Genomic DNA, 227,028 nt, shown 5'->3' with positions numbered 1-227,028 from the left:
GAGGAGCACCTCTTCGACCCCGAGACGGTCTTCCGCCTGCAGCACGCGACCCGCACGGGGCGGATGGACATCTTCCGCCAGTACACGCGGCGCGTGGACGAGCAGTCCCGCCGGCTCATGACGCTGCGCGGCCTGCTGCGGTTCACCCCGGACCGCGAGCCGGTCCCGATCGACGAGGTCGAGCCCGTCGAGGAGATCGTCAAGCGGTTCAACACCGGCGCGATGTCGTACGGGTCGATCTCCGCCGAGGCGCACGAGACCCTCGCGATCGCCATGAACCGCCTCGGCGGACGGTCCAACACCGGTGAGGGCGGCGAGGACCCGGAGCGCCTGTACGACCCGGAGCGTCGCTCGCGGGTCAAGCAGATCGCGTCGGGCCGCTTCGGCGTGACGAGCGAGTACCTCACGAACGCCGACGACATCCAGATCAAGCTGGCCCAGGGCGCCAAGCCGGGCGAGGGCGGGCAGCTGCCCGGGCCCAAGGTGTACCCGTGGGTCGCGAAGACCCGGCACTCGACGCCCGGCGTGGGGCTCATCTCGCCGCCGCCGCACCACGACATCTACTCGATCGAGGACCTGGCGCAGCTCATCCACGACGCCAAGAACGCCAACCCGGCCGCGCGCGTGCACGTCAAGCTCGTGTCCGAGTTCGGCGTCGGCACCGTGGCGACGGGCGTGTCCAAGGCGCACGCGGACGTCGTGCTCATCTCCGGTCACGACGGCGGCACGGGCGCGAGCCCGCTGACGTCGCTCAAGCACGCGGGCACGCCGTGGGAGATCGGCCTGGCCGAGACGCAGCAGACGCTCGTGCTGAACAACCTGCGCGACCGCATCGTGGTGCAGGTCGACGGGCAGATGAAGACCGGTCGCGACGTCGTCGTGGCCGCGCTGCTCGGGGCCGAGGAGTTCGGCTTCGCGACGGCGCCGATGGTCGTCTCGGGCTGCGTCATGATGCGTGTCTGCCACCTGGACACCTGTCCCGTCGGCGTGGCGACGCAGAACCCGGAGCTGCGCAAGCGGTTCACGGGGAAGCCGGAGTTCGTCGTGAACTTCTTCGAGTTCATCGCGCAGGAGGTGCGCGAGCACCTCGCCTCGCTCGGCTTCCGGTCGCTCGAGGAGGCCGTCGGGCACGTCGAGGCGCTCGACACGCGCAAGGCGGTCGACCACTGGAAGGCGCAAGGTCTCGACCTCGCGCCGGTGCTCGCGGCCCCCGAGCCGGCGCCGGGCACCACGCTGCACCAGGTCGCCACCCAGGACCACGGCCTGGCCAAGGCGCTCGACAACCAGCTGATCGAGAAGGCGCGTCCCGCGCTCGAGGACGCGCTCCCGGTGCGGATCGAGCTGCCGGTGCGCAACGTCAACCGCACCGTGGGCACGATGCTCGGTCACGAGGTGACCAAGCGGTACCGCGGCGAGGGGCTGCCCGACGACACGATCGACGTCACCCTCACGGGCTCCGCCGGTCAGTCGCTCGGGGCGTTCCTGCCCCGCGGCGTCACGCTGCGGCTGTACGGCGACGCCAACGACTACGTCGGCAAGGGGCTGTCGGGCGGGCGGATCGTCGTCCGCCCCGATCGCTCTGCGGTGCTCGAGGGCGCAGCGAACGTCGTGGCGGGCAACGTCATCGGCTACGGCGCGACGTCGGGCGAGATCCTGCTGCGGGGCCGGGTGGGCGAGCGCTTCGCCGTGCGCAACTCCGGGGCGACGCTCGTCACCGAGGGCGTGGGCGACCACGGCTGCGAGTACATGACGGGCGGCACCGTGCTGGTGCTCGGCCCGACCGGCCGCAACTTCGGCGCGGGCATGTCGGGCGGCGTCGCGTACGTGCTCAACCTGCGCGACGTCGCGATGAACATCCAGGCCGTCTCGAGCGGTGAGCTCGAGGTGGGCCCCCTGGAGGACGCCGACTGGGACCGCGTCCGCGGCCTCCTGGAGCGGCACCTGGAGGAGACGGGGTCGCCGCTGGCGGCCGAGCTCCTCGAGGACGACGGTGCCCGGGCGCGGTTCTCGCGCGTCCTGCCCGCGGGCTGGGCCCGCGTGCGTGCCGCGCTGGCCGACGCCGAGGCCGCCGGGAAGACCCTGGGCGAGGGCGACGACTTCGACCCGGCGATGTGGGAGCAGATCATGGAGGTGGCGCGTGGCTGACCCCCGCGGATTCCTGAAGGTGCGGGAGCGTGAGCTCCCGCCGAACCGTCCCGTCGAGGTGCGGCTGCGTGACTGGAAGGACACGCACGCCCACCGCGAGGAGGGCCAGCCGTTCCTCAAGGAGCAGGCGGGCCGCTGCATGGACTGCGGCATCCCGTTCTGCCACCAGGGCTGCCCGCTCGGGAACCTCATCCCCGAGTGGAACGACCTGGTGTGGCGCGACCAGTGGGCCGACGCGATCGAGCGCCTGCACGCGACCAACAACTTCCCGGAGTTCACGGGGCGCGTCTGCCCGGCTCCCTGCGAGACGAGCTGCGTGCTGGGCATCAACCAGCCCGCGGTGACGATCAAGAACGTCGAGGTCTCGATCATCGACGAGGCGTTCGAGCGTGGCCTGGTCACGCCGCAGGTGCCCCAGCGGCTCACCGGCTCGACCGTGGCCGTGGTCGGCTCCGGGCCGGCGGGTCTCGCGGCCGCCCAGCAGCTCACCCGCGCCGGCCACACGGTCGTCGTGTACGAGCGGGACGACGCGATCGGCGGGCTGCTGCGCTACGGCATCCCCGACTTCAAGCTCGAGAAGCTGCACATCGACCGCCGCCTCGAGCAGATGGAGGCCGAGGGCACCCGCTTCCGCCCCGGCGTCGCGATCGGCCGCGACATCACCTGGGACGCGCTGCGCCGCCGGTTCGACGCCGTGGTCCTGGCCACCGGCGCCACCGTGCCGCGCGAGCTCGGGCTGCCGGGCCGCGAGCTCGGGGGCGTGCACTTCGCGATGGACTTCCTCACCCCGGCCAACAAGGCCGCGGCGGGGAACCCCGTCGAGGGCGCGCCGTCGGCCGCGGGCAAGCACGTCGTGATCATCGGCGGCGGCGACACGGGCTCGGACTGCCTCGGCACGTCGCTGCGGCAGGGCGCGGCGAGCGTCACCACCCTGGCGATCGGCAAGAAGCCGCCGCTCGAGCGTCCCGCGAACCAGCCGTGGCCGACCGACCCGATCGTCTTCGAGGTCTCGACCTCCCACGAGGAGGGCGGGGAGCGCAGCTACCTGGCCTCGACGGTAGAATTCGTGGGCGGCGAGGACGGGAACGTCCGGGCCCTCAAGGTCGCCGAGACCGAGTACCTGCCGGACGGCCGGCGGGTGCCGAAGGCGGGCACCGAGCGGGAGATCCCGGCGGACCTGGTCCTCATCGCGATGGGGTTCACCGGTCCCGAGACCGACGAGCTGGTGGCCCAGACCGGCGCGGAGCTCACGACGCGCGGGCTGGTGCGGCGCGGCGACGACTACGCCACCAGCCTGCCCGGCGTCTACGCGACGGGTGACGCGGGCCGGGGGCAGTCGCTGATCGTCTGGGCGATCGCCGAGGGCCGCGCGACGGCGGCCGCCGTGGACGCCTACCTGCAGGGCAGCTCCGAGCTGCCCGCGCCGGTGGGCCCGCGGACGGTCGCGCTGCGAGGATAAGAAGGACAACGACGAAGCAGTACCCGGGTGCCGTTCGGGCGCCCGGGCGCCGCCCCGGCTCGCGCCGGGGCGGATCGACGACGAGGCTGGAGACATGCGCAGAGCGAAGATCGTGTGCACCATCGGACCCGCGACCGCGTCCCCGACCAAGCTCCGTGAGCTGGTCGACGCGGGCATGGACGTGGCCCGGATCAACCGGAGCCACGGGGAGCAGGCGGAGCACGAGGCCGTCTACCGCGGTGTCCGAGAGGCGGCGAAGGAGTCCGGCCGCAACGTCGCAGTCCTCGTCGACCTGCAGGGTCCGAAGATCCGGCTCGGCCGGTTCGCGGGCGACCAGAAGCACGTCCTCAACGAGGGTGACACGTTCACCATCACCACCGAGGACGTGGAGGGCACCAAGGAGCTCGTCTCGACGACCCACAAGGGCCTGGCGGGCGACGCCCGCGTCGGCGACCCGCTCCTCATCGACGACGGCAAGGTGCGCGTGCGCGTCACCGCCGTCGAGGGCCCGCGGGTCGTGACGACCGTCGAGGTCGGCGGCCCGGTGTCCAACAACAAGGGCATCAACCTGCCCGGCGTCGCGGTCTCCGTGCCCGCGCTGTCGGAGAAGGACACCGACGACCTGCGCTGGGCGCTGCGCATGGGCGCGGACCTCATCGCGCTGTCGTTCGTGCGGTCCGCCAAGGACTACGACGACGTCGCGGCGATCATGGCGGAGGAGGGGCGCACCGTCCCCGTCATCGCCAAGATCGAGAAGCCGCAGGCCGTGGAGAACCTGGAGGAGGTCGTCGCAGCCTTCGACGGCTTCATGGTGGCTCGTGGCGACCTCGCCGTCGAGATGCCGCTGGAGCAGGTGCCGCTGGTGCAGAAGCGCATCGTGGAGCTGGCCCGCCGCAACGCCAAGCCGGTGATCGTCGCGACGCAGGTGCTGGAGTCGATGACCACCAGCCCGACGCCGACGCGCGCCGAGGCGTCGGACTGCGCCAACGCGGTGCTCGACGGCGCGGACGCGGTCATGCTGTCCGGCGAGACCAGCGTGGGCGACTACCCGATCATCACGGTCCAGACGATGGCCCGGATCATCACGGCTACCGAGGAGATGGGTCGCGAGCGCATCGCGCCGCTGGGCTCCTCGCCGCACACTCGCGGCGGTGTCATCACCCGCGCCGCCGCCGAGATCGGCGACTCGCTCGGCGTGAAGTACCTGGTGACGTTCACCCAGTCGGGCGACTCGGCGAAGCGCATGTCGCGCCTGCGCTCGGGCATCCCGCTGCTGGCGTTCACGCCGGAGGAGAGCGTGCGCAACGTCCTCGCCCTCACCTGGGGCACCACGACCTACCAGGTGCCGAAGGTCGAGAGCGTCGACGCGATGGTCGGCCAGGTGGACTCCACCCTGCGGGCGAACGGCCTCGCCGAGCCCGGCGACCGCGTCGTGATCGTCTCGGGCGCCCCCGTGGGCGTGCCCGGCACGACGAACTCGATCCTCGTGCACCAGGTGGGCAGCCACTCGGACGTCTGACGTCCCGGCGGCGTCCGCCGACGCACGACGGCCCGCATCCCCGGTGATCATGCCGGTGGGTGCGGGCCGTCGTCGTGCGGTCGTGGGGTGCCCCGGGTGGGATTCGAACCCACACTGGATCGGGTTTGAGCCGATTGCCTCTGCCGGTTGGGCTACCGGGGCGCCGGGCCCCATCGAACCACACGCGCAGGTCAGGCACCGAACCCGTCTCGCTGCGTCGGGGGACGCGACGAGGGCGCGCCGGCGCGGTGCCCCGCCGGCCCGGCCGGGGTGTGCGGGGGGTGCGTCGTATGCGTCACACCGGCCACGGGACGCGGCGCCCCGTGGCGACCACTAGGATGGACGGGTGACCGACGAGAAGCCCCACGACGCGAAGCCCGAGGCGACGGTGCCGCTCGACCTGCCGCCCCTGATCGACCAGGAGCCCGAGGCCCCGAAGACGCCGGAGCGACCCGCGCGTCGCGCGGTCGTCGTCGAGGACGAGGCCCTCATCCGGATGGACGTCGTCGAGACGCTCCGCGAGGCGGGGTTCGACGTCGTCGGCGAGGCGGGCGACGGCGAGACCGCCGTGCGGCTCGCCACCGAGCTCAAGCCCGACGTCGTCGTGATGGACGTCAAGATGCCCGAGCTGGACGGCATCTCGGCGGCCGAGCGCATCGGCAAGGCGCACGCCGCCCCGGTGGTCCTGCTGACCGCCTTCTCCCAGACGGAGCTGGTCGAGCGGGCGCGTGACGCCGGCGCGATGGCCTACGTGGTCAAGCCGTTCACCCCGGCGGACCTGCTCCCGGCGGTGGAGATCGCGATCTCCCGCTACCAGCAGATCGGCGCGCTCGAGGCCGAGGTCGCCGACCTCACCGAGCGCTTCGAGACCCGCAAGCGCGTGGACCGCGCGAAGGGTCTGCTCATGACCAAGATGGGTCTGAGCGAGCCGGAGTCCTTCCGCTGGATCCAGAAGACGTCGATGGACCGCCGCCTCACGATGCGCGAGGTCGCGGACGCCGTCATCGAGCAGGTCGGCGGAGCCTGATCCGCACCACGGTGGCCCGGTCGCAGGAGGAGTCCTGCGGCCGGGCCACCGCCCATTGTGCGCGGGCGACGGGGTCGCTATCGTCGCCTGGGTGTCGTGACCAATCTGTGATATTCATGCTTCAACGACCGTGACCCCGGGATGCCCCGGGTGGGCCCGGAGGACCCGGTGGGAAGGTGCCACCGCGGCCCGGGCGGGCGGTCGATCGTCGAGGAGGTGCCCATGCGTGCAGCGGTCGAGGTCCGGCCGGTCGAGCAGGACGACATGGTCGACGTCGCGCGCCTGGCGGAGCGTGCCGTCGAGGAGTCCCCGTCGGCCGCGCAGGGCACCCCTGCGGACGCCTCGCGCCTCCTGGAGCACCTGAGCGTGCTGCTGGGCGCGGGCGGGCAGGTGCTCGTCGCGAGCCACGAGGGCGAGATCTGCGGCTTCGCCGTGGTGCGTGTGATCGACCCGCTGCTGTTCGCGACGACGACGAGCCTGTACGTCGACGCCGTCTTCGTCAGCCCTTCGGCCCGCCGGCGGGGCGTCGGGCACGCCCTCCTCGCCGCCGCGGCCGCCGTGGCGGGGGAGCGCGGCGCGGAGAACGTCTACTGCGCGCCCGCCCCGGGCGCCCGCGGGATGCACCGCTTCCTCGCCCGGCTGGGCTTCGCGCCCACGTCGGGCCACCGCGTGGTGGCCACGGCGACGCTGCAGCGCCGCCTCGTCCAGGAGGACCCTCGCGCCACCCGCACGGCGGCCCGCGCAGGACGCCGCGAGGCGACCCGCGCGGCGATCGAGGACCTCGTCGCCCGCCGTCGGAGGGCACGGGCCGCCGGCCTCCCGACCGGACCGGTCGACCTGCGCGCCTTCCAGGCAGAGCGTGACGCCGCGCTCCGCGAGGCCGCCGAGCGGGCGGCAGAGCGCGGCGAGGACGTGGACGGGGCCGACGGCGTGACGCCGCTGGGTGCCGTGCCGCGCCGGAGCGCCGCGAGCGAGTCCGTCCCGTCCTGACCCGTCGTGACCCGTCCCGGCGTCAGCGGGCGTCGAGGATCATGCAGGTGAGCCGCGCGGTGCAGACGCGGCGGCCGTCGTCGTCGGTGACCGTGATCTCGTAGGCGGCGGTCGACCGGCCCAGGTGCAGGGCCGTGGCCACGCCGTGCACCGTCCCGGCGCGCACGCCGCGGTGGTGGGTCGCGTTGAGCTCCAGCCCGACCGCGGCCCGGCCCGGCCCGGCGTGCTCCTGTGCGGCGACGGAGGCGAGGGTCTCGGCGAGCGACGCCGTCGCGCCACCGTGCAGCAGGCCGGCGGGCTGCGTGTTGCCGGACACCGGCATGCTGCCGGCCGTGCGCTCGCCGCCCACCTCCGTGAGCCGGATCCCGAGCCGGTCGATCAGCGTGCCGTGCGCGGCGGCCGTCCACTCCTCGATGGTGCGGGGGAACCGGGGCGCGTCGGCGGTGGTGTCAGACATGGGCGATAGGTTGGCACCCGTGACGACCTCCGCGCGAACCGGGACCCGCCCACGCCTCCTGCTGATCGACGGCCACTCCATGGCGTACCGCGCGTTCTACGCGCTGCCGGACACGCTGGTCACGTCCAGCGGCCAGGTGACGAACGCCGTCTACGGGTTCACCTCGATGCTGACGAACCTGCTGCGCGACGAGCAGCCGACCCACGCCGCCGTCGCGTTCGACGCCGGGCGCGTGACGTTCCGCACCGAGCGGTTCCCCGAGTACAAGGGCAACCGCGACGCGACCCCCGAGGTGTTCCGCGGTCAGGTGCCGCTCATCAGGGAGGTCCTCGAGGCGCTGCGCATCCCGGCGCTGCAGCGCGAGGGCATCGAGGCGGACGACATCCTGGCCACCCTCGCGCGCGAGGGCCGCGAGGCGGGCTTCGACGTCCTGGTCTGCTCCGGCGACCGGGACTCGCTGCAGCTCGTCACCGAGGACGTCACCGTCCTGTACCCGAAGCGTGGCGTGTCGGAGCTGGCGCGGATGACCCCCGAGGCCGTCGCCGAGAAGTACGGCGTCCCGCCGGAGCAGTACCCCGACCTCGCGGCCCTCGTGGGGGAGTCGAGCGACAACCTGCCGGGGGTGCCGGGCGTCGGACCCAAGACGGCGGCCAAGTGGGTCACCACGTACGGGGGCCTGGAGCCGCTGCTCGAGCACGTCGACGAGCTCAAGGGCAAGGCGGCGGGGAACCTCCGCGAGGCCGTCGAGCAGGTCCGCCTCAACCGCGAGCTGAACCGGCTGCTGGACCAGGTGGAGCTGCCGCTCGCCGTCGGCGACCTCGGGCTCGCCGGATTCGACCGGGAGGCCGTCCACAGGGTCTCCGACACGCTGCAGTTCGGGGCGCTGCGCGACCGGCTGCTCGCCGCGGACCCGTCCGCGGAGCCGGTGCAGGCGGCCGAGGTCGCGGGCGTGCAGGTCGCGCTGGCGGCGCTCGAGCCGGGCGGCCTCGGCGCCTGGCTGGCCGCGCGGTCCGGCCGCCGGCTCGGGCTCGAGGTCACGGGGACACCGACGCCCGGGGCGGGAGACGCGTGGGACGTCGCGCTCGCCGACCACCACGACGGGGAGACCGCCGCGGCCGTCGTCGACCTGGCCGACGTGACGCCGGAGGACGAGCGCGCGCTGGCGACCTGGCTCGCCGACCCGGCGGCGGCGAAGATCGTGCACGGCGCCAAGGCGGCGTGGCACGAGCTCGCGGGGCGTGGTCTCGACCTGCGAGGCGTCGCCTTCGACACCGAGCTCGCGGCCTACCTCTGCTACCCCGACCAGCGCGGCTACGACCTCGCGGACCTCACGGTCCGCCTGCTCGGGCGGGAGCTGTCCGCGGGCGAGGCGCCCGACGCCGCAGGGCAGGGCGCCCTCGACCTCGCCCTCGACGGGGGCGACGACGACCCGCGGGCACGGCAGGCCGCCGTACGCGCGGCGGCGGTCGTCGACCTCGCGGAGGCGCTGGCCGGTCAGCTCGAGGACCGGGGTGCCGCGGGGCTGCTGACCGACCTGGAGCTGCCGCTGACGGTGGTGCTGGGGCGGATGGAGGCGACGGGGATCGCGGCGGACGTCGAGTACCTCACGGAGCTCGAGCGGCAGTTCGCGTCCATGGTCGCGGACGCCGCCGCGGACGCGTACGACGTGATCGGCCGGCAGGTGAACCTCGGCAGCCCGAAGCAGCTCCAGGAGGTTCTGTTCGACCAGCTGGGGATGCCCAAGACCAAGAAGATCAAGACGGGCTACACCACGGACGCCGCGTCCCTGCAGGACCTCTACGTCAAGACGGAGCACCCGTTCCTCGAGCACCTCCTGGCGCACCGTGACGCGACCCGGCTGCGCTCCACGGTCGAGGGGCTGCTCAAGTCCGTCGCGCCGGACGGGCGGATCCACACCACGTTCCAGCAGACGATCGCGGCGACGGGCCGGCTGAGCTCCACCGACCCGAACCTCCAGAACATCCCGATCCGCACGGAGGAGGGCCGCCGCATCCGGCGCGCCTTCCGGGTGGGCGAGGGGTACGAGACGCTCCTGACGGCGGACTACAGCCAGATCGAGATGCGCATCATGGCCCACCTGTCCGGCGACGAGGGCCTGATCGAGGCCTTCCGCTCCGGCGAGGACCTGCACCGGTACGTGGGTTCCCGGGTGTTCGAGGTGGCCCCCGAGGCCGTCACCCCGGAGATGCGCTCGAAGATCAAGGCGATGAGCTACGGCCTCGCGTACGGCCTGAGCGCCTTCGGGCTGTCGCAGCAGCTGACGATCCCGACCGGGGAGGCGCAGTCGCTGATGGACGACTACTTCACGCGGTTCGGCGGCGTGCGCGACTACCTCACCGGGGTGGTCGAGGAGGCACGGGCGACCGGGTACACCGCCACGATCCTCGGCCGTCGCCGTTACCTGCCCGACCTCACGAGCGACAACCGGCAGCGGCGCCAGATGGCGGAGCGGATGGCGCTCAACGCGCCGATCCAGGGCAGCGCGGCCGACATCATCAAGGTCGCGATGCTCGGCGTGCAGCGGGAGCTGGACGAGCGTGGCCTCGCCTCGCGGCTGCTCCTGCAGGTGCACGACGAGCTCGTCGTCGAGGTGGCCCCGGGGGAGCGCGAGGCCGCGGAGGACGTGCTGCGCTCGCAGATGGGTGCGGCCGTGGAGCTGGACGTGCCCCTGGACGTCTCCGTCGGCGCCGGGGCGACCTGGCACGACGCGGGGCACTGACGGGCAGCGGGCGCTGACGGCGCGACGGGGGAAGCGGATGGGGCAGTGCGAGGGGGCGGCGGCGCCGGTCGGGCCCGTCCGTGTGGTCGCCGACCACGAGATCCCGTCCCGGGCGCCGGTGCGCGTCGCGCCGGGGGACGAGGTGCGCGTCGGTGACCGCGACGACACCTGGCCCGCGTTCGTCTTCGTCACGACGCAGGAAGGCAGCGGGTGGGTGCCCGAGCGGCACCTGGACGACGGGCGCCCGGTGGCGGTGGTCCGCACGGCGTACGACACCCAGGAGCTCGCGGTGACGGCGGGCGAGACCGTGGAGATGGCTGCCGACGACCCGGGGTCCGGGTGGAGCTGGTGCGTCGCCGGGGACGGTCGCGCGGGCTGGGTGCCGCACCGGGCGCTGGGCCGCGACTGAGCCGTTCCGCGGGCGGGCTCGGGGCGGTCCGCGAGGGGTCAGTCCTTGGTGGTGACGAAGATCGCGGTGCCCGGGAGCACGGCGCCGCGCTCCGGGCTCCAGCCGCCCCAGGTGGCGGTGTTCCAGCGGGGCCACTCGGGCTCGACGACGTCGCGCAGGCGCAGCCCGGCGGCGGCGACGTCGCGCACGTGGTCGCCGACGGTGCGGTGGTACTCGGCGTAGCGCACCTCCCCGAGGTCGTCGGTCTCGACGTAGGGGCGGCGGTCGAAGTACGAACGGTGCGCGGTGAGGCCGCGTGCGGTCGGGTCGTCGGGGAACGCCCAGCGCACGGGATGCGTCACGGAGAACACCCACCGGCCGCCGGGCCGCAGCACGCGGGCGGCCTCGGCATGCACCCGGGCCGCGTCCGCCACGAACGGGATGGCCCCGTACGAGGTGAACAGGACGTCGGCGCTGGCGGAGGCGAACGGGAGCGAGCGGGCGTCGGCCTGCACCAGCGGCACCTGCGTGCCGGTGGCGGTGTTGAGCCGGGCCGCGCCGGCGAGCATGCGTGCCGAGACGTCGGTGGCCACGACCCGGGCGCCCCGGCCGGCCAGCCAGCGCGAGCAGTGCGCCGCCCCGGCGCCGAGCTCGACGACCCGGGCGCCGTCGACGTCGCCGAGGAGGCCCGCCTCCGCCTCGGTGAGGCCCTCGGGACCCCACCGGAAGCCCGCGTCGCCGAGGAACTCCCCGTGCTCGGCGAGGTACTCGTCGGCGTTCTCGTCCCACCACCCGCGGGCGGCCGCGTTGCCGGCGTCGTCGGGGACGTCGTCGTACCCTGCGTGCGTGACGGGACGCGCCGCGGGAGGTTGATCGCTCACCCGGTCATGGTGGCACGGGGGCCGCGTTGACCCTTCGCCGGGGCGTCGATAAGATTGTCCGCGGTGCAGTGCGCCCGGGAACGTCCTGACGGTCGAGCCGCGTCGAGCGGATCGACCGTGGTGATGTCCGGTGCCCGCACCGCAGACCCTGTCCGCACTACGTCCTGTCCGCATCGGAGCATCTACTCAATGACCATCTCCACCACGAAGTCCGCCCCGCAGGTTGCCGTCAACGACATCGGCACCGAAGAGGACTTCCTTGCCGCCGTCGACGCCACCATCAAGTACTTCAACGATGGTGACATCGTGGAAGGCACGATCGTCAAGGTCGACCGCGACGAGGTCCTCCTCGACATCGGTTACAAGACGGAGGGCGTGATCCCGTCCCGGGAGCTCTCCATCAAGCACGACGTGGACCCGGGCGAGGTCGTCGCCGTGGGCGACGCCGTCGAGGCTCTCGTCCTCCAGAAGGAGGACAAGGAGGGTCGCCTGATCCTGTCGAAGAAGCGCGCCCAGTACGAGCGCGCCTGGGGCACGATCGAGAAGATCAAGGAGGAGGACGGCGTCGTCACCGGCACCGTCATCGAGGTCGTCAAGGGCGGCCTCATCCTCGACATCGGTCTTCGTGGCTTCCTCCCCGCCTCCCTCGTGGAGATGCGTCGCGTCCGCGACCTCGCGCCGTACGTCGGCAAGGAGATCGAGGCCAAGATCATCGAGCTCGACAAGAACCGCAACAACGTGGTCCTGTCGCGCCGTGCCTGGCTCGAGCAGACGCAGTCCGAGGTCCGCTCCACCTTCCTGCAGACGCTGCAGAAGGGCCAGGTGCGCCCCGGTGTCGTCTCCTCGATCGTCAACTTCGGTGCGTTCGTGGACCTCGGCGGCGTCGACGGTCTCGTGCACGTCTCGGAGCTGTCCTGGAAGCACATCGACCACCCGTCCGAGGTCGTCGAGGTGGGCCAGGAGGTCACCGTCGAGGTGCTCGACGTCGACCACGACCGCGAGCGTGTCTCCCTGTCGCTGAAGGCGACGCAGGAGGACCCGTGGCAGACCTTCGCCCGCACGCACGCCATCGGCCAGGTCGTGCCCGGCAAGGTCACGAAGCTCGTGCCGTTCGGTGCGTTCGTCCGCGTCGAGGACGGCATCGAGGGCCTGGTGCACATCTCCGAGCTGGCCGTCCGCCACGTCGAGCTGCCCGAGCAGGTCGTCAGCGTCGGTGCCGAGGTGTTCGTCAAGGTCATCGACATCGACCTCGAGCGTCGCCGCATCTCGCTGTCGCTCAAGCAGGCCAACGAGGGCATGGACCCGGAGTCCGAGGACTTCGACCCTGCGCTCTACGGCATGGCCGCCGAGTACGACGAGAACGGCGAGTACAAGTACCCCGAGGGCTTCGACCCGGAGACCAACGAGTGGCTCGAGGGCTTCGAGACGCAGCGCGAGGCCTGGGAGGCGGAGTACGCCAAGGCGCACGCCCGCTGGGAGTCGCACCGCGAGCAGGTCCGTGCGGCCATCGCGGCGGACGCCGACGCGGCCGTGAACGACGCGGTCCCCGGCGGCAGCTCCAGCAGCTCGTCGTCCTCCTCCTCCTACTCGTCGGCCCCGCCGGCGCAGGAGGCCGCGGGCACGCTCGCCTCGGACGAGGCGCTCGCCGCGCTCCGCGAGAAGCTCACCGGCAACTGATCGGCGACTGATCCGGCGGGTCGTCCACGACCCGCCGGGAGCCCACGGCGGCCCGTCACCCCTCGGGGTGGCGGGCCGCCGTCGTGCGTGCGGGTACCCCGGCGGGCAGCGCGTGGGGCACGGCGCGACCGACGACGGGACCGCGGCCGGCCCCGGTCCCGCCGCCAGGATCCGGGCCGGCCGCTACTCGGGCGCCGTCGTCCGGGCGTCCGCGAACTGCGTCGCGTAGAGCTCGGCGTACAGGCCGCCGGCGGCGAGCAGCTCGGCGTGCGTGCCGGTCTGCACGACGCGACCCTCGGCAAGGACGACGATCGCGTCCGCGGCACGGACGGTCGACAGGCGGTGGGCGATCACGAGGGACGTGCGCCCGGCGAGCGCCTGGTCGAGCGCGGCCTGCACGGCGGCCTCGGACTCGGAGTCGAGGTGCGCGGTCGCCTCGTCGAGGACAACGACGTCCGGCGCCTTGAGCAGCAGGCGTGCGATGGCGAGCCGCTGGCGCTCCCCGCCGGACAACCGGTAGCCGCGGTCGCCCACGACGGTCTCGACGCCCTCGGGCAGCCGGGCCACGAGGTCCCAGATCCGCGCCTGGCGCAGCGCCCTCTCGAGGTCGTCGTCCGACGCGTCGGGGCGGGCGAAGCGGAGGTTGGCGGCGACCGTGTCGTGGAACAGGTGCGCCTCCTGGGCGACGACGCCGACGGTGCCCCGCAGGGACGCCGAGGTGACGTCGCGGAGGTCCTGCCCGGCGATGCGGACGGTGCCCGACGTGGGGTCGTACAGCCGCGAGACGAGCTGGGACACGGTGGTCTTGCCCGCCCCGGACGGCCCGACCAGCGCGACCATGGCCCCGGCGGGCACGGAGAACGACACGTCGCGCAGGGTGTCGTCCGTCGGGTCGGACCGCAGGGTCGCGACCGACTCGAGCGAGGCGAGGGAGACCTCGTCGGCGCGGGGATAGCGGAACGTCACGTGGTCGAAGTCGACCGACGCGCCCCGGGAGGCCACGGCGGCCCGCAGGTCGGCGGCGCCGGGCTTCTCGGCGAGGGCCGGCTCCAGGTCGAGCACCTCGAGGACGCGCTCGAAGCTGACGAGCGCGGTCATCACGTCGACCTGCACGTTCGCCATGGCCGACAGCGGGCCGTAGAGCCGGCCGAGGTAGGCGGTGAGCGCCACGACGGTGCCGACGGTGAGCTCGCCCGCGATCGCCTGCAGCCCGCCCAGCCCGTAGACGAGCGCGATGGCGACGGACGCCAGGGTCGTCAGCCCGACGCGGAACCAGGTGCCGAGCAGCGCCGTGCGGACGCCGAGGTCACGCAGCCGGTGCACCTGGGCCGCGTACCGGGCACTCTCGGTCGCGGGGTCCCCGAACACCTTGACCAGGTGGGCGCCGGCCACGTTGAAGCGCTCGTTCATCATCTGCCCGGCGTCGGCGTTGAGGTCGTAGCCGGTGCGCGCCAGGGCGGCCAGACGGCGGCCGAACCACCGTGCCGGGAGGACGAACGCGGGCAGGAGCACGAGGGACACGAGCGTGAGCCGCCAGGACATGGCGAACATGGCGGCGAGGGTGAAGACGATCGTCAGGCTGTTGGACACCACCGTCTGCAGCGTGGAGGTGAACGCCTGCTGCGCGCCGAGGACGTCGCCGTTGAGACGCTGCACCAGGGCACCGGTGCGCGCCCGCGCGAAGAACGCGAGCGGCATCCGCTGGACGTGGTCGAACACGGCGGTCCGCAGGTCGAGGATGAGCCCCTCGCCGACGCGGGCCGACAACCACCGCTCCGCGACCGCCAGCACCGCGGAGGCCAGGGCGATGGCGACGGCCGCCACCGCCATCGACACGACCAGGGCACGGTCGTCGTGCGCGATGCCGTCGTCGATGAGCCGGCGGAACAGCAGCGGTGTCACGGCGCCCGCGCCCGCGCTGAGCATCAGCAGCCCGACGAACCCGGCGAGCTGGGCCCGGTACGGCCGGGCGAACGCGAGGATCCGCCGGAGGGTCGGCCCCGTCAGGCGCCGGTCGGTGACGGACGAGTCCTTCAGGTACGAGCGCATCATGCCGCCGCCCGCCATGCCATCTCCCCCTCGGACCGCGGTCGCGCGCCGCGGACGCTCATGGCGGGCAGCCTACGCCGGGGGCAGGATGGGCCCATGCTTCGCATCGGTCTCACGGGCGGCATCGCCGCAGGCAAGTCCGTCGTCGCGCGCCGCCTCGCCGAGCTGGGCGCCGTCGTGATCGACCACGACCTCCTCGCCCGGGAGGTCGTGGAACCCGGGACGGTCGGCCTCGACGAGGTCGTCGCGGCCTTCGGCGACGGCGTGCTCGCCGCCGACGGCTCGCTCGACCGGCCCGCGCTCGGGCGCCTCGTCTTCGACGACGCCGCCGCCCGGGAGCGGCTCGAGGGCATCCTGCACCCGGAGATCCGCCGCCTCGCGGCCGAGCGGGAGGCGCTCGCGGGGGCCGCGGACGACCGGGCCGTCGTCGTGCACGACATCCCGTTGCTGGTCGAGACCGGCCAGGCCGACCGGTTCCACCTGCTCGTGGTGGTCCACGCGCCGGCCGAGCAGCGGGTCGGCCGCCTCCTCGGGGGTCGGGGCCTCGACGACGCCTCCGCCCGCGCCCGGGTCGCGGCACAGGCGACGGACGACGAGCGGGCCGCCGTCGCGGACGTGGTGCTGGACGGCACGGGCACGGAGGACGGGCTGCGCGAGCAGGTCGACGCCCTCTGGGAGCGTCTGTGCGCGGAGGTCGACCAGGAGTCCGAGGCCGCGGCCGAGGCCTGACGGGGGCTCGCCCGTCGGGCGGGGGCCGACCGCAGGACGCGGGCCGGGTGCCGCCGCGAGACGCCCGGGCGGTGCGGTGTCGGGGGCGCGCCGTACGGTGGTGCCATGCGACCCGTGACCGACCTGCAGCGTGCGGTGGCCCCCTTCGAGGTGGTGTCCGAGTACCAGCCCTCCGGGGACCAGCCGACCGCCATCGCGGACCTCGCGTCCCGCGTGCAGGCGGGGGAGAAGGACGTGGTGCTGCTGGGCGCCACCGGGACGGGCAAGAGCGCGACGACCGCCTGGCTCATCGAGAAGCTGCAGCGTCCCACCCTCGTCATGGCGCCGAACAAGACCCTCGCGGCGCAGCTCGCCACCGAGTTCCGCGAGCTGCTGCCGAACAACGCCGTCGAGTACTTCGTCTCGTACTACGACTACTACCAGCCCGAGGCGTACATCGCGCAGACGGACACGTACATCGAGAAGGACTCGTCGATCAACGACGAGGTCGAGCGGCTGCGGCACTCGGCGACGTCGTCCTTGCTGACCCGTCGGGACGTCGTCGTGGTGGCGTCCGTGTCGTGCATCTACGGCCTGGGCACCCCGCAGGAGTACGTGGACCGCATGGTGCGCCTCGACGTCGGGGACGTGGTGGACCGCGACGACATGCTGCGGCGGTTCGTCCAGATGCAGTACACGCGCAACGACATGGCGTTCACGCGCGGCACCTTCCGGGTGCGCGGTGACACGGTGGAGATCATCCCCGTGTACGAGGAGCTGGCCGTGCGCATCGAGATGTTCGGCGACGAGATCGAGTCGATCCAGACGCTGCACCCGCTCACCGGCGAGGTGATCCGCAACGAGCAGAGCGTCTACCTGTTCCCGGCCACCCACTACGTGGCGGGGCCGGAGCGCATGGAGCGCGCGATCGCCGGGATCGAGACGGAGCTGGCGGACCGGCTCGCCGAGCTCGAGCGGCAGAACAAGCTGCTCGAGGCGCAGCGGCTGCGCATGCGCACCACGTACGACATCGAGATGATGCGCCAGATCGGCACCTGCAGCGGCATCGAGAACTACTCGCGGCACATCGACGGCCGCGAGCAGGGCTCCCCGCCGAACACCCTGCTCGACTACTTCCCCGAGGACTTCCTGCTCGTCATCGACGAGTCGCACCAGACCGTGCCGCAGATCGGCGCGATGTTCGAGGGCGACATGTCGCGCAAGCGGTCGCTGGTCGAGCACGGGTTCCGGCTGCCGAGCGCGATGGACAACCGGCCGCTGCGCTGGGAGGAGTTCGTCGAGCGGATCGGGCAGACGGTCTACCTCTCCGCCACGCCGGGCGACTACGAGCTGTCCATGTCGGACGGCGTGGTCGAGCAGGTCATCCGCCCGACGGGCCTCGTCGACCCGGAGGTGATCGTGAAGCCGACCACCGGCCAGATCGACGACCTCCTGCACGAGATCCGCGAGCGGGTCGACCGCGACGAGCGTGTGCTCGTCACGACCCTCACCAAGAAGATGGCCGAGGACCTCACCGACTACTTCCTCGAGAAGGACGTGCGGGTGCGCTACCTGCACTCCGAGGTCGACACGCTGCGGCGCGTCGAGCTGCTGCGCGAGCTGCGGCTGGGGGAGTACGACGTCCTGGTCGGCATCAACCTGCTGCGCGAGGGCCTCGACCTGCCCGAGGTGTCGCTCGTGGCGATCCTCGACGCCGACAAGGAGGGCTTCCTGCGCTCCGAGCGGTCGCTCATCCAGACGATCGGGCGCGCGGCCCGCAACGTCACCGGCCAGGTGCACATGTACGCGGACAAGATCACGCCCGCCATGCGGTACGCCCTCGACGAGACGGACCGGCGCCGGGCCAAGCAGGTCGCGTACAACACCGAGCACGGCATCGACCCGCAGCCGCTGCGCAAGAAGATCGCCGACGTCACCGACATGCTCGCCCGCGAGGACATCGACACGCAGGAGCTGCTGTCGGGCGGCTACCGCAAGGCGCCGTCGTCGGCCCAGGGCAAGGGGCGCGCCCCCGTGCCGGGCGGGCCGAAGGAGGGCGCCACCACGGGCAACCGTCTCGCCGGTGCCGCGGCGGGCGAGCTCGCGGAGCTGATCCAGGAGCTCAGCGACCAGATGCACGCGGCCGCGGCCGAGCTGCAGTTCGAGGTCGCCGCCCGGTTGCGCGACGAGATCGGCGGGCTGAAGAAGGAGCTGCGGCAGATGCAGGCCGCGACGGCCTGAGCGGCGCGGGGGGCCGTTCGGGCGCGTCTCCCGCGGGCGCGCCAGCCGGTCTGACACGTGCGGACGGCGGGCCCGGGGTCTCATGTAAGGTGTGCGGGTTGGAGGGGAGTACCCCGCCCACGGTGAGGTCGTCATCACGTCCGGCGCAGACGCCGGACCGGCCTCGTCGGCCCGGACATCAGGCTCGCAGCCGCTCCGGGTGGGGAAGACCTCCGGTGCTCAGTGCTACGTACCGGAGGTTTCCGCATGAACGTGCCCTTGTGGGTCTGGATCGTCACGATCGTCGTCATCCTCGCGATGCTCGCGGTCGACTACGTCGGCCACGTGCGCACCCCCCACGCCCCGACGCTGCGCGAGTCGGCGACCTGGTCGATCGTCTACGTGGCGATCGCCCTCGTCTTCGGCGTCATCGTCTGGATGGTGTGGGGCGGCACCTACGGCGGGGAGTACTTCGCCGGCTACATCACCGAGAAGAGTCTCTCGGTGGACAACCTGTTCGTCTTCGTCCTCATCATGACGAGCTTCCGGGTGCCCCGGGAGTACCAGCAGCGCGTGCTGCTCATCGGGATCACCATGGCGCTCGTGCTGCGCACCGTGTTCATCATGGCCGGCGCGGCGATCATCGCGAACTTCGCCTGGGTGTTCTACCTCTTCGGCGCGTTCCTCATCTGGACGGCGATCGCCCAGGCCCGCTCCGGCACGGAGCACGACGAGGAGTGGAACGAGAACGGGGTCCTGCGGCTGACCCGCCGCATCTTCCCGACCACGGACTCGTACGTCGGCGACCGCATGACCACGAAGATCGACGGCAAGCGCTACATCACGCCGATGCTCATCGTCATGGTCGCCATCGGCAGCGCCGACCTCCTCTTCGCGGTCGACTCGATCCCCGCCATCTTCGGCCTCACCCAGGAGACGTACCTCGTCTTCGCGGCCAACGCCTTCTCGCTGCTCGGTCTGCGCCAGCTGTACTTCCTGGTGGACGGGCTGCTCGACCGCCTCGTCTACCTCAACTACGGGCTCGCCGCGATCCTCGGTTTCATCGGTGTCAAGCTGCTCATCCACGCCCTGCACACCAACGAGCTGCCGTTCATCAACGGCGGCGAGCACGTGGAGCTCATCCCCGAGATCCCGACGTCCCTGTCGCTCGGCTTTATCGTGGTGACCCTGGCGGTCACCACCGTCCTGTCCCTCCTGCGCGACCGGCGCGACAAGCGCGTGCAGGCGGGGGCACTCACCGAGTCCCGTGAAGGAGACGTCGAGGCATGATCCACGAGCTGCCGGCCTGGTTCGAGTGGGCGTCGCTCGCGGCGCTGATCGTCCTGCTCGCGGTCGACCTGGCCATCGTCGGCAGACGGCCCCACGTGCCGAGCATGCGCGAGAGCGGCCTGTGGGTCGGCTTCTACGTGGCCCTGGCGCTGGTGTTCGGGCTGATCGTGCTCGCCGTGGGCGGCTCGGCCCCCGCGGGTGAGTTCTACGCCGGCTGGCTCACCGAGTACTCCCTGAGCGTCGACAACCTGTTCGTCTTCGTCATCATCATGTCGCGCTTCGCGGTGCCGAAGCGGCACCAGCAGATGGTGCTGATGGTCGGCATCATCATCGCGCTGGTGCTGCGTGGCGCGTTCATCCTCGCGGGCGCGGCGATCCTCGAGCAGTTCGTGTGGGTGTTCTACCTCTTCGGGGCGTTCCTCATCTACACGGCCGTGAAGCTGGTCGCGGGCGGTGACGAGGAGGAGGAGTTCAAGGAGAACGTCGCGATCCGTCTGCTGCGCCGCGTCCTGCCGGTGAGCAAGGAGTACGACGGCGCGAAGGTGCGCACGGTGGTCGACGGCAAGAAGCTGTTCACGCCGATGCTCGTGGTGTTCGTCGCGATCGGCTCGACCGACCTGCTGTTCGCGCTCGACTCGATCCCCGCGATCTTCGGGCTGACGAAGGACCCCTTCATCGTCTTCACCGCGAACATCTTCGCCCTCATGGGCCTGCGGCAGCTCTACTTCCTGCTCGGCGGGCTGCTGGAGCGGCTGGTGTACCTGCCGATCGCCCTGGCCGTCATCCTCGGGTTCATCGGCGTCAAGCTCATCCTCGAGGCGCTGCACACCAACACGCTCCCGTTCATCAACGGGGGCGAGCACGTCGCCTGGGCGCCGGAGATCCCGATCTGGCTCTCCCTGACCGTGATCCTCGGCTCGATCGCGATCGCGACCGTCGCGAGCCTGGCGAAGACGCGGCGCACGGCCGCCGTGGCCTCGAAGGAGCCGGCGTCCGACGACACGGTGGGGCCGACCTCCTCGGCAGCGTCCTCGGCGACGTCGCAGCCGCCGGCGCCGGAGGCGCACGACGGGGCTCCGGGGTCCGCTCCCACGTCCGCCGCGTCCGGGCCGGAAGCCCCCGGGCGCTGACGCCTCCGCGGGCCCGGGCGGTGTGCCGCCCGGGCCCGCGCTCGTCGGTACCGTCAGGCGGCGAAGCCGCCGATCACGGGGACGAACTCGCGCGCCGCGCGGTGCGCGACCAGGCCCTCGCGGCGCATGGGGTCGGCCGCGAGGAGCTCGAGCGCCGCGGTCGCGTCGTCGGCCTCGACGACGAGGAGCGCGCCTCCCGGCTCGCCGTCGGGCGTGGCGGGCAGCGGGCCGGAGACCCGCAGCGCGCCGTCCTCGTGCAGGCCGCGGAGGAACTCCCGGTGCTCGGGGCGGACCTCGGCGAGGCGGTCGGGGTCGGTGACGTAGACGTACGTGACGGCGTAGACGGACATGGCCGTATCCAAGCACCCGTCAGCGGCGGGGGACGCGGGCGTCCAGGGTGGCGGCGACGGCCCCCGGGTGTGACCGGTCAGGCACCGGAAAGCGCATAGAACGCCTGTACGAATGTCGGCGCGCCGACGTAGGATGCCCGGGTGAGCAACCGCCTCGTCATCTCCGGCGCCCGCGAGCACAACCTGCGCAACATCGAGCTCGATCTCCCGCGCGACGAGCTGATCGTCTTCACCGGCCTCTCCGGCTCGGGGAAGTCCTCCCTGGCGTTCGACACGATCTTCGCCGAGGGGCAGCGCCGCTACGTGGAGTCGCTCTCCGCGTACGCGCGCCAGTTCCTGGGCCAGATGGACAAGCCCGACGTCGACTTCATCGAGGGCCTCTCGCCCGCCGTGTCGATCGACCAGAAGTCCACCAACCGCAACCCCCGCTCGACCGTCGGCACGATCACCGAGGTCTACGACTACCTGCGCCTGCTGTTCGCACGCGCGGGGACGCAGCACTGCCCCGTGTGCGGGGAGCCGGTGCGCTCGCAGACGCCGCAGCAGATCGTCGACAAGCTCCTCGAGCTCCCGGAGGGCACGCGCTACCAGGTGCTCGCCCCGGTCGTGCGCGGGCGCAAGGGCGAGTACGCCGACCTGTTCGCCGAGCTGCAGACGCAGGGCTTCGCCCGCGCGCGGGTCGACGGCGAGGTGGTGCAGCTGACCAGCCCGCCCACGCTCGAGAAGAAGCTCAAGCACGACATCGAGGTGGTCGTCGACCGTCTCGTGTCGCGCGACGGCGTCCAGCGGCGCCTCACCGACTCCGTGGAGACCGCTCTGCGGCTCGCGGGCGGTCTGGTGATGGTCGAGCTGGTCGACGCCGACATCGACGACCTCGACCGGGTGCGCAAGTTCTCCGAGAAGCGGGCGTGCCCCAACGACCACCCGCTCGCGCTCGACGAGATCGAGCCGCGCACGTTCTCCTTCAACGCGCCGTACGGCGCGTGCCCGGAGTGCACGGGCATCGGCTTCCGGCTCGAGGTCGACCCCGACCTCGTGGTGCCGGACGAGGAGAAGACCCTGCGCGACGGCGCCGTGGTGCCGTGGGCGCTGACGTCGTCCGAGTACTTCGAGCGGGTGCTCTCCGCGCTGGCGGACGAGATGAGCTTCTCCATGGACGTGCCGTGGCGCGCGCTGCCGCAGCGCGCCCGGGACGCGATCCTGTTCGGCCGCAACCACCAGGTGCACGTGCGGTACAAGAACCGGTGGGGCCGCGAGCGGCAGTACTCGACGGGGTTCGAGGGTGCGGTGACTTTCCTGGAGCGCCGGCACCGGGAGACGGAGTCCGACTGGTCGAAGGAGAAGTACGAGGCGTACATGCGGGAGGTGCCGTGCCCGGTGTGCTCCGGGGCGCGCCTCAAGCCCGAGGTGCTCGCGGTCACCGTCGGCGGCAGGTCGATCTGGGACGTGTGCCGGCTGCCGATCGACGAGGCCAAGCACTTCCTCGACGGCCTCGAGCTGGGGGAGCGCGAGCGGGCCATCGCCGCCGAGGTGCTCAAGGAGATCCACGCCCGCCTGGGCTTCCTGGTGGACGTGGGCCTGCACTACCTGTCGCTCGAGCGCCCGGCGGGCACCCTGTCGGGCGGGGAGGCACAGCGCATCCGGCTCGCGACGCAGATCGGCTCCGGGCTGGTCGGCGTGCTGTACGTGCTCGACGAGCCGTCGATCGGGCTGCACCAGCGCGACAACCGTCGCCTCATCGAGACGCTGACCCGCCTGCGGGACCTCGGCAACACGCTGATCGTCGTCGAGCACGACGAGGACACCATCCGGGCCGCGGACTGGATCGTCGACGTCGGTCCCGGGGCCGGCGAGCACGGGGGCCGCGTCGTGCACTCCGGCGACTACGCCGGGCTGCTCGAGGCCGAGGGGTCCATGACCGGTGCCTACCTCTCGGGCCGACGCAGCATCGCGCTCCCGGCGGAGCGCCGCGCGACCGACCCGGCCCGCAAGGTTACGGTCGTCGGCGCCCGCGAGAACAACCTGCGGGGGATCGACGTGTCCTTCCCCCTCGGGGTGCTCACGGCCGTCACCGGGGTCTCGGGGTCGGGCAAGTCGACGCTCGTCAACTCGATCCTGCACACGGTGCTCGCCAACGAGCTCAACGGCGCGCGCCAGGTCGCGGGCCGGCACACCCGGGTCACCGGCGTGGACCAGCTCGACAAGGTGGTGCACGTCGACCAGGGGCCGATCGGGCGCACGCCGCGGTCGAACCCGGCCACGTACACGGGCGTCTGGGACCGGATCCGCAAGATCTTCGCGGAGACCGAGGAGGCCAAGGTCCGTGGCTACGGGCCGGGGCGGTTCTCCTTCAACGTCAAGGGCGGCCGCTGCGAGGCGTGCGCGGGCGACGGCACGCTGAAGATCGAGATGAACTTCCTGCCCGACGTCTACGTGCCGTGCGAGGTCTGCCACGGCGCGCGGTACAACCGCGAGACCCTCGAGGTGCACTTCAAGGGCAAGACGGTCGCGGACGTCCTGGACATGCCGATCGAGGAGGCCGCGGAGTTCTTCGCCGCGTTCCCGGCGATCTCGCGCTACCTCACCACGCTGGTCGAGGTGGGCCTCGGCTACGTCCGCCTCGGGCAGCCCGCGCCGACGCTCTCGGGCGGTGAGGCGCAGCGGGTCAAGCTCGCGAGCGAGCTGCAGAAGCGGTCGACCGGCCGCACGATCTACGTGCTCGACGAGCCGACCACCGGCCTGCACTTCGAGGACATCCGCAAGCTGCTCGGCGTCCTGCAGTCCCTGGTCGACAAGGGCAACACCGTGCTGGTGATCGAGCACAACCTCGACGTGATCAAGAGCGCGGACTGGATCGTCGACATGGGTCCGGAGGGCGGTTCCGGCGGCGGGACCGTCGTGGCCGAGGGCACGCCCGAGGTGGTCGCGCAGGTCGAGGCGAGCCACACGGGACGGTTCCTGGCGCCGATCCTCCAGGAGCACCCGGCCGTGCCCGTCGCGGCCTCGACGGCGCCGGCGCGGTCCGCCGCCGCGACCTCGGCGTCGTCGGCGCCCCGTACGCGGAGCTCGGCCAAGGGGTCGACGAAGGGGTCCACGAAGGGTTCCGGGAAGTCGGCGACGCCGGCGAAGGGCACGTCGAAGCGTTCTGGTAAGCGCAGCGCCGCCTGACGCCCTAGCGTGTGGCCATGGGTGCGCACCACAACTACGCCGTGACCGTCGCCTGGCCCGATGCCGCCGGGGCCGCCGCCGGCTCCGAGGCGCCGGGCACGACGTCCTACACGTCGTACTCCCGGAACCATACGGTCGCCGTCACGGGCAAGCCGCCGCTGCTCGGCAGCGCCGACCCCGCGTTCCGGGGCGACCCGGCGCGGCACAACCCCGAGGAGCTGTTCGTCGCGAGCCTGGCGCAGTGCCACATGCTGTGGTTCCTGCACCTGGCCGCCGAGCACGGTCTCGTGGTCCGCGAGTACACCGACGAGACGACCGGCACGATGCGGGTGGAGTCCCGGGGCGAGGGGCAGTTCACCGACGTCACGCTGCGGCCGCGGGTGACCGTCGACGCCGGCCCGGAGGCGACGGACGAGGCGGTGGCGGAGCTGCACCGCCGCGCGCACGCCCTGTGCTTCATCGCGCGGTCGGTCAACTTCTCCGTGCTCGTGGAGCCCGCGCCCGTACGGCTCGCGACCCCCGCCACGTAGGGTCCGCCCCGCCCCGGGGGCGATGTTCTGTACCAGTCCGGTCACACTGTCGTGTCGGCAGTTGACGTGGCGTCCGCACGTGAATATTTTCCACTCCATCCCTGTGGTGGATGGGAGATATTTCCGTGAGCGGTGCGGAACCCGCCGCAACGGCTCACCGTGGCGCGAGACGAGGAGGTCGGCGCAGGGATCGAGCGGGCAGAGCAGCACGGTTGACGGGGCGTCTCCCGACGCACCCTGACACGAAGGGCATCAACGACGATGACCAGCAACTTCACCACTGACCAGAGCAACATCACCCCCCAGCCCTCCCGCCGGTCGGTGCTCCGCGCCGTGATGTACACGGCCGCCGCCGTCCCGTTCGGCCTCCCTCTCGCGGCGTGCGCGACGGGCGGGGGAGGGGGCGAGGAGACGACCAGCGCCGCCCCGGGCGGGGAGAAGGACGCGAAGAACCCGTTCGGCATGGCGGAGAACACCACGGTCGACGCCGTGATCTTCGACGGCGGCTACGGCGTCGACTACGTCGAGTTCGCCGGCACGGTGCTCGCCGGGCTGCACTCCGGCTCGACCGTGAAGGTCTCGCCCTCGACCCAGATCGCCACCGAGCTGCAGCCGCGGTTCGTCGGCGGCAACCCGCCCGACCTCGTGGACAACTCGGGTGCCCAGTCGATCGGGTTCAACACGATCCTCGACCAGCTCGAGGACCTCACGGACATCATCGACGCCCCGAACGTCGAGGGCACGACCATCCGCGACACGCTGTACGAGGGCGTTCTCGCGCCCGGGACCTACGGGGACAAGTTCGCGGCCCTCAACTACGTGCTCACGGTCTACGGCGTCTGGTACTCGGGCAGCCTCTTCGAGAAGAACGGCTGGACGCCGCCGGCCACGTGGGAGGAGGCCAAGGCCCTCGGCGCGGAGGCGAAGCAGGCCGGCAAGTACCTGTTCCTGTGGGGGACCGAGGCCGCGACCTACTACCAGACCCTCGCGATCGAGTCGGCCATCAAGGAGGGGGGCGACGAGGTCCGGCTGGCGCTCGAGAACCTCAAGCCCGACTGCTGGTCCAACGACTCCCTGCAGGCCACCTTCACGATCATGAAGGAGATCATCGACGCCGGGTACTTCAAGCCCGGCGGGTCGGGCACGCAGTTCACCGCGGCACAGGCGCAGTGGAGCAACAAGCAGGAGGCGCTGCTGTACCCGTCGGGGTCCTGGATCGAGAACGAGATGAAGGACCAGACGGCGCCGGACTTCCAGATGAAGGGCGTCCCGAGCTTCTCGGTCACGTCGAGCCCGGCGATGCCGCCGACCGCGCTGCACTCGACGGCCGGCGAACCGTTCATCGTGCCCTCCCAGGCCAAGAGCGTCGCCGGTGGCAAGGAGCTCCTGCGGGTCATGCTCTCGAAGGAGGCCGCGACGAACTTCTCCAAGACGAAGCTCGCCCCGACCATCGTGAAGGACATCGTCCCCGCCGACGGGTTCGGGTCGACGGCGCTCGTGTCCCAGACGGAGATGCTCGGCGCGGCCGGGACCGACATCTTCACGTTCAACTTCGTCAACACGTACGGCATGAACCAGGAGCAGCTCCCGATCTGGAACTCCTTCCTCGACGGGAAGAAGTCGGTCGCGGACCTGACCAAGGAGCTGCAGGCGATCACGGACCGCATCGCGAACGACGACACGATCGACAAGATCGAGGTGTCATGACCGCCATCCCCGGCGCCGGGCAGATCCTGCCCTCCGGCGAGGGGGCTGCCGCGGGGCCCGGTGACGGGCCCCGCCGGCGGCGGGCCGGCGGGTGGTCGTTCGACACCGTGAGCTTCTTCGTCGTCTGCCTCGGGCTCCCGCTGGCGCTGTTCCTGGTCTTCGTGATCTGGCCGTTCGTCCAGGCCGCGTTCTACGCGCTCACGAACTGGTCGGGCTTCACCACCGAGTTCGACGTCGTGGGACTGGCCAACTTCACGACGCTGCTGCAGGACCCGCGGTTCGTCAACGCCGTCGGCAACAGCGTGATGTTCGGCCTGTTCATCCCGCTGGTCACCATCGCCATCGCGCTGACCTTCGCCATCCTCATCACGGTGGGCGGCTCGGCCAAGGGCCAGGTCCGGGGTGTGCGCGGGTCGGGCTTCTACCGGGTGGTGTCCCTGTTCCCCTACGTGATCCCCGCCATCGCCGTGGGCATCATGTGGCGCCTGATCCTCGACCCGAGCAACGGTCTGGTCAACGGGATCCTCACCGGGCTCGGGCTCGACCGGTTCCAGTCGTTCGCCTGGCTCGGGAACGTGGGCACCGCCATGCCCGTGACGATGTTCGTCGTCGTGTGGGGCTTCGTCGGCTTCTACATGCTGCTCTTCATCGCGGCGATCAAGGGCGTCCCGTCGGAGATCTACGAGGCCGCGCGGATCGACGGTGCCGGCCGGTGGCGGACGTCGTGGTCCATCACGCTGCCGCTCATCCGGGACAACGTGCAGACCGCCTACATCTACCTCGGGATCATCGCCCTCGACCTGTTCGTCTACGTGCAGGCGCTCAATCCGCAGGGCGGTCCCGACAACTCGACGCTCGTCATGTCCCAGCAGCTGTTCCGCACGGCCTTCACCGAGGGGAAGTTCGGCTACGCCAGCGCCATGGGCGTGGCGATGGCCGTCGTGACCCTGGTCTTCGCGGCGCTGGTGTTCACCGTGAACCGCCTCACCGGAGGCCGGAACGAGAGGGGTCGGGGATGACCGCCCACGCCCAGGCGATGCCCCGCTCGGCGCGCACCGTCGCGCGCACCGGGACCGTGCGCGCGGCCGGCCGCGGCGACCGCGTCGCGGCCGGGGTCTCCCACACCGTCCTCGTGATCTGGTGCATCCTCGTCATCGCACCGATGATCTGGGTGTTCATCGGCTCGTTCAAGACGAGCGCCGAGATCTTCGCGTCGCCGTTCTCGCTGCCGGCGCACTGGTCGTTCACCAACTACGAGAACGCGTGGGTCGACGCCCAGATCGGGCGGGCCTTCGTCAACACGATCATCGTGGTCGGGACCGCGCTGGTGCTCGTCATGCTCCTCGGGGCGATGTGCGCGTACGTGCTGGCCCGCTTCGAGTTCCCGGGGCGCCGGGCCATCTACTACCTGATGCTGGCCGGGCTGACGTTCCCGGTCTTCCTCGCGATCGTGCCACTGTTCTTCGTGCTCCAGAACGCGGGTCTGCTCGGCACGCTCCCGGGCCTGATCGTGGTCTACGTCGCGTTCGCGCTGCCGTTCACGGTGTTCTTCCTGTACGCGTTCTTCCGCGGGCTGCCCGACGACATCGCCGAGGCCGCGGCGATCGACGGCGCCGGCCACTGGCGGACGTTCTTCCAGGTGATGCTGCCGATGGCGACCCCGGGCATGGCGTCGGTGGCGATCTTCAACTTCCTGGGCCTGTGGAACCAGTTCATCCTGCCGATCGCGCTCAACCCGGACCAGCAGAACTACGTGCTGTCGCAGCGGTTGGCGGCGTTCGTGTCGTCGGCGGGGTACGCGGTGGACTTCGGCGCGATGTTCGCGGCCGTGGTGGTGACGATCGTGCCGGTGCTGATCGCCTACCTGATCTTCCAGCGCCAGCTCCAGGGGTCGGTCACGGCGGGCACGATGAAGTAGCTTCCGGACGCCGCACGGACCTGCGGCCGGGCGGCGTGGAGCGTCGGTGGCCTGACCTAGGCTGACGGACATGGCCGACCCAGCGACCTACCGCCCGAAGCCGGGGGAGATCCCCACGTCGCCCGGCGTCTACCGGTTCCGCGACGCGCACGGCCGCGTGATCTACGTGGGCAAGGCGAAGAACCTGCGGGCGCGGCTGTCGAACTACTTCCAGGACGTGGCGCACCTGCACCACCGCACGCAGAGCATGGTCACGACGGCGGCTTCGGTCGAGTGGACGGTCGTGGGCACCGAGGTCGAAGCGCTGGCGCTCGAGTACTCGTGGATCAAGGAGTACGACCCGCGGTTCAACGTGAAGTACCGCGACGACAAGTCGTACCCGTACCTCGCGGTGACGATGGCCGACGAGGTGCCGCGCGCCCAGGTGATGCGCGGCGCCAAGCGGCCCGGCACCCGGTACTTCGGGCCGTACGGCCACGCCTGGGCCATCCGCGAGACGCTCGACCTCCTGCTGCGCGTCTTCCCCGTCCGCACCTGCTCGGCCGGCGTCTACCGCCGCGCGCACCAGACCGGCCGTCCGTGCCTGCTGGGCTACATCGACAAGTGCTCCGCCCCGTGCGTCGGCCGGATCGGGATCGACGAGCACAAGCAGCTCGCCCAGGACTTCTGCGACTTCATGGCAGGCGACACGCAGCGGTTCGAGCGGCGGCTGACGGCGCGGATGAACGAGGCGGCGGCGTCCATGGAGTACGAGCAGGCCGCCCGCCTGCGCGACGACATCCAGGCGCTGCGCCGCGCCACGGAGAAGAACGCCGTCGTGCTCCCCGACGCGACCGACGCCGACGTCTTCGCGCTCGCGGGCGACGAGCTCGAGGCCGCCGTCCAGGTGTTCCACGTGCGCGGAGGGCGCATCCGCGGTCAGCGCGGCTGGGTCGTCGAGAAGGTCGAGGACGTCACCGACGCCGAGCTCGTCGAGCACCTGCTGCAGCAGGTGTACGGGGCCGTCGAGGACGCCCGTGCGGCGGCGGCCGAGGCCGACCTCGACACCGAGGGGCGCGCCGCGTCCCGCCGTGAGGTGCGCGACGCCGTCCCGCGCGAGGTGCTGGTGCCCGTGCTGCCCCCGGACCCCGAGCAGATGACGGCCTGGCTGACGGGCCTGCGGGGAGCGCGGGTCGAGCTGCGGGTGCCGCAGCGCGGCGACAAGCGCGAGCTCGCCGCCACCGTGAAGGCGAACGCCGAGCACGCGCTCGCGCTGCACCGCACGCGCCGTGCAGGTGACCTCACCACGCGCAGCCAGGCGCTCCGCGAGATCCAGGAGGCGCTGGCGCTGGAGTCGGCGCCGCTGCGCATCGAGTGCTACGACATCTCGCACACGCAGGGCACCTACCAGTCCGCGTCGATGGTGGTGTTCGAGGACGGGCTGCCGCGCAAGAGCGAGTACCGCACGTTCTCGGTCCGTGGCCCCGAGGGCGACGGCGCGCGCGACGACACCGCGGCCATGCACGAGGTGATCACGCGCCGGTTCCGTCGCTATCTGAGCGACCGGCTGGCCTCCGGCGACGTCGAGCTCGACGACAGCGACGACGGTGACGACGGTGACCACAGCGGGGGCCGCCCGCCGCGCGCGCCCGCCGGCCCGCGCTCCGGCGAGGTCCCCGCCGAGGAGCCGGGGGAGCGCAAGCGCTTCGCGTACCCGCCCAACCTCGTCGTGGTCGACGGCGGCCCGCCGCAGGTGGCCGCGGCGCAGCGCGCTCTCGACGAGCTCGGCGTCACCGACGTGGCGCTGTGCGGGCTCGCCAAGCGGCTCGAGGAGGTGTGGGTCCCGGGCGACGACTACCCGGTGATCCTGCAGCGCTCGTCCGAGGGGCTGTACCTGCTCCAGCGAGTCCGTGACGAGGCGCACCGGTTCGCCATCACGCAGCACCGGCGACGCCGGAGCAAGGGCATGGTGACGTCCGTCCTGGACGACGTGCCGGGCCTCGGGCCGGCGCGCCGCAAGGCGCTCCTGAGCACCTTCGGCTCGGTCAAGAAGCTGCGTGCGGCGAGCGTGGACGAGATCGCCCAGGTGCGTGGCATGGGCCGCCGCACCGCCGAGGCCGTCGTCGCCGCGCTCCGGAGCGACGCCCCGGCCCACGCCACCCCGGCCGACGACAACCCGGCCGACGACACCCCGGCGACCGCCGACCCTCGCACCACCGACGCGAACAGCGCGCCGACCAGCCAGGACGCCGCGCGCCCTGGCATGCTGGGCGCATGAGCGAGCCGGACCCCATCACCGTCCCGCAGGGCATCCCCGAGATCGAGGCCACCACGCCCGCCCCCGAGCAGGTCGAGCCCGAGGTGCTGATCATCACGGGCATGTCGGGCGCCGGCCGGTCGCGGGCCGCGGGCGTGCTGGAGGACCTCGACTGGTTCGTGGTCGACAACCTGCCGCCGATGATGATCGTGCCGCTCGTCGACCTCATGACCCGTGCGGGCTCCTCGGTCGAGCGCCTCGCCGTGGTGGTCGACGTGCGCGGCCGGGAGTACTTCGCCGAGCTCGCCCGGGTGCTCCAGCACCTGCGCGAGGCGGGCGTGAGCTACCGGATCCTGTTCCTCGACGCGCGCGACGACACGCTGGTGCGCCGGTACGAGAGCGTCCGCCGCCCGCACCCGCTGCAGGGCGAGGGGCGGATCCTCGACGGCATCGCCGAGGAGCGCCGCGCGCTCGCGTCGATCTCCGAGCGTGCGGACGTCGTCATCGACACCTCCGAGCTGTCCGTCCACGACCTCGCGCGGGAGGTGCGCGCGGCGGTCGCGGACGGTGCCCCCGACGCGCTGCGGGTGAACGTGCTGGCCTTCGGCTTCAAGTACGGGATCCCGCTCGACGCCGACCACGTCGTGGACGTCCGCTTCCTGGCGAACCCGTACTGGATCACCGAGCTGCGCCACCTCACGGGCCGGGACGCCCCGGTGCGGGAGTACGTCCTCGCCCGGCCCGGGGCGCGGGAGTTCGTGGACCGGTACGTCGCGGCGCTCGAGCCCGTCCTGGCCGGCTACCTGGCCGAGGAGAAGCGGTACGTGACGATCGCGGTCGGGTGCACCGGGGGCAAGCACCGCTCGGTCGCGATCGCGGGCGAGATCGCCAAGCGGCTGCGGGACGCGGGCCAGCGGGTCTCCCTCACGGCGCGCGACCTGGGGAAGGAGTGACGACGCCGGTCTCGAGCCCGGGGGCGCCGGCGGTGACGGCGCTCGGGGGAGGGCACGGCCTGTTCGCGAGCCTGTCCGCGCTGCGCCTGATGTCCGACCGGCTGACCGCCGTCGTGACCGTCGCGGACGACGGCGGGTCCTCGGGGCGGCTGCGCGACGAGCTCGACGTCCTCCCGCCCGGCGACCTGCGCATGGCGCTCGCGGCCCTGTGCGACGACTCGGAGTGGGGCCGCACCTGGAGCGACCTGCTGCAGCACCGGTTCGTCTCGGGCGGCAGCCTGGACAAGCACGCGATGGGCAACCTCATGATCGTCGCGCTGTGGGAGCTGCTCGGCGACACCGTGACCGGGCTCGACTGGGTCGGCAAGCTGCTCGGGGCGCGCGGTCGGGTGCTGCCGATGGCGTCCGTGCCCCTGGTCGTGGAGGCGGACGTGCGCGGCGACGGCCCGTCCCTGGAGACCGTCGTCGGGCAGAGCCGGGTCGCGCTGACCGAGGGCCGGATCGAGCAGCTGCGGCTGGTGCCTCCGGACCCGCCGGCGTGCCCGGAGGCGGTGGAGGCGGTGCGCGCCGCCGACTGGGTGGTGCTCGGCCCCGGCTCCTGGTACTCCTCGGTCCTCGTGCACCTGCTGGTGCCGGAGCTCGCCCGGGCGCTCCACGAGACCGACGCGCGGGTGTGCGTGACGCTGAACCTGGCGGCCGAGCGCGGGGAGACCCAGGGCCTCACGGCCACCGACCACCTCGAGGCGCTCTACCGGCACGCTCCGGGCCTGCGCGTCGACGCGGTGCTTGCCGACCCGTCCGCCGTCGAGGACGTGGACGAGCTCGCGACGGCCGCCGGAGCCGTGGGTGCCCGGCTCCTCATGCGCCAGGTCCGTCGCGGCGACGGGACGGCGCGGCACGACCCGCTGCGTCTCGCGGCGGCGTACCGGGACGTGTTCGAGGGCGTCTACGGGGACGTCTGACGGGGCGCCGCCCGCGTCGGGGGTGCTTGCCGCGCGTGGCAGGATGACGCCATGGCGCTGACGGCAGAGGTGAAGGACGAGCTCGCGCGGATCAAGGTGACCCGGACGTCGTGCCGCAAGGCGGAGGTCTCGGCGACGCTGCGCTTCTCCGGCGGGCTGCACATCATCTCGGGCCGCGTGGTGATCGAGGCGGAGCTGGACGACGAGGCGGCCGCGGCGCGGCTGCGACAGGCGATCACGGAGCTCTACGGGCACACGAGCGACCTGATCGTGGTGCAGGCCGGTGGGCTGCGCAAGAACAACCGGTACGTGGTGCGCGTGGTGCGCGACGGCGAGTCGCTCGCCCGCCAGACCGGGCTGCTGGACTCCCGGGGGCGGCCCGTGCGCGGGCTGGCCCCCGAGGTGGTCTCGGCGGGGGTCGCGGAGGCCGAGGCGGTGTGGCGCGGGGCGTTCCTCGCGCACGGCTCGCTCACGGAGCCGGGCCGGTCGATGGCCCTGGAGGTCACGTGCCCGGGGCCCGAGGCGGCGCTCGCGCTCGTCGGGGCCGCCCGGCGCCTCGGCGTGCAGGCGAAGTCGCGCGAGGTGCGCGGCGTGGACCGTGTCGTGGTGCGCGACGGCGAGGCGATCGGCGAGATCCTGCGGCGGATGGGCGCGGTGCGCACCCGCGAGGTCTGGGAGGAGCGGCGGGCGCGCCGGGAGGTGCGCGGCACGGCCAACCGGCTCGCGAACTTCGACGACGCGAACCTGCGCCGGTCGGCGCGGGCCGCCGTCGCGGCGGGCGCCCGGGTGCAGCGCGCCTTCGAGATCCTGGGGGAGGACGTGCCGGAGCACCTGCGCCAGGCGGGGGAGCTGCGCCTGGCGCACAAGCAGGCGTCGCTGGAGGAGCTCGGTCAGCTGGCCGAGCCGCCGCTGTCCAAGGACGCCGTCGCCGGCCGGATCCGCCGGCTCCTGTCCACCGCCGACAAGCGTGCCCTGGAGGTCGGCGTCCCGGACACGGAGTCCGGCCTCAGCCCGGACCTCCTCGACCTCTGACCCGCCCTGTCCGTATGGTCAGACCACATGTCTCACGGGGTCGCCGAGGGTCAGCGGCACGGCCGATTCGGGTATAGGCTCATTCCGTCAGGTGACGACGACGTGACCCGAGGCTGACCGCCCGGTGGAAGAACGTCGGGTGGTTCCGGGGTCACGACGTGAATCATCAGCACGCCCTTCACGGCGTGCGGAAGTCGGCATCAACCGTGTGCGCCGGGATCTCACCGGCGCGCCCTGAGGAGGGCAATCGTGACCATCCGCGTCGGGATCAACGGCTTCGGTCGGATCGGACGGAACTTCTACCGCGCTCTCGTGGAGTCGGGTGCGGACATCGAGGTCGTCGGCGTCAACGACCTGACCGACAACAAGACTCTGGCCCACCTGCTGAAGTACGACACGGTGCTGGGCCGCTTCCCGAAGTCGGTCGACTTCGACGACGACAACATCATCGTCGACGGCCAGAAGATCCGTGCGCTCGCCGAGCGCGACCCCGCGAACCTCCCCTGGGGCGAGCTGGGCGCGGACATCGTCATCGAGTCCACCGGTTTCTTCACCGACGCCACCAAGGCCAAGGCGCACATCGACGCCGGCGCCAAGAAGGTCATCATCTCCGCTCCGGCGAAGAACGAGGACGCGACCTTCGTGATGGGTGTGAACAACGACCAGTACGACCCGGCCGCGCACCACATCATCTCGAACGCGTCCTGCACGACGAACTGCCTCGCGCCGCTCGCCAAGGCCCTCAACGACTCGATCGGCATCGAGCGCGGCCTCATGACGACGATCCACGCGTACACCGGCGACCAGAACCTGCAGGACGGCCCCCACAAGGACCTCCGCCGCGCCCGCGCCGCCGCGCAGAACATCGTGCCGACCACCACGGGTGCCGCCAAGGCCGTCGCGCTGGTCCTCCCGGAGCTGAAGGGCAAGCTGGACGGCTACGCCCTGCGCGTCCCGGTCATCACCGGCTCGGCCACGGACCTCACCTTCGAGGCTCCGAAGGAGGTCACGGTCGAGGAGGTCAACGCCGCGGTCAAGGCCGCCGCCGAGGGCCCGCTCAAGGGTGTGCTCGAGTACGTCGAGGACGACATCGTCTCCACGGACATCGTCACCAACCCGCACCAGAGCATCTACGACGCGAAGCTCACCAAGGTGATCGGCAACCAGGTCAAGGTCGTCTCCTGGTACGACAACGAGTGGGGCTACTCCAACTCCCTCGTGTCGCTGACGGTCTTCGTCGGCGAGAAGCTCTGACGACTCCGGCGCCCGACACCGCTCGAGCGTGAGTCACGACGTCCGCGTGCGCGCCGAACTCCGGCCGCGCACGCGGACGTCGTCATGTACGGACCAGACCACCCCGGCCCGGCTGGTCGCGGACGCCTCACGGCCGTGCCGCACGCACCGGGCCCTGACGGACAGGTGTGCCCCATGAAGACCATCGACACCCTGGGCGAGCTGCGCGGCAAGCGCGTCCTCGTCCGCTCGGACTTCAACGTGCCGCTCGACGGCACCACCATCACGGACGACGGCCGGATCAAGGCCGCGCTGCCCACGCTGAAGCGCCTCACGGACGCCGGTGCGCGCGTCGTCGTGACGGCCCACCTCGGCCGCCCCAAGGGCGAGCCGAACCCCGACTACTCCCTCGCGCCCGTGGCCGCACGCCTCGGCGAGCTGCTGGGCCAGGACGTCGCCCTGGCCGGCGACGTGACGGGCCCGTCGGCCCAGGAGACCGTCGCCGCGCTGGCCGACGGCCAGGTGGCCCTCCTGGAGAACGTGCGCTTCGACGCCCGCGAGACCTCGAAGGTCGACGCCGAGCGCGAGGAGCTGGCGGGCGAGCTGGCCGCGCTGGCCGACGCCTTCGTGTCCGACGGCTTCGGCGTCGTGCACCGCAAGCAGGCGTCCGTCTACGACGTCGCGAAGCTGCTCCCCGCGGCAGCGGGCGACCTGGTCCTCAAGGAGGTCGAGGCGCTCTCGCGTGCGACCACCGACCCGCAGCGGCCGTACGCCGTCGTGCTGGGCGGCTCGAAGGTCTCCGACAAGCTCGGGGTCATCGAGAATCTCCTGACGAAGGCCGACCGGCTGCTCATCGGCGGTGGCATGGTCTTCACCTTCCTCGCGGCGCAGGGCCACTCCGTGGGCTCGTCGCTGCTCGAGTCCGACCAGGTGGACACCGTGAAGGGCTACCTCGCCCGGGCCGCCGAGTCGGGCGTGGAGATCGTCCTGCCGACCGACATCGTCGCCGCCGACTCGTTCGCCGCCGACGCGCCGCACCGCACGGTGCCGGCCGACCAGATCCCCGACGGCACGATGGGCCTCGACATCGGCCCCGAGTCCGGGGCACTGTTCGCCGCCCGGCTCGCCGACGCGAGGACCGTCGTGTGGAACGGCCCGATGGGTGTGTTCGAGTTCGACGCGTTCGCGGCGGGCACCCGCGCCGTCGCGCAGGGCATCGTCGACGCGACCGCGGCGGGCGCGTTCTCGATCGTGGGCGGCGGCGACTCGGCCGCGGCCGTGCGCGTGCTCGGGTTCGACGAGGCCGGCTTCAGCCACATCTCCACGGGCGGCGGCGCCAGCCTGGAGCTGCTCGAGGGCAAGGACCTCCCGGGCCTCGCCGTCCTCGCCGACTGACGCCGACCGACCGTCGACCGACCCTTCCCACCCAGCACGAGAGAACGGGAGCCCATCGTGGCCACCACCCGCACGCCCCTGATGGCGGGCAACTGGAAGATGAACCTGGACCACACCGAGGCGCTCGCCGCGGTGCAGAAGCTCGCGTGGACCCTCAAGGACGCGAAGCACGACTACGCGGCCGTCGAGGTGGCGGTGCTGCCGCCCTTCACGGACCTGCGGTCCGTGCAGACCCTGGTCGAGGCGGACAAGCTCGAGATCCGCTACGGCGCGCAGGACCTGTCCCGGCACGAGTCCGGTGCGTTCACCGGCGAGGTCTCGGGTGCGATGCTCGCCCGTCTCGGCGCCACGTACGTGGCGGTGGGCCACTCGGAGCGCCGCGAGTACCACGCGGAGAACGACGACCTGGTCAACGCCAAGGTCCGTGCCGCCTTCGCGCACGGGCTCGTCCCGATCCTGTGCGTGGGGGAGGGTCTCGACGTCCGCAAGGCCGGCGAGCAGGTGCCCTACACCCTCGCGCAGGTCGAGGCCGCGCTCGTGGACGTCCCGCGCGAGCAGGCTCTGCAGGTCGTCATCGCCTACGAGCCCGTCTGGGCGATCGGCACGGGCGAGGTCGCGACCCCGGAGGACGCGCAGGAGGTGTGCGGCGCCATCCGTCGCGTGCTGGCGGACGTCTACGACGCGGAGGTCGCCGACGCGGTGCGCGTGCTGTACGGCGGCTCCGTGAAGTCGGGCAACGTCGCGCAGATCATGGCGCAGCCCGACGTCGACGGCGCCCTCGTGGGCGGCGCGAGCCTCGACCCCGTCGAGTTCGCGAAGATCGCGCGCTACCAGTCGCACGTCGCCTGACGCGACACCCCACGGCGGGCCCGGGCCCGCACGACGGACGCCTCCTGGGATCGTCACCGGATGGAAACATCGGTGTTCGCCTCGGGAGGCGTCCGTCACTTACTCTTGACCCGGCCGGGACGACGTCCTGGTCGGGTGACGAACAGATGCCCGCCCCGCGGGCGGACGACGAACGAGGACAGCCGAGGACACCGTGGACGTTTTGCAGATCATCCTTCAGGTTCTCCTGGTGATCACCAGCGCCTTCCTGACCCTGCTCATCCTGATGCACAAGGGCAAGGGCGGCGGGCTGTCCGACATGTTCGGCGGGGGGATCTCGAGCGCGGCGGGCAGCTCCGGCGTCGCCGAGCGCAACCTCAACCGGATCACGGTGAGCTTTGCGCTCGTCTGGTTCGTCGTGATCGTGCTGCTCGGTCTCATCACGAAGGTGAGCTGAGCGAGCACGAGCACGACCATCACCGGCTCGGGCCCAGGCTCGGCCGGTGCGGGGGCACACGGGCCGGGCGCCAGCCGGGCCCGACGGTTCACGAAGATCGTCCGTGGGTGGCACACCCACTGAATCGAAGGTGAGGACGACAGGACGTGGCTACAGCCGGTCATGCGATCCGGGGCTCGCGCGTGGGTGCGGGTCCGCTGGGAGAGTCCGAGCGCGGCGAGGCGGCACCCCGGGTGCGGGTCTCCTACTGGTGCGCGAACGGGCACGAGACGACACCGAGCTTCTCGGCGAACGAGGACGTCGAGCCTCCGGAGTTCTGGGACTGTCCGCGCTGCGGCTTCCCCGCCGGGCTCGACGCGGCCAACCCGCCGTCGCCGGTGCGGAACGAGCCGTACAAGACGCACCTGGCGTACGTGAAGGAACGCCGCTCCGAGGAGGACGGTGCCGCCCTCCTCGAGGAGGCCCTCGCGACGTTGCGGGCGCGCCGGACGGGGCTGCGGCGGGCGAGCTGACGCCGCCCGCTCCCCGAGGACCCTGCTGCCGGACGTCCACCTGTCGAGACGGTGGCGCCGGGCGTAGTCTGGCCGCATGTTCGAGGAAGGTCAGCTCTACGCCCCCGTCACCGAGGACGAGCACGGCGTCACGGTGCACCTCACGGACGACCACCCCGGCGCGAACGACCCGGAGTACCGGCGCCGGCGCGAGGCCATCGCGGGCCCCGCGCTGCGCTGGTCGCCGGGCGACCCCGTGCCCCGCGTCGAGTACACGGACGCGGAGAACGAGATCTGGCGCACGGTGTGCACGGAGCTCGCCCCGAAGCACGAGCGACTGGCGATCCGCGGCTACCTCGAGGGCAAGGAAGCCCTCGGCCTGCCGACCGAGCGGGTGCCGCAGCTCGACGAGGTGAGCGCCGGCCTGGAGCCGCTCAGCGGGTTCCGGCTGCACCCGGCCGCGGGGCTCGTGCCGCTGGACCAGTTCTACGGCTCGCTCGCCGACGGCGTCTTCCACTCCACGCAGTACCTGCGCCACGGGTCGCAGCCCCTGTACACGCCCGAGCCGGACATCATCCACGAGGTCGTGGGCCACGGGAACCTGCTCGCGAACCCCGCGATCGCCGACGTGAAGCGCCGGGCGGGCGAGGCGGCGCGCCGGTGCGAGACCGCCGAGGGGCTCCAGTTCGTGGCGGACGTCTTCTGGTTCACGATCGAGTTCGGCGTGATGTACGAGGACGGGGAGCTGCGCGCCTACGGCGCCGGCCTGCTGTCCTCGTACGGCGAGATCGAGGAGTTCCGCGGCGCCACCATCCTGCCCCTCGACTTCTACTCGATGGGCACCGTGGAGTACGACATCTCGCACTACCAGCCCACCCTGTTCGCGTGCGACGGGATGAGCGAGCTCACCGAGCGCGTGGGGGAGTTCTTCGCGGAGTTCGACGACGAGACGCCCGCCCGGCTGCTCGCGGACCGCCACCGGTCGGCGAGCTAGCGCACGCACGCCTTCCGCGTGCCCGTGCGCCGTACGCACGCGAGGACGCGCCCGCGGTGAACCGGATGTTCACGCGGTGTTGGCCTGTCGGCCCGGAGCCGCCGCGATACTGTCCGCCAAGCGATGTCGTCCCCGCCCCCGTCGGTCGTGCCGGCGGCGTGCACCCGTGGAGGTCTCCCGTGCGCGTACTCCTGCGACGCCTGGCGCGCGGCGTCCCTCCCTCTCCTCGCCAGCGCCTCCGGCCGGGTGTCGCGCTTCCGCTCCCCGTCGACGTGGTCGACGGGGCGGTGCTGCTCGTCGGTCCGCACGACGAGCAGCCGCGACGCGCCATGATCGTCACCGACCCGGCGTCGGGCGGAATGGCGGCGACGGAGGCGCTCGCCTCGCGCCTCGAGGGGTTCGACGTGACCGTCGTGCGGGTGGGCGTCTCTCCGGAGCGTGACCGGGACCCCGCGCACGACTCCGTCACCGTGGTCGACGTCCCGGACCTTGCGGCCTGGGCCAGCGTGACTCGGCGGCTTCCTGCTCCCGACCTCGTGATCGACCTCACCGAGGACGGCAAGGACGTGCACGCCCGCGTGTGGCGCCGCGGCTTCCTGAACCTGCGGCAGGGCGGTGTCCACCTGGTGCGTCACCGCGCCGGCGCCGGGCCGTTGGAGGACTCGTGCGCCCGCGTGGTGCACAGGGCCGTCGGGGCTGTGGGCCGGGGGGTGGCGGAGAAGCTGCCGGACCCGCGCGACCGGGCCCTCGCGGCGTCGGTCGAGACGCTGACCCTCGCCCCCACCCACACGGTGGTGGTCAAGCGGGGCGTCCACCACCTCAAGGTGCGCGAGTCCGAGGTGGGGAAGGTCGTCGCAGGCCGGTCGAGCGACGTCACCGCACAGGTGGTGGCACGGCGTGCGGCGGGCACGCTCCGATCACCGACCCGGGTGCACGGTGCGCTCCCGCGGGACGGGGAGCTCGCCACGTCGGTGGCCTATCCGGCGGCGACGGTCCGGGTGTACGAGGGACCGGTGACCGTCGCGCCGCGAGGGCTCGTGCACGCTGCCGGGATGATCCTGCCGGAGTCGTTCAGGTACCCGTACGCCACGACGCTGACGAGCCCTGGGGCGGACGACGTCGACGCCGCCTTCGCACGGGTCCCCGCACGCCATCGCGCGGTCAGGCACCTGCCGGGCACGTACTTCCACCTGGACCCGTTCCTCGCCTCGCACTTCGGCCACCTCATGGTCGAGACCGTCCCCCGGCTGTGGGGCTGGGGACACGTGCGGGCGCTCTACCCCGACGCCAAGGTCATCCTCCAGGCGCGTACCCCCGGCGACCGGGTCAGCACCCTCGACCGTCGGCTGCTCGGCGCGTACGGGATCGACGCCGAGGACGTCGTCGTGGTCGACGGGCCGGTGCGCGTGGACCGGCTGGCGGGTGCCAGCCCGCTGCTGCACTACGCGGAGCCCTACTCGATCCATCCGTCGTTGGTGTCGACCTGGGACCGCCTCGCCGACACGCTCGTGCGGCCGGAGATCGAGGGCCACGGAGAGCGGATCTTCGTCTCGCGCCCGGCGGGCCGGATGAAGCGCGACTGCCGGAACACCGACGAGGTCGAGGAGATCTTCCGAGGCTTCGGGTTCACCGTCGTCCACCCCGAGGTGCTCTCGCTGCAGGAGCAGGCGTCCGCCTTCGCGCGGGCGAAGGTGATCGCAGGCTTCGGTGGCTCGGGGATGCTCAGCCTGATCTATGCCCGTCAGGTCGAGACCGTGATCGTGCTGAACCAGGAGGGGTACACCGCGCGCAACGAGTACGTCGTCTCCCTGCTGCTCGACTGCGACGTGCACTTCCTGTGGAGCGCCGGCGACGTGCCGCAGCCCGACGAGGGCTGGTCGAGCGAGGCGTTCTTCTCGGCGTGGGACTTCGACGTCGAACGGAACATCGACGAGCTCCGGGGGCTGCTCGGGTCGTCGTGACGTCCGGTGAGCGACCCGGTCGACCTCGCCGTCAGGCGGGCGTCGCCGCCGCGACGTCCAGCAGCCACAGCGTCCGCTCGGTGCCGCGGGCCCCGGCCGCCGGGACGTCGGTGACCGCCCCGCCGGCCAGGGCCGCAGCGGCCTGCTCCGCCTTCTCGGCTCCGGCAGCGACGACCCACACCTCGCGTGCGCGGCGGAGGGCGTCGAAGGTGAGGGAGACGCGCTCCGGCGGCGGCTTGGGCGAACCGTGCACCCCCACGGTCGCGCCGCCGGCCGCCAGGCCCTCGTGGCCGGGGAACAGCGACGCGACGTGCCCGTCCGGTCCCATGCCGAGCAGCAGCACGTCGAACTCCGGCACGGCCGGGCCCTCCGACGCGGAGGCGGGCTCCGCCGCCGCGGCGAGCTCGGCCGCGTAGGCCGCGGCCGACTGCTCGGGCGTCTCCACGGTGACGCCTTCGACGACGGCGCCGAGCGCCGGCATCGCGTGGACCTGTCCGGCGGGCAGACCGGAGTCAGCGACGAGCGCGTCCACCAGGGCGGCGCGGGCCTGGGTCTCGTTGCGGTCCGGGTAGCCGTCGGGCAGGAACCGCTCGTCGCCCCACCACAGGTGCACCCCAGACCAGTCCACGGCCGGTCGCAGCGGGCTCGCGGCCACGGCCTCGAGCGTCCTGATCCCCACGGTCCCGCCCGTGAGGACGGCGTGCACCGGGGTGCGGACCGACTGCGCGTCGAGCAGGCGGGTGAGCAGCCGGGCCGCGGCGGCCTCCGCGAGGACCGTGGCGTCGGGGTGGACGACGACGAGCGGCGCGCTCACGCCTTGGCCTTCGCCTTCGCCCGGACGGTCTCGACGCGCGTGAGGCCCTTGGTGAGCACCTCGCCGTAGAGCTCGTCGGGGTCGAGGCGCCGCAGCTCCTCGATGAGGGCCTCGCTCAGCGCGCGGATGGGCAGCGCCATCCGGCGCTCCGGCTTCTCGGGCTGCGTGATCGTCACGACGCGCCCGTCGGGGCGGTCGAGCACGATGGGCCCGCTCTTGCGCTCGAGCGTCACGCGGGTGATGGCGTCGTCGCTGTCCGTCCGCACGACCGTGGCGGGGCAGCGCAGGCGCTGACCGAGCCAGGCGGCCAGCAGGTCGAGGGACGTGTGCTGCTCCTGGCCCTCGACCGTCACCGCCGTGACGGGCTCGAACGGAGGCTGCTCCACCGCGGCCGCGATGAGCCCCCGCCACAGGGTGACGCGCGCCCACGCCAGGTCGGTGTCGCCCGGGCTGAACGTTCCCGCCAGGCGGTGCAGCATCGCGACCGGGTCGGCCGCCGTCGTCGTGTCCGTGATGCGGCGCTGGGCCATCGCGCCCATCGGGGACGCCGACGGGTCGTCCGGGCCGCCCGTCGGCCACCACACGACGATCGGGGCGTCGGGCAGCAGCAGGGGCATGACCAGGGTGTCCGGGTGGTCGAGCATCGGCCCGCCGGCGCGCAGCACGACCACCTCGGAGGCGCCCGCGTCGCCGCCGACGCGGATCTCGGCGTCGAGCCGCGGCGCGGAGCGGTCGCGCTGCGCGAGCGGCGCGACCACCACGACCCGGCAGGGGTGCTCGTGGCTGGCCTGGTTCGCGGCGCGGACGGAGTCCTCGATGTCGGCCTCCTCCGCAACGACGACGAGCGTGAGGACCCGGCCGAGCGCCACCGCGCCGCCCTCGTCGCGCAGGTGGGCGAGCCGCTTGCCGACCGCGTTCGTGGTCGTGTCCGGCATGTCGATGATCATCGGGGCTCTCCTGGGTGGATGAGGCTCGGGTGGGGGCGGCTCGCCGCGGCGCGCGCGTCGCCGTACGGGGCGGGGGCGGGCCTCACGGGCGCCGCCACGAGCGGCCGTCGCGGGCCATCATCTTGTCGGCGGACTCCGGGCCCCACGTGCCCGACGCGTACTGCTCCGGCTTGCCCTTGCCCGCCCAGTAGGCGGTCACCGGGTCGAGGATCTTCCAGGAGAGCTCGACCTCCTCGCGGGTCGGGAAGAGCGGCGGGTCGCCCAGGAGCACGTCGAGGATGAGGCGCTCGTAGGCCTCGGGGGAGGACTCGGTGAACGAGTGGCCGTACCCGAAGTCCATCGTGACGTCGCGGACCTCCATGGCGGTGCCGGGGACCTTGGCGCCGAAGCGCAGGGTGACGCCCTCGTCGGGCTGCACCCGGATGACCAGCGCGTTGTTGCCCAGGTCGGACGTGAGCGACGACTCGAAGGGCAGGTGCGGCGCCTTCTTGAAGACGACGGCGACCTCCGTCACGCGGCGGCCGAGGCGCTTGCCGGTGCGCAGGTAGAACGGCACGCCGGCCCAGCGCCGGTTGTCGATCTCGAGCTTCACGGCGGCGAACGTCTCGGTGGTGGAGTCGGGGTTGAAGCCCTCCTCCTCGAGGAACCCGACGACCTTCTCGCCGCCCTGCCACCCGGAGGCGTACTGCCCGCGGGCGGTGTGCCGGCCGAGGTCGCGGGGGAGGCGGACGGAGGACAGCGCCTTGATCTTCTCGGCGCGCAGGGCCTCGGCGTCGAAGTTGACCGGCTCCTCCATGGCGACGAGGGCCAGGAGCTGCAGCAGGTGGTTCTGGATGACGTCGCGGGCGGCGCCGATGCCGTCGTAGTAGCTCGCGCGGCCGCCGATGCCGATGTCCTCGGCCATCGTGATCTGCACGTGGTCGACGTAGTTGCTGTTCCACAGCGGCTCGAACATCTGGTTCGCGAACCGCAGGGCGAGGAGGTTCTGGACCGTCTCCTTGCCGAGGTAGTGGTCGATGCGGAAGACCGACTCCGGGTCGAAGACCTGGGAGACGACGGCGTCGAGCTCGCGCGCGCTCTCGAGGTCGTGCCCGAACGGCTTCTCGATGACGACGCGGCGCCACGCGTCCGGGGAGGACTTGGACAGCCCCGACTCGGACAGCTGCCGGCAGACCTGGGGGAACGCGCTGGGCGGCACGGACAGGTAGAAGGCGTGGTTGCCGCCGGTGCCGCGCTCGGCGTCGAGCTGCTCGACGGTCTGGCGAAGGCGCTCGAACGCCTCGTCGTCGTCGAACGACCCCTGCACGAAACGGATGCCCTCGGCGAGCTGGCGCCAGGTGGCCTCGCGGAAGGGCGTGCGGGCGTGCTCCTTGACGGCGTCGTGCACGACCTGCGCGAAGTCCTCGTCCTCCCAGTCGCGGCGGGCGAAGCCCGTCAGCGCGAACCCGGGCGGCAGCAGGCCGCGGTTGGCCAGGTCGTAGACGGCGGGCATGAGCTTCTTGCGGGACAGGTCGCCCGTGACCCCGAAGATCACGAGGCCGCTGGGCCCGGCGATGCGGGGCAGACGCAGGTCGAGGGGGTCGCGCAGGGGGTTGTGCTCGGCGGTGATCTTGGCCGGTCTCACGAGGTGGGCACCGTTCTTCGTCGTGCGGGCGGGAGGTGGTGCGGACCCGGGGGCGCCGTGGCGCCCCCGGGGGAGAGCTCAGGCGCCCTGGGCCTTCAGCCCGGCGGACGCGGTGTCCAGGAGCTCGGTCCAGGAGTCCTCGAACTTGCGGACGCCGTCCGTCTCGAGGTGGTCGGTGACCTCGGTGAGGGAGACGCCGAGGGCCTCGATGGTCTCGATGGTGCGGCGCGCCGCGCCCGCGGTGCCGCGGACCGTGTCGCCCGTGACGACGCCGTGGTCGGCGAACGCCTGCAGCGTCGGCTCGGGCATCGTGTTCACCACGCCGTCCGTGACCAGCTCGGAGACGTACAGGGTGTCGGAGTACTCCGGGTTCTTCACGCCCGTCGACGCCCACAGCGGCCGCTGCGGGTGCGCGCCGGACGCCGCGAGCGAACGCCACCGGTCCGTGCCCACGAACTGCTCGTAGGCCTCGAAGGCGAGGCGGGCGTTCGCGACGGCGGCCTGGCCGCGCAGGTCGAGGGCCTCGGGGGTGCCGATCTTCTCCAGGGCGGCGTCCACCGAGGAGTCGACCCGCGAGACGAAGAACGACGCCACCGATCCGACCGGGCCGAGGTCGATGCCGTCGGCGCGCGCCTGCTCGAGGCCGATCGCGAACGCCTCCATGACGGCGCGGTACCGCTCGATGGAGAAGATCAGGGTGACGTTGACGCTGATGCCCTGGGCGAGGGTCCGCGAGATCGCGTCCAGACCGGGCACGGTCGCGGGGATCTTGATGAAGACGTTCGGGCGGTCGACGGTGCGCCACAGCCGCTCGGCGACGACGACGGTCTTGTCGGCGTCGTACGCGAGGCGGGGGTCGACCTCGATCGACACGCGGCCGTCCACGCCGTCCGTGGCGTCGTAGACCGGGCGGAGGAGGTCGGCGGCGGCGCGGACGTCGTCGGTGGTGATCGTCTCGACGGCGGAGTCCACGTCGCTGCCGGCGAGCTCGGCCAGCTGCGCGTCGTACGCGTCGCCGCTGGAGAGCGCCTTGGCGAAGATCGTGGGGTTCGTCGTCACGCCGACGACGCCGCGCTCGGCGACGAGGGCCGCGAGGTTGCCGCTGCGCAGGCGCTCCCGCGACAGGTCGTCGAGCCAGATGGACACCCCGGCGCCGGTCAGGTCGGTGATCGGGGCGGGGACGGTGCTCTGCGTCATCGGACGTCCTTCCAGGTCGGAGACCCCCGCCGGCGATGTCTCGACGAGGGCCGGGTGGGGCGCCGCCGGGCGACGCCCCACCCTGGGAATCTACGAGCGCTCAGGCGGCGTCGCCAGCGCCGCGCACGGCGGCGAGCGACTCCCGGGCGGCGGCCGCGACGGCCTCCGCCGTGATCCCGAACTCCCGGTACAGCGTCTGGTAGTCGGCCGACGCTCCGTAATGCTCGAGCGAGACGCTGCGGCCGGCGTCACCGACCACGTCGCGCCAGCCCTGGGCGACGCCCGCCTCGACGGAGACGCGCGCCTTCACCGCGGACGGGAGCACCGACTCGCGGTACGCGGCGTCCTGCTTGTCGAACCACTCGCGGCTCGGCATGGACACGACGCGGGCGGCGATCCCCTCGGCGGCGAGCTGCTCGCGCGCCTGGACGGCGAGCTGCACCTCGGAGCCGGTGCCGACGAGGACGACGTCGGGTGCGCCGGTCTCGTCGTTCGTCGCGTCCAGCAGCGTGTACGCGCCCTTGAGGGTGCCCTCGGCGCCGGCGAAGCCGTCGGTGCCGCGCGGGAACGTCGGGACGTTCTGGCGGGTGAGCACGATGCCGGCGGGGTTGGCCGTGTTCTCGAGGATGCCGCGCCAGGCCCAGGCGGTCTCGTTCGCGTCCGCGGGGCGCACGACGTCGAGGCCGGGGATGGCGCGCAGCGCGGCGAGGTGCTCGACGGGCTGGTGCGTGGGGCCGTCCTCGCCCAGGCCGATGGAGTCGTGGGTCCACACGAACGTCGTCGGGATCTCCATGAGCGCCGCGAGGCGCACCGAGGCGCGCATGTAGTCCGCGAACTGCAGGAAGGTGCCGCCGTACGGGCGGGTGAGACCGTGCAGCACGATGCCGTTGAGGATCGCGCCCATGCCGTGCTCGCGGATGCCGAAGTGCAGGGTGCGCCCGTAGGGGTTGCCCGGGAACTTCTTGGTCGCGTGCTCGACGGGGATGAACGACGGCTCGCCGTCCATCGTGGTGTTGTTCGAGCCGGCGAGGTCGGCGGAGCCGCCCCACAGCTCGGGCAGCACGTCCTTGAGCGCGGTGAGCACCTTGCCGGAGGCGGCGCGGGTGGCGACACCCTTCTCGGAGGCCTCGAAGACGGGCAGCTCGTCGGTCCAGCCGGCGGGCAGCTCGTGCGCGGCGAGGCGGTCGAGCAGGGCGGCGCGCTCCGGGGCGGCGGTGCGCCACGCCTCGTACGAGCGGTCCCAGGCGGCGCGCTGGTCGGCCTGGCGCCCGGCGACGTCGCGGGTGTACTCGAGGACCTCGTCGTCGACCGCGAACGTGGCCTCCGGGTCCAGCCCGAGCGCGACCTTGAGGCCCGCGACCTCGTCGGCGCCCATCGCGGAGCCGTGGATGCCGCCGGTGTTCTGCTTGGTGGGCGACGGCCAGCCGATGATGGTGCGCAGCGCGATGAACGACGGGCGGTCGGTCTCGGCCTTCGCGGCCGCGATGGCCGCGGCGAGCGCGTCGACGTCCTCGGCGTAGCCGGTGCCGCCCTGCGTCCAGTCCACCCGCTGGGTGTGCCAGCCGTACGCGGCGTAGCGCGCGAGGGTGTCCTCGGTGAACGCGATGTCCGTGTCGTCCTCGATGGAGATCTTGTTGTCGTCCCAGATCACCACGAGGTTGCCGAGCTTCTGCGTGCCGGCGAGCGACGACGCCTCGGAGGTGACGCCCTCCTGCAGGTCGCCGTCGGAGGCGATGACGTACACGTGGTGGTCGAACGGCGACTCGCCGGGCGCGGCGTCGGGGTCCAGCAGACCCCGCTCGCGGCGGGCCGCGAACGCCATGCCGACGGCGGAGGCGAGGCCCTGGCCGAGCGGGCCGGTGGTGATCTCGACGCCGGGGGTGTGCCGGTACTCGGGGTGGCCGGGGGTCTGCGAGCCCCAGGTGCGCAGCGCCTCGAGGTCGTCCAGCTCCATGCCGTAGCCGGAGAGGAACAGCTGCAGGTACAGCGTGAGCGAGGAGTGGCCCGCGGAGAGGACGAACCGGTCACGACCGACCCAGTGCGGGTCGGAGGGGTCGTGCCGCATCGTCTTGCCGAACAGCAGGTACGCGGCGGGTGCCAGGGAGATGGCGGTGCCGGGGTGGCCGTTGCCGACCTTCTCGACGGCGTCGGCCGCCAGCGCCTTGATGGTCTTCACCGCGCGGTCGTCGAGCGAGCTCCACTCGAGCGGGGCGACGACGGGGTCGAACGCGTTCACAGATGTGCCTCTTTCCTGCCCGGAGCGAGCCCCGGGTGATTGCTGCTGCTCTGCCGGTACGGGGCGCCGTCGCGTCGGACGCCGCAGGGGGTCCTCGGGGGCGACGGCGGGGCACGGTGGCGCGGGGCCGGCCGGGGTGGACGGCCCGCAGTTCACCGTTGTGCAGCACCACCCTAGCGCCGAGCATTCCCGGCACGCCTGTCCCGGCACGGTTCGTCCCACCAGTTGAGCGGGGCGCCGCGCCCGCCGGAGGATGTCCGGGGAGATGACGCCTGCGCGGGCATTTCTCACAGCGCAGAGGGCGTCGCCCCGGCCGCCGTGACGCTGACCTCGGCGTACGATGAGGCGGCGACCGTCCCACGTCGCCCGAGCTCCCCGGACCCCCAGCCGAGAACGGACAAGCACGCGCGTGAGCACCACGAGCACCACGACGTCCCACCCCCAGGCGCCGACCCGCGCGGCCGTGCGGGCCGAGCGCGAGCGTGCCGATGCGGACCGGGCGGACCGCCGCGACGCGGACCAGGGCGGGGGCGCGCCGGGTGCCGGATGGCGTGACCGGCTCGGGGCGTACGTCGCGCTGACCAAGCCGCGCATCATCGAGCTGCTGCTCGTCACGACGCTGCCGACGATGATCCTGGCCGAGGGCGGTCTGCCGTCGCTGTGGCTGGTGCTGCTGACCCTCGTGGGCGGCACGCTCGCCGCCGCGTCGGCGAACGTCTTCAACTGCTACCTGGACCGCGACATCGACCAGGTGATGAACCGCACCAAGCGACGCCCCCTGGCCACGGGGGAGATCACCCCGCGGGCGGCCCTCGTGTTCGCCACCGTGCTCGGCGTGGTGTCGCTGCTGTGGTTCGCCCTGCTGGTCAACGTCCCGGCGGCGTGGCTCACCTTCGCGGCCATCGCGATCTACGTGGTCGGCTACACGATGATCCTCAAGCGGCGCACGCCCCAGAACATCGTGTGGGGCGGGATCGCGGGCTGCATGCCCGTCTTCATCGGCTGGGCCGCGGTGACGGAGTCGCTCAGCTGGGCCGCCGTGGCGCTCTTCGGCGTGATCTTCTTCTGGACGCCGCCGCACTACTGGCCGCTGTCCGTGAAGTTCAAGAAGGACTACGCCAACGCCGGCGTCCCGATGCTGCCGGTCGTCGCCACGGACCGCCGCGTGGCGGTCGAGATGGTCGCGCACACCGTCGCGATGATCGCCTGCTCGCTCGCGCTGATCCCGCTCGCCGGGATGTCCTGGTTCTACTCAGCGGTCGCGGTGGTGTCGGGCGGCTGGTTCCTCTGGCTCGTCATCGCGATGCTGCGCCGCGCGGACCACCCCGAGCGCGGCAAGCTCGGCGCGATGAAGGTCTTCCACGGCTCGATCACGTACCTCACGGTGCTCTTCATCGCCGTCGCGGTGGACGTCTTCCTGCCGTTCTGAGCCCACGGCGGCCCGCCGTCCCCGCCGGTTCCGCGCCGGCGGCCGCCGGCGTCCCGGGCGCCCGTCGCCGCGCCTCGGGCCCGGGCGTCACCGCCCCGGGGCATGATGTCCCGGTGCCCGACGTGTCGTCCGCCCCGCCCCTCCCGCCCGCCCTGGCGACCGCGCTGCAGGACTACCTGGCGCACCTCGGCGTGGAGCGCGGCCTCTCGGCCAACACCGTGGCGGCCTACCGCCGCGACCTGGGTCGCTACGCCCGGCACCTGCACGCGACCGGGCGCTCGGTGCTCGGCGACGTGGGGGAGCGGGACGTCGAGGAGTACGTGGTGGTGCTCCGCCAGGGGTCGGACGGCGGGGCGCCGCTCTCCCCGTCGTCGACGGCGCGCGCGCTCGCGGCGGTCCGTGGCTGGCACCGGTTCGCTCACGCCGAGGGCACCACGAGCGCCGACCCGGCGTCGCAGGTGCACGCCCCGAGCGCGCTGCGGCGGCTGCCGCACGCGCTGTCGATCGACGAGGTGGCCCGCCTGCTCGACGCGGCGGGCGCCGGGGACGGCCCGGTGCCGCTGCGCGACCGGGCGCTGCTCGAGCTGCTCTACTCCACCGGCGGCCGGATCAGCGAGGTGGTCGGGCTCGACGTCGACGACGTCGACGGTCTCCTCGACGCCGAGGGCGGGCGCGGCGGCGCTCCCGACGACGACGGCGTGCCGCGCGCGGGGTCCGTCCGCCTGCGCGGCAAGGGGGATAAGGAGCGCGTCGTGCCGGTCGGGTCGTACGCGCGCACGGCGCTGGAGGCGTACCTGGTGCGGGCGCGGGCGGCGCTCGCGGCGGCGGGCCGCGGGACCCCGGCGCTGTTCCTCAACACGCGCGGCGCGCGCCTGTCGCGACAGAGCGCCTGGTCGGTGCTGCAGGGCGCGGCGGAGGACGCGGGGCTGACCCAGCACGTGTCGCCGCACACGCTGCGGCACTCGTTCGCCACCCACCTGCTCGCCGGCGGGGCGGACGTGCGCGTGGTGCAGGAGCTGCTGGGGCACGCCTCGGTGACGACCACGCAGATCTACACGATGGTGACGCGCGACGCGCTGCGCGAGGTCTACGCCGCCGCCCACCCCCGAGCCCTCGGCTGAGCCCTTGCGGCGGTCCGGGCGGAAGGGCGGCGCGCCCGGCGTGCCGCCCTGGCCCCGGGAGGCCCTGGGGTAGCGTGACGCAGGTGAGCGAGGGACTCGGGAGCGACACCATGACGCAGACGACCACGAGCGACGCCTCACCGGCCGCGGTCACCGCGACCAGCCCCGTGCCGGGCAGTCCGGCCGGCGGGCCCGAGGAGCCGCGCACCGACGTCGTCGGGCGGCCCCTGCCCGACTTCCGCGACCCCGCGCCGCTGGCGTCCCACGGGCCCGCGCGCATCGTCGCGATGTGCAACCAGAAGGGCGGCGTCGGCAAGACCACCACGACGATCAACCTGGGCGCCGCGCTCGCCGAGTACGGCCGCCGCGTCCTCCTGGTCGACTTCGACCCGCAGGGCGCCGCCTCGGTGGGCGTCGGCGTCAGCCCGCACGACCTCGACCTCAGCGTCTACAACCTGCTCATGGAGCGCGACGTCAGCTACACCGACGTGCTGCAGCCCACGAACATCGAGGGCCTGGACGTGCTGCCCGCGAACATCGACCTGTCGGCCGCCGAGGTGCAGCTGGTCGGCGAGGTGGCCCGCGAGTCGGTGCTCGCCCGCGCGCTGCGCCCGGCCCTCGACGACTACGACGTGATCCTCGTGGACTGCCAGCCGTCGCTCGGCCTGCTCACGGTCAACGCCCTCACGGCCGCGCACGGCGTGCTCATCCCGCTGGAGTGCGAGTTCTTCGCCCTGCGCGGCGTCGCGCTGCTCGTGGAGACGATCGAGAAGGTGCGCGACCGGCTCAACCCCGCGCTGGAGATCGACGGCATCCTGCCGACCATGTACGACTCGCGCACCCTGCACTCGCGCGAGGTCGTGGCCCGCGTGCACGAGGCGTTCGGCGACACGCTGCTGCACACCGTCATCGGCCGCACCGTGAAGTTCCCCGACGCGTCGGTCGCGGCGGAGCCCATCACGAACTACGCCCCGACCCACGCCGGTGCGGCCGCGTACCGGCAGCTCGCGCGGGAGCTCGTCGCCCGTGGCGACGCCGCCTGACGTCGCCCCGGAGCAGGGCCCGGCGGTCGGCCCGGCCGACGGGTCCGAGTCTCGGCCGGGGTTCGAGGTGCACCTCGACAACTTCTCCGGCCCGTTCGACCTGCTGCTCTCCCTGATCGCGAAGCACGAGCTCGACGTCACCGAGGTGGCGCTCGCGGCCGTGACGGACGAGTTCGTCGCGCACATCCGTGCGGCCGACGAGGCCGCGCGCGAGGCGACCGCACGCGGCGAGGAGCACCCGTCGTGGGACCTCGGCACGGCGAGCGAGTTCCTCGTGATCGCGGCCACCCTGCTCGACCTCAAGGCCGCGCGGCTGCTGCCGGGGGTGGTCGAGGAGGACGCCGAGGACCTCGAGCTGCTGGAGGCCCGCGACCTGCTGTTCGCCCGGCTGCTGCAGTACCGGGCGTACAAGGAGGTCTCCCGGCTCTTCGCCGAGCGGCTCGAGACCGAGGGCCGCCGCGTCCCGCGGTCGGTCCCGCTCGAGCCGCATCTCACGGCGCTGCTGCCGGAGCTGGTGTGGACCCTCGACGGCGCGCGCCTCGCCGAGCTGGCGGCCAAGGCCCTGGAGCCCAGGCTTCCGCCCGTGGTCGGGCTCGACCATCTGCACGCCCCCGCGGTGAGCGTGCGGGAGCAGGCGGGCGTGGTGGCGCGCCGCCTGCGGCGCGAGCACGTCGCGACGTTCCGCGCCCTCGTGGCGGGGGAGGAGCGGCTCGTGGCCGTGGCGCGCTTCCTCGCGCTGCTGGAGCTGTTCCGCTCGGGGCGGGTGGCGTTCGAGCAGGCGACCGCCCTCGGTGAGCTCACCGTGCGGTGGACGGCAGGAGCCGGCGGCGACCGCGACGACAGCCGCGACGCCGATCACGACGACCCCGACGTCGAGGACGACGACGCGCTCGCGGCGGGGTTCGAGGAGTTCGACGGGACGCCGCCGGGACAGGACGACGGCGGGGGCGCGTCCCGGGCCGGTGGCGCAGGCGTGACGGAGGTCGTGGCATGACGCAGGGGACGGACGAGCGCGAGGACGCCGTCGAACCGGAGACCGAGACGGAGACCGGGTCGAGGGTCGGGTCGGAGGTCGAGGGCGCGCCGGCCGAGGTCGAGGTGGACGTCGACGACCTCCCGGGCGGGTTGCCGGCGGCGCTGGAGGCGGTGCTCATGGTCGCGGAGTCCCCGGTGCCCGTGGAGCGGCTCGCGGCGGGGGTCTCCCGGCCCGTGCAGGAGGTCGCCGGGGTGCTGGAGGACCTGGCGGCGGAGTACCGGGGCGAGACGGGCGGCCGGCCGCGGGGCTTCGAGCTGCGCGAGGGCGCCGAGGGCTGGCGCGTCTACTCGGCGCGCGCCCAGGCCGACGTCGTGGGCGCCTTCGTGCTCGAGGGGCAGTCGTCCCGCCTCAGCCAGGCGGCGCTGGAGACCCTCGCCGTCATCGCGTACCGCCAGCCCGTGACGCGCGGGCAGGTCTCGGCGGTGCGGGGGGTCAGCGTCGACGGTGTGGTGCGCACCCTGCTGGCGCGTGGCCTCATCGCGGAGACGGGCCAGGACCCGATGACCGGGGCGGTGCTCTTCGGCACGACGGGCGAGTTCCTCGACCGGATGGGCTGGGCGTCGCTCGACGCCCTGCCGCCGCTGGCCCCGCACCTGCCGGACGTGGGGGAGGCGATCGCCCTGGACCCGTCCTCGGCCCTCCGCAGCGGGCTGGCGGAGGACGGGCTCGGCGCCTGACGGTCGGTGGCCCGGCCGTCAGGCGCCCACGGCGGTGCCGACGCGGTGGCCGCCCGGGCCGTCGCTCGGGTCGTCAGGCGATCGTCGCGTCGACCGTGACGTCGACGTTCCCGCGCGTCGCGTTCGAGTACGGGCAGACCTGGTGCGCGGCGGCGACGAGGGCGTCGGCCGTGGCCTGGTCGACGCCGCCGAGCTCGGCGTGCAGGGCGACGGCGAGCCCGAACCCGCCCTCGGGCGTCGGGTGCAGCGAGACCTCGGCCACGACGGCGGAGTCGCTCACGGTGGCCTTCTCCCGCCGCGCGACGAGCTTCAGCGCGGAGTGGAAGCAGGCGGCGTACCCCGCGGCGAAGAGCTGCTCGGGGTTCGTGGCGCCGCCCGCGCCGCCCATCTCCTTGGGGATCGCGAGGTCGACGTCGAGCACCCCGTCGTCGGTCCGGGAGCGTCCGTCCCGACCGTCCCCGGTGGCCGTGGCGACTGCGGTGTAGATCGCGCTCATGATGTGCGCCCTCTCGGTAGAGTTACTAGTTCGTCTACTAGATCACGCGGCGCCCGTCGCCGCAAGCAGGCGCCCGTGGTGCGCCGGACATGAGAGGTTGGGCAGATGGAGACCAGCAGGCCCGAGGAACCGGCGCGCGGACCGGCCGGTCAGCCCCGCGGGCAGGGTCGTGGGCAGGGTCGTGGGCAGGTGCGCGAGCGGATCGTCGAGGCGGGCAGCGCGCTGTTCTACGCCGAGGGGGTCCGCGCGGTGAGCGCGGACAAGGTCATCGCGGCCGCCGGGGTGTCGAAGGTCACCTTCTACCGGCACTTCCCGACGAAGGACGACCTCGTCGTCGCGTACCTGGACGGGCTCGCCGCGACGGAGCGTGCGCGGCTGGAGGAGCTCCGGTCGCAGCACCCGGGCGACGCGGAGGGCACGCTCGAGGCGCTCGCGGGCGCCCTCGGCGAGGTGGCCCGGGGCGACCGGTTCCGCGGGTGCGCGTTCGTCAACGCCGGCGCCGAGTTCGCCGACCCCGCCCACCCCGTCCGCCGTGCGGTGGCCGGCCACCGGGCCTGGTACACGAGCTTCCTGGCGGCCGTCGCGCGCGACGGCGGCGCCGACGACCCGTCGGCGGCGGCCGCCGAGCTGATGATGCTGCGCGACGGGGCGATGGTGTGCGGGGACGTCGACGACGCGAGCGTCGTCGCGCCTCGCCTCGCCGCGGGCTTCGCCGCGGTGCTGGCCGCCCATCGACGGGGATGACCGGCGCGTCGGGCGGTGCACGGGCGGCCGTGTCGAGCAGGTCGGGACGGACCTGAGACAATCGGGCACCATGAGCACCGAACGCCGCGGCGGGAGCCGCCGCACCAGCCGTCCCCAGGGTCCCGCCGCCCAGCGCTCGCAGCGCGCGCGGCAGGCGCCGTCCCGTCGCCCCGCACCCCGCTCCGCCGCGCCGGACCGGGACGTGCACGTCGCCGACGGGGTCCGGCTGCAGAAGGTGCTCGCCCAGGCGGGCCTGGGCTCGCGGCGCAAGTGCGAGGAGCTCATCGCCGAGGGCCACGTCGAGGTGGACGGCGTGCTGGTGACGGAGCTCGGCGTCCGCGTCGACCCGGCGACCGCCGTCGTGCACGTGGACGGCATGCGCGTGCAGCTCGACACCTCGAAGATCACCCTCGCCCTGAACAAGCCCCTGGGCGTGGTCTCGACGATGAGCGACCCGGAGGGCCGCCCCACGCTCGCCGACCTGGTCAAGGACCGGCCGGAGCGGCTGTTCCACGTCGGCCGCCTCGACGCCGACAGCGAGGGCCTGCTGCTGCTCACCAACGACGGCGAGCTGGCGAACCGCCTCGCCCACCCGCGCTACGAGATCCGCAAGACGTACCTGGTCACCGTGTCGGGCGGCGAGTTCTACCCGCGTCACGCCAAGCAGCTCACGGACGGCGTCGAGCTCGAGGACGGCCTCGCGCGTGCCGACAAGGTCCGCGTGGTGGACTCCGTGCCCGGCGAGATCATGCTCGAGGTGGTGCTGCACGAGGGCCGCAACCGGATCGTGCGGCGCATGCTCGACGCCGTCGGTTTCCCGGTCACGCGGCTGGTGCGCACCCGCATCGGCCCCATCGCCCTGGGCGACCTGCGGGCCGGGCGCTCGCGGGTGCTCGGGCGCACCGAGCTCGGCACCCTCATGCGGGACGTCGACCTGTGAGCCCGGCGCTCCCGTTCGCCGCGGCCCCCGCCCGGGCTTAGGGCCCGGGAGCCCAGCAGGAGCCAGCAGTCCAGCAGTAGCCAGCAGTCCAGCAGTCCCGCGCGGCACCCCGCGCGACAACAGAAGGTGAGCACACGTGGTCGTCATCGCCGTCGACGGTCCCTCCGGGTCCGGCAAGTCCAGCGTCTCCAAGGCGGTGGCGTCCCGGCTGGGGCTCGCCTACCTCGACACGGGCGCGATGTACCGGGCCGCGACGCTGTGGTGCGTCGAGGGTGGCACCGACCTTGCCGACCAGGGCGCGGTGGCCGATGCCGTGCGTGCCATGCCGCTCGAGATGGGCGTCGACCCGGCCGCCCCGAGCGTGCACCTCGGCGGTCGCGACGTCGCGGCCGCGATCCGCACGACGGAGGTGTCCACCGCCGTCTCCCAGGTGGCGACCAACCTCGACGTGCGCGCCGAGCTCCGTCGCCGGCAGCGGGAGGCCATCGAGGCCGAGAGCGCCCCGGGCGGCTTCTCGGGCGGCCGGGGCATCGTCGCGGAGGGGCGCGACATCACGACCGTGGTCGCCCCGGACGCGGACGCCCGCGTCCTGCTCACCGCGAGCGAGGAGGCCCGCCTGCGCCGCCGGTCGCTCGAGGTGCACGGTGCGGCCGACGAGTCCGCCGTCGAGGCGACGCGCGACCAGGTGCTGCGCCGTGACCGTGACGACTCCACCGTGAGCCAGTTCCAGGTCGCGGCCGACGGCGTGGTCACGGTCGACTCGTCCGACCTCGACTTCGACCAGACGGTCGACGCCGTCCTCGCGGTCGTCGCGCAGGTCACCGCCTGACACGTCGTCGCGCCCGCCCGCGGACGCGGTGCCGGGGCCGGTGACGCGGGTCTCGTTCGTGACACGCCGCTCGGCCTGGGAGAATGGTGCGCATGACCACTCCCGCCGACGGCTCCGTGCCCGCTGCCGAGCCCACCGACGAGCCCACCGCCCCGCCCGCGCCCGGCGTCGCCGCGGCGCCCGCGGACCATGCGGACACCGAGGGCCGCGACGCCGTGGCGGAGGTCCTCGAGTCCGACGGTGATGACGAGGCGCGCGAGCGCGCGCTGCGTGCCGGGCTGGAGGACTTCGACCTCGACGAGGCCGACCGCGCCCTGCTGGACGCCGAGTGGGACGAGGAGGGCTCCGGACCGGGCGAGGCCCCGCTGCCGGTGCTCGCCGTCGTCGGGCGCCCGAACGTCGGCAAGTCGACGCTCGTCAACCGCATCCTCGGCCGCCGCGAGGCCGTCGTGGAGGACACCCCGGGCGTCACGCGCGACCGGGTGAGCTACTCGGGCGAGTGGTCGGGGCGCGAGTTCACGCTCGTGGACACGGGCGGCTGGGAGGTCGACGTCGCGGGCATCGAGTCGAAGGTCGCCGAGCAGGCGGAGGTCGCCGTCGAGCTGGCCGACGCCGTGATCTTCGTCGTCGACTCCACCGTCGGCGCGACGTCGACGGACGAGCGCGTCGTGGAGCTGCTGCGCCGCTCGGGCAAGCCCGTCGTGCTGTGCGCCAACAAGGTGGACGGCCCGTCGGGCGAGGCGGACGCCGCCTACCTGTGGTCCCTCGGCCTGGGCGAGCCGCACCCCGTCTCCGCGCTGCACGGCCGTGGCACCGGAGACCTCCTGGACGCCGCGATGAAGGTGCTGCCCGAGGTCTCCGAGCACGGTGAGCTGCGGCCCGCGGGCCCGCGCCGCGTCGCTCTCGTGGGTCGCCCCAACGTCGGCAAGTCGTCCCTGCTGAACAAGATCGCCGGCGCCGACCGCGTCGTCGTCGACGAGACCGCGGGCACCACGCGCGACCCGGTCGACGAGCTCGTCGAGATCAAGGGCGTGCCCTACTGGTTCGTCGACACCGCGGGCATCCGCCGCCGCGTGCACCAGACACGGGGCGCGGACTTCTACGCCTCGCTGCGCACGCAGGCGGCGATCGAGAAGGCCGAGGTGGCCGTCGTCCTGGTCGACGCGTCGCAGCCGATGACGGAGCAGGACACGCGGGTGATCTCGCAGGCGGTCGACGCGGGCCGTGCGCTCGTGATCGCGTACAACAAGTGGGACCTCATGGACGACGACCGTCGCCCGTACCTCGAGCGCGAGATCGAGAAGGACCTGGTGCAGGTGCAGTGGGCGCCGCGCGTCAACGTCTCCGCCCGCACCGGCTGGCACACCGACAAGCTGACCCGCGCGCTCGAGACGTCCCTCGAGTCGTGGGACACCCGCATCCCCACCGGCCGGCTGAACGCCTTCCTCGGTGAGCTCGTGGCCGCCCACCCGCACCCCCTGCGGGGCGGCAAGCAGCCGCGCATCCTGTTCGGCACGCAGGCCTCGACCCGCCCGCCGCGCTTCGTCATCTTCGCGACGGGGTTCCTCGAGGCGGGCTACCGCCGCTTCATCGAGCGACGCCTGCGCGAGACCTTCGGTTTCGAGGGGTCGCCCATCGAGATCAGCGTCCGCGTGCGGGAGAAGCGGCGTCGCTGACTCGCCGATGAGCTGCCGATGAGCTGCCGATGAGCTGCCGATGAGCACGGACCCGATGGCCCGTCGTGGTCGCCTGCTGCGCCTCGGCGCGGCGCGCGACACGTCGGCGGTGCGCCACCTGGTGACGTTCCTGGTGGTCGCGGTGGCGACGGTGCTGGTGACGAGGTTCCTGCTCGCCGCGTCCGGCTACCCGCAGGTGGGCGGAGGCGGGCTGCACGTCGCGCACGTGCTGTGGGGCGGGCTCGGCATGGCGCTCGCGGTGGTGGTGCTGCTCTCCTGGGTGGGACCGGCGCCGCGGTCGCTCGGGGCGGTGCTGGGCGGGGTCGGCTTCGGGCTGTTCGTCGACGAGATCGGCAAGTTCGTCACCTCGGACAACGACTACTTCTACGAGCCGACGGCAGCGCTCATCTACGCGGTCGTGGTGGTCCTCGTGCTCCTGGTCGAGGCCTTGCACGGCCGGCGGGCGCACCATCCCGCGGAGTACCTGGCCGTCGCGACCGACCGCGCCGTCGCCGGGGTGGCCGGCGGCTTCACGGACGCGGAGCGCGACGAGGCGCGCTCCCTGGTCGAGCGGGGCCGGGGCGAGCCGGCCGGCGACGAGGTGGCCGCCCTCGTGGAGGCCGTGCCGCGCGACGACGTGACCGTGCCCGACCCGGTGCGCTCCCTGGTCGTGCGGGTGTCGGCGTGGTTCGCCGGCGCCATGGAGCACCGGTGGGCGGCCGCGGTCGTCGTGGTGGCCGTGCTGGGCACCGGCGCGGGCTCGGTCGTCGTGGCGCTGCGGGTGCTGCTCGGGGGCGTCGCCGTCCCGGCCTGGGTGGGCGTGGGCATCCTCGGGGCCGTCGCCGTCACGGTGGCGTGCGTCGTGCGGGCCCTCGTCGTCGGGCCGGGGGACCACCGCGCCGGCGCCGTGTGGGTGCGCCGCGGGGTCCTCGTGAGCCTGCTGGTCACCCAGCTGCTCGCGTTCCGCGCCGTGCAGTGGGTGGCGGTCGCGGGGCTGGTGGTGGACCTCGTCGTGCTCGCCGCCCTCGGCGTCGCTCTCGGGCGGGACGACCAGCGCCGCGCCGCCGGGCCGCGGGCGCACTGACCGGCGCCGGACGACGCTCCCGCCCGTGAGACGTCCGCCACTCGGGCTTGCCAGGCCGACACGCGGCGTGGCACGGTCAGCGATGACGAGCGAATTGCTCGCGTGCTCTGGGGTCGGTGAAATTCCGAGCCGGCGGTGATAGTCCGCGACCCGGTCACAGCCTGTGACCGGTTGATCAGGTGAAACTCCTGGACCGACGGTCAAAGTCCGGATGGGAAGCGCACGCGACGGCTCCCCGTCCGGTCCGTCCCCCGGCCGCCTCGGCCGGCGTCGTCCGTCGTGACGACCCGTGACCGGTCGGCGCGAGCACGTCCGACCCCGCCTTCCTGCCCCGGGGTCCGCGACCGGACGACAGGGGCAGGACGGATGAGTGCCACCACGGCGGAGCGCGCCGCGATGCAGCGTGCGCTGGAGCTGGCCGCGCGGGTGCCGGCCCGCGGGCCCAACCCCCGGGTGGGCTGCGTGCTCCTCGACGCGGACGGTGCGACCGTCGCGGAGGGCTTCCACCGCGGCGCGGGCACGCCGCACGCGGAGGTCGAGGCCCTGCGCGGGGCGACCGAGGCCCGCGGCCCGGGCGGCGCCCGAGGCACCACCGCCGTCGTCACGCTCGAGCCCTGCAACCACCACGGCCGTACCGGCCCCTGCGTGGACGCGCTGCTGTCCGCCGGCGTCGCGCGCGTCGTGCACGCTCAGCACGACCCCAACCCTGCCGCCTCCGGCGGCGCCGCGCGCCTGCGTGCCGCAGGCGTCGAGGTGGTCGGGGGCGTCCTCGCCGACGAGGCCCGCGCCCTCAACGCCACCTGGACGCGCGCTCTGGAGCTCGGCCGCCCCGTCGTGACCTGGAAGGTCGCGAGCACGCTCGACGGGCGTTCCGCGGCCGCCGACGGCACGTCGCGCTGGATCACCGGGCGCGCCGCGCGGCAGGACGTGCACCGCCTGCGTGCCGGCGTGGACGCCGTCCTCGTCGGCACCGGCACGGCGCTCGCCGACGACCCCGACCTCACCGTGCGCCACGCCCCGCTGACGGGCCCGCAGCCCGACCGGGTCGTCGTCGGGCTGCGCGACCTGCCGGCGTCGTCCCGCCTCGCCCGCGCCGCCGCGGCGGGCGAGCCCGTGCTGCACCTGCGCACCCACGACCCCCACGAGGTCCTGGAGGTGCTCTGGTACCGCGAGCACCGCCACGTGCTGCTCGAGGGCGGGCCCGCCCTGGCGGCCGCGTTCTGGCGCGCCGGGCTGGTCGACGACGTCGTCGCGTACGTCGCGCCGGTGCTGCTCGGCGTGGGCGCGGCCGCGGTCGCGGACCTCGGCATCGGCACGATCGCCGACGCCGCGCGCCTCGACCTCCTCGACGTCGCCGTGCTGCCCCGGGACCCCGACGACCCCACCGACACCCCCACCGTGCGGCTCGCCCTGCGGCCGCGGAAGGAGCGCTGAGTCATGTTCACCGGAATCGTGGAGGAGCTCGGCACCGTCGTCGCCGTGCGCGAGCACGCCGACGGCGCCCGCCTCACCGTCGCGGCCACCACCGTGCTGGACGGCGTCCGGCTCGGCGACTCGATCGCCGTCGACGGGTGCTGCCTCACCGTCGCGGAGACCGGCGAGCACGACGGCCGAGCCACCTGGACCGCGGACCTCATGGCCGAGACGCTCGCTCGCACGAGCCTGGGCCTGCGGGAGCCCGGCGACCCCGTCAACCTCGAGCGGGCGCTCGCGGCGGACGGGCGCTTCGGCGGGCACGTCGTGCAGGGGCACGTCGACGGGGCAGGGACGGTGCTCGCGCGCACGCCGGGGACGCAGTGGGAGGTCGTCGAGATCGCGCTGCCCCCGGAGCTGGCGCGATACGTCGTGGCGCAGGGCTCGATCGCCGTCGACGGGGTGAGCCTCACCGTGGTCGACGCGGGGGACGACGCGTTCACCGTGAGCCTCATCCCCGAGACGCGGGCGCGCACGACCCTCGGCTCCCGCGCCGTGGGGGAGCGGGTCAACCTCGAGGTCGACGTGCTGAGCAAGTACGTGGAACGGCACCTCGCGCACGGCCTGGCGGCGGTCGGAGCCGCGTCGTGAGTGCCGTCGAGCGGGTCGAGCGCGCGATCGCGGACGTCGCGGCCGGCCGGCCCGTCGTCGTCGCGGACGACGCGGACCGGGAGAACGAGGGCGACCTCATCCTCGCCGCCGACGCCGCGACGCCGGAGCTCATGGGCTTCGTCGTGCGGCACACGAGCGGCCTCGTGTGCGTGGGGGTGGCGGGGGAGCAGCTCGACCGGCTCGGCCTGCCGCTCATGGTCGAGGCGAACCAGGACGCCTACCGCACGGCGTACACCGTGACGGTCGACGCCGCCACGGGCGTGACCACCGGCATCTCCGGAGCCGACCGGGCCCGGACCGCCCGCCTGCTCGCCGACCCGGCCGCCGCGCCCGCCGACCTCACCCGTCCGGGGCACGTGCTCCCGCTGCGGGCGCGTGCGGGGGGCGTGCTCGAGCGGCGCGGGCACACCGAGGCCGCCGTCGACCTCGCGCGCCTCGCCGGCCGCGGGGAGGCCGGCGTCCTCGCCGAGCTGGTGCACGACGACGGCACGATGATGCGACTGCCCGCGCTGCGGGACTTCGCCGCCGAGCACGGCCTCACCCTCATCAGCGTGGCCGACCTCGTCGCCTACCGGCGCGCCACCGAGTCGCTCGTCGAACGGGTCGCCGTCACGACCCTGCCCACCCGGCACGGCGAGCTCACCGCCGTCGCCTACCGGGACGTCCGCACGGGGAACGAGCACGTGGCACTGGTGGCCGGCGCGCTCGACGCCCTGGCCGACCCCGCCCGGGGGCCGGTGCTGGCGCGCGTGCACTCCGAGTGCCTCACCGGCGACGCGTTCGGCAGCCTGCGGTGCGACTGCGGGCCCCAGCTCGACGAGTCGCTGCGGCGCGTCGTGGCCGCGGGCCGTGGCGTCGTCGTCTACCTGCGCGGTCACGAGGGCCGGGGGATCGGCCTGGCCGCGAAGCTCGCCGCGTACGCGCTGCAGGACCACGGCCGGGACACCGTCGACGCGAACCTCGACCAGGGTCTGCCCGCGGACGCCCGCGACTACACCGCCGCCGCGCACGTGCTGCGCGACCTGGGCGTGCCGGGCGTGCGCCTGCTGACCAACAACCCCGCGAAGGTGGACGGCCTGGCCGCCGGGGGAGCGGTCGTCGCCGAACGCCTGCCCCTCGCGCTGCCCGCCCACCCGCGCACGCTCGGCTACCTGCGCACCAAGCGCGACCGCATGGGCCACGACCTGCCCCACCTGACCGACGTCACCCACGACACCGGAGGAACCACGATGCACGACGACCTCTCCGCCCCCCACGCCGCGACCGCCGCGACGACCGTGGGAGCGGCCCGATGAGCGGCGCCGGTGCGCCGGCCGCGGCGCCGGTCGACTGCTCCGACCTGCGCGTCGCGGTCGTCGCCGCGAGCTGGCACCAGGTCGTGATGGACGGCCTGCTCGACGGCGCGCTGCGCGCCTGCGCGGACCACGCGGTCGCCGACCCGCGCGTCGTGCGCGTCCCCGGGTCGTTCGAGCTGCCCGTCGCCGCGCAGGCGCTCGCGGCCGCCGGGTACGACGCCGTCGTCGCGCTGGGGGTCGTGATCCGCGGCGGCACCCCGCACTTCGACTACGTGTGCGCCGCCGCGACCGACGGCCTGAACCGCGTGGCCCTCGACCACACCGTGCCGGTGGGCTTCGGACTCCTGACGTGCGACGACGAGCAGCAGGCCCTCGACCGCGCCGGGTTGGAGGGCTCGCACGAGGACAAGGGCTACGAGGCCACCGCCGCCGCGCTCGCCACCGCGCGCGTGCTCACCGAGATCCGTGGCCGCCGTCCCGCCGGTGTCGGCGTGGATGCAGGAGCAGTGTCCGACCTGGGGTAGTATTTCGGTCGGCCCTGCGGGGTGGCACTGCGGTGCCACAGGTGGGGTCGACGGGCTGTGGCGCAGCTTGGTAGCGCACTTGACTGGGGGTCAAGGGGTCGCAGGTTCAAATCCTGTCAGCCCGACAATGAAACGCCAGGTCAGACGGTTGTCTGGCCTGGCGTTTCGTCGTTCCTCGGGCGCTGGACAGCCACGCGGACAGCCACGGGTCAGCCGGACAGCCCCAGGTGGGCCGAGAGCAGTTCCACGGCGTCCCGTGACGCTTCCTCTGATACGTGCCCGTAGAGGTCCACGGTCGTGGTGATCGACTCGTGCCCGGCGGTGCGGGAGACGACCGAGAGAGGGACCCCAGCCACTGCCATGGCCGTGAGAGCGGTGTGCCTCAGCGTGTGCAGCGACCCCCCGACGTCGGCCTGGCGGGCGAGCGTTTCGAACGCGCGCGAGACGTTGCGGGGGTCCAACGGTGTGCCGGCCTCAGTCGTGAACACATGGCCGGTGTCGATCCACGACGGCCCGGCGGCCAGCCGCTCGGTGGCCTGCTGGCGGCGCTGAGCCCGCAAAGCCTCAGCGGCCGACGTGGACAGCGGGATCGTGCGCCAGCCGTTGGCGGTCTTGGGAGGCTGCACGACGAGGTGCCCACCCGTGCGCACCAGGGTGCCCCGCACTCGGAGTTCGCGAGCCTCCAGGTCTACGTGCTGCCAGCCAAGCGCCAAGGCCTCGCCTCGCCGTAGACCAGTGGTGACCATGACGCGCCAGAGGGGAGCCAGACGGTGCCCCTCGGCAGCCTGGAGGACGGTGGCGACCTGGGCGGGGGAGTAGTGCGCGGCCTCGGTCCGGGCGACCTTGGGGCGAGTCACGTCGCTGGCGGGATTTGTGGCCATGAGGCCGTCACGCACGGCGCCGTCAAGGACGGCGCGTAACACCGTCAGCGATTGCCGGCGGGTCGAGGCCGACCAACGTCCGGCCTCGTCCAGCGTGACCAGCCACCCCTCGACGTCACTCGGCCGCAGGTCGGCAAGGGCGACCCCGCCCAGATGCGGCAGCACACAGGAGCGCACCAGGGTGCGGTAGGTGTCCACGGTCGTGGCGCGGCGCCCCGATGCGGGCAGGACGGTTGCCGCCCAGTGCTTGGTCCAGGCCTCCAGCGTGACCCGTGAGTCACGCATAGGTGCGCCGGATTCGACCCGACCCTGTAGGGCGCGCATCGCTTCACGGGCCTCGCGCTGGGTACGCCGGACGGCGGTGACCCGGCGGCGCTCGCCGGTGCCGGGGTCGCGCACCGACACGGCCGCCACCCACTTGCCGTCCCGGCTGCGTCGGTACACCGACCCCTCGCCGTCTGCTCTTGCCATCGTCATGCCTCCGTTGCGTCGTGCGCCGCGATTCCGATTTCGCGGGCGAGTTCTCGGCCCACGCGGCGCACCGCGTGGGCCTGGTAGGCGCGCCATGAGGGCGTGCCCGGTTCGGGTGTCTCGGCGGCCTCGCGCACCAGTTCGTCACGCACCAGTGCGACGACGGCGGCGGCGTCGCTGGAGCCGAACCGCGACACCAGGGCCTCAGCCACACGGTCACGAGAGGCGGGAAACGACTCTGTGACCATGGCCGTCAACTGGTCCAGCCGTGCGTCGGCCTCGGCAGGGTCGTGCGCTTCCTCGCCGGGCCGCTGATCGTGGCGGCCCTGGAGCAGCAGTTCACCGACCAGACTTCCGTCGGCCAAGGTCAGGTGCCCGATGGTGAACGGCGGCTCCAGTAGTGCATCCATGGTGACGCCGGGGACCAGTGCGATGAGCGCCAGCAGGCGGTGAACGTCGATGGGCTGCTGGCCCGATTCGATGCGCGCCAGGGTTGCCACCTTGGTGGGCACCCCGGCGGCGGTGAGTCGCTGAGCCCAGGTGGCCTGGGTGGCCCCGGACGACTCGCGGAGCGCCCGCAGACGGGCAGCGATACGGCGTTCCACCGGTGGGGGCGTTGCTTGTTCTTCCGTCACGTTTCGTGACGCTACGCCGTGCATCCGTAAGGGTCAAGAATCCGAAGGCGTCAACTGTGGACGTGCGGAATGCGAAAGCCTAACGTGGCGCCCGAGCACATCGAACGGGACCACACAGAAGGGCACGGACTGATGGACACCACTACGACCCTGACCGACGCACGGCTCATCGAAGCCGACACCGTGGCGGCCCTGCTGCACCGGCACCCCGTGACGGTCCGCAAGAACCTGCGTGAGGGGGTGATCCCCGGTGTGAAGATCGGCGGGCGCTGGTACGTGAGTTCCCGCGTGCTGGACCGCCTGCTGGCGGGGGAGAGCGTCGCTGCCCTCGGGCCGGACAGCGCGGCGTGAGCGCGCGCCCCAGCAGACGGGAGGTTGGCGCCATGACCCGACACAAGATGGCCTCGGGGGCGGGCACCCCCGAGGCCGAGGACCACAGCAGCGACACCAGCCGAGGCGCGAGGCTTGTCCGCGTCCAGGCTAGCGACGCCCCGACCGGTCGCACAGCCCCAGGCGGCGACCACCCCCACGCTGGCAACATGCGCCGCATCGACCTGGAGCGCACCGCGCGCGCGGTGTGCCTCGGCTGCGGCTACGTCATCGACGGCACCGCCGCCACGGGCGCCGGCGCGAGCCACGCCCGGTCCCGGCGCCACGTCGTGCGCGTGGAGTGCGCCGTGACGTTCGTCCTGGTGCCGGCCGAGCATCTGGCCGAGACGCTCGGGGGTGGGCGGCCATGACCACGACGGCCGAACGCATTTGCCCCGACTGTGGGCGGCCGGTGAACGAGTTCACGGTGCGCATCGGGACGCACAAGGATTGCGTCCCCGTCGTCGGCGGCGAGCACCACGGCGACGAGGGCCACCGCGAGGGCGACGCCGGCGCGGGCGGCCCGTTCGCTTCCACCTGGCGCATGTACATGCGCAAGGGCTGGGCGCCGCTGCCCTTGCCGGCCGGTGAGAAGTCCCCACCACCGCCCGGCCTGACCGGCGCGGGCGGGCGCCGGATGCTTGCCGACGAGGCCGAGCGCGCCGCCGAGGATCGGCCGGGGAGAAATGTCGGCCTGTGGCCGCACGGCGAGTGGGTGGGCATCGACGCTGATTCGTACGTCAAGGACGGCGTGGACAAGCGCGGCGTGGAGAACCTGGAGGAACTGCGGGTCCGCAGCGGGTTGCCGCCCCTGCCGGCCACGTATCGATCCTCGGCCCGCACAGGCCTCACGGGCATCAGGTTCTTCCGCGTACCGCCGGGGTGGGAGCCGGCGGGCACCGGCCCATGCGCCGACGTGGAGTGGATACGGCGCGGGCATCGCTACGCCGTGGTGTTCCCCAGCACCAACCCCGAGGCAGCCGGGGCCACCTATCAGTGGTACGACCAGAAAGGGCGCGTGTGCGCCGAGCCTCCGGCGGTGTGGGACCTGCCTGCCCTGCCAGCCGAATGGATCGACCACTTCAGCCCGACCAAGGCCCAGGCTGAGGCGCGAGCCTCCCGTGCCCAGGCACGGGAGGCCGGGGAGGCCGGCATGGTCGGCCGGGAGGCGTGGGCCGCATCGGTCGGCGGCACCGACGAACCACCGTGCCGGAAGGTCATTCGGGTAGGTGAGCGCTACGTCCGCGCGCTGGAGGAAGGCGACGAGGGCTCACGGCACGACCTGACGCTGAGGGGGCTGCACGCGCTGGCCCGTGCAGCCACTGAGGGGCACCAGGGTGCGGCGGGAGCGGTGGAGGCCGTCGTGGAGGCGTACACAGCGGCCGTGGGGCCGGCACGCGCCCATGCGGGCGAGCACACCCCCGGCGGCACCGAGGTTGACCGGATGTTCACCGCGCACGTGTTCGAGCCGCGCCCAGACGGGCTGGACGATCCGTGCGCGGACGACCTGTGGAAGGACGGCCCCGTGACCGACGAGACGGGCGAGGGCGGCGAGTACATCGACGGGGACCTGGAGCGCGGGGCCACTGCCTCGGTCCCCATGGGGCGCCAGTTCGTCGCCAGACGGCTGGCCGGGCGCTACCGGCACGCCCCCGGCCTGGGCTGGCTGCACTACCGCGCCGGCTGCTGGTACCCCATGGGGGCCGACGGTGAGGCCAGGCTGACCGACCAGGCCATGCGGTTCGGCGCACAGGTAGCCAAGAAAGCGGTGGACACCGGAGCCGACTCCGAGACCATCAAGGCGCTGCTGCGGTACCGGGAGGCTGGTCGCGCCCGCGAACTGGTCATCGTGGCCCGCACCGACGTTCGCGTGCACACCAGCGCCGGCGACCTGGACGCCCACCCCCACCTGTTGTGCGTGGCCAACGGCGTGGTGGACCTGCGCACCGGCGAACTGCTGGCCCACGACCCTGGGCTGCTGCTCACCCGCACGACTGGCGTCCGGTACGTCGCCGGTGCCGAGCACCCCCTATGGGCGCGGGCGCTGGAATGTCTCCCCCCAGCCCTCAGGGACTACCTCCAGGCCCGGCTCGGGCAGGGCATCACGGGCGAGCCGCCGGACGACGACGCGCTGGCGATCCTCCACGGCGGTGGGAGCAACGGGAAGTCCACCGTGCTGGACGGCGTGGCCGCTGCTCTCGGGGGGCACTGCACGGTCGTGTCCAAGCGCGTCCTGCTGGCCGGGGCGGGCGAGCACCCGACCGAGCTGATGGCCCTGAGGGGGGCGCGCCTGGCGTTCCTGGAGGAACTGACCGAGACCGGCGGCGGCCGGATCAACGTCGGGCGGCTCAAGGACGTGGCCGGCACCGGGCAGATGACCGCCCGGCTGATCCGTCAGGATTCGGTGACGTGGACCGTCTCGCACACCCTGATAGCGACGACCAACACCCTGCCCACCGTCGTGGAGACCGACGACGGCACGTGGCGGCGGTTGCTGGTCATCCCGTTCCGCGCGCACTACCTCAAGCCCCACGAGCCCGACGAGCCGGGCGGCCTGCGGGGTGACCCCGACGTGAGGCACGCCGTCCGGCACGCCACGGGGGCGCTCGCCGAGGCGATCCTGGCGTGGGTCGTCGCCGGCGCCGTCGATTGGTACAAGGCAGGCCGCCGCCTGCCCGACCCGCCGGCCAACGTCGTGGAGGCCGTCGGCGCCTGGCGGACGACCTCGGATGTCCTACTGGCGTTCGCGGAGGAACGCCTGGCACCCAGCCCCGAGGGGTTCGTGCCGACCACGAACGTGCTCAGGTGGGCCAACGCTTACCTGGAGTCGATGGGGCACCAGCACCTGGCGGCCCGGACGTTCGTCCCCCGGTTCCTCGCTACAGCCTGGGCACGCCGCTACCACATCACCGATGACCGCCGACGGCTAGACGGGAGGCAGGTGCGGGGGTTCGCCGGCCTCATCGGGCAGGCGGAGCCGCCGCCGGCGGTCGAAGACCTGCTCTGACGTTTTCGCAGGTCACAGCATTCTGTGCCACATGTGCCAGGTGGAATCGGTGACGCCTTAGAAATTACCTCCGCGTGAGTTACCGGTTCGACCTGGCACATGTGGCACAGCCCAGCGGGGCAGCCTCGGCGGAATCTCTCTGCACGCCCCCGAGCACGCCGGCCCGTTTCGGGCGGGGTGAAGTTTCTAGCCGAGTCTCGCGCGCACACCTTGGCGGTGCCACCGTCGATCCATGAAGGCACGGGGGCCGATCATCGCCGTGGTCGTCGTTGCGGCGGCCGTCGGCTGGTACTGGTGGGACACCGAGCAGACGAACCGCGAGATTCACGAGCACTTCACGACTGAGTTGCGCGAGGCCTGCGACGCCGTGAGTCAGGTCGGCGGGGGCAGTTACAGCATCGCCGCCAACGTGCTGGTGTTCGGTGACTTTGCCCTGGCCGTCCGAGGGTTCGAGGTGGAGCCCGACCCGAGCGTGGATCGTATGTGGGAGGCCGCCCGGCGTCTGGACGAGTTGTACGTGGAGGTCCAGGAACGCGCGGCGACGGCCGACGAGGCCGCCGAGGCAGATGCGCTCACGGACACCGTGAACGACGACCGAGGCACCGCCGTGGGGCTGTACTGCGACCCTGCAACCCTCATGCCCTAGGCGCCCGCCCGCGCCCGCTTCTCTCCGCACATCCTGGTGCTCCGCCATTCCTTCCAATCCCACGTAGTCCGATGGACACTGTGGGAATAGACCAGGACGCCGCCGCCCCGGCCCCGTGGGCGGTCACAGCCAGGGAGGCCGTATGAGCACCGCCGAACACCAGCCCGACGACGCCAGGCCTCCCGCACCACCGGCACCCCACCCCCTTAACCACGTCGGCCTCAGCGGCGAGGAAGCCGAGGCGCTGGCCGTGCGGGCCGCGACGGTCCACGTCGCTCACGCGCCCTTCCCGGACACTACGACGGCCGAGGCCAGCGCGCACCGAGCGTTCGAGGCTGTGCTGAGGCAGTGCGCCTGCCCTGAATCAGCCGTCCTGGTGCTGCGGCGCCCGAGCGGGCGCGTAGAGGCCCTGGAGCACCACCACACCGACCCCACCTGCCCCGTGGTGCTGGCAGCCGGGCACCCCGAACTGGAGACGACGCCGTGACGGCCACGAAGAAGACCACCAAGCCCAGCACCACGACGACGAGCACGAGGAACGCCCGTCCGCTGACCCCGGCCGAGGCCGCCTACCGCACGCGCGCCGACGAGCCCGACGAGGCCGTGCGCGCCCGAGCCCGTCGCGCGGCCGCCGGCGAGGCCAACCGGGCCGCCCGGTCCCATGACCCCTGGCCGCCCGTGCGCGAGCGCAACGAGGCCGGCGTGGTGCGTACCGAGGCCGTCGGCCGGCTGCTGCCCGGCCAGCAGCGCGGCCAGGTGGACGTGCGGGACGTAGACCGATGAGCACCCGCGCCGAGCAGCCCCAGCATCCCCCGCACCGGCGCACCGTGCTGGCCGAGCCGGCCACCGTCGCCACCAACGCCCCGGCCCGGCACATCGACGTCACGGGCGACCACATCGAACTACTGGCCGTGCCCTGGGGCACGTTCACCGTGGCCGACCGGCTGCCCGGCGACGACACCGCCACGGTCTACCGCGAGACCTGGGACGCCGCCAGCGTCAGGGTCCCGACCAAGCCACTGCGCCTGGCCCTGCACCACGACGTGACTCACCTTGCCGGGGTGCTGACCCGCTGGGAGTCCAGGGCTGACGGGCTGTTCGCCTACGGCCGGTTGTCCGGCTCACGGGAGGACAAGGAACGGGTGCGCGCCTACGTGGCCGACGGGCTGACCCAAGAGGTGTCCGTGGGATTCATCGGCACCGAGGACGACGAGTGGGCACCCCCACCGACCGGGACCCGTAACGGGCTGGCCAGCGTTCGGCGCGTCGGGGTGCCGCTGCGGGAGGTGTCCCTGGTGCACCGGGCGGCGCTGGACGGGGCGCGCGTGCTGCGGCTGACGAGCCAGGACTACGCCGCTGCCCAGGCCGCCGCCGAGGCCTCGGCCCGCCGCACCCAGGTACTAGCTGAAGCCGAGGAAGCCCTACGCGGCCCGGTCGGCAGCCGCCAGCGATTCGCCCACGACACCCGCGACGAGCACCGCGCGGCCCTGGCCCGGCAGGCGGCCGAGCGGCGCGCGGCCATCCTGGCCGATACCGACGCCATCGTGCCCACCGAGGAACTGAGGGCCAGGCTGACCCCGCCACCCCCACCCCCGCCGCCGGCCGAGGTGACCCCCTGGACCGGCGTGCCCGACCACGAGGTGGTGGCCCGCCAGCGCGAGGCCCTGGACATCTTCCAGATGACCGGCGGCCGAGACCTGAGCGCGTGGCACCGCTACACCGACGCCCAGGCCGAGGCGACCCGGCGCGGCCTGGAGTAGCCACCCCTTAGACCACGGCGCCCCTGGCCGGAGCACATCCATCCCATAGCGGGGGCGGCGGCCCGGCCGGGGGCGTCGTGCCACACCCCACCCCCTCGGCAGGCACCCCACCCCCCTGCTGCGATGACCACCCCCTGCCTCAGCAGCGGCGCCCCCGGTTGGACGCACCCCGTACACACGGGAACACCCCGGTCACCTACACCCGGTCAGGCAACCTGCCACTCGGCGTTGTAGCCCGGCCGCCCAGCCAACGGGGCGGCCAGCGCCTTCAACGCGAAGAACAGCCCATCAAGGCGCCCCGAGATGCGCTCAAGGGTCGGAGGGCCGTCCGGGACGGGCGCCTCTGGCACGAGTGCGTTGCCGTAGTGCGGGTGCTCGCGGAAGTCGGCCAGGTCGTCCTCGTAGGCCGTCAGCACCAGCCGCGCCGCCTCGGGGTCGGGGAGCGCGTCCAGGTTGGCGCGTACGAAATCGGGCAGGGCGTCAATGTCTCTAGGTTCCATCGCTCCATGCTGGCGCGTCGCGTGCGCCGCGTCGCCGGTGCCACCGGGTGGTTTTTTGAGCGAGGGGGGCCGGGCAGCCCCGAGCCAGTGGTTTTCTGTCCGCAAGTAATCAAATGGTCAAGGACTTGGGCCGATGCCTGACGAGGCAAGCCAGGGCGGGCCGATGGCCACGGATCGGGGCCGGCGCGGGGTGAATGTCCGGTCTACCTCGGGCCGGAAGGGCACGGCCCTCCTAGCATCCGACGATGGACCGCTACCCCAGCCCGTTCGACCCGACCTCCCATTCCTTCCCGCGCCGGGTCGCAGAGTGGCTCGCCGCCGGCGGAGTCAGCGGACTGCTCGCCCTACTCATCGCGAGGGACGGGGCACCGCCCGCCGCCTGGGTGCTGGCGGGCGCCGTGACGGTCGCGGGGTTCGTGTTCGTCGTCCACGACGATCGGCGGCTCAGGCGGCTGGACGAGCGAGCCTGGGATACCGACCAGTGGCACCTGCTGCGCGACAACGAGTACCGCCGACGGGAGGGGGTCTTCCTCACTCACACCGCCACCCCCGCGCAGGTGCCCGGCGGGAGCGACGACGGGCGACAGTGGTGGACGGTCAGCGTCCAATTGGTCCAGCACAAGGACGGCCCGCTCAGCGCCGGCACGGTCAAGGAGGTCGAATACTCGTTCGGCCGCCAGTTCACGGAAGGTCCGGTGAAGACACAGAGCCCTCGGGATGGCTTCCGCTACGAAACGAGCGCGCACGGCCCCCTGTTGGTGCTGGCGCGGGTGGTGTTCAAGAACCGGCTGAAGCGCCCGTTGATCGTGGAGCGGTACGTGGACCTGCCCTTGGCCGATTTCCGCTAGTCGTTGTGGTCATTGGACAGCCACGTGGACAGCCACGCGGCCCCGTGCGCGCGCTTTCGCGGGATTTCGCGATCCTTCCTCGGGTGTTCGTTAGTGCAGGTCAGGCCCAATATTGCGTTGCGTTCGGCGTCGTCGCGATTCGTGCTCGGAATACCTGGGGGTCAAGGGGTCGCAGGTTCAAATCCTGTCAGCCCGACCAGCACACGACGAGAGGCTCGGACCGCGAGACGGTCCGAGCCTCTCGTCGTCTCCGTCGGACGTGCGCCGCTCGGTGCAGGGTGCGCTCGCGACGACGCCAGTGACGGGTGACGATGGCCGCGAGCGGGACGCGAGCGCTGCCAGGTGCGGGCACGGCACGCGGTACGGGTCCCGGACGAGCCGACGGCGGCGGGAGATCCTCGATGTGCACGGGAATCCGGTTCACTGACGGGGAGGGCAGCGTCTACCTGGCGCGAAACCTCGACTGGACGAGCGGGTACGGCCAGCAGGTGGTGATCACCCCGACGGGATTCGCGCCGAGCTCGCCGTTCGGCGCCGTCCCCGACATCAAGCACGCGACCATCGGCATGGGCATCGTCCAGGAGGCGACGCCGCTCTACTTCGACTGCGGGAACGACGCCGGGCTGGCGGTCGCCGGGCTGAACTTCCCGGGGTATGCGGAGTACGCCCCCGGGCCCGTCGACGGTGCCGTCAACGTGGCGGCGTTCGAGTTCCCGCTGTGGGTGTGCTCGCAGTTCGCGGGCGTGGACGAGGTCGAGGCCGCGCTGCGCGACGTGGTCGTCGTCGACCGGCCGATCAACGACACGTACCCGAGCTCGCTGCTGCACTGGATCATCGCCGACCGTACGCGCGCCGTCGTGGTGGAGCACACGGGCGACGGCATGCACGTCTTCGACGACGACGTCGACGTCCTGACGAACCAGCCCGGCTTCGCCTGGCACCACGAGAACCTGCGCAACTACCTCAACACCTCGCCGGAGTTCCCCCCGGAGGCCACCCTGGGCCGTGCACGGCTCGGCCCGTTCGGCCCGGGGTCGCACATGCGCGGGATCCCCGGCGACTACTACTCCCCGTCCCGGTTCGTGCGTGCGGCCTACGTGAACGCCCACTACCCCGTGAAGGGGAGCGAGGAGGAGAACGTCAGCCGGGCCTTCCACACGCTGCAGCAGGTCGCGATGGTGGACGGCTGTGCGGCCATGGGGTCGGGGGAGTTCGAGATCACCGTGTACACCGGTCTCTTCTCGTCCAGGACGGCGACCTACTACTGGAACACCTACGACGACCCGACGATCCGCAGCGTCGCCATGGCCGCGCACCCGACCGACGGCACCGAGCTCGTCCGCGCGTGAGCCGTGGCAGGGAGGGCTGCCGCACGGTGCGTGGCGCCGCCGATCGCGGCGTGGCGCGTCACGCTGCCGGTCAGGGGTCGCCGTCCACCGTCGTGCTCAGCGGTTCACCGTCCGGGCCGAGCGGTTCGACGAGGGTGACGGCCTCGGAGTCCGGGTCGATCCAGCGCTGATAGCCAGGGCCGGTCCGGGCGGTCTCGAAGCGCACCGCGATGCGGCCGTCGTCGCCGACGCGCACGACCCATCCGCGTCCGTCGCCGGCGGTCTCGACGTCGAGGCCCGGGACGACGGTGGCGGCCGTCGCCCGGACGGGGCCGGTCACCGGTGGCGGCGCGGCCACGGCCTCGCCGCCGTCCGGGTCGTCGGCTTGGCCGGGGCTCTCCGCCACCTCCGGAAGGTCCGGGCCGAGCGGCAGCATGAGCTGCGCGTGCTCGGACAGCCCGTGGAACGCGACGCCGAGGAGGCGGACCGGCTCGGTGACGTCGGCGAGCCGCAGCGCTCGGTGGGCTGCGTCGCGCAGGGCGGCCTCGTCGGTGGTGGGGCGGGACAGGGTGACCGAGCGGGTCAGGGTCGTGAACGAGGCGAGCCGTACCTTGACGACGACGGTGCGCGCCGCTGCGGCGTGCCGGTCGAGGCGCGCGAGCGCGGCGTCGACGACGGGGTCGAGGGCCGCGGCGATCGCGGCGTGGCCGTGCAGGTCGGTGTCGAAGGTGTGCTCCGCGCCGGCGGACTTGCGCTCGCGCACGGTGGTGACGGGGCGGTCGTCCCAGCCGCGCGCGATGCGGAACAGGTTGGTCCCGCCGGCCTCGCCGGCGATCAGGCGCAGCGTGTCGAGCGGCTGGCGGCGCAGGTCGGCGACCGTGCGGACCCCGAGGCCGTCCAGGCGCGCCGCGGAGACCGGGCCCACGCCCCACAGGGCGCGCACGGGCAGGTCGAGCAGGAACGCGTCCTCCTCCTCGGCGTCGACGACCCGGACCCCGCCGGGCTTCGCGGCCTCGGAGGCGAGCTTGGCGACGAGCTTGGAGCGACCGAGGCCGATCGAGACCGGCAGGCCGCTGAGCTCGCGGGCCCGCTCGCGGATCGTGCGCGCGAGCTCGTCGAGGTCGGTCAGCGGCCGGGTGGCGGCGGTGAGGTCGGCGAAGGCCTCGTCGATGCTCACGGGCTCGACGAGGTCGGTGAGCTCGCGCAGCGCGGTCATGATCCGGTCCGAGTAGGCCGCGTACGCGGCGAACCGCGGCACGACGACGATCGTCGAGGCCGGGCACAGCCGTCGTGCCTGCTCCATCGGCATCGCGGAGCGCGCGCCGTACTGCCGGGCCTCGTACGACGCGGTGGCCACGACGCTGCGCGGCCCGACGCCGCCGACCAGCACGGGTCTCCCGCGCAACGACGGTCGTTGGTGCTGCTCGACGGCCGCGAAGAACGCGTCCGCGTCCAGGTGCGCGACCGTCGGACGGGCACGCAGCACCGGAGCGTGCAGCACGCGGTCGGGGATCACCTCCCTACTGTGCCGGAGCCGACCGACACGGCGTGCCCGCCCTCGTGACCGCCGGGGCCGGCACCCCGTCGACGTGTTCAGCGAGGATGCGGCAGAATCTTGACCTCAGGTAGTCGATCAGCTCAGGAGGGCGCGGGGTGGTGACCAGGTCTGCCGCGACGATGCGGGACGTGGCCGGGCGCGCTGGAGTGTCCATCAAGACGGTCTCCAACGTGATCAATGACTTCCCCATGGTCCGGCAGGAGACGCGTGCTCGCGTCGAGGCGGCCATCGCGGAGCTCGGGTACCAGGTGAACATCACCGCCCGGAACCTGCGGCGCGGCCGCACGGGCATGGTGGGCCTGGCGGTGCCGGAGCTCAACGTGCCGTACTTCGCGGAGCTCGCGGACTCGGTGATGAAGGCCGCCGACGCCCACGGCATGAGCGTGCTCATCGAGCAGACCGGCGCCGAGCGGGAGAGGGAGCTGGCGGTGCTCGGGTCGGAGCTGCGCCTGGTCACGGACGGGCTGATGTACTCGCCGCTCGCGCTGGGACAGGAAGACATCGAGCACCTGGACGTCAACTATCCGCTCGTGCTCCTGGGGGAGCGGATGTTCGGCGGGCCCAACGACCACGTGACCATGTCCAACGTGGAGGGCGCGCGCACGGCGACCCGGCACCTGATCGAGCTCGGGCGCCGGCGGATCGCGGTGATCGGCAGCCATCCGGGCGAGGTGGTGGGCTCGGCGGCGCTGCGCCTGGAGGGCTACCGGCTCGCGCTGCAGGACGCGGGCCTGCCGTTCGACCCGGCGCTCCTGGCGGAGGCCGGGCCGTGGCACCTCAAGACCGGCGCGGACGCGATGAACGCCCTGTTCGACTCGGGGGTGCACCTGGACGCGGTGTTCGGGTTCAACGACGCGATGGCGATCGGCGCGCTGCACGTGCTGCACCAGCGCCGGGTCCGGGTGCCCGAGGAGGTCGCGGTCATCGGGTTCGACGCCGTGCAGGAGTCGGAGTACATGTTCCCCCCGCTGTCGACGATCGACCCGGGTCGTGAGGAGATCGCCGAGACCGCGGTCCGCATGCTGAAGGAGCGGATCGGCGGGTACGACGGCGCACCGCGCCTGGTGCTGACACAGCAGCACGTGGTCGCTCGCACCTCGACCATCGGGTGAAACTCCGCCACGGAGGGGCCCGGCGTGGATTCGTCCGCCGGGCCCCGGCCTCGTCCCGCTGACGGCCGGCCCGACGAGCCGCGGAACTTGCATCGTTGCAAGTCAGCGTGCGTTTCGAGGGATCGTCGTCGGCCCGACCCGCCGGCGCGCGCCTCGGTTCGTCGGCATTGATGCAGGTCGTCGCACTATTTGGTGAGCGAATCACGATTCGATCACACCCGTTGTCCCCGGATGTGGCCTGCGTTACATTCCCTTCCATCGTTGTAAGCGACGAGGCGTTCCGCACGGTGGCGGGCGTACCGCACACGGAAGTGCGCCTCGTCGACAGAGACGGAACCGGGACGATCGACCCATTGATCGAGGAGGATCAGATGTACTTTCGTTCACGCAGGTTCATGGCCATCGGAGCGGTCGCGGCCGCGGCCGCGCTGTCACTGAGCGCCTGCTCGGGCGGCTCGGGCTCCGGCGACTCGGACTCGGGCGGGCCCACCGACATCCTGCTGTGGCACGGCTACACCGAGGCCGACGGCAAGGTGCTGGACAAGATCGTCGCCGCGTACAACGAGTCGCAGGACCAGTGCGTCGTGAAGTCCGAGCCCCTCGCCTGGACCTCGATCTCCGAGAAGCTCCTCACGAGCCTCGGCGCCGGCAACGGCCCCAACCTCGTCGTGCAGGGCGTCGACACCGGCCTCGGCTACGCGGACCAGGGCGCGTTCCTCTCGCAGCAGGCGTTCTACGACGACACCGAGACCTACCCCAGCTCGACCGCGTACTACGACGCGATGGCCAGCCAGGTCACGTGGGACGGCGAGACGTACGGCGTGCCGATGGGCGTCACGCCCTTCGCGGTCTACTTCAACCCGGAGCTGTGGAAGGCGGCCGGCCTCACCGAGGCCGACTACCCGACCACCGTCGAGGAGCTGATCGACGTCGCGCACAAGCTGACGATCGACGAGAACGACGACGGGACGCCCGAGCAGTACGGCCTGGCGCTGCAGGACATGGACGCCGGCATGCTCTCGACGATGCTGCACTCCGGCGGCGGCGACTTCATCACCGACGGCAAGCAGTACATCGACTCGCCCGAGAACGTCGCGACCATGACCGAGTGGCAGAAGGTCTGGCAGGACGGCGTCAGCCCGACCGGCCTGGACAACACGGCCGCGATGGAGCTGTTCGGCTCCGGCCGTGCCGCGATGATCTACAACGGCCCGTGGGAGATCACCTCCGCCGACTCGTTCGGCATCGACGTCGGCATGTTCCACTGGCCGAGCGACTGGGTGGCCGGCGTCTACAACTACTGGTACGCCACCTCGATGAACGACACCGACGAGGAGATGGCCTGCTCGTTCGGCTTCGAGGACTTCTGGAACTCGCAGGAGCAGCAGGTCGTGTGGACGGAGTCCTACTACCCGCCGAACCGCAACGACATCCCCGAGGACCAGTTCGCGTACCCGATCATCGCCGACCTGGCGAAGGCCTCGGGCCACTCGTTCTACTACGCCACGGGCATCTCGACCACGGTGACGGACATCACCAAGGAGACGGACGCGATGACGACGCAGATCGCGAAGGGCGGGAACGTCCAGGATCTGCTCACCAGCACCGCCGCGAAGGTGGACGGCTACCTCTCCAACGAGTGACGGGACGGTGGACCGGCCGGGCGCGCCCGGCCGGTCCACCGGGTACCCGTCCGGACCCTCCCCGAAGGAAGGTGTCGTCGCAGTGTCCGAAGAAGTGATCTACAAGTCGTCCAGGTGGTCGATCACCCGGGCGAACGACTCCCGGTCCTCGTCGCCGGTGACCCGACGCAGACCCAAGGCGCAGGGCAGGCGGATGCGCGCCGGGATCGCGTTCCTGCTCCCGGCCCTGGTGATCCTGGCGATCTGGGTTTTCTACCCGACGTTCTACGCGCTGTGGATCTCGTTCACCGACTCCACCGGGCTCAACCAGCCGGAGTTCATCGGGCTCGACAACTACGCCCGGATCTTCACGGACGCCGACACCCGTGGCGCGATCGTCAACACCCTGGTGTACGCGGTGGCCTTCACGCCGCTGGTGATCGCCACGGCGATCGCGATGGCGCTCCTGCTGAACCGCAAGGACCTGGTGATGCGCGGGTTCTTCCGGACCGTGGTGTTCCTGCCGTTCATCATCTCGATGGCGGTGGCCGCGCTGTCGTTCAGCTTCCTGCTCGACGCGAGCACGGGCCTCCTGCCGTACTGGTTCCAGCAGGTGTTCGGCAGGACGATGCCGGACCTCCTGAACTCGACGACCTGGGCGATGCCGACCGTCATCTTCGTGGCCGTGTGGAAGACCTTCGGGTACTTCATGGTCATCTTCATCGCCGGGCTCCAGGGCATCCCCGCGGAGCAGCACGAGGCGGCCCACCTGGACGGCGCAGGGGCGTGGGGCCGGTTCTGGCACGTCACGCTGCCGGGCCTGCGCCCGACGCTGACCTACGTCATCATCCTGGCTGCCAACTTCGGCTTCCAGGCGTTCGACCAGATCTACATCATGACGGGCGGCGGGCCCGAGCGGAGCACCGAGACGATCGTCTACCGCGTCTACACCGAGGGCTTCGCCAGCTTCAAGCAGGGGTACGCGTCCTCGCTGTCGTTCGTCCTCATGGCGATCACGATGATCGTCGGTGTCATCCAGCTGACCATCAACAAGCGTCAGGAAAGGGACATCGCATGAGCGCGATCACCTTCCCCGGGAAGACGGCCCCACAGCGCTCCGTGCGCTGGCGGCCGGCCAGCAGCATCCACCGCAGCACCCTGGCGGGCAGGTTGAGCGCGTTCCTGCTCGCGACCGTCGCGGCCGTCATCTGCGCCTTCCCGCTGCTGATCATCGTCATCACGGCGTTCTCGCCCCAGTCCGAGGTGCTCTCCTACCCGCCGCAGCTGCTGCCGAACAACTGGACGCTCGAGAACTTCCCGGGCGTGTTCGAACGCATCCCCGTCGGGACCCAGCTCTGGAACACCGTCCAGATGTCGGTGATCGTCACCGCCCTGTCGCTGCTGCTGAACTCGCTGGCGGCCTACGCCCTGGCGTGCATCGACTTCAAGGGCCGCGGCCTGATCCTCGGGATCCTCGTGGCGACGATCATGATCCCGTTCCAGTCGCTGCTGATCCCGCTGTACTCGATGCTGTCGGACCTCGGCTGGATCGGCACGATGATCGGCCTGACGATCCCGCGTGCCTCCGACGTCGCCGGGATCTTCCTGCTGAGGCAGTTCTTCGTCTCGATCCCGCGCGACCTCGACAACGCGGCCCGCATCGACGGCGCCTCGGAGTTCCGGATCTACTGGAACATCGTCCTGCCGAACGCGAAGGCCGGGCTGCTCACCCTCGGCATGTTCAACTTCATCGGCAACTGGAACGACATGATCTGGCCGATGACGATGACGAACAGCGCCGAGGACCGGACCCTCACCGCGGGGCTGGCCCTGCTGAACGGCACCGAGCAGGGAATCATCCCCTACGGCGTGTCCATGGCAGGCTCCCTGATCTCCGTGATCCCGCTGATCGTCGTGTTCGCCATCGTCCAGCGGCGCTTCATCGAGGGCGTCGCGTCGTCCGGCATCAAGGGCTGAGCGCCCTCCCGTCGTCACCCCACCATCGCAGTCCGACCGGCGCGCCGCGGGAACCACCCGTCCCGCGGCGCGCTGCCCGGCATGCCGTACGCGCGGCCCGTCCGCCCGTCCACGCGACCTCGAAGGAGGCCAGACATGAGCACGCAGGCGAAGGACGCCCACCCGCCGACACCGCTCCCGCCGTTCGCGGTGGGTGTCGGGATCGAGGACACGTTCGTCGTCGAGCCCGTCGCCGGCCGACGCCCGCTCGACGAGTACGTCCTGACCGACCACGACCGGCGCTGGCGCGAGGACGTCGAGCTGCTGGTGGCGAGCGGCGCCGACCAGATCCGCTGGGGCGTGCCGTGGTACCGGGTGCACCCCGCACCGCACCGGTTCGACTTCTCCTGGACCGACGAGGTGCTCGAGGCCCTGGGGGAGAGCGGCGTCGAGGTGATCCTCGACCTGGTGCACTACGGCACGCCGGGGTGGCTGAAGGGCTCGTTCGCCGACCCCGGCTACCCGGCGGCGCTCGCGGACCTCGCCGTCGCGATGGTGCAGCGCTACCCGCAGGTCACGGTCGTCACCCCCACCAACGAGCCGTCGGTGACGGCGGAGCGGTGCGGCGAGGACGGCCTCTGGCCCCCGCACCTGGAGGGCGACGCCGGCTACCTGCAGGTCCTCCTGGGCGTCGCCCGGGGCGTGGTCGGCGCTCAGCGGGCCGTCGCCGCGGTGCGGCCCGACATCACGTTCTGGCACGTGGAGGCGTCGCGCCGGTTCGTCGTCCCGGGCGACGGGCCGTCCGCCGGCGCGGCGTGGGCGGAGCGCGCCGCGCACCTGCGCGAGCGCGTGTTCCTCCACCAGGACCTCGTCACGGGCCGCGTCGACGACCGGCACCCGCTGGCGGCGCACCTGCGTGCGCACGGCGTCGGCGACGACGACCTCGCCTGGTTCGCCGAGCACGCGGTGCGCCCCGACGTGCTGGGCGTCAACTACTACCCCCACGTCTCGACCGTGGACGTCGGCGGCCACCCGCTCGTCCTGCCCGACGGCGGGCCGCGCCCGTCGTCGTGGCCGGTCACGTACGCGGGGACGGACGCGCTCGAGGACCTGCTGCGCACCTGGCACGCGCGCTACCCCGAGGCGCCGCTCGCGCTCACCGAGACGGGCGACCCCGGCCCGATCGAGCGTCGCGTGGACTGGGTGCACGCGTCGATGGACGTCGTGCAGAAGCTGCGCGCCGAGGGCCTGCCCCTCGTCGGCTGGACGTGGTGGGCGCTGATCGACTTCCTGCTCTGGGACTACCGCGAGGGCAGCGCGCCCCCGCCGGAGTACCTGCTGCAGCACGGCCTGTGGGACCTCGTGCCGGACGGGACCCGGCCGGACGGCCTGCCCTCGTACGCCCGGGTCCGCACCGCCGCGGCCGACGCGTTCGCGGACGTCGCGGCACGGTACGGCCGCGCTGCGGTCGGCGCCGGGACGGCCGGTGACCGGCGATGAGCGCCCCCGACGTCGACATCACCGTCGTCCACTCCGGCAGCGTGGGCGAGGCGGGCGCGATGTACTCGCGCCTGCTGTCCACCGACCCGCAGGGTCCGCACGCGGGCGCGATGCTGCTGACGTGCGAGCTCCGCCTGGGCGTGGCGGACCCGGCGGGGCCCGTCTTCCCCGTGTGGCGCTCGCAGGACGGCGGCAGGACCTGGGGCGAGCACGCCCGCGTGGCTGACCACCTCGGCCGGGGCAACCGCTACCAGCCGGTGGTCTACGAGCTGCCGGGCGACGTCGCCCACCTGCGCCGCGGCGACCTGCTGCTGGCCGGCAACGCGATCCCGGGCGACGGCTCCACCACCACGATCACGCTGTACTCCTCCACGGACGGCGGCGCGACGTGGCAGTTCGAGTCGGTGGTCGACTCGGGCGGTCCCGCCCTGTACGACCCGTCGCGCACGTCGACGACGACGTCGATCTGGGAGCCGGAGCTCGTGCTGGTCGACGGCGTGCTCGCGGTGTACTTCGCCGACGAGCGGGAGAAGCACCGCGGCATGCTCCAGGTGATCTCCCGCCGCACCACGACCGACCTGCGCACCTGGACCGACGTCGAGACCGTGGCGGGCGTGCCCGACCGCTACCGGCGCCCCGGCATGTTCGTCGCCACCGGGCCGCTGCCCGACGGCACCTACCGGGCGGTGGTCGAGTACGTCGGCCCGGCGGAGGTGCCGATCCACCTGCGGTCGTCGCGCGACGGCGTCGACTGGGGGGACCCGGCCGAGGCCGGCCCGCTGCTCGTGTCGCGGGAAGGGGTGGTGCTGTCCGGGACGCCGAACCTGGCGTGGACGCCCGACGGCGCCGGCGGCGCGACGATCGTCGCGACGGCGCGGCACTCCTGGCTCGACGGCACGGAGGCCAACCATGCGCTCGTCAGCGACGACCTCGGCGAGACGTGGAGCGCGATGCGCCTCCCGGTGGACGCCGTGCGGCACGTGCGCGGCGACTCCTCGGGGTACTCGCAGGCCGTGCGCTGGAACGCCGCCGGCGAGCTGGTGCAGGCGACCACGGTCCGCAACGCGGCCGGCAGCCATGACGTCGTCGTCGCGGTGGTGCGGGGCGACTGGCGCGCACGGATCGGCGTCCTGTGACGAGCGGCAACGACGAAGGGAGGGCGCGATGAAGCGTCGATGGACCGAGGACGAGATCTGGGACTGGTACACCGGCCGGGACTGGATCACCGGGATGAACTGGATCCCCAGCGGGGCGATCCACGGTGCGCTGTGGCTGCTGCAGGAGCACGAGCACGACGTCGCCTGGCGTGACGCCGCCCGGGAGATCGCGCTGGCGCACGGGTACGGCATCAACTCCGTCCGCTTCTACCTGCCGTTCGAGGTGTGGCAACACGAGCCGGACGCGTTCTTCGCCCACCTGGACCAGCTGCTCGACCTGCTCGGCTCGTACGGGATGACGATGATGCCGGTGCTGTTCAACGACTGCTCGGTGCCCCGGCACCGGTGGTCGCCCGCCCGGCTCGGGCCGCAGCCCGAGCCCGAGCCCGGCTACTTCGGAGGCTCGTCCGAGTCGCCGTTCGACGACGACGTGCAGGGCGGCGGGATCGTCGGGTACGTGCTGACCGACGAGCCCGAGCTCGAGCCGACGTTCCGCCGCTGGGTCGACGAGCTGGCCGCACGGTACGGCCAGGACGAGCGGATCGTGGTCTGGAACGTCTGGAACGAGATCGGCAACTCGACGCGCGGCGACAGGTCGCTGCCCATGATGGAGAAGGTGTTCGCCTGGCTGCGGGAGGCCGACGTGAGCCAGCCGCTGACGGCGGAGATCTGGGGCGTCGGCGCCGCCGACGCGTACGAGTGGCTGCTCGACCCGTGCCGGCTCCAGCCCGTCGAGGAGCGTGCGATCGAGCTGTCGGACATCGTGTCGTTCCACTACTACGGGGACTACTCGCACGCCAAGGACCTCGTGCGGTTCCTCGAACGGTACGGGCGGCCGCTGCTCAACACCGAGTGGATGCACCGCCCCTACCGCAGCACCATCGAGACGCATCTGCCGCTGTGGAAGCGGGAGGGCGTCGGGAGCTACTTCTTCGGCTTCGTGAACGGCAAGGCGCAGTTCAACCACGTGTGGGAGTTCATCAAGCCGCTGCCCGGCATCGACACGAGGCTGTGGATGCACGACGTCGTGCACTCCGACTTCACGCCCTACGACCCCGACGAGATCGAGGTGCTACGGGCCTGCAACCTCCCACCGTCGCGGCCGGTCAGGCAGGTGCGGCGATGACGCGGCTGGGGATCGAGCACCCGCCGCAGGGGTGGAACAGCTGGGACTGCTTCGGGACCACGGTGACCGAGGACGAGGTCCTCGCGAACGCCGAGGTCATGGCCCGCAGGCTGCTGCCCGTCGGCTACGACACGGTCGTCGTGGACATCGACTGGTACGACCCGACGGCGCGCTCGCACGGGTACCAGGAGGGCGCACCCTTCGAGGTCGACGCGCACGGGTACCCGGCCCCGGCGCCCGGCCGGTTTCCGTCCGCCGCGGGCGGCGCGGGGTTCGCGCCCCTCGCCGACAAGGTGCACGCCCTCGGCCTGCGGTTCGGCGTGCACCTGATGCGCGGCATCCCCCGGCGCGCGGTCGAGCTCGACCTGCCGGTGCTGGGCACGGGGTGGACGGCGGCGCAGATCGCCGACACCTCCTCGACGTGCGCGTGGCACCCCGGCTACTTCGGGCTGGACCACTCGCACCCGGGGGCGCAGGCCTACCTGGACGGCTTCGCCGCCCTGCTCGCGTCGTGGGGGCTGGACTACCTGAAGATCGACGACATGCTGGCGCCGTACCACGCCGACGCCATCGAGGCGTGGCGCACGGCCCTGGACCGGTCCGGACGGCCGGTCGTGCTGTCCCTGTCGCCCGGGACCGCCCTGTCGACGGCGCACCTTCCCCACCTGCGCCGCCACGCGGACCTGTGGCGCATCAGCAACGACCTGTGGGACCGGTGGAGCGACGTCGAGGAGCAGTTCGGCCGCCTCGCGCGGTGGGCGCCCCTGCAGTCGCCGAGCGGCTGGGCGGACGCGGACATGCTCCCGCTGGGGCGGATCGGCCTGCGGGCCGAGCGCGGCGAGCCCCGGGACTCCCTGCTCACGCCCGACGAGCAGCGCACGCTGCTGACGCTGTGGGCCATGGCGCGCTCCCCGTTCATGATCGGCGGCCACCTGCCCGAGACGGACGACGGGACGATCGAGCGGCTGGCCAACCCAGCCGTCGCCCGGGTCCTGCGCGAGTCCGTCGACGGCGCCGAGATGTGGCGCGAGCGCGACGTCGAGCGCGGCGACGGTGACGTCGTCGTGTGGGCCGCCCGGGAGGCGCACGGCCCGGCGCGCTTCGCCGCCGTGTTCTGGACCGGCCCGACCTCCCACCAGGTGACCGTGGCGCTGCAGGACGTCCTCGGGGACGCCGTCGTCGCGCGGGAGGCCGCGTGGACCGCGCACGACCTGTGGGACGCCGGTGTCGTCGGCGTCCGCCCGGACCTCACCCTCGTGCTCGACGTCCCGGCGCACGGTGTGCGCTGGCTCGAGCTCACCCGATCCTGAAGCGCGACGAAGCGAGGAAGCATCATGACCACTGCCCGTCTCACCATCGACCCCGCGTTCCGTGTGGGCCCCGTCCGACGCCGCACCTTCGGCTCCTTCGTCGAGCACCTCGGCCGGTCGGTCTACAGCGGCATCCACGACCCGGAGCACCCGACCGCCGACGCCGACGGCTTCCGCAAGGACGTCGTCGAGATGGTCAAGGAGCTGGGCGTCTCCACGGTGCGCTACCCGGGCGGCAACTTCGTGTCCGGCTACCGCTGGGAGGACGGCGTCGGACCGGTGGAGCAGCGGCCGCGCCGCCTCGACCTGGCGTGGCACTCGACCGAGCCGAACCTCGTCGGCACCGACGAGTTCATGCGCTGGTGCGCCCAGGCCGGCGTCGAGCCAATGATGGCGGTGAACCTGGGCACCCGCGGCGTGCAGGAGGCGCTCGACCTGCTCGAGTACTGCAACGTCCCCGGCGGCACCTACTGGTCCGACCTGCGCCGGGCCAACGGCGCCCCCGAGCCGTACCGCGTCAAGATGTGGTGCCTGGGCAACGAGATGGACGGCCCGTGGCAGACCGGCCACAAGACGCCCGAGGAGTACGGGCGGCTCGCCGCCGAGACCGCGCGGGCGATGCGGCAGATCCAGCCCGACCTCGAGCTGGTCGCATGCGGCTCGTCGCAGTCGTCGATGCCGACGTTCGGCGAGTGGGAGCGGATCGTGCTCACCGAGGCGTACGAGCAGGTCGACTACGTCTCCGCGCACGCCTACTACTGGGAGGAGGACGGCGATCTCGGCTCGTTCCTCGCCTCGGCCGTCGACATGGACCACTTCGTCGCCTCGGTCGCGGCGACCGCCGACGCCGTCCGTGCACGGCTCAAGACGGACAAGCGGATCCACATCTCCTTCGACGAGTGGAACGTCTGGTACCAGAAGCGCGCCGAGTCGAGGCCGCCGTCGGGCGACGACTGGCCGGTGGCGCCCGTGCTGCTGGAGGACCGGTACAACGTCGCCGACGCCGTGGTGGTGGGCAACCTGCTCATCTCGCTGCTGCGGAACTCCGACCGGGTGCACGCCGCGTCGCTGGCACAGCTGGTGAACGTCATCGCCCCGATGATGACCGAGCCGGGCGGGCGGCTGTGGAAGCAGACGACGTTCCACCCGTTCGCGCTGACGTCGAACCACGCCGCGGGGGAGGTCCTGCAGGTCGCGCTCGAGACGCCGACGTACGAGACGGCACGGTTCGGCGACGCGCCCCTCGTGGACGCGGCGGCGACCTGGGACGAGCAGACCGGCGAGCTCGTGGCGTTCGTCGTGAACCGGTCGGTGACCGAGGAGGTCCGCCTCGAGGCCGACCTGCGCTCGGTGCCGGGGCTGCGCGTCGTCGAGGCGGTCACCCTCTCCAACCCGGACGTGTACTGGTCGGCGACGGCCGACGACGACGACTCGGTCGCACCGCGGGCGAACGACACCGCCGCGATCGCCGACGGGCACCTGACCGCCACGCTGCCGGCGGTGTCCTGGTCGATGATCCGGCTCGCCCGATGAGACGCACGCCCCGGCGGGCCGCCGCGACGCTCGCCGGGGCGGTGTCCGTGGTGCTGCTCGCGGCCTGCGGCGCCGACCCGGTCGCGGGGACCGTCGTCCCCGTCGAGGGCGACGTCGAGGTGCACGACCCCTCGCTCGTCGTCGACGGCGAGGACTGGTGGGTCTTCTCCACCGGGAACCTGACCAAGGGCCTCGGCGCGATCCAGGTGCGGCACTCCGTCGACGGCAACGCCTGGACGTACGAGGGCGAGGTGCTCCCGGACGACCGACCGGCGTGGCAGCAGGAGGCGGTTCCCGGCGTCACCAACCTGTGGGCCCCGGAGGTCGTGGAGCACGACGGCACCTGGTACCTCTACTACGCCGCGTCGACGTTCGGGTCGAACACCTCGGCCATCGGCCTCATGACGTCCGACGAGCTGGGGGCCGACGTCGCGTGGCAGGACCGGGGGATCGTCTGGCAGTCGTCGGCGGGCGACGGCTACAACGCGATCGACCCGGCCGTGGTGACCGACGAGGACGGCACCCCGTGGATGGCGTTCGGGTCGTTCTGGGGCGGGATCCAGCTGGTCGAGCTGTCGTGGCCGAGCGGGATGCCGGTCGAGGGCGGCGAGCCGCAGGTGATCGCCAGCCGCGGTGACGCGACGAACGCGATCGAGGCCCCGGCGCTGCTGCACCACGGCGGGTACTGGTACCTCTTCGTCTCCAAGGACTCGTGCTGCCAGGGCACGGACAGCACCTACCACGTCGAGGTCGGCCGCGCGGAGGACATCACGGGCCCGTACGTGGACGCCGAGGGGGACTCGCTGCTCGAGGACGGCGGCACCCCCGTGCTGGACGCCGTCGGCGACATGATCGGCCCGGGCGGCGAGTCGGTCGCCGTCGGCGGCGGCGACGAGCTGCTCGGGTTCCACTTCTACGACGGCGCGGACGGCGGCACGCCCACGCTGGCGATCCGCAGCCTCGCGTGGACGGACGCGGGCTGGCCCGTCGCCATGACCGTCGACGAGCAGGAGAGCCTGACGTCCCGGCCCGGGGCGTGAGCCCCGGCCTCCGGAAAGAGCTGCGCGCGGCGGGCACGGTGTCGGCAGGCTCGGGCATCATGGTCGCGTGCCCGACGACGCCCGTGCCGGACTCCGGGTGACCCCTGCCCTCGTCATCCCCACGCAGGAGCTGACCTGGCGGTTCTCGCGCTCCTCGGGGCCCGGCGGTCAGGGCGTCAACACGGCGGACTCACGCGTCGAGCTGTCCTGGGACGTCGGGGCCTCGGCGGTCCTCTCCGCGGCGCAGCGGGCGCGGGTCCTCGAGCGGCTCGGCCGGCGGGCACCCGGCGGGGTGCTGACCGTGGTGGCGTCCGAGCACCGCGCCCAGCTGCGCAACCGTGACGCCGCACGGGTCCGGCTGGCGGCGCTCGTCGCGGACGCCCTGGCGCCGCCCGGGCCCCGACGTCGCCCGACGCGCCCGACCCGTGGCTCTGTGGAGCGGCGCATCGACGCGAAGAAGCGGCGCTCGGGGGTCAAGCGGATGCGGCGGCCACCCCAGGACTAATCGGCGCCGCGGTCGGGTGCGCCCATGTCGCCGGTGGCGGGCACGCCGTCGGCGAGCCCGTAATGGAGGTACACGGTGCCGCTCGGCCCCGCGGCGGGTGGCTCGAGGAGCGTGAGGTTGGTGGGCACCTCGCCGCCGTCGAACACCTTCTTCCCGACGCCGAGCACGATGGGGTGCACCCACAGGTCGATGCGGTCGAAGAGCTTCTCGTGCAGGAGGGTCTGCACGAGGTCGAGGCTGCCGACCACCCGGACGTGCTCGTGCCGGTCGCGGACCTCCCGCACGGCGGCGGGCAGGTCCGGCCCGAGCTGGGTGGAGCCTGCCCACGAGAGGTCCGGGGTGCCGCGGGAGGCGACGTACTTCGGGATGCTGTTGAACAGGGTCGCGATGTCGCCGTCCTGGCCGCCGCCGCTCTGGTGCGGCCAGTAGGCGGCGAAGATGTCGTACGTGCGCCGCCCCAGCAGGAGGGCGTCCGTGCCCTCGCCGTAGGCGGCGTCGATCTGCTGCCCGGCGACCTCGTCGATCAAGGGGGCCTGCCAGCCGCCGAACGGGAAGCCCTCCGGGTCCTCGTCGGGGCCGCCGGGCGCCTGGGCGACGAGGTCGAGGGTGGCGAACAGCTCGAGGTGGATCAGTCCCATGATGTCCTCCCGGGGTCGTCCGGCCCGGACGGTCGGCCGGCTCAGGGTGCAGACCGGGGTGGTCCCGCGAACTCATCGGAGCAGAAACCTTCCACTGTGAGGTTTTGGGGGTAGGCTCGTCCACGGCTTCCGGCGCGCTGCGACGTACTTCTGTATGGGCATCGACGGAAGTCGGACCGCAGACCACGCGAAGGAGCCCCAGATGCCCATCACGTCCGTGCAGCTGTACTCGCTGCGGGATGCCATCGCCGCCGACCTGGACGCCGCCGTCGCGCGCGTGCGCGAGATCGGGTACGAGCACGTCGAGCCGTACGCGTTCGTCGAGCGCGTCGCCGACTTCGAGCGTGCGTTCGCCGCCACCGGCCTGGCCGCGCCGTCCGGCCACGCCGGCGTCATCGACGCCGCCGAGCCGGACGTCGTCTTCGACGCCGCCGCGCGCCTCGGCATCGGGATCGTCATCGACCCGTTCGTCCCCACCGAGCGGTGGCAGACGGCGGACGACGCGAAGAAGCTCGCCGAGCGCGTCAACGAGCTGACGGTCCGTGCCGCCGGCCACGGCCTGCGCTTCGGCTACCACAACCACCAGTGGGAGTTCACCAACAAGGTCGACGGCCGCGCCGTCTTCGAGATCTTCGCCGAGCACCTCGACCCCGAGGCCGTGCTCGAGGTCGACACCTTCTGGGCCACCGTCGGCGGCGCCGACGCCCCCGCGGTGCTCAAGACGCTCGGCGACCGCGTCGTCGCGATCCACGTCAAGGACGGCGAGGTGTCGGGCGACATCGCCACCGTGCTCCCGTCCAGCGAGAGCGCCCTCGACGTGCCGCCGGCCCTCAAGGCCGCGTACGAGAACCAGGTGCCCGCCGGTCAGGGCGACGTCGACGTGCCGGCGATCCTCTCCGCCGCGCCGCAGGCCATCCGCGTCGTGGAGTTCGACTCCTACGCGGGCGACGTCTTCGAGGGCGTCGCCGCGTCCCTCGCCTGGCTGAAGGAGAACGACAAGTGAGCCGCGTGGGCGTCGGCATCATCGGTGCCGGGAACATCTCCACGCAGTACCTCGAGAACCTCACGCAGTTCGCGGACGTCGAGGTCCGGATGGTGGCCGACGTGCTGCTCGACCGCGCGAGCGCGCAGGCGGAGGCCTACGGGGTCGCGTCGTCGGGCACGGTCGAGGAGCTGCTGGCCCGCGACGACATCGAGATCGTCGTCAACCTGACGATCCCGGCCGTGCACGCCGAGGTCGGGCACCAGATCGTCGCGGCCGGAAAGCACGTGTGGAGCGAGAAGCCGATCGCGACCGACCACGCGTCGGCCGCGGCGCTGCTGGCCGCCGCCGAGGCGAAGGGGCTGCGCGTCGCGTGCGCCCCGGACACCGTGCTCGGCGCGGGCATCCAGTCCGCGCTGCGCGCCATCGCCCGCGGGGACATCGGCGAGCCGCTGACGGCGACCACGATGTTCCACGTGCCCGGCCCGGAGGCGTGGCACCCGGACCCCGACTTCCTGTACGCGACGGGCGCCGGGCCGCTGTTCGACATGGGCCCGTACTACGTGACGACGCTGGTGCACGCGCTCGGCGCGACGTCGCACGTGCAGGCCGTGTCGTCGAAGTCGCTCGAGAAGCGCACGATCGCCTCCGGCCCGCGCGCCGGCGCGACGTTCCCCGTCGAGGTGCCCACCCACCACGCCGCCCTGATCCAGTTCGCGGGCGGGCAGTCGGCGCAGTCGACGTTCTCGTTCCAGCACGCCCTGCCCCGCGCCGGCTTCGTCGAGGTCAACGGCACGACCGGCACGATCGTGCTGCCCGACCCGAACGTCTTCGACGGGGACTCGACCCTGTGGCGGTACGGCCAGGACGAGCCCGAGACGATCGCGGCCACCGGCTCCACCTGGGGCCGCGGCACCGGCGTGGTCGAGCTGGCCCGCGCGATCCGCGAGGGGCGTCCCGAGCGGGCGTCCGGCGCCGTCGCGCTGCACGTGCTCGACGTGCTCCTCGCGATCCGCGACGCCGCAGAGTCCGGCACGGGCGTCGACGTCGCCTCCACGGTCGACGCACCGCCGCCGCTGGCGGAGGACTTCGACCCGGCGGCGTCGACCTTCTGACGCCACCCGGGGCGGGGGGGCCGGGTCCTGCGGGACCCGGCCCCTCGTCGTGTCAGGACGCGGCAGGGGGCGGCGGCACCAGCCGCTCGAGCAGCTCCAGCACCCGCGCACCGTCCACGGCGTCCGGGTCGAGGAGCCACTGCACCTGGATGCCGTCGGAGGCCGCGATCGCGAGCGCGGCCAGGTCGCCGGCGTCGATGCCCGGGTCGATCAGCCCGGCCTCCTGGTCGGCCCGCACGCGCGCGGCGAGCTCGCCGCGGATGCGGGCGAATCGCTCGCGGAAGAACTCGCGCGTCACCGGGTGGCCCTCGCCCGCGGCGTCGCCGGCGAGGGTCGTGTAGAGCTGCACCAGCCCCGGGACCTCGCGGTTGAGCACGGCGCTCTTGCGCATCCCGCCGACCACGGACTCGGGCGGGCCGCCCGTCTCACCGCGCTGGACCTCGTGCTCGTGGTAGACGGCCACGAGCAGGTCGTCCCGCGAGGGGAAGTAGTGCCGCAACGTGGCGTGCGAGACGCCGACCGCGTCGGCGACGGACCGGAGCGAGGACGCGTCGACACCGTGCTCCGCGACCATCCGCAGCACCTGGTCCAGGATCTGCGCCCTCCGGGCCGTTCCCTTCGCGTACCCGCGCCGGGGCGCCGCGTCCTGCCCTGCGTCCTGGGGTGCGCTCACGCGGCCAACCTACCGATATTCGCTGGGGCAGGACGTGGACCCGGTGCTAGGTTCGGCGCCGCCGGCAGGATCTCCCTGCCGTCGCCACCCACCCAGGAGGGTCCCGTGCCCTACGCGTCGAGCGACCGTCAGGCCGACACCGGCCGGCGTCCCGTCGTGCCCGCGCGGTCCCTCCGCGCGGGCACGCTCGGGAACGAGCACAAGCGCCCCGAGGGCGGGAGCACGGCCTGAGCGACACCTGAGTCAGGCCACCCGAGCCGCCCCTGGGACCGTGTCCCGAGGGCGGCTCTCGCCGTTCTGTCGGCGGAAACCCACGACGGTGCCGGTGAGGCGCCGTCCCGACGAATCGCTTCACGCACCCACCAGGAGGGGGTGCTCACCATGACCGAGAACCCGACCGAGACGACCGGGGCGACCACGGCGTCCCACGCCTTTCCCGTCCCGCTGAGCGGCGCGCGTGCCGACACCCTGATGTGGGCCCACGAGCACGACGTCGAGCCCGCGGCGCTCGCCCAGCTGCGCAACATCGCGGCCCTGCCGTGGGTCGAGGGCGTCCGCGTCATGCCCGACGTCCACCTCGGCAAGGGCGCGACCGTCGGGTCCGTCATCGCCATGCGCGACGCCGTCTCGCCGAACGCGGTGGGTGTCGACATCGGTTGCGGCATGATCGGCGTGCGCACCTCGCTGACCGTCGAGGACCTGCCCGACGACCTCGGTCCGATCCGGTCCCGGATCGAGGCCGCCATCCCGGTCGGCTTTCACGCCCACGACCACCCGATCGACCCGCACCGGCTGCGCTCGATCTCCGGCACCGGGCCGGCGGAGGTCGCGCGGGGCGCCGACGCGTTCTGGTCGCGCTTCGACGGCCTGCACGGGCGCGTCTCCGACCTCGAGGGACGGGCGCGCCGCCAGCTCGGAACGCTTGGCGGAGGCAACCATTTTGCGGAGGTCTGCGCCGATACAGCCGGTACGGTCTGGCTCCAGCTCCACTCCGGGTCGCGCAACATCGGCAAGACCCTGGCTGAGCAGCACGTGGCCGTCGCGAAGCGGCTGGAGCACAACCAGGGGCTCGTCGACCGCGAGCTGGCGGTCTTCCTCGGCGGCACGCCCGAGATGGACGCCTACCTCGCCGACCTGTGGTGGGCGCAGGAGTACGCGGCACGGTCGCGGGCGGTGATGATGACCCTGGTCGTGGACGCCGTGCGCGCCTCCTTCCCCGGGCGGGAGATCCGGTTCGACGAGGCCGTGAACGTCCACCACAACTACGTGGCGGTCGAGCGGATCGACGGCCAGGAGCTGGTCGTGACCCGCAAGGGGGCGATCCGGGCCGGCCGGGGCGACCTCGGGCTGATCCCAGGATCGATGGGGACCGGGTCCTACATCGTCCGCGGACTCGGGAACCCGGAGTCGTACTGGTCGGCGTCGCACGGCGCAGGGCGGCGGATGTCGCGGACGCGGGCGAAGCGGACCTTCACCCTGGACGACCTCGCCGCGCAGACGGCAGGGATCGAGTGCCGCAAGGACGCCGGGGTGCTGGACGAGATCCCGGGCGCCTACAAGGACCTCGACGCGGTGATCGCCGCGCAGTCCGACCTCGTCGAGGTCGTCGCCCGGCTCCGCACGCTGCTCTGCGTCAAGGGCTGACGGCACGATCCAGGCACCCGCGCCCGGCCGGCGAGACCTCGTGAGGTCCCGCCGGCCGACGGGGGCGTGCGCGTCAGAAGTCGAAGTCGCCGATGTTGTCCTTGTTGAAGCGGTAGGGGTCGCCGAGCAGCACGGTCGCGTCGGCGTCGACGGTGAAGTCGCCGAGCTTGCCCGCGGTGAAGGAGTCGCCCTCGGCCCCGGTGATGGTGCCCTCGACCAGCGCGTCCGCCGCGAACGCGGCGAGGTAGCCGAGGTCCTCCGGGTTCCACAGCGCGAACTCGGTGACCGTGCCGTCCTCGACGTACTCGCGCATCTGGTTGGGCGTGCCGAGGCCGGTGACGGCGACCTTGCCCTTGGCGTCCGACGTCGAGACGTACCGGGCCGCCGCGGCGATGCCCACGGTGGTGGGCGAGATGATGCCCTTGAGGTCCGGGTGCGACTGCAGCAGCGCCGCCGTCTTGTCGAACGAGGTCTGGTCGTCGTCGTTGCCGTAGACGGTGTCCACCAGGGTGATGTCGGGGTGGTTGTCGGCCAGGTCCTTCTCCATGAGCTCGATCCACGCGTTCTGGTTCGTGGCGTTGGCACTCGCGGAGAGGATCGCGACCTCGCCGGAGTCGCCGATCTGCTCGGCGATCATGTCGACCTGCACCTTGGCGATGCCCTCGGCGGACGCCTGGTTGACGAACAGGTCGCGGCACGCCGGGTCGGTGTCGGAGTCGAAGGTCACGACCTTCGTGCCGGCCGTCCGGGCCTCGTCGAGCGCGTCGCAGATCGCCTTCGGGTCGTTGGCCGACACGATGAGCGCCTTGGTGCCCTGCTGGGCGGCAGTGTTGATGAAGGGCACCTGCGCGTCGGGCGTGGCGGTGTCCGGCCCGACCTCCGAGAAGGAGCCGCCGAACTCCCCGGTGGCGGCCTTCGCGCCCTTGGTGCTGGTGTCGAAGTACGGGTTGCCGAGGTTCTTCGGCAGCATGACGACCGAGACGTCGCCGCCCCCGCCTCCGCTCTCGCCCCCGCCGCCGTCTTCGCCGCCGGACGAGCACCCGGCGAGAGCCAGTGCTGCGGTCATCGCGAGGGCCGCAAGGGCGGCCGACCGCTGGTTCGTGAGCTTCATCGTTCTTCCTTTCCGACGGGCCGCGGGGTGGTCGGGCGCCGGCGCCGGACGAACCAGGCGGTGACGCTCGGGGAGATCACCGACAGCACGAGGAGCGCGCCGATGATGATGTTGATGACGTTGACGGTGACGCTCTCCAGCCGCAGGGCGCTGGAGACGACGCCGATGAGCAGCACGCCGGCGAGCACCCCGTGCAGCGCGCCGCGGCCGCCGAAGATCGACACGCCGCCGAGCAGGACGGCCGCGACCACCTGCAGCTCCATGCCCGTCGCGTTGTCGCCGCGCGCGCTGCCGTAGCGGAGGGTGAAGAACACCCCGGCGAAGGCCGCGACCGTGCCGGTGAGGACGAAGAGCACGAGCTTGGTCCGGGCCACGCCCACGCCGCTGAACCGCGCGGTGTCGGCGCTGAGGCCGATGTCGTAGACCCCGCGGCCGAACGGCGTGAAGTGCAGCAGCACGACGAAGACGGCGGCCAGCACGACGATCGGGACGAGCACGACCGGAAGCTGGGTCTCTCCGACGCGTGCGGTGGCGAGGTCGGTCCATGCCTCGGGGAAGTCCGTGACCGCCTTGGTGCCCAGCAGCCCCACCGCGACGCCGCGGTACAGGGCGAGGGTGCCGATGGTCACGGCGAGCGAAGGCAGCCCGACGAACGCGACGAGGAAGCCGTTGAGGGCGCCGCATGCGAGCCCCACGAGCAGCGCGGCGCCGGCGGCGGCCGGTACCGACCAGCCCGCCTCGACGAGAAGACCGACGGTCACGCTGGAGAGCCCCACCACGGAGGCGACCGACAGGTCGATCTCCCCGGTGATGATCACGAGGGTCATCGGCAGCGCGATGAGCAGGATCGGCGCGGTGTCGAGCACGAGGTAGGGCAGGGTCAGCGGGCCGCGGAAGTTGTCCACGTACTGCAGCGAGAGCGCGACGACGACCACGAGCAGCGCGATGATCCCGACCTCGCGGGTGAGCAGGGCGCGCTGCCACCAGGGGCGTGCGTGGGCGGCGTACGCGCGCCCGGTCCGTTCCGGGCGTTCCGTGGTCGTCATCGGGCATCCCTCGCTCGGACGAGTCGCCGGGCCGTGCGGTTCGCGAGCACCCGGTCCAGCACGATCGCGCCGATGATGAGGACGCCGACCACGGCCTGCTGCCAGAAGTCGGGGATGCCGAGGATCGGCAGGGCGCGGTTGATCGTCACCAGCAGGACGGCGCCGAGCGCGGCGCCCCAGACCGTGCCGCTGCCGCCGAAGATGGCGACCCCGCCGATGACGGCGGCGGCGACGGCCTGCAGCTCGGTGCCGAGGCCGGCGCCAGAGCTGATCGTGCCGTAGCGGGCGGCGAACATGATGCCGGCGAGCCCGGCCAGCGCGCCCGAGAGCACGAACGCGCCGATCACCCGGCGGCGCAGGGGTAGGCCGCACAGCACCGCGGCCTCGGGCTCGGAGCCGATCGCGTACAGCTCGCGCCCGCTGCGGGCGGTGTGGAGGTAGTAGCCCACGGCGGCGAGCACGACGAGCGCGACGACCGTCAGGACGGGCACCGTCAGCACGGTCCTCGTCCCGAGGGCGAGAAAGGTGCCGGGCAGGTCGGACGCGTTGACCCGGTCGCTGCCGGCCCACGTGAGGACGACCCCCCGGTACACGTACAGCGTGCCGAGGGTGATCACGAGCGCGGGGACGCGGCCCAGGCCCACGAGCAGGCCGTTGACGAGCCCGAGGGCCGCCCCTGCCAGCATCGCGACGAGGAATACCACCGGCACGGGCAGGTCAGGGTTCGCGATGAACAGCCGTCCGCTGAGGTAGGCGGTGAGCGCCAGGACCGACCCCACCGACAGGTCGACGTTGCGGGTGATGATGACGACCGCCTGACCCACCGCGAGCACCACCAGCACGGACGGCGTCAGGAGCAGGTCGCGCCAGCTGTTGGGGCTGAGCAGGAAGCTGTCGTTCGCGGCGGTCGCGGCCGCGACCACGGCGAGCAGGACGAGGCCGATGGCGAGCTCGCGGGAGCGGAGCACCGTGCGCCAGGCGCGCCGGGCGGGGGAGAGGCGGCTGGGTTCCACCAGCTGCTCGGTCACGGGCCCGGTCACGGCTGGTGCTCCAGGGTGGCGGTGGCGGCGTGCATCACGGCCTCCGGGGTGGCGTCGGCGCGCGGCAGCTCGGCGGTGACGCGGCCCTCCGCGACGACGAGCACGCGGTCGGCCATGCCGAGGACCTCGGGCAGCTCGGAAGAGATCATGAGGATCGCCATGCCCTGCCCGGCGAGCTCCGACAGCAGCCGGTGCACCTCGGCCTTGGTGCCGACGTCGATGCCGCGGGTGGGCTCGTCGATGATCAGCAGGGTCGGCGTCGTCGCCAGCCACTTGGCGATCACGACCTTCTGCTGGTTCCCGCCGCTCATCGTGCTGCCGTGCATGTCCAGCGCGTTGGTCTTGACCTCGAGCCGCGACGCCCAGGGCGCGGCGGCGTCGGCCTCGCGCCAGGACGTGAGCATCCCGAGCCGGGCGATCCGGGACCGGATCGCGGCGGTGACGTTCCGCGCGACCGTCGAGTCCGTGACCAGGCCCTGCTGGCGGCGGTCCTCCGGCACCAGCGCCATCCCGGCCCGGACCGCCGCGCGCGGGCTGCGGGGCGGCACCGGGCGGCCGTCGAGGCGCACGCTGCCGGCGTCGTAGGGGTCGACACCGAACACGGCCCGGGCGATCTCGCTGCGACCGGCGCCCACGAGCCCGGCGAGGGCGACGATCTCCCCGGCCCGGACGTCGAACGAGACGTCGTGGAAGACGCCGGCGCGCTGCAGCCCTCGCACCTCGAGCCGGACGTCGCCGATCGGCGCGGGGACCTTCGGGTACAGGTCGTCGACGGTGCGTCCGACCATGTGCGTCACCACCTCGCTGACGGAGGTGTCGGCGATCGCCGCGGTGGCGACGTACTCGCCGTCGCGCAGCACCGTGACCGCGTCGCACAGCTCGAAGACCTCGTCGAGGCGGTGCGAGATGAACACCAGGGCCCGGCCCTCGTCGCGCAGGCCGCGGGCCACCTGGAACAACCGGCGCACCTCGTGCCCGGACAGTGCGGCGGTGGGCTCGTCCATGACGAGCACGGTCGCGTCGAGGGACATCGCCTTGGCGATCTCGATGATCTGCTGGTCGGCGATCGACAGTCCTTCCGCGGGGCGCAGGGGATCGAGGGTGACCCCCAGCCGCGCGAAGAGCGCGGCGGCGTGCTCGCGCATCGCCCGGCGGTCGACCCGGCGCCCGCGCCGCAGCGGGTGGCGGCCCATGAAGATGTTCTCCATGACGCTGAGGTCGGGGAACAGGGTGGGTTCCTGGTAGATCACCGCGACGCCCGCCGCCCGCGCCTCGGCGGTGGTCGTGAAGTCGACGTCGAGCCCGTGCAGGCGGAACGTGCCGGTGTCGCGGCGGTACAGGCCGGAGAGGATCTTCACCAGGGTCGACTTGCCGGCGCCGTTCTCGCCGACGAGGGCGTGGATCGTGCCGCCGTCGACGCTCAGCGCGCCGGACCGCAGCGCGGCGACGGGGCCGAACGACTTGCGCACGCCCCGCAGCTCGAGCACGGGCCCTTCCGGTGGGCTCGCCATGGGCCGCTCCCTCCGACGTCGTTGTCGCGAGTGATGCCTAAAAACGATTCAAAGAACCTGTCACAGCACGCTATTCGCCCCCGGCGCGCAGCGTCAACGCGCCGTTCCGGATCGTGTCGATGTCGTGACAGGCGCGTCGTCGTCCCTCGCCTGCGCTCGACGTGCGCCGGGGGCGTGCTCGCGCGGCTCAGACCGTATGAGGTGACCGCTCGTCGGTGAGTGGTTGCGGGCCGCGCGGCAAGGCGTGGACCGGGGCTCACGACCAGTGGTGTGCACCGCGTCCGGTTCGACCTGCCCGGCACCGCCGCGGTGCACCGGCTGTGGTGCCAGCGCGGGATCTCCACCCTCACCGCGTTCGCCCTCGCGGTCGAGATCGGCGACTGGGACCGGTTCACCGGCGCCTCGATCGGATCGTTCCTCGGCCTTGTCCCCACTGAGCACCGCTGGGGCGTCGACGCCGCCCGCGGTAAGAGAGCACACCGTCGCGACCACCGTGATCGCCCGCGAACTCGCCGGCTGGTGCTGGTCCCTGGCCACCCTCGAGCGCACGCCCATGACCTGATCCGACCAACCGTGACGTGCCCTGACGTTCCTGCCGGCGCGCAGCGCGAGGAGCGACCCGCGAAAGGGCTGTGAGCAGCAACCTCGGTTGCCACGCTCGGCCTCAGACACCCAGGCAGCACGCTCCCGTCGGGTCCCGGTCATGCGGTGACCGACCCGCGCATATCAGTCTCGACCACGCGTCGCCAAGACACGCTCGACCGGCATGGGCCCAAGGACAAGACGAGGCTCCACCCGATCAGCTCCCGACCGGGTGGGGCCTCACCATGCCCTTTGACAGAACCTGACCACAGATCAGTCCTCGTCGAGCCAGGCCTGCACCTGGGCGTGGTCGGGCATGCGCGCGTCGCCGATGACGTGCGGGACGACCCGCGAGTAGTAGTCGGTGACCGGGCCGTCGGACTCGCGCACGAGACACCCCGCGGACCGGCCGCCGACGACCCAGGACCCCAGCACCACGCGGTTGCCGTCGAAGTCCGGCAGGCGTGTGTACTGCTGGTACACGAGCGGCTGGTCGCCGTAGGAGCCGTCGTTGACCTGCTCGAGGTCGTCGGCGTGCACGTGCACGTTGTCGCCCTCGCGGCCCCACAGCGGCTTGGCGACCCACTCGGTGAGGTCGCGCGGCTCCCCGAGGTAGGCGGGCAGCAGGTTCGGATGACCGGGGAACAGCTCCCACAGCACGGGCAGGATCGCCTTGGTGGACAGCAGGAGCTTCCATGGGGGCTCGATCCACCGAGTGGGGCGGTGCTCGTGCCCGCCCAGCAGGTGGGCGCCGAACTCCTCGCCCAGCATGTCCTCCCACGGGTAGAGCTTGAACGCGGCGTGCACGGTGAGGTCGTAGTCGTCCACGAACCGCTGCCCGCGGGGGTCGTCGTCCCAGCCGAGCTTCTCGATCGGGTGCCCGTAGGTGGCCAGCCCGGCGCTCGCGGCGGTGTCCCGCAGGTAGGTGACGGTCATCTCCTCCTCGCCGGAGTCGTCGGCGGTGGAGTGCAAGAAGTGCACGCCCTGCGGGTAGCGCCCGGCCTCGGCGGCCTCGCCCCACCACCGCACCAGGCGGTCGTGCACGGAGTTCCACTGGTCGTAGCGGGGGAACACGTCCTCGAGCCAGCGCCACTGCGCGACGGCGGTCTCCACGAGGCCGGTGGGGGTGTCGCCGTTGATCTCGAGCATCTTGGCGGGCGCGGTGCCGTCGTAGGCGAGGTCGAAGCGCGCGTACAGAGACGGGTCGCGCCGGTCGAGCGACTCCCGCGCGAGGGCGAGCGCGCCGGAGGGGAGGGCCAGGTCGGCGTCGGAGTAGCGCCGGAGCATCTCCCGGGCCGCCTCGAGGCACATGCCGTACAGCTCCTCGGTGGCGGCCTCCAGCCGCTCCACCTCGGCCATCGTGAAGTCGTACCAGGCCGACTCGTTCCAGTAGGCGACCTCGCCCTCCTCCCCGTGCAGCCCCGTCGTCGGCGTGACGGGGAAGACGAGACCCTGCGAGACCACCGTCTCGCGCCACCCGGGGCGCGGGGCGATCGGGTGTCGGCGCATCAGGCGATGCTGGCCACGACGACGAGCGCGACGGCGACGATCACGCCCGCGCTCACGCCGGCGAGGGGCACCACCGGCCCGGGCGCGCTGACCTCCTCGCCCAGCGTCCCCGGCGTGACGAGGTCCACCAACCGCCACGCGAGCGACTGGAGCAGCACGCCCAGCACGCTGAACGCCACGGTCCACGCGAGCGCGGCCCCGAACGCCGCGTCGGCGTTGGACCAGATGGCGGTGAAGACGATCGCGCCCTGCGCGACCATCCAGGTCGCGGCGACGAGCGCGGCCGAGTGCGACACGCGCAGGTGCTCGCCCAGCCGGCCCGGGGTCAGCAGGTCCAGCACGAACCAGGAGGCGACGAGCACGAGCGTCCCGACGAGGCAGTAGGCGACGCCGAAGCCCAGGGCGGGCAGGAGTTCGGTCATGGCGGAGGAGGTCTCCTTCGGTGCGGGGCGAGGGGTGAGGGACGAGCCGTGCGGGCGTCAGGAGCCGACGTGGCCGCTGCCGCCGAAGCCGCCGCGGGTGATCGTGCCGCCGTCCGCGTCGACGCCGCCCTTGGCGGAGGTGCCGGACAGCCGGGTGGAGTCGAAGCTGCCGGAGCTCGTGGCGTAGGAGGCGCCGACGGCGGGAGCGCGCCCGCCGGAGCGCAGGTAGTACCAGTAGAAGCCGGACGCCGGTGTGCCGCTGCCGTGGTAGTCGTCGTCCTCGTCGCAGCGGTCGTCGTCGACCCGCAGCTGGGTCTCGGGGTCCACGCAGATCGCGCGGTTGTCCGCCGACTGCGAGCTGCAGCCGGTCAGGGATGCCGCCACGACGGCGGTCACGCCCAGCGTGACCGAGGCGCTGCGCATGCGACGGACGGGGGAAGTCACGGGTGGTCCTCCTGCGGGACGGGACGGGGGCGGGACGAGGCGGGCACGCCCGCGGAACGGACGAGCGGCGCGCCGGCGACGACCGAGACGGCGACGACGAGCAGCGAGACCCCGCTGAGGTCGAGCGCCGACAGCACGAGGACCGTGCCGAAGACCAGGGCCGCGACGGCCGGCACGACGACGCGCCACAGCGGCCGTACGCCGACGCCGTCGGCGTACGGGAAGCGGATCGTGGCGACCGAGGTGGCCAGGTAGTAGGCGGCCACGAGCACCGAGGTCGCGGCGACGGAGTCGGCGAGGACGGCGTCGGACAGCAGGACGAGCAGGACGTAGATCGCCGTGGCGACCGCCGTGAAGACCCACGTGGCGGTGGACGGGGTGCCGAACCGTGGCGACACGTCCGCGAGGCGTGGCGAGCCGACGCCGTCGCGCCCCATGGACAGCATCGTGCGCGTGGTGGGCAGGATGGTGGTCTGCGCGGACGCCAGCGCGGACAGGAGCACGGCGGCCACGAGCACCTTGCCGCCGGTGGTGCCGAGCAGGTCGCCGGCGAGCACGGCGAAGAAGTCGTCGTCGGCGACGGCGGCGAGGCGGTCGGCGCCCGACCAGCTGATCGCGGACCACGTCACGACGACGTACAGGAGCACGAGGACGGCGTTGGCGGCGAGCGCGGCGGCGCCCGGGGTGCGGCGCGGGTCGTCGGACTCCTCGTTCGTGGAGAAGGACGAGTCCCACCCCCAGTAGAGGAAGACGGCGGCGAGGAACGCGGTGGTCCACCCGCCGACGCCGCCCTCCCCGCCCGCCTGGAGGGTGGGCCAGGCGAGGTGGTCGGCCCGTGCCAGCGCGCGGCCCGCGAACCACAGGAGCGCGACGAGCTCGAACCCGACGAGCACCAGCTGCAGCCGGGCGGCCACCTGGACGCCGCGGTAGGCGAGCCAGGCCATCCCGGCGAGGCACGCGGCGCCCGCGACGGCCTGGGCGACGCGCGAGCCCGCGAGGTCGCTCGCGCCCACCAGGTCGAACGCGTAGACGGCGCTCACCTGGGCGAGGTTGGCCATGACCAGCAGGCACGCGGCGATGGTGAGCCACCCGGCCATCGCGCCCGCGCGCGGGCCGAGGGCTCGCTGCACCCAGGCGTACGTGGTGCCGCAGTCGGGCAGCTCGCGGTTGAGCTCGCGGAAGCACAGGGCGACGAGCACGACCGGCACGGCGGAGAGCACCAGGGCCGTGGGGGCGGCCGTGCCGACGGCGGCGACCAGGAGCCCGACGCTCACGGCGAGCGAGTACGCCGGTGAGGTGGAGGCGACGCCGAAGACCGTCGAGCCGAGCCGACCCACCGCCCCCGCCCGGAGGCGTCCCGCCGGGGCGGACGGCCCGAGCGTCGGCGGCCGCTCCCCGCGAACGTCGTCGACGTCGCCGCCGCGACCCACCCGCTGCACCACGTCGGACCCCTTCGCGCCGTACGCCCCTCGGTCGCATCCCTCGGACGAGGGGTCGCAGACGGCGCGGGCGGAAGCATAGGGGGGCCGCGCGCGCCGTGTCGATCCTGTTCAGGAGCGCGGGCGACCGACGCTCGCCGTGCGTGCATCGGCGTGGCGGCGTACCACGGAGCATGCCTTCGACGCAGAGCGGCGCGACGACGCTGAGGACCATCACGACCGACATCCCGGCGCGTCTCGACCGGCTCCCGTGGGCGCGATGGCACTGGATGATCGTGATCGGGCTGGGCACGGTCTGGATCCTCGACGGGCTCGAGGTGACGATCGTCGGCAACCTGTCCGACGCGCTCAAGGGGGAGACCGGCCTCGGCCTCACGAGCGCGGACATCGGGCTGGCCGGCGCGGTCTACGTCACCGGGTCGTGCCTCGGAGCCCTGGTCTTCGGCCAGCTCACCGACCGGTTCGGCCGCAAACGGCTGTTCATCCTCACGCTGCTCGTGTACCTCGTGGGCACGGTGCTCACGGCGTTCTCGATGAACCCCCTGTACTACTTCGCGATGCGGTTCGTCACGGGACTCGGGATCGGCGGGGAGTACGCGGCGGTGAACTCGGCGATCGACGAGCTCATCCCGGCGAAGTACCGCGGGCGGATCGACATCGCGATCAACGGGTCGTACTGGGTGGGCGCGGCGGGCGGCGCGCTCCTGACCATCCCGCTGCTGAACCCGGAGCTGATCCCGGCCTGGCTGGGGTGGCGGCTGTGCTTCGCGCTCGGGGCCGTGCTGGGGCTGTGCGTCCTCTTCGTGCGCCGCAACGTCCCGGAGAGCCCCCGGTGGCTGTTCATCCACGGCCGCGAGCGGGACAGCGAGCGCATCGTGTCCGGCATCGAGGAGCGCGTGGCGCGCGAGGACGGCGTCGAGCTGGCCGAGCCCGAGGGCACCCTCACGGTGAAGCAGCGGCACACCGTGAGCCTCGCGCGCGTCGCCCGCACCGTGTTCACCGAGTACCCGCGGCGGACGGTGCTGTGCCTGGCCCTGTTCGTGGGCCAGGCCTTCCTGTACAACGCGTTCTTCTTCACGTTCGGCGACACCCTGCAGACGTTCCTCGGCGTGGGTCAGACCGGCACGTACATCGCCCTCTTCGCGGTGAGCAACTTCCTGGGAGCCCTCGCCCTGGGGCCGCTCTTCGACAAGGTGGGCCGCGTGCGGATGATCTCCGGCACCTACATCGTCTCCGGCGTCCTGCTCGCGGTCGCCGGCCTGATGCTCGGCGGCCTGACGGCGTGGACGCTGACGTTCTTCGGGATGGCGATCTTCTTCGTCGCGTCGGCGGGCGCGAGCTCGGCCTACCTCACCGCGAGCGAGGTGTTCCCGATGGAGACCCGTGCGCTGTGCATCGCGTTCTTCTACGCCGTCGGCACCGCGGTCGGCGGCATCACGGGGCCGCTGCTCTTCGGCCGCCTGATCGAGTCGGCGAGCCAGGCGCAGGACATCTCCGGCATCGCCGTGGGCTACTACATCGGTGCCGCGCTGATGATCGGCGGCGGGGTGGTGGCGATGTTCCTCGGTGTCGGGGCCGAGCGGAGGTCCCTGGAGGACGTGGCGACGCCGCTGTCCGCGCAGGACGCCGAGCACGATGCCGCGCGCGAGGGGGACGGGTGAGCGCGCCGCAGGAGCCCGCACGTCGCTGACCAGCCGATTGGGACGAGTAATACCCCCCGGGGTATTCTCGTCCCATGATCGACAGCACCGCCACCCCAGCCGCCGCCACGCCCGTGCGCCGACGGATCGTCGTCGTCGGGGGAGTGGCCGGCGGCATGAGCTTCGCCGCCCGCGCCCGGCGTCTCGACGAGACCGCCGAGATCGTCGTGCTCGAGCGCGGCCCGCACGTCTCGTTCGCGAACTGCGGCCTCCCGTACCACGTGGGCGGCGAGATCCCCGACGCCGACCGGCTCCTCGTGCAGACCCCGGCGTCCCTGCGCGCCGCCCTCGCCCTCGACGTCCGCACGGGCCACGACGTGACGGCGCTCGACACCGACCGACGTGTCGTCACCGCGGCCACCGCCGACGGCGTCGTCGAGCTCCCGTACGACGCCCTCGTGCTGTCGCCGGGAGCGCGCGCCGTGCGCCCGCCGATCGACGGGCTCGGTTCCGCACGGGTGCGCACCCTGCGCACCGTGGACGACGCCCGGGCGCTGCGGGAGCGCGTGCAGGGCGGGGCTCGCCGCGCCGTCGTGCTCGGTGCCGGGTTCATCGGCGTCGAGGCCGCCGAGGCGCTCGCGGCCGCCGGCCTCGAGGTCACCCTCGTCGAGCTCGGGCCCCACGTGCTGCCGCCGCTGGAGGACGAGGTCGCGCACCCCGTCACCCAGGAGCTGCGCCGCCTCGGCGTGGCCGTGCGGACCGGGGTCGCCGCCGAGGCCGTCGAGGCCGGGGCCGACGAGGACGTCGTCGTGCTGGGCGACGGCAGCCGGGTGCCGGCCGACGTCGTGGTGCTGTCGGTCGGCGTGCGACCCGACACGGAGGCGTTCGAGGCCGCCGGGCTGGAGTGCGAGCGCGGTGCGATCGTCGTCGACGAGCACGGCCGTACCTCCGCCCCGGGCGTGTGGGCCGTCGGCGACGCGGTCGTGCAGGCCGACGCCGTCACGGGCCTCCGGCGCCCGGTCGCCCTGGCCGGCCCCGCCAACCGTGCCGGTCGGCTGGTCGCCGACGACGTCGTCCGCCCGGGCACGGCCCGCCCCCTGCCCGCACCCCTGGGCACGGCGATCGTGCGGGTCGGCGGGCTGACCGCGGCCACCACCGGGGCCAACCGGGCCGCGCTGACGACCGCCGGGCTCGCCTTCCGCACCCTGCACCTGCACCCGAACCAGCACGCCGGGTACTTCCCGGGCGCGAGCCAGGTGCACCTCGTGCTGCACGTGCGCGAGGACGACGGGCTGCTGCTCGGGGCCCAGGCCGTCGGCCAAGACGGCGTCGACAAGCGGATCGACGTGCTGGCGACCGCGCTGCGCGCGGGCATGGCGGTCGACGACCTGATCGACCTCGACCTCGCGTACGCGCCGCCCTACGGCCAGGCGAAGGACGCCGTCAACCTCGCCGGCATGGTCGGCGCGAACGTGCTCGACGGCACCCTGCGCCTCTGGTACGCCCAGGACCTCGACGACGTCCTGACCGACGCGCTCGTGCTCGACGTGCGGACCCCGCAGGAGGTCGCCACGGGCCACCTGCCCGGGGCGCTGCTCGTGCCGCACACCGAGCTGCGCGGGCGCCTCGACGAGGTCCGGGAGGCCGCCGCCGGGCGGCCCGTGCGCGTCCTGTGCGCCTCCGGCGTGCGGTCGGCGATCGCTCACCGGGTGCTCGCGCAGGCGGGGTTCGACTCCGCCTCCCTGTCCGGCGGCACGCTCACCCTGCGCGCCGTCCTCGGCGACCGCGCCGACGACCTGCTCGTGGTGCCCGCACCGGCCCACGCCTGACCACGCCTGACCTCGCCCCGCCCGCCCGACACGGAGGACTCCGATGCTCACCACCGACACCGACGCCCAGCGCCGCATCGCCAACCGGCTGCGCCGCGCGCGCGGCCAGCTGAACGCCGTCATCGAGGCCGTCGAGGAGGGCCGCTCCTGCCGCGACGTGGTCACCCAGCTCTCCGCCGTCTCGGCGGCGCTGGACCGCGCCGGCTTCGCCGTCATCTCGACGGCGATGAAGGAGTGCCTCGCCGACCCGGACGCCGGCTCCGGCGAGGACGGCCTGACGACGGAGGAGCTGGAGAAGCTCTTCCTCACGCTGGCCTGAGCCGGCGGAGGCGCCGCCTCGCCGTCGCACGACCCCACCGCATCACCCATCGAAGGAGAAGCCCACCGTGTGTTACCCCGTCACCTGCAAGACCTGCGGCAAGACGACCTGGAAGGGCTGCGGCCAGCACGTGGACGACGTGCGCCGTTCCGTGCCCGCCGGCCAGTGGTGCCCCGGCCACGACGACGAGCCGTCGTCGGGTGACCGATCCGGCTTCCTCGCGCGACTGTTCGGCCGCTGACGGCCGCGTCCTCGTGGGCGATGTCGAGAACCGTGAGCCGGCTTCGTCCCGGGGACGAGAGGCGGTGACAAGCACCGCCCGCGAGGACAGGATGAAGCCATGGCCAAGTACCTGCTGCTGAAGCACTACCGCGGCAACCCGGAGCCGGTGCCCGGCACCGACGTGCCGATGGACCGGTGGACGCCCGACGAGGTCACCGCGCACCTGGAGTTCATGGGCCGGATGATCGAGGACCTCAAGGAGCGCGGCGAGTTCGTGGACGCCCAGGCGCTCTCGCCGCGCGGGGACTTCGTCCGGTACGACGGCGAGGGTCGGCCGCCGGTCACGGACGGGCCGTTCGCGGAGACCAAGGACCTCATCGCCGGGTGGATGGCGATCGACGTCGACTCCCAGGACCGGGCGTACGAGGCGGCGGCGCACTTGTCGTCCGCGCCGGGCCCGGGCGGGCGCCCGCTGCACGAGTGGATCGAGGTGCGCCCGTTCCTCACCGACAACGCCGAGGTCACGGGGTGAACCAGCCCTCCCGCCCGGGCACCGGGTGGGACGAGACGCTGAGAGGCCTGGGCCCCCAGGTCCTCGGCGTCCTCGTCCGCCGGGGCGCGGACTTCGCGACGGCCGAGGACGCCGTGCAGGAGGCGCTCCTGGAGGCGGTGCGGCGCTGGGACGCCCCGGGCGCCGCACCGACGGACCCCAAGGGCTGGCTCGTGACCGTCGCGTGGCGCAAGTTCGTCGACGCGCGCCGCTCGGCGGCGTCGCGGGCGCAGCGCGAGATCCGCGTGACGCTCGAGCCGCCGCCCGGCCCGACGGAGCACGAGGACGACACGCTGCTGCTGCTCAGCCGGTGCTGCCACCCGGCGCTCACCCCGGCCTCGTCGGTGGCCCTCACGCTGCGCGCTGTCGGCGGGCTGACGACGGCGCAGATCGCGCGGGCCTTCCTCGTGCCCGAGGCGACGATGGCGCAGCGCATCTCGCGGGCGAAGAAGACGGTGGCAGGGGAGCGGTTCGTCGAGCCCGGGGACGTGCGCGCCGTGCTGCGCGTGCTCTACCTCGTCTTCAACGAGGGCTTCACGGGCAGCCCGGCGGACGGCGTCGATCTCGCGGCCGAGGCGATCCGGCTCACGCGCCAGCTCGTCGCGGCGGTGCCCGAGGACGCCGAGGCCGCAGGGCTGCTGGCGCTCCTGCTGCTCCACCACGCGCGCCGCGACGCCCGCACGACGGCCGCGGGGGAGCTGGTGCCCCTCGACCGGCAGGAACGCACCCGCTGGGACACGGCAGCCATCGCGGAGGGCGTCGCCCTGCTGCAGGGCGCCCTGGCGCGCGACCGGCTCGGGCCCTACCAGGCGCAGGCCGCGATCGCGGCCCTGCACGACGACGCCGCGACCGCGGGCGAGACCGACTGGCCGCAGATCCTCGAGTGGTACGACGAGCTGGTGCGGCTCGAGCCGCGCAACCCCGTGGTGGCGCTCAACCGGGCCGTCGCCGTCGGGCACGTCGACGGGCCGCTCGCCGGCCTGCGTCTCGTGGAGGCGCTCCCCGCCGACCTCCCGCGCCGCGACGCCGCGGCCGCGTACCTGCACGAGCAGGCCGGGAACCTCGACGACGCGGCGCGGCGCTACGCGGTGGCCGCCGACGCGGCCACGAGCTCGGCCGAGCGCACGCACCTGACTTCGCAGGCCGCGCGCGTGCGGCAGGGGGCCCGCTGACCCCTACGGCCCGGTGGGCAGGCCGAGCCGGTACCAGCGCGGCGACGTGCGGTTCATCGGGAAGCCGAGCCCCGCGGTGTCGGCGGCCCGCACGTCGAGCAGGTCCCAGCCGTCGAACGCGGCGGTGACCTCTGCCTCGGACACGCCCTCGACCAGACGCTGCCAGCGCGACGGGCCGAACGCGAGCATGAGCAGCGTCGCGCCGGGGCGGGCGCACGCGGTCACGCCCCGCGCCTCGGCGCCCCGCCGGGCGGCGTCGAGCCCCTGGAAGCAGCCCACGTCGAGGAACAGGTCGAAGGTGCCGAGGCCGGAGGCGTCCAGGGCCGTCACGTCGCCGACCTCGAAGCGCACGCCCGGCGCGCGCCGGCGCGCCTCCTCGATCGCCCGGGGGACCACGTCGACGCCGACGGCGTCCCATCCGCGGCGGGCGAGCTCCGGCGTGTACGTTCCGCGGCCGCAGCCGAGGTCGAGAGCCCGCCCCGGCGGCCGGGGGCGACCCTCCTCCTCGCGGTCGAGCACCGCCGACACGTCGGCCCAGGCCGCGCGCGCGGACCGCTCCCACGGGGTGATGCCGAACCGGTACATGCGCGCGTACCTGCGCGCGGAGGCTCCTGGCGTGGGTCGCGTCCTGGGCATCGGGGCCTCCGTCGGCGTCCGGTCAGTGGCGGCCGGTCAGCCGCACTCGTCGCAGATGCCGGTGCCCGGCAGCGCGGTGAAGCAGGTGGGGCAGATCTTGAGCTCGGGCTCGGGGACCGCAGCCTTGCGGGGCGTGGTGCTCGCCGCCTTCCGCCGCGGGGCGGCCTGCTTGCGCGCGGGAGCCGGCGCCGCCGAGGCGGGCGCCGTGGCGACGAAGCCGTGCTTGCGCAGGATGGCGGCGTCGTCGCACTTGGCGTCGACGAGGTCCTCCGCGCGGGCGGGGAAGCCGGTCGCGTACTTGTGCGCGACGCCGAGCACCGCCTTGGAGTCGTACGTGCGCTCCTCGTGGACGAACGTGTGGGCCGGGGTGGGGGTGAACCCGTAGACGCCGACGAAGGCGTCGGGCCCGCGGTCGTCGTACTCCTCGATCGCCCGGAGGATGTGCTGGCGCGTCACGCTCGAGAAGGTAGCCACGGGATCAGGTTAGCCGTGCCGGAGGCGCCCACCGACCGTCCGGGGGCGACTGTGGCGAGGACCGCACGGGAACGCGCCCGCGCGCCGACCGCGGCCGTCCCCGGGCCCCGGCCACGCCGCGGCCGTGGGACGCCGGGCCCGCCCCGGCGCCCGTCCGCATAGAATCGATTCGTGCGCCGGAAAGCCCTTGCCAGCACGTCCGACCAACCCCTGCTCGACGGCCAGCGGCCGGTGCGGTCGCTGCTGCGCCTGCTCGGCACCCAACCGCGTCGCATGGCGGTCGCGCTGACGGCCTTCGCGGTCAAGGAGACGCCGCTGTGGTTCCTGCCGGTCATCACCGGTGCTGTGATCGACATCGTGGCCGAGGGCGGCACGGTGTCCTCGGTGCTGGTCTGGTTCGCGGTCGCGGTGGTGCTGCTGGCGCAGAACTACCCGAACCATCTCGTGTACACCCGCAACTTCATGACCGTCGTGCGCGGCACCGGCGCCACCCTGCGCAACGCGCTCGTCGAGCGGCTCCAGGCGCTATCCATCGGCTACCACACCCGCGCGAGCTCGGCCGTCGTGCAGAGCAAGGTGGTGCGCGACGTCGAGAACGTGGAGCTGATGCTGCAGCAGGTCACGCACCCGCTGCTGTCGGCCACCATGGTGATGATCGGCGCCGTGACGATGACCGCGATCAAGGTGCCCGAGTTCCTGCCGGTCTACGCCCTGGCCATCCCGACCGCCCTGCTGATCCGGCGCACGATGTCGCGCCGTTCGCAGGCCCGCAACGAGGAGTTCCGGCGCGAGATCGAGGGGTTCTCGTCGCGCGTCGGCGAGATGGCCTCCCTCATCCCCGTGACGCGTGCCCACGGCCTGGAGCGCACGGCGGTCTCGCGGGTGGCCGACGGCGCGGACGAGGTCCGCCGCGCGGCGCTGCGCCTCGACCTGCTCAACGGGCGCGTGGCGTCCGTGTCGTGGGTCGCGATGCAGCTGCTCGGGGTGTGCTGCCTCGTCCTGGCCGCCGTGGTCTCGCTCACCGGGTTCATCCCCGTGACACCCGGCGAGGTCGTGCTGCTGTCCACCTACTTCGGCCTCCTGACCCAGGGCCTGACCCAGGTGCTCAACCTGGTGCCGGTGACGGCGCGGGGCGTGGAGTCGGTGCGGTCGATCGCGGAGGTGCTCGCCGAGCCCGACCTGGAGCGCAACGAGGGACGTCGCCAGGTCGACGAGGTGCGCGGGCACCTGCGGCTCGAGCACGTCTCGCACCGGTACGAGGACGCCGTCGAGGACGCCCTGCACGACGTCGACCTCGAGGTCCGCGAGGGCGAGACGGTCGCCTTCGTCGGGCCGTCCGGCTCGGGCAAGTCCACGCTGCTCAACCTCGTGCTCGGGTTCGTGCGCCCCACCTCCGGCCGCCTCCTGCTCGACGGCGCGGACATGTCCGCGCTCGACCTGCGCACGGTGCGCCGGTTCGTGTCCGTCGTGCCGCAGGAGTCGGTGCTCTTCGAGGGCACCATCCGCGAGAACGTCGCGTACGGGCTCGACACCGGCGGCGAGGACCCGGCGGCGACCGACGAGCGAGTCCGGGCCGCGCTGCGCGACGCCAACGCGCTGGACTTCGTCGAGGCCCAGCCCGACGGGTGGGACACCGTGGTGGGGCAGCGCGGCGCGCGGCTGTCAGGCGGGCAGCGCCAGCGGCTCGCGATCGCCCGCGCGCTGGTGCGCGACCCCCGCATCCTCTTCCTCGACGAGGCCACCAGCGCGCTCGACCCGGAGGCGGAGGCCGTCGTCCGCGACGCCCTCGACCGGCTCATGCGCGACCGCACGACCCTCGTCGTGGCGCACCGGCTGTCCACCGTGCGGGCCGCCGACCGCATCGTCGTGCTCGAGCACGGCCGCGTCGTCGAGGTCGGCGACCACGACGAGCTGCTGCGGCGCGGCGGCCGGTACGCCGCCCTGCACGCCGCGCAGGCGGGTGCGGCCTAGTGGCCCGCTCCGGCGGCGGCACGCAGCGTGGGCAGGGCGGCGACCACCTCGTCGAGCTCGCGCAGCGCGGCAGCGCCCGAGGACAGCACCACCACGAACTCCGTGACGCCCGCGGCGGCGTACCGCTCCACCAGGGCCGGGAGGGCGGCGAGGGGGTGCTCGCGCAGCCGCAGCTGCACCGTGCGCCGGATCTGTGCCGGGTCGCGCCCGACGTCCGCACAGTGGCGCTCGAGCACCTCGCCGAGCGCGGCCACCTGCTCGGGTGTGCTGGACGTGTCGTTCCACGCGTCCGCGTACTGCGCGACCAGCCGCAGGGTGCGCCGCGGCCCGGAACCTCCCACCCAGATCGGGGGGTGCGGGCGCTGCACCGGCTTGGGCTCCGCGACCGCGTCGACCAGGCGGTAGTGCGCGCCGTCGAAGGTGGTGCGGGGCCGCTCCCACAGCGAGGTGAGGACCTGCAGGGCCTCCTCGAGGCGGTCCATCCGGGTCCGCACGCTGCCGAGGTCGAGGCCGTACATGGTGTGCTCGTGCTCGTTCCAGCCGGCGCCGATCCCGAGCTCGAGCCGCCCGCCCGAGAGGTGGTCGACCGTCGTGGCCAGCTTGGCCAGCATCACCGGGTGGCGGTAGGAGTTGCCGGACACCATGCAGCCGATCCGCACCCGCGAGGTGGCCACGGCCATCGCCGCCTGCATGGCCCACGCGTCGAAGATCGGGCGGTCGTCGTCCGCGCCCAAGGAGGCGAGATGGTCCATCACCCACACGTGGTCGAACCCGGCCTGGTCGGCCACCTGCCACACCTGGCGGAAGGTCTCGACGGGGGCGTCCTGCGTGAGCTTCACCCCGAAGCGGAGCGGCTTGCCGGGGTCGGTGCGCGGGTCGGTGCGCGCGTCGGAGCGCGGGGTCATGAGCCCATCCTGCCGGGGGAGGGCGCATGGTGACCATCCACGACGTGGCGCGGCACGTCGGCGTCTCCGCCGCCACCGTCTCCAACTTCCTCAACCGCCCCGAGAAGGTCGCGCCCGCCACGACGGCGCGCATCCGCGCCGCGGTGGAGCAGCTGGGCTTCGTGCCGAGCCTGTCCGCCCGGCAGCTGCGGTGGCAGCGCTCCGGCATCGTGGGCGTGTCGGTGATCAACGCGTCCAACCCGTTCTTCGCCGACGTCGTGACCGCCGTCGAGCGCGTGGTCGCGGGGGCGGACCTCACCCTCGTGACGGGGAGCACGCACGAGTCCCCCGAGCAGCAGGAGCGCCTCGTCGCGCTGTTCGAGCAGCTGCGCTTCGACGGCATGGTCGTGGCGCCGCACGACACCCAGATGGCCGCGCTGACGGCGCGCAAGGAGCGGGGCAGCCCGGTCGTGGTGGTCGACCAGCAGGACCCGACGGGCCGCCTGTCGACCGTCTCCCTGCGGCACCATGAGGGAGGCCGGGTGGCCGCGCAGCACCTCGTGGACGGCGGACGGCGCCGGCTGCTCGCCGCCACCGGCCGGGCGCGGGTGCAGCAGGTGCGGCGCCGGCTCGAGGGCATGCACCAGGTCGTCGACGGCACGCCGGGCGCGACGCTCGAGGTCGTGCACTCTGACGACCTGGGCGTGCCCGAGGGCGCTGAGGTGGGGCGCCGGATCGCCGCCGCGGCGCCGGACGAGCGGCCCGACGCCGTCCTCGCGGGCAACGACATGCACGCGCTCGGCCTGCTGCGCGCGCTCCTGGACGGCGGGGTGCGGGTGCCCGAGGACGTCGCGCTCGTCGGCTACGACGACATCCCGTTCGCCACCACCGGCGCCGTCCCGCTCACCACGGTGCGCCAGCCCGCCGAGGCCATCGGCACCACCGCCGCCGAGATCCTGCTGCGCGAGATCGACGACCCCGCCGCCGCGCCGCAGGAGGTGCTCTACGACCCCGAGCTCGTGGTGCGCGCGAGCAGCTGACGACCGGGCCCGCCGCGGCCCGGGCGTCAGCCCACCGCGGGGTCGCCCTCCAGCAGCGTCAGGTACGGGGCGATCGCCGGGAACACCCACAGGAACAGGGCGGCCACCACGGCGGCGACCAGCACCAGCGACTGCAGCACCCGCCAGAACAGGTTGCCCGGCAGGTGACGGAAGATCCACGCGTACATGTCGTCTCTCGTTCTCGTCGAGGTCTCGTCGACTCTCAGCGGACCTGCTCGGGCGTGCCGTCGGCGCGGTCCATCCAGCCGACGAACGTCGCGTACGTGATCCAGCGGTGGTCGTTGCCGAACTCGCCCAGGGTGAGCGAGTGGCAGGTGGTGAGCGTCAGCATCCGTTCGGTCGGCTTCTGGTCCGGGTGGTGCGGCACCGGCGCCACGACGTCCACCTGGTCGGGCGTGACGATCTCGTGGTCGGTGACCTCGTAGACGTACCAGGTCGTCGCCGTCTCGACGATGATCTGGTCGCCCTCGTCCAGCTTGTCCACGTGCCGGAACGAGTTGCCGTGCGTGCGGCGGTGCCCGGCGAGCGCGAAGTTGCCGACTTCGCCCACCTGCTGCGACGTCTCGTAGTGCCCCGCCATCGCGCGGTCGAGCACGTCCATGCCCGTGCCCTCCGCGATCGGCATGGCGTTGTTCGTCAGCCCGTACCACGCGGGCACGATGAGAGTGCCGATCGTCTCCCCGTACCCCACCGGGTCCGGCACGGGCGGGTCGTCCGTGCGCAGCTCGGCGGGCTCGGGGTTGGCGGGCGGCAGGGTCGCCTCGAACTCCTGCATCACCTGCTGCGCCTGCGCCGTGGCCTCGACGGACGTCCACCACAGCTGCCACACGACGAACAGCCCCAGCACCACCCCGAGGGTGATGAGGATCTCGCCGATGCCGCCCACGACGGCGCTGCCGGCGCCGCGGCTCCGGCGGGGTCGGGCGTGGGTGGGAGTCGTCACGTGCGCGATGCTACGTGGTCACCGCGGTCGTGGGAGCCTGGGCCCATGACCAGCGACGACGGCGCGCTGCAGGAGGCCGGTCAGGGCGGGAGGCCGGCGCGGCTGCGGCGGCGGTGGGACCGCGAGGCGGCGGGGTACGACCGGGCCTTCGCGGCCGCCGAGCGGCGCCTGTTCCCGGGGCTGCGGCGGCACCTGTGCGCGCTGGCAGAGGGACGCACCCTCGAGGTCGCCGTCGGCACCGGCCTCAACCTCGAGCACTACCCGGCCGCGGTCACCCGCCCGGCGGTCGGCACCCGCGCGGGCGGCTTCGTCGGGGTCGACCAGAGCGCCGGCATGCTGGACGTCGCGCGCCGTCGGGCGGAGCGTCTCGGCCTCGGCATCGACCCCGGCTCCGACCTGCGCCAGGGCGACGCGCAGGCCCTCGACCTGCCGGACGCGTCGTTCGACACCGTCGTGTGCACCTTCTCGCTGTGCGGCATCGCCGACGAGCGGGCGGCCCTGGCCGAGATGACGCGCGTGCTGCGCCCCGGCGGCCTGCTGCTCCTCGCCGACCACGTGGTGTCCAGCGCCTGGCCGCTGCGGGCGCTCCAGGCGCTCGCGGACGCGGTGAGCGTGCCCGTGGCCGGGGAGCACTTCCGGCGTCGGCCGATGCGCTGGGTGCTCGAGCGGGGGCTCGCGGTCGAGGAGCACGCGCGCACGCGAGCGGGCGTCGTCGAGCACGTGGCGGCGCGGCTGCCGGTGCCCGGGCCGCACGACGTCAGCCGCTGACGTCGAAAGAGCTGTCCCCGACCGGCGGCACGTCCTCGACGTCCACGGCGGTCACGTGCGCGCCGAGCGGGCCCTGACGCAGGAAGGCGAGCATCGCGTCCACCGCGTCGGGTGAGCCCTCGACCTCCGCCTCGACCGTGCCGTCGGGGAGGTTGCGCACGACGCCGCCGACACCCGCGCGGCGGGCGGCCTCGCGCGTCGCCCAGCGGAAACCCACGCCCTGCACGCGCCCGTGCACCCGCACGCGTCGCCGCACCCTGGTGGTCATCAGTCCTCCCGCGCCCGTCGTGCCGGCGGCGTCAGTCGAAGATGTCGCCGATGTCCCCGATGTCGTCCAGGATGCCGCCCAGCACCATCCCGCCGAGGACGGCGCCGAAGACGTCCGAGCCGCTGCGCCCGCCGGGGCGCCGAGCGCCCTGCCAGCCGTACCCGCGGTCGTACCCACGGTCGTGCCCGCCGGTGTTGTAGCCGCCGTCCCAGCGCTGGCCGTGCCCGGAGCGCGCGATGTCGCGGTGGGCGAGAGTCGCGGCCTCGGCGGCGAGCGCGGCGCCCCGCCGGGCGGCGGCGACCGCACGCTCGGGGTCCTCGGCGCTGCGCGCCTGCGCGACCTCCCGCTCGGCCTCCGCCAGGCGGGTGCGGGCGTCGGGCCCCACGGGGGCGCGGTAGTCGTCGACGACGGAGCGTGCCGCCGCGAGCTGCCGCTCGGCGTCGTCGAGCGCGGGCCCGAGATGGGACGCCGCCCGTCGGGCACGCTCGTCGCGCTCCGCCCGCTCGGCCACGGCGTCGTCGAGGGCGGTGTTGGCCTCACGGACCCGGGTGAGCGATCCGACCGGGTCGCCGGGCTCGCCGGGCGCGGGCAGGGCGGACAGGGCGTCCTCGAGCGCCACGACCGCGCCGTCGATCCGGCCCGCGCGCTGGGCCGCCGGGAGGGCGCGCGCCTCGGCGAGCTCGGCACGGGACTCCGCGACGATCGCGCCGAGCGCGGCCTCCGCGCGCAGCGCCTCGGCCTCGTAGTCGTCGACGGCGCGCAGCAGCCCCTCGGCGCGGCGCACGGCCTCCTCCGCCGCGCGGGCCGCGGCCCCGGCCTCGGCGACCTGCTGCGTCGTGAGGCGCTTGCGGGCCGCCGCGGTGCTGCGGGCGGCGAACTCGAGCAGCCGCTCGGCCTGGTCGGGGTTGTCGGCCACGGGCAGCAGCGCACGCTCGGCGTACTGGCCCCGCAGCCGCTCGAGGTCGCCGCGCGCGGCGGGCACGACCTCGCGCACCCGCGCCAGCTCGGCGTCGACGCGGTCGACCGCGTCGGGGGTCGAGCGGACGGTCTGCCGCAGGGTCGCGAGGCCTCGGTCGAGCTCGTCCAGCGACGCGTCGGCCGACCGGCAGAGGTCGACGACGCGGGCCGACCACTCGCGCCGCTGCTGGTCAGTGTCCGGGACGTGGTCGTGCAGGAGCTGGTTGAGGTGGAACGCCTCGGCGAGGCGCTCGCGGGCCCGGCGGAGGGTGGGCGCGAGCTCGCGCGTCTCCCGGTCACCGAGCTCGGCCTGCGCGAACGCGAGCTCGTCCTCGGCGAGCCGGGCGCGCTCGTCGGCCCGCACCAGGGCGGAGCCGGCCTCCACGCCGAGCCGCTGGAGCTCGGCCTCGAGGTCCTGAGCCCGTCCGCGCGCCGCCTTGCGGCGACGCACCACCCAGAACGCGACTGCCGTGACCAGCACGACCACCACGACCAGGCCCGTCACGATCCCGACGATCTGCCCCGCATCCATGCTCGGCATCGTAGGCGGCCCGGGCCGGGTGCGGGGACGCCCCGACCGTGAGCCGGGCCACCGGGCCCGCGCCTGAGCTGTCAGGGCCAGGGCGGCGTCTACCCGCCGCTGGCCCTGACAGCTCGCCGGATCGCGCGGTGCGTCAGTCGCGGCGACGCGCGAGGCGCAGCGCCACGAGCACCGCCGCGCCCGCGAGCACGACGACGCCGCCCGCGATGCCGAGCACCACGACCAGCTCCGACGCGCCGTCGTCCGACGCCGTGACCGACTCCGTGCCCGACCCGGCGCTCGCGTCGGCACCGCCGTCCGCGTCGGTCGCGCCGGCGTCGCCGCCCGCGGGAGCGGCGCCGCACGGGGTCGCGTCCGCGGCGGGGACCGCAGGCTCGGTCCCGGCCGGCGGGTCGTAGGTGAACGAGAACCCGCCGCTCGTGGGGTGCCCGTCCGCCGACACGATCCGCCAGTCGACGGTGTACTCGCCGCCCTCGCCCAGCGCGACGGGCACGGACACGGTGCGGTCCTGCGTCGTCGGGCACCCGACGGCATGGTCCGTGCCCTCGGCGTCGGTCACCGTGACGACCGTGCTGGAGCCGTCCGCGGACAGCTCGAGCACGACGTCGTCGAACGTCACGTCGACCGACTCCGGCGGCTCGGTCACGGTCGAACCCGTGGCCGGCACCGTGTCGACGACGACGTTGTGGGCGCTCGCGGGCGCCGCCGCGGCGACCGTCCCGGCGGCGGCGAGTCCGAGGGCCAGGGCGAGCGTCCCGCCCGCCGCCAGAGCGCGTCGCGGGGCGCGGTGGCCGCCCCCGGCCGTCACCGCTGCTCCGGGCCGGACGACCCGGCGGTGGCACGGGTGCGCGCCAGGGCGACGACGCCGGTGACGGCGCCCACGAGCCCGAGGCCCAGGCCCGCCGCGCCCAGCGCCAGCGGGAGCGTCGTGGAACCGCCGTCGTCCGCCGCGGCCTGACCGCCCGCGCCGGCACCTGCGGAGCCGGTGGTGGACGACGCCGCACCGTGCCCGTCGTGCCCACCGTCCTCGGTGGCGGGCACGACCTGCAGGACGGGGGCGGGGTGCTCGGGCTCGGCGTCGCCGGACGCCGCCTGGTCCCAGGCGACGACCTCGCCGTCGGAGTAGGTCTGGGTCGCCGGCAGGAGGATCTCCTCGACGCCCTCGGGAACGGCCCCGGCCGACACGCTGAACCGGAGGAACTCGCCCGGCGCGATGCCGGCGTCGGGGTCGTCGGCCGTCCACTCGATGCTTGCCGGGGCCTCGGTGACGGTGGTGCCGTGCACCTCGACCGGCTCGGGCAGCGGAGCCCGGGTGACCTCGGCGGTCCACCCCGGCACGGGCTCGACGGACACGCTGGTGAACGGGGTGTCGGCGGGCAGGTCGATCTGCACGGCGGTCGTCGAGGCCTCGGCGGACTCGTTGGGGACCTTGAAGGTCAGGGTGGCGTACGACCCGGCCTCGGCCGCGTCGGGGGTGACGGTCACGTGCGCCGAGGCCGCGGCCGCGCCGAGGACGAGGGCGGGCAGGCTGAGGGCGGCGGCGCCGGCGAGACGGCGCGCGCGGAGGGCAGGGGTGATCGTGGACATGGGTGCTTCTGCTCCTGGCTGTCAGGGTGCTGTCAGGTCTGGACGTGTCGTGGGACGACGAGGGGCCTGCCCTCGTCCGACGACGGACCAGGGCAGGTTCAGGCGGCGCGCGCGAGGGCGCCCACGGGCGACGGCGGCCCTCGTGGCGGGGTGCGTCGCAGGGCGCGGGCCGGGCGAGGGCGCCAGGCCGGGCGGACGACGACGGTGCGCTCGCGGACGACGAGCGGCACCCCGGCGCTGAGCACCAGGACGGCGACGTGCCGCAGGTGGCCGGCGACGTTGACGGCGGCGCGGTCGCCCGCCGCGATCAGGAGCGCGGTGAGCAGCACCGCGGCGGCGTGCGCGACGAGCATCCAGGAGGTGGTGGCGGCGTCGTCCGCGTGGTGCAGGTGCAGGCCTGTGGCGGGCGGGAGGGAGCCCGGGCCCAGGGCATGCAGGGCGTGACCGTCCAGCGCCGCGGGGGAGCCGCCGGCGTGCGGTGCCGCCGGCCCGGCCGCGCCGAGCACGGACAGCCCGGTGTGCTGCACGAGCTGCAGCGCGACCATCGCGGGCAGCAGACGCCGCAGCGTCAGCCGGCGGCGGGCGGTCCACACCGCGAACGGCGCCGTGAGCGCCAGCACGACGAACCAGGCGAGGGGTGCCCCGGGCAGCGCGCCGCCGGCCAGGAGGTGGGCGGCGGCCGCGATGCTGAGCGTCGTGCCGGCGACGAGGAGCTCGCGCACACGACGGACGACCACGGACACCCCCGCACCCTACCGTGCGGGTGGGCGACGGCCGCGGGAGGTCGGGGCGGAGGTCTGCGCGGGCGACCGGGCGAGGGGGAGAGGGCCCGGCGGCGTCGTCCGGACAAGGTCCCCGGCAGCGTCCCGACGCCGCACCGGCGCCGTCCGGCGCGGCCGGGCGGGCCTCCGGCACGCGAGGGCCGGACGTCCGGCGACGCCCGCGCTGACCTGGGTTACGGTGGGCCGCACGACACGGGGTGCGTCCCGGCCGGTCATCGCTGCGACATCGTCGCGGCCGGCCGGCGGGGCGCTGAGAACACACCCGTCGAACCTGATCTAGCTCGAACTAGCGAAGGGATGTCGACATGCGTGCGCGCGCACCTGAAGACAGCTCCGCCGGCAGCGCCGGCACCACCGTTCCCGCCCCCGCCGCCCCGTCGGTGCCGCCGAGAGGCTCCCGCCCCCGCGTGCTGGCCGTCGCGGGCTCCGACCCCTCCGGGGGTGCGGGGATCCAGGCTGACCTGAAGTCGATCGCGGCCGCGGGCGGCTACGGGATGGCCGCCGTCACGGCGCTGACCGTGCAGAACACCCGCGGGGTGCGGGACGTGCACGTGCCGCCCGCCGCGTTCCTCGCCGCCCAGCTCGACGCCGTCAGCGACGACGTGGCCGTCGACGCGGTGAAGATCGGGATGCTCGCGTCGGCCCCGGTGGCCCGGGCCGTGGCGGCCTGGCTCGACGGCCTCCCGCACGACGCGTCCGGCCCCTCCGGCACGGCAGGGCGCCCCGCCGTCGTGCTCGACCCGGTGATGGTCGCGACCAGCGGCGACCGGCTGCTCGACCCGGCCGCCGAGGACGCGGTGCGGGACCTGCTCGGCCGCGTGGACGTGGTGACGCCGAACCTCCCCGAGCTCGCGGCCCTCGCACAGGAGCCTCCGGCGGCGAGCTGGCCCGCCGTCCTCGACCAGGCGCAGCGGCTGGCGGCCCGGCACGGGATCCTCGTGGTGGCGAAGGGCGGCCACCTGCGCCCCGACGAGGCCGACGGGCCGCCGGCCGGGGCCCCGGACGCCCTCGTCGGGCCGCAGGGCGTGCTCGTCGAGCTGCAGGGACCGCGCGTGCCCAGCTCCTCGACCCACGGCACGGGCTGCTCGCTGTCCAGCGGGCTGGCCGCGCGGTACGCCCGCACGGGCGACTGGGCCGAGGCGCTGCGGGGCACCAAGACGTGGCTCACCGCGGCGATCCGGGCGGGGGAGGGCCTGCGGGTCGGTCGCGGGAACGGCCCCGTGGACCACCTGGTGGGCCTGCGCGCCGGCGCGGTGGAGCAGCCCGCGACGTCGCCCGCGACGGGCGCGGGGACCGCGCCAGGGGACGGCCAGGGGGACGGGCAGGGGGAGGACGTCGTCGCGCGGTGGTGGGACGACGCGGCGGGCGTGCGTGCCGCGATCGACGGCCTGGCCTTCGTCCGGTCGCTGGGCGACGGGACCCTCGACGCCGCGCACTTCCGCGCCTACCTGGAGCAGGACGCGCTCTACCTGCGCGACTACGCCCGCTGCCTGGCCCGGGCGAGCGAGCTCGCGCCGACGCGGGCGGAGCAGGCCTTCTGGGCCGGCGGCGCGCACGGTGCGCTGGTCACCGAGCTCGACCTGCACACGCGCTGGCTGGGCGGGGAGCCGCAGGACGTGCCCACCAGCCCGACGACGGCGGCCTATCTCGACCACCTGCGCGCGGCCGGCGACGACTACGCCACCCTCGTGGCCGCCGTCCTGCCCTGCTACTGGATCTACCAGGACGTGGGGGAGCGCCTGGCCGCACGCAACCGTCCGGACCACCCGTACGCGGCGTGGCTGGGCACCTACGCGGACGACGCCTTCGCCGACGCGACGCGCGAGGCGGTCGCGATCCTGCGCCGGGCCGCCGCGGCGGCCGACGCGCCCACCCGCGACCGGATGGCGGCGGCGTTCCGCGCGGCCTGCGAGCACGAGCTCGCCTTCTTCGACCAGACCGGCCTGCCCCGCGCGGCGAGCGAGGCGGGCGACGCCGCAGGTGCCCCCGCCGGTCCCGGGCGCGTCGTCGGGCGCGTCGCGGTGGCCTGACCGCGGGCCCGTCGGGGTTCCCGCCGTCGCGCACGCTCTCGGGCGCGACGGCGGGATCTCGCGGGGGTAAGCGGTATCCCGAGTTCGCGGCGCACCGCGTGATCCGGGCAAGCGTGTCGGGGGCGAGTGACAGAATGGATGTGATGCCCGACACGAAGCGCACTTCGCGCAGCCGCAGCCGAGGCGCCCGCCGCGCCGATCCCTCCGAAAGTCCCAGGAGGAGCCCCGCCTCCTCCGCCCCCCGACCTCCCGCCGCGCCCGGCACCCCGCCGGGTCGCGCCGAGGGCCCGCCGGGCCGCCCGGGCGACGCCGCCCCCGCGCCTGGCGCCCCCTCGGCCCCCGCCCCTGCGGGCTCCGAGCTCTCCACGTTCGCGTCCGTGCGCCGGCTCTACCCGTACGTCCGGCCCGCGGTGCCGCGCATGGTCGGCGGCCTCTTCTCGGCGCTCGGCGCGAGCCTCGCGGCGCTGGCGATCCCGCGCGTGCTGCAGGCCCTCGTCGAGGGCCCGCTCGCCGAGGGCGCGGCCGCCCACGACCTCGGCGCCCTCGTGGTGCCCGTCCTCCTCGTGCTCGTGCTGGGCGTCGCCGAGGCGGGGTTCGTGCTGCTGCGCCGCAACCTCGTGATGTACCCGGGCACCCGGGTCGAGGCCGAGCTGCGGATGGCGCTGTTCCGCCACCTGCAGGACCTGCCCGTCGCGTTCCACGACCGGTGGCCCGGCGGCCAGCTGCTGAGCCGCATCATGGGCGACCTCGGCCTGCTGCGCCGGTGGCTGGTCTTCGGCCTGCTGCAGCTCGTCGTCAGCATCGTGACGATCGTGGTCGGGGTCGGCATCCTGCTGGCCACCGCCGGTTGGCTGGGACTCGTCTACCTCGCCGGCGCGATCCCCGTGACCGTCATCGCGTTCCGCTTCTCGCGGCGCTACCGCGTCATCGCGCGCCTCTCGCAGGACCAGTCGGGCGACCTGGCCACCACGGTCGAGGAGTCCGTGCACGGCATCCGGGTGCTCAAGGCGTTCGGCCGCGGGCGCGACGCGCTGGACTCGTTCACCGACCAGGCGGAGGAGCTGCGGCGCACGGAGATCCGCAAGGCGGGCAACCAGGCCACGGTCACCACGTCGCTGCAGCTCATCCCCGAGGTCACGCTGGCCGTCTGCCTCGTGCTCGGCACCGTGCTCGCCGCCCAGGGGCAGATCACCGTCGGCAGCCTCGTCGCCTTCTTCCTGACGACCGCCGTCATCAACGGACCGGTCGTCGACCTCGGCATGACGCTCTCGATGACGCTCAACGCCCGCACCGCCGTCGACCGCTTCTTCGAGGTGATGGAGACCCCGAACCCGCTGGCTAACCCCGCCGACCCGGTAGAGCCCGGCCCGGCGCGCGGCCACGTCGAGCTGCGGGACGTGACCTTCCGCTACGAGGACGCGGCGCGCCCGGTGCTCGAGCACGTCGACCTCGAGCTCCCCGTCGGCACGACCACCGCGCTCGTCGGGCTCACAGGCTCGGGCAAGTCCACGCTCGCGATGGTGGTGCCGCGCATCTTCGACGTCACCGGCGGCGAGGTGCTGCTCGACGGCGTGGACGTGCGCCGGCTGCGACGCCACGACGTACGCCGCGCGGTCGCGGTCGCGTTCGAGGACCCCACGCTGTTCTCCGCGTCGGTGCGCGACAACGTGCTGCTCGGCGTCCCCGAGGCCGGCCCCGACGCCGTGCCGGAGGAGGAGCGCGAGCGGCGCCTGCACGAGGCGCTCGAGGTGGCGCAGGCGGGCTTCGTCGCCGACCTGCCGCGCGGCGTCGAGACCCGCATCGGGGAGGAAGGGCTGTCCCTGTCCGGCGGGCAGCGGCAGCGGCTCGCGCTCGCGCGGGCGATCGCGGCGCGCCCCGCCGTGCTCGTGCTCGACGACCCGCTGTCCGCGCTCGACGTCGCCACCGAGGAGGCCGTCACCACGCGCCTGCGCGACGTCCTCGACGGGACGACGAGCCTCGTCATCGCGCACCGTCCGTCCACCGTGGCGCTCGCCGACCGTGTCGCCGTGCTGCAGGACGGCCGGATCACGGCCGTGGGCACGCACCGCGACCTGCTCGCCACCGACGCCCACTACCGGCACGTCATCTCCAGCCTGGAGCAGGACTGGGAGGAGTGCGCCGAGCACGCCGACCAGGAGGAACCTGACCACGACCGGACCGCGCAGGCCCAGACCGCGCAGGCCCAGGCCGCGCAGGACGAGAAGGAGGCACAGCGGTGAGCCGCCCCAGCACGCCGGAACCGTCCCGGCCCACGTCGTCCCCGCCCCAGGACGGCGACCGTCGCCGCCCCACCGACGCGACGTCGGACGACGCCACCCGGCTCGACGCCGAGGCGTCGCGCGCCGTCCGGTCCCGCTCCCTGCGCCTCCTGGGCGGCCTCCTGCGGCCACGGCGTGGCGCCCTCACGCTCGCGGGCCTCCTGGTGGTGGTCTCCACCCTCGGCCAGGTGGCCGGGCCGTGGCTCGTGTCGCTGGCCATCGACTCCGCCGTGCCCGACCTGAGGGCCGGCGACGTCGGCACCCTCGTCCTGGTCGGTGCCACCTACCTGCTCGCCGCGGTCGTCGGCGGGCTGTGCGCCGGCGCGTACGTCCGCCAGGCCGCCCGCATCGCGCAGGGCGTGCTGCTCGACCTGCGCCGGCGCGTCTTCCGGCACACCCAGCTGCTGAGCCTGGAGTTCCACGAGTCGTACACGTCCGGCCGCATCATCAGCCGCCAGACGTCGGACCTCGAGGCGCTGCGCGAGCTGCTCGACGGCGGGCTCACCGGCGTCGTCTCCTCGCTCATGCTGATGATCTTCACCGGTCTGAGCCTGTTCCTGCTGGACTGGCGCTCGGGCCTCGTGCTCGCGGTGGCGCTCGTGCCGGCCTGGCTGCTCACCCGGTGGTTCCAGAAGCGCTCGCAGGTGTTCTACCGCGAGCAGCGCACCACGTCCGCGCGGCTCATCGTGAAGTTCGTCGAGACGATGACCGGGATGCGGGCCGTGCAGGCGTTCCGCCGCGAGTCGACCACGGAGGCCGAGTACGGCCTGCTCAGCGAGCAGTACCGGGACGCCAACCTCAACACCATGGGGCTCAACGGCCGCTACCAGCCGGGCCTGGTGCTCATCGGGAACGTGGCGGTCGCGGTCGCGCTCGCGATCGGCGGCTGGCGCGTCTACTCCGGCGGCCTGGACGTCGGCGTGCTCGTGGCGGCGCTGCTGTACGTGAAGCGGTTCTTCCAGCCGATCCAGCAGCTCGGGAACTTCTACAACTCCTTCCAGTCCGCCACGGCGGCGCTCGAGAAGGTCTCCGGCCTGCTGGCCGAGGAGCCGACCGTCGTCGAACCGCGCCGTCCCGTGGCGCTGCCGCACGCGCGCGGCGCCCTGCGGCTGGACCACGTCACCTTCCGCTACGGCGACGGCCCCGTCGTCCTGCCCGACCTGGACCTCACGATCCCGGCGGGGCAGACGGTGGCGCTGGTCGGCACGACGGGCGCGGGCAAGTCCACGCTCGCCAAGCTCGTGACCCGGTTCTACGACGCGAGCGAGGGGCGCGTGCAGCTCGACGGCGTGGACGTGCGCGACCTGTCGACCACCGACCTGCGGCGCGCCGTGGTCATGGTGACGCAGGAGGCGTACCTGTTCAGCGGGTCGGTGCGGGAGAACATCGCCCTCGGGCGGCCCGGCGCCTCGCAGGCGGACATCGAGGCCGCCGCACGGGCGGTCGGGGCGCACGAGTTCATCCTCGACATGCCCGACGGGTACGACACCGACGTCAACAAGCGCGGTGGCCGCGTCTCGGCCGGGCAGCGGCAGCTGCTGTCGTTCGCGCGGGCCTTCCTGGCGGACCCGGCGGTGCTGGTGCTCGACGAGGCGACCTCGTCCCTCGACATCCCGGGCGAGCGGCTGGTGCAGCACGGCCTGCAGACCCTGCTGGCCGACCGCACGGCCATCATCATCGCCCACCGGCTGTCGACCGTCGCCATCGCCGACCGCGTGCTCGTCATGGAGCACGGGCGCGTGATCGAGGACGGCACGCCCGACGAGCTGGCGGCGGGGGACGGGCACTACGCCGCGCTCAACGCCGCGTGGCAGGACTCGCTCGTGTAGCCGGCGTGGGGCCGAAACCGTCGGTGCGGGACGGGCCGGCCGAGAGGTTCTTCGCGGGGACGCGTTCACGGGCGCCAGGGCGCCCTCCACTTCGGGAGGGATACGTCCCCGCGAAGAACCTCTCGGCCGACCCGTCCGCCCATGACTCGCGGCGGGTGGTCGATCAGGCCGGCGAGGTAGCGCCCGCGCGTGGGCGCGGCGGCCGGCCGGTGTCGTCTCAGCGCCGTCCTCGGCGCGACAGGAGCGCGAGGTCCACCGGGTCGACGATCGTCTCGAGCTCGTCGCGTACCCACCAGTCGCCCGTCCGACGGCGTTCGTCCGGCGTCGTGTACCGGTAGCGGAACAGGCGCATCCGCACCCAGCGGGGGCGCGCGCCGTCGAACGGGTCGCGTCGCAGCAGCCGCAGCGTCGCGGGGTCGGCCTCCAGCAGCCGCAGGCACAGCCGCGGGATCCACGGCCCCGAGGCGCCCAGGGGCACGAACCACAGCACCCAGTCGAGCCGCAGGTGGTACGGCGCGACCTGCGGCGGCCTGCGACCGACGTCGCCCGGCTTGCCGCGGAAGGCGTACTCGCGCCAGTCGCCGGGCCCGGGCCGCTCGGCGAGCGTGCCCTCGACGATCACCTCGTCGCGCCGCCGGGTCACGCTGCCGAACGCGCCGTACGCGTTCACCAGGCGCAGCGGCTCGAAGCTCGCGTTCATCCGCTGGTGCCGGGAGGCGAGGTTCAGCGCGGGGCGGACCGACAGCACCCCCAGGACGACGACGACGGCGCTCGCGGCCACGAGATAGGCGGGCGGGACGCCGGGGGTCGGGGCGGGCGTGGCCGCCGCCGGTCCGAGGGCGCCGAGCAGCGCGCGCCACACGCCGTCGGACACCATCGACGCACCCAGCACGATCGCGGCCCAGTTCAGCCACGCGAAGTTGCCGGTGAGCACGAGCCAGCCCTGGGTCACGACGACGACGCCGCCGGCCACGCTGGGCAGCGGCTGCGGCAGCCACAGCAGCCAGGGCACGAGCAGCTGCGTGACGTGGTTGCCCACCACCTCCGTGCGGTGCCACCAGCGCGGCAGGTGGTGGGCGTGCCAGGAGAGCGGCCCGGGCATCGGCTGCGTCTCGTGGTGGTGGTCGAGGGCGGTGAGGTCGCGCCACGCCCGGTCGCCGCGCCACTTGATCAGGCCGGCGCCGAGCTCCAGCCGGAACAGCAGCCAGCGCGCGGCGAGCACCAGCAGGAACGGCACGGGGACGGCGGGGGAGCCGAACCACGCGGCGAGGAACGCGAGCTCGCACAGCAGCGACTCCCAGCCGAACGCGTAGAACCGCTGCCCGACGGAGACGATCGAGAGGTAGCCCGCCCACAGCACGAGCAGGACCCCGGTCGTGACCCACCACGGCCCGGTCTGCGGCAGCCCCACCAGTACGGCGGCGCCTCCCGCGGTCCCGAGCACCCCCACGACGACCAGCAGGCGGTCGGAGTAGTACAGGTGGAACAACGACGGCGCGTCGCGGAACCGCACCTGTGCGGTGAACCGCCGCACCGGGAGCAGCCCGTGGTCGCCGAGCAGGGGACGGAACTGGCCCAGGGCCTGGAGGAAAGCCAGGCACAGCAGCGCGCCGGTGCCGCGCTGCAGCACCTCGCGGGCGACGTCGTAGTCGACGGTGGCCCACCAGCCGCCGAGCAGGTCCGGCTGCCACGCCAGCTCCTCGGGCACTCCTCCACGCTAGTCGCGGGCGGCGTCGCCCGCCTCGACCAGACGCTGCACGAGGGCGTGGGCCGCCGGGGTCGGCGCGCCGACGGTGAGGGCGAGGACCTCACGGGTGGCGCCGGGCAGGGGGTGCGCCACGACGTCCGGGTTCCGGTGGGCGCGCAGGGCGAGCGAGGGCAGCAGGCTCACGCCGGCCCCGGACGCCACCAGGGCCTGCACGGCCACGTAGTCGTCCGTCTCGAACGCGATGCGCGGTGCGTACCCCGCGGCGGCGCAGCGGGCCACCAGGTCCGCGCGGCACCGCTCGCACCCCGCGATCCAGGCGGCGTCGCGCAGGTCGGCCAGCGACGTCGCACCGTCGCCCTGCCCCGCCCCGGCCCCCGCACCGTCCGCCCGCCGGACCAGGGTGATCGGCTCGGAGTGCACCTCGGTGACCTCGAAACGCGACAGGTCCATCGCGGGCCGGGCGTGCGGGGCATCGGTGTGCCGGAAGACGAGGGCGACGTCGACGTCGCCGGCCTGCAGCGCCGCGACCGCCTCGGGCGGCTCCGCCTCGACGAGCCCGACGCTCAGCCCGGGGTGCGCGGCCCGCAGCCCGGCGACGGCGGCGGGCACGAGCGTCGCCAGCGCGGACGGGAACGCGGCGAGCCGCGCCCGCCCCGCGCGGAGCCCCGCCAGGGCGTCGAGCTCGCGACGGGCGCCCTCCACGCGCCCGAGGATCTCCTCCGCGCGGGCGGCGAGCAGACGGCCCGCCTCCGTGAGGCGGACGCCGCGCCCCGCGCGCTGCAGGAGCGCGATCCCGGCCTCGGCCTCGAGCCGCGCGAGGTGGTGGCTGACCGACGGCTGGGCGTAGTGCAGCTCGCGCGCGGCGGCGGTCACCGAGCCGGTGCGGGCGACGGCTGCCAGGACGCGCAGCCGCGTGAGGTCCAGGTGGGGCGGGGGAGCGGGGTCGACGGACACGGGGTCAGCCTACGACGACGCATCGGCCGTATCGATGCCTGGCAGTCAGAACAGGCATTGGACCTATCGGTCGGCCCCCGGTGATCCTGAGGTGATGACGACGATCCCGCAGCCCGTCCCCGAGGAGCCCGCGCCCCCGACGATGCGCGACGTGCTGGCCGCGGCCCGCCGCGTCGACGGGCTCGTCGTCCGCACGCCCGCCCTGGCGCACCCCGAGCTGGACCGCGCCGTCGCCGCGGCGGGCGCCGTGGGCGCGAGCCTCGTCGTCAAGCACGAGAACCTGCAGCACACGGGCGCGTTCAAGGTGCGCGGCGCGCTCAACCTGCTGCTCGGCCTCGACGACGAGGCGCGCCGGCGCGGCATCGTCGCCTACTCGACCGGGAACCACGCCCAGGCGCTCGCGCACGCCGCCCGGCACACCGGCACCGCCTGCACGATCGTCATGCCGCGCCACCCGAACCCGCTGAAGGAACGAGCCGTGCGCGACCTCGGCGCCGACGTGGTGCTGGACGGCGAGACCTTCGACGATGCCCGGGTGCGTGCCGGCGCGGTGGCCGCGGCCACGGGAGCGCGCCTCGTCGGCGCCGCCAACGAGCCGGTCCTCGTCGCGGGCGTGGCCACCGCGACCCTCGAGCTCCTGGAGCAGGCGCCCGACCTCGACGTCCTCGTCGTCCCGGTGGGCGGCGGCTCGGGGGCCGCGGCCGCCTGTCTCGTCGCGGGCGCGCTCGCCCCCGGCCTGCGCGTGATCGCCGTGCAGGCCGCCGCGTCCCCGGCCGCCCACGACTCGTGGCGCGCGGGGGAGCTGCGCACCGCGGCGAACGCCACGCGCGCCGAAGGGCTCGCCGTCGGCTGCGGCTTCGCCCTCACCCAGGCCGTGCTGCGCGAGCGCCTGACGGACTTCCTGCTCGTCGACGACGACGCCATCACCGCCGCCCAGCGCCTCTACCTCACCGGCGCCCGGACCGTCGCCGAGGGGGCCGGCGCCGCCGCCCTGGGCGCCGTCCTCACGCACCCCGCCGCATTCGCGGGGCGCCGGGTCGGCGTCGTCTGCTCGGGCGGCAACGCCAGCGAGGTCGAGCTGCGCAGGGCGCTCGTCGGCTGAGGGAAGGCCGGACCGCCGCACGCGTCGACAGGTGCGGGCCCATCGCCCGGGGATACGCTGCCGGGCATGGCCCGCTACTTCGACGTCCACCCGGTCGACCCGCAGCCCCGGGCGATGGGGCAGGTCGTCGCGCTGCTGAACGACGGGGGGCTCATCGCCTACCCCACCGACTCCGGGTACGCGCTCGGCTGCCGCGTCGGCCAGCACGACGGCACCGAGCGGATCCGCCAGATCCGCCACCTCGACGCCGGACACCACTTCACCCTGGTGTGCGCCGACTTCGCGCAGCTCGGCCAGCTCGTGCGGCTCGACAACACCGCCTTCCGCGCGATCAAGGCCGCCACCCCCGGGCCGTACACGTTCATCCTCCCCGCCACCCCGGAGGTGCCGCGGCGCCTCGCGCACCCCAAGAAGAAGACCATCGGCGTGCGCATCCCCGACTCGCGGGTCGTGCAGGCGCTGCTGCGCGAGCTCGGCGAGCCCCTGCTGTCGTCCACGCTCATCCTGCCGGGCGCCGAGCAGCCCCTCACCGACGGCTGGCAGGCCAAGGAGGAGCTCGACCACGTCGTCGACGCCGTCGTGGACGCCGGCGAGGTGCTGCCCGAGCCCACCACCGTCGTCGACTGGTCCGAGGGCTACCCCGAGGTCGTCCGCGGCGGAGCCGGGGACCCGTCCCGCTTCGAGTAGAGACCTGCGAGCGGCCGGACGCGCCGACCAGCCGGAGCGCACGCGGTTAGGGTGCTGCTCATGAGCGACCGCGGACTTGCCCTGGCCCGATCCAAGATGCAGGCGGAGGGCGTCGCCCCCGCCGCGATCGAGACCTTCACCCGCTTCTACCACCTGCTCGAGTCCGGCGAGACGGGCCTCGTGCGCGAGGCGGACGTCGAGCCCCTCACCGACCTGCCGCGGCACGCCGACCTCGCGGTCTCCGACGCCGACGCCGAGGCGGCCCTCGCACGCACCGCCATCATCAAGCTCAACGGCGGGCTCGGGACCTCCATGGGGATGGACCGGGCGAAGTCGCTGCTCACGGTGCGCGACGACGCCCCCGCCGACCGCTCCGGCGAGGCGGGCGGTACGGAGTCGCTCACGTTCCTCGACGTCATCGTGCGCCAGGTGCGCGCCGCCCGGGCGGCCACGGGTGCCCGTCTGCCGCTGGTGCTGATGAACTCGTTCCGCACCCGCGACGACACCCTCGCAGCCCTCGCCCCCTACGACGACCTCGCCGTCGACGGCCTGCCGGTGGACTTCCTGCAGAACCGCGAGCCCAAGCTGCGCGCCGACACCCTCGAGCCGGTCGAGTGGCCCGCCGACCCCTCGCTCGAGTGGTGCCCGCCCGGGCACGGCGACCTGTACCCCGCCCTGCACGCGTCCGGCGTCGTGCGGGCGCTCCTGGACGCGGGCTTCAGGTACGCCAGCGTCTCCAACTCCGACAACCTCGGCGCCGCCCCCGACGGGGCGATCGCGGCCTGGTTCGCGGCGTCCGGGGCCCCCTACGCGGCCGAGATGTGCCTCAAGACGCCCGCGGACGTCAAGGGCGGGCAGCTCGTGGTGCGCAAGAGCGACGGCCGCATCGTGCAGCGCGAGACGGCGCAGACGCACCCGGACGACGTCGACATCTCCCTCGACCCGACGGTGCACCGGTACTTCCACACCAACAACCTCTGGTTCGACCTCGAGGCGCTCGCGGCCGAGCTCGACCGCACCGGCGGGGTGCTCGAGCTGCCGCTGATCCGCAACGAGAAGACCGTGGACCCGACCGATCCGTCGTCGCCCGCCGTCGTGCAGATCGAGTCCGCCATGGGCGCGGCCGTGGCCGTGTTCGAGGGCGCGACGGCGATCGAGGTGGGGCGCGAGCGCTTCCTGCCGGTCAAGACGACGAGCGACCTGCTGCTCATGCGGTCCGACGTCTACGAGCTCACCGGCGACTACCGCCTGGTGGCCCAGGTCGACGCCCCGCTGGTGAAGCTCTCGAAGACCTACAAGCAGATCGCGGGCTTCGACGAGCGCTTCGCCCAGGGCGCGCCGTCGCTGCGGGCGGCGTCGTCGCTCACCGTCGACGGCGACTGGACCTTCGGCGCCGGCGTCCGCGCAGAGGGCGACGCGGCGCTGGCGGACGCGGGCGAGCCCGCCACCGTGCCCGACGGCGCGACCGTCACCGCGGACGGCGTCACCTCCTGAGGTGTTGTGAGCGCGATTTCGGGGACAATCCGCGCCCGGATAGTCCCCGAAATCGCGCTCACAACACGTGGGCGGGGAGGTCGACGACGCGGTCGGCGCCGGGAACGGGGGCGAGGGCGCCCGCCGAGGCCGCGGCGAGGTCGTCGCGCAGGCGGGGGAGCGCGGCCGGCGGCACCAGCAGGGCGAGCCGCGCGACGGCGGCGTACGTCGGCTGCTCGAGCACGGCGCCGTGCTGCCCCGCCCAGTCGCGCAGCAGGTGGTCGACGCGGCCGGCGTCGGCGTGCGGCACGTCGATCGTGACCTCGGTGAGCACCTCGCGGCGTCGGAGCACCCCCGCCGACGCCGCGACGTCCAGCGCCTCCGCGACCGCGCCCGAGTAGGCCCGCACCAGGCCGCCGGCGCCGAGGAGGACGCCGCCGAAGTAGCGCGTCACGACCGCCACGACGTCGGTGAGCTCCCGTCGTCGCAGCACCTCCAGCATGGGCACGCCGGCGGTGCCCGAGGGCTCGCCGTCGTCGGAGGAGCGCTGCTGGTCGGCGCGCGTGCCGACCACCAGGGCCACGCAGTGGTGGCGGGCGTCCCAGTGCTCCTTGCGGAGCCGGGCGACGACGGCGTCGGCGGCCTCGACCGAGGGGGCCGGGGCGAGATGAGCGAGAAGCGCGACTTCTTGACGACCAGCTCGTGGTCGACGGGGGCGGCGAGCGTGCCCGGGAGCGCGGGAGGGGAGGGGCTGTCGGGTCGGCTCACCGCACGAGGCTACGACGGCCGTCGACACGCCGAGCGACCTCCGGAGAAAAAGTGTGCCAAGCGCCAGGATGGACCCATGACGCAGAGCAGGAACGGGGCCTCCGCCCCGGAGAGTGACGCCCCTGCTGCGGCGCCCGTCACCCGGTACCCGCGCCCCACGGTCTCGCTGGACGAGGCGGAGTGGGTCTGGCGCGAGCTGTCCGTGGAGGCGCTGCGCCCCGGCGGGAAGCCCGAGGTGGTGCGCCTGGCGGTGATCGCGGGGCTCACCCGGGCGACGGGCGCGCGCTACGGCGACCTGCTGCGGGTGCGGGCGGAGGACCTCGATCTGGGGCCGGAGCCGGCTGCGGCCGCCCGGCGTGGCCGGGTCGGCGGCGCGCGGGACCCGGGGGAGGGGAGGGTCCTGCTGCGCCACGGCAAGCACCGGACGCTGCGCGAGCACCGGCTGCCGCCCGAGGTGGTGCTGCTGCTGCGGCACTGGATGGTCGTGCGGGAGGAGCTCGCCGCCGAGCTGGAGGGCTCGGTGCCGCGCGCGCTGCTGCTCACCGTGCACCACACGCACGACAACGGCACGACGGTCGCGAGCGGGCTGCCGATCACACGGCAGGGGCTGGTGCTCTCGTGGCGGCGCTTCGCCCATCGCACCAACGCGCGCTACGGGGCGGTCCGGGCGCCGCTGCCGACGCGGTTCGAGCAGGTGCGCAGGGCGTGGGTGGACGCGGGCGTGCCGGACCTGGGCCGGGAGCTGGTGCCCCCGGGCGAGGGTGTCGAGCAGGTCGATGAGCAGCCCGGTGAGGACGCGATCTCCATCATCCGCGAAAAATAGTGTGTCACGCGCCTTGAAACACCAGGTATTGCCGCGAACGGCTCACCGACCGGGGCCCAGAGAGCGGGGTCGCCGGCGCGTCTCCTGAGGGCCGACCCGGGACGACGGTCAGGCGGTGGCGGTGGCGGTGGCGATGCCCAGCAACGGCGCCCCGGGGGAGTGCGACGGCAGCTCGTGGAAGCCGTACCGGTCGTAGAACGCCCGCGCCCGGCTGTTGGCCGGGTCCATCCCGAGGTGGACGCCGGGCACCCCGCGCTCGGCGAGCGCGGCGCGCAGCGTGTCCATGAGGCGGCGGCCGAGACCGCGCCCCTGGTTCTCGGGCAGGAGATCGATGTGCAGGTGCGCCGGATACCGGTCGAGCTCCTCGGCGCTGATGCCGCGCACCATGCGGCCCGGGTCCTTGCCGGCGTCGAGCAGGGCGGCCTCGGAGAACGCGGGCTCCCGGCCCGCGGGCGCGGCCCCCGCCCGCGGGTGGCGCTCGGCGAACCCCGGCGCCCAGGCGCGCTCCCACCACGAGACGAAGGCGCGGGTGTCGGCCACGGCGATCACGTACCCGGTCAGGCGGCCGTCGTCGACACGCAGGACGTCGTCGGCCGGGTCGGCGGGCCGAGGGTCCGCGGCGAGCTCGTCGTCCGGCCGGACGACGACGAACGCGAGCTCGGGCGAGTGGTCGACGTAGGGGAGCGCGAACACCTCGGGCATGAGGAGGTCGTCGGAGTAGAGGCCGCGGGCGTCGGCCCCGCCCGCGGCGGTGCGGACGCAGACCTCGGCGACGGCGGCTCGGTCGGTGGCGCGGTAGGGACGGATCACGGCCTCATCATGCCGGAGGGGCGCCGCCCGCCGGTGCGGACGGCGCCCCTCCGGTGCCGGGACGTCGGGCGAGGCCGGGCTACTTCTTCTTCCGAGCCGTCGTGGTCCTGCTCGAGGCGGTCTTCGCGGCGGCGGTCCTGCCCGCGGCGGCCTTCTGCGCGGCGCCCTTCTCGGTGGTGGCCCCTGCGGTCGAGAGATCGCCGCCGGCGCTCTCGAGGTGGGCGCGGACGAACCAGTGGAACAGCTCGAGCTCGTGCAGGTGGCCGATGAGCAGGTCGTTGGTCACGTCGTCGAGGGGCTCGGTGTCCTTCGCGGCCTTGCGGTGCGCGGTGATGACGCCCTCGTAGACCTCGTCCAGGGCTCCGAGGTGCTCGATGGCGGAGGCCCGGCGCAGGGAGTAGTCGTCCCAGGTGCGCGTCGCGACGAGAGCACCCGGCGTGCCGACCGGCGAGACACCGAGGGTCGCGATGCGCTCGGCCACCGCGTCCGTCATGGCGCGGACCGCGTCGACCTGCGGGTCGAGCATCTCGTGCACCGCGATGAAGTGCGGGCCCACCACGTTCCAGTGCACGTGCTTGAGGGTCAGGTGGAGGTCGGTCAGGGAGTTGAGCCGCTCCTGCAGGATGGCGGCCACCTTCGCGCCCTGCTGGGTCGTGAGCGAGGGCACCGTATAGCGCGGGGTGTTGCGGTCAGCCATCGGGGAGTCTCCGTCCTCGTGCGTTCGACGTCGGGTCGGCGCGGCCGTGAGGTCAGCGCGCCTCGCCATCGTCGCGCCGGACGGCGGTCCACGCGAGCGCGGCCAGGGCCGCCACCCCGAGGGCCACGAGCCACGGCACCTCGCGGCCGGCCACCGCCCAGGCCGCGCCCCCGGCCATGAGCGCGACCGCGACGAGGACCCCGTCGCGCGCGAGGCCGTGCCGCAGGGCGGCGATCTCCACGCGCTCCGTCGCGGCGACGTGGGACGCCCACCACCCGAGCCGTGTCACCACGTACGCGAGGGGGGCGAGCCACAGCACGGCCGGGTCGAAAGGTGCCGCGCCGGACCCGAGCAGCTCGAGCGCCGCGGTCACGAGGGCGACGTGCGCGGGCGCGGGACCGGGGCGGACCGCGGCCCACACGGTGACGACCCCGGTGATGAGGACGAGCAGCTCGGTGAGGAGGTGGGCCCGCGTGCCGGCTGCGGCCACGAGCACGGCCACGGCGACGACGAAGGCGGCCCGCAGCGTCCAGCCGGGCACCCGGCGCCCGGTCGTCACGCCGACGACCGGCAGCGGGCGCCCGGTGGCGTACCGCGACCGCCACCAGGCCCGGACCCGGGCGGGCAGGGTGCGGCTCATCGCGCCCCCACGGCGCCGCGCCGGTGCCGTTCGTCGGCGCGGACCAACGCCTCGAGGCGGAGGGCCGCCTCCTGGCGGGCGTCGCCCGCCCAGCGCACGACGGGCACGCCCTCGGCCACCATGCGGTGCAGCCGGTCGTCCCGCTCGGCCCGTGTGACGCGCCACGCGAGGCGCATGTGCTCCTCGCGCGCCCCGCGCACGTCGGGCAGGGTGTCGACCAGGACGACGGGGTGGCCGACGGAGCGCCAGGCGCGCACCAGCGCGAGCGGCTCGTCGTCAAGCACGGTGCTGAACAGGTACACCACGGCGTCGGCGGGCACCTGCGGGGCCCGCAACCGCCGGTCGGGGCTGCCGACCGGGCTGCTCAGCGCGAGCGCGTGCAGCACGCGTCGCAGATGGCGGCGGCCCGCAGCGGGCGGGAGCGGGCGCCGCCGTCGTCCGAGGTCGTCCACCCCGACGCGGTCGCCCGCCGCGACGAGCGCGCCCGCCACGGAGGCCGCGGCGTGCCGCGCGAGGTCGAGGGACGTGGGCTCGTCCACGCGCTGCGGTCCGGTTCCGCGCCAGGTGCGCAGGTCGGGCCCGACGTCGTCGCGCGAGTCGACGACGAGCACGGCGGTCGCCTCGGCCGTGGCGTAGGTCCGGCGCACGTACAGGGTCGACAGGTCCGGGGAGCGCCGCGCGGTGGTGCGCCAGTCGATGCGGCGCAGCCGGTCGCCGGGTGCGAACGGGTGCACGTCGCGCAGCTCGTCGCCGTCGCCGAGGCGGCGGGACGTGTGCGGGCCGGTGAGCCCGCGCAGCCGGCGCGGCACGGGGACCCGCTGGAGCGGCATGGCGGTGGGGAGCACGAGCCGGTCGGGTGCGGCGACGGAGACCGGGTCCTCCGCGACGGTGCCGCCCGCACCGTAGCCCCGCGCGTCGACGTGGAAGGTGCGCTGCGGGCCGGTGCGGACGGTGCTCAGGCTGAGCGGCAGGTCGCGCGGGGTCGCGGCGACGACGACCCCGGCCGTGCGGTGGCCGGGTGCGGAGACGCGGGCGTGGAGGAGCTCGCTCCCGGGCGCGGGGGCGAGGCGCAGCACGGCGGTGAGCTCGCCGGGGGCGGCGGCGCGGGCGGTCGGCTCGATCGTGACCCCGGTGCCGTGCCGCGGCACGGCCGTGCGCCACGCCCCCGGGCGGCCGGCCCACAGCGCGCCGAGGAGCGGGGCGACGCCGAGCAGCGCGACGTCGGCCCGCCCGGTGAGCAGGCCCAGGGCGAGCACGAGGACGCCGGCGCCGAGGCCCGCGGCCGCCTGGGGGCTGCGTCGCCAGGCCGCCGGGGTAGTTCCCGTCGGGCTGTCGGGCATCAGGGCCTCACCCCTGCCGTCCGACCGTGGCGGGCCCCGGCACGGAGGCGAGGAGCTCGGTCACGACGTCCTGGGCGCGGACCGCCGAGGCCCAGGCGGTCGGCGTGAGGGTGAGGCGGTGCGCGAGCACCGGGACGGCCACGCGCTTGACGTCCTCCGGCAGGACGAAGTCGCGACCGTCCAGCACGGCGACCGCGCGGGCCAGGAGCAGGAGGTTCTGCGAGCCGCGGGGCGAGGCCCCGACCTCGAGCGCACCGTGGGTGCGGGTGGCGGCGGCGAGGTCGACGCAGTAGCCGGCGACGTCGGGGTCCACCTCGGTGGTCTCGACCCCGGCCTGCATGCCGCGCACGGTCGCGGCGTCGACGACGGCGCGCACGGGTGCCGCCTCCTGGCGCCGCGCCACCCGGCGCAGCAGCACGTCCTGCTCCTGAGCCCGGTCCGGGTAGCCCACCTCGAGGCGCACCATGAAGCGGTCGAGCTGCGCCTCCGGGAGGGGATACGTGCCCTCGTACTCCACGGGGTTCGACGTGGCCATGACGTGGAACGGGCTCGGCAGCGGCCGGGAGGCTCCGTCGACCGAGACCTGGCGCTCCGCCATCGCCTCGAGGAGCGCGGACTGCGTCTTGGGCGGGGTGCGGTTGACCTCGTCGGCGAGGAAGAGCCCCGTGAACACCGGGCCCGGGCGGAAGACGAACTCACGGCTCACGGGGTCGAACACCGACGAGCCGGTGATGTCGCTGGGCAGCAGGTCGGGGGTGCACTGCAGGCGGGCGAAGTCGAGGCCGAGCGCGGTGGCCAGCGACCGCGCCGCGAGCGTCTTGCCGAGTCCGGGCACGTCCTCGAACAGCACGTGCCCGCCGGCGAGCACGGTGGCGAGCGCGAGCTCGAGCGTGCCGCGCATGCCGACGACCGCGGTGGCGACCTCGTCGAGGACGCGGCGGCCGAGGGCGGCCACCTCGGGGACGGGAAGGGGGTGCGCGGGGTCGTCGGTCATCTCTCGGGCCTTCCTTCGGGACGGGCGGTGGACGGTGCGTCGGACGGTGCGGAGGAGTGCGGGCCGGCCGGCATCGCGTCGAGGGCGTCTAGCCAGCGGTGCACCTCGCCGCGGCTCACGGGACGGCTCGTGGTGAGGCCGTGGACGACGTCGGCCCCCAGGAGGCTCGCGGCGGCAGCAGGTCCGCCCGGTGCGGCGAGGTCCACACCGCGCTCGGCGAGCCGGTCCGCGGCGAGGTCGCGGACGCGGCGCAGCACCCGGTCGCCCACGGCGCCGCTGCGGGTGAACGTGGCCCAGCCGAGCTCGCTGACGTCGTTGCGGGCGCCCTCGCGACGGTCGTGCACGACGTCCGGCCACGGCGTCTCCTCGCCGTCGTCGAGACGTCGCCACAGGGCGACCGTCGTCCCGGCGACGACGACGAGCAGCGCGGCGTGCAGCAGGTCGAGCACCCCGGTGAGGGTGAGTGCCACGCAGGCCGCGAGCGCCGGGAGGCCGACGGTGAGGAGGGCGCGCAGAGGCGGGGTGCGCGGGGTGTGCTTCCGGGTCATGGGTGCGGGGAGGTGTCGAGGGCGCGGGCGATGCGGGAGAGCGCGGTGCGGGCGGCGTGGACGGCGTCGGGAGCCACGGGCCGGTCGGTGAAGCGGGCGTGCTGGTAGAGGCGGCGGAGGGTGTCGACGTCGGTGGCGGGGACGGTGCGTCCGTCGTGGCGGTGGGCGGTGAGCAGGCGTGCGGTGAACTCGGTGGTGGTCTGGGCGGGGTCGCGTCGGGTGCCGTGCTCGGCGGCGGCGTCCTCGAGGGCGACCCAGGCGGCGACGACGGCGTCGTGGGGGGTGGCGGCGGCGTCGATGCGGGCGAGGGCGGTGGTGACGGCGTCCTGGAGCTCGGGGAGGGGAAGGTCGGCGACGGTGGCGGTGGTGGCGTGGCCGGGGGTGAGGTCGTCGGCGTCGTCGTCCTCCTCGGGGGTGGCGAGGGCGCGGACGGCGCGTCGGGCGAGGAGCCACAGGAGGACGGCGACGAGGAGGGCGCCGGCGACGGAGAGGGCGACGACGATCCAGGTGATGACGTCGGTGGACGGGGGTTCCTGGTCGCTGGGGACGAGCTGGCCGGGCCGGCGGTCGACGACGGGGTCGCTGGCGGTGGGGGCGGGGAGTGCCACGTCGGGGAGGCTGAACCGCCAGGGGGTGGCGGTGGCGGCGCCGAGGACGACGAGGAGCGCGAGGGTCGCGGCGGCGAGCGGTGCGAGGGTGCGCCGTGCGGCGGCGCGGCGGGTCCGCGTCGGTGGGGCCATGCGCTGACGCTATCGGCTGGTGGTGTCCTCGTGGGTGAGGTGGGTGGCGTGGATCCCGGCGACGGCGGCGGTGACGAAGGCGGCGGGGTCGCCGTCGAGGGACCGGCCCATGGTGGACAGGCGGGCGGGGGAGCGGCGCAGGGCGTCGAGGAGGGCGGCGTCGGCGGGGACGTCGTGGAGCCGGTGGCGGGCGGGGGCGGCGGTGAGGGTGGTGGCCTGCTCGCGGACCTGGCGGGTGAGGTCTGTTCCCCAGGCGGGGAGTGCCTCGAGGTCGGGGGTCGGCAGGGGGACGGGGACGTCGGCGGCGGCGAGCGCCACGCGGCCGTAGGCGGTGAGGCTGTGGTGGGAGACGCCGCGGTGCCGGTCGCGGGGGTCGGCGCCGGAGACGCGGAGGGAGGCGACGGGCCGGCCGCCGAGGGTGGCGGCGGCGTTGACGGCCTCGCCGGCGGCGACGCCGGAGAACCCCCAACGGGTGCCGGTGCCGAGGTTGCCGGGGCCCTGGGCGAGGACGACGAGGTCGGCGCCGGCGACGTGGCGGGCGGCGAGGAGGCCGGTGTGCACGGTGACGGCCTCGAGGTCGCCGCCGAACGCCTGGCCGACGGTGACGGTGGTGTGGAGCCAGCCGGTGTCGCGCAGGGTGGCGACGGTGCGGGAGAAGGCGGCGGGCAGGGCGCCGCCGTCGGTCATGACGTAGGCGACGCGGGGGTGGGGCCGGCCGGCGAGCTCGGCGGCGTGGCGGGCGCCGGCGACGACGGCGGGGAGCGCGGAGTGCAGGTCGGCGACGACGACGGGCATCCCGGCGAGGTCGTCGGCGTCGCGGAGGGTGTCGTGGTGGTCGGACTCCTGCTCGTCGACGCCGAGGACCATGGCCTGCAGGGGGGTGTAGCGCGCCTTGACGAGGTGCCCGGGGCCGGTCTGCGGGTCGGCGGGCAGGGTGGTGGCGGCGTCGCCGGCGGGGCCGACGACGAGGGCGTACCCGCCGGTGCCGAGGCCGCGGGCGAGGGCGGAGACGTTGACCAGGAGCCGGTCGCCGACGTCGGGGTCGCCGACGAGGGTGGTGTAGGCGAGCCCGCGGACCTCCCAGGGCGCGGTGGTGAGGTCGCGCGACGGCAGGGGGGCGTCGAGGCGGAGGGTGACCTCGCGGGCGCCGGTCCAGGCGGCGCCGCGGGCGGTGACGGTGCCGGTGCGCCAGGTGACGTGCCCGGTGGGGGTGCTGTGCCGGCCGTCGGGCTGGCCGTCGGGCTGGCCGGCGCGGGGCGTGCGGGGCTGGGGCGGGTTCGGCGCTGTCGTCACCCGTGGAAGGCTACCGGCGACTAAGTTGGTGGCGATGCCAGCGAACCCTGCGGTCCCGGCTGCTGCCGAGCCTCCCGATCCCGCGCCGTCGTCGCGGGGCACCCCGCCCGCCGAACGCCTCCTGAACCTCGTCATCGCCCTGGTGAACACGAGCGCGTCGATGACGAAGCAGCAGGTGCGCGGTGGTGTGGCCGGGTACGGTGACGCGCCGTCGACGGAGGCGTTCGAGCGGATGTTCGAGCGGGACAAGGACACGTTGCGGGCGCTGGGGATCCCGATCGTCACGGTGGACGCGGGTGGGCACAGCGACGAGGTCGGGTACCGGATCGACAACGACGCGTACGCGCTGGGCGCGGTGGACCTGACGCCGGCGGAGCTGGGCGTGGTGGCGCTGGCGGCGCAGCTGTGGTCGGACAAGACGCTGCGCACGGACATGTCGCGGGCGATGACGAAGCTGCGGGCGGCGGGGGCCGGGGAGGTCGCGGCGGACGCGGTGGCCGGGCTGGCGCCGCGGGTGCGGGCGGCGGGCGACGCGTACGTGCCGCTGCTGGAGGCGGTCTCGGAGCGCCGGGACGTGTCGTTCCGGTACCGGGCGGCGAGCACGGGTCAGGAGCTGACGCGGCACGTGGAGCCGTGGCGCATCGCGGCGCGCGGCAGCGGCTGGTACCTGGTCGGCTTCGACCGGGCGCGCGGGGCGGCGCGGGTGTTCCGGCTGTCGCGGATCTCGGGCAAGGTGCGCGTGGGGTCGCAGGCGGGGGCGTTCGACGTCCCGCAGGCCGTGGACGTCGACGCGATGCTGGGGGAGCGGGTCGGGGTGCTGCAGCGGGCCGTGCTCGCCGTCGTGCCGGAGCGGGCGCAGGCGCTGCGGGCGCGGGCGCTGCCGGGGGGCGACGGACCCGGGGAGGGCCGGCGGGACGGCCGGGACGTGCTCGAGGTGGAGTTCCGCAGCCTGTCGGCGTTCGCGGACGAGGTGGCGGGGTACGGGCCCGCGGTCGTGGTGCTGCGCCCGGCCCGGCTGCGCGAGGACGTGCTGCGGCGGCTGGCGGCGGCCGCGACGCTCGACGGCACTGACGACGGCGACCCTGACGGTGCTGCGGGTGTGACGGGTGACGAGGGTGACGACGCGGTGAGGGAGGGTTCGCATGGCTGAGCGGGCCGACGACCGGCTGGTGCGGCTGCTCGGGCTGGTCGCGTACCTCGACGGCGCCGGGCCGGTGCGGGTGGAGGAGCTCGCCGACCGGTTCGGGGTCACCCCGCGGCAGGTGCGCGAGGACGTGGACGCCCTGTGGGTGTCGGGCACCCCCGGGTACATGCCCGACGACCTCATCGACTTCGACGCGTTCTCCCTCGAGGACGGCGTCGTGACCCTCACGCAGGCGCGCGGAATGACGCGCCCCCTGCGCCTGGGCACCCGGGAGGCGGTCGCGCTCGTCGCCGCGCTGAGGGCCATGCACGCGTCCCCGGCGGTGCAGGCGGACCGGCGCCGGGCCGCCGTCGTGGCGTCGGCGCTGGACAAGCTGACGGCCGCGACGGGAGAGGCTGCCGGTGCCGTGGACGTGCAGCTCGAGGGCGACGGCGACCCGCAGGTGGTCGCGGCCGTCACGACCGCGCTGGCCGAGGGCCGCCGCCTGCACCTGCGGTACGTCAACGCCGCCGACGTCACGACCGAGCGGGACGTCGACCCGCTGCGGCTGCTCACCCAGGACGGCGCCATGTACCTCGTGGGCTGGTGCCTGCGCGTGGACGGGCGCCGCACCTTCCGGGTCGACCGGATCCTCGACGCCCGCGTCCTGGACGAGCCGGTCGCCGAGCGCGACGCCGCCGTCGCCGGCGACCTGGGCGCCGACGTGTGGGCGTCCGTCGCGCACCGCGGCGCCCCCGCGGCGACGCTGCGGCTCGCGTCCGCGGCCCGCTGGGTCGCGGAGGAGGTGCCCGCCGAGTCCGTGCGCGACCTGCCGGACGGCACGGTCGAGGTGCGCCTGCGCGTGACCAACCCGGCGTGGCTGCGGCGGCTGCTGCTCGCGAACGCGCCCGACGTCGTGGCCGTCGACCCGCCCGACGTCGCCCGCGACGTCGCGCAGTCCGCCCGGGCCGCGCTCGCCGCGTACGCCTCGACCACCGCCGACGAGCCCGGCACCCGGCACGACGGGTCCGGCGACGGGTCCGGCGCACCCCCGGCCGGGGACGACGGGCCCGGCGCCACGAAGACCGTAGGCTGACCCGCATGTGGGGCTGGATCTGGGCCGGGCTCGTCGTCGCGACCCTGGTGGGCGCGTTCTTCCTGGGGCGTCACCTGTGGCGGGCGGGGGTGCGCGCGCTGCGCGAGGCCACCCGTGCCGGGGAGGTGCTCGGGTCCGCCGCCGACCGCATCTCCGCCGCGGTCGCCGAGGCGGAGGCGCACCGCGCCGACACCTCGCCCACCCTCTTCGACGACCCCGTGGTGCTGCGCGAACGCGTGGCCCGGCGTCGCCGGCTCAAGGCCGAGCGGTCCGCGGCACGCCGCGAGCGCCAGGCGGCCACGTGGCGGCGCTGGGGGACCGGGAGCTGGGTGGCCGCCCGCACCGCCGACAAGGCGTCGCACGCGGCCCTGCGGTCCCGCACCCCGGCGCGCAGGAGCTAGTGCCCGCACCCGCCGCGCACGGTCGTCACCTGAACGTCACCGTCACGGACCGGGAGACCCACTAGGGTTGACCCCGACACACCCCCGCCCACGGGCGGACGAGAACGAGGAGCCATTCTCATGGGCATGCTCAAGCCCTGGCACATCATCGTGCTGGTGGTCGTGATCCTGCTGCTGTTCGGGGCGCGCAGGCTCCCTGACCTGGCGCGCAGCGTCGGCCAGTCGCTGAAGATCTTCAAGAAGGAGGTCAAGGACCTCACCGACGACGGCAACCCGGGCGACTCGAACGAGCCGCCGGCCGACACCACGTCGCGGTCCACCGGCACCGCCTCCTCGTCGACGTCGACGTCGGCGAACGCCCCGGCCACGGGCGACGGCGAGCAGATCCCGGGTCTGATCGACCCGAAGCAGCCGCGGGCCTAGTCGGTGCCCGGACAGTCCCGGGACCCCGAGGGGCGCATGCCCCTGCGCGAGCACCTGCTGGAGCTGCGCAAGCGGCTCTTCCTCGCCGCGTGCGGCCTCGTGGTGGGTGCCGCCGCCGGATGGGTCCTGTACGAACCGCTGCTCGCGGCGCTGCAGGCCCCCCTGTCGGCGGCGGCGCAGGAGCAGGGCAAGACGATCGCGCTCAACTTCACGGGCATGGCGTCGGCGCTCGACATGAAGGTCAAGGTCTCCCTCTTCCTCGGCGTCATCGTCACGTGCCCGTGGTGGCTCTACCAGCTGTGGTCCTTCGTGACCCCCGGCCTGACGAAGCGGGAGAAGGGGTACGCCTACGGGTTCCTCGGCGCCGCGGTGCCCCTCTTCCTCGGCGGTGCCGCGCTGGCGTGGTGGGTGCTGCCGCACGCCGTCGACATCCTGGCCGGCTTCGTGCCCGAGGGGGCGGTGAACTTCACCGACGCCCAGGGGTACCTCAGCTTCGTCATGCGCCTGGTGCTGGCGTTCGGCATCGCGTTCGTGTCGCCGGTGTTCCTCGTCGGGCTGAACATGGCCGGCGTGCTGCGGCACGAGACCCTCGCGAAGGGCTGGCGGTGGGCCGTGCTCATCGCCTTCGTGTTCGCGGCGGTGATGACGCCGACGCCGGACGCCCTGACGATGATCTTCGTCGCGCTGCCGATCTGCGTGCTGTACTTCGGCGCCCTCGGCCTGTGCCTGCTGCACGACCGGCGTGCCGACAAGCGCAGGGTCGCCCCCACTGTCTGAGCCCGGCCTGCACGGGGCGGCCCGCCCGCGCCGCCTCGGCGTGGTCGTCAACCCGACGGCGGGCAGGGGGCGCGCCGTGCACGCCGGCGCGGGCGTCCTGGCCGGGCTGCGCCGGGCGGGCCACGACGTCGTCGACCTGTCCGGCCCGGACGCCGACGCGGCTCTCGCCCGGGCACGGGCTGCCGTCGACGGCACGGGCGGCACGGGCGTGGACGCGCTCGTCGTGGTCGGCGGCGACGGCATGGTCCACCTCGGCGCGCAGGCCGTGGCGGGCACGGACGTCCCCCTCGGCATCGTGCCCGTGGGCACGGGCAACGACTTCGCCGCGACGCTCGGGCTGCCCGTGCGCGATCCTGGCGCGGCGGGCGTCGCGCTGTGCCGGGCGCTGGACGCCGGCGCCGCCGGGCGGCGCCCGGTGGACGCGGCCCTGGTCACCGGGCCGGGTCTCGTCAGTCCCGGTTCCGGCGCCGACCAGGGTGCCGGCCGCGCCGACGGCCCGAGGTGGGTGGCGGGCGCGGTCTCCGCGGGGCTCGACGCGGCGGTGAACGCCCGCGCCAACCGGCTGCGGCACCCGCGCGGCAGCGCCCGGTACACCGTGGCCGCCGCGCTCGAGCTGGTGCGCTACCGCCCCTGGTCGTACCGGCTCACGTTCGACGGCGTCGCCGACGGCCCGGCAGGGCTCCGCTCGGGTGCCGGCTCCGCGCTGCACCTGCGTCCCGGGCCCGGGGGCACCGCGACCTGGTCGGGCCGCGCGGCCCTCGTCGCCGCGGCCAACGGGCCGCAGATCGGCGGGGGCATCCGCGTCGCCCCGGCGGCCTCCCTCGACGACGGCCTGCTCGACGTGCTCGTCGCGACCGACCTGTCGCGGGCGGGCGCCCTCGCCGTCTTCCCGAGCATGTTCACCGGCTCTCACGTGCGACGCCGCAAGGTCCACGTCGTGCGGGCGCGCGCCGTGACGATCGAGCCCGGCCCCGACGCCTGGGTCGCGGGCGAGCGGCCCCTGCCGGTCGCGCACGCCGACGGCGAGCGGCTCGGGCCGCTGCCGCTGCGGGTGGAGGTGCGGGCCCGCGCCCTGCAGGTGCTGGTCGCGCCGCGCTGAGCGCGCCCCGGCGTCGACCGGGCGTCACAGCGCTCGCGCGGCGGTCCTCGCGCGTCGGGACCGACGCCTAGGCTGGCGGCATGACCCCCCGTTCCCGTCCCGGCTCCGGCCCGCGCGCCGGCTCGCCCGACGGCACCGAGAACCTCAGCCCCGCCGAGCGGTACGCCGCCTCCCGGGCCCGCAGCAGCCGCGACCGGGCCGACGCCGAGGGCGAGCTCCGGCTGTTCCGCCAGGAGGTCGGGTTCGAGCTCGACCCGTTCCAGGTGGACGCGTGCGTCGCGCTCGAGGAGGGACGCGGGGTGCTGGTCGCCGCCCCCACGGGCGCGGGAAAGACGGTGGTGGGGGAGTTCGCCGTCCACCTCGCGCTCGCCCGCGGCGGCAAGGCGTTCTACACGACGCCGATCAAGGCCCTGAGCAACCAGAAGTACACCGACCTGGTCGCCCGGCACGGGACGGCGAACGTCGGCCTGCTCACGGGGGACACGTCCATCAACGCGGGCGCGCCCGTGGTCGTGATGACCACGGAGGTGCTGCGCAACATGCTGTACGCGGGGTCGTCCGCGCTCGACGGGCTCGCGTACGTCGTCATGGACGAGGTGCACTACCTCGCCGACCGGTTCCGCGGACCGGTGTGGGAGGAGGTCATCATCCACCTGCCCGACCACGTGCAGCTCGTCTCCCTGTCCGCGACGGTGTCCAACGCGGAGGAGTTCGGCGACTGGCTCGCCACCGTGCGCGGCGACACCGCCGTGGTGGTCAGCGAGCGCCGCCCGGTGCCGCTGTGGCAGCACGTGGTCGTCTCGGCGCCGGAGCCGCGCGGCGTGCCGCGCCTCATGGACCTGTACGCCGGGCACGTGGACCCCACCGACCCGGGCACGAACCCGCCGATCAACCCGGACCTGCAGGCGATGTTCCGCACCTCGGCGCGGGCCGAGTCGTCGCACGGGTCGTCGCACGGCAGGCACGGTCACCGCGGGCGGGGCGACCGCGGCTACCGGGGCCGCGGGGGCAACCGCCCGGGCGGCGGCGGGCCGGTCGCGCACCGCCGCACGCCGCCGCGGTTCGCCGTCGTCGACTCCCTGGACGCGGACGCGCTGCTGCCGGCGATCTACTTCATCTTCTCGCGCGCGGGCTGCGACGGGGCGGTGCAGCAGTGCCTGCGCGCGGGGCTGCGCCTCACGGACGCCGCGGAGGAGGCGCAGATCCGGCGGGTGGTGGAGGAGCGCACGGCCACGATCCCGGCCGAGGACCTCGACGTGCTCGGGTACTGGCCGTGGGCGGAGTCCCTCGCCCGCGGGATCGCCGCGCACCACGCGGGCATGCTGCCCGTGTTCAAGGAGACCGTGGAGGAGCTGTTCTCCCGCGGGCTGGTGAAGGTGGTGTTCGCGACCGAGACGCTCGCGCTGGGCATCAACATGCCGGCGCGGTCGGTGGTGCTGGAGAAGCTCGTGAAGTGGGACGGCACCGCCCACCAGCCGGTGACGCCGGGGGAGTACACGCAGCTGACCGGGCGGGCGGGCCGCCGGGGGATCGACGTCGAGGGGCACGCCGTCGTCGTCGACCACACGGGCCTGGACCCGGTGGCGCTGGCCGGCCTGGCGTCCAAGCGCCTGTACCCGCTGCGCTCCAGCTTCCGGCCCACGTACAACATGGCCGTCAACTTGGTGGGCCAGGTGGGGCGCGAGCGGGCCCGCGACGTGCTGGAGACGAGCTTCGCGCAGTTCCAGGCTGACCGCGGCGTGGTGGGTCTGGCGAAGCAGGCGCAGGCGCACGCGGAGGCCATGGAGGGGTATGCCGCGTCGATGGCGTGCGACCGTGGCGACTTCGCGGAGTACATGGGGCTGCGGCGCGCGATCAAGGAGCGGGAGAAGGACCTGTCGCGGGCGGCGTCGGGGGCGCGGCGCGCGGACGCGGTCGCCTCGTTCGAGAGGCTGCGGCGCGGTGACGTGGTCGAGGTGCCGTCGGGTCGGCGTCGCGGGTACGTCGTCGTGCTGGACCCGGGGCGCGACGACCGCGGGTTCGACGGGCCGCGCCCCACCGTCCTGACGCAGGAGAAGCAGGTCAAGAAGCTGACCCTCGCCGACGCCCCCGGCGGCGTGCAGGTGGTCACGACCGTGCGGATCCCGAAGGCGTTCAACCCGCGCCGCCCCGACCAGCGGCGCGACCTGGCCTCGAGCCTGCGCAACGCCCTCGGGGCGTTCTCCGGCGACGGCGGCTCGGGGCGGCACCCGGGCCGGCGCGGCGGCCCGTCGGGCGGGGGGCAGGGCCGGCGCGCGGACGCGGCGTCCGACGCCGAGCTGCGGCGCCTGCGCGCGGCGCTGCGCGCCCACCCGTGCCACGGCTGCCCGGACCGCGACGACCACGCCCGGTGGGCGGAGCGGTGGGAGCGGCTGCGCGCCGAGCACGACCAGCTCGTGCGGCGGGTGGAGGGGCGCACCGGCACGATCGCGCGCACCTTCGACCGCACCTGCGAGGTGCTGACGCGGCTGGGCTACCTGGCGCGCACCGACCACACCGACTCTGGCGCCACGTCGTCGGACCGCGAGGGCACGGCTCCGGGGTCGCTGGCGGTCACCGACGACGGCCGCTGGCTGGGCCGCCTGTACGCGGAGGACGACCTGCTGCTCGCGGAGTGCCTGCGCCGCGGCATCTGGGACGACCTGGACGCGCCGGGGCTGGCGGCGGCCGTGTCGACGGTCGTGTACTCGGGGCGCCGGGAGGAGGCGTCCGAGCCGTTCGTCCCGGGTGGCCCGCACGGGCGGCTCGCCCAGGTGCTGGACGCCACGACGCGGGCCTGGTCCGAGGTGACCGACCTCGAGGCGCAGCACCAGCTGGAGGCGACCGGCCCCCTGGACCTGGGGCTGGTGGCGCCGGTGCACCGGTGGGCGTCCGGCAAGAACCTCGACGCGGTGCTGCGGGGCACGGACGTGGCGGCCGGTGACTTCGTGCGGTGGTGCAAGCAGGTGCTCGACGTGCTCGACCAGCTGGCGAAGGCGGCACCACGCCCGGCCCTGCGCGCCACGGCCCGCAAGGCGCAGACCGCGGTGCTGCGCGGGGTGGTCGCGTACTCCAGCGTCTGACCGGTCGGCCACCACGCGCCCGGATGTGAGGAACCCGTGCCCCCCGTGTGGGGGTGCGGTGGGCGGTCGTGCCCGGCGGTGCCATAGAGTGCAGGCCGTGACGTCCACCCTGTACCGCAACGGAGTCGTCCACTCGCCCGCCGACCCGTTCGCCGAGGCCCTGCTGGTCGACGACGGCGTGGTGACGTGGCTCGGCGCGGAGGACACCGCCGCCGGGCTCGCGGCTCGCGCCGACCGCGTGATCGACCTCGACGGCGCGCTCGTGGCCCCCGGGTTCGTCGACGCGCACGTGCACCTGCTCGAGACGGGCCTCGCGGCCGAGTCGGTCGACCTCACCGCGGCCGGCGGGGTGACGTCGCTCGCCGAGGCGCTCGACGCCCTCGCCCGGGGCGCGCGCGAGCTCGACGCGGCCGACCCCGGCGGCGAGGAGGTGCTGCTGGCGTTCGGGTGGGACGAGCAGGCCTGGCCCGAGCGGCGCGCCCCCACGGCGGACGAGCTGGACGCCGCCTGCGGCGGGCGGCGCGTGTACGCGGCCCGCGTCGACGGGCACTCCGCCGTCGTGTCCGGGTCGTTCGCCCGCACGGTCGGCCTCGACCGGGCCGCGGGCTGGGAGCCGTCCGGGATGGTCACCTCCGACGCCCATCACGCCGCGGCGGCCGCCGTGCGACAGGTGTCGCCCGCGCGCCGCACCCGCGCCTACCGGCGGGCCCTCGCCGACGCCGCCGCGCGCGGCATCGTCGGGGTGCACGAGATGAGCGAGCCGAACATGGACACCCGCGAGGGCCTCGCCGAGCTCGTGGGGCTCACCGCGGACCCGGCGGGCGCCCTGCCGCACGTCGTCGCCTACCGGGGCGAGCTGTGCGCGACGGCGGACGACGCCCGGCAGATGCTCGCCGAGCTGCCGTTCCTCACCGGCATCGCCGGCGACCTGTGCGCGGACGGCTCGATCGGGTCCCGCACGGCGGCGCTGCGCCACCCCTACAGCGACCTGCTGGCCGGCCCGGGCGGCGCCGAGACCTCGGGCCGCCTCTTCCTCACGGGCGAGGACGTCGCCGCGCACCTGGCCGCCTGCTCGGCCGCCGGGACGCAGGGCGGGTTCCACGTCATCGGCGACCGCGCCATGGACGAGGTGGTGCGCGGGCTGGAGCTGGCCGCCACCGAGCACGGGGCGAGCCTGCTGCGCTCCGGCCACCACCGCCTCGAGCACGCCCTGTTCGTGGACGCGTCCGCCCTGGCCGCGCTGCTGCTGTACGGGGTGGCGCTGTCCGTGCAGCCCGCGTTCGACGCCGCCTGGGGCGGCAGCCACGGCATGTACGCGGCCCGGCTGGGCCCCGGCCGCGCGTCGACCCTGTCGCCGTTCGCCGACCTCGCCGGCGCGGGCGTGCCGCTCGCGTTCGGCTCCGACACCCCCGTCACCCCGCTCGACCCGTGGCAGGCGGTGCGCGCCACCCTCACCCACGAGGACGCCATGCAGCGCATCTCCGCGCGCGCGGCGTTCCGCGCGCACACCCGCGGCGGGTGGCGGCTCGCCGGGCTCGACCACACCGGCGCGGGCGAGCTGCGCGTCGGCGCCCCCGCACACCTGGCCGTGTGGCGGGCCGACACCCTGTCCGTACAGGCCCCCGGGGACCGCCTGTCGGCGTGGAACCCCGAGGCTCGCGCCGGGCAGCCGCTGCTGCCCGACCTGTCCGAGGGCGAGCCCGACCCCGTGTGCCTGCAGACCGTGCGCGACGGCGTCGTCCTGCACGACACCTTCGACTGACCCCCGGCCGTCCCGTGCCTCCGAGCAAGCGATCCGTCGCGGGAACGACCGGCTTCCCGCGACGGATCGCCTGCTCGAAGGGTTCCCGGCAGCCCGGCCACGGCGCCGGGTCACGTACCCTGCGGGGGTGTTGCACGTGAGCCCGAGCCCGGTCGAGGAGCCCTCCGGCGCAGGAGCCGGCCCCGACGACGCCGACGGCCGTGACGCCGGACGAGACGGGGTCGCCGCGCCGCGCACGAAGGCGCCCACCGGCCGGTGGGCGAGCCGCCCCGCGACGCTGCTGCTCGCGGTCGCGGCGGGTGCCGCGCTGTGGGCGTCGTTCCCCGACGTCGGTGCGTGGCCGCTAGCGTTCGTGGGCGTGGCGCTGCTGTTCGCCGCCCTGCGCCGCGACGGCCGCCGGGCGGCGGGCTGGAACTTCCTCGTCGGCCTGGTCGCCGGCCTGACGTTCTGGTTGCCGCACATCTGGTGGGCGAACTTCGCCACCGACACCGTCCCGTGGGTGGCGTTGTCGGTGCTGGAGACCCTGTTCCTCGCCGCGTTCGGCTCGCTGTGGACGTGGGCGCGCCGCTGGGGGCGGGTACGGCGCCACCCCGCCGCCCAGGCCGCCGTCTTCGCCGTCGTCTTCGTCGCGGTGGAGCAGTGGCGCTCCGAGATCCCGTTCGGCGGGTTCCCCTGGGGGCGCCTGGCCTGGGCGATGGCCGGCGCGCCGACCGGTCGCGCCGCCTGGCTGGGCGGCACCACCCTGGTGTCCCTGCTCGTGGCCGCGGCGGGCGTGCTGCTCGCGCTCGCGGTCGGGCGCCTGCTGCGTGCCCGGTGGCGCCCCGCCGGGCACGGCACGGGGCACGGCAGCGGGGACGGCACCCCGGGCGTGGCGCGACGTCGTGCGGCCGCGAGCGCCGGTGCGTTCGTCCTGGCCGCGGCGGCGCTGGTGACCGGTCCGCTGCTGCTGCCCCTGGCGCACGACCCGGGCACCCGTGAGGTGACGGACGCCGACGACCCGGGTCACCGGGGCACGGTGGTCGACGCGGGCACGGGGACCGCGCAGGCGGGGGTGCTGCGGGCCGGGGCGGTGCAGGGCAACGTGTCCGAGCCGGGCGAGGGGTCGTTCGCGAACCGGGCGGAGGTGCTGAACAACCACCTGGCGGGCACGTACGCGATCGCGGACGAACAGGCGGCGGGTGCGTTCGGCGACGGTCCGGGTGACGCGGTCGACGTGGTGCTGTGGCCGGAGAACGGCTCGGACCTGGACCCGCAGACGACGCCGGAGGTGGGTGCGGCGATCGACGACGCGGCGCGGGCGGTGGGCGCGCCGATCCTCGTGGGTGCGCAGGAGTGGCCGGACACGGGCGGGCGGTACAACGTGGCCCTGCTGTGGGAGCCCGGGCAGGGGGTCACCCAGCGGTACGCGAAGCAGCACCCGGCGCCGTTCGGCGAGTACATCCCGATCCGGGGCTTCGTGCGCCTGTTCAGCGCCCAGGTGGACCGGGTGACGACGGACATGATCCCCGGCACGGAGCCGGCGGTGGTCGACCTGCCGGTGGACGGTGCGGCGATCGGGCACGGCACGGGGGAGACGACGGTGCCGATGGCGACGGTGATCTGCTTCGAGGTGGCGTACGACGAGATCGTGCGCGACGCCGTGCAGCGCGGCGCGCAGGTGCTCGTGGTGCCGACGAACAACGCGTCGTTCGGGTACACGGCGGAGTCGACGCAGCAGCTCGCGATGACGCGGTTGCAGGCGATCACGACGGGCCGGGCGGCGGTGCAGGTCTCGACGGTGGGGGTGAGCGGCGTCGTCGCCCCGGACGGGACGCTCGTGGCGCGCACGCAGCTGTTCACGCCCGACCACTGGGTGGCGGACCTGCCCCTGCGCACGGAGCTCACGCCGGCGGTGCGGGCGGGCTACTGGCCGGGCTGGGCCGTGGGCGCGGTGGCGGTCGTGCTCGTCGTGGGCGGGATCGTGTCGGCGGTGCGCGCGCGGCGCGGCTGAAACCGCCGGCTGAACCGCCGACAGGGGGGCGGAGACACGCCGAAGGGCGGGCACCCGGTGGGGTGCCCGCCCTTCGGCGTGTGCGTGGGGCCGCGCGTCAGGCGCTGCGGCGCAGCTTGCCGGCCCGCAGCAGCTCGAGGCGCTCGTCGAGGAGCTCCTCCAGCTCGGAGACGGTGCGGCGCTCGAGCAGCATGTCCCAGTGGGTGCGCTGGGGCTTGGTGGCCTTCGGCTCGGGCTTCTCGGCGTCGCGCAGGAGCGCCTCCTCGCCGCACCGGCACTCCCACACCGGCGGCACCTCGGCCTCGGTGGAGAAGGGCAGGATGATGGTGTGGCCGTTGGGGCAGTCGTAGTGCGCCTGGAACCGCGGGGCGAAGTCCACGCCCTCGTCGGACTCCATGCTCTTGCTGCCGATGCTCATGCCGCGCAGGGACCGGTCGGGCATGTCGTCCTCCTGGAGGTCGGTGGGAATGGGCCTGAGGTTCCAACGCGGCCCTGCCGGGGGTTGTTCCGGCGGTCCGTGAAGGTCCCGTGAAGCACGGTCCACTCCGGGTGCCGGAGACACGGCAGGATGTTGTGGACGCGGCGTCGCCAAACCCCAGGGTTGCCAGTCGGCGAGCCGTGCGCAACTTGAGACCGCCCGGCGGGCGTCCTTTGTGCGCGACGTCACCCGTGCCGCCCCGTCGGCGGCGGGAACAACGCGGCGGGGTGCACGGTTCACCGCCATGTACATGCAAACGCATGGACCTAGGATCGGTCCCGGGTCCACCAGCCACCAGGAGCAGGGAGCGCAGCCGTGCAGTTCGGAATCTTCTCCGTCAGCGACGTCACCACCGACCCCACGACGGGCCACACCCCGGACGACACTGAGCGGGTGCGCAACATGCTCACCATCGCCCGGCACGCCGACGAGGCGGGCCTGGACGTCTACGCCACGGGCGAGCACCACAACCCGCCGTTCGTCGCGTCCTCGCCCACGACGATGCTCGGCTACCTCGCCGGCGTCACCAAGAACATCACGCTGTCGACCGCGACCACGCTCATCACGACGAACGACCCGGTGCGCCTCGCCGAGGAGTACGCGATGCTCCAGGTCATCTCCGACGGACGCATGGACCTCATGATGGGCCGCGGCAACACCGGCCCCGTGTACCCGTGGTTCGGGCAGGACATCCGTCAGGGCATCCCGCTCGCCGTCGAGAACTACGCGCTGCTGCGCCGGCTGTGGACCGAGGACGTCGTCGACTGGGAGGGCAAGTTCCGCACCCCGCTGCAGGGCTTCACCTCCACCCCGCGCCCGCTGGACGGCGTGCCGCCGTTCGTGTGGCACGGCTCGATCCGCAGCCCCGAGATCGCCGAGCAGGCCGCGTTCTACGGCGACGGGTTCCTGCACAACAACATCTTCTGGCCGATGCACCACACGCGGCAGATGGTGCGGTTCTACCGTCAGCGCTTCGAGCACTACGGGCACGGGCGCGCCGACCAGGCGATCGTCGGGCTCGGCGGGCAGGTGTTCATGCGCAAGCGGTCCCAGGACGCGTGGAACGAGTTCCGGCCCTACTTCGACGAGGCGCCCGTGTACGGGCACGGCCCGTCGATGGAGGACTTCACGCGCGAGACGCCGCTGACCGTCGGCTCGCCGCAGCAGGTGATCGACCGGTACGCGTCGTTCGTCGACGAGGTGGGCTACTACCAGCGCCAGCTGTTCCTCGTGGACCACGCGGGCCTGCCGCTGAAGACCGTGCTGGAGCAGATCGACCTGCTCGGCGAGGAGGTCGTGCCCGAGCTGCGCAAGATCGCCGAGGCCAAGCGCCCCGCCGAGGACGTGCCCCTGAACCCGCCGACGCACGCGGAGCGGGTCGCCGCCGCCCGCGCGGCGGGCGAGGCCGGCGCCACCCACGTCGGCGACACCGCCGACCCGTACACCGGTACCGTTGCCGAGGGCACCCAGCCCGCCGGCGCCCGCACGACCGGCACCACCCAGCAGGAGGCTCGAGCATGACCACCCCGTTCACCCCGCAGGCCCCCGGCAGCGGGGGCGGCGAGCGCACCCTCGCCGTCGTCTCGGCGGGGCTGTCGCAGCCGTCCTCGACACGGCTGCTGGCGGACCGGCTCGCGGACGCGACGGTGCGCGAGCTCGAGGACGCCGGGCACACGGTGCGGGTGACCACGATCGAGCTGCGCGACCTCGCGCACGCCGTCGTCGACGCGATGCTCACCCGGTTCCCCACCGGCGACCTGGCCCGCGCGCTGGAGACCGTGACGGGCGCCGACGGGCTCATCGCCGTCTCGCCCGTGTTCACCACGAGCTACTCGGGGCTGTTCAAGTCCTTCTGGGACGTCGTCGACCCCGACTCCGTGACGGGCATGCCCGTGCTGCTCGGCGCCACCGGCGGCACCGCCCGCCACTCCCTGGCGCTGGAGTACACGATGCGGCCGCTGTTCACCTACCTGCGCGCCGACGTCGTGCCGACCAGCGTGTTCGCCGCCACCGACGACTGGGCCGCGAGCGCCGACGACCCGGGTGCGGGCCTGCCGAAGCGCATCGGGCGCGCGGGGCGCGAGCTGGCGCAGCGGGTCGCCCGCCGGGAGAACGACGGGCCGGTCGACCCGTTCGCCGCGACGCCGAGCTTCACCGAGCTCCTCGGCGGCAGCTGACCCGACCAGCACGCGCACGGGCCCGGCCCGGGGTGCGGACGCCCGTCCGACGACGGTGCCCGACGCCCTAGGCTGGGCCCATGCGCGTTCTGGTCTCCGGCGGTGCCGGCTACATCGGCTCCCACACGGTCCTGTCCCTCGTGGCCTCCGGGCATGACGTCGTCGTCGTGGACGACTTCTCCAACAGCAAGCCCACGGTGATGGGCCGGGTGGAGTCGCTGTCGGGCGTGCACGTGCCGGTGCACGCGATCGACCTCACGGACGCGGAGAAGACCGAGCGCCTGTTCGCGCACGAGAAGTTCGACGCGGTCGTGCACTTCGCGGGCCTCAAGGCCGTGGGGGAGTCGGTGGCCAAGCCGCTGGAGTACTACCGCAACAACCTCGACTCCACGCTGTCGCTGCTGGAGGCGATGCGCCGCCACGACGTGTCGCGGCTGGTGTTCTCCTCCTCGGCCACCGTGTACGGGGAGAAGGCGCCCGTGCCCTACCGCGAGGACTACGACTTCCTGTCGTCGTCGTCGCCGTACGGGCAGACGAAGGTGATGATCGAGCGGATCATGGCCGACGCCGCGGCGGCCACGGACGGCCTGCGGGTGGCGCTGCTGCGCTACTTCAACCCCGTGGGGGCGCACCCGTCGGGGCAGATCGGGGAGGACCCGCAGGGCATCCCGAACAACCTCATGCCGTTCCTGGCGCAGGTCGCCGTCGGCAAGCGCGACAAGCTGGTCGTGTTCGGGGACGACTACCCGACCACGGACGGCACGTGCGAGCGCGACTACCTGCACGTCGAGGACCTCGCCGCCGGGCACGTGGCCGCGCTGGACCACCTGGAAGCGATGGTCGAGCCCGTGCGCGCGTTCAACCTCGGCACGGGCACGGGCACTTCGGTGCTGCAGATGCTGCACGCCTTCGAGCGGGCCGTGGGCCGCGAGCTGCCGTACGAGGTCGGGCCGCGCCGCGCCGGCGACCTCGCCGCGTTCTGGGCCGACCCCACCCGCGCGCAGACCGAGCTGGGCTGGCGGGCCGTGAAGACCATCGACGACATGTGCGCCGACACCTGGCGCTGGCAGTCGGAGAACCCGCAGGGCTTCCCCGGCGCCTGAGCCGCCCGCCCGGGCGCCCTTGCGCGGCGCGTGCGGCCGCGCCACGATGACCCCATGCCCGCCTCGACCTCCGACGACGCGACGCGGCGCCCCCACCCGCGGTGGGACCCGGGCGCCCGCTACCGGCCGTCGGCGCTCGCGGGCCTGCCGTCGCCGCGGCCCGCTGCCCTCGTGCCGGGCACGGCCCAGGCGACCACCCCTCGAGGAGCGTCGTCGGCAGACGCCTCGGCGCCCCGGCTGACCGGCCGGCTGCGGCGTGGCCCGGCCGCCCGCACGGCCGTGTTCGACCGTGACCTGTGGCGGCCCGTGCAGCACGTGACCACGGGGCTGGTGCGCGTCGTCGGGCGCGCCCTGGGCCGCTGACCGGTCGGCGCGCCACGCGTGTCACGACGTGAGCTGGTCGTGCTCGGCACCGCGAGCATGGTGCCGACCCGCACGCGCAACCACAACGGGTACGTCCTGTTCTTCGACGACGCGGCGATCCTGTTCGACCCCGGCGAAGGCACCCAGCGTCAGATGACCCTGGCGGGCGTCTCCGCGACCGACCTGACCCGCATCGCGATCACCCACCTGCACGGCGACCACTCCCTGGGCCTGGCCGGCGTCGCGCAGCGGCTGTCGGGGGACCAGGTGCGGCACACCGTGCCGGTCTCCTTCCCGGCGTCCGGCGAGCCGTGGGTGCGCCACCTGCTCGACGCGAGCGCCTACGACCACCACGAGCGCGTCGCCCTGCAACCCGTGTCGTTCGCGCCCCAGGGCCGGGACGCCGGCGGCCCCGCGCCCGTCGTGACGCTGCCGCGCGTGGACGGCGAGCGCGGGGCCGGCCTCGGCGCGCCGGTGCTCAGCGCCCGGCCGCTGGACCACCGGATCGACGCGGTCGGCTACCGCCTCGACGAGCCGGACGGCGTGTCCCTGGACCCGGCGGCGCTCGCCGCCGCCGGCGTGCCGCCCGGCCCGCAGGTCGGGCGGCTGCTGCGCGACGGCGTCCTCGTGCTGGACGACGGCCGCACCGTGCACCGCGACGCGGTCTCGGTGCCCCGCCGCGGGCAGTCGGTCGCGTTCGTCATGGACACCCGCCTGTGCGACGCCGTCGGCGAGCTCGCCGACGGCGTCGACCTGCTGGTGATCGAGTCGACGTTCCTGCACCGCGACGCCGAGCTCGCCGCCCGGTGGGCCCACCTCACCTGCCGGCAGGCGGCGATCGTCGCCTCCCGCGCCGGGGTGCGCCACCTCGTGCTCACGCACTTCTCCCAGCGCTACCGGGTGCCCGACGAGCTGCCGGCCGCGTTCGAGCACGAGGCACGCGAGGTGTACGACGGCGGCCTCACCGTCGCGGCCGACCTCGACCGCGTCCCCCTCCCGCCGCGCCACCGATCCTGACGCCCCGGTTGCGGGCGCGATTTCGGGGACAACAGGGCCCGTCATTGTCCCCGAAATCGCGCCCACAACGAGGTGCGGCTAGAGGACGGTGGCGACGTCGACGTGCTCGAGGGAGTGCGCCTCCGCCACGCCGGCGTTGGTGACGCGCCCGTCGTGCACGTTGAGGCCGTGCGCCAGCACGGGGTCGCGGCGCAGCGCCTCGCGCCAGCCGTGGTCCGCGAGCGCCACGGCGTAGGGCAGGGTCACGTTCGTCAGCGCGTACGTGGACGTGCGGGGCACGGCGCCTGGCATGTTCGCCACGCAGTAGAAGACGGTGTCGTGCACGGCGAACGTGGGGTCGGCGTGGGTGGTGGGGCGCGAGTCCTCGAAGCAGCCGCCCTGGTCGATGGCGATGTCCACCAGGACGGCGCCGGGGCGCATGCGTGCCACGAGGTCGTTCGGCACCAGCACGGGCGCCTTGGCGCCGGGGACGAGGACGGCGCCGATCACCAGGTCGGCCTCCAGCACGGCCTCGGCGAGCGTGAGCCGGTTCGAGGCGAGCGTCTGCACCCGTCCGCCGAACTCACGGTCGGCGGACCTGAGCGCGTCGGCGCTGGTGTCCAGGAGGGTGACGCGCGCGCCGAGGCCGACGGCGATGCGGGCGGCGTTCATGCCCGACACCCCCGCCCCGACGATCACCACGTGCCCGGCGGGCACGCCCGGCACCCCGCCGAGCAGCACGCCGCGCCCGCCCGCGGCGCGCAGCAGGGTGGCGGCGCCGACCTGCGGGGCGAGCCGCCCGGCGACCTCCGACATCGGCGCCAGCAGCGGGAGCCGCCCGTCGGGGGTCTGCACCGTCTCGTACGCCACGGCGGTCACGTCGCGTGCCAGCAGCTCCTCGGTGAGCGCCTTGTCCGCCGCGAGGTGCAGGTAGGTGAACAGCGTCAGCCCCGGCCGCAGCCGGTGGTACTCCTGCGCGACGGGCTCCTTGACCTTGAGGACCGTCTGCGCGCTGGCCCACACCTCGTCGGCGTCCGCGACGACGTCGGCACCCGCGGTGCGGTACTCCTCGTCGGTGATCGCGGAGCCGGCCCCGGCGCCCGCCTCCACCACGACGTCGTGCCCGCGGGAGGCGAGCTCGTGCACGCCGGCCGGCGTGATCGCCACCCGGTACTCGTGGTTCTTGACTTCCCTCGGGACGCCGATGCGCATGGTGAGTCCGCCTTCGTGGCTCGGCACCGGCCCTCGGCTCGTGGCCGGGAGACGGCGGGTGCGTGACGCGGGGCGTGTGACCCCGCTCACGTCCCAGTCTGCCGGGCTGATTCGGCACGACGCCATGAATCCGTACATCCTTCGATAGATTCGCAGGATGTCGACGCAACGCCCGGCTCGGCCCGGGGTACGCCAGCCGCGAGCGAAGGACGTTCGATCCGGGGACCAGCGAGGCCGGGACGTCGGTCCGGACCCCTCGTGGGGTCTCGAACGCCGCGGCCCGGCCCCCGCCCGGCTGGACGACGTCGACCAGCGGCTCCTCGCGGCGCTCGCGGCCGACGCCCGCCTCCCGAACAACGCGCTCGCCGCGCGCGCGGGCGTGGCACCCTCCACGGCGCTGACGCGGGTGCGGCAGCTGCGCGAGCGGGGCGTGATCCGCGGCTTCCACGCCGACGTCGACCCCGCGCGCACCGGGCACCCCCTGCAGGCGATGATCGCGGTGCAGATGCGCGGCGCGGCCCGCACCCGCCTCAGCGGCTACCTGCAGCGCCTCGCCGAGCTGCCCGGGGTGCTGAACGTCTTCCTGCTGGGCGGCGCGCACGACTTCTTCGTGCACGTGGCCGCGGCGGACTCCGACGCCCTGAACGAGTTCGTCATCGAGCACCTGTCCACGGACCCGGACGTGGCGCTCACCGAGACCAACCTCATCTTCCAGCACGCGCGGGCGAGCTGGTACTGAACGTCGGCCTGGCGCCGCCGGTCAGCGGCGGGACCCGAGCCAGCGCTCCAGCTCGACGGCGAGCGCGACGGGCGCGTCGAGCTGCACCAGGTGCCCGGCGTCCGGGACCAGCCGCACGTCGGCGTGCGGGATGGCATCCGCCAGCCTGCGCGCCCGGTCCGGCGGGATCCACTGGTCCTGCTCGCCCCACAGCACGCGCACGGGGACGTCGAGGCCGCCCAGCAGCGGCTCGAGCTCGGCGGTGTACCGCTCGTCGGCCTGCGCGACCTGCCGGTAGAACGCCCCCTGCCCGGCCTCGTCCGTCCACGGGGCGACGAGCGCGGCCAGGTGCTCCGCCCGCAGCGGGTGGTGCGCGGCCGTGCGCACGTACGCCTCCAGCGCGCCCCGGTGCACGGCGGCGGGGACGGCCGCGAAGACGTCGGCGTGCTCACGCACCAGCGCGAAGTACGGCGAGCCCCACGGGCGCAGCGCCACCACGTCCACGAGGCACAGCGACGCGTACCGGGCGCCGTGCAGCAGCGCGGCGCGCAGGCTCACCGCGCCGCCGTAGTCGTGCGCGACGACGTGCGGCAGCGGCGGCTCGCCCGAGTCGGCACCGTCAGCACCGTCGGCGCCGTCGCCCGCCCACCCGTCGCGCCAGGACGCCAGCAGGGCAGCGAACGCCTCACCCTGCGTGCCCAGGTCGACGTCGTGCGCGGGCTCCTTCGACGAGGCGCCGTAGCCGGGCATGTCCCACAGGTGCACGGTGAACTCGGCGGCCAGGGCGCGGGCGTACGGCTCCCACAACCACGACGACCACGGCGTGCCGTGGCAGAACACCAGCGGCGGGCCGGAGCCGAACGCCGTCCAGGCGATCTGTCGGCCCCGCCACGGGAACCGTCGCTCCAGCAGCGTCGCCGGCGCGCCCACGGTCGTGGGCGCGCCGGCGGGCGCGCTGGTGGGCGTCGCGGGGGTCGGGGCGGTAGCGGTCATCGCCCGAGGCTAGGCCGCGGGGCCGGCCACCGCCCCCGCGACGCGGGTCGCACCCCGCCCAGCCCCGGCCGTGAGGTCGAGGGTGCGGAACACGCTGCACGGGTCGGGCAGGTAGGAGCCGAACGGCCCGCAGGGCACGAACCCGTGCCGCGCGTACAGGCGCCGCGCGGCCGCGAAGTACTCCTGCGGGCCCGTCTCCAGGCTCACCGCCGCGTACCCGCGCTCGCGGGCCAGCGTCACGAGCCGCTCCAGGACGGCGCCCGCCACGCCGCGCCCCCGCGCGGGACGGGCCGTGCGCATCGACTTCACCTCGCCCTGCCCCGGGCAGACGGCGGTGGTGGGCGTCAGCTCGCTCAGGGCGCCGCATCCCAGCAACGTCCCGTCGGCGTCGCGCGCCGTCAGGAACGTCACCGAGTCGACCAGCAGGCCGCCCAGGTCCAGGGCGTGCACGGACTCCGCGGGGGAGGTGGCGTGCATGTCGGCCAGGTGCTCGTCCAGCAGGGCACGCACGTCGGCGCGGTCGGGGGACTCGGGGGCGATGATCACCCCCGGATTCTCGCCCGCGGGTGTTTCACGCAGATGTCGGTCAGGGGGCGTGGACCGTGGGGTCGTCGCGCAGCACGTCCAGCAGCAGCGCCAGCACCGCGTCCGGCCGTTCCAGCACGGGCAGGTGCCCCGCCCACCCCAGCGCGGACAGCTCCGCGCCCGGCACCTCGTGCGCCACGTGCCGCGCGCACGCCTGCAGGGCGTCCATGTCGTGCCCACCCTCGACGACGAACGTCGGCACCCGGATGCCCGCGAGGTCGACCGCCACCCCGTCCGGGCCGGGCTCCGGCGACCCCGCGGCGCTCGCGGCCGCGTCGGCGGCCAGCTGCACCTCGAACGCCCGGCGCTGCATGGTCGCGAGCGCCTCGCGGGCGGCGTCGTCGGCGTCGGGCCCGAGCCACGTCGTCACGTTGAGCCGCACCGCACCCTCGACGTCACCCGCGGCCAGCAGGCGGGCCTCCTCGGCGTCGAACGCGTCGGACGCCTCGGTGTCGGGCACGCCGGGCGCCGCGGGGCACAGCAGCACGAGCTCGCGCACCCGGCCGGGGTGCGCCGTCGCGAGCTCGAGCGCCACCTTGCCGCCGAACGACGACCCCACCACGGCCGCGTCGGCGACGCCGAGCGTGTCGAGCAGGGCGACGACGTCGCCCGCGTTGGTGTAGCGGTGGCCGTCGGTGGGCAGCGGCGAGTCGCCGAAGCCGCGCAGGTCCGGCCGCAGGACCCGGAACCGGTGCGCCAGCGCGGGGGCCACGGCGTCCCACATGCGCCGGTCCGCCACCCCGGCGTGCAGCAGGACGACGGCGGGGGAGCCGGGGTCACCGGCGACGTCGTGAGCGAGAGTCATGCGCCCAGGCTAGGCGCGCGCCTCACCCAGGCACGAGGTCAGGCACGAGGTTTCGGGCGCCCGCCGCGCGAACCGCCCGCGCCGCGGAGATGACCGCGGAGACGATCGGCGGGACGATCGGGAGGACGCCCCGGGAAGCACCCGGGCCCGCTGGAGGTTGACGACCCCGTGAAGCACCTCGGATTCCTGTCCTTCGGCCACTGGACGCCGCACCCGCAGTCCGCCACCCGCTCGGCGTCCGACGCCCTGCTGCAGTCGATCGACCTCGCCGTGGCGGCCGAGGAGCTCGGCGCCGACGGCGCGTACTTCCGGGTGCACCACTTCGCCCGGCAGCTCGCCTCCCCGTTCCCCCTGCTCGCCGCCGTCGGCGCGCGCACGAGCCGCATCGAGATCGGCACCGCCGTCATCGACATGCGCTACGAGAACCCCCTGTACCTGGCCGAGGACGCCGGCGCCGCCGACCTCATCGCCGGCGGCAGGCTGCAGCTCGGCATCAGCCGCGGGTCACCCGAGCAGGTCGTCGACGGCTTCCGACACTTCGGGCACGAGCCGCGCCCCGGGGAGTCGGACGCCGACATGGCCCGCCGCCACACCGCCCGGTTCCTCGAGGTGCTCGACGGGGCGGGCTTCGCCGAGCCCAACCCGCGCCCCATGTTCCCCAACCCGCCCGGCCTGCTGCGCGTCGAGCCGCACTCCGAGGGCCTGCGCGAACGGATCTGGTGGGGTGCCGGCACGCGCGCCACCGCCGAGTGGACTGCCGCCCAGGGGATGAACCTCATGAGCTCCACGCTCCTGTCCGAGGACACCGGGGTGCCGTTCCACCGCCTGCAGGCCGAACAGATCCGGCGCTTCCGTGACGCCTGGGCCGCCGCCGGTCACGGGTGGGAACCCCGCGTGTCCGTCTCGCGCAGCGTCTTCCCCATCACCGACGAACGCGACCGCACCTACTTCGGCCTCGAGACCGCCAGCACCGACCAGGTCGGCGTCCTCGAGGGCGTCCGCGCCCGCTTCGGCAAGACGTACGCCGGCGAGATCGACCGCGTGGTGGCCGACCTCGCCGAGGACGAGGCCGTCGCCGCGGCCGACACCCTCCTGCTCACCGTGCCCAACCAGCTCGGCGTCGAGTACAACGCCCACGTCATCGAGAACGTCGTCCGGCACGTCGCGCCCGCCCTCGGCTGGCGCTGAGGCTCAGCCCGCCCCGCCCACCAGGTCCTCCACCACCGGGGGAGAGGTGCGGTAGTCGCCCCAGCGCGCCCACCGCACCACCACCCGCACCACCACGATGCCCGGGTCGTCCAACGACGCCGCGAACTGCGGGAACGCCGCCCGGTACGCGGCCGCGCACCGGACCCGGGCGGCTCCCGACGGTTCGTCCGCCACACCCTGCAGCTGGAGCGTCGTGCCGCCCGGGCCGCCCACGACCACCGCCACCCGCGGGTCGCGCCGCAGGTTCGCCACCTTGCGGGACCCCTCCCGCGCGTCGAAGACCAGCTCGCCCCGCGCCGTCACCGCCAACGTCAGGTACGCGGCCTGCGGGCCACCGTCCGGGCCCAGCGTCGACACCACCCCGTCGCCCACCGCCCGCACGTGCTCGACCACCCGCTCCAGCGCAGCACCCGACAGGCCCGACGACGTCATGCGCGCGACCCTAGCGGGCACCACGCACCCCGACAGGCACCGCCGCGTCCACCACCCTCACCAGCGCCGGCACGGCCCGGCCCCGGTCCACCACGTGCACCTCCGACCACCCACCGGCCGCACCGCCACCCGAGACCGCGACCAGCCCCGCACGCTGCGCCGCCCACCGCCGCCAGTGCCGCGCGAACGCCCGCGACCGCACCACCCGGCCCCGCGCCTCCTGCCCCGACAACGCCTCGTCGCGCCCCACGTCGACCATCACCAGCACCGGACGCCACCCCGCCCGCCGCGCCAGGCACGCCCACCACCGCCGCCGCGCCCGCGACGTCGCCGGGTCGTGCACCACCAGCACCCCCGCACCGTCACCTGCACCGACACCCGCACGGCAGCCACCATCCACGCCCTCCCACGGGCCCCTCAGCACCGCCCGCACCACCCCCACCAGGTGACGCACGTGCACCACCGGCCGGTACACCGCGTACGGCACCCCGCGCGGCACCCGACCCCGCAGCTCACGACGCGCCGCCTCGCTGTCCAGCACCCGCACCCCCGGACGCAACCCCGCCACCCACGCGAGCGCCGTGCTCTTGCCCGCCCCCGGCACACCACCCACCAGCACGAACGTCCCCGTCCCGGCGCCCCGCACCGTCACGTCCTCCCGCACCAACGCCGTCATGCGGTGCTCTCACCCCTCCTCGTACCGAACCCTCGTCGCCCGCCACCCGGCGGGGCGCCCAGCGTGCCAGGCCCGCATGAGCGCCAGATGAGACCGCACCCGCCCGGTGGCACGATGCGGAACATGGCCCGCACCACCCTCCTCGGCACCGACCTGCCCCTCGTCGCCGCCCCCATGGCCGGAGGCCCCACCACCCTCGACCTCCTGTCCGCCACCACCGAGGCCGGCGCCCTCGCCTTCCTCGCCGGCGGCTACCAGACCCCCCAGGCCCTCGCCGACCAGATCCGCCACGCCCACCAGCGCACCCACACCTTCGGCGTCAACCTCTTCGTCCCCTCCACGACGCCCGCGCCCGACCCGGCGGCGCTCGCGGCCTACGCCCACCGGATCGCGCCGGACGCCGCGGCGCACGGCGTCGACCTCGACGCCGTGCTGGCCGCCCTGCCCGCGGCCGACGACGACGGCTGGGCGGCGAAGGTCGACCTGCTGCGCCGCGACCCCGTGCCCGTCGTGTCGTTCACGTTCGGACCCCCGCCTGCGGCGGACGTCGCGGCCCTGCGCGCGGCAGGCTCCGTCGTCCTGGTCACGGTCACGACCCCGCAGGAGGCCGCGGCGGCCACGGAGCTGGGCGCGGACGGCCTCGTGGTGCAGGGACCGCGCGCGGGCGGGCACAGCGGCACCTGGGACCCCGCCCGCACCGTCGGCGACGGCACGACCACCGACGTCGTCGCCGCCGTCGTGGCGCGCACCCACCTCCCGGTGATCGCCGCCGGGGGAGTGGACGACGCCCCCGCCGTCGCCGCCCTGCTGCGGGCCGGGGCACAGGCGGTCGCCGTCGGCACCCTCCTGCTGCGCACCGACGAGGCCGGCACCACCCGCACCCACCGGGACGCCCTCGCCGACCCCCGGTTCCCGACGACGGCGATGACCCGCGCGTTCACGGGCCGCCCGGCCCGCGCCCTCGTCAACGGGTTCCTCACCCGCCACGACGCGCACGCCCCGGACGCCTACCCGCAGGTGCACCACCTCACCCGCGAGCTGCGCCGCCGTGCGGCCGCCGCCGGGGACGCCGCCCGGCTGCACCTGTGGGCGGGGACCGGCCACCGCAGCGCAGCCACCGGCCCCGCCGCCGACGTCGTCCGGGCGCTCGCCGCCCGCCTGTGACGGGCGCGCGGCGCCGCCGCGACCCCGCGCCGGTTCGCTAGGTTGCCGTCATGGACGCCACCTGGGACCCGCCGACCGTGCTGCAGGCCGCCGCCGAGTGGTCCTGGGTGCCGCCCGACGCGCAGTGCGTCGTCACGGACGTCACCCTAACCCGCTGGCCGGCCTGGGCGCAGGGTCGCGTCGTCCTCACCGGAATCGCGTCCACCCGGGCCCCTGAGGACGTCCTGCGCGGGGCCGTCGAGCAGGCGCGCGCCTGGGGCAGCGACACCCTCGGCGTCTGGGTCTCGGCCAGCAGCACCCCGGACCTGACCGACCTGCTGCTCGCCCGCGGCGCGCGGCTGGAGGACACCGTGGACGTGCTCGCCCGCGACCTCGACCCCGCGCACCTCGAGCACGACGTGCCGCCCCGGCCCGACAGGCGGCTCGAGGTGCGACGGGTGACCGCCGTGGACGGGCTGCGCGACGCCGACCGCGTCGACACCGCCGTGTGGGACCAGCAGCCCATGGACGACGAGCGCCTCGCCGTCGCCGCGCGCACCCTGCTCGCCGACGACAGCCGCGAGCTCCGCGTCGTCGCCTACCAGGACGGCGAACCCGTGGCCTCCGCCGGCGTCACCCTCGCGGCGGCGCCGCGGCCGGAGCTGGGCGTCGTGGCCCGGCTGTGGGGCGCAGGCACCGTGCCCCACCGTCGTGGGCGTGGCGCGTACCGCGCCGTGCTCGAGGAACGGCTGCGCCTGTCCGTCGCCGCGGGGGCGTCGCTCGCGCTCGTCAAGGGGCGGGTCAGCACCTCCGCCCGCATCCTGCGCAAGGCCGGGTTCGCACGCTACGGCGAGGAGCACTACTACCGGCTCGCGCTCTGACCCGGCGGCGGCACGAAGGCTGCCGCCGCGAGGCTCGCACCGCTCGACGAGGAGGACGGACGTGACAACAGCTTCAGCAGGCAGGTTCGAGGGCCGCGTCGCGCTGGTCACCGGCGGCGCCCACGGGATCGGTGCGGCGACCGTGCGCCGCCTGCACGCCGAGGGCGCCACCGTCGTGGTCGCGGACCTCGACGTCGACGCCGCGCAGCGCGCCGTCGACGCCCTGCCCGACGGGCGCACCGGTACCGCCGCGTCGGCCGTCGCCTGCGACATCACCGACACGGCGTCGGTCGAGCGCGCCGTGTCCACGACGCTCGACCGGCACGACCGCCTGGACGTACTCGTCGGCGTGGCCGGCGGCACCGGCGTGCACCCCGGCCTCCTCGACGGGATGGACGACACCACCTGGGCCGCCGGCGTCGACCTCAACCTGGCCGGCCCGGCCCGCTGCGTCCGCGCCGCGGCCCCACACCTGCCGCGCGGCGGCGCGATCGTGCTGGTCGGATCCGTCAACGGCCTCCAGGCGTTCGGCGACGAGGACTACTCGGCGGCGAAGGCCGGGCTCGTGTCCCTGGCGCAGAACCTGGCGGTGCGCCTCGGCGGACGCGGCGTGCGGATCAACGTCGTCGCCCCCGGTACCGTCCGCACCCGCTCGTGGGACCAGCGCACCGACCCGGACCGGCTCGCGTCGCTGTACCCGCTCGGCCGGATCGGCGAGCCCGACGACGTCGCCGCCGCGATCGCGTTCCTGGCCTCCGACGACGCGGCCTGGATCACCGGCGTCACCCTGCCGGTCGACGGCGGCGTCCTCGCGGGCCCCGTCGCGCGGTTCGAGTCCCTCGGGGGTGGGGGAGAGCGCTGACATCGCTCCGGCCGGCAGACAGGCGTATCGCGTGGACGCTCCCGCGTGATGTCACCGATCGTTGACATCACGTCGAATGTTGCTTAGCGTTGACATTCCTCGGGATGTCGGCGCTCGCTGACATGGCATCGGGGCAGGGGAGGGGAGTCCATGATCGTCGCCAACGCCGAGCAGCTGGGGGCCCTGCTGCGCCAGGCCCGCAAGGACAAGGGCATGACGCAGGCGCAGCTGGCCGCCGCCGTCGACGTGTCCCGGCAGTGGGTCATCGCCGCGGAGGCGGGAGCGCCGACGGCGCGGCTCGACCTCGTGCTCGACGCGCTGCGCGCCGTCGATCTCGTCGTCGACGTCGGACCTGACGAGCCCGACGACGCCCTCGACGCCGTGCTGGGCCGCGCCCGTGGCTGAGCGCAGGACCCGCGCCGCCGCAGGGCGTGCCGCTGACCGGCTCGACGTCTGGCTCGACGGCGCCCACGCGGGCACCCTCGTCCGCGACCGTGGCGGGGACGTCACGTTCGCGTACACGCCGTCCTACCAGGCGCTGCGGTCCGCGCCGTCGCTCTCGGTGAGCATGCCCCGGCACGTCGCCGAGCACGGCGCGGACGTGGCCATGCCCTGGATCGACAACCTCCTGCCGGACAACGACACGGTGCGCGCCCGCTGGGCCGCGCAGTTCGACGAGCGGCGCCCGACGGCGTTCAACCTGCTGCGGCACATGGGGGCCGACTGCGCGGGCGCCGTCCAGGTGGTGCCTGCGGGAGAAGAGCCGCGCGACGGCGCGGGCGCCCGCCCCCTCGGCACCCGGGAGATCGCCGCGCACCTGCGCGAGCTACGGGCGGACGACGCCTCGTGGGCGTTCGAGCACCACGGCGGGCGGTTCTCGCTCGGAGGCCAGCAGGGCAAGTTCGCCCTGGCTCGCGCGGCCGACGGGTCGTGGCACCAGCCCACCGGCCGGGGCGCCAGCACCCACATCTTCAAGATCGGCGTCGACGGCATCGCGCACTCCGCGGCCGCGGAGCTCGTCACCATGCGCGCGGCGCGCGCCCTCGGGCTGCCTGTCGCCGCCGTCGAGTCCGCGTGGTTCGAGGACCAGGCGGCCGTCGTGGTCGAGCGGTTCGACCGGCTGGTGACCCGTGACGGCGGTGCGCGCCGGCTGCACCAGGAGGACATGTGCCAGGCGCTCGGCCTGTGGCGGTCGGCGAAGTACGAGGCCGACGGCGGCCCCGGCGTGCGCGACCTCGCCCGGCTCGTGGCCCGTGCCGTCGACCGCCGCGACCTCGCCCGGTCGCGCGACGACCTCGCGCGCACCGTCGTCTTCAACTGGGTGGCCGCCGGGACCGACGCGCACGCCAAGAACCTCGCGCTGCTGCACGTCGGCGCCCGCACCGCGCTCGCCCCGCTGTACGACCTGGTCAGCGCGAGCCTGCTGTGGCCGGCCGACGAGATCCGGTTCAAGGGGCGCCTCGCCATGAAGCTCGGTGGCGAGTACCGCCTGCGCGCGCTGGGGCCACGGCACGTCGAGCGTGCCGCCACCGACCTCGGGGTCGACGGCGGCTGGCTCGCCGACGTCGCCGCCGCGTACGCCGCGGCCTGGCCGGACGCCGTCAGGGACGCCGTGGCGCACGAGCGCACCCTGGTGCCCGCCGACGTCGCGGGGGAGTTCGTCGACCGGGCCGCCGCGCGCGCCGCGGACGTCGTCCGCGCGCTCGGCGCGAGCGGCGGGGGAGCGGCCCCCGCTCCGGCGCCTGGCGCCACCTGGGTGCCCGCGCACGAGCGGTCCGGTCGCGCCGTCGCCGGCCACTGGCGAGCCCGCCCGGGGCGGTGATCGCGGGGCCTCAGGAATTCGCTGTTCGTCGGTGCCGGCCTCGGAGAGAATCCACCATGCTCACCCTCGAGGAGATCTTTCCGCCGTTCGCCCTGCGCGTCGCCTGCGGGCCCGTCGAGCTGCGCGTCCTGCGCGACGACGACCTGCCCGAGCTCGTCGAGCTGGTGCGCGGCGGCATCGAGGACCCGGACCTGCCCATGCCGTTCCTGCTGGACTGGCACGCGCAGCCGTTCTCCGTCGGCGCGCCGGACGGGTTCCCGACCACGTCGCTGGCGTGGTGGTGGGCGCAGCGGGCGACGTTCACACCCGGGGAGTGGCGGCTCGCGCTGGCGGTGCGGCGTGACGGGGCGCTCGTCGGCATGCAGGACCTGCACGCCAGGTCGTTCGCGCACACCGGCGTCGTCAGCACGGGGTCGTGGTTGGGCCGGGCGCACCACGGGATCGGCACGGGCACGCTGATGCGCCAGCTGGCCGTCGGGTTCGCGTTCGACGAGCTCGGGGCGCAGCGGTGCGAGTCGGGATACGTGGTGGGCAACCACGCCTCGGCGGCCGTCAGCCGCAAGGTCGGGTACGCGGACAACGGGCGGCACCGGATCGTGCAGCGCACCCGCCAGGGCACCCACGGCGTCGACGAGCAGCGTGTGGTCGTGACGCCGGAGACGTTCGTGCGGCCGGGCACCGAGGTCGTCGTGGAGGGTGCGGACGTGCTGCGCCGGTTCCTGGGCATCGAGCGAGGCGCCGAGGAACCCCGGACGAACGGCTAGTGGGGCGGGCCCCGAGGTGCGACCTCCTGGGGGCGCCGCCGGTGGCAGACTGTCGGAGCATGACGCACCTGCGCGCACGCACGACGACCGCGATCGCGGCGGCGGCTCTGGCGGCGGTGGCGGCCGGCTGCTCGAGCGGTGACGCCCCAGGATCGGCTTCCTGCGCCGCGCCAGAGCTGTCATGGGCCCAGCAGGCGGCCTCGCCGGGTGAGCTGGTGACGCTCCAGGGGACGGCGATGGTGGTGGGCTGCGACGATACCGGCGCCGGCGACCCGGAACGCCCGATGCGCATCACGTCGACACAGATGTTCGTCGACGGCGAGGCTCGCCCTGCGCCGAAGGTCGACGACGAGGTCGTCGCCACGGACTCCGGACAGCTCCAGCTGCAGGTCGCGGTGCCCGACGATGCTCCTGACGGCGCCGTGCTGACGGTCGAGGTCACCGAGAGCGAGGGTGCCGTCGTCCGCTCCGGCGAGCTCGCCGTCGCCGGCGAGGGCGCGTAGAGGTCCGGCTAGGGTCGGCCTCGTGACCGACGCCAACCCCGCTGCACTGCGTCCGCACGATCCGCGATGGCTGCCCCGTGCGGCGGCCTGGTTGGACCGGATCGCAGGAGCGTTGGGCGACCTGCCAGGAGGTGGCACGGCGGCGTTCGATCACATCGGCTCGACGTCCGTCCCCGGCCTTGCGGCCAAGCCCTACGTCGACCTACAGGTCCGGATCGACCCGTTGCCGGGGGAGGAGCCGCTGCAGGAGCGGCTTCGACCGCTGGGCCTCGTGCGCTCCCACGGCTCGCGGCGCGACTCACCGGGGGTGTACGCCGACCTGCCGCGCGGCGGGGACAGCCGGGTGCCTGCGGACGTGTGGGAGAAGCGCCTGTACATCCATCCCCAGCAGAACCTGATCCTGCACGTGCGGCGCACGGACTCGTCGTGGGGCCTGTACACGGTCTGGTTCCGCGACTGGCTCCGTGAGCACGCGAGTGCTCGTGCCCGGTACGAGACGACCAAGAGGCGCCTGTCCGCGCAGAACGCCGGCAAGAGCGACTACGACGACTACACGCTCGCCAAGAGTGCGTTCTTCGACGAGGTCGAGCAGGAGTTCGTCTCCTGGGCGAAGTCACGCCCACGCTGACCGTCATCCCGAGGCACGGGGGCTCACACAGTCCGTGCTGTCGGTGAACCGATAATGCACATTATGTCATTACGAGTGAAGGAAGCGGCCCAGCACCCCTCCCTCGTGGACGTCGGACGGCAGCCCCGACGCTCGCCACCGACACACGACTCCAGCGGTCGGCGCACGCTCGACGGCTGTTCGTCGACCGGATCAGGACTCGGCACGGGCGCGCTGGACGATCAGGTCGCGACAGCAGCCACCAGGACCCGTGGTGCGACGTCGTCCAGCGGCCCGGCGGCGTCGCCCAGCCATGACGTCGCGTGACGTCGCGTGATGTCGCCGGCTCGCGCGCCGACCACCGTTACGTCTCGCGTTCCTCGTGCGCCTGGCCGAGCTCTCGCGTGACTCGTCCCACCAGGACGCGTGTCGAACCCGCCCGGCGCCGTGCGAGACCGACCGCCGCGCCCGGCTTCCCCGCGTGATCCGATCCCCCGGGTGGCCCGGCAGGCCGTCCCAGGGCACGCTGTGCGGATCGGGCCACCGGACCACGCCCCGGCCCGGCCCGACCAGAACGAGCTCTCGCCATGCGGGCCGACCCGCGGTAGAGTGATTCGGACATACACCCCAAACCATTGTGTATGACACAACACAGTTGTTTCAGGCAGGTCCCGCCTTCCTGCGCCGTGACACGCACAGGCGCCCTCGAGCCCCCTCCTCCGGCGGCCTCGCCGTGTTCCCTGTCGGACGGCGGACCTACGGTGAGTGTCATGGCCACTCCCCCCGGCGGGCTCGCGTTCTGCGTCTTCCCCACCGCGATCGGGCACTGCGCCCTCGTGTGGCGTGCGCCTGGCGTCGTCGTGGGCACCGCACTCCCCCATGACTCGGCGCAGCAGACCCGCGACGCCATCAGGGGGCGGTACCCGACCGCGCGCGAGGCCGTCCCGGCCTCTGCGCTCGCCGCCGCCGTGGCGGGCGTGGTCAGCCTCCTCGAGACCGGTGGCGGCGACCTGTCCGGCGTCGACCTCGACCTCACCGCCGTCCCGGACTTCGACCGCCGCGTGTACGAGGCGGTGCGCACCATCCCGGCCGGCGAAACCCTCACCTACGGCGAGGTGGCAGCGCGGCTCGGCGCCCCCGGCGCAGCACAGGCGGTGGGCCAGGCCCTGGGACGCAACCCCTTCCCGCCGATCGTGCCGTGCCACCGGGTGCTCGCGGCAGGGCGCCAGGTCGGCGGGTTCTCCGCTCGCGGCGGGCGGCGCACCAAGCTGCGCATGCTCGAGGCCGAGGGCGTGCACCTCGAGCACCCCACCCTCTTCGACGTCTGAGCCCGCCTCTCCCCCACGACGCCGGGCTGCAGGCCTTCCCGTACGCCCCGGCGCGGGACGACGTCACTCGCTCAGCGTGTGGCCATGGGCCGGCCTCCCCCGGAGAGCCATGAGCCCGACAGGGTCGGCCACGGCGTGCGGGTGCATGGCCGCGAGCGCCGCCTGCAGACGGACGCGCACGGCAGACGCAGACGCCGGGGCTCCCGCACCCGTCAATCGGCGTCCCCTGGAGGCGATGCTGGGTCCCCACGTGGCGACGCTCCCTACGTGGGCCTGCGCAGCGAGACCCGGTGGCACGACGCTCGTCCAGGAGGACTCCGTGTGGCGTGTGTGCTGCGGCCCTTTCCGGCAGGGCTCGTGGACGCGATCGATGGCCCGGAGTCGTCCTGGCACGCGGCAGCTCGTTGCGAAACGTCCGCGAGCGCCCTGTCCTCCTCGCTGGCGACGCCGGACACCCGTGCGACCGCCGTCGAGTCTCCCTCCACGCCGGTGGGGGCGCTGGTAGACGCACGCATGTCGCCTGGTGGGCGGGGCGACGAGCTGCCGGCCGACCCCACGGCGCTCGCGGCCGTCCTGGGCTCGGCCCGTCCGCGCCAGCGGGCCGGGGTCGCAGCCTGACGTGCACGGAGGGTCCGGCGGGCGCCGGGAGGGTCGTGTCGGTGCGCCCGCCTAGCCTGGTCCCGTGGTCGCCCCTCCCCGTCTGAACCGCCTCACGGTGGCCGCGGCCGCCGACCGTTATCTCGCGTCGGTGCAGGTGGAGAGCGTGCGCGGGGTCCTGTCCCCCGCCACGGCGCGCAGCTACGAGCGGGACGTGCGGGAGTTCGCCGCGCTGGTCGGCGAGGCCCGCGTGCTGGACGACGTGACCGGCGAGGACGTCGACGACGCGCTGGTGCGCTACCAGGCCAGTCCGGACGGCCGGTACCGGGACCCGGGGCGCAAGGGCGCTCCCGGGCGGTCGGTCGCGACGGTCAACCGGTTCCGCCAGTCGGTGAGCCGGTTCTTCGCGCACGCGGCCCGGCAGTGCTGGGTGCAGGCGGACCCGATGCAGTGGGCCGCCCCGCCGGCGCGTTCCCGGGACCGCCTGCGGGTGGAGCGCACGGCGCTGTCGGCGTCGGCGGCGGGCGCGCTGCTGCAGGCGTCGGCCGTGCCCGACCGGCCCGCACCCGCGCCGGGTGCCGGCGCGCGTTCCTCGCGCTCGGACCAGGCGTTGGCGCTGCGGGACCGGCTGGTGGTCGCGCTGCTCCTCGTGCTGGGCCCTCGGGTGTCGGAGCTGGCGCGGGCCGACGTCGCGGACTTCACGCGAGAGCCGGAGGAGACGCGGTGGCGGATCGTCGGCAAGGGCGGCTCGACCCGGACCGTCGCGTTGTCCGCGCCCCTGGCGGCGGCGCTCGAGGAGTACCTGCACGAGCTGCGGCCGCGGCTCGCCGCCCGGCGGCCTGACGACCCGGACGCGCAGCGCGCCCTGCTGCTCACCTGGCGGGGCCGGCGCGTCGACACACAGGCGGTGCGTGCCCTGCTGGCGCGTGCCGTGGAGCGCATGCCCGCCCCGTACCGGCGGCCGGCGACGCCCCACGCGCTGCGGCACACCACCGCCACGCTGCTGGTGGCCGAGGGCTGGGACGTCAAGGTCGTCGCGGAGCTGCTGGGTCACCGGTCGATCGCCACCACGGGCGTGTACCTGGACCGGATCGAAGGCGAGCTCGCCGCGGCGATCCGGTCGCACCCCCTCTCGGCGGGGCTCGTGGTCCCCGGTGCGACAGCGGCCGAGGCACCGCCGCAGGAGGCTGGAGCGAGCCCGGATGCGGGTGACATCAGCGACGTACCCGACAGTTCGTCGAGCATTGCCGACGCCCCGTGGCTACGGTGAGCCCGTGCCGCCTCGCCTCCCCCGCCTCCGCCAGCCCGTCCGCATCCAGTTCGACTGGCCCGCCCTGCGCCGGTACGCGACCCGGGGCGCCGTCCTGGCCGCCGCGGTCCCCGTCGCTGCGGCGGCGACGGTGATGGGGCTCGAGCGGTTCCGCCGCCACCAGTACCCGCTGGACAAGCCGTTCCCCACGGCGCCCCCGTCGTCCACCGACATCGAGGACACGACCGCGACGCTCTACACGTACGGGGCGGACCTGTACGACGCGATGCTCGAGGCGATCCGCGGCGCGCAGCGGGAGATCTTCCTGGAGACGTACATCTGGAAGGACGACGAGGTCGGGCGCCGGTTCAAGGAGGCCCTGGTGGAGGCGGCCGCGCGCGGGGTGGCGGTCTACGTCGTCTACGACGGCTTCGCGAACCTCGTGATCTCGCGGCGCTTCTACGACCTTCCGGGGGTGCACGTGCTGCGCTTCCCCGCGATGCGTCCGGGTCTGCTGATGCTGGACGTGCGCCGCTCGGGCCGCGACCACCGCAAGATCCTCGTCGTGGACGACGAGACCGCGTTCGTCGGCGGGTACAACATCGGGTCCCTGTACGCGACGCAGTGGCGGGACACGCACCTGCGCCTGACGGGCCCGTCGGCGTGGGAGCTGCGGAACGCCTTCGTCGACTTCTGGAACCGGTGGCGGGGGCCGCGGCTGCCCGTGCTGCAGGACGTCGGGTCCTCGCTGTGGCTGCCCGAGCTGCGCGCGGCGCGCAACGCGCCCTCCGAGCTCGTCTTCCCCATCCGGGGCCTCTACCTCGACGCGATCGACCGCGCCTGCTCGCACGTGTACATCACGCAGGCGTACTTCATCCCGGACGAGGACATCCAGGCGGGGCTCCTGGCCGCGGCGGCGCGCGGAGTGGACGTGCGTGTCCTCGTGCCGGAGCGGTCGAACCACGTGGTGGCCGACTGGCTCGCCCGCGGGCACTACTCGACGCTGCTGCGCGGAGGGGTGCGGATCTTCCTGTACCAGGGGGCGATGATCCACGCGAAGACCGCGACCATCGACGGGCGCTGGACCACCGTCGGCACGGCCAACATCGACCGGCTGAGCCTCACGGGCAACTACGAGATCAACCTCGAGGTCGTGCACGTCGGGCTCGCGGACCAGCTCGAGGACGCCTTCCGCATGGACCAGTCGAACTCCCGCGAGCTGACGCTCGGCGAGTGGCAGCACCGGCACCCGCTGTCGAAGGTGGCCGAGCGGCTCATGTCGCCGCTGCGGCCCCTCCTCTGAGGCGTCCCCGAGCTCGACCGCTCATGGACGGCTCCGGGTTTCGGCCGGGGCAGTACGGGGGGCGGTGGTCAGCCGGCGGAGCGGGCGCGACGCCGGGCGGCGAGCTCGTCGCCCTCGTGCGCGGCGGGCTCCTCGTCCTCCAGGGACTCGGTCGGCATCTCGGACAGCGTGCCCTCGATGTCGCGCCACACGCGGCCGACCGCGATGCCGAAGACGCCCTGGCCGCCCTGGACGAGGTCGACGACCTCGTCGGGGGACGTGCACTCGTAGACGGAGGCGCCGTCGCTCATCAGCGTGATCTGCGCGAGGTCCTCGACGCCGCGCTCACGCAGGTGCGTCACGGCGCTGCGGATCTGGTGCAGGGAGACGCCGGTGTCGAGCAGTCGCTTGACGACCTTGAGGACGAGGATGTCGCGGAAGCTGTACAGGCGGTGCGTGCCGGAGCCCGTCGCGGGCCGGATGGACGGTTCGACGAGGCCGGTGCGCGCCCAGTAGTCGAGCTGGCGGTAGGTGATCCCCGCGACCCGGCACGCCGTGGTGCCGCGGTACCCGGTGGCGGCGTCCTGCTCCGTGAGGTCCTCGCCGAAGAGGAGCCCCTGGGCGCCGTGCGGCACCGAAGCACCCGTGGGGACGCTTGCCTCACCGCTGCTGTTCACTGTGCCTCCTGGTGTTCGACTCCACGCTAGGACGCCCCTGGGGGGTCGTCAACGACGTCGGCGCCGAGCGGGACCGCGTGTCGCGCCGCCCTGCCCCGCCGCCGGGACCTGCGCTCGCCCCTCACCGGCGGTCTTCACTCTCGACCAGCACTTGAGGGTTCGGCACCCCACGGTAGCCGAGTCTGACCGTCAACCGGAGGTCGAGGGTCGGGTCGGGCGTGGCGGACGGCCGCGTCCGGCGCGTCGCTCCTGCCTCCGGGTGTCGCGTCCGGGCTGGTCAGGGTGGCGCGTCGTCCGGCCGGTCCCCGCCGTTCGGGGGCGTGCCGGGCTCGTGCGGCCCGCCGGGCGCGGTGAAGTCGGCGGCCGTCGCGTGGTCGAGGAAGTCGCGGAACTTCTCGACCTCGCGCTGCTGCTCGACGTCCACCACCTCGACGCCGGCGACGGCGACCACCTCGGCCGAGCAGAGCACCGGGCTGCCCGTGCGCACGGCCAGCGCGATCGCGTCGGACGCGCGGGAGTCGAGCCGGGTGCCGTTCGACAGGACCAGCTCGGCGAAGAACACGCCGCCGTCGAGCGCCACGATCTCGACGCGCTCGAGCTCCACCCCCACCGCGCCGAGCAGGTCGCGCAGCAGGTCGTGCGTCATGGGGCGGGGGGTGACGAGCCCGGCCTGCGCCATCGCGATGGCGGACGCCTCGCGCGCCCCGATGACGATGGGGACCGCGAGGTTCGCTGCGGCGTCGAGGAGCAGCACGACGATCTCCTGGTCGTGCTGCTGCTGCCGCACCCCGAGGACCTCCACCGGGACCATCGGTGCGTCGCTCGCGTCGTCGGGTTCCACCGATCCACGGTACGTCCGCGACGTGCCGCACGTCGCCCCGGGAGCGAGCCCGATCTCAGCGAGACGGCCCGGAGCTCGAGGCGCGGGGGCGCTACGTCAGACGAGGTCGCTCGAACCCTGCCGCACCCAGGTCGAGTGCAGGCGGGCGAGGAGCTCGCCCACCTCGGCGGCGAGCTCGGCGCCCTGGGCGCGGGCCGAGGGGGTCTGCTGGCTGCGGTACGGGGCCACGAGCTGGTCGACCAGGCCCACGTGCCGGTCCGCCGACGCGCGCAGCGACCGCAGGTGCCGCGGCTCGATGCCGTGCTCCGCGAGCCGGGCGGCGATCCGCACCACGTCGGGTGCGCCGTCGTCCAGCCGGCTGCCCGACCGGGCCTGCAGCACGCCCCCGGACACGAGCTCCTGGACGAACCCGGCGGACGTGCCGGTCGCCTCGGCGACGCTCTCCACGGTCCAGCGCCGGCGGGAGACCTCGCTCGGCGGGGTCGCCTCGGCGAGCCGTGGCGCGGGTCCGGGGGCGGGCTCCCCCGCGTCCATGTCGGCGAGGCGTTCCTTGATGACCTTCAGCGGCAGGTAGGAGTCCCGCTGCTCGGTGAGGACGAACCGTAGGCGCTCCACGTCGGCCGGGCTGTACTGCCGGTAGCCGGACGGCGTGCGCACGGGGTCGATCAGGCCCTGGTCCTCGAGGAACCGCAGCTTGGAGTGCGAGACGGACGGGAACTCCGGGCCCAGCTGCGCGAGGACGTCGGAGATCCGCATCGTCGCCTGGCGCGAGATCCCCCGCGGCCACGGTTCGGGCGCGCCGGCGGGATCCTCGCCCTGCGCGGCCTGCGCCGCCGTCACGACGCGGGCGCCTGCGGGTCCCGCGGCGCCTGCGGGCTGGCGTGGAACGACATGCGGAACTTGCCGATCTGCACCTCGTCGCCCGTGGTCAGCGGCGTCGCGTCGATACGCTCCCGGTTGACGTACGTGCCGTTGAGGGAGCCGATGTCGCGGACGACGAAGCGGTCACCCTCGCGGGCGAACTCCGCGTGCTTGCGCGACACGGTCACGTCGTCCAGGAAGATGTCCGCCTGCTCGCTGCGGCCCGCGACGGCCCGGTCGGAGTCCAGCAGGAAACGCTCGCCCACCGCGCCGGAGCCGTACTGCACCACCAGGAGCGCCGAGTGCCGGGGCAGTGCCGCGACGGCCGCGGCCTCCTCGGCGGTGAGCGGGATCCGGAACGCCTGCTCCTCCGCGGGCGCGCCCACACGCCCCAGGTGCGCGGTGGTGTCCGCGGCCGCCTGGTGCGGCGGAAGAGAGCGGGGGTCCGTCATCAGTCCTCCTGTGAGGTCGGGCCGGTGGGTCGGGCGACGCTGCCGACCGGGACCGGGATGCGGGCCCCGGGTGGTCGACCGTGCGTCCGACGTGCGCCGTCGTCCGACAAACCTACCCCGAGCGGGGCACGGGCGGGAAGCCCGCCCACCGCGGGCCGGCCACGTCGAGGCAGGTCCGGGCCCTCTCGGGGCCACCTCGGGGCCTGCTCAGGGCTGCGCGGGCACCGCTCCGGGCACCGTCAGTCGCGTGCGCGCTCCGGCTGGGCGTGCTCGGGTTCCTGCGGGGGCGTCACCGCCGTGATCTTTACCTCGTCCTCGCGGGCGGTCGACGCCTCGGCCCCCGCCGTGCGGACCGTCGCGAGGGCGCCGCCCGGGATCTCCAGCGCACGGTCCATCGTCTCGGGGTCGCCGATGACGGTCCACTCGTACGGGGAGGACAGCGCGGTGCCGTCGACGACGATCGCGCCGCCCTCGTCCTCGAACCAGGTCGACGTCACCAGACGCACCCCGTTGAGCTCGACGACCTCCGCGCCCGCGTTGCGCAGCTCCTCCAGCACGTTGAACATCTGGGACGCCTTCAGCGCGCCGGCCGGGTCCTGGACCGTGACACGCACGCCCGGCCCCTGCGCCGGCAGGCGCCCCGACAGGATCCCCTCGGACTCCGCTCGCTGCTCGGCGAGCTCGAGCGCCGAGCGCGCCTGCCCGGTGCCCGACTCCAGCTCGTCGCGCGTCGCCTCCAGACCCGACACCTCGTCGCCCAGCTGCTGCGCGCGGTCCGTGACCTCGTCGAGCAGGCGCACCAGGTCCTCCTGCCGCGCCGAGGACAGCTGGTCCGACGCCGACTGCTGCACCTGCACGACCAGCGCGAAGCCCAGCGCGGCGCACAGCACGCCCGCCAGCACCTGGGAGCGGCTCGCCCGGGGTCGCAGCGCCGCGCCGAGCCGACGCCATCCGCTCGCCGCGGTCTCCTCGCCGTCCGCGGGCGCGTGGTCGGCGCCCGGACCTGACGCCGCGCCCGGGACGGGCACGGTCTCCGTCTCGTGCTCGCCCCCGGGGGTGTGCTCGTGCCCGGGGGCGTCACGAGGCCCGTCCTCAGGACCGCTCCCGGCCGGCGCCTCCGCGGGGGTGGGCGCGGCCGGCACCTCGTCCACGGGGACCTGGTCGACGGGTTCCTCGTCCGCAGGGGGCGCGGGCACCGCGGTGGCGGGGTGTGGTTCGTCAGGGGCGGAGGCCGCGTCGGCAGGTTCGGTCGCCTCCGGGGGCGACTCCGGCGCGGGTTCGCCCTCGTCCTCGTCCGTGCCCTTGTCCTGCGGGACGGCGTCGCCGGGCTCGCTCGCACTGTCGGCCGTCCCGGCGTCGCCGGCCGGCCCGTCGTGGCGCGCCTCGTCGTCCGGCGGGGTGGTGCCGTCACCGGCCGCCTCATCGGGCTCGTCTCCGGGCTCGTCTGCGCGTGTCGACGTCGCAGGCTCCCGGGCGTCCTCAGGCCCGTCGTCCGTCGCAGGCCGGCCGTCGGGCACCACGGCGCTCGCGGAGGCCTCGCCACCCTCGCGGTCCTCGCGCTCGTCGGCGTCGGAGGGCGGCGGCCCGCCGGGCAGGGCGGCGTCCGGGTCGGTCTCGGTGCCGGGGACGTCGGGGGTCTCGGGGCGCTCGCCCCTCGGGTCGCTCATCCGCCGCTCACGCCTTGAACAGGTGGCGGCGGATCGCCGCCGCGTTCGAGAAGATCCGGATGCCCAGCACCACCACGACCGCGGTCGACAGCTGCGCGCCCACGCCCAGCTGGTCGCCGAGGAACACGATGAACGCCGCGACCACGACGTTCGACAGGAACGACACCAGGAACACCTTGTCGTCGAACAGACCGTCGAGCTTGGCCCGCAGGCCCCCGAACAGGGCGTCCAGCGCCGCCACCACCGCGATCGGCAGGTAGGGCTGCAACGCCACCGGCACCGTCGGCTGCAGCACCAGACCGGCGACTACGCCGATCACGAGCCCGATCGCGGCGATCATGAGCGTTCCTCCTCGGTGTCGGACGACGACGTCCCCTGCGACGTCCCCGGCGATGTGCTCTCTCGTGCCCCCTGCGGTGCCCCCTGGGCGTCGTCACCCGGCTGCGACGACTCCCCCGCCCCCACCGGCGACGCGTACCGCAGGGTCTGGTTCCCCACGCCCGGCAGCTCCAGGTCGCTCTGCGGGGTCACGCTCGACCCGATCCCGTAGCGCGACCCCAACAGCTGCAGGTACGCCGGGGCGCCGGAGCGAGCGTACGCGGTCTGCAGGTCGTCGGGGTCACCGATCGCCCGGACCACGTAGGTGGGGCCCGGCAGCGGCACCAGGTCCACCAGGATCGCGTCGCCGGCGTTCCGGATCGCCGACAGCGACGTCAGCCGCTGGTCGTCCACCGAGACCGCCTCGGCGCCCGCCGCCCACAGGGCGTTCACCACCATCTGCACGTCCGCGTCCCGCACCCGGGCGCTCGCGTCCGGGTCGGACTGCGACTGCGCGGCGTCGCCGTCCGACAGGGAGACCACCAGGCCCGGCCCGCTCACCGCGGCCGACCCGCTGACCACCCCGTCGCGGCGCAACGTCTCCAGCAGGCCCGGGTCCTCGCTGGCCAGCGCGGTGTGCTGCAGCTCCTCGATCTCGTCGCTCAACGCCACCGACCGGGACTGCAGGGCCTCGACCTCCGCACGCCGGTCCACGATCTGGTCCTCGAGCACCTCGCGCGCCGCGGCCACCTCGGCCTGCGGCGCCCGCAGCTGCCGCGCCGCCGACACCGTCAGCAGGCCGAGCACCGCCGCGAGCACCAGCAGCAGCACGACCGAGAGCCCACGCCGTCCCGTCGGCCGGCCGGCCCGCGCCGCCGCAGCACGCCGCTCGGCCTCCTCGGCGTACCCCGGGTCCAGAGGCTTCTCCATCACCTCGACCAGCAGGGTCATCGACTCGTCGGGGCGACGTCGCCCCCGGGCACGCTCGGGTGCGGGCGTCGGCGCCGTCACGCCTCACCCTCCGTACCCTCGGCGGCGGGCCCGGCGCTCGCGGACCCCACCAGCGTCCGCGCCTGCCGCACGTACTGCACGCCCGCCACCCAGTAGAGACCCACGCCCCACCACGTGAACGCCCAGCCCACGACGTGCGCGGCCGCGCCGAGCCCACCCGGCGCCGTCGCCAGGAGGAGCAGCGGGAACGCGTACAGGAGCGCGAACGTCCCGGCCTTGCCCACGAAGCTCACCGGCAGGGGCCCGTACCCGTGCCGTGCGAGCACCGGCAGCAGGCACGCGAGCATCAGGTCCCGGGCAACGATCACCACGAGGATCCACAACGGGATCACGTCCCGCCAGGTCAGCCCGATCAGGGTGACGAAGATGAACAGACGGTCCGCCGCCGGGTCGAGCATCTGCCCCAGGCGTGTCACCTGGTGCAGGCGCCGGGCCAGCACGCCGTCGAGCCAGTCCGTGAACCCGGAGAAGGCCAGGACACCCAGGGCCCACACGTCCTCGCCCACCACGATCAGCACCGCGAACACCGGCACCAGCGCCAGACGCAGCAAGCTCACCAGGTTCGGGATCGTGAAGACCCGGCTGCTGATCTCCTGGCCCTCCTGCACGGGCACATCCTACGCACGCGCCCCGCGCCCAGTGGCCGAACTCACCGGCACCCGCCGGACCGCACACGGCCCGGCCCGGTAGACTGGCACGAACTTCGGAGTTCGTCGTGCCTCCCGCGTGTTCGTTGTGCCCCGCTCAGAGCGGGGCTGGTGTGTGTCCGGGACCGAGCGACCGCGCCGCCGCCTCAGGCGGCGCAGGACTCCTCCCCCACCACCCACAGAACGGTGACCGCCTTGAGCACCCCTGACTCCACCCTGCCCACCGGACAGTCCACCGAGCAGGACCCGACCTTCGCCGACCTCGGCCTCCCCGCACCGCTGCAGGCCGCCGTCGACGACCTCGGCTTCACGACGCCGTCGCCCATCCAGGCGCGCGCCATTCCCGAGCTCCTCGCCGGCCGCGACATCACCGGCGTCGCCCAGACCGGCACCGGCAAGACCGCCGCCTTCGGCATCCCGCTGCTCGCCGCCCTCGACCCGCAAGCCTCCGTCGCCGGCGGGCACGTGCAGGCCCTCGTGCTCGCCCCCACCCGTGAGCTCGCGCTCCAGGTCGCCGAGGCCGTCGAGTCGTTCGCCACCCACCTGCCCGGGGTGCGCGTCACCTCCGTGTACGGCGGCTCCCCCTACCAGCCGCAGCAGCGCGCCCTGCGCGACGGCGTGCACGTCGTCGTCGGCACCCCCGGCCGCGTCATGGACCACCTCGAGCGGGGCACCCTCTCCCTCGACGGCGTCAAGTTCCTCGTCCTCGACGAGGCCGACGAGATGCTCCGCATGGGCTTCGCCGAGGACGTCGAGACGATCTTCGGCCAGGCGCCCGCGAAGCGACAGGTCGCCCTGTTCTCCGCGACCATGCCGCCCGCCATCCGCGCCGTCGCCGAGACCCACCTCACCGACCCCGTCGCGATCGCCGTCTCCCGCCAGTCCTCCACCGTGTCGACCGTCGAGCAGACCTACGCCGTCGTGCCCTTCCGGCACAAGATCGGCTCCCTCGTCCGGGTGCTCGCCACCTCCGACGCCGACGCCACCATCGTCTTCACCCGAACCCGCAAGGACGCCGAGGAGGTCGGCGCCGCCCTCGTGGAGCGCGGCACCTCCGCCGCCACCATCTCCGGCGACGTCGCCCAGAAGGAGCGCGAGAAGATCGTCGAGCGCCTCAAGTCCGGCGCCCTCGACGTCCTCGTCGCCACCGACGTCGCCGCCCGCGGCCTCGACGTCGACCGCATCGGCCTCGTCGTCAACTTCGACATCCCCCGCGAGCCCGAGGCCTACGTGCACCGCATCGGGCGCACCGGCCGCGCCGGACGCACCGGCCGCGCCCTGTCGTTCGTCACCCCCCACGAGCGCGGCAAGCTCAAGCACATCGAGCGGACCATCCGCACCACCCTCACCGAGGTGGAGATCCCCTCGCCGCGCGACGTGTCCGAGCACCGGGCCCGCCGCCTCCTCGACGCCGTCGGCACGCGCATCGAGGCCGGCCGCCTCGACCTGTACACGCGGATGCTCCAGGAGCGCGCCGCCACCGCGGCCGCCACGGACACCGCGGACACCGACGGCACGCCGGCTCCTGCGGCGACCGACGACGACGCCCTGCAGGTCGCGGCAGCCCTCCTGGCGCTCGCGGTCGGGGACGACGGCCCGCAGCAGCGCGCCGCGCAGGAGGAGCACGAGCGCGAGCGGGCCGAGGCCAAGGGCGGGCGCACCCGCGAGACGCACCGCGCCGAGCGGACCGAGCGCGACGGCGACCGCACCGGCCGCCACCCCCGCTCCGACCGTGACGACCGGGGCCGCGGCATCCGCCGTCCCGCCGCCGGCACGCGCTACCGCATCTCCGTCGGGCACACGCACGGCGCGCAGCCGCGCGGCATCGTCGGGGCGCTCACGCACGAGGGCGGCCTGTCGGGCAGCGACATCGGCAAGATCGACATCTTCGGCAACTTCTCCCTGGTCGACATCACGCGACCGCTCGACGACGCCGACATGAACCGCATCGGCCGCGCCCACGTGGCCGGCAAGGCGCTCCGCATCTCCGTCGACAAGGGCGCGCCCGAGCGCCGTGCCCCGCGCACCGAGCGGCCCCGCACCGACCGTCGTCCGGCCCGCACGGCCTGACCGGGAGGGGCACGGCCCCACGACACGACGAAGCCCGCGAGCCGCACGGCTCGCGGGCTTCGTCATGCGCCCCGGGCTCCCCGCGACGGGTCAGGTGCGGTCGGGCGCCTCGCCCAGGCTCACGACGAGCGACCGCAGCCTGCGCGCCTCCGCCATCCCCCGCTCGCCGTCGGCGCGCTGGATGCCCATCACGGCGATCGTCCCGCCGTCGGCGAGGTCGAGCCGCACCCACGGATCGTTCGGGCCGAGGCGCACCTCGACGATCTCGGGCCACGCGAGCGTCCGGGAACGGACGAGGTTGCGCACGCGCAGGCCCTGCTCGGACGGCGACGCGTGCACGCCGCCGAGCCGCCACAGCAACCAGGTGACACCGAGCGCGAAGACCACGAACGAGATCTTGTTCACCGCGGCAGCGCCCATCGGGCCGCTCGAGCCGAGGCCCACCACGACGCTCCCGACGGCGGCGACGACCCAGACGAACCACGCCGCGACCTGGCCCCACAGCGGGCGGAACGTGCGGAACCGTGAGGTGCTCATGCGCACCACGCTGCCACCGGGGGTGCCTGCTCGACAGGTCGGCGGGCACCGACCCGGCGGGTCACAGCCGGCTGGCGTGGATGGAGGTCACGATGATGCCGCGCGCCCCCACCTCGTACAGCGCGTCCATGACGCGGTTCGTCTCGGACCGCTTCACCATCGACCGCACGGCCGCCGACTCGCCGTTGTGCAACGGCGACACGGTCGGCGACTCGAACCCGGGGGTCACCGCCACCGCCGCGTCGACCAGCTCCATCGGCACGTCGTAGTCCATGAGCACGTACTCGTGCGCGGTGATCACGCCCTGCAGGCGGCGGGTGAGGACGTCCAGCCCGGCGGGCTCCGCCACGCCGCTGCGGCGGATGAGCAGTGCCTCCGAGCGCAGGATCGGCTCGCCGAAGACCTCCAGCCCGGCGGCTCGCAGCGTGGTGCCCGTCTCGACGACGTCGGCGATGACGTCCGCCACGCCGAGGCGCACGGAGCTCTCCACCGCACCGTCGAGGTGCACCACGGCCGACGGCTCGATCCCCCGCTCGCGCAGGTAGGAGCGGACCAGCGTGTCGTACGACGACGCCACCCGGCGGCCGTTGATCTGCTCGACGTCCGTGATCGTCCCCGCCGGGGCCGCGAAGCGGAACGTCGACGCGGCGAAGCCCAGCGGCAGGTGCTCGACGGCGTCCGCGCCGGAGTCCAGCAGCAGGTCGCGACCGGTGATGCCGACGTCGACGGTGCCGGACCCGACGTACACCGCGACGTCGCGCGGGCGCAGGAAGAAGAACTCGGCGCCGTTGTCGGGGTCGGCGAGCACGAGCTCACGGGTGTCGCGGCGCTGGCGGTAGCCCGCCTCGCGCAGCATGTCGGAGGCCGGGACGGACAGGGAGCCCTTGTTGGGGACGGCGATACGGAGCACTGGGTTACCTCGCTTTGATCAGGTCGGGTCGTGTCGGGCGGCTGGGCGCGCGCGACGGACGACGGGGCCGCACCGTGACGGTGCGGCCCCGGTCCGGGCGCTCACAGATGCGCGTACACGTCCTCGAGCGTCAGCCCCTTGGCCACCATCAGCACCTGCAGGTGGTACAGCAGCTGGGAGATCTCCTCGGCGGCGGCCTCGTCGGTCTCGTGCTCGGCGGCCATCCAGACCTCGGCCGCCTCCTCCACGATCTTCTTCCCGATCGCATGCACGCCGGCGTCCAGCTCGGCGACGGTCCCCGACCCGGCGGGGCGGGTCGCGGCCTTCTCGGTCAGCTCGGCGAACAGGGAGTCGAACGTCTTCACCCGGACAGCCTAGACGGCGGGACCCCTCGCCCAGGCCGGGGTTTCGTTCCTCGGGACGGTGAGCTGCTGCTGTTCAGGACGCTTGGCACACTATTTTTAGACGAACACAGAAGCGACGACCCCGCTCGACGAGACCCCCTCTCCGCGCCGGCGCCGTCAGTGGCCGTGCGCCGACGCGAGCTCCCGCAGCGCCGCGATCTCCGCCGGGACGTCCTCCGCCCCGTACACCGCCGAGCCCGCCACGAAGACGTTCGCCCCCGCGTCGGCCGCGCGGTCGATCGTCTCGCGGGACACTCCGCCGTCCACCTGGATCCAGACGTCCAGCCCCGACTCCCCCACCGCCTGCCGCGCCCGCCGGATCTTCGGCAGCGTGCCGTCGATGAACGACTGGCCGCCGAACCCCGGCTCTACCGTCATGACGAGGATCATGTCGATCTCCGGCAGGAGGTCGAGGAACGGCTCCACGGGCGTGGCCGGCCGCAGCGCGACGCCCGCCCGCGCGCCGAGGCGCCGCAGCTCGCGCGCCAGGCGCACGGGCGCCGTGGCGGCCTCCGCGTGGAACGTCACCGAGGCGGCCCCCGCCTCCGCGTACGCCGGGGCCCAGCGGTCCGGGTCGTCGATCATCAGGTGCGCGTCGATCGGCACCGGCGAGACCTGCGACAGGCGCTCGAACACCGGCAGGCCCAGCGTGAGGTTCGGCACGAAGTGGTTGTCCATGACGTCCACGTGGGCGTAGTCCGCGGTGGCGATGGCCCCCAGGTCGCGTTCGAGGTTCGCGAAGTCGGCCGACAGGATGCTCGGGTTGATCAGCGCAGGCATGCGCCCAGCCTAGGCGCGGCAGCCACTACGCTCGCCCCGTGCCACCGATCCCCTCCCCCGCCGGGCCGGCCCCGTCGGCCGCGTCCTCCGCCGCCCGGCCGGTCGTCCGCGCCGCCCAGACCGACGACCTCCCCGCGGTCGCGGCCATCCTGGAGCCCTACGTGAGCGGCACGGCGGTCACGTTCGACGAGCAGCCCCCGGACCTCACCGCCTGGCGTCAGCGCCTGGCCGACCTCGCCGCCCGCGGGTTGCCCTTCCTGGTGGCCGAGCTCGACGGCGAGGTCGTCGGCTACGCGTACGTCTCCCCGTGGCGCCCCAAGGCCGCCTACCGGTACACGGTGGAGGACACGATCTACCTGGCGCCCGGGGCGCAGGGCCGCGGCGTCGGCACCCGGCTCCTGTCCGCCCTGCTCGACGCGTGCTCGCTGGCCGGCGTGCGGCAGGTCGTCGCCGTCGTGGCCGACGACCCCGCCGCCGCGGGCTCGCTGCCGCTGCACCGCCGGCTGGGCTTCGAGGTCGCGGGCGTGCTGCGCGACGTCGGTGTGAAGCACGGGCGCTCCGTCAGCACGATGCTGCTGCAGCGCTCCCTGGCCTGACGGGCCCCCGACGCCTTAGGAGGGCAGCCCGGCACGGAGCGCCTCCGTACGCGCCTCGACGGTCCGCCACGCCTGCGGCCCCACGCCCGGGTGGGCGCCGCGGTCGATCTCCTCGAGCCCCGTGCGCAGGCCGTCCAGCGTGGCCGCCACGGCACGCAGCGCGCGCCGACGCGGCAGGCCCCACGACACGCCCTCCGCGACGAGGTGCTCGGCCGTGATCCGGTCCATGTCGCGCTCCCCCGACACGTCCATCGCGAAGACGCGCGACGCGTGCGCGTGGTGCAGGTGCATGGAGACGTCGTAGGCGGGGGCGAGCGCGACGGTGCCGTCCGCACGCCGGAGCATCGAGACGTTCTTCGCGTGCGCGTCGGTGTTCCCGACGGCCAGGTTCAGCGTGGTGAGCGCGAGCAGCGGGTCGGGCCGGGCGCCGTCGTCGCGCAGCACGCGGGCGATCCGCGCGAGCGACGGCAGCGCGCGCCCGTGCTGGAACTTGCGCTCCGGGTCGCGGGTGCTGATGCCGAGCGCCTGCGCCGCGTCCTCCTGGTGCACGCGCCGCTGGCCGCCCGGGGCCGCCGGGTCCGGCACCCGGTCGTACCGGGAGACGACGATCGCGCGGACGTCGTCGAACGTGACCACCTCGGCGTCGATCGTCGTGAGGCCCACCCGGCGGGCCAGGTCGAGCGCGGCGGCCTCCGTGTCGACGAGGTCGGCCGTCGGCGAGCCCGCCTCCCGCGCCACCTTGAGGATGTGCGTCGTCGGCTGCGTGGGCGACGCCCGCAGCCAGCCGTGCTCGTCGCGTACCAGGCCGATCTTGGGCTCCATGCCCGGCAAGGAGCTCGTGAGGTGCTGCGCCCGGCCCTGGCCGCCGGCCCGCGCCACGCTCTCGTGCAGGAGGCGGGCGACGCCCGCGTCGTCGAGCCGCCGGGTGGGGCGCGTCTCGGGCTCCGGGGTCACGCCGGGCTCGACGAACGTCAGCGCCCCTACCGTGTCGCCGCCGTACGCGCGGAAGAACGCGACCGCGTCGTCGGGGTCGACACCCGCGTCCATGGCCATGTGCGCGCGCACGCGCCCCTCCGGCATGAGTCCGTCGAGCCAGGCGGACACCCGCGCGGGCGCGGGCGGCTCGGCCGGCTCGATCGGGAGCAGGTGGGACAGGATCCGTGCCCCGTCGCCCCAGCGCCGAGGGGCGCCGTCGTCCCACTCGAGCTCGACCCGCGGCGTCTCGCGGCCGAGGTCGCGCGCGGTGAAGCGGGCGATCCGCGCCCCGTAGAGCCAGGCGTCGATCTGCGTCATGCGTCCTGCTCCCGCTCGACGAGCCGCACGTCGACGCCCAGCTCGTCGAAGATCTCGAAGAGGCGCGTGATGTACAGGTTGTCCACGCCCGCCTCGACCTCGGAGACGTACTGGCGCGTCAGGCCCAGCTCGTCCGCGAGCGCCGTCTGGCTGATGCCGCGGCGGCGGCGGACGGTGCGCGCGAAGCGCCCGAGGTCTCGGGCGCTGCGTGCGGGGGTCCAGGGGGTGGGCTGGGCCATGACGGCTCCTGATGTCGGATTATTCTTCCTCAACCAAGAGGAAGAATAATCTTCCATCCGGCCAGATGCAAGGATCTTCTTCCAGTGGGGGCGGGCCGACTCAGCCGATGCGGCGCAGCAGCGTGAGGTGCATCGCGTCGGTGCCGTGCACGTGCGGCCACAGCTGGACGTCCAGGCCGTGCACGCCTCCGTCGTCGGCCCCCAGGTCGATGTCCGCACCGGGCACCAGCGCGGCACGCAGCGCCGACCGGGCGTCGAGGCGTTCCGCGTCGTCCCGGCGGCGCAGCACGTCGTCCACGACCAGCCGGGTCTCGGCCAGGTGCGGGGAGCAGGTGACGTAGGCGACGACGCCGCCCGGGCGCACCGCGTCCAGGGCGGAGCCGAGCAGCTCGCGCTGCAGCACGGTGAGGGTCCCGAGGTCGGCCGGGGTGCGGCGCCACCGCGACTCGGGGCGCCGGCGCAGGGCGCCGAGCCCGGTGCAGGGTGCGTCCACCAGCACACGGTCGTAGGCCCCGGGCTCCTCGTCGCCGAGCTCGCGCCCGTCGCCCGTGCGCACGCGCTCCACGACACCCCCGGGGACGGCCCGCAGGGCACGTTCGACGAGCCGGGCGCGGTGCGGCTGCACCTCGTTCGCGACGAGGGCGGCTCCCCGCTCCCCCGCCAGCGCCGCAAGGAGGGCCGCCTTGCCGCCCGGTCCGGCGCAGAGGTCGAGCCAGCGGGCGTCGGGCCCCTCCAGCGGCGCGTCGGCGAGGGCCAGGGTGACGAGCTGGGAACCCTCGTCCTGCACGCCCACGAGCCCCTCGGTGACAGCCGGGAGACCGGCCGGGTCGCTGCCTCCCGCGAGCACTGTCGCGGTGGGAGCCCACCGGCCCGGCTCGAGGCGCACGTCGGCCTCGGCCGCCTGCCGGGACAGCTCCTGCGCGGACGCCAGGCCCGGGCGCGCGACCAGCGTGACGCGGGGCGCGGCGTTGTCGGCGTCGAGCAGGTCGGCGACCTCGTCCGGGCTGCGCCCGTGGCCCGCGAGCGCCTCGCGCAGGGCGCGGGTGATCCACACGGGGTGCGAGCCGGTCGTGGCGAGCGCGGTGACGGGGTCGGGCGCCTCGTCGGTGAGCCGGGCCAGCCAGTCCTCGAGGGAGGTGCGCCCGACGGCCCGCAGGACGGCGTTGACCATCTGCGCGGGGCCGGCGCCGACGCGGTCGCGGGCGAGGGCGACGGTCTCGGAGACGGCGGCGTGGGAGGGCACGCGCATGCCGAGGAGCTGGTGGGTGCCGAGCCGCAGGACGTCGAGCACCTCGGGGTCGAGCTGGTCGAGGGGTCGGGTCACGCAGTGCGCGAGGATCGCGTCGTAGCGGCCCCGCAGGCGCAGGGTGCCGTAGGCGAGCTCGGTGGCGAACGCGGCGTCGCGTCCGGAGATGCGGCGCTCGCGCAGCAGGGGCGGGAGCACGAGGTTGGCGTAGGCGTCGGAGCCGTCCACCTGGCGCAGGACGTCGTAGGCGGCGGTGCGGGCGGGGTCGGTGCGGCGGCGCCGCTCGCCGGGAGCCTGGGCGCTGCGGTGCGTCTCGCCGCGGGAGCGGGCGGCGCCGCGCTGCCTGCCCTTGCTGTCGCGCTGCCCGTCGCGGGCGCGTGCCTGGTCCTGGCCCCGTTCCTGGCCTCGTTCGTGACCCCGGTCGCGCCCGGCGCCCGGGCCGCGTCGCTCGGCGCTCATCGGGCGTCCTGCCCGAGGCGCGGGGCCGCCTGCCCGGCGTCGCCGGTGAACAGGCCGCGGGCGCCGCGCGCCCAGTCGGCGGCGGGCATGGGCTTCTTGCCGACGGGCTGCACGTGCCCGAGGGCGACGGCGTGGGTCGCGGTCCCGACGAGGACCTCCTTCTTGCCGGCGCGGACCTCCCCCGGGGCGAGGTCGGTCACCTCGGGGCGGGGGGTCACCGGGCCGAGGCCGAGACGGGCGCCGGGGGCGGCGTCGAGCCCGGGGGTGGACGGCACGGTGGTCCACGCCCCGGGGGCGGGGGTGACGGCGCGCACGCGGCGGTCGACGGCGAGCGCCGGGTCGTCCCAGCGGACGCGGGCGTCGTCGGTCGTGACCTTGGGGGCGAGGGAGGCGCCGTCGGAGGGCTGCGGCTGCGGGGCGAGGCTGCCGTCCTCGAGCGCGTCGAGGGTCGCGACGAGCAGGTCGGCGCCGCTGGCGGCCAGCCGGCCCAGCAGGTCGCCCGACGTGTCGCGGGGGCGGATCGTCTCGGTGGTGGTGCCGAGCACCGGGCCGGTGTCCATGCCCTCGTCGAGGAGGAAGGTCGTGGCTCCCGTGACCTCGTCGCCCGTGAGCACGGCGTGCTGCACGGGGGCGGCTCCGCGCCACGCGGGCAGGACGGAGAAGTGCAGGTTGACCCAGCCGAGCCGCGGGACGGCGAGCACGTCGGGGCGCAGCAGGTGCCCGTAGGCCACGACGGGCGCGGCGTCGACGTCGAGCTCCCGCAGCCGGGCCAGGAAGTCCTCCCCGCGCGGGGGGTCGGTGAGGACGGGGATGCCGGCCTCCTCCGCCGCGAGCCGTACCGGGCTGGGCACGAGGCGGCGGCCGCGGCCGGCGGGCGCGTCGGCCCGGGTCAGGACGGCCACGACCTCGTGGCGTGACGCCAGGAGGGCACGGAGGGACGGGACGGCGGGTTCGGGGGTTCCGGCGAAGAGCAGACGCACCACCCGATCGTAGTCGGGTCGGTGGTGCTGCCCGCGAGCGCCCGTGCCGGGTGCCTGGCTCGACTCGGCCGGTACGCGTCAGGCGGTGCGAGTCACGGTACGAGTCAGGCGGCGAGGGGCAGGCCGTGCGCGCGCAGCGCGGCCCGGAGCGCGGTGCTGTCCGTGAACCGCACCGTGCGGAACCCGAGCCGGTCCGCGGCGGCGACGTTGGCCGGGCTGTCGTCGACGAAGACGGCGCGCGCCGGGTCGACGTCGTGCGTGGCCGCGAGGTGGCGGAAGATCGCCGGGTCGGGCTTCGCGAGGCGGACCTGCCCGGAGACCACGACGTGCTCCATGCGGGTCGTGGCGGGCGCGACGCGGGCGGCGTGGGGGAAGAGCTCGGCGGACCAGTTGGTGAGCCCGAGGAGGCGCACCCCGGCGGCGTGGAGCTCCTCGACCAGCTCGGCCGAGCCCGGGACGGGGCCCGTCAGGGTGCCGGCGAAGCCGTCGACGTACTCGTCGAGCAGGGGCAGCAGGTGGGGGCGGTCCGCGAGGCTCGCGCGGGCGTCGGCCCAGCTGCGGCCGGCGTCCTGGGCGCGGTTGAACGCGGGGAAGTCGATCTCCGTCATCCAGGCGTCGACCTCGGCGCGCGGCCTGTCGGGGAACGCCCCGTACGGGTCCCAGCCCACGAGCACGTTCCCGAAGTCGAGCACCACGGTGTCGACTCGGCTGCCTGCGGGGTCGTCGGCCATCAGAGCATCTCCTTGGGGTCGACCTGCACGCGCACGGAGCCGCCCTCCCGCCGGGCGGAGCGGACGGCGAGGGAGGCGCGGAGCTGGGCGGCGAGCTCCCCGCCCTGGGCGAGCGGCACGCGCAGCACCGTGCGCACCTGGGGCTCGAGCGTGGCGCCCCGGCGGGGGTCGGCGTCGGGCTGCTCGACCGGCCCGAGGACCGTGTCGGGGCCGGCGAGCGCGACCCGGGCGACGACGGCGTCCACGGCCCCGCGGTCCCCGGTGACGGCTGCGACGCGGACGGCGGGCGGCAGCGCGAGCTCGCGACGCTCGGCGAGCTCGCGGTCGGCCAGGCCCGCGGGGTCGTAGCGCACCAGGGCGCCCGTGGGCGTGGGGGCCGCGTCGCCGACGAGCAGCACCTGCCCGCCGGCGCGGGCGGGGTGCACGAGCGCGGCGGCGGCGAGCCAGCGGTGCAGGGCCTCGGTGGCGGTGGCGAGCCCGGTGCCCGCGGTGGCGACGGCGGCGTCGAGCAGGAGCGCGACGGCATACCCCCCGTCGGCGACGGGCTCGGCGCCGGGGGTCGCGACGACCAGGGCAGGCTCCGCCCCGACGCGGTCGAGCACTCCGCCGGGGGCCGACGAGGCGGACACGCGCACGGGGGTGCCGGCGAAGGCGCGCCCGAGCTCCTCCGCGGTCCGGTCGGACCCGACGCGCACCGCACGCAGGCGGGTGTCGCCGCACTCCTCGCAGCGCCAGCCGCCGGCGAGGCGGCCGCACCAGGAGCACTGCGGCGCGCTGCCGGAGCGGGTCATGCCGAGGGGTCCGTGGCAGGCGGCGCAGCGTGCGGCGGTGCGGCACCGGGCGCACGCCACGACGGGCAGGTAGCCGGTGCGCGGCACCTGCACGAGGACGGGCCCCCGGGTCAGCCCGTCGCGCGCGGCACGCCAGGCGGCGGTCGGCAGACGGGCGGCCGCGCCCGGGCCCTCGGCGGCGAGCTCGACGGACGTCAGGGCGCGCACGCGCGGCGCCCGCGCGCGCAGGACGTCCCGCGGCACCGCGATCTCGCGGGCCCACCCGGAGGCAAGCAGGGCCTGCGCCTGCACCGTCCGGCCCGGGGAGCCGAGCAGGTAGGCGGCACCCTCCAGGTCGCTGCGCAGGGCCAGCACGTCGCGCGCGTGCGGGTAGGGCGCGTGCGGCTCGGCGAGCGTGTCCTCGCCGTCGCCCCACAGGACGACGAGCCCGAGGTCGGGCACCGGCGCGAACATCGCGGCCCGCGTCCCGACCACGACGTCCGCGAGGCCGTGCCGGGCGCGCAGGAAGGCGCGATAGCGCGGGGCCGGGCCGTCGTCGGCGAGCAGCCGGACCACGTCGTCGAGCCCGGCCCCCGCCAGCGCGGTGGCGACGCGCTCGACGTCCCGGGCGTCCGGCACCACGACCAGGGCACGGCGCCCGCCGGCCACGGTGGCGCGCGCCGCCTGCGCCACCGCGTCCGCCCAGTGCGGCACGTGCGCCGGCGAGTCGTCGGACGGCGGCGCCAGCCCGGGCAGCGGTGTCCACACGGCGCGCGGCGCCTGCCCCGCCAGCACGTGCCGGCAGAACGCCTCCCCGCCGAGGTAGGCCTCCCACGCCGCCGTGGACCCCGGCGGGACGGTCCGCACGGCCCGCGGTGCGGCCGGACGTCCCGCGGGGCCTCCAGGAGCGTCCTGGTCCTCCTCGGGGGCGTCCTGCGCGCCGTCGTGGGCGCCGTCCTGGGCATCGCCTGTCGCGTCGACCGTCACGTCCTCACGGACGGCCTGCGCCGACGTCTCGTCGGGCTGCGCCAGGGCGGCGAGCACCTCCTTCTCGACGCGGGCGTGCCGGGGCGGCACCGCGAGGCGCAGCACGTCGGCGAGGGTGCCCGCGTACCGGTCCGCGACGGCGCGGGCCAGCCGCAGCACCTGCTGCGAGAGCACGGGGTCGGCCGAGACGACGCGCTTGAGCGGCACGAGGCGCCCGTCGTGGTCGGACGTCTCCCGACGCTCCACCACGTACCCCGCCACCTCCTGGGGCCCGAACCGGGCCCGCACCCGCACGCCCGGCCGCGCGTCGTCGGCCATCGGCGCCGGCACCAGGTAGTCGTACGGGCGGTCCAGGTGAGCGGGCTGCAGGTCGAGCACCACCCGCGCGACGGGCAGCTCCTCGGCGACGGGCGTGGCCCCCAGTGCCGCCTTCGCGCCCTTCCCGGTCTTTCGGCGCCCCTTCTGCCCTGCGTCTCGCGGGGCCGGGACGTCGTCGAGCCCGAGCAGCGCGGGCTGCTCGGGCTCGGAGGTCTCAGTCACAGTGCTATCCCATCACGCCCCACGGACGCTCCCGAGCGGTCTTTCGACACGCTCAACCACCGAGGCGGTGCGATGACAGGAGAGCGTGGCGGGGAGGTTCTTTCGCGGGGACGTATCCCTCCCGAAGTGGAGGGCGCCCTGGCGCCCGTGAACGCGTCCCCGCGAAAGGACCTTCCCACCACGTGGCCCCCAGCGAGGTGACGACGTCGAGCGAAACCTCAGACAGCCGCCCGCAGCGCGTCGACGCGGTCGGTGCGCTCCCAGGTGAACCCGGGCAGGTCGCGCCCGAAGTGGCCGTAGGCGGCCGTCTGCGCGTACACGGGGCGCAGCAGGTCGAGGTCGCGGATGATCGCCGCCGGTCGCAGGTCGAACACGGACTCGATGGCGGCCGCGATCCGGTCGGTGGGCACCGTCTCGGTGCCGAACGTCTCGACGTACAGACCCACCGGGTGCGCCTTGCCGATCGCGTACGCGACCTGCACCTCGCACCGGCGGGCCAGCCCCGCGGCCACGACGTTTTTGGCGACCCAGCGCATGGCGTACGCGGCGGACCGGTCGACCTTCGACGGGTCCTTGCCGGAGAAGGCGCCGCCGCCGTGGCGGGCCATGCCCCCGTAGGTGTCGACGATGATCTTGCGGCCGGTGAGCCCGGCGTCGCCCTGCGGCCCGCCGACGACGAACTTGCCGGTCGGGTTGACGATGAGGCGCGCGTCGGCCGTCTCGACGCCGGTCTCCTGCGCCACCTGGGCCAGGACGGGGGCGATGACGACGTCCGCGACCTCGCGCTGGAGCTTCTCCTGGACGATGTCGGCGTCGTGCTGGGTGGACAGCACGACGGTGTCGATGCGGACCGGGCGGTCCCCGTCGTACGCGACCGTCACCTGCGTCTTGCCGTCGGGACGCAGCCCGGGCAGCTCGCCCGAGCGGCGCACGGCCGACAGTCGCTCGGCGAGCCGGTGCGACGTCCAGATCGGCAGCGGCATCAGCGACGGCGTCTCGTCCGTGGCGTACCCGAACATCAGGCCCTGGTCGCCCGCGCCCTGCGCGTCGAGGGGGTCGCGGTCGAGGCCCGGGCCGGAGGCGTCGTCGCGCTCCTCGAGGCTCTTGTCGACGCCCTGCGCGATGTCGGGCGACTGCTGACCGATCGACACGGACACGCCGCAGGAGTCGCCGTCGAACCCGATCGCGGACGACGTGTAGCCGATGCGGCGCACGACCTCGCGCACGATCTGCGGGATCTCCACGTACGCGTCGGTGGTGACCTCTCCGGCCACGTGCACGAGGCCGGTGGTCACCATCGTCTCGACCGCCACGCGGGAGCGGGGGTCCTGCGCCAGCAGGGCGTCCAGGATCGCGTCGGAGATCTGGTCGCACACCTTGTCCGGGTGGCCCTCGGTCACGGACTCGGACGTGAAGAGGCGCAGCGCATCGGTCATGGCGGACAGCCTACGGGCAGCAGCCCGCGCGTCCAGGCTCCAGCGTCGGGGAATGTCTCACATGCTGGGTGAATCTCAGATGCCGGGCAGTGCCTTCGTCACGGCGTCCCAGATCGCGTCGGCGACCTCGCGCTTCGACCCGGCGGCCTCGATCACGACCTCGCCGCGGCCGTCGAGCACCGTGACCTCGTTCGTCGCGGCGCCGAAGCCGCGCCCGCGCCCCACGGCGTTCACGGCGAGCAGGTCGGCGCCCTTGCGCAGGGCCTTGCGGCGGCCGTGCTCGAGCACGGAACCGTCCGCGTCCCCCGTCTCGGCGGCGAAGCCGACGACGAGCTGGCCCGCGCGCAGCCGGTCGTGCGCGAGCTCGGCGAGCACGTCCGGGTTCTCCACCAGGGCGATCGGTGCCGGGCCGGTGCCCGCCACCTTCTTGATCTTGGCGCCGGGGACGTCGGCAGGCCGGAAGTCGGCGACCGCCGCGGCCATCACGACCACGTCCGCGTCCGCGGCGCCGGCGCGCACGGCGTCGCGCAGCTCGGCCGTGGACTCCACGGGCACGACGTCGACCCCCGCCGCGCGCGCGGCCGCGCACACGGCGTCGTCCAGGTTGGCGGCCACGAGCGTGACGGAGGCGCCGCGGGCGCGGGCGGCCTCGGCCAGCGCGGCGCCCTGGCGCCCGCTGGACCGGTTGCCGATGAAGCGCACCGGGTCGATCGGCTCGCGGGTGCCGCCGGCGGACACGACGACGGCACGTCCCGCGAGGTCGCCGTGCCGGCCGCCGCCCGGCGCACCCGGCACGTCGTCCGCGGCACGCGCTGCGGCCTCGAGGGCGACGCGGGCGATCTCCTCCGGCTCGGGCAGCCGTCCGGGCCCGGTGTCGGCGCCCGTGAGCCGGCCGCTGGCCGGCTCGACCACGACCACGCCGCGCTCGCGCAGGGTCGCGACGTTGGCGCGGGTGGCGGGGTGCTCCCACATCTCGGTGTGCATGGCGGGCGCCATCACCACCGGGCAGCGGGCCGTGAGCAGCGTCGACGTGAGGAGGTCGTCCGCCCGGCCGGTGGCGGCCCGCGCGAGCAGGTCCGCCGTGGCGGGCGCGACGACGACGAGATCGGCGCCCTGGCCCAGGGCCACGTGCGGCACGTGCGCGACGTCCTCGAAGACCTCGTCGGTGACGGGCTCCCCGGACAGCGCCTCGAACGTCGGCGCGCCGACGAACCGCAGGGCCGACGCGGTCGGGATCACCCGCACCGCGTGCCCCTCCTCGCGCAGCAGCCGCAGCAGCAGCACGGCCTTGTAGGCGGCGATGCCGCCGCTCACGCCGAGCAGGATCCTCATCGCGTGCTACCTCGTCACCGCGGGTCGTGGCCGGTCAGCGCCGGCCAAGGCGTCAGAAGGTGATCTCGTCGCCGGGGTCGGCGACCGGCTCCGGGGCGGCCGCGGGCTTCTCCTCGACCGGGGTCGACGTCAGCAGGCCCTCGTTGATCTCGCGCATGGCGATGGAGAGCGGCTTCTCCTGGTTGCGGGTCTCGACGAGCGGGCCCACGTTCTCGAGCAGGCCCTCGTTGAGCTGCGAGTAGTAGGCGTTGATCTGGCGGGCACGCTGGGACGCGTACAGCACGAGGCCGTACTTCGAGTCGGTGCGCTCGAGCAGCTCGTCGATGGGCGGGTCGGTGATGCCGATGGGCTGGGCCACGGTTCCGGCCATGGGTCACACTCCAGACAAAGTTCGGTGACGAGACGTCAGGGGGTCAGCGGTCCATCCTACCCGCGCTCGGGCTCGGCTCCACAGCCGACGACCTACGACGCCACCTGGGGAGCGGCGGACGTCACACCCATCAGGCGCGCGAGCCGGTCGGTGGCGTGGGTGACGTCGTCGTTGACGATCGTCACGTCGAACTCGGGCTCGGCGGCCAGCTCGGTGCGCGCCGTGCGCAGGCGCCGCTCGCGCTCCTCCGCGTCCTCGGTGCCCCGGCCCACCAGCCGCCGCACGAGCTCGTCGAAGCTCGGCGGGGCGAGGAACACGAACTGCGCGGCGAGCCCCCGCGACGCGACGGCCTCCCGCACCTGACGGGCCCCCTGCAGGTCGATCTCCAGCAGGGTGGGCACCCCGGCGGCGAGGTGCTCCTCGACCGGGCCGCGGGGCGTCCCGTACCGGTGCCGGCCGTGCACGACCGCCCACTCGAGCATCTCGCCCGCGGCGACCATCCGGTCGAACTCCTCCGGCGAGACGAACAGGTAGTGCACGCCGTCGACCTCGCCGGGGCGCGGCGGCCGCGTCGTCGCCGACACCGACAGCCACACCTGCGGGTACCGCCCGCGGACGTCGGCGGAGACGGTGCCCTTGCCGACGGCCGTCGGCCCGGCCAGCACGGTCAGCCGGGCGGGGTTCGCCCCCGCGTCCGCGGCCGGGGCGGCGGGATCTTGCTGCGTTGCCGGACGGCCGGCGGGTGGTGCGGAAATGTCAGCCAAACCTCTCGATGAGCGCCGAAGCCTGGTGCGGCCCGAGGCCGCGGACCCGGCGGGTCTCGGCGATCCCGATCTCCTCCATGATCGCCCGGGCCTTCACCTTACCGACCCCGGGCAGCGACTCGAGCAGCGAGACGACCTTGAGCTTGCCCACGACGTCGTCCTTCTGCCCCTGCTCGATCACGTCCTTGAGGGAGCCCTGGGAATACTTCAACCGATTCTTGATCTCCGCGCGGACGCGCCGAGCCTCGGCCGCCTTCTCGAGGGCCGCAGCACGCTGTTCCGGGGTGAGAGGGGGGAGAGCCACGCAAGTCACCTACTCTGTCGGTCCGCCTGTGAGGGAACTGCTCCCTCGAAAGTAGCCACGACCTGCGAAGGCGGCAATCCGTAGCGCCCGACCACCCCTCGCCCGACCGGGAGGAAAGCGGCATACGGGGCAGGACATCGTCGCAGGTCCGGCGCCTGGGCGAAAAAACCTGCACCCGTTTGTGCCCCGAGACCTACGGTCGGGTGATGCCGAGCACCCCGGAGAACGCCCCGGACGCCATCGAGCTCCCCGTCGAGGACGCGGTCGAGGACGGGTGGTTCCCGGAGAGCGTCGCCGCCCGCTACGACTCTTCCGGCGACGCCGAGTTCGACCCGGCGGTCGTCGCACGCACGGTCGACGTGCTCGCCGGCCTGGCCGGCGACGGCGCCGCGCTCGAGCTCGCCGTCGGCACGGGCCGGGTCGCCGCTCCCCTCGCGCGACGCGGGGTGCCCGTGCACGGGATCGAGCTGTCCCGCGCGATGGCGGCGCGCGTCGCCGGCAAGCCCGGGGGCGAGCGGGTGACGGTGACGATCGGGGACATGACGAGCACCCGGGTGCCGGGCGAGTTCGCCGTCGCCTACCTGGTGTTCAACACGATCGGGAACGTCACCACGCAGGACGGCCAGGTGGACTGCTTCCGCACCGCGGCGGCGCACCTGCGCCCCGGCGGCCACTTCGTGGTCGAGGTCGGCGTCCCGCCGCTGCGCCGCATGCCGCCCGGCCAGGACACCGTGCCGTTCGCGGTCGCGCCGGACGACGCCGGCGGCGGGTACGCGGGCTTCGACCGGATCGACGTGGTCACCCAGCGGTTCACGTCGAACCACGTGACCGTCGGGCCGGACGGCACCGGGCGCTTCCGGTGGCTGCCGTTCCGGTACGTCTGGCCCGCCGAGCTGGACCTCATGGCGCGGATCGCCGGCATGCGGCTGGTGCACCGCTGGGCGGACTGGGACGGCACGCCGTTCACCGCCGACAGCGAGCGGCACGTCTCCGTGTGGCAGGTCACCGGCGCCTGACGCGGGACGACGACGACAGGTACGACGACGGGCCCGCCCCCCCGTGGGAACGGACCCGTCGCGGTCGTCCGGCGTCAGGGACGCAGCGCCGCCCGCGCGTCGGCGACGGCGGCCGCGGCGGCCGCGCGCAGCCCCTCGGCGTCGGGCCCGGCCGCGAGGACGCCCCGGGACGACGACGCGAGCACCTGGCGCCGCGCGTCGCCGAAGGCCGAGGCGAGCTCCCGCTCCCCCGCGCCCTGGGCGCCGACGCCAGGCGCCAGCAGCGGGCCGCGCACGGCCACGAGGTCCGTCCCGGTCTGCCGCGCGGCGTCGCCGACCGTGGCGCCCACGACGAGACCCACCGACCCCATCGGCAGCCCCTCGGCGACGGCGCCCGCGTTCAGCGCGGCCGCCTGGGCGGCCACCGACGCCGCGACGCTCGCGCCGTCGGGCCCCACGGCGTGCTGGACCTCGCGCCCCTCCTTGTTGGAGGTGAGGCACAGGACGAAGATCCCGCGCCCCGTGCTGGCCGCCAGCTCGGCGGCCGGGGCCAGCGACCCGAAGCCCAGGTACGGCGACACCGTCACCGCGTCGCCCGCGAGGGGGGAGCCGTCGGCCAGGAAGGCGTCCGCGTAGGCGCCCATGGTCGACCCGATGTCGCCCCGCTTGGCGTCGACGATCGTCAGGGTGCCGACCGCCCGGGAGGCGGCGATGACGTCCTCCAGCGCGGCGACGCCGGCGGAGCCGTGCCGCTCGAAGAACGCGGCCTGCGGCTTGAGGGCCGCGACCCGCCCGCCGAGCGCGTCCACGACGCGCAGCCCGAACTCGCGCACGCCCGCGGCGTCGTCGCCCAGCCCCCACGCCGCCAGCAGCGACGCGTGCGGGTCGATCCCCACGCACAGGGGGCCGTGGGCGTCCATCGCCGCGGCGAGGCGGGCACCGAACGGCGTCGCGGTCACGCGGGCACCCCCGCCGTGGTCGCGGCGCCGAGCCGCTCGCGCGTCGCCGTCGTGTGCTCCTGCAGGCTCGCGACGTCGAACGGGCCCCCGCGCACCGCCTCGATGCCCTGCACCGCCGCGGCGAGCTGGTCCACCGTGGTGATCATCGGCTTGTCGGCGGCCGTCGTGGCGGCACGGATCTCGTACCCGTCGGCTCGCGCGCCCTGGCCGGAGGGCGAGTTGACCACGAGGTCCACGTCGCCGTCCGTGATGAGGTCCACGATCGTGGGCTCGCCGTCGGCGCCCCGGCCCTGCGAGAACTTGCGCACCACGGTGCTGCCGATGCCGTTGCGGCGCAGCACCTGCGCGGTGCCGGACGTGGCGAGCACCTCGAAGCCCAGCTCGGCGAGCCGCTTCACGGGGAAGATGATCGAGCGCTTGTCGCGGTCGGCGACCGACACGAACACCCGACCCGCGGTCGGCAGACCACCGAACGCGGCGGCCTGCGACTTCGCGAACGCGTGCGGGAAGTCCTTGTCGAAGCCCATGACCTCGCCCGTGGAGCGCATCTCCGGGCCGAGCACGGTGTCGACGACCTGGCCCTCGGCGGTGCGGAACCGCTTGAAGGGCAGCACGGCCTCCTTGACGGCCAGCGGCGCACCCAGGTCGAGCGTGCCACCGTCGCCCTCGGCGGGCAGGACGCCCGCCGCGCGCAGCTCGGCGATCGACTCGCCGACCATGACCCGGGCCGCGGCCTTGGCCATCGAGGTGCCCGTCGCCTTGGACACGAACGGCACGGTGCGCGACGCGCGCGGGTTCGCCTCCAGGACGTACAGGACGTCCGAGACGAGCGCGTACTGCACGTTGAGCAGGCCGCGGACGCCGACGCCCTTCGCGATCGCCTCGGTGGAGCGGCGGATCCGCTCGATCTCGGCGGTCGACAGGGAGACGGGCGGCAGCACGCAGGCCGAGTCGCCCGAGTGGATGCCGGCCTCCTCGATGTGCTCCATCACGCCGCCGAGGAACATCTCCTCGCCGTCGTACAGGGCGTCGACGTCGATCTCCATCGCGTCGTCGAGGAAGCGGTCGATGAGCAGCGGGGCGGGCAGCAGGCCGCCCGCCGTGCGCTCGTCCGCCGCGGCCGCCTCGAGGGCGCGCTCCACGTACTCGGTGAGCTGCTCCTCGGAGTACACGATCTCCATGCCGCGGCCGCCCAGCACGTACGACGGGCGCACCAGGACCGGGTAGCCGATCGTCTCGGCGACCTCGCGGGCCTGGCCCAGCGAGCGGGCCGTGCCGAACGCGGGGGCCGGCAGGCCGGCGTCGAGCAGGACCTGGCCGAAGATGCCACGGTCCTCCGCGGCGTCGATGGCCTCGGGCGAGGTGCCGAGGATCGGCACGCCCGCGTCGGCGAGCCGCTGCGCGAGCGCGAGCGGCGTCTGCCCGCCGAGCTGCACGATGACGCCCTTGACGGGGCCGGCGGCGAGCTCCGCCTCGTAGACCTCGAGGACGTCCTCGAACGTGAGCGGCTCGAAGTACAGCCGGTCGGAGGTGTCGTAGTCCGTCGAGACGGTCTCCGGGTTGCAGTTGACCATGACGGTCTCGTACCGCTCCGAGAGGGTCAGGGCCGCGTGCACGCACGAGTAGTCGAACTCGATGCCCTGCCCGATGCGGTTCGGGCCGGACCCCAGGATGATGACGGCCTCGCGCTCACGGGGCGCGACCTCGGTCTCCTCGTCGTAGGACGAGTAGTGGTACGGCGTGCGGGCCGCGAACTCGGCGGCGCACGTGTCGACCGTCTTGTAGACCGGGCGCACGCCGAGGGCGCGCCGCACCTCGCGGACGGTCGCCTCCCCCGCCGGGCCCATGCCGCGCAGCCGTGCGACCTGCACGTCGGACAGGCCGTGCCGCTTCGCGCGGCGCAGCACGTCCTCGGTGAGGGTCGGGCCGGCGGCGACCTCGGCGGCCACCTCGTTCATCAGCAGGATCTGGTCGAGGAACCAGGGGTCGATCTTGGTCGCGTCGAACACGGCCTCGAGCGTCGTGTGCCCGGCGACGACGGCGCGCAGCGCCTGCTGCACGCCGACCATGCGGTGCTCGGTGGGGCGGACGATCTCGGCCAGCAGCTGGTCCAGCTCGGCACCCGACGGCGCGGCGCCGTCCCAGTGGAACGAGACCCCGCCCTTGTCGATGGAGCGCAGGGCCTTGCCGAGCGCCTCGGTGAAGTTGCGGCCCAGCGCCATGGCCTCACCCACCGACTTCATGGTCGTGGTGAGCGTGGGGTCGGCGGCCGGGAACTTCTCGAACGCGAAGCGGGGCACCTTGACGACCACGTAGTCGAGCGTGGGCTCGAAGCTCGCGGGCGTGACGCGCGTGATGTCGTTGGGGATCTCGTCGAGCGTGTAGCCGACGGCGAGCTTGGCCGCGATCTTCGCGATCGGGAAGCCGGTCGCCTTCGACGCCAGGGCCGAGGAGCGCGACACGCGCGGGTTCATCTCGATGACGATGATGCGCCCGGTGTCCGGGTCGACGGCGAACTGGATGTTGCAGCCGCCGGTGTCGACGCCGACCTCGCGGATCACGGCGATGCCGATGTCGCGCAGCTTCTGGTACTCGCGGTCGGTCAGCGTCATCGCGGGGGCGACGGTCACCGAGTCACCGGTGTGCACGCCGACCGGGTCGACGTTCTCGATCGAGCAGACGACCACGACGTTGTCGTCCTTGTCGCGCATGAGCTCGAGCTCGTACTCCTTCCAGCCGAGGATCGACTCCTCCAGGAGCACCTCGGTGGTCGGCGAGTAGTGCAGGCCCTGGCCGACGATGCGGCGCAGCTCGCGCTCGTCGTACGCGAACCCGGAGCCCAGGCCGCCCATGGTGAACGACGGGCGCACGACCATCGGGTAGCCGAGGTCCGCGGCGGCCGCGACGGCCTCCTCGACGGTGTGCACGATCACGGAGCGGGCGGACTCGCCGCCGCACTTCTCGACGACGTCCTTGAACTGCTGGCGGTCCTCGCCCTTCTGGATGGCGGGGATGTTCGCGCCGATGAGCTCGACGTCGTACTGCTCGAGGACGCCGGCCTCGTCCAGGGCGATGGCGGCGTTGAGCGCCGTCTGCCCGCCCAGGGTCGGCAGGAGGGCGTCGGGACGCTCCTTGGCGATGATCGACGTGAGCACCTCGGTGGTGATCGGCTCGACGTAGGTGGCGTCGGCGAACTCCGGGTCGGTCATGATCGTGGCCGGGTTCGAGTTCACGAGGACGACGCGCAGGCCCTCCTCCTTGAGCACGCGGCAGGCCTGCGTGCCGGAGTAGTCGAACTCGCAGGCCTGGCCGATGACGATCGGGCCGGAGCCGATGACCAGGACGGAGGAGAGGTCGGAACGGCGGGGCATCAGTTCTCCTTCAGCGCGGCCAGCGTGGCGGCGGGGACGGTCACGGGCTCGCGGGTCGTCATGAGGTCGACGAAGCGGTCGAAGAGGTAGGCGCTGTCGTGCGGGCCGGCGGCGGCCTCGGGGTGGTACTGCACCGAGAACGCCGGCACGTCGAGCGCGGTCAGCCCCTCGACCACCTGGTCGTTGAGGCCGACGTGGGACACGATGACGCGGCCGTAGGTGCGGCCGTCGCCGCGCTCGGCGTCGTGCGGCGCGGTGGACACGGCGTCGAGGGGCGCGTCGACGGCGAAGCCGTGGTTGTGCGCCGTGACCTCGACCTTGCCCGTGGTGCGGTCCATGACGGGCTGGTTGATGCCGCGGTGGCCGTACCCCAGCTTGTAGGTGCCGTACCCGAGGGCGCGGCCGAGGAGCTGGTTGCCGAAGCAGATGCCGAAGAACGGGATGCCGCGGTCGAGCACGGCGCGCAGCAGCTCGATCTCGTGGGTGGCCGAGGACGGGTCGCCGGGGCCGTTCGAGAAGAACACGCCGGTGGGCGAGCCGTCGGTCGGCAGCAGGGCCTCGATGTCGGCGATCGTGGCCGACTGGGGCACGACGTGCACGCGCACGCCCCGCTGCGCGAGGCGCGCGGGGGTCATGGCCTTGATGCCGAGGTCGACGGCGACGACCGTCGCGAGCGGGGCCTGCCCGGCGAACTCGCCCGAGGGCTCGACGACGTACGCCTGGTCGGTCGTGACCTCCGGGGAGAGGTTGGCGCCGGCCATCTGCGGGGAGGCCTGCACCTCGGCGACCAGCTCGGGCACCGACCGCTCGACGAGCGTGCCGCCGGCGACCTCGCGCACCAGAGCGTCGCCCGAGAAGATCCCGGCGCGCATGACGCCCAGCTCGCGCAGGTGGCGGGTCAGCTTGCGGGTGTCGACGTCGCTGATGCCCACGATCCCCTGGGCGGCGAGCTCCTCCTCGAGGGAGCGGTCCGCGCGCCAGGAGGACATGCGTCGCGCGGGGTCGCGCAGCACGTAGCCGGCGACCCAGATCTTGCCGGACTCCGGGTCCTCGTCGTTGATGCCGGTGTTCCCGACGTGCGGGGCCGTCATCACGACGATCTGCCGGTGGTAGGAGGGGTCGGTGAGCGTCTCCTGGTAGCCGGTCATGCCGGTGGAGAAGACGATCTCGCCGAAGGTGGCGCCGCGGGCGCCGTAGGCGCGGCCGCGGGCGACGGTGCCGTCCTCGAGCACGAGGAGGGCCGCGTGCGGCACGGGCGCGGGGCTCGGCACGGGGCTCGGTGCGGCGCTGGTCAGGGAGCTGGAGGTCACTGCTCGTCCTTCGGTGCGGGGGCGGAGGTCATGAGGTGGCGCACGGCGTCGACCAGGCGGGAGCGGTCGGGCGCGAGGCGGGTGCGCAGGCCGGTGTCGAGGGCGGCCGCCGGCACGCCGTCGCGCTCGGGGTCCTCCCAGGTCACGACGACGAGGCCGTCGGCGCCGACGTACTTGCCGGCCATGCCGGGGGCCAGGCCGACGCCGCGCAGGGCGGACACCGGCGCGAACACGTCGGGGGCGCCGTCGCGCTCGACCAGGACGCCGGCGTCGTGCACCGACACGCGGGCGGTGGAGCGGTCACCCAGGTGGTGGGCGCCGACGCGGGCCAGCCAGTCCCCGGCGAGCGTCGAGGAGACGTACGTGGCGTCGAGGGGGCCGAGGCGCAGCGCGCCGAGGTCCTCGGGCACCTCCGGGGGCACGGGCACCGTGTCCCGGGTGCGGGCCGCGAGCCGGCGCCGGCCGGCGAGGACCACGAGCAGGAGCAGGACGCCGATCACGACCCAGATCCCGACGGCCACGGGCATGGGGAGGTTCATCGCGCCCCTCCCCGTGCGCCGGCGGTCGCGGGCTCGACCGGTGCGCCGTCGAGCACGGTGGCACGGCCGCGCAGGAAGGTCGCCACCACGCGGCCGGGGAGCTCCCGGCCCGCGAACGGCGTGTTGCCGCTCGCGGTGGCCTGCGCGGCGCCGTCGACGGTGCGCGTGGCGGCAGGGTCCACCAGGGTGAGGTTCGCGGGCTCGCCCGCCTCGAGGGGGCGCCCGTGCGCCTCGTCGATCCGCCCGATGCGAGCGGGGTTGACCGACAGCACCCGGGCGACGTCGGCCCAGGTCAGCCGGCCCGTGTCGACCATGGTCTGCTGGACGACCGAGAGCGCCGTCTCGAGGCCCGTCATGCCGAACGCCGCCGCGCCCCACTCGCAGTCCTTGTCCTCGCGGGTGTGCGGGGCGTGGTCGGTGGCGACGATGTCGATGGTGCCGTCGGCCAGGCCGGCGCGCACCGCCTCGACGTCCGCGGCGGTGCGCAGCGGCGGGTTCACCTTGTAGGTCGGGTCGTAGGTGCGGGCCAGCTCGTCCGTGAGGATCAGGTGGTGCGGCGTCACCTCCGCGGTGACGTCGATGCCGCGGCCCTTGGCCCAGCGCACGATCTCGACGGACCCGGCGGTGGACAGGTGGCACACGTGCAGCCGTGAGCCGACGTGCTCGGCGAGCAGCACGTCCCGGGCGATGATCGCCTCCTCGGCGACGGCGGGCCAGCCGGCCAGGCCGATCTCGGCCGAGACGACGCCCTCGTTCATCTGGGCGCCCTCGGTGAGGCGCGGCTCCTGGGCGTGCTGCGCGACGACGCCGCCGAACGCCTTGACGTACTCGAGCGCGCGGCGCATGAGGATCGGGTCGTGCACGCACTTGCCGTCGTCGGAGAACACCCGGACGCGGGCGGCGGAGTCGGCCATCGCGCCGAGCTCGGCGAGGCGCTCGCCGCCGAGACCCACGGTCACGGCGCCGACCGGGTGCACGTCGACCCAGCCGGCCTCCTGGCCCAGGCGCCACACCTGCTCGACGACGCCGGCGGTGTCGGCGACCGGCGACGTGTTCGCCATGGCGTGCACGGCGGTGAACCCGCCGGCCGCAGCCGCGCGGGTGCCGGAGGCGACCGTCTCGGCGTCCTCCCGGCCGGGCTCGCGCAGGTGGGTGTGCAGGTCGACCAGGCCGGGCAGCAGCACGTGGCCGTCGGCCGCGATCTCCACGACGTCGCCGCCGGCGGGCACGTCGGCGGTGCCGGGCACCGCGACCTGGGCGATCACGCCGTCCGCCAGGACGACGTCGGCGGGCTCGCCACCGAGCGGGCGGGCCCCGCGCAGGACGTAGGTGGTGGTCACAGGGCGGTCCCTTCGGTGGTGCTCATGACAGGGGCGGGCAGAGGGGCGGGTGCAGCGGCGGACGAGGCGGTGCCGGACAGCAGCAGGTAGAGCGAGGCCATGCGCACGGCGACGCCGTTCGCGACCTGCTCGACGATGACGGCACGGTCGGAGTCCGCCGCCTCGGCGGAGATCTCCAGCCCGCGGTTCATCGGGCCCGGGTGCATGACGATCGCGTGCTCGGGCAGCAGCGCCAGGCGGCGGCCGTCGAGGCCGAAGTAGCGCGTGTACTCGAGCGGGCTCGGGAAGAAGGCCCCCGCTCCCCCGGACATCCGCTCGCGCTGCACGCGCAGCATCATCACGGCGTCCGGCTGCCAGTCGGCCAGGGTGGCGTCCAGGTCGTACGAGGTGCGGCAGGGCCACGCCTCGACCCCGACCGGCAGGAGCGTGGGGGGCGACACGAGCGTCACCTCGGCGCCGAGCGTGCGCAGCAGCCACACGTTGGCGCGCGCGACGCGCGAGTGCAGCACGTCGCCCACGATCGCGACCTTGACGCCCGCGAGGTCCGCGCCGACGCCGTCGTCCCCGCCGCGGCGCAGGCCACCGCCGCGACCGCCGAGGTGGCGGCGGATGGTGTACGCGTCGAGGAGCGCCTGGGTGGGGTGCATGTGGGTGCCGTCGCCGGCGTTGAGCACGGCCGCGTCGAGCCAGCCGGCATGGGCGAGCTGGTAGGGGGCGCCCGAGGCCCAGTGGCGCACCACCACGGCGTCCGCTCCCATGGCGTGCAGGGTGAGCGCGGTGTCCTTCAGGGACTCGCCCTTGGAGACGCTCGACCCCTTGGCCGAGAAGTTGATGACGTCCGCGGACAGCCGCTTGGCGGCCGTCTCGAAGGAGATCCGGGTGCGGGTCGAGTCCTCGAAGAACAGGTTGACCACGGTGCGGCCGCGCAGCGTCGGCAGCTTCTTGATCTCGCGGGACTGCGTCGCGGCCATCTGCGCGGCGGTGTCCAGGAGCTCGATCGCCTCGTCCCGGGCGAGGTCGGCGGTGGAGAGCAGGTGCTTCATCGTTCGCCCCCCTCGCCCGGCAGCGCGGTGCCGGGCTCGCGCCCGCTGATCACCACGGCGTCCGACCCGTCCACCTCCGCGAGCAGCACGCGCACGCGTTCCGACTGGGCGGTGGGGAGGTTCTTGCCCACGAAGTCGGGGCGGATGGGCAGCTCGCGGTGCCCGCGGTCCACCAGGCAGGCGAGCCGGACGGCCTGCGGGCGGCCGAGGTCGCCGATGGCGTCGAGCGCCGCACGGATCGTGCGGCCGGAGAAGAGGACGTCGTCCACCAGGACGACGGTCTTGCCCTCGATCCCGGCGGTGGGCAGCCGGGTGACGCCGACGGCGCGGGTGGGCTGCCGGCGCAGGTCGTCGCGGTACATCGTGACGTCGAGCTCGCCGAGGTCGCGCTCCGGGTCGAAGGCGGGGTCGATGCTCGCGAGCCGCTGCGCGAGACGCGCGGCGAGCGTGACCCCGCGGGTGGGGATGCCGAGCAGGACGACGTCCTGGGCCCCCTTGGCGCGCTCGACGATCTCGTGCGCGATGCGGGTGAGGGCGCGGGCGACGTCGCTCGCGCCGAGCACGACCGTCCCGTCCGGGACGTCGGGCTGGTCGGGTGTTCCGGGCATACCGGTGCCAGCAGCCACTGGCGACCTCCTTCTCCGCCTCACGGGACGGTGTTAAAGGGTGTCGGTGTTACGTGTCGAGGGTGCCGGAGGGCTTCACCTCCGACGCCGCCCACTGTATCCCGTCGACGGGCCGCAGCCCGGAGGCCTGCCCACCATGCGGGCGCGGTCTGCGTCACACCTGCCGGGGCGGGCCGGCCGGCGGACCAGCGGGTGCGCCAAGGGGGCGGGGACCCCGGTCCGGGATCCCCGCCCCCTGGCGTGCCACGACCTCGCGGCGAGGTCAGATGAGCAGCGTCGGCTTGATGTCGACGAGCCGGCCCAGCAGGCCGTTGACGAACGACGGCGAGTCGTCCGTCGAGAGCTGCCCGGCGAGGTCGACCGCCTCGTCCACCGCGACGGCGTCGGGGACGTCGTCGTTGTACAGCAGCTCCCAGGTGCCGATGCGCAGGAGCGCGCGGTCGACGGCGGGCATCCGCTCGACCGTCCACCCCTGCGAGTAGGTGGCCAGGAGCTCGTCGATCCGCTCGCGGTGGGCGGCGACGCCCTCGACGAGGTCGACCGTGTACTGCGGCACCGCGGCCTCGGTGTGCGGCTCGATCACCCGGTCGGCGACGAGCACCTGCGGGTCGATCCCGCGCTGCTCCGCCTCGAAGAGGATGTCGACGGCGCGCTTGCGCGCCTTGGTCCGTGCGCCCATGTCAGTCGGCGCCCGTCAGTCGTTCACGCGGCCCAGGTACGACCCGTCACGCGTGTCGACCTTGACCTTGGTGCCCTGCTCGAGGAACAGCGGGACCTGGATCTCCGCGCCCGTCTCGAGCGTGGCGGGCTTGGTGCCGCCGGTGGAGCGGTCGCCCTGCAGGCCGGGCTCCGTGTAGGTGATCTCGAGGACCACCGACGACGGGAGCTCGACGTACAGCGGCGTGCCGTCGTTGGAGGCGACCATGATGTTCATGCCCTCGAGCATGTAGTTGGCCGCGTCGCCGACGGTGGCGGCGGGCACGGTGATCTGGTCGTAGGTGTCGGTGTCCATGAAGACGTAGTCGGCGCCGTCCATGTACAGGTACTGGAAGTCGCGGCGGTCCACGTTCGCGGTCTCGATCTTGATGCCCGCGTTGAAGGTCTTGTCGACCGTCTTGCCCGACACGACGTTCTTCATCTTGGTGCGGACGAACGCGCCACCCTTGCCCGGCTTGACGTGCTGGAACTCGATGATCGTCCAGAGCTGACCGTCGATGCGGAGCACGGTGCCGTTCTTGATGTCGTTGGAGGTAGCCACGTTTCTTGTTCGTCCTCAGGGTCGGGTGCGGTCGGGTGCTGAGCGGATGTCGTGCGGAATTCGACGTGCCGGGCCGCAGAGGGCCCGGAACATTCTACAGCGCGACCAGCAGCGCGTGCCCCGCGACACCCAGCGCCGCCGACCACGCGAGCGACGCCAGGGTGCCCACGACGAACCGCTCGCTGGCCACGGGGTGCTCGCGCAGCTCCGGGAAGCGCCCGAGGCCCTTGACGGCCACGACGACGGCCACGCCCTCGGGGTAGCCGGCCAGCAGCGCACCCGTGACGCACAGCCGCTCGAGCAGCCCGATCCACGTGCCGCCGCGCAGCACGGCCACGGCCTCCGCCGCCACCTGCGGCTCACGCTCGGCGTGCCGGAGCACCCAGGGCACGAGCCACGCCCCGCCGCCGACGCTCGCCGCGAGACCGACCACCCAGACGGCGACGTCCGCCAGCAACGCTGCGATGCTCATCGTGCGCGCCCCTCCCCTGCTCCGTCGTGCGTACCGGCCGTGTCCGCACCCGCGTCCGCAGCCGTGTCCGCACCCGTGTCCACGTCGGCATCGTCGTCCACGTCACCGACAGCGTCACCCGCTCCGACCGCATCGTCCCCGTCGGGGTCCGAGCCCGCCCCCCGCAGCAGGCGCGCCGCGAGCGGGCGGGCGGCGGCGTCCTCGGCCCACAGCGCGGCGCGCAGCCGCTGGCTCACCGCCTGCTCGCTCACGCCCAGGGCCGCCGCCGACGCCCGCTGCGGCGCCGGGCCGCGCTGCGCCGCGAGGGTGTCGACCGCCTCCCATCCTGCCGCGGACCGGCGCGCGACCACGGCACCGAGCAGGTGCAGCAGCGCCTGTGCGTCGGCGGCGACCGTCGCGCGCGGTTCCTCGTCCGGCCCTACGACGGCCAGGGGCACGCTGCCCCGGCCGCGGCGCTTCGCCCGCTCGACCGCGAGGCGGGCCCGCACGAACGCCGGGCCGGACGCCGCCCGGGAGGCCTCGGGCAGCGGCCGGTCGACCGCACCGAGCCCCACCCCGACGGCCCACCCGCCGTCGCGCACGAGGTCGAGGACGAGGTCGACGGCCAGGGCTGCGCCGGCGTCGTCGGCGGCCAGCACGCCCTGGAGCTCGTCCCCCACCGTGCGGTCGAAGGGCAGGACGACACCCGCCCGGCCTGCCGACCGCGCCGCGACGAGCTCCAGCGCCTCGGGCACGCGGTCGCGCGCGCGAGTGCTGCCCCGCTGGTCCGCCGTCACCACGATCACGACTCAACCCTAGAGCCTTGTACGAGGCTGCTCAAGGGCACTCGCTAGATATCCTTCTAGCCCTCAGCCTTGTCTGCCTGGACTTCAGGCCTGGAGCTTGTGCGCCACCGCGCCGAGCGCCAGGCGGTAGGAGTCGAAACCGAAGCCGGCGATCGTGCCCGTCGCGATCCCCGCGACCACCGAGTAGTGCCGGAACGACTCGCGGGAGGCGGGGTTCGACAGGTGCACCTCGACGAGCAGCAGCCCGGCCGTCGTGACCTGGGCGGCGGCGTCGCGCAGCGCGTAGCTGTAGTGGGTGAACGCGGCGGGGTTGAGCACCACGTGCGCACCGGCGTCCACGGCCTCGTGCAGCCAGCCCACGAGCTGCGACTCGTCGTCGGTCTGGCGCACGTCGACGGTGACGCCCAGCTCGCTCCCCCAGACGGCGGCCTCCCGCTCGAGCTCTGCCATGGAGGCGTGACCGTAGATCTCGGGCTCGCGCACGCCGAGCCGACCGAGGTTGGGACCGTTGAGGACGAGGACGTGAGTCATGGCCCGAGGGTACGGCGGCCACCGCCGCCGCGTCCCCGGCGTCCGCGGCCCCGCCCGTCAGCGAGCGCCGGGCCGGTCCGGCTCGTCGACGAGCAGCCGGCGCGGCCCCGGGCCGTCGTCGCCGAGGGCGTCGTGCGGGTTGGCGAGCACGCACCGGCTCAGCGACAGGCACCCGCACCCGATGCAGTCCGTGAGGTCGTCGCGGAGCCGCTCGAGCTGGCCGATCCGCGCGTCGAGGTCCGCACGCCAGGCCGTGGACAGGCGTTCCCAGTCGCGGACGTTCGGGGCGCGGTCCGCGGGGAGGGTGCCGAGCGCCTCGGCGATGCGTGCCAGCGGGATGCCGACCCGCTGGGACACCCGGATGAACGAGACCCGGCGCAGGACGTCCCTGCGGTAGCGGCGCTGGTTCCCCGACGTCCGGCGGCTCGCGATGAGCCCGCGGCGCTCGTAGAAGTGCAGCGCGGACACGGCGACGCCGCTGCGCGCGGACACCTCGCCCACCGTCAGCTCGACCTGGTCCCACGGGACCCGCTCCGTCGCGTGCTCCGGCACGATCGTCACCCCTCCTGCGTGCTGCGGCCTGGCGACCCTTGACCTCAACCATAGTTCGGGTCGAAGCATGGCGGCATGGAGCCACCCGCAAGCCAGGAGACCGCCCGCACGGGCCCCGTCACGAATTCCGTGGCTTTCCCGTCGGGTGTCCGTGATGCTGCCGATGAGGATCCGGTCCCCGCTCGGTCCACCTGGGGACGGCGCCCGCCCGGCACCCCCGCACGGTCCACCCGACGACGAGGAGCAACGATGTCCCAGTCCCCCGTTCCCCCCACCCGTCCCCCGACCGGTGACGTCACCCTCGACGCGCTGAGGGACGCCCTCGGGGACGCGTCCCCCGTGCTCGAACCCGTGGACGACGGCTACGGCGCCGCCCTCGCCATCGAGCAGGGCGGGGTCGAGCGACGCCCCGCGGCGGTCGTCCGGCCCGCCGGCACGGACGCGGTCGCCCGGGCCGTCCGGTACGCCCGCGACGCGGGCGCCGAGGTCTCCGTCCGTTCGGGAGGGCACTCCGTCTTCGGGCTCGGTGCCGGGGACGGTGCGCTCACCCTCGACCTGCGCGGACTGGACTCGATCGAGCTCGACGTCGACGGCCGCACCGCCTGGGCCGGCGGCGGCATCACCGCGGGCGCGTACTCCCGCGCCGTCGGGGAGCACGGCCTCGCGACCCCGTTCGGCGACACCGGGTCGGTGGGCGTCGGCGGGATCACCCTGGGCGGCGGCATCGGGCTGCTGTCGCGCTCCCTGGGCATGACCGTCGACAGCCTCCTCGGCGCCGAGGTGGTGACCGCGGACGGCGAGGTGGTGCGCACCGACGCCGACCACGAGCCCGACCTGTTCTGGGCGCTGCGCGGCGGCGGCGGCAACTTCGGCGTCGTGACCCGGTTCCGCTTCGCGCTGCACGAGGTGTCGCAGGTGGTCGGCGGGGTGCTCCTCATGCCGGGCACGCCCGAGGCGGTCGCCGGCGTGGTCGCCGCCGCGGACGCCGCGCCCCCGGAGCTCACGATGGTCGTCATGGTGATGCCGGCACCCCCGATGCCGATGATCCCTGCCGAGTGGCACGGGCGCCTCGTGGTGATGGCGAACGCCTGCTGGTCCGGCCCGGTCGAGCAGGCCGACGCCGCCCTGGCGCCGTTGCGCGACGTCGCGGGCCGAGCCGGCGGCGCCCTGCTGGACGGCCTGCGCACCGCGCCCTACCCCACCCTGCTGGAGGGCGGGCCGCAGGGCGGTCCCGTCGTCGCCACCGGACGGCCCTTCCTCGCCGACGGGCTCGACGGCGACGCCGCGGCGCACCTGGTCGAGCAGCTCGAGGGGTCGGACGCCCTGATGCGCGCCGTCCAGCTGCGCGTGCTCGGCGGTGCGGTCGCCGACGTCCCCACCGACGCGACGGCCTACGCCCACCGGTCCGCCCGCGTGGTGGGCAACGTTGCCGCCGTCGCGCGCGACGCGGCCACCGCCGCCGGGTACACGCCCTGGGTCGACTCGCTCGCCGACCGGCTCCGCGGGAGCGCCGGGACGTACGCGAACTTCTGCCTCGACGGCGGCATCGACGTGGCGCGCGCCGCCTACCCCGGGGCCACCTGGGACAGGCTGCGCGACGTCAAGCGCCGCTACGACCCCCAGAACGTGTTCCGCGGCAACGTCAACGTCCCGCCGGCGTAGCAGCCCGGCGGGACGTGGGTCACCGCGCCCGCGCGTCGATCTCGTCGCGGCGCGCGAGCACCATCCGGTCGACGACGTCGTCCGGCAGCGGTGCGTCCGGCTGGAAGGAGACGGACCCCTTGGTAGTGCGGAACCCGTCCAGGTCGCCCGCGAGCGCCGCGACGACGTCCGGGCTGAACGGGTAGAGGCCGACGTGCGTGCGCGTGACGACGGCGCTCACCAGCGGGCTGCCGCGGTAGCGCAGCGCCGGCATGCCGTAGCTGCGGCCCTCCTCCGCGTCGGGCACGAGCGCGCGGGCACGGTCGTACACGCGCGCCACGGCGTCACGCTCCGGCCCGGACAGGGTGGTCAGGTACTCCTCGACGTCGCCCACCGGACCATCGTGCGGCGTGCGGCGGCCCACCGCACCCGGCGTGCCGTCACGTCCCGGCGCGCCACGCCGTCGGCAGTGCAGGGCGACGGCGGTGCAGGCCGCCGCTGTGCAGGGGGCACGAGTCGCTCCGGAGGGGAAGGATCGCAGCATGTCACGGACGGAGAGGGCCGCAGGAGGACGCACGGGCCGCAGGCGGGGTGCGTCGCCCACCGACCTGGAGGACCTGCGCCGGGTGGCGTTCGGCGCCGCGTACCGGATGCTCGGCAGCGTCACGGAGGCGGAGGACGTCGCCCAGGACGCCATGCTGCGGGTAGCGCCGGCCGGGACCGTGGACGTGGCGGTGGTGAACCCTGCCGCGTACACGACGACGGTCGCGACGCGGATCGCGCTGGACGTGCTGCGCTCGGCGCGGGTGCGGCGTGAGTCGTACGTGGGCGAGTGGGTGCCCGAGCCCCTCGTGGGCGACGTGGTGGCCGCCGGGTCGGCGGGGCGGGAGGCCGCCGCGCACGCCGAGCTGGCCGACGACCTGTCGACGGCCTTCCTCGTGCTCCTGGAGACCCTGACGCCGGCGGAGCGTGCTGCGTTCCTGCTGCACGACGTGTTCGGTTACCCCCACCGGGAGTCGGCCCAGGTGATCGGGACGACGGAGCTGGCGGCGCGGCAGCTCGCGTCGCGGGCCCGGCGCCGGGTGGCGGCGCGCAGGGAGGCCGAGCACGCGTCGGGGCCGCCCCCGGCCCGGGACGACCCGCATGCGGCGGAGCTGGTGCGCCGGTTCATCGCCGCCACCGAGGAGGGTGACGTCGACGCCCTGGTCGCCCTGCTGGCCGACGACGTCGCGCTCACGGGCGACGGCGGCGGCAACGTGCCCGCGGGGTTCGCCGTGTCGCGGCCGGTGTCGGGGAACGTGGCGGTCGCCAGGCTGCTGTCGGGCTTCGCGAGGCGGGGCGCGCCGGCGCGGCTGGAGCCGACGTCGGTGAACGGCGGGCCGGGGATGATCGCGTACGCCGACGCGTCCGTGGGCGGCGGCGTCATCGGCACGTACGCCCTGCGGGTGGAGAACGGGCGCATCACCAGGATCGACGGCGTCATCAACCCGGACAAGCTGCGTCACCTGGCGCCGCTGGCCGACCTGGAGGCCGTCGCGGCGGAGATCAGGGCCGCGGGGCGACGGCGCCGGGCTCCGCGGGCTCCGGGCGGCCCACCGTTACCTTGAGCATGAGCACGAGGCCCACGAGGATCACGGCGACGATGCCCAGGGTGCCCCAGATGGTGGCCCCCGTGAGCGCGATGACCAGCGTCCACATCGAGGGCGCGAGGAAGGAGACCGCACGCCCCGTGGTGGCGTAGAGGCCGAAGACCTCCGACTCCCGCCCGGCCGGCGCGACCCGGGCGAGCAGGGAGCGCGACGCGGCCTGCGCGGGCCCGACGAAGCAGGTCAGCGCGAGCCCCGCCACCCAGAACACCAGGGCGCCGAACGGGTGCAGCGCGACGACGAGCAGCCCGCACGCCACGAGCCCGGTGAGCGAGCCGATGATGACGGCGCGCGGGCCGAACCGGTCGTCCAGGCGGCCGGCGGCGATGGTGCTGAGGCCGGCGAGCAGGTTGGCCGCGATGCCGAACGCGATCACCGCGTCGGGGCTGAAGCGGAACGAGACGGCGGCGATCACGGCGCCGAACGTGAACACCGCGGACAGCCCGTCGCGGTAGACGGCGCTGGCGAGCAGGAACCAGAACGTGGGCCGCTCGTGGCGGTACAGGGCGACGACGTCGCGCACCAGGACGACGTAGCCCTTGAAGAACCCGACGCGGGGTCGGTCCTCGGCGGGCGGCGCCTCGGGCACCCACCGGAACAGGGGCCAGGCGAAGGCCACGGCCCACAGGGCGCACCCGACGGCGATGACCCGGTAGGCGAGGCCGTCGCCGGTGGGCATGCCCCACCAGTCGAACGTCTGCGCCACCACCACGAGGACGAGCGCGACGATCCCGCCGAGGTAGCCCAGGCCCCACCCGAGCCCTGACACGCGGCCCACCGTGGCGCGGGTGGACACCTGGACCAGCATGGCGTTGTAGTTGACGCCGGCGATCTCGCTCGCGACGCTGCCGAGCGACACGAGCGCGGCGCCGAGCACGAACCAGGCCGGGTCGGCACGGACGGCGAAGAGCGCCGCCATGGCCAGGACCATGACGGCGGTCGCGCCGCCCACCCAGGCCTTGCGCCTCCCCTCGACGTCGGCGCGGCGCCCCAGCACGGGGGCGAGGAGCGCGACGAGCAGCCCGCCGATGGTGATCCAGAGCCCCAGGCCGCTGGTGAGGCCGGCGAGCGCCCGCTCGTGCACCGGGTCGTCGGCCGGCAGGGCGGCCACCTCGGGCGCGAGGAAGGCGTCGCTCGTGAGGTACAGCGCCGTGAAGACGAACGTGACGATCACGGTGTTGAAGGGCTGGGTGGCCCAGTCCCACAGGGCCCACGACACCACCTGCCGGCGCGGTACCGGGGCGTCGGCGTGCCCTCGCCCCGTCGCGGCGTCGTGCTGCGGCCCGTGCGGGGGCCGGGTGCCCCCCGGGGGCGCGGCGGTCGTACCGTCGGGGGCGGTGGGGTCCGGCACGGCCGGTCGGGCGCTCATGAGGCGCAGTCTGCCGGACGCGCGTGCCCGGCGGGAGGGGTACGACGGCGCGCCGTGGCCGAACCCGGCGGTGACGGCCGTGCCCGAGCCCCGCTGGGGCGGCGCGGTTACGATCGCGCCGTGCACGCGCCCTCCCCGCCCCCGTCCCGGCGCACCGCCCTCGACGAGGGCTGGCTGGCCGACCGGCTCCTGGGCGCCGACTTCGAGGAACGTCCGCTGGGGCCGGCGACGCTGGTGCGGGCCGCCGAACGACCGACCCGGGCGCGCGCCGTCGTGCTGCACGTGCACGGGTACAACGACTACTTCTTCCAGGCCCACCTGGCGCGGGCCCTGGTGGCCGCGGGGTACGTGTTCTGCGCGCTCGACCTCCGACGCGCGGGACGGTCGCTGCTCGCCGGCGGCGCGGGCGCCGACGACCCGCTCCCCCCGCACTACGTCGCGAGCCTGCGCGAGGCCGGGGCGGACCTGTCCGCCGCCGCGCGCGCCGTCCGCGACCTCGACCCGGGCCTGCCGCTCGTGGTGCACGCGCACTCCACGGGCGGGCTGAGCGCGGCGCTGTGGGCGCACGCCGTCCGCGAGGACCCGGCGCACGCACCCGACGTCCTGGTGCTGGACTCGCCGTTCTTCTCCATCAGCGGCTCCCGGCTCGCCGACGCGGGCCGGTCGGCGGTGCTCGAGGTGCTGGGGCGCCGCCGCCCGCTCGCGGTCGTCAGCGCGAACCCCTCCGTCTACGCCGCGCACCAGCACACCGCCCGCGGCGGCCGCTGGGACTTCGACACGACGCTCAAGCGCCCCGAGGGGCTCCCCGCTCGCGCGGGCTGGCTCCGCACCGTCACCCGGGCGCAGGCGCGGCTCGCGCGCGGCCTCGCCGTGCCCGGACCGGTCCTGGTCGCGCGCAGCGACTCCTCCGGCCCCGACCGGGCCGACAACCCCCGCCTCGACGCGCAGGACACCGTGCTCGACGTCGGCAGGATCGCGGCCCTGACGCCCCGGGTCGGGGCCGACACGACCGCGCTCGTCGTGCCCGGCGGCGTGCACGACCTCGCCCTGTCCGCCGACGCTCCCCGGCAGGCCTACCTCGACGGCGTCCTGACATGGCTCGACGACCGCCTGCCGCGCGTCCGTCCTGCGCCGACCGCGACCCGCCACCCCACCGACGTCACGCCCGTCGGCACGCTCGAGGACGAGGAGCAGCCGTGAGACCCCGCCCCGCCCACCCCTACCTCGACCCCCGCGCCGCCGACGGGCGCCCGCTGCCCGTGCTGGCGCTGGCGCACCGCGGCTTCTCGCACGGCCGGGAGAACCTGGAGAACTCCCTGGCCGCCTTCGCGGCGGCGGTCGACCTGGGCTTCCGGTACGTCGAGACCGACGCGCACGGCACCGCCGACGGCGTGGCCGTCGCCCTGCACGACGCCTCCCTCGACCGCACCACCGACGCGACCGGCCGCGTGGCCGAGCTGCCCTGGTCGGTCGTGCGGCACGCGCGCATCGGCGGCAGCGAGCCCGTGCCCCGCCTCGACGACGTGCTCGGCACCTGGCCCGACCTGCGGGTCAACGTCGACGTCAAGGAGGACTCGGGGATCGAGCCCACGGCAGCGGCGATCCAGCGCACGAACGCGCACGACCGTGTCTGCGTCACGTCGTTCGACGACCGGCGCCGCCGCGCGACGCTGGCGCGGCTGTCGCGCCCGGTCGCGACCTCCGCCGGACGCCGCGAGGTGGCGCGCTTCCTCGCCGGCGCCCGCCTCCGCGTGGACGCGGTCTCCCGGCGCGCGCTGCGCGACGTGGACGCCCTGCAGGTCCCCGTGGCCGAGGGGCGCCTGCCCGTGGTCGACGCCGCGACCGTCGCCGCCGCCCACCGCGCCGGACGCCAGGTGCACGTGTGGACGATCAACACCCCCGGGGAGATGGGCCGTCTGCTCGACCTCGGCGTCGACGGCATCGTCACGGACCGCGCCGACCTGCTGCGCGACGTGCTCGTCGCGCGCGGCCTGTGGGGCTGAGCGCCCGCCCCTCGACGAGGCGCCGTCGCCCCCGGGGCGTCAGGCGCGGCCGGGCCCGGCGCCGCCTCCCGAGCCGAGCGCCGCGAGCTCGACGCCGCACGTCGCGCGCACCACGTCCTGCCCGCTCGCGGTGAGGCGCAGCCCACGGCCGGCCGTCCGCGCCACCCACCCCGCGTCGAGGAAGCGCGTGCCCACGGCGGCGCCGAGGGCCCCGGCGAGGTGCACCCGGCGCTCCGTCCAGTCCAGGCAGGCCCGGGTCGTCGGACGGCGCGCCGCCAGCGCGCCGTCCACGTCCACGCCGAGCCCGCGCATCCCGTCGGCCCCGGCACCGGTGAGGGCCAGGACCTCCCGGTCCGCCAGCCAGCCCTGCGCGACCCACGCCTCGGCCAGGCCCACGCCGAGGCGTCCCGCCAGGTGGTCGTAGCAGAACCGTGCCGTCGCCAGGCGGTCGGCCTCCCTGCTGCGCCGCAGCCCGACCCGGGGCGCGGGGGCCGGCGCCGCCAGGGTTCCGAGCGCCTCGAGGGCCGCGGCCACCCGGGGCCCCGCGAGCGCGTAGTACCGGTGCCGGCCGCGGGCCCGGCCGGTCACCAGCCCCGCGGAGACGAGGACCGCCAGGTGCTCCGACGCGGCCGACGCGCCCACCCCGGCGGCGCGCGCCAGCTCGCCCGCGGGGCGCGCGGTGCCGTCCATGAGCAGCCCGATCATCACCGAGCGCGCCGGCGCGGACAGCGCCCGCCCCACCTCGGTGAAGTCACGGTCGCGACCCTGCCCGGCCACGCCGTCACGCCTCGCGACCCGGGCCCCACCGCCGGGTGCCTCGCCGCCCGCCGCTGCATCACCGTCCATGGCCCGACGATACGGCGACGACGCTTCGGCCGACGCCGAACCGTCCCGGGGCTACCGTCGGCGCATGAGCATCCCGGACGCCCCCGCCCCGCAGGACCTCGAGGTCCTCCTGCCCCGCACCCCGGGCGCGCTGGCCGACCTCGGCGAGGCCCTGGGGCGTGCCGGCGTCAGCCTGGAGGGCGGCGGCGTCACCACCCTCGACGGCGGCCGCGTGGCCCACTTCCTCGTCGACGACGGACCGCGCGCCCTCGCCGCCCTCGCCGCGGCGGGGATCGGCCCCGCCGTCGCGCGCGGCGTCGTCACGACCCGTCTCGCCCAGGACGTGCCGGGTCAGATGGGCACCTTCGCACGCCGGCTCGCCGACGCGGGCGTCACCGTCGAGCACCTGTACAGCGACCACGACGGCAACCTCGTGCTGCTCGTCGCGGACGAGGACGTCCCACGGTGCCGGGACGTCGTGCGCGCGTGGGACGCCGAGCGGGCGACGACCCGGGAGGCGCACCCCGGCCGCTGAGGCGGGACGCCTGCCGGTCCGCCGGAGGCTGGTCCGCTCGGGACTGCCAGAGGCCGGACTGCTAGAGGCCGAGCTGCTAGAGGCCGAGCTGGACCGTCACCCCCGGCCGGCCCGCGGGCGGCTCCTTCGAGATCTCCGCGTACGCGGCGGCGAGCAGCGTCGGGTCCGGGCCCTCGAGGCGCGTCGGCCTCGCGACGTCGTCGAGCACGACGAAGCGCAGCAGGTTGCCGCGCGTCTTCTTGTCGCGCTGCATCGCGGCGAGCAGCTTGTCCCAGCGGTCGCCGCGGTAGGTCGTGGGGAGCCCGAGCGACTCGAGGATCGCGCGGTGCCTGTCCACGACGGCGTCGTCGAGCTTGCCGCCGAGGCGCGCCAGCTCGGCCGCGAAGACCATCCCGACGGCGACCGCCGCGCCGTGGCGCAGCTGGTAGCGCTCGGTGAGCTCGATCGCGTGGCCCAGGGTGTGCCCGTAGTTGAGGATCTCCCGCAGCCCCTGCTCCGTGAGGTCCTCCCCCACCACGCGGGCCTTGACGCGCACCGACCGCTCGATGAGCTCGGTCAGCACGGCCCAGGTCTCGGGCGTGGTGTCCGAGCCCTTCCAGTCGCGCAGCTCGTCGGCGTGCTCCTCGACCAGCTCGAGGATGCGCGGGTCGGCGATGAAGCCGGTCTTGACGACCTCCGCCATGCCGGCCACGAGATCCCAGCGGTCGAGGGACTCCAGGGCCGCGAGGTCGCACAGCACCCCCGCGGGCGGGTGGAAGGCGCCCACGAGGTTCTTGCCCTCGGCCGTGTTGATGCCGGTCTTCCCGCCGACGGCCGCGTCGACCATCGCCAGCAGCGTGGTCGGCACGTGCACGACCTTGATGCCCCGCAGCCAGGTGGCCGCGACGAACCCGGCGAGGTCCGTCGTCGCGCCGCCGCCGACGGAGACGATCGCGTCCGACCGCGTGAAGTCGGCCTGGCCCAGCACCTGCCAGCAGAACGCCGCCACCTGGGCGGTCTTCTGCTCCTCGGCGTCCGGCAGCTCGACGGCGAAGGCCTCGTAACCCTGGGCCACGAGGTCCTCCCGGACCGTCTCCCCGGTGGCCTGCAGCGAGGCCGGGTGCATGACGAGCACCCGTCGCACCCCCTCCCCGAGCAGGCTCGGGAGCTCGCCGAGCAGGTGTCGACCGACGACGACGTCGTAGGACGGGGCTTCGTTCGTGCTGCCCTGCACGGTCACGCGGACCGTCATGACTGGACCTCCTGTGCTGATGTGCCTGCGGCCGTGTCGTGCCCGGCCGCGTCCTGCGTCGTGCGTCGGCCCGTGACGCCCGCGTGCACCTGCGCGGCGACCTCCTGCGGGGGCCGCTCGTCCGAGACGACGTGCACCGTGGCGAGCCGCTCGTAGGTGGGCCGCCGGGCCTGCATGAGCTCGACCCAGCGCGCCCGCGGGTTGCCCACGAGCAGCGGGCGGGACTGGTTGAAGCCGACGCGGGGTGCCGCGTGCGCGAGGGAGACGTCGAGGAAGACGACGGTGCCGCCGCCCGCGACGTAGCCCTCGAGCGCCCGCTGGGTGTGCTCGTCCATCACCGCGCCGCCGCCGAGGGCGAGGACCCCGGGGTGGCACGCCAGGGCCGTGGTGACGGCCTCGCGCTCCAGCTCGCGGAAGTGCGGCTCGCCGTCCTCCACGAAGATCTCGGCGACCGGCTTGCCGGCCGTCTCCTCGACGTCCGCGTCCGTGTCGCGGAACGCGACGCCGAGCCGTTGCGCGAGCAGCCGGCCCACGGTCGTCTTGCCGCTGCCGGGCGGGCCGATGAGGACGGCGCGCGGGACGCCCGCGCTCATCGCAGCAGCTCGGGGATGGCGGCGAGGTAGGCCTCGGCGTTGCGGCGCACCTCGGCCACCGAGTCCCCGCCGAACTTCTCCACGACGGCCTGCGCGAGCTCGAGCGCCACCATCGCCTCGGCGACCACGGCGGCGGGCGGCACCGCGCACACGTCCGAGCGCTGGTGGTGCGCCGTGACGGCCTCGCCCGTCGCGACGTCCACCGTGGCCAGCGCCCGGGGCACCGTGGAGATGGGCTTCATCGCGGCGCGCACGCGCAGCACCTCGCCGTTCGACATGCCGCCCTCGATGCCGCCCGCGCGGTTGGAGCGCCGGTGGATGTGGCCGTCCCCGCCGCGCTCGATCTCGTCGTGCGCGGCCGAGCCGCGGCGGCGCGCGGTGCGGAAGCCGTCGCCGACCTCGACACCCTTGATCGCCTGGATGCCCATGAGAGCGCCCGCCAGGCGGGCGTCGAGCCGGCGGTCGCCCTGCACGTAGCTGCCGAGCCCGGTGGGCACGTCGTAGGCGAGCACCTCGACGACGCCGCCGAGGGTGTCGCCGTCCTTGCGGCACTCGTCGATCTCGGCGACCATCGCCGCGCTGGTCGTGGCGTCGAAGCAGCGCACCGGGTCGGCGTCGAGCGCGGCCACGTCGTCCGGGCCGGGCAGCTCGGCGCCCTCGGGGACCTCGACCGGGCCGATCGCCACGACGTGGGAGACGAGCCGCACCCCGACCGCCTGCTCGAGGAACTTCGCGGCGACCAGGCCCAGGGCGACACGGGTCGCGGTCTCGCGGGCCGACGCGCGCTCCAGCACGGGGCGCGCGTCGTCGAAGCCGTACTTGCGCATCCCGACGAGGTCCGCATGACCGGGGCGAGGACGGGTGAGCGGTCGGTTGCGCGCGATCTCGCGCTCGTCACCGGTGCCGGCGTCGACGAGCAGCGCCTCGCGGTCGACGGGGTCCGGCGACATGACGTCGGTCCACTTGGGCCACTCGGTGTTGCCGATCTCGAAGGACAGCGGGCCGCCCTGCGTGACGCCGTGGCGCAGGCCGCCGAGCACGCGCACCGCGTCCTGCTCGAACTTCATGCGGGCGCCGCGGCCGTACCCGAGACGGCGGCGGGCGAGCGCCGCCTGGATGTCCGCGGTCACCACCTCGACGCCGGCGGGCAGGCCCTCCAGCACCCCGACGAGTGACGGACCGTGCGACTCCCCCGACGTCATCCAGCGCAGCATGCCTGCGATTCTTCCACGCCCGCGGCGAGGGTCGGTCCGATGGTCAGGGTGCGGACGCCGGGGCCCCCAGGACCCGCGCGAGGGCGTCGTCCATGGCACCGACCGGCGCGGGACGACCCGTCATGAGCCGCACCTGCTCCACCGCCTGGTGCAGCAGCATCCGTTCGCCCCCGACGACGGTGCCGCCCGCGTCCGCCCAGGCCGCGGACAGCGCCGTGGGGCGCGGGTCGTAGACGACGTCGAGCAGCACCCCCGAGGGGGCGCTGCCCTGGGCGGCCAGGGCAGCCGCCACCGGGTCTGCGGCGTAGGCCGGCATGGTGGAGATCACGACGTCGGCCTCCCGCAGCGCGCCGAGCGACGCCGTCGGGTCGAGGACCTCGAAGCGCGGGGTCACGCCCATGCGCGCCGCCGCCTCCTGGAGCCCGGCCGTCCGGCCGAGGGAGCGCACCAGGACGCGCGGCGTCGTGCAGCCGAGCTCGCCCAGCGCCGCAAGGGTCGACGCGGCGGTGGCGCCGCCGCCGAGGACGACGGCGCTCTGCGCGCCGGCGCTCGCGCCGCGCCCCTGGGCGGCGAAGCCCTCGCGCAGGGCGGTGACCAGGCCGTAGACGTCCGTGTTGGTGCCGGTGAGGGTCACCCCGCACCGTGCCGGGCCGACGAGCACCGTGTTCACGGCGCCGACCGCGACGGCGAGCGGGTCCACGTGGTCCACCAGGTCCATGACCGCGTGCTTGAGGGGCATCGTGACGCTCAGCCCGGCCCAGCCGAGGTCCAGCCCGCGCACGAGGGCGGGAAGGTCCTCGACCGTGGTGTCGATCGCGGAGTACTCCCAGCCCTCCAGGGCGAGCGCGTCGTACGCGGCGGTGTGCAGGACGGGCGAGAGGGAGTGCGCGACGGGATGGCCCAGCACCGCCGCGCGTCGAAGGACGGTCATGTCAGCCGGCGTTCTCCGAGGCCCACTTCTGGTACTCGGCGCGGAACTCGAGGAACTCCTGGTAGTTGTCCGTGAACTTGGTCTCGCCCGTGTCCAGGTTCACCGTCACGTACCAGTTCCAGCTGCCCTCCGGCGGGTCGAGGACGGCTTCGACCGACGCCTGCCCGGGGTTGGCGATGGGCGTGGGCGGCAGCCCTGTGTTCTTGCGCGAGTTGTACGGGTCGCTCGCGTCCGCGAACTCGGACTTGGTGATCTGGTCCGCCGGCTTGCCGAGCCCGTAGGAGTTGATGGCGTCCAGGTACAGGGCCTCGCCCCGGTCCAGCCGGTTCTCGATCACGCGCGCGACCTCGCCCCGATAGTCGTCCGGCGCTTCCTTCTCGACGAGCGACGCCTTGTTCAGGACGTCCTGCCAGTCGGACTTCTCGACCCCGAGCGACTCCAGCTCCTTCTTCGTCTGGTCGACCATGGCCGTGAGCAGCGTCGTGGCGTCGTCGCCCGGCTGCACGGTGTACGTCTTCGGGAACAGCCAGCCCTCGGCGTTGCCGTCCGCCTGCTTCGGCAGCCCGAAGGAGGCCGGGTCCTCCAGCGCCTTCTCGAGCTCGTCCGCCGTGATCGTGGTGACGGACCCCACCCGCTCCACGATCTGCGCGACGGTGTACCCCTCGGGGATGGTCACGTTCGTCTGCAGCTTCTCGTTCTTCACCAGCGCGGCGACGGCGTCGGACGCCTTCATCTCGGCCTGCAGCTGGTAGGTGCCGGGCTGGATGCCCGCGGCGGCGGGGTTCTGACCGAACGCGTCGGTGAACGCGCCGACGCTCGCGACGACCCCGGCCTCCTGGAGCACGGTGCCCATCTGGCCGCCCGTGGCGCCCTCGGGGATGACGACCTCGACGGGGTCGCCGCCCGGGCCCGGGTAGTCGTCGTTCTGCGCGCCGATGAAGGGCAGGTCGCCGACCAGCGAGTCCATGCGGTCCCAGAGCAGGTAGGCACCCGCACCCACGAACCCGAGCACCACCACCAGCACCACCGCGGTGCGCTGCCGGCGGCGGCGCTTGCGCTTGGCGGCGGCCCTCCGGCCGGCGGCCGAGCGACGCCGCGAGGGTGCCGCGGGCGCCTCCTGGAGGGCGGGGTGCTCGAAGAGGTCCGTCACGCCGGGTTCTTCCTTCTGACAGGGCCTGGGGTGGGCACGATGGGTCGGCTGCTGCTGTCCGGGCTGGTCAGGCGCCCGGTCGCTGCTGCTCGACGAGCTCGCCGGCGCGCTCCCCCGCCGACCGCTCCACGTCGAGTGCAGATTGCAGAATGATAACGGCTGCGGCCTGGTCGACGACAGACCGGTGTGTCTTGGTGCGTCGCCCCGCCGAGCGCAGCTGCGCGTGCGCCGTCACGGTCGTCATCCGCTCGTCGACCAGACGCACCTCGACGGGCGCGACGGTCGCCGCCAGCCGGGTCGCGAACTCGCGCGCGTCCGCCGTCGCCGCACCCTCCGCGCCGGACAGGTGGCGCGGCAGCCCCACGTACACGACCGCGGCGAACCGGTCGTCGACCTCCGCCGCGATGCGGGCCACGTCGGGCGTCACCGCCGGGGCCCCGTCGGCGCGCGCGGGCACGTCCAGCACCCGCGGCACGGTCTCGACCGGCGTCGCGACGAGGCCGTCGGGGTCGCTGCCCGCGAGCCCGATGCGCGCCTTGCCGACGTCGACCCCGAGCCGCGCGCCCCGCGGGAGACCGCGGGGCGCGCCCTGCTGCGGCGACGGTCCCGTCACGCGCCCGCCTGCGCCGCGCGCACGCCCTCGGCCACGCCGGACAGGGCCGCCGGGAGCGCGGACGCGTCGGTGCCGCCGCCCTGGGCCAGGTCCGGCTTGCCGCCGCCCCCGCCGCCGAGGGTCTTCGCCGCGGCCTTGACGAAGTCACCGGCCCGCAGGCCGGCGTCCCGAGCACCCGCGTTGGTGGCCACGACCACCAGGGGGCGCCCGCCCGCGACGCCGCCGACGGCGACGAGCACCGGCTCCGCGTCGCCCAGGCGGCCGCGCACGTCGAGCGCCAGAGCGCGCAGGTCGTCCGCGGAGGCCACCTCGCCGGCGTCGTGCGCCACGACGCGGACCTCGCCGACGCGCTCCGCCTGCGCGGCGAGGGTGCCCGCGGCGGCGAGGATCCGCTCCTGGCGCATCCCGGCGAGCTCCTTCTCCGTCTCCTTGAGGCGGGTCAGGAGCGAGCCCACGCGGTCGGCGAGCTCGTCCGGGCGCGCCCCCAGCAGCCCGGTGAGCTGGCCCACCAGGGCGTGCTCCTTGGCCTGGAAGCCGTACGCTCCGTCGCCCACGAGGGCGTCCACGCGGCGCACGCCGGAGCCGATCGACGCCTCGCCGAGCAGCGCGACGCGGCCGACCTCGCCGGTCGCCTTGACGTGCGTGCCGCCGCACAGCTCGCGCGACCAGTCGCCGCCGATCGACACGACGCGCACGGTGTCCCCGTACTTCTCGCCGAACAGCGCCATGGCGCCCAGCTCGCGGGCGCGGGCGATCGGCATCGTCGCGTCGGTCACCTCGAGGTTCTCGGTGAGGCGTGCGTTCACGCGCTCCTCGATCTCGCCCAGCGCGTCCGCCGCCACCGGCGTCGGCGAGCGGAAGTCGAAGCGCACGCGGCTCGGGGCGTTCTCCGACCCGGCCTGGGTGCGGTCCGGGCCGACCATCTCGTGCAGGGCCTTGTGGATCATGTGCGTGGCCGAGTGGGCGCGGCTGATCGCGACGCGGCGCGCGACGTCGATCGTCGCGGTGCCGGGGTCGCCCAGCGCGACCGTGCCCTCCACCAGGCGGCCGCGGTGCACGGACAGGCCCTTGACCGGGCGCTGCACGTCGTCGACCTCGATGGTCGCGCCGCCGTCGAGCACGATCGTGCCCTGGTCGGCGAGCTGGCCGCCCGCCTCGGCGTAGAACGGCGTGCGGTCCAGGACGACCTCGACGTCGGCGGGCGCCGTCGCCGCGGGGGCCGGCACGCCGTCGACCAGCAGGCCGGCGACCGACACGGCGGCCTCCGTGTCGGTGTACCCGAGGAACTCCACCGGCGCGGTGAGCTCCTTGGTCAGGGTCTCGTACGAGCGCAGGTCCGCGTGGCCCGTCTTCTTGGCGAGCGCGTCGGCGCGGGCGCGCTGCTTCTGCTCCGCCATGAGGTCGCGGAACGCCTTCTCGTCCACGTGCACGCCCTGCTCGGCCGCCATCTCGAGCGTGAGGTCGATCGGGAAGCCGTAGGTGTCGTGCAGCTGGAACGCCTCCGCGCCGCCGAGCACCGGCGTGCCGCCGTCCGCACCCTCCGCGGCACGCGACTTCGCGCGGCCCACGGCCGTGTCCAGGATGGTCGTCCCCTGCGCGAGCGTGCGGCGGAACGCGTCCTCCTCCGCGTACGCGACGTCGCTGATGCGGCCGAAGTCGGCCTCCAGCTCCGGGTAGGACGCCTTCATCGCGTCCTTCGACACCGGCAGCAGCGACGGCAGCGCGACCTCGTCGACGCCGAGCAGGCGCACCGCGCGCACGGCGCGGCGGACGAGCCGGCGCAGCACGTAGCCGCGCCCCTCGTTCGACGGGCGCACCCCGTCACCGATGACCATGAGCGACGACCGCACGTGGTCCGCGACGACGCGCATCCGCACGTCGTCCTCCGGGTCGGCGCCGTAGCGCTTGCCCGTCAGCTCCTCCACGCGCGCGATGACCGGGTACACCTCGTCGATCTCGTAGAGGTTCTCCTTGCCCTGCAGCAGGTAGGCGATCCGCTCCAGCCCGGCGCCGGTGTCGATGCTCTTGTGCTCGAGCTCGCCCAGCAGCGGGTAGTTCTTGCCCTGGCCCTCGCCGCGCACGAACTGGTCGAACACGAGGTTCCAGATCTCCAGGTAGCGGTCGCCGCCCGGGTCGACCGTGCCGCCGACGGCGTCCGGCCCGTAGGCCGGGCCGCGGTCGTAGTGCCACTCGGCGCACGGGCCGGCCGGGCCGGGCTGGCCCGTGTCCCAGAAGTTCTCCTCGCGGGGAAGGCGCACGACGTGCTTCGGGTCGAGCCCGACGCCCTTCGTCAGCGCCTCGTAGGCCTCGGCGTCCTCCTCCCAGATGGTCACCCAGAGCCGGTCGCCGTCGAGCCCGTAGCCGCCCTTGCCCTGCTCGGTGGTGAGCAGCTCCCAGGCGAAGTCGATGGCCTCGCGCTTGAAGTAGTCGCCGAACGAGAAGTTGCCGTTCATCTGGAAGAACGTGCCGTGCCGCGTGGTGCGGCCCACGTTCTCGATGTCGTTGGTGCGGATGCACTTCTGCACGCTCGCGACCCGGGGCCACGGCGCCGGCTCGGTGCCGAGGATGTAGGGGATGAACGGCACCATGCCCGCGATCGTGAACAGGATCGAGGGGTCCGGCGAGACCAGCGGTGCGCTGGGCACGATCGCGTGGTCCTTCGACTCGAAGTAGTCGAGCCAACGCTTGCGGATCTCGGCGGTGCGCA

216 protein-coding genes, 2 tRNA genes and 2 riboswitches (2 of these 220 cut by a window edge) are annotated in these 227,028 nt (G+C 74.2%); of the genes, 119 read left to right on the top strand and 99 right to left on the bottom strand.

Going from position 1 to position 227,028, the window contains the following annotated elements:
* The 3 genes from gltB to pyk form a co-directional block, all read left to right on the top strand.
* On the top strand, nt 1-2,145 hold the end of the coding sequence (gene gltB, locus ACH436_RS04520) for a glutamate synthase large subunit (protein WP_430558961.1). It extends 2,424 nt beyond the left edge of the window; only the last 2,145 of its 4,569 coding nucleotides appear in the window; its start codon lies off the left edge, out of view; the stop codon is at nt 2,143-2,145.
* Nucleotides 2,138-3,604, top strand: coding sequence for a glutamate synthase subunit beta (locus ACH436_RS04515; protein WP_430558960.1), 1,467 nt, complete (start codon nt 2,138-2,140; stop codon nt 3,602-3,604). The genes gltB and ACH436_RS04515 overlap by 8 nt, the downstream gene beginning before the upstream one ends.
* 94 nt (nt 3,605-3,698) lie before the next feature.
* Nucleotides 3,699-5,123 (top strand): pyruvate kinase, encoded by a 1,425-nt coding sequence (gene pyk, locus ACH436_RS04510; protein WP_430558959.1) that lies wholly within the window; start codon nt 3,699-3,701, stop codon nt 5,121-5,123.
* An 88-nt stretch (nt 5,124-5,211) separates the two neighbouring features.
* On the opposite strand, the gene ACH436_RS04505 is transcribed toward pyk, so the two are convergent.
* A tRNA-Leu gene (locus ACH436_RS04505) sits at nt 5,212-5,285 on the bottom strand.
* Between the two features lie 238 nt (nt 5,286-5,523).
* On the opposite strand from ACH436_RS04505, the gene ACH436_RS04500 reads away from it, so the two are divergent.
* Nucleotides 5,524-6,150, top strand: coding sequence for an ANTAR domain-containing response regulator (locus ACH436_RS04500; protein WP_429729957.1), 627 nt, complete (start codon nt 5,524-5,526; stop codon nt 6,148-6,150).
* Between the two features lie 222 nt (nt 6,151-6,372).
* Entirely contained in the window at nt 6,373-7,140 is a 768-nt protein-coding gene (locus tag ACH436_RS04495; protein ID WP_430558958.1) for a GNAT family N-acetyltransferase, read from the top strand.
* A 22-nt stretch (nt 7,141-7,162) separates the two neighbouring features.
* Here ACH436_RS04495 and ACH436_RS04490 read toward each other — a convergent pair whose 3' ends face one another.
* Nucleotides 7,163-7,597: a hotdog fold thioesterase gene (locus ACH436_RS04490; protein WP_430558957.1), complete on the bottom strand. Its 435-nt coding sequence runs from the start codon at nt 7,595-7,597 to the stop codon at nt 7,163-7,165.
* Here ACH436_RS04490 and polA point away from each other — a divergent pair.
* Both polA and ACH436_RS04480 read left to right on the top strand, forming a co-directional pair.
* Nucleotides 7,596-10,337 (top strand): DNA polymerase I, encoded by a 2,742-nt coding sequence (polA, locus tag ACH436_RS04485; RefSeq protein WP_430558956.1) that lies wholly within the window; start codon nt 7,596-7,598, stop codon nt 10,335-10,337. The two genes, ACH436_RS04490 and polA, sit on opposite strands and share 2 nt — an antisense overlap.
* 37 nt (nt 10,338-10,374) lie before the next feature.
* Entirely contained in the window at nt 10,375-10,746 is a 372-nt protein-coding gene (locus ACH436_RS04480; protein ID WP_430558955.1) for an SH3 domain-containing protein, read from the top strand.
* Between the two features lie 38 nt (nt 10,747-10,784).
* Here the strand turns inward: ACH436_RS04480 and ACH436_RS04475 are convergent, their stop codons facing one another.
* Nucleotides 10,785-11,606, bottom strand: coding sequence for a class I SAM-dependent methyltransferase (locus ACH436_RS04475; RefSeq protein WP_430558954.1), 822 nt, complete (start codon nt 11,604-11,606; stop codon nt 10,785-10,787).
* A gap of 189 nt (nt 11,607-11,795) precedes the next feature.
* Here ACH436_RS04475 and rpsA point away from each other — a divergent pair, with 189 nt between their 5' ends.
* On the top strand, nt 11,796-13,283 hold the full coding sequence (gene rpsA / locus ACH436_RS04470; protein ID WP_430558953.1) for a 30S ribosomal protein S1: 1,488 nt from the start codon (nt 11,796-11,798) through the stop codon (nt 13,281-13,283).
* A 183-nt stretch (nt 13,284-13,466) separates the two neighbouring features.
* On the opposite strand, the gene ACH436_RS04465 is transcribed toward rpsA, so the two are convergent.
* Complete coding sequence (locus tag ACH436_RS04465; RefSeq protein ID WP_430558952.1) at nt 13,467-15,350, bottom strand: ABC transporter ATP-binding protein; 1,884 nt, start codon at nt 15,348-15,350, stop codon at nt 13,467-13,469.
* A gap of 78 nt (nt 15,351-15,428) precedes the next feature.
* On the opposite strand from ACH436_RS04465, the gene coaE reads away from it, so the two are divergent.
* The 4 genes from coaE to ACH436_RS04445 all read left to right on the top strand — a co-directional run bounded on the left by coaE (nt 15,429) and on the right by ACH436_RS04445 (nt 20,680).
* The gene (gene coaE / locus ACH436_RS04460; RefSeq protein ID WP_430558951.1) at nt 15,429-16,061 is read left to right on the top strand and encodes a dephospho-CoA kinase; all 633 of its coding nucleotides are present in this window, start codon (nt 15,429-15,431) and stop codon (nt 16,059-16,061) included.
* 105 nt (nt 16,062-16,166) lie between these two features.
* Nucleotides 16,167-18,281, top strand: coding sequence for an excinuclease ABC subunit UvrB (gene uvrB / locus ACH436_RS04455; protein WP_430558950.1), 2,115 nt, complete (start codon nt 16,167-16,169; stop codon nt 18,279-18,281).
* A 246-nt stretch (nt 18,282-18,527) separates the two neighbouring features.
* On the top strand, nt 18,528-19,550 hold the full coding sequence (locus ACH436_RS04450; RefSeq protein ID WP_430558949.1) for a TerC family protein: 1,023 nt from the start codon (nt 18,528-18,530) through the stop codon (nt 19,548-19,550).
* Nucleotides 19,547-20,680 carry a TerC family protein gene (locus tag ACH436_RS04445; protein ID WP_430558948.1) on the top strand — a complete coding sequence of 378 codons (1,134 nt, stop codon included), beginning with the start codon at nt 19,547-19,549 and terminating at the stop codon, nt 20,678-20,680. Before ACH436_RS04450 ends, ACH436_RS04445 begins: the two co-directional genes overlap by 4 nt.
* Before the next feature lie 53 nt (nt 20,681-20,733).
* On the opposite strand, the gene ACH436_RS04440 is transcribed toward ACH436_RS04445, so the two are convergent.
* Entirely contained in the window at nt 20,734-21,030 is a 297-nt protein-coding gene (locus ACH436_RS04440; protein ID WP_430558947.1) for a YciI family protein, read from the bottom strand.
* Nucleotides 21,031-21,171: 141 nt separating this feature from the next.
* On the opposite strand from ACH436_RS04440, the gene uvrA reads away from it, so the two are divergent.
* From uvrA to ACH436_RS04360, 16 genes are all read left to right on the top strand, one after another.
* A complete protein-coding gene (gene uvrA, locus ACH436_RS04435; RefSeq protein ID WP_430558946.1) occupies nt 21,172-24,198 on the top strand; it encodes an excinuclease ABC subunit UvrA in 3,027 nt (1,008 codons plus the stop codon).
* Between the two features lie 17 nt (nt 24,199-24,215).
* On the top strand, nt 24,216-24,728 hold the full coding sequence (locus tag ACH436_RS04430; protein WP_430558945.1) for an OsmC family protein: 513 nt from the start codon (nt 24,216-24,218) through the stop codon (nt 24,726-24,728).
* A gap of 261 nt (nt 24,729-24,989) precedes the next feature.
* Nucleotides 24,990-26,435 (top strand): N-acetylglucosamine/diacetylchitobiose ABC transporter substrate-binding protein, encoded by a 1,446-nt coding sequence (gene ngcE, locus ACH436_RS04425; protein ID WP_430558944.1) that lies wholly within the window; start codon nt 24,990-24,992, stop codon nt 26,433-26,435.
* On the top strand, nt 26,432-27,454 hold the full coding sequence (locus ACH436_RS04420; protein WP_430558943.1) for a carbohydrate ABC transporter permease: 1,023 nt from the start codon (nt 26,432-26,434) through the stop codon (nt 27,452-27,454). Before ngcE ends, ACH436_RS04420 begins: the two co-directional genes overlap by 4 nt.
* A gap of 17 nt (nt 27,455-27,471) precedes the next feature.
* Nucleotides 27,472-28,353, top strand: coding sequence for a carbohydrate ABC transporter permease (locus ACH436_RS04415; RefSeq protein ID WP_430559153.1), 882 nt, complete (start codon nt 27,472-27,474; stop codon nt 28,351-28,353).
* A 70-nt stretch (nt 28,354-28,423) separates the two neighbouring features.
* Nucleotides 28,424-30,610: an excinuclease ABC subunit UvrC gene (gene uvrC, locus ACH436_RS04410; RefSeq protein WP_430558942.1), complete on the top strand. Its 2,187-nt coding sequence runs from the start codon at nt 28,424-28,426 to the stop codon at nt 30,608-30,610.
* Nucleotides 30,607-31,542, top strand: coding sequence for an RNase adapter RapZ (gene rapZ, locus ACH436_RS04405; protein ID WP_430558941.1), 936 nt, complete (start codon nt 30,607-30,609; stop codon nt 31,540-31,542). Before uvrC ends, rapZ begins: the two co-directional genes overlap by 4 nt.
* Nucleotides 31,539-32,504, top strand: a complete 966-nt coding sequence (yvcK, locus tag ACH436_RS04400) for a uridine diphosphate-N-acetylglucosamine-binding protein YvcK (protein WP_430558940.1) — start codon at nt 31,539-31,541, stop codon at nt 32,502-32,504. Before rapZ ends, yvcK begins: the two co-directional genes overlap by 4 nt.
* Nucleotides 32,505-32,555: 51 nt before the next feature.
* Nucleotides 32,556-33,536: a DNA-binding protein WhiA gene (gene whiA / locus ACH436_RS04395; protein ID WP_430558939.1), complete on the top strand. Its 981-nt coding sequence runs from the start codon at nt 32,556-32,558 to the stop codon at nt 33,534-33,536.
* Between the two features lie 249 nt (nt 33,537-33,785).
* Complete coding sequence (gap, locus tag ACH436_RS04390) at nt 33,786-34,790, top strand: type I glyceraldehyde-3-phosphate dehydrogenase (RefSeq protein WP_430546145.1); 1,005 nt, start codon at nt 33,786-33,788, stop codon at nt 34,788-34,790.
* A gap of 174 nt (nt 34,791-34,964) precedes the next feature.
* Entirely contained in the window at nt 34,965-36,164 is a 1,200-nt protein-coding gene (locus ACH436_RS04385; protein ID WP_430558938.1) for a phosphoglycerate kinase, read from the top strand.
* Nucleotides 36,165-36,245: 81 nt separating this feature from the next.
* Nucleotides 36,246-37,013 (top strand): triose-phosphate isomerase, encoded by a 768-nt coding sequence (gene tpiA / locus ACH436_RS04380; RefSeq protein ID WP_430559152.1) that lies wholly within the window; start codon nt 36,246-36,248, stop codon nt 37,011-37,013.
* Between the two features lie 193 nt (nt 37,014-37,206).
* Nucleotides 37,207-37,449, top strand: a complete 243-nt coding sequence (secG, locus tag ACH436_RS04375) for a preprotein translocase subunit SecG (protein WP_380326827.1) — start codon at nt 37,207-37,209, stop codon at nt 37,447-37,449.
* A 146-nt stretch (nt 37,450-37,595) separates the two neighbouring features.
* Nucleotides 37,596-37,961, top strand: a complete 366-nt coding sequence (locus ACH436_RS04370) for an RNA polymerase-binding protein RbpA (protein WP_430558937.1) — start codon at nt 37,596-37,598, stop codon at nt 37,959-37,961.
* A gap of 76 nt (nt 37,962-38,037) precedes the next feature.
* Nucleotides 38,038-38,934, top strand: coding sequence for a phenylalanine 4-monooxygenase (locus tag ACH436_RS04365; RefSeq protein WP_430558936.1), 897 nt, complete (start codon nt 38,038-38,040; stop codon nt 38,932-38,934).
* A gap of 272 nt (nt 38,935-39,206) precedes the next feature.
* Entirely contained in the window at nt 39,207-40,895 is a 1,689-nt protein-coding gene (locus ACH436_RS04360) for a glycosyltransferase family 61 protein (RefSeq protein WP_430558935.1), read from the top strand.
* A gap of 31 nt (nt 40,896-40,926) precedes the next feature.
* Here the strand turns inward: ACH436_RS04360 and pgl are convergent, their stop codons facing one another.
* From pgl to tkt, 5 genes are all read right to left on the bottom strand, one after another.
* Complete coding sequence (pgl, locus tag ACH436_RS04355; protein ID WP_430558934.1) at nt 40,927-41,709, bottom strand: 6-phosphogluconolactonase; 783 nt, start codon at nt 41,707-41,709, stop codon at nt 40,927-40,929.
* Nucleotides 41,706-42,656, bottom strand: a complete 951-nt coding sequence (opcA, locus tag ACH436_RS04350; protein ID WP_430558933.1) for a glucose-6-phosphate dehydrogenase assembly protein OpcA — start codon at nt 42,654-42,656, stop codon at nt 41,706-41,708. Before opcA ends, pgl begins: the two co-directional genes overlap by 4 nt.
* An 82-nt stretch (nt 42,657-42,738) precedes the next feature.
* Nucleotides 42,739-44,280 (bottom strand): glucose-6-phosphate dehydrogenase, encoded by a 1,542-nt coding sequence (gene zwf, locus ACH436_RS04345; protein WP_430558932.1) that lies wholly within the window; start codon nt 44,278-44,280, stop codon nt 42,739-42,741.
* Between the two features lie 78 nt (nt 44,281-44,358).
* Nucleotides 44,359-45,477 carry a transaldolase gene (gene tal, locus ACH436_RS04340; protein ID WP_430558931.1) on the bottom strand — a complete coding sequence of 373 codons (1,119 nt, stop codon included), beginning with the start codon at nt 45,475-45,477 and terminating at the stop codon, nt 44,359-44,361.
* Nucleotides 45,478-45,577: 100 nt separating this feature from the next.
* A complete protein-coding gene (gene tkt / locus ACH436_RS04335; RefSeq protein ID WP_430558930.1) occupies nt 45,578-47,713 on the bottom strand; it encodes a transketolase in 2,136 nt (711 codons plus the stop codon).
* A 409-nt stretch (nt 47,714-48,122) separates the two neighbouring features.
* Between tkt and ACH436_RS04330 the strand changes: the two genes are divergently transcribed.
* The 5 genes from ACH436_RS04330 (at nt 48,123) to ACH436_RS04310 (ending at nt 53,019) form a co-directional block, all read left to right on the top strand.
* Nucleotides 48,123-49,142 (top strand): heme o synthase, encoded by a 1,020-nt coding sequence (locus tag ACH436_RS04330; RefSeq protein WP_430558929.1) that lies wholly within the window; start codon nt 48,123-48,125, stop codon nt 49,140-49,142.
* A 113-nt stretch (nt 49,143-49,255) separates the two neighbouring features.
* Nucleotides 49,256-50,263, top strand: a complete 1,008-nt coding sequence (locus tag ACH436_RS04325) for a site-specific tyrosine recombinase XerD (RefSeq protein WP_430558928.1) — start codon at nt 49,256-49,258, stop codon at nt 50,261-50,263.
* 74 nt (nt 50,264-50,337) lie between these two features.
* Nucleotides 50,338-51,306, top strand: a complete 969-nt coding sequence (locus ACH436_RS04320; protein ID WP_430558927.1) for a ParA family protein — start codon at nt 50,338-50,340, stop codon at nt 51,304-51,306.
* The gene (locus ACH436_RS04315; RefSeq protein ID WP_430558926.1) at nt 51,290-52,300 is read left to right on the top strand and encodes a segregation and condensation protein A; all 1,011 of its coding nucleotides are present in this window, start codon (nt 51,290-51,292) and stop codon (nt 52,298-52,300) included. Before ACH436_RS04320 ends, ACH436_RS04315 begins: the two co-directional genes overlap by 17 nt.
* Nucleotides 52,297-53,019 carry an SMC-Scp complex subunit ScpB gene (locus ACH436_RS04310; protein ID WP_430558925.1) on the top strand — a complete coding sequence of 241 codons (723 nt, stop codon included), beginning with the start codon at nt 52,297-52,299 and terminating at the stop codon, nt 53,017-53,019. The genes ACH436_RS04315 and ACH436_RS04310 overlap by 4 nt, the downstream gene beginning before the upstream one ends.
* Nucleotides 53,020-53,092: 73 nt before the next feature.
* Here ACH436_RS04310 and ACH436_RS04305 read toward each other — a convergent pair whose 3' ends face one another.
* Nucleotides 53,093-53,515 (bottom strand): organic hydroperoxide resistance protein, encoded by a 423-nt coding sequence (locus ACH436_RS04305; RefSeq protein ID WP_430558924.1) that lies wholly within the window; start codon nt 53,513-53,515, stop codon nt 53,093-53,095.
* 105 nt (nt 53,516-53,620) lie between these two features.
* Between ACH436_RS04305 and ACH436_RS04300 the strand changes: the two genes are divergently transcribed.
* The 10 genes from ACH436_RS04300 (at nt 53,621) to ACH436_RS04255 (ending at nt 62,817) form a co-directional block, all read left to right on the top strand.
* Complete coding sequence (locus tag ACH436_RS04300; protein ID WP_430558923.1) at nt 53,621-54,259, top strand: TetR/AcrR family transcriptional regulator; 639 nt, start codon at nt 53,621-53,623, stop codon at nt 54,257-54,259.
* Between the two features lie 70 nt (nt 54,260-54,329).
* A complete protein-coding gene (locus tag ACH436_RS04295) occupies nt 54,330-55,199 on the top strand; it encodes a pseudouridine synthase (protein WP_430558922.1) in 870 nt (289 codons plus the stop codon).
* 136 nt (nt 55,200-55,335) lie between these two features.
* Complete coding sequence (gene cmk / locus ACH436_RS04290) at nt 55,336-56,028, top strand: (d)CMP kinase (RefSeq protein WP_430558921.1); 693 nt, start codon at nt 55,336-55,338, stop codon at nt 56,026-56,028.
* A 92-nt stretch (nt 56,029-56,120) separates the two neighbouring features.
* The gene (gene der / locus ACH436_RS04285) at nt 56,121-57,704 is read left to right on the top strand and encodes a ribosome biogenesis GTPase Der (RefSeq protein ID WP_430558920.1); all 1,584 of its coding nucleotides are present in this window, start codon (nt 56,121-56,123) and stop codon (nt 57,702-57,704) included.
* A 40-nt stretch (nt 57,705-57,744) separates the two neighbouring features.
* Complete coding sequence (locus tag ACH436_RS04280; protein ID WP_430558919.1) at nt 57,745-58,788, top strand: hypothetical protein; 1,044 nt, start codon at nt 57,745-57,747, stop codon at nt 58,786-58,788.
* Nucleotides 58,789-58,886: 98 nt separating this feature from the next.
* Nucleotides 58,887-59,016, top strand: a riboswitch (FMN riboswitch).
* 138 nt (nt 59,017-59,154) lie between these two features.
* Nucleotides 59,155-60,222, top strand: coding sequence for a bifunctional diaminohydroxyphosphoribosylaminopyrimidine deaminase/5-amino-6-(5-phosphoribosylamino)uracil reductase RibD (ribD, locus tag ACH436_RS04275; protein ID WP_430558918.1), 1,068 nt, complete (start codon nt 59,155-59,157; stop codon nt 60,220-60,222).
* A 3-nt stretch (nt 60,223-60,225) separates the two neighbouring features.
* On the top strand, nt 60,226-60,852 hold the full coding sequence (locus ACH436_RS04270; protein ID WP_430558917.1) for a riboflavin synthase: 627 nt from the start codon (nt 60,226-60,228) through the stop codon (nt 60,850-60,852).
* Nucleotides 60,849-62,168 (top strand): bifunctional 3,4-dihydroxy-2-butanone-4-phosphate synthase/GTP cyclohydrolase II, encoded by a 1,320-nt coding sequence (locus ACH436_RS04265; RefSeq protein ID WP_430558916.1) that lies wholly within the window; start codon nt 60,849-60,851, stop codon nt 62,166-62,168. Before ACH436_RS04270 ends, ACH436_RS04265 begins: the two co-directional genes overlap by 4 nt.
* Nucleotides 62,165-62,692 carry a 6,7-dimethyl-8-ribityllumazine synthase gene (ribH, locus tag ACH436_RS04260; protein ID WP_430558915.1) on the top strand — a complete coding sequence of 176 codons (528 nt, stop codon included), beginning with the start codon at nt 62,165-62,167 and terminating at the stop codon, nt 62,690-62,692. The genes ACH436_RS04265 and ribH overlap by 4 nt, the downstream gene beginning before the upstream one ends.
* Before the next feature lie 51 nt (nt 62,693-62,743).
* A tRNA-Pro gene (locus ACH436_RS04255) sits at nt 62,744-62,817 on the top strand.
* Nucleotides 62,818-62,901: 84 nt separating this feature from the next.
* Here the strand turns inward: ACH436_RS04255 and ACH436_RS04250 are convergent.
* Complete coding sequence (locus tag ACH436_RS04250) at nt 62,902-64,044, bottom strand: tyrosine-type recombinase/integrase (protein WP_430558914.1); 1,143 nt, start codon at nt 64,042-64,044, stop codon at nt 62,902-62,904.
* A gap of 2 nt (nt 64,045-64,046) precedes the next feature.
* Nucleotides 64,047-64,679: a helix-turn-helix domain-containing protein gene (locus tag ACH436_RS04245; RefSeq protein ID WP_430558913.1), complete on the bottom strand. Its 633-nt coding sequence runs from the start codon at nt 64,677-64,679 to the stop codon at nt 64,047-64,049.
* A 132-nt stretch (nt 64,680-64,811) separates the two neighbouring features.
* On the opposite strand from ACH436_RS04245, the gene ACH436_RS04240 reads away from it, so the two are divergent.
* The 7 genes from ACH436_RS04240 (at nt 64,812) to ACH436_RS04210 (ending at nt 70,461) form a co-directional block, all read left to right on the top strand.
* Nucleotides 64,812-65,030, top strand: a complete 219-nt coding sequence (locus ACH436_RS04240) for a helix-turn-helix domain-containing protein (RefSeq protein ID WP_430558912.1) — start codon at nt 64,812-64,814, stop codon at nt 65,028-65,030.
* A gap of 188 nt (nt 65,031-65,218) precedes the next feature.
* Nucleotides 65,219-65,419: a hypothetical protein gene (locus tag ACH436_RS04235; RefSeq protein WP_430558911.1), complete on the top strand. Its 201-nt coding sequence runs from the start codon at nt 65,219-65,221 to the stop codon at nt 65,417-65,419.
* On the top strand, nt 65,416-68,055 hold the full coding sequence (locus ACH436_RS04230) for a phage/plasmid primase, P4 family (RefSeq protein ID WP_430558910.1): 2,640 nt from the start codon (nt 65,416-65,418) through the stop codon (nt 68,053-68,055). The genes ACH436_RS04235 and ACH436_RS04230 overlap by 4 nt, the downstream gene beginning before the upstream one ends.
* Before the next feature lie 232 nt (nt 68,056-68,287).
* The gene (locus ACH436_RS04225) at nt 68,288-68,701 is read left to right on the top strand and encodes a hypothetical protein (protein WP_430558909.1); all 414 of its coding nucleotides are present in this window, start codon (nt 68,288-68,290) and stop codon (nt 68,699-68,701) included.
* Between the two features lie 142 nt (nt 68,702-68,843).
* Nucleotides 68,844-69,188: a hypothetical protein gene (locus ACH436_RS04220; protein ID WP_430558908.1), complete on the top strand. Its 345-nt coding sequence runs from the start codon at nt 68,844-68,846 to the stop codon at nt 69,186-69,188.
* A complete protein-coding gene (locus tag ACH436_RS04215; RefSeq protein WP_430558907.1) occupies nt 69,185-69,484 on the top strand; it encodes a hypothetical protein in 300 nt (99 codons plus the stop codon). The genes ACH436_RS04220 and ACH436_RS04215 overlap by 4 nt, the downstream gene beginning before the upstream one ends.
* A gap of 44 nt (nt 69,485-69,528) precedes the next feature.
* The gene (locus ACH436_RS04210; protein ID WP_430558906.1) at nt 69,529-70,461 is read left to right on the top strand and encodes a hypothetical protein; all 933 of its coding nucleotides are present in this window, start codon (nt 69,529-69,531) and stop codon (nt 70,459-70,461) included.
* Between the two features lie 206 nt (nt 70,462-70,667).
* Here ACH436_RS04210 and ACH436_RS04205 read toward each other — a convergent pair whose 3' ends face one another.
* Nucleotides 70,668-71,066, bottom strand: coding sequence for a DUF6221 family protein (locus tag ACH436_RS04205; RefSeq protein WP_430558905.1), 399 nt, complete (start codon nt 71,064-71,066; stop codon nt 70,668-70,670).
* 140 nt (nt 71,067-71,206) lie between these two features.
* Between ACH436_RS04205 and ACH436_RS04200 the strand changes: the two genes are divergently transcribed.
* Nucleotides 71,207-71,809 (top strand): pYEATS domain-containing protein, encoded by a 603-nt coding sequence (locus ACH436_RS04200; protein ID WP_430558904.1) that lies wholly within the window; start codon nt 71,207-71,209, stop codon nt 71,807-71,809.
* A 401-nt stretch (nt 71,810-72,210) separates the two neighbouring features.
* Nucleotides 72,211-73,158 carry a choloylglycine hydrolase gene (gene bsh / locus ACH436_RS04195; RefSeq protein WP_430558903.1) on the top strand — a complete coding sequence of 316 codons (948 nt, stop codon included), beginning with the start codon at nt 72,211-72,213 and terminating at the stop codon, nt 73,156-73,158.
* A gap of 70 nt (nt 73,159-73,228) precedes the next feature.
* Here bsh and ACH436_RS04190 read toward each other — a convergent pair whose 3' ends face one another.
* On the bottom strand, nt 73,229-74,653 hold the full coding sequence (locus tag ACH436_RS04190) for a DNA polymerase IV (protein WP_430558902.1): 1,425 nt from the start codon (nt 74,651-74,653) through the stop codon (nt 73,229-73,231).
* Between the two features lie 140 nt (nt 74,654-74,793).
* On the opposite strand from ACH436_RS04190, the gene ACH436_RS04185 reads away from it, so the two are divergent.
* From ACH436_RS04185 to arfB, 11 genes are all read left to right on the top strand, one after another.
* Nucleotides 74,794-75,807 (top strand): LacI family DNA-binding transcriptional regulator, encoded by a 1,014-nt coding sequence (locus ACH436_RS04185; protein ID WP_430558901.1) that lies wholly within the window; start codon nt 74,794-74,796, stop codon nt 75,805-75,807.
* 371 nt (nt 75,808-76,178) lie between these two features.
* On the top strand, nt 76,179-77,450 hold the full coding sequence (locus ACH436_RS04180) for an extracellular solute-binding protein (protein ID WP_430558900.1): 1,272 nt from the start codon (nt 76,179-76,181) through the stop codon (nt 77,448-77,450).
* 193 nt (nt 77,451-77,643) lie between these two features.
* The gene (locus ACH436_RS04175) at nt 77,644-78,507 is read left to right on the top strand and encodes a carbohydrate ABC transporter permease (protein WP_430558899.1); all 864 of its coding nucleotides are present in this window, start codon (nt 77,644-77,646) and stop codon (nt 78,505-78,507) included.
* Nucleotides 78,504-79,406 carry a carbohydrate ABC transporter permease gene (locus ACH436_RS04170; RefSeq protein WP_430558898.1) on the top strand — a complete coding sequence of 301 codons (903 nt, stop codon included), beginning with the start codon at nt 78,504-78,506 and terminating at the stop codon, nt 79,404-79,406. Before ACH436_RS04175 ends, ACH436_RS04170 begins: the two co-directional genes overlap by 4 nt.
* A 135-nt stretch (nt 79,407-79,541) precedes the next feature.
* Nucleotides 79,542-80,885, top strand: coding sequence for a family 1 glycosylhydrolase (locus tag ACH436_RS04165; RefSeq protein ID WP_430558897.1), 1,344 nt, complete (start codon nt 79,542-79,544; stop codon nt 80,883-80,885).
* Nucleotides 80,882-82,021, top strand: coding sequence for a sialidase family protein (locus ACH436_RS04160; protein WP_430558896.1), 1,140 nt, complete (start codon nt 80,882-80,884; stop codon nt 82,019-82,021). The genes ACH436_RS04165 and ACH436_RS04160 overlap by 4 nt, the downstream gene beginning before the upstream one ends.
* 28 nt (nt 82,022-82,049) lie before the next feature.
* Nucleotides 82,050-83,168: a cellulase family glycosylhydrolase gene (locus ACH436_RS04155; protein ID WP_430558895.1), complete on the top strand. Its 1,119-nt coding sequence runs from the start codon at nt 82,050-82,052 to the stop codon at nt 83,166-83,168.
* Entirely contained in the window at nt 83,165-84,478 is a 1,314-nt protein-coding gene (locus ACH436_RS04150) for an alpha-galactosidase (protein ID WP_430558894.1), read from the top strand. Before ACH436_RS04155 ends, ACH436_RS04150 begins: the two co-directional genes overlap by 4 nt.
* Nucleotides 84,479-84,502: 24 nt before the next feature.
* Complete coding sequence (locus ACH436_RS04145; protein ID WP_430558893.1) at nt 84,503-86,011, top strand: alpha-N-arabinofuranosidase; 1,509 nt, start codon at nt 84,503-84,505, stop codon at nt 86,009-86,011.
* Nucleotides 86,008-87,051 carry an arabinan endo-1,5-alpha-L-arabinosidase gene (locus ACH436_RS04140; protein WP_430558892.1) on the top strand — a complete coding sequence of 348 codons (1,044 nt, stop codon included), beginning with the start codon at nt 86,008-86,010 and terminating at the stop codon, nt 87,049-87,051. The genes ACH436_RS04145 and ACH436_RS04140 overlap by 4 nt, the downstream gene beginning before the upstream one ends.
* A 67-nt stretch (nt 87,052-87,118) precedes the next feature.
* Entirely contained in the window at nt 87,119-87,556 is a 438-nt protein-coding gene (gene arfB / locus ACH436_RS04135) for an alternative ribosome rescue aminoacyl-tRNA hydrolase ArfB (RefSeq protein ID WP_430558891.1), read from the top strand.
* On the opposite strand, the gene ACH436_RS04130 is transcribed toward arfB, so the two are convergent.
* Nucleotides 87,553-88,194: a dihydrofolate reductase family protein gene (locus ACH436_RS04130; protein ID WP_430558890.1), complete on the bottom strand. Its 642-nt coding sequence runs from the start codon at nt 88,192-88,194 to the stop codon at nt 87,553-87,555. The genes arfB and ACH436_RS04130 overlap by 4 nt on opposite strands.
* 202 nt (nt 88,195-88,396) lie before the next feature.
* Between ACH436_RS04130 and ACH436_RS04125 the strand changes: the two genes are divergently transcribed.
* Nucleotides 88,397-89,197: a sugar phosphate isomerase/epimerase family protein gene (locus tag ACH436_RS04125; protein ID WP_430558889.1), complete on the top strand. Its 801-nt coding sequence runs from the start codon at nt 88,397-88,399 to the stop codon at nt 89,195-89,197.
* Entirely contained in the window at nt 89,194-90,291 is a 1,098-nt protein-coding gene (locus ACH436_RS04120) for a Gfo/Idh/MocA family protein (protein WP_430558888.1), read from the top strand. Before ACH436_RS04125 ends, ACH436_RS04120 begins: the two co-directional genes overlap by 4 nt.
* A 52-nt stretch (nt 90,292-90,343) precedes the next feature.
* Here the strand turns inward: ACH436_RS04120 and ACH436_RS04115 are convergent, their stop codons facing one another.
* A complete protein-coding gene (locus ACH436_RS04115) occupies nt 90,344-90,964 on the bottom strand; it encodes a TetR/AcrR family transcriptional regulator (protein ID WP_430558887.1) in 621 nt (206 codons plus the stop codon).
* 105 nt (nt 90,965-91,069) lie between these two features.
* Here ACH436_RS04115 and ACH436_RS04110 point away from each other — a divergent pair, with 105 nt between their 5' ends.
* Both ACH436_RS04110 and ACH436_RS04105 read left to right on the top strand, forming a co-directional pair.
* Nucleotides 91,070-91,195, top strand: a complete 126-nt coding sequence (locus ACH436_RS04110; protein WP_430558886.1) for a hypothetical protein — start codon at nt 91,070-91,072, stop codon at nt 91,193-91,195.
* Nucleotides 91,196-91,435: 240 nt separating this feature from the next.
* The gene (locus tag ACH436_RS04105; RefSeq protein ID WP_430559151.1) at nt 91,436-92,608 is read left to right on the top strand and encodes an RtcB family protein; all 1,173 of its coding nucleotides are present in this window, start codon (nt 91,436-91,438) and stop codon (nt 92,606-92,608) included.
* Between the two features lie 73 nt (nt 92,609-92,681).
* Here the strand turns inward: ACH436_RS04105 and rhaS are convergent, their stop codons facing one another.
* Genes rhaS through ACH436_RS04085 form a run of 4 tightly spaced genes read right to left on the bottom strand, consistent with a single transcriptional unit; the run spans nt 92,682 to nt 97,316 of the window.
* Nucleotides 92,682-93,719, bottom strand: coding sequence for a rhamnose ABC transporter substrate-binding protein (rhaS, locus tag ACH436_RS04100; protein WP_430558885.1), 1,038 nt, complete (start codon nt 93,717-93,719; stop codon nt 92,682-92,684).
* Nucleotides 93,716-94,765, bottom strand: coding sequence for an ABC transporter permease (locus ACH436_RS04095; protein ID WP_430558884.1), 1,050 nt, complete (start codon nt 94,763-94,765; stop codon nt 93,716-93,718). Before ACH436_RS04095 ends, rhaS begins: the two co-directional genes overlap by 4 nt.
* A complete protein-coding gene (locus tag ACH436_RS04090) occupies nt 94,762-95,805 on the bottom strand; it encodes an ABC transporter permease (RefSeq protein WP_430558883.1) in 1,044 nt (347 codons plus the stop codon). Before ACH436_RS04090 ends, ACH436_RS04095 begins: the two co-directional genes overlap by 4 nt.
* Nucleotides 95,802-97,316, bottom strand: coding sequence for a sugar ABC transporter ATP-binding protein (locus ACH436_RS04085; protein WP_430558882.1), 1,515 nt, complete (start codon nt 97,314-97,316; stop codon nt 95,802-95,804). The genes ACH436_RS04090 and ACH436_RS04085 overlap by 4 nt, the downstream gene beginning before the upstream one ends.
* A 270-nt stretch (nt 97,317-97,586) precedes the next feature.
* On the opposite strand from ACH436_RS04085, the gene ACH436_RS04080 reads away from it, so the two are divergent.
* The gene (locus tag ACH436_RS04080) at nt 97,587-97,952 is read left to right on the top strand and encodes a transposase (RefSeq protein ID WP_430558881.1); all 366 of its coding nucleotides are present in this window, start codon (nt 97,587-97,589) and stop codon (nt 97,950-97,952) included.
* A gap of 219 nt (nt 97,953-98,171) precedes the next feature.
* Here the strand turns inward: ACH436_RS04080 and ACH436_RS04075 are convergent, their stop codons facing one another.
* From ACH436_RS04075 to ACH436_RS04060, 4 genes are read right to left on the bottom strand one after another with little or no spacing between them, the layout of a single operon-like run.
* Entirely contained in the window at nt 98,172-99,407 is a 1,236-nt protein-coding gene (locus ACH436_RS04075; protein ID WP_430558880.1) for a glutathionylspermidine synthase family protein, read from the bottom strand.
* Nucleotides 99,407-99,829, bottom strand: a complete 423-nt coding sequence (locus tag ACH436_RS04070; protein ID WP_430558879.1) for a DUF350 domain-containing protein — start codon at nt 99,827-99,829, stop codon at nt 99,407-99,409. Before ACH436_RS04070 ends, ACH436_RS04075 begins: the two co-directional genes overlap by 1 nt.
* 57 nt (nt 99,830-99,886) lie before the next feature.
* Nucleotides 99,887-100,273, bottom strand: a complete 387-nt coding sequence (locus ACH436_RS04065) for a tRNA-dihydrouridine synthase (RefSeq protein ID WP_430558878.1) — start codon at nt 100,271-100,273, stop codon at nt 99,887-99,889.
* On the bottom strand, nt 100,270-101,715 hold the full coding sequence (locus ACH436_RS04060; protein WP_430558877.1) for an APC family permease: 1,446 nt from the start codon (nt 101,713-101,715) through the stop codon (nt 100,270-100,272). The genes ACH436_RS04065 and ACH436_RS04060 overlap by 4 nt, the downstream gene beginning before the upstream one ends.
* 170 nt (nt 101,716-101,885) lie before the next feature.
* On the opposite strand from ACH436_RS04060, the gene ACH436_RS04055 reads away from it, so the two are divergent.
* From ACH436_RS04055 to ACH436_RS04030, 6 genes are all read left to right on the top strand, one after another.
* A complete protein-coding gene (locus ACH436_RS04055) occupies nt 101,886-103,373 on the top strand; it encodes an MFS transporter (RefSeq protein ID WP_430558876.1) in 1,488 nt (495 codons plus the stop codon).
* Nucleotides 103,374-103,447: 74 nt separating this feature from the next.
* Nucleotides 103,448-105,181 (top strand): FAD-dependent oxidoreductase, encoded by a 1,734-nt coding sequence (locus ACH436_RS04050; protein ID WP_430558875.1) that lies wholly within the window; start codon nt 103,448-103,450, stop codon nt 105,179-105,181.
* Between the two features lie 43 nt (nt 105,182-105,224).
* Nucleotides 105,225-105,500: a metal-sensitive transcriptional regulator gene (locus ACH436_RS04045; RefSeq protein ID WP_430558874.1), complete on the top strand. Its 276-nt coding sequence runs from the start codon at nt 105,225-105,227 to the stop codon at nt 105,498-105,500.
* 67 nt (nt 105,501-105,567) lie between these two features.
* Nucleotides 105,568-105,741 (top strand): hypothetical protein, encoded by a 174-nt coding sequence (locus ACH436_RS04040; RefSeq protein ID WP_430558873.1) that lies wholly within the window; start codon nt 105,568-105,570, stop codon nt 105,739-105,741.
* Between the two features lie 99 nt (nt 105,742-105,840).
* Nucleotides 105,841-106,254 carry a YciI family protein gene (locus ACH436_RS04035; RefSeq protein WP_430558872.1) on the top strand — a complete coding sequence of 138 codons (414 nt, stop codon included), beginning with the start codon at nt 105,841-105,843 and terminating at the stop codon, nt 106,252-106,254.
* Nucleotides 106,251-107,444 (top strand): RNA polymerase sigma factor, encoded by a 1,194-nt coding sequence (locus tag ACH436_RS04030; protein WP_430558871.1) that lies wholly within the window; start codon nt 106,251-106,253, stop codon nt 107,442-107,444. The genes ACH436_RS04035 and ACH436_RS04030 overlap by 4 nt, the downstream gene beginning before the upstream one ends.
* 3 nt (nt 107,445-107,447) lie before the next feature.
* Here ACH436_RS04030 and ACH436_RS04025 read toward each other — a convergent pair whose 3' ends face one another.
* Nucleotides 107,448-108,080, bottom strand: a complete 633-nt coding sequence (locus tag ACH436_RS04025) for a class I SAM-dependent methyltransferase (protein WP_430558870.1) — start codon at nt 108,078-108,080, stop codon at nt 107,448-107,450.
* A 36-nt stretch (nt 108,081-108,116) separates the two neighbouring features.
* Complete coding sequence (locus ACH436_RS04020) at nt 108,117-108,554, bottom strand: hypothetical protein (protein ID WP_430558869.1); 438 nt, start codon at nt 108,552-108,554, stop codon at nt 108,117-108,119.
* A gap of 171 nt (nt 108,555-108,725) precedes the next feature.
* Here ACH436_RS04020 and ACH436_RS04015 point away from each other — a divergent pair, with 171 nt between their 5' ends.
* Nucleotides 108,726-110,525 carry an ABC transporter ATP-binding protein gene (locus tag ACH436_RS04015; protein WP_430558868.1) on the top strand — a complete coding sequence of 600 codons (1,800 nt, stop codon included), beginning with the start codon at nt 108,726-108,728 and terminating at the stop codon, nt 110,523-110,525.
* On the opposite strand, the gene ACH436_RS04010 is transcribed toward ACH436_RS04015, so the two are convergent.
* A complete protein-coding gene (locus ACH436_RS04010) occupies nt 110,522-111,430 on the bottom strand; it encodes an LLM class F420-dependent oxidoreductase (protein WP_430558867.1) in 909 nt (302 codons plus the stop codon). The two genes, ACH436_RS04015 and ACH436_RS04010, sit on opposite strands and share 4 nt — an antisense overlap.
* Before the next feature lie 26 nt (nt 111,431-111,456).
* Here ACH436_RS04010 and ACH436_RS04005 point away from each other — a divergent pair, with 26 nt between their 5' ends.
* The gene (locus ACH436_RS04005; protein ID WP_430558866.1) at nt 111,457-112,449 is read left to right on the top strand and encodes a LacI family DNA-binding transcriptional regulator; all 993 of its coding nucleotides are present in this window, start codon (nt 111,457-111,459) and stop codon (nt 112,447-112,449) included.
* Nucleotides 112,450-112,475: 26 nt separating this feature from the next.
* On the opposite strand, the gene ACH436_RS04000 is transcribed toward ACH436_RS04005, so the two are convergent.
* Together ACH436_RS04000 and ACH436_RS03995 are read right to left on the bottom strand one after the other, a co-directional pair.
* On the bottom strand, nt 112,476-112,637 hold the full coding sequence (locus ACH436_RS04000; protein WP_430558865.1) for a hypothetical protein: 162 nt from the start codon (nt 112,635-112,637) through the stop codon (nt 112,476-112,478).
* Nucleotides 112,638-112,672: 35 nt separating this feature from the next.
* Complete coding sequence (locus tag ACH436_RS03995) at nt 112,673-113,413, bottom strand: class E sortase (protein ID WP_430558864.1); 741 nt, start codon at nt 113,411-113,413, stop codon at nt 112,673-112,675.
* 45 nt (nt 113,414-113,458) lie between these two features.
* Here ACH436_RS03995 and ACH436_RS03990 point away from each other — a divergent pair, with 45 nt between their 5' ends.
* Nucleotides 113,459-114,181, top strand: a complete 723-nt coding sequence (locus ACH436_RS03990) for a class I SAM-dependent methyltransferase (RefSeq protein ID WP_430558863.1) — start codon at nt 113,459-113,461, stop codon at nt 114,179-114,181.
* Here ACH436_RS03990 and ACH436_RS03985 read toward each other — a convergent pair.
* The 5 genes from ACH436_RS03985 to ACH436_RS03965 all read right to left on the bottom strand — a co-directional run bounded on the left by ACH436_RS03985 (nt 114,171) and on the right by ACH436_RS03965 (nt 118,277).
* Nucleotides 114,171-114,449 (bottom strand): acylphosphatase, encoded by a 279-nt coding sequence (locus tag ACH436_RS03985; RefSeq protein WP_430558862.1) that lies wholly within the window; start codon nt 114,447-114,449, stop codon nt 114,171-114,173. The genes ACH436_RS03990 and ACH436_RS03985 overlap by 11 nt on opposite strands.
* Before the next feature lie 31 nt (nt 114,450-114,480).
* Nucleotides 114,481-115,938, bottom strand: a complete 1,458-nt coding sequence (locus ACH436_RS03980) for a hypothetical protein (protein ID WP_430558861.1) — start codon at nt 115,936-115,938, stop codon at nt 114,481-114,483.
* Nucleotides 115,939-116,080: 142 nt separating this feature from the next.
* The gene (locus ACH436_RS03975) at nt 116,081-116,755 is read right to left on the bottom strand and encodes a copper resistance protein CopC (RefSeq protein ID WP_430558860.1); all 675 of its coding nucleotides are present in this window, start codon (nt 116,753-116,755) and stop codon (nt 116,081-116,083) included.
* Complete coding sequence (locus tag ACH436_RS03970) at nt 116,752-117,534, bottom strand: YcnI family protein (protein WP_430558859.1); 783 nt, start codon at nt 117,532-117,534, stop codon at nt 116,752-116,754. The genes ACH436_RS03975 and ACH436_RS03970 overlap by 4 nt, the downstream gene beginning before the upstream one ends.
* 98 nt (nt 117,535-117,632) lie before the next feature.
* Nucleotides 117,633-118,277, bottom strand: coding sequence for a hypothetical protein (locus tag ACH436_RS03965; protein ID WP_430558858.1), 645 nt, complete (start codon nt 118,275-118,277; stop codon nt 117,633-117,635).
* Nucleotides 118,278-118,499: 222 nt separating this feature from the next.
* Nucleotides 118,500-118,631: riboswitch (TPP riboswitch) on the top strand.
* Here ACH436_RS03965 and ACH436_RS03960 point away from each other — a divergent pair.
* From ACH436_RS03960 to ACH436_RS03950, 3 genes are all read left to right on the top strand, one after another.
* Nucleotides 118,622-120,346: a bifunctional hydroxymethylpyrimidine kinase/phosphomethylpyrimidine kinase gene (locus ACH436_RS03960; protein WP_430558857.1), complete on the top strand. Its 1,725-nt coding sequence runs from the start codon at nt 118,622-118,624 to the stop codon at nt 120,344-120,346. It overlaps the preceding riboswitch by 10 nt.
* Before the next feature lie 377 nt (nt 120,347-120,723).
* Nucleotides 120,724-122,586: an ABC transporter ATP-binding protein gene (locus tag ACH436_RS03955; RefSeq protein WP_430558856.1), complete on the top strand. Its 1,863-nt coding sequence runs from the start codon at nt 120,724-120,726 to the stop codon at nt 122,584-122,586.
* On the top strand, nt 122,583-124,454 hold the full coding sequence (locus ACH436_RS03950; RefSeq protein ID WP_430558855.1) for an ABC transporter ATP-binding protein: 1,872 nt from the start codon (nt 122,583-122,585) through the stop codon (nt 124,452-124,454). Before ACH436_RS03955 ends, ACH436_RS03950 begins: the two co-directional genes overlap by 4 nt.
* Before the next feature lie 217 nt (nt 124,455-124,671).
* Here ACH436_RS03950 and ACH436_RS03945 read toward each other — a convergent pair whose 3' ends face one another.
* Complete coding sequence (locus ACH436_RS03945) at nt 124,672-126,162, bottom strand: lipase maturation factor family protein (protein ID WP_430558854.1); 1,491 nt, start codon at nt 126,160-126,162, stop codon at nt 124,672-124,674.
* 9 nt (nt 126,163-126,171) lie between these two features.
* The gene (locus ACH436_RS03940; RefSeq protein ID WP_430558853.1) at nt 126,172-127,116 is read right to left on the bottom strand and encodes a LysR family transcriptional regulator; all 945 of its coding nucleotides are present in this window, start codon (nt 127,114-127,116) and stop codon (nt 126,172-126,174) included.
* A 94-nt stretch (nt 127,117-127,210) separates the two neighbouring features.
* On the opposite strand from ACH436_RS03940, the gene ACH436_RS03935 reads away from it, so the two are divergent.
* From ACH436_RS03935 to ACH436_RS03925, 3 genes are all read left to right on the top strand, one after another.
* Nucleotides 127,211-128,218 carry a threonine/serine dehydratase gene (locus ACH436_RS03935; RefSeq protein ID WP_430558852.1) on the top strand — a complete coding sequence of 336 codons (1,008 nt, stop codon included), beginning with the start codon at nt 127,211-127,213 and terminating at the stop codon, nt 128,216-128,218.
* Between the two features lie 66 nt (nt 128,219-128,284).
* A complete protein-coding gene (locus ACH436_RS03930; RefSeq protein WP_430558851.1) occupies nt 128,285-128,905 on the top strand; it encodes an L-threonylcarbamoyladenylate synthase in 621 nt (206 codons plus the stop codon).
* 60 nt (nt 128,906-128,965) lie between these two features.
* On the top strand, nt 128,966-130,399 hold the full coding sequence (locus ACH436_RS03925) for a UTP--glucose-1-phosphate uridylyltransferase (protein ID WP_430558850.1): 1,434 nt from the start codon (nt 128,966-128,968) through the stop codon (nt 130,397-130,399).
* Between the two features lie 58 nt (nt 130,400-130,457).
* Here the strand turns inward: ACH436_RS03925 and ACH436_RS03920 are convergent, their stop codons facing one another.
* Nucleotides 130,458-131,174, bottom strand: coding sequence for an IMPACT family protein (locus tag ACH436_RS03920; RefSeq protein ID WP_430558849.1), 717 nt, complete (start codon nt 131,172-131,174; stop codon nt 130,458-130,460).
* Between the two features lie 48 nt (nt 131,175-131,222).
* On the opposite strand from ACH436_RS03920, the gene ACH436_RS03915 reads away from it, so the two are divergent.
* On the top strand, nt 131,223-131,969 hold the full coding sequence (locus tag ACH436_RS03915; protein WP_430558848.1) for a hypothetical protein: 747 nt from the start codon (nt 131,223-131,225) through the stop codon (nt 131,967-131,969).
* A gap of 108 nt (nt 131,970-132,077) precedes the next feature.
* Here ACH436_RS03915 and ACH436_RS03910 read toward each other — a convergent pair whose 3' ends face one another.
* From ACH436_RS03910 to ACH436_RS03875, 8 genes are all read right to left on the bottom strand, one after another.
* Nucleotides 132,078-132,779, bottom strand: coding sequence for a GNAT family N-acetyltransferase (locus tag ACH436_RS03910; protein WP_430558847.1), 702 nt, complete (start codon nt 132,777-132,779; stop codon nt 132,078-132,080).
* Nucleotides 132,780-132,858: 79 nt separating this feature from the next.
* On the bottom strand, nt 132,859-133,476 hold the full coding sequence (locus ACH436_RS03905) for a Dps family protein (RefSeq protein ID WP_430558846.1): 618 nt from the start codon (nt 133,474-133,476) through the stop codon (nt 132,859-132,861).
* 52 nt (nt 133,477-133,528) lie between these two features.
* On the bottom strand, nt 133,529-134,116 hold the full coding sequence (locus ACH436_RS03900; RefSeq protein ID WP_430558845.1) for a hypothetical protein: 588 nt from the start codon (nt 134,114-134,116) through the stop codon (nt 133,529-133,531).
* Nucleotides 134,113-135,456 (bottom strand): DUF58 domain-containing protein, encoded by a 1,344-nt coding sequence (locus tag ACH436_RS03895; RefSeq protein WP_430558844.1) that lies wholly within the window; start codon nt 135,454-135,456, stop codon nt 134,113-134,115. The genes ACH436_RS03900 and ACH436_RS03895 overlap by 4 nt, the downstream gene beginning before the upstream one ends.
* A gap of 7 nt (nt 135,457-135,463) precedes the next feature.
* Nucleotides 135,464-136,450 carry an AAA family ATPase gene (locus tag ACH436_RS03890; RefSeq protein WP_430558843.1) on the bottom strand — a complete coding sequence of 329 codons (987 nt, stop codon included), beginning with the start codon at nt 136,448-136,450 and terminating at the stop codon, nt 135,464-135,466.
* The gene (locus tag ACH436_RS03885; protein WP_430558842.1) at nt 136,447-136,998 is read right to left on the bottom strand and encodes a hypothetical protein; all 552 of its coding nucleotides are present in this window, start codon (nt 136,996-136,998) and stop codon (nt 136,447-136,449) included. Before ACH436_RS03885 ends, ACH436_RS03890 begins: the two co-directional genes overlap by 4 nt.
* Nucleotides 136,995-137,738: a DUF4129 domain-containing protein gene (locus ACH436_RS03880; protein WP_430558841.1), complete on the bottom strand. Its 744-nt coding sequence runs from the start codon at nt 137,736-137,738 to the stop codon at nt 136,995-136,997. The genes ACH436_RS03885 and ACH436_RS03880 overlap by 4 nt, the downstream gene beginning before the upstream one ends.
* 9 nt (nt 137,739-137,747) lie before the next feature.
* Nucleotides 137,748-139,031 carry a DUF3866 family protein gene (locus tag ACH436_RS03875; protein ID WP_430558840.1) on the bottom strand — a complete coding sequence of 428 codons (1,284 nt, stop codon included), beginning with the start codon at nt 139,029-139,031 and terminating at the stop codon, nt 137,748-137,750.
* 34 nt (nt 139,032-139,065) lie between these two features.
* On the opposite strand from ACH436_RS03875, the gene ACH436_RS03870 reads away from it, so the two are divergent.
* The 9 genes from ACH436_RS03870 to lnt all read left to right on the top strand — a co-directional run bounded on the left by ACH436_RS03870 (nt 139,066) and on the right by lnt (nt 150,782).
* Complete coding sequence (locus ACH436_RS03870) at nt 139,066-140,181, top strand: helix-turn-helix transcriptional regulator (protein WP_430558839.1); 1,116 nt, start codon at nt 139,066-139,068, stop codon at nt 140,179-140,181.
* Complete coding sequence (locus ACH436_RS03865; RefSeq protein ID WP_430558838.1) at nt 140,174-141,250, top strand: helix-turn-helix transcriptional regulator; 1,077 nt, start codon at nt 140,174-140,176, stop codon at nt 141,248-141,250. Before ACH436_RS03870 ends, ACH436_RS03865 begins: the two co-directional genes overlap by 8 nt.
* A gap of 5 nt (nt 141,251-141,255) precedes the next feature.
* Entirely contained in the window at nt 141,256-141,651 is a 396-nt protein-coding gene (locus ACH436_RS03860; RefSeq protein ID WP_430558837.1) for a hypothetical protein, read from the top strand.
* A gap of 120 nt (nt 141,652-141,771) precedes the next feature.
* Nucleotides 141,772-142,074: a Sec-independent protein translocase subunit TatA gene (tatA, locus tag ACH436_RS03855; protein ID WP_430558836.1), complete on the top strand. Its 303-nt coding sequence runs from the start codon at nt 141,772-141,774 to the stop codon at nt 142,072-142,074.
* A 36-nt stretch (nt 142,075-142,110) separates the two neighbouring features.
* A complete protein-coding gene (gene tatC / locus ACH436_RS03850; RefSeq protein WP_430558835.1) occupies nt 142,111-142,851 on the top strand; it encodes a twin-arginine translocase subunit TatC in 741 nt (246 codons plus the stop codon).
* On the top strand, nt 142,817-143,950 hold the full coding sequence (locus tag ACH436_RS03845; protein WP_430558834.1) for a diacylglycerol/lipid kinase family protein: 1,134 nt from the start codon (nt 142,817-142,819) through the stop codon (nt 143,948-143,950). The genes tatC and ACH436_RS03845 overlap by 35 nt, the downstream gene beginning before the upstream one ends.
* Before the next feature lie 80 nt (nt 143,951-144,030).
* The gene (locus ACH436_RS03840; protein ID WP_430558833.1) at nt 144,031-147,030 is read left to right on the top strand and encodes a DEAD/DEAH box helicase; all 3,000 of its coding nucleotides are present in this window, start codon (nt 144,031-144,033) and stop codon (nt 147,028-147,030) included.
* Nucleotides 147,031-147,127: 97 nt separating this feature from the next.
* Entirely contained in the window at nt 147,128-148,792 is a 1,665-nt protein-coding gene (locus ACH436_RS03835) for an amidohydrolase (RefSeq protein WP_430558832.1), read from the top strand.
* A gap of 127 nt (nt 148,793-148,919) precedes the next feature.
* Nucleotides 148,920-150,782, top strand: a complete 1,863-nt coding sequence (gene lnt, locus ACH436_RS03830) for an apolipoprotein N-acyltransferase (RefSeq protein WP_430558831.1) — start codon at nt 148,920-148,922, stop codon at nt 150,780-150,782.
* A 97-nt stretch (nt 150,783-150,879) separates the two neighbouring features.
* Here the strand turns inward: lnt and ACH436_RS03825 are convergent, their stop codons facing one another.
* Nucleotides 150,880-151,224, bottom strand: coding sequence for an RNA polymerase-binding protein RbpA (locus ACH436_RS03825; protein WP_225566476.1), 345 nt, complete (start codon nt 151,222-151,224; stop codon nt 150,880-150,882).
* A gap of 351 nt (nt 151,225-151,575) precedes the next feature.
* Here ACH436_RS03825 and ACH436_RS03820 point away from each other — a divergent pair, with 351 nt between their 5' ends.
* The 5 genes from ACH436_RS03820 (at nt 151,576) to ACH436_RS03800 (ending at nt 155,920) form a co-directional block, all read left to right on the top strand.
* Nucleotides 151,576-152,781, top strand: a complete 1,206-nt coding sequence (locus ACH436_RS03820; RefSeq protein ID WP_430558830.1) for an LLM class flavin-dependent oxidoreductase — start codon at nt 151,576-151,578, stop codon at nt 152,779-152,781.
* Nucleotides 152,778-153,437, top strand: a complete 660-nt coding sequence (locus tag ACH436_RS03815; RefSeq protein ID WP_430558829.1) for an FMN reductase — start codon at nt 152,778-152,780, stop codon at nt 153,435-153,437. The genes ACH436_RS03820 and ACH436_RS03815 overlap by 4 nt, the downstream gene beginning before the upstream one ends.
* A gap of 80 nt (nt 153,438-153,517) precedes the next feature.
* Nucleotides 153,518-154,540 (top strand): UDP-glucose 4-epimerase GalE, encoded by a 1,023-nt coding sequence (gene galE / locus ACH436_RS03810; protein ID WP_430558828.1) that lies wholly within the window; start codon nt 153,518-153,520, stop codon nt 154,538-154,540.
* 54 nt (nt 154,541-154,594) lie between these two features.
* A complete protein-coding gene (locus tag ACH436_RS03805; RefSeq protein WP_430558827.1) occupies nt 154,595-154,903 on the top strand; it encodes a hypothetical protein in 309 nt (102 codons plus the stop codon).
* An 18-nt stretch (nt 154,904-154,921) separates the two neighbouring features.
* Nucleotides 154,922-155,920 (top strand): ribonuclease Z, encoded by a 999-nt coding sequence (locus ACH436_RS03800; protein WP_430558826.1) that lies wholly within the window; start codon nt 154,922-154,924, stop codon nt 155,918-155,920.
* 78 nt (nt 155,921-155,998) lie between these two features.
* Here ACH436_RS03800 and ald read toward each other — a convergent pair whose 3' ends face one another.
* A complete protein-coding gene (gene ald / locus ACH436_RS03795) occupies nt 155,999-157,111 on the bottom strand; it encodes an alanine dehydrogenase (protein WP_430558825.1) in 1,113 nt (370 codons plus the stop codon).
* Between the two features lie 157 nt (nt 157,112-157,268).
* Between ald and ACH436_RS03790 the strand changes: the two genes are divergently transcribed.
* Nucleotides 157,269-157,850, top strand: a complete 582-nt coding sequence (locus ACH436_RS03790) for an Lrp/AsnC family transcriptional regulator (RefSeq protein WP_430558824.1) — start codon at nt 157,269-157,271, stop codon at nt 157,848-157,850.
* 21 nt (nt 157,851-157,871) lie between these two features.
* Here ACH436_RS03790 and ACH436_RS03785 read toward each other — a convergent pair whose 3' ends face one another.
* From ACH436_RS03785 to ACH436_RS03775, 3 genes are read right to left on the bottom strand one after another with little or no spacing between them, the layout of a single operon-like run.
* A complete protein-coding gene (locus ACH436_RS03785) occupies nt 157,872-158,822 on the bottom strand; it encodes an alpha/beta fold hydrolase (RefSeq protein WP_430558823.1) in 951 nt (316 codons plus the stop codon).
* 9 nt (nt 158,823-158,831) lie between these two features.
* Entirely contained in the window at nt 158,832-159,368 is a 537-nt protein-coding gene (locus tag ACH436_RS03780; RefSeq protein WP_430558822.1) for a GNAT family N-acetyltransferase, read from the bottom strand.
* 40 nt (nt 159,369-159,408) lie between these two features.
* On the bottom strand, nt 159,409-160,212 hold the full coding sequence (locus tag ACH436_RS03775) for an alpha/beta fold hydrolase (RefSeq protein WP_430558821.1): 804 nt from the start codon (nt 160,210-160,212) through the stop codon (nt 159,409-159,411).
* A 168-nt stretch (nt 160,213-160,380) separates the two neighbouring features.
* Here ACH436_RS03775 and ACH436_RS03770 point away from each other — a divergent pair, with 168 nt between their 5' ends.
* Nucleotides 160,381-161,400 (top strand): LLM class flavin-dependent oxidoreductase, encoded by a 1,020-nt coding sequence (locus ACH436_RS03770; protein ID WP_430558820.1) that lies wholly within the window; start codon nt 160,381-160,383, stop codon nt 161,398-161,400.
* A gap of 3 nt (nt 161,401-161,403) precedes the next feature.
* Here ACH436_RS03770 and ACH436_RS03765 read toward each other — a convergent pair whose 3' ends face one another.
* Nucleotides 161,404-161,853: a pyridoxamine 5'-phosphate oxidase family protein gene (locus tag ACH436_RS03765; protein WP_430558819.1), complete on the bottom strand. Its 450-nt coding sequence runs from the start codon at nt 161,851-161,853 to the stop codon at nt 161,404-161,406.
* A 10-nt stretch (nt 161,854-161,863) separates the two neighbouring features.
* The gene (locus tag ACH436_RS03760; protein WP_430558818.1) at nt 161,864-162,529 is read right to left on the bottom strand and encodes a hypothetical protein; all 666 of its coding nucleotides are present in this window, start codon (nt 162,527-162,529) and stop codon (nt 161,864-161,866) included.
* A 123-nt stretch (nt 162,530-162,652) separates the two neighbouring features.
* On the opposite strand from ACH436_RS03760, the gene ACH436_RS03755 reads away from it, so the two are divergent.
* The 11 genes from ACH436_RS03755 (at nt 162,653) to ACH436_RS03705 (ending at nt 173,588) form a co-directional block, all read left to right on the top strand.
* Nucleotides 162,653-163,693, top strand: coding sequence for a nitronate monooxygenase (locus ACH436_RS03755; RefSeq protein ID WP_430558817.1), 1,041 nt, complete (start codon nt 162,653-162,655; stop codon nt 163,691-163,693).
* A gap of 50 nt (nt 163,694-163,743) precedes the next feature.
* Nucleotides 163,744-164,553, top strand: a complete 810-nt coding sequence (locus ACH436_RS03750) for a hypothetical protein (protein ID WP_430558816.1) — start codon at nt 163,744-163,746, stop codon at nt 164,551-164,553.
* A gap of 61 nt (nt 164,554-164,614) precedes the next feature.
* The gene (locus ACH436_RS03745) at nt 164,615-165,415 is read left to right on the top strand and encodes an SDR family NAD(P)-dependent oxidoreductase (RefSeq protein ID WP_430558815.1); all 801 of its coding nucleotides are present in this window, start codon (nt 164,615-164,617) and stop codon (nt 165,413-165,415) included.
* Nucleotides 165,416-165,565: 150 nt separating this feature from the next.
* Complete coding sequence (locus ACH436_RS03740) at nt 165,566-165,820, top strand: helix-turn-helix domain-containing protein (protein ID WP_430558814.1); 255 nt, start codon at nt 165,566-165,568, stop codon at nt 165,818-165,820.
* Entirely contained in the window at nt 165,813-167,237 is a 1,425-nt protein-coding gene (locus ACH436_RS03735) for a type II toxin-antitoxin system HipA family toxin (protein WP_430558813.1), read from the top strand. Before ACH436_RS03740 ends, ACH436_RS03735 begins: the two co-directional genes overlap by 8 nt.
* 56 nt (nt 167,238-167,293) lie before the next feature.
* Nucleotides 167,294-168,001 (top strand): GNAT family N-acetyltransferase, encoded by a 708-nt coding sequence (locus tag ACH436_RS03730; RefSeq protein WP_430558812.1) that lies wholly within the window; start codon nt 167,294-167,296, stop codon nt 167,999-168,001.
* Nucleotides 168,002-168,060: 59 nt separating this feature from the next.
* Nucleotides 168,061-168,504 (top strand): hypothetical protein, encoded by a 444-nt coding sequence (locus ACH436_RS03725; RefSeq protein WP_430558811.1) that lies wholly within the window; start codon nt 168,061-168,063, stop codon nt 168,502-168,504.
* A 22-nt stretch (nt 168,505-168,526) separates the two neighbouring features.
* Nucleotides 168,527-169,132 carry a GrpB family protein gene (locus ACH436_RS03720; protein ID WP_430558810.1) on the top strand — a complete coding sequence of 202 codons (606 nt, stop codon included), beginning with the start codon at nt 168,527-168,529 and terminating at the stop codon, nt 169,130-169,132.
* A gap of 749 nt (nt 169,133-169,881) precedes the next feature.
* Entirely contained in the window at nt 169,882-170,439 is a 558-nt protein-coding gene (locus ACH436_RS03715) for a methylated-DNA--[protein]-cysteine S-methyltransferase (RefSeq protein WP_430558809.1), read from the top strand.
* Nucleotides 170,440-171,121: 682 nt separating this feature from the next.
* Nucleotides 171,122-172,306 carry a tyrosine-type recombinase/integrase gene (locus tag ACH436_RS03710; RefSeq protein WP_430558808.1) on the top strand — a complete coding sequence of 395 codons (1,185 nt, stop codon included), beginning with the start codon at nt 171,122-171,124 and terminating at the stop codon, nt 172,304-172,306.
* A 4-nt stretch (nt 172,307-172,310) separates the two neighbouring features.
* Nucleotides 172,311-173,588 carry a phosphatidylserine/phosphatidylglycerophosphate/cardiolipin synthase family protein gene (locus ACH436_RS03705; protein ID WP_430558807.1) on the top strand — a complete coding sequence of 426 codons (1,278 nt, stop codon included), beginning with the start codon at nt 172,311-172,313 and terminating at the stop codon, nt 173,586-173,588.
* 68 nt (nt 173,589-173,656) lie between these two features.
* Here the strand turns inward: ACH436_RS03705 and ACH436_RS03700 are convergent, their stop codons facing one another.
* The 8 genes from ACH436_RS03700 to ACH436_RS03665 form a co-directional block, all read right to left on the bottom strand.
* Nucleotides 173,657-174,244 carry a MerR family transcriptional regulator gene (locus ACH436_RS03700; RefSeq protein WP_429729328.1) on the bottom strand — a complete coding sequence of 196 codons (588 nt, stop codon included), beginning with the start codon at nt 174,242-174,244 and terminating at the stop codon, nt 173,657-173,659.
* Between the two features lie 277 nt (nt 174,245-174,521).
* The gene (locus ACH436_RS03695; RefSeq protein WP_430559150.1) at nt 174,522-175,055 is read right to left on the bottom strand and encodes a bifunctional nuclease family protein; all 534 of its coding nucleotides are present in this window, start codon (nt 175,053-175,055) and stop codon (nt 174,522-174,524) included.
* A gap of 126 nt (nt 175,056-175,181) precedes the next feature.
* On the bottom strand, nt 175,182-175,925 hold the full coding sequence (locus ACH436_RS03690) for a MerR family transcriptional regulator (RefSeq protein WP_430558806.1): 744 nt from the start codon (nt 175,923-175,925) through the stop codon (nt 175,182-175,184).
* Entirely contained in the window at nt 175,922-176,398 is a 477-nt protein-coding gene (locus ACH436_RS03685) for an FHA domain-containing protein (RefSeq protein WP_430558805.1), read from the bottom strand. The genes ACH436_RS03690 and ACH436_RS03685 overlap by 4 nt, the downstream gene beginning before the upstream one ends.
* Before the next feature lie 239 nt (nt 176,399-176,637).
* A complete protein-coding gene (locus ACH436_RS03680) occupies nt 176,638-178,065 on the bottom strand; it encodes a DUF881 domain-containing protein (RefSeq protein ID WP_430558804.1) in 1,428 nt (475 codons plus the stop codon).
* 7 nt (nt 178,066-178,072) lie between these two features.
* A complete protein-coding gene (locus ACH436_RS03675) occupies nt 178,073-178,405 on the bottom strand; it encodes a small basic family protein (protein WP_430558803.1) in 333 nt (110 codons plus the stop codon).
* Nucleotides 178,402-179,394 (bottom strand): DUF881 domain-containing protein, encoded by a 993-nt coding sequence (locus ACH436_RS03670; protein ID WP_430558802.1) that lies wholly within the window; start codon nt 179,392-179,394, stop codon nt 178,402-178,404. Before ACH436_RS03670 ends, ACH436_RS03675 begins: the two co-directional genes overlap by 4 nt.
* Nucleotides 179,391-180,002 carry a CDP-alcohol phosphatidyltransferase family protein gene (locus tag ACH436_RS03665; protein ID WP_430558801.1) on the bottom strand — a complete coding sequence of 204 codons (612 nt, stop codon included), beginning with the start codon at nt 180,000-180,002 and terminating at the stop codon, nt 179,391-179,393. Before ACH436_RS03665 ends, ACH436_RS03670 begins: the two co-directional genes overlap by 4 nt.
* A gap of 234 nt (nt 180,003-180,236) precedes the next feature.
* Between ACH436_RS03665 and ACH436_RS03660 the strand changes: the two genes are divergently transcribed.
* A complete protein-coding gene (locus ACH436_RS03660; protein WP_430558800.1) occupies nt 180,237-182,111 on the top strand; it encodes a DEAD/DEAH box helicase in 1,875 nt (624 codons plus the stop codon).
* 90 nt (nt 182,112-182,201) lie between these two features.
* Here the strand turns inward: ACH436_RS03660 and ACH436_RS03655 are convergent, their stop codons facing one another.
* From ACH436_RS03655 to rpe, 4 genes are all read right to left on the bottom strand, one after another.
* On the bottom strand, nt 182,202-182,648 hold the full coding sequence (locus ACH436_RS03655) for a PH domain-containing protein (RefSeq protein ID WP_430558799.1): 447 nt from the start codon (nt 182,646-182,648) through the stop codon (nt 182,202-182,204).
* Between the two features lie 61 nt (nt 182,649-182,709).
* Nucleotides 182,710-183,558: an ATP phosphoribosyltransferase gene (gene hisG / locus ACH436_RS03650; RefSeq protein ID WP_430558798.1), complete on the bottom strand. Its 849-nt coding sequence runs from the start codon at nt 183,556-183,558 to the stop codon at nt 182,710-182,712.
* Between the two features lie 101 nt (nt 183,559-183,659).
* Nucleotides 183,660-183,923 (bottom strand): phosphoribosyl-ATP diphosphatase, encoded by a 264-nt coding sequence (locus tag ACH436_RS03645; protein WP_430558797.1) that lies wholly within the window; start codon nt 183,921-183,923, stop codon nt 183,660-183,662.
* A gap of 156 nt (nt 183,924-184,079) precedes the next feature.
* Nucleotides 184,080-184,742, bottom strand: coding sequence for a ribulose-phosphate 3-epimerase (gene rpe / locus ACH436_RS03640; RefSeq protein ID WP_430558796.1), 663 nt, complete (start codon nt 184,740-184,742; stop codon nt 184,080-184,082).
* 38 nt (nt 184,743-184,780) lie between these two features.
* Between rpe and ACH436_RS03635 the strand changes: the two genes are divergently transcribed.
* Nucleotides 184,781-185,338, top strand: a complete 558-nt coding sequence (locus tag ACH436_RS03635) for a GNAT family N-acetyltransferase (protein ID WP_430558795.1) — start codon at nt 184,781-184,783, stop codon at nt 185,336-185,338.
* 15 nt (nt 185,339-185,353) lie between these two features.
* Here the strand turns inward: ACH436_RS03635 and ACH436_RS03630 are convergent, their stop codons facing one another.
* From ACH436_RS03630 to mihF, 11 genes are all read right to left on the bottom strand, one after another.
* Nucleotides 185,354-186,631, bottom strand: a complete 1,278-nt coding sequence (locus tag ACH436_RS03630; protein ID WP_430558794.1) for a type II toxin-antitoxin system HipA family toxin — start codon at nt 186,629-186,631, stop codon at nt 185,354-185,356.
* Nucleotides 186,628-186,870: a helix-turn-helix transcriptional regulator gene (locus tag ACH436_RS03625; RefSeq protein WP_430558793.1), complete on the bottom strand. Its 243-nt coding sequence runs from the start codon at nt 186,868-186,870 to the stop codon at nt 186,628-186,630. The genes ACH436_RS03630 and ACH436_RS03625 overlap by 4 nt, the downstream gene beginning before the upstream one ends.
* A 100-nt stretch (nt 186,871-186,970) precedes the next feature.
* The gene (locus ACH436_RS03620) at nt 186,971-188,575 is read right to left on the bottom strand and encodes an RsmB/NOP family class I SAM-dependent RNA methyltransferase (RefSeq protein WP_430558792.1); all 1,605 of its coding nucleotides are present in this window, start codon (nt 188,573-188,575) and stop codon (nt 186,971-186,973) included.
* The gene (fmt, locus tag ACH436_RS03615; RefSeq protein WP_430558791.1) at nt 188,572-189,555 is read right to left on the bottom strand and encodes a methionyl-tRNA formyltransferase; all 984 of its coding nucleotides are present in this window, start codon (nt 189,553-189,555) and stop codon (nt 188,572-188,574) included. The genes ACH436_RS03620 and fmt overlap by 4 nt, the downstream gene beginning before the upstream one ends.
* Before the next feature lie 104 nt (nt 189,556-189,659).
* Nucleotides 189,660-190,286, bottom strand: a complete 627-nt coding sequence (locus ACH436_RS03610) for an HAD family hydrolase (RefSeq protein ID WP_430558790.1) — start codon at nt 190,284-190,286, stop codon at nt 189,660-189,662.
* Nucleotides 190,286-192,583, bottom strand: a complete 2,298-nt coding sequence (locus tag ACH436_RS03605) for a primosomal protein N' (protein ID WP_430558789.1) — start codon at nt 192,581-192,583, stop codon at nt 190,286-190,288. Before ACH436_RS03605 ends, ACH436_RS03610 begins: the two co-directional genes overlap by 1 nt.
* A 218-nt stretch (nt 192,584-192,801) precedes the next feature.
* Nucleotides 192,802-194,019, bottom strand: a complete 1,218-nt coding sequence (gene metK / locus ACH436_RS03600; RefSeq protein ID WP_430558788.1) for a methionine adenosyltransferase — start codon at nt 194,017-194,019, stop codon at nt 192,802-192,804.
* Nucleotides 194,020-194,094: 75 nt separating this feature from the next.
* Nucleotides 194,095-195,351, bottom strand: coding sequence for a bifunctional phosphopantothenoylcysteine decarboxylase/phosphopantothenate--cysteine ligase CoaBC (gene coaBC, locus ACH436_RS03595; protein WP_430558787.1), 1,257 nt, complete (start codon nt 195,349-195,351; stop codon nt 194,095-194,097).
* 52 nt (nt 195,352-195,403) lie between these two features.
* Nucleotides 195,404-195,721, bottom strand: a complete 318-nt coding sequence (gene rpoZ / locus ACH436_RS03590; protein WP_430558786.1) for a DNA-directed RNA polymerase subunit omega — start codon at nt 195,719-195,721, stop codon at nt 195,404-195,406.
* A 92-nt stretch (nt 195,722-195,813) separates the two neighbouring features.
* Complete coding sequence (gene gmk, locus ACH436_RS03585) at nt 195,814-196,386, bottom strand: guanylate kinase (RefSeq protein WP_430559149.1); 573 nt, start codon at nt 196,384-196,386, stop codon at nt 195,814-195,816.
* Between the two features lie 91 nt (nt 196,387-196,477).
* Nucleotides 196,478-196,789 carry an integration host factor, actinobacterial type gene (gene mihF / locus ACH436_RS03580; protein WP_380323750.1) on the bottom strand — a complete coding sequence of 104 codons (312 nt, stop codon included), beginning with the start codon at nt 196,787-196,789 and terminating at the stop codon, nt 196,478-196,480.
* 206 nt (nt 196,790-196,995) lie between these two features.
* Between mihF and ACH436_RS03575 the strand changes: the two genes are divergently transcribed.
* Nucleotides 196,996-197,805, top strand: a complete 810-nt coding sequence (locus ACH436_RS03575) for a class I SAM-dependent DNA methyltransferase (RefSeq protein ID WP_430558785.1) — start codon at nt 196,996-196,998, stop codon at nt 197,803-197,805.
* 74 nt (nt 197,806-197,879) lie between these two features.
* On the opposite strand, the gene pyrF is transcribed toward ACH436_RS03575, so the two are convergent.
* The 13 genes from pyrF to soxR form a co-directional block, all read right to left on the bottom strand.
* On the bottom strand, nt 197,880-198,743 hold the full coding sequence (gene pyrF / locus ACH436_RS03570) for an orotidine-5'-phosphate decarboxylase (RefSeq protein ID WP_430558784.1): 864 nt from the start codon (nt 198,741-198,743) through the stop codon (nt 197,880-197,882).
* Nucleotides 198,740-202,114, bottom strand: a complete 3,375-nt coding sequence (gene carB, locus ACH436_RS03565; protein ID WP_430558783.1) for a carbamoyl-phosphate synthase large subunit — start codon at nt 202,112-202,114, stop codon at nt 198,740-198,742. Before carB ends, pyrF begins: the two co-directional genes overlap by 4 nt.
* Nucleotides 202,114-203,385: a glutamine-hydrolyzing carbamoyl-phosphate synthase small subunit gene (carA, locus tag ACH436_RS03560; protein WP_430559148.1), complete on the bottom strand. Its 1,272-nt coding sequence runs from the start codon at nt 203,383-203,385 to the stop codon at nt 202,114-202,116. Before carA ends, carB begins: the two co-directional genes overlap by 1 nt.
* Nucleotides 203,386-203,420: 35 nt before the next feature.
* Nucleotides 203,421-203,963, bottom strand: a complete 543-nt coding sequence (locus ACH436_RS03555; protein WP_430558782.1) for a hypothetical protein — start codon at nt 203,961-203,963, stop codon at nt 203,421-203,423.
* Nucleotides 203,960-205,303, bottom strand: coding sequence for a dihydroorotase (locus ACH436_RS03550; RefSeq protein WP_430558781.1), 1,344 nt, complete (start codon nt 205,301-205,303; stop codon nt 203,960-203,962). Before ACH436_RS03550 ends, ACH436_RS03555 begins: the two co-directional genes overlap by 4 nt.
* Complete coding sequence (locus ACH436_RS03545; RefSeq protein ID WP_430558780.1) at nt 205,300-206,346, bottom strand: aspartate carbamoyltransferase catalytic subunit; 1,047 nt, start codon at nt 206,344-206,346, stop codon at nt 205,300-205,302. The genes ACH436_RS03550 and ACH436_RS03545 overlap by 4 nt, the downstream gene beginning before the upstream one ends.
* Nucleotides 206,343-206,954, bottom strand: a complete 612-nt coding sequence (pyrR, locus tag ACH436_RS03540) for a bifunctional pyr operon transcriptional regulator/uracil phosphoribosyltransferase PyrR (protein WP_430559147.1) — start codon at nt 206,952-206,954, stop codon at nt 206,343-206,345. Before pyrR ends, ACH436_RS03545 begins: the two co-directional genes overlap by 4 nt.
* A gap of 280 nt (nt 206,955-207,234) precedes the next feature.
* Complete coding sequence (nusB, locus tag ACH436_RS03535) at nt 207,235-207,651, bottom strand: transcription antitermination factor NusB (RefSeq protein WP_429763561.1); 417 nt, start codon at nt 207,649-207,651, stop codon at nt 207,235-207,237.
* A gap of 15 nt (nt 207,652-207,666) precedes the next feature.
* Nucleotides 207,667-208,230, bottom strand: coding sequence for an elongation factor P (efp, locus tag ACH436_RS03530; protein WP_430558779.1), 564 nt, complete (start codon nt 208,228-208,230; stop codon nt 207,667-207,669).
* 94 nt (nt 208,231-208,324) lie between these two features.
* On the bottom strand, nt 208,325-208,702 hold the full coding sequence (locus tag ACH436_RS03525) for a hypothetical protein (RefSeq protein WP_430558778.1): 378 nt from the start codon (nt 208,700-208,702) through the stop codon (nt 208,325-208,327).
* Nucleotides 208,699-209,487, bottom strand: a complete 789-nt coding sequence (locus tag ACH436_RS03520) for a hypothetical protein (protein WP_430558777.1) — start codon at nt 209,485-209,487, stop codon at nt 208,699-208,701. The genes ACH436_RS03525 and ACH436_RS03520 overlap by 4 nt, the downstream gene beginning before the upstream one ends.
* 84 nt (nt 209,488-209,571) lie before the next feature.
* Nucleotides 209,572-210,018, bottom strand: a complete 447-nt coding sequence (locus tag ACH436_RS03515) for a type II 3-dehydroquinate dehydratase (RefSeq protein ID WP_430558776.1) — start codon at nt 210,016-210,018, stop codon at nt 209,572-209,574.
* A gap of 57 nt (nt 210,019-210,075) precedes the next feature.
* A complete protein-coding gene (gene soxR / locus ACH436_RS03510) occupies nt 210,076-210,579 on the bottom strand; it encodes a redox-sensitive transcriptional activator SoxR (protein WP_430558775.1) in 504 nt (167 codons plus the stop codon).
* Nucleotides 210,580-210,819: 240 nt separating this feature from the next.
* Between soxR and ACH436_RS03505 the strand changes: the two genes are divergently transcribed.
* Nucleotides 210,820-212,232, top strand: a complete 1,413-nt coding sequence (locus ACH436_RS03505) for an FAD-binding oxidoreductase (protein ID WP_430558774.1) — start codon at nt 210,820-210,822, stop codon at nt 212,230-212,232.
* A gap of 19 nt (nt 212,233-212,251) precedes the next feature.
* Here the strand turns inward: ACH436_RS03505 and ACH436_RS03500 are convergent, their stop codons facing one another.
* Nucleotides 212,252-212,605, bottom strand: a complete 354-nt coding sequence (locus tag ACH436_RS03500) for an iron chaperone (RefSeq protein ID WP_430558773.1) — start codon at nt 212,603-212,605, stop codon at nt 212,252-212,254.
* A gap of 148 nt (nt 212,606-212,753) precedes the next feature.
* On the opposite strand from ACH436_RS03500, the gene sigJ reads away from it, so the two are divergent.
* Entirely contained in the window at nt 212,754-213,818 is a 1,065-nt protein-coding gene (sigJ, locus tag ACH436_RS03495; RefSeq protein ID WP_430558772.1) for an RNA polymerase sigma factor SigJ, read from the top strand.
* On the opposite strand, the gene ACH436_RS03490 is transcribed toward sigJ, so the two are convergent.
* The gene (locus tag ACH436_RS03490; RefSeq protein WP_430558771.1) at nt 213,757-215,226 is read right to left on the bottom strand and encodes an MFS transporter; all 1,470 of its coding nucleotides are present in this window, start codon (nt 215,224-215,226) and stop codon (nt 213,757-213,759) included. The genes sigJ and ACH436_RS03490 overlap by 62 nt on opposite strands.
* Nucleotides 215,227-215,346: 120 nt before the next feature.
* On the opposite strand from ACH436_RS03490, the gene ACH436_RS03485 reads away from it, so the two are divergent.
* Both ACH436_RS03485 and ACH436_RS03480 read left to right on the top strand, forming a co-directional pair.
* Nucleotides 215,347-216,426: an alpha/beta hydrolase gene (locus ACH436_RS03485; RefSeq protein WP_430558770.1), complete on the top strand. Its 1,080-nt coding sequence runs from the start codon at nt 215,347-215,349 to the stop codon at nt 216,424-216,426.
* Nucleotides 216,423-217,229, top strand: coding sequence for a glycerophosphodiester phosphodiesterase family protein (locus tag ACH436_RS03480; protein ID WP_430558769.1), 807 nt, complete (start codon nt 216,423-216,425; stop codon nt 217,227-217,229). Before ACH436_RS03485 ends, ACH436_RS03480 begins: the two co-directional genes overlap by 4 nt.
* A gap of 39 nt (nt 217,230-217,268) precedes the next feature.
* On the opposite strand, the gene ACH436_RS03475 is transcribed toward ACH436_RS03480, so the two are convergent.
* Complete coding sequence (locus ACH436_RS03475) at nt 217,269-218,075, bottom strand: ArsR/SmtB family transcription factor (protein ID WP_430558768.1); 807 nt, start codon at nt 218,073-218,075, stop codon at nt 217,269-217,271.
* Between the two features lie 64 nt (nt 218,076-218,139).
* Between ACH436_RS03475 and ACH436_RS03470 the strand changes: the two genes are divergently transcribed.
* Complete coding sequence (locus tag ACH436_RS03470; protein WP_430558767.1) at nt 218,140-218,589, top strand: hypothetical protein; 450 nt, start codon at nt 218,140-218,142, stop codon at nt 218,587-218,589.
* A 76-nt stretch (nt 218,590-218,665) separates the two neighbouring features.
* Here the strand turns inward: ACH436_RS03470 and aroB are convergent, their stop codons facing one another.
* The 7 genes from aroB to alaS form a co-directional block, all read right to left on the bottom strand.
* A complete protein-coding gene (gene aroB, locus ACH436_RS03465) occupies nt 218,666-219,820 on the bottom strand; it encodes a 3-dehydroquinate synthase (protein ID WP_430558766.1) in 1,155 nt (384 codons plus the stop codon).
* Nucleotides 219,817-220,413, bottom strand: coding sequence for a shikimate kinase (locus ACH436_RS03460; RefSeq protein ID WP_430558765.1), 597 nt, complete (start codon nt 220,411-220,413; stop codon nt 219,817-219,819). Before ACH436_RS03460 ends, aroB begins: the two co-directional genes overlap by 4 nt.
* Nucleotides 220,410-221,627 (bottom strand): chorismate synthase, encoded by a 1,218-nt coding sequence (aroC, locus tag ACH436_RS03455; RefSeq protein WP_430558764.1) that lies wholly within the window; start codon nt 221,625-221,627, stop codon nt 220,410-220,412. The genes ACH436_RS03460 and aroC overlap by 4 nt, the downstream gene beginning before the upstream one ends.
* Nucleotides 221,628-221,670: 43 nt before the next feature.
* Nucleotides 221,671-222,558, bottom strand: a complete 888-nt coding sequence (locus ACH436_RS03450; protein WP_430558763.1) for a shikimate dehydrogenase — start codon at nt 222,556-222,558, stop codon at nt 221,671-221,673.
* Nucleotide 222,559: 1 nt separating this feature from the next.
* Complete coding sequence (gene mltG / locus ACH436_RS03445) at nt 222,560-223,708, bottom strand: endolytic transglycosylase MltG (RefSeq protein WP_430558762.1); 1,149 nt, start codon at nt 223,706-223,708, stop codon at nt 222,560-222,562.
* 67 nt (nt 223,709-223,775) lie between these two features.
* Nucleotides 223,776-224,321 (bottom strand): Holliday junction resolvase RuvX, encoded by a 546-nt coding sequence (gene ruvX, locus ACH436_RS03440; protein WP_430558761.1) that lies wholly within the window; start codon nt 224,319-224,321, stop codon nt 223,776-223,778.
* Nucleotides 224,318-227,028 carry the 3' portion of an alanine--tRNA ligase gene (gene alaS / locus ACH436_RS03435; RefSeq protein WP_430559146.1) on the bottom strand. The gene runs 1 nt beyond the window's last position, so only the last 2,711 of its 2,712 coding nucleotides appear in the window; its start codon straddles the right edge of the window (only 2 of its three bases are visible, at nt 227,027-227,028); the stop codon is at nt 224,318-224,320. Before alaS ends, ruvX begins: the two co-directional genes overlap by 4 nt.

The organism is Isoptericola sp. NPDC019693 (assembly GCF_044389085.1).
Classification (GTDB): Bacteria; Actinomycetota; Actinomycetes; order Actinomycetales; family Cellulomonadaceae; genus Isoptericola.
The sequence above is the reverse complement of the archived record's forward strand: the minus strand, read 5'-3'. Positions and strand labels throughout refer to the sequence as shown.

Excerpts from the sequence above, each read along its gene's own strand:
- pyk (WP_430558959.1), top strand. The coding sequence starts at position 3,699 with ATGCGCAGAGCGAAGATCGTGTGCACCATCGGACCCGCGACCGCGTCC.
- ACH436_RS04495 (WP_430558958.1), top strand. The coding sequence starts at position 6,373 with ATGCGTGCAGCGGTCGAGGTCCGGCCGGTCGAGCAGGACGACATGGTC.
- polA (WP_430558956.1), top strand. The coding sequence starts at position 7,596 with ATGGGCGATAGGTTGGCACCCGTGACGACCTCCGCGCGAACCGGGACC.
- ACH436_RS04490 (WP_430558957.1), bottom strand. The coding sequence starts at position 7,597 with ATGTCTGACACCACCGCCGACGCGCCCCGGTTCCCCCGCACCATCGAG.
- ACH436_RS04480 (WP_430558955.1), top strand. The coding sequence starts at position 10,375 with ATGGGGCAGTGCGAGGGGGCGGCGGCGCCGGTCGGGCCCGTCCGTGTG.
- rpsA (WP_430558953.1), top strand. The coding sequence starts at position 11,796 with ATGACCATCTCCACCACGAAGTCCGCCCCGCAGGTTGCCGTCAACGAC.
- ACH436_RS04465 (WP_430558952.1), bottom strand. The coding sequence starts at position 15,350 with ATGGCGGGCGGCGGCATGATGCGCTCGTACCTGAAGGACTCGTCCGTC.
- coaE (WP_430558951.1), top strand. The coding sequence starts at position 15,429 with ATGCTTCGCATCGGTCTCACGGGCGGCATCGCCGCAGGCAAGTCCGTC.
- uvrB (WP_430558950.1), top strand. The coding sequence starts at position 16,167 with ATGCGACCCGTGACCGACCTGCAGCGTGCGGTGGCCCCCTTCGAGGTG.
- ACH436_RS04450 (WP_430558949.1), top strand. The coding sequence starts at position 18,528 with ATGAACGTGCCCTTGTGGGTCTGGATCGTCACGATCGTCGTCATCCTC.
- ACH436_RS04445 (WP_430558948.1), top strand. The coding sequence starts at position 19,547 with ATGATCCACGAGCTGCCGGCCTGGTTCGAGTGGGCGTCGCTCGCGGCG.
- ACH436_RS04440 (WP_430558947.1), bottom strand. The coding sequence starts at position 21,030 with ATGTCCGTCTACGCCGTCACGTACGTCTACGTCACCGACCCCGACCGC.
- ACH436_RS04430 (WP_430558945.1), top strand. The coding sequence starts at position 24,216 with ATGGGTGCGCACCACAACTACGCCGTGACCGTCGCCTGGCCCGATGCC.
- ngcE (WP_430558944.1), top strand. The coding sequence starts at position 24,990 with ATGACCAGCAACTTCACCACTGACCAGAGCAACATCACCCCCCAGCCC.
- ACH436_RS04420 (WP_430558943.1), top strand. The coding sequence starts at position 26,432 with ATGACCGCCATCCCCGGCGCCGGGCAGATCCTGCCCTCCGGCGAGGGG.
- ACH436_RS04415 (WP_430559153.1), top strand. The coding sequence starts at position 27,472 with ATGCCCCGCTCGGCGCGCACCGTCGCGCGCACCGGGACCGTGCGCGCG.
- uvrC (WP_430558942.1), top strand. The coding sequence starts at position 28,424 with ATGGCCGACCCAGCGACCTACCGCCCGAAGCCGGGGGAGATCCCCACG.
- rapZ (WP_430558941.1), top strand. The coding sequence starts at position 30,607 with ATGAGCGAGCCGGACCCCATCACCGTCCCGCAGGGCATCCCCGAGATC.
- whiA (WP_430558939.1), top strand. The coding sequence starts at position 32,556 with ATGGCGCTGACGGCAGAGGTGAAGGACGAGCTCGCGCGGATCAAGGTG.
- ACH436_RS04385 (WP_430558938.1), top strand. The coding sequence starts at position 34,965 with ATGAAGACCATCGACACCCTGGGCGAGCTGCGCGGCAAGCGCGTCCTC.
- tpiA (WP_430559152.1), top strand. The coding sequence starts at position 36,246 with ATGGCGGGCAACTGGAAGATGAACCTGGACCACACCGAGGCGCTCGCC.
- ACH436_RS04365 (WP_430558936.1), top strand. The coding sequence starts at position 38,038 with ATGTTCGAGGAAGGTCAGCTCTACGCCCCCGTCACCGAGGACGAGCAC.
- opcA (WP_430558933.1), bottom strand. The coding sequence starts at position 42,656 with ATGATCATCGACATGCCGGACACGACCACGAACGCGGTCGGCAAGCGG.
- tal (WP_430558931.1), bottom strand. The coding sequence starts at position 45,477 with ATGACGCAGAGCACCGTCCCCGCCCCGATCACCGACCTGACCGGCGCC.
- ACH436_RS04310 (WP_430558925.1), top strand. The coding sequence starts at position 52,297 with ATGACGCAGGGGACGGACGAGCGCGAGGACGCCGTCGAACCGGAGACC.
- ACH436_RS04305 (WP_430558924.1), bottom strand. The coding sequence starts at position 53,515 with ATGAGCGCGATCTACACCGCAGTCGCCACGGCCACCGGGGACGGTCGG.
- ACH436_RS04300 (WP_430558923.1), top strand. The coding sequence starts at position 53,621 with ATGGAGACCAGCAGGCCCGAGGAACCGGCGCGCGGACCGGCCGGTCAG.
- ACH436_RS04295 (WP_430558922.1), top strand. The coding sequence starts at position 54,330 with ATGAGCACCGAACGCCGCGGCGGGAGCCGCCGCACCAGCCGTCCCCAG.
- der (WP_430558920.1), top strand. The coding sequence starts at position 56,121 with ATGACCACTCCCGCCGACGGCTCCGTGCCCGCTGCCGAGCCCACCGAC.
- ACH436_RS04280 (WP_430558919.1), top strand. The coding sequence starts at position 57,745 with ATGAGCACGGACCCGATGGCCCGTCGTGGTCGCCTGCTGCGCCTCGGC.
- ribD (WP_430558918.1), top strand. The coding sequence starts at position 59,155 with ATGAGTGCCACCACGGCGGAGCGCGCCGCGATGCAGCGTGCGCTGGAG.
- ACH436_RS04270 (WP_430558917.1), top strand. The coding sequence starts at position 60,226 with ATGTTCACCGGAATCGTGGAGGAGCTCGGCACCGTCGTCGCCGTGCGC.
- ribH (WP_430558915.1), top strand. The coding sequence starts at position 62,165 with ATGAGCGGCGCCGGTGCGCCGGCCGCGGCGCCGGTCGACTGCTCCGAC.
- ACH436_RS04250 (WP_430558914.1), bottom strand. The coding sequence starts at position 64,044 with ATGGCAAGAGCAGACGGCGAGGGGTCGGTGTACCGACGCAGCCGGGAC.
- ACH436_RS04240 (WP_430558912.1), top strand. The coding sequence starts at position 64,812 with ATGGACACCACTACGACCCTGACCGACGCACGGCTCATCGAAGCCGAC.
- ACH436_RS04235 (WP_430558911.1), top strand. The coding sequence starts at position 65,219 with ATGCGCCGCATCGACCTGGAGCGCACCGCGCGCGCGGTGTGCCTCGGC.
- ACH436_RS04230 (WP_430558910.1), top strand. The coding sequence starts at position 65,416 with ATGACCACGACGGCCGAACGCATTTGCCCCGACTGTGGGCGGCCGGTG.
- ACH436_RS04225 (WP_430558909.1), top strand. The coding sequence starts at position 68,288 with ATGAAGGCACGGGGGCCGATCATCGCCGTGGTCGTCGTTGCGGCGGCC.
- ACH436_RS04220 (WP_430558908.1), top strand. The coding sequence starts at position 68,844 with ATGAGCACCGCCGAACACCAGCCCGACGACGCCAGGCCTCCCGCACCA.
- ACH436_RS04200 (WP_430558904.1), top strand. The coding sequence starts at position 71,207 with ATGGACCGCTACCCCAGCCCGTTCGACCCGACCTCCCATTCCTTCCCG.
- bsh (WP_430558903.1), top strand. The coding sequence starts at position 72,211 with ATGTGCACGGGAATCCGGTTCACTGACGGGGAGGGCAGCGTCTACCTG.
- ACH436_RS04180 (WP_430558900.1), top strand. The coding sequence starts at position 76,179 with ATGTACTTTCGTTCACGCAGGTTCATGGCCATCGGAGCGGTCGCGGCC.
- ACH436_RS04175 (WP_430558899.1), top strand. The coding sequence starts at position 77,644 with ATGCGCGCCGGGATCGCGTTCCTGCTCCCGGCCCTGGTGATCCTGGCG.
- ACH436_RS04170 (WP_430558898.1), top strand. The coding sequence starts at position 78,504 with ATGAGCGCGATCACCTTCCCCGGGAAGACGGCCCCACAGCGCTCCGTG.
- ACH436_RS04165 (WP_430558897.1), top strand. The coding sequence starts at position 79,542 with ATGAGCACGCAGGCGAAGGACGCCCACCCGCCGACACCGCTCCCGCCG.
- ACH436_RS04160 (WP_430558896.1), top strand. The coding sequence starts at position 80,882 with ATGAGCGCCCCCGACGTCGACATCACCGTCGTCCACTCCGGCAGCGTG.
- ACH436_RS04155 (WP_430558895.1), top strand. The coding sequence starts at position 82,050 with ATGAAGCGTCGATGGACCGAGGACGAGATCTGGGACTGGTACACCGGC.
- ACH436_RS04150 (WP_430558894.1), top strand. The coding sequence starts at position 83,165 with ATGACGCGGCTGGGGATCGAGCACCCGCCGCAGGGGTGGAACAGCTGG.
- ACH436_RS04145 (WP_430558893.1), top strand. The coding sequence starts at position 84,503 with ATGACCACTGCCCGTCTCACCATCGACCCCGCGTTCCGTGTGGGCCCC.
- ACH436_RS04140 (WP_430558892.1), top strand. The coding sequence starts at position 86,008 with ATGAGACGCACGCCCCGGCGGGCCGCCGCGACGCTCGCCGGGGCGGTG.
- ACH436_RS04130 (WP_430558890.1), bottom strand. The coding sequence starts at position 88,194 with ATGGGACTGATCCACCTCGAGCTGTTCGCCACCCTCGACCTCGTCGCC.
- ACH436_RS04125 (WP_430558889.1), top strand. The coding sequence starts at position 88,397 with ATGCCCATCACGTCCGTGCAGCTGTACTCGCTGCGGGATGCCATCGCC.
- ACH436_RS04105 (WP_430559151.1), top strand. The coding sequence starts at position 91,436 with ATGTGGGCCCACGAGCACGACGTCGAGCCCGCGGCGCTCGCCCAGCTG.
- rhaS (WP_430558885.1), bottom strand. The coding sequence starts at position 93,719 with ATGAAGCTCACGAACCAGCGGTCGGCCGCCCTTGCGGCCCTCGCGATG.
- ACH436_RS04095 (WP_430558884.1), bottom strand. The coding sequence starts at position 94,765 with ATGACGACCACGGAACGCCCGGAACGGACCGGGCGCGCGTACGCCGCC.
- ACH436_RS04085 (WP_430558882.1), bottom strand. The coding sequence starts at position 97,316 with ATGGCGAGCCCACCGGAAGGGCCCGTGCTCGAGCTGCGGGGCGTGCGC.
- ACH436_RS04075 (WP_430558880.1), bottom strand. The coding sequence starts at position 99,407 with ATGCGCCGACACCCGATCGCCCCGCGCCCCGGGTGGCGCGAGACGGTG.
- ACH436_RS04070 (WP_430558879.1), bottom strand. The coding sequence starts at position 99,829 with ATGACCGAACTCCTGCCCGCCCTGGGCTTCGGCGTCGCCTACTGCCTC.
- ACH436_RS04055 (WP_430558876.1), top strand. The coding sequence starts at position 101,886 with ATGCCTTCGACGCAGAGCGGCGCGACGACGCTGAGGACCATCACGACC.
- ACH436_RS04050 (WP_430558875.1), top strand. The coding sequence starts at position 103,448 with ATGATCGACAGCACCGCCACCCCAGCCGCCGCCACGCCCGTGCGCCGA.
- ACH436_RS04045 (WP_430558874.1), top strand. The coding sequence starts at position 105,225 with ATGCTCACCACCGACACCGACGCCCAGCGCCGCATCGCCAACCGGCTG.
- ACH436_RS04035 (WP_430558872.1), top strand. The coding sequence starts at position 105,841 with ATGGCCAAGTACCTGCTGCTGAAGCACTACCGCGGCAACCCGGAGCCG.
- ACH436_RS04025 (WP_430558870.1), bottom strand. The coding sequence starts at position 108,080 with ATGCCCAGGACGCGACCCACGCCAGGAGCCTCCGCGCGCAGGTACGCG.
- ACH436_RS04010 (WP_430558867.1), bottom strand. The coding sequence starts at position 111,430 with ATGACCCCGCGCTCCGACGCGCGCACCGACCCGCGCACCGACCCCGGC.
- ACH436_RS04005 (WP_430558866.1), top strand. The coding sequence starts at position 111,457 with ATGGTGACCATCCACGACGTGGCGCGGCACGTCGGCGTCTCCGCCGCC.
- ACH436_RS04000 (WP_430558865.1), bottom strand. The coding sequence starts at position 112,637 with ATGTACGCGTGGATCTTCCGTCACCTGCCGGGCAACCTGTTCTGGCGG.
- ACH436_RS03990 (WP_430558863.1), top strand. The coding sequence starts at position 113,459 with ATGACCAGCGACGACGGCGCGCTGCAGGAGGCCGGTCAGGGCGGGAGG.
- ACH436_RS03985 (WP_430558862.1), bottom strand. The coding sequence starts at position 114,449 with ATGACCACCAGGGTGCGGCGACGCGTGCGGGTGCACGGGCGCGTGCAG.
- ACH436_RS03980 (WP_430558861.1), bottom strand. The coding sequence starts at position 115,938 with ATGGATGCGGGGCAGATCGTCGGGATCGTGACGGGCCTGGTCGTGGTG.
- ACH436_RS03970 (WP_430558859.1), bottom strand. The coding sequence starts at position 117,534 with ATGTCCACGATCACCCCTGCCCTCCGCGCGCGCCGTCTCGCCGGCGCC.
- ACH436_RS03960 (WP_430558857.1), top strand. The coding sequence starts at position 118,622 with ATGCGTGCGCGCGCACCTGAAGACAGCTCCGCCGGCAGCGCCGGCACC.
- ACH436_RS03935 (WP_430558852.1), top strand. The coding sequence starts at position 127,211 with ATGACGACGATCCCGCAGCCCGTCCCCGAGGAGCCCGCGCCCCCGACG.
- ACH436_RS03930 (WP_430558851.1), top strand. The coding sequence starts at position 128,285 with ATGGCCCGCTACTTCGACGTCCACCCGGTCGACCCGCAGCCCCGGGCG.
- ACH436_RS03925 (WP_430558850.1), top strand. The coding sequence starts at position 128,966 with ATGAGCGACCGCGGACTTGCCCTGGCCCGATCCAAGATGCAGGCGGAG.
- ACH436_RS03915 (WP_430558848.1), top strand. The coding sequence starts at position 131,223 with ATGACGCAGAGCAGGAACGGGGCCTCCGCCCCGGAGAGTGACGCCCCT.
- ACH436_RS03905 (WP_430558846.1), bottom strand. The coding sequence starts at position 133,476 with ATGGCTGACCGCAACACCCCGCGCTATACGGTGCCCTCGCTCACGACC.
- ACH436_RS03900 (WP_430558845.1), bottom strand. The coding sequence starts at position 134,116 with ATGAGCCGCACCCTGCCCGCCCGGGTCCGGGCCTGGTGGCGGTCGCGG.
- ACH436_RS03895 (WP_430558844.1), bottom strand. The coding sequence starts at position 135,456 with ATGCCCGACAGCCCGACGGGAACTACCCCGGCGGCCTGGCGACGCAGC.
- ACH436_RS03890 (WP_430558843.1), bottom strand. The coding sequence starts at position 136,450 with ATGACCGACGACCCCGCGCACCCCCTTCCCGTCCCCGAGGTGGCCGCC.
- ACH436_RS03885 (WP_430558842.1), bottom strand. The coding sequence starts at position 136,998 with ATGACCCGGAAGCACACCCCGCGCACCCCGCCTCTGCGCGCCCTCCTC.
- ACH436_RS03880 (WP_430558841.1), bottom strand. The coding sequence starts at position 137,738 with ATGGCCCCACCGACGCGGACCCGCCGCGCCGCCGCACGGCGCACCCTC.
- ACH436_RS03870 (WP_430558839.1), top strand. The coding sequence starts at position 139,066 with ATGCCAGCGAACCCTGCGGTCCCGGCTGCTGCCGAGCCTCCCGATCCC.
- ACH436_RS03865 (WP_430558838.1), top strand. The coding sequence starts at position 140,174 with ATGGCTGAGCGGGCCGACGACCGGCTGGTGCGGCTGCTCGGGCTGGTC.
- ACH436_RS03860 (WP_430558837.1), top strand. The coding sequence starts at position 141,256 with ATGTGGGGCTGGATCTGGGCCGGGCTCGTCGTCGCGACCCTGGTGGGC.
- tatA (WP_430558836.1), top strand. The coding sequence starts at position 141,772 with ATGGGCATGCTCAAGCCCTGGCACATCATCGTGCTGGTGGTCGTGATC.
- tatC (WP_430558835.1), top strand. The coding sequence starts at position 142,111 with ATGCCCCTGCGCGAGCACCTGCTGGAGCTGCGCAAGCGGCTCTTCCTC.
- ACH436_RS03840 (WP_430558833.1), top strand. The coding sequence starts at position 144,031 with ATGACCCCCCGTTCCCGTCCCGGCTCCGGCCCGCGCGCCGGCTCGCCC.
- ACH436_RS03825 (WP_225566476.1), bottom strand. The coding sequence starts at position 151,224 with ATGCCCGACCGGTCCCTGCGCGGCATGAGCATCGGCAGCAAGAGCATG.
- ACH436_RS03815 (WP_430558829.1), top strand. The coding sequence starts at position 152,778 with ATGACCACCCCGTTCACCCCGCAGGCCCCCGGCAGCGGGGGCGGCGAG.
- galE (WP_430558828.1), top strand. The coding sequence starts at position 153,518 with ATGCGCGTTCTGGTCTCCGGCGGTGCCGGCTACATCGGCTCCCACACG.
- ACH436_RS03805 (WP_430558827.1), top strand. The coding sequence starts at position 154,595 with ATGCCCGCCTCGACCTCCGACGACGCGACGCGGCGCCCCCACCCGCGG.
- ald (WP_430558825.1), bottom strand. The coding sequence starts at position 157,111 with ATGCGCATCGGCGTCCCGAGGGAAGTCAAGAACCACGAGTACCGGGTG.
- ACH436_RS03790 (WP_430558824.1), top strand. The coding sequence starts at position 157,269 with ATGTCGACGCAACGCCCGGCTCGGCCCGGGGTACGCCAGCCGCGAGCG.
- ACH436_RS03785 (WP_430558823.1), bottom strand. The coding sequence starts at position 158,822 with ATGACCGCTACCGCCCCGACCCCCGCGACGCCCACCAGCGCGCCCGCC.
- ACH436_RS03775 (WP_430558821.1), bottom strand. The coding sequence starts at position 160,212 with ATGACTCTCGCTCACGACGTCGCCGGTGACCCCGGCTCCCCCGCCGTC.
- ACH436_RS03765 (WP_430558819.1), bottom strand. The coding sequence starts at position 161,853 with ATGACGTCGTCGGGCCTGTCGGGTGCTGCGCTGGAGCGGGTGGTCGAG.
- ACH436_RS03760 (WP_430558818.1), bottom strand. The coding sequence starts at position 162,529 with ATGACGGCGTTGGTGCGGGAGGACGTGACGGTGCGGGGCGCCGGGACG.
- ACH436_RS03755 (WP_430558817.1), top strand. The coding sequence starts at position 162,653 with ATGGCCCGCACCACCCTCCTCGGCACCGACCTGCCCCTCGTCGCCGCC.
- ACH436_RS03750 (WP_430558816.1), top strand. The coding sequence starts at position 163,744 with ATGGACGCCACCTGGGACCCGCCGACCGTGCTGCAGGCCGCCGCCGAG.
- ACH436_RS03740 (WP_430558814.1), top strand. The coding sequence starts at position 165,566 with ATGATCGTCGCCAACGCCGAGCAGCTGGGGGCCCTGCTGCGCCAGGCC.
- ACH436_RS03730 (WP_430558812.1), top strand. The coding sequence starts at position 167,294 with ATGCTCACCCTCGAGGAGATCTTTCCGCCGTTCGCCCTGCGCGTCGCC.
- ACH436_RS03725 (WP_430558811.1), top strand. The coding sequence starts at position 168,061 with ATGACGCACCTGCGCGCACGCACGACGACCGCGATCGCGGCGGCGGCT.
- ACH436_RS03715 (WP_430558809.1), top strand. The coding sequence starts at position 169,882 with ATGGCCACTCCCCCCGGCGGGCTCGCGTTCTGCGTCTTCCCCACCGCG.
- ACH436_RS03695 (WP_430559150.1), bottom strand. The coding sequence starts at position 175,055 with ATGGTCCCGGTGGAGGTCCTCGGGGTGCGGCAGCAGCAGCACGACCAG.
- ACH436_RS03685 (WP_430558805.1), bottom strand. The coding sequence starts at position 176,398 with ATGACGGACCCCCGCTCTCTTCCGCCGCACCAGGCGGCCGCGGACACC.
- ACH436_RS03680 (WP_430558804.1), bottom strand. The coding sequence starts at position 178,065 with ATGAGCGACCCGAGGGGCGAGCGCCCCGAGACCCCCGACGTCCCCGGC.
- ACH436_RS03675 (WP_430558803.1), bottom strand. The coding sequence starts at position 178,405 with ATGATCGCCGCGATCGGGCTCGTGATCGGCGTAGTCGCCGGTCTGGTG.
- ACH436_RS03655 (WP_430558799.1), bottom strand. The coding sequence starts at position 182,648 with ATGAGCACCTCACGGTTCCGCACGTTCCGCCCGCTGTGGGGCCAGGTC.
- rpe (WP_430558796.1), bottom strand. The coding sequence starts at position 184,742 with ATGCCTGCGCTGATCAACCCGAGCATCCTGTCGGCCGACTTCGCGAAC.
- ACH436_RS03630 (WP_430558794.1), bottom strand. The coding sequence starts at position 186,631 with ATGACGCAGATCGACGCCTGGCTCTACGGGGCGCGGATCGCCCGCTTC.
- ACH436_RS03625 (WP_430558793.1), bottom strand. The coding sequence starts at position 186,870 with ATGGCCCAGCCCACCCCCTGGACCCCCGCACGCAGCGCCCGAGACCTC.
- ACH436_RS03620 (WP_430558792.1), bottom strand. The coding sequence starts at position 188,575 with ATGAGCGCCGAGCGACGCGGCCCGGGCGCCGGGCGCGACCGGGGTCAC.
- ACH436_RS03610 (WP_430558790.1), bottom strand. The coding sequence starts at position 190,286 with ATGGCCGACGACCCCGCAGGCAGCCGAGTCGACACCGTGGTGCTCGAC.
- metK (WP_430558788.1), bottom strand. The coding sequence starts at position 194,019 with ATGACCGATGCGCTGCGCCTCTTCACGTCCGAGTCCGTGACCGAGGGC.
- coaBC (WP_430558787.1), bottom strand. The coding sequence starts at position 195,351 with ATGAGGATCCTGCTCGGCGTGAGCGGCGGCATCGCCGCCTACAAGGCC.
- rpoZ (WP_430558786.1), bottom strand. The coding sequence starts at position 195,721 with ATGGCCGGAACCGTGGCCCAGCCCATCGGCATCACCGACCCGCCCATC.
- ACH436_RS03575 (WP_430558785.1), top strand. The coding sequence starts at position 196,996 with ATGCCGAGCACCCCGGAGAACGCCCCGGACGCCATCGAGCTCCCCGTC.
- carB (WP_430558783.1), bottom strand. The coding sequence starts at position 202,114 with ATGCCCCGCCGTTCCGACCTCTCCTCCGTCCTGGTCATCGGCTCCGGC.
- ACH436_RS03555 (WP_430558782.1), bottom strand. The coding sequence starts at position 203,963 with ATGAACCTCCCCATGCCCGTGGCCGTCGGGATCTGGGTCGTGATCGGC.
- ACH436_RS03545 (WP_430558780.1), bottom strand. The coding sequence starts at position 206,346 with ATGAAGCACCTGCTCTCCACCGCCGACCTCGCCCGGGACGAGGCGATC.
- pyrR (WP_430559147.1), bottom strand. The coding sequence starts at position 206,954 with ATGCCCGGAACACCCGACCAGCCCGACGTCCCGGACGGGACGGTCGTG.
- nusB (WP_429763561.1), bottom strand. The coding sequence starts at position 207,651 with ATGGGCGCACGGACCAAGGCGCGCAAGCGCGCCGTCGACATCCTCTTC.
- ACH436_RS03525 (WP_430558778.1), bottom strand. The coding sequence starts at position 208,702 with ATGAGCATCGCAGCGTTGCTGGCGGACGTCGCCGTCTGGGTGGTCGGT.
- ACH436_RS03515 (WP_430558776.1), bottom strand. The coding sequence starts at position 210,018 with ATGACTCACGTCCTCGTCCTCAACGGTCCCAACCTCGGTCGGCTCGGC.
- ACH436_RS03505 (WP_430558774.1), top strand. The coding sequence starts at position 210,820 with ATGTCCCAGTCCCCCGTTCCCCCCACCCGTCCCCCGACCGGTGACGTC.
- sigJ (WP_430558772.1), top strand. The coding sequence starts at position 212,754 with ATGTCACGGACGGAGAGGGCCGCAGGAGGACGCACGGGCCGCAGGCGG.
- ACH436_RS03490 (WP_430558771.1), bottom strand. The coding sequence starts at position 215,226 with ATGAGCGCCCGACCGGCCGTGCCGGACCCCACCGCCCCCGACGGTACG.
- ACH436_RS03475 (WP_430558768.1), bottom strand. The coding sequence starts at position 218,075 with ATGGACGGTGATGCAGCGGCGGGCGGCGAGGCACCCGGCGGTGGGGCC.
- ACH436_RS03470 (WP_430558767.1), top strand. The coding sequence starts at position 218,140 with ATGAGCATCCCGGACGCCCCCGCCCCGCAGGACCTCGAGGTCCTCCTG.
- aroB (WP_430558766.1), bottom strand. The coding sequence starts at position 219,820 with ATGACGGTCCGCGTGACCGTGCAGGGCAGCACGAACGAAGCCCCGTCC.
- ACH436_RS03460 (WP_430558765.1), bottom strand. The coding sequence starts at position 220,413 with ATGAGCGCGGGCGTCCCGCGCGCCGTCCTCATCGGCCCGCCCGGCAGC.
- aroC (WP_430558764.1), bottom strand. The coding sequence starts at position 221,627 with ATGCTGCGCTGGATGACGTCGGGGGAGTCGCACGGTCCGTCACTCGTC.
- ACH436_RS03450 (WP_430558763.1), bottom strand. The coding sequence starts at position 222,558 with ATGACCGTCCTTCGACGCGCGGCGGTGCTGGGCCATCCCGTCGCGCAC.